The sequence below is a fragment of the Pseudomonas sp. N-1-13 genome (genome assembly GCF_057787095.1).
In genome coordinates this window covers 1,273,677-1,501,663 of sequence record NZ_JBYNRI010000001.1, presented here as the reverse complement: position 1 = coordinate 1,501,663, position 227,987 = coordinate 1,273,677, and the positions used below count along the sequence as shown (strand labels likewise).

Genomic DNA, 227,987 nt, shown 5'->3' with positions numbered 1-227,987 from the left:
ATCAGGTCGCGGACATGGACGCCGCGTTCGTCAAAGACCAACGCAAACGCCAGCAGCAATACCTCAAGCCGACGTTGCAGCAGCAAATCCAGGAGCGCAGCGAACGCATGGAGAAACGCCTGAACGACTGGCTCGGCCCGCTCAGCGAAGCCCAGCGCCAACGCGTGCAGGCCTGGTCCCGCGCCTTGGGCGATCAAAACCAGCAATGGATCGCCAACCGCGCGCACTGGCAAAACCAGTTCAGCGAAGCTGTGGCCCAACGCCACAGCCCCGATTTCCCCAAGCGCATCGAGCAACTGCTGGTCGACCGCGAAAGCCTCTGGACCCCCGCCTACCGCCAGGCCTTCGACAAAACCGAAGCCCAGGCCCGCAGCCTGCTGGTGGACGTGATGGCCGACAGCACCCCGACGCAACGCGAACACTTGCTGAGGAAGATCGACCGGGTGAAAAAGGATTTCAGTGATTTGAAGTGCCTGAAGGCAGCACGCTCATAAAACCACTGAGATGCATGTGGGAGATCGAATGTGGGAGCGAGCTTGCTCGCGATAGCGGCAGAACAGGCAACACACCTGTTGATGTCAGACCGCTATCGCGAGCAAGCTCGCTCCCACAGGGCTCAGTGCAGGCCTGTCAGGCAATCTGCGCCTTCGAAGCCACCTCATCAAAAGTAAACTCATCCAGCGCATCTTCCTGCTCATCCAGCACCTGGCGCGGATGATCATTGCCCGGGATGCTGCTGTCGATCAGGCTCAACAACCGCGAGCCACGGGGCGTCAGCACAAAGTTCTCGCCGTTACCGCCCTCTTCCTCCGGCCGAGGCTCGATATAGTTACGCTCCAACAGCAGCTTTTCGTACTCCCCGGCGACCGCTTTCAGATGATCGAGGTTCTCGATCGGCTCGCCTGCGGCTGCCTTCTCTGCCGCGTACTGCTCCGCATAAGGCCGAGGGGTAAAGCTGTGGCCGGCGCCGTTTTGCACTTCGTGCAACAACCGTTCGATCAAGTCCCAGTTATAAGTCGTCATCCTGGTCCATCCTCCAAAGAGTGAGATGCCTACTTAAAGTGTGACCCAGGCGCTGCGCTGCCGTTCAGCCGGGCTTACCGGTGGGCTATTGCCCAAGCCGACCAACGGCCTGTCGAATTCCCCCCGGGCCAAACGACCACTGACAGAAGTGCCGAATCAGCGGCTCTGCCACGCAGGAGAATTCACCATGAACGTAGAAAATCATGCCGTCGTCTCACGGGAAGAATGGCTCGCCGCCCGTCGCCAGCACCTGATCCACGAAAAAGCCTTCACCCGCGAACGCGACAAACTCAGCGCAGAACGCCGCGCCCTGCCCTGGGTAAAAATCGAAAAACCCTACCGTTTCCAGGGCCCCAACGGCGAACTGAGCCTGGCCGACCTGTTCGGCGGCCGCAGCCAACTGATCATCTACCACTTCATGTTCGGCCCCGGCTGGACAGAAGGCTGTGATGGCTGCTCATTCCTGTCCGACCACATCGACGGCGCCAACCAACACCTGGCCCACCACGACGTCGCCGTGGTCGCCGTCTCCCGCGCGCCGTTCGCCGAGTTCCAGCCGTTCAAACGTCGCATGGGCTGGGCCTTCGACTGGGTCTCGTCAGAAGGCTGCGACTTCAACTACGACTTCGGCGTCAGCTTCAAGGCCGAAGACGTCGCCGCTGGAAAAACCTCCTACAACTACGAAAAATCCGACACCACCGAAGGCGAACTCCCAGGCCTGAGCGTCTTCTATCGCAACGAAGCCGGCGACATCTTCCACACCTACTCCACCTACGCCCGCGGCCTCGACATCCTGGTCGGCACCTACAACTACCTCGATCTCACGCCCAAGGGCCGCAACGAAGACGAAATCATGGACTGGGTGCGGCATCACGATAAATACGAAGAGGCCGAGCCCCACGGCTGCTGCCATAGCTGATGCGCCAACCCGCGCAAGTCGAGCGCGAACCCTGTGGCGAGGGAGCTTGCTCCCGCTCGACTGCGCAGCAGTCGCCTGCGTTGCCTCAGCCAAAGCCGACAACTGCCAGGCCAAAGGTCCTACATGAAGCTCGGAAAGCGGTGTCTCGTGGCTCAAGAGTGGATCGCTCTATAGTCCTTCGTCACCCAAAAAAGGCGACCGGGTTTGGCGACCCGACCTACAGAGAGACTCAATCAACTTTCGAGGCTCTGACTATGACCAGATACATGTCCATCACCGGAATTGACTGCACCCCGGCCACCCTGCTCATCGACACCGAAGCCCCGCTCGATGTCCTCTTCGAAACCGCCGACTACCGCATCCGCACCGTGACCCAACTGCTGGAAAATATCGCGTTCCGTTCGGATATCAGCTCCGATACGGTGGTGCTTTCAGACTTTTGCAAGATGTTGACGATAGCGTTGCGTGATGGGTGTGATGTGATGGACGTGATTGGGAGGCGGTTGCGGGCGCAGGCTGCTGAATAACGAAAACGGGCGACCTTTGGGTCGCCCGTTTTTCACATACGCGGAGAGCAAAATGATCGAGACCTCTACAGAATTTGACCCCGCAGAATATCTCAGCACACCAGAGGCCATTGCGGAGTTCATGAGAGATGCCCGGAGTTGGCTTTTAGCCTTGACTTGAGACCGGCTAATGGGTGTCCCCTTTTTCCGCGCACGCGCCAAGGGAATGACCGAACTGTCCAGGGGATGAATCACACGAAAGCGGGCTTTCCTATCTGCAAAAAATCAACATGCTGGCGAATAACCCCGCAGATCGGGATCTCTTGGGTACAAACAAAATTTTACATCTAAAATCTACACAGGTATGTGGTCTACCCCTGAAGAACCGTAGACCAAGGTTAGCCTTTTTTAATTTCTTTCAGATATATCAGCTAGTTATCCGCCAAGTAAGCGCCATTTAAATCCACCCCCTTTTTTCTCTTTTTATCTCAGCACTCAATCATACTTTTCAGAAAGCTCAGACCAAACTCATCACGCAAGACATATACACTTTCATATTGAAATGAGAGCACAAACTTAAAGTCGAACTCTTTCGAAAAATTCTCAAGAAACATTTTGATATCTTCCGAGCACTCCGCCAGCATCTCAATGGAACAGTGAAATGCTCCTCGCACTCCTACCTTCCAATCCACTAACACACCATCTGTAGCAACATCATCACTCGGAAAAACATACCGAAAAACAAAATAACAATTTGAATAACGAAAATTACCAATCAAATGCTTAGCATCGACTGAGCAATCCCCCATACTACAGAGAACCAAGGACAGCTCATCAAACGAAACTCCCTCTTCTATTTCAAGGCTCATCATAATCGTCATTTCAGCACCTCAACCACTCTAAATTCATTGTTCTTCATCAAATACAATCTCTTCAAACCTTCAACGGGTCGTGAGGCGAGCGCCGTCTCTATCTGACCAAAAGTCAGTGGTGTATCAGCTAAATTAACAACAATACTACTAGCCTGTTTTTGGACCTTTTCAGTCACTGTCATCAATACTGAAATAGGACTATTTGTTATTGGCGAAAACACATCCGCCAAGTCACCATTAATTCGCAAATCTGGATTTGGGCCCTTTCGCCCTGTATTTGCTAACTGTTCAACATCATACCCTGCTTGAGCAAGCTTTTTGGCCGCCTCATTCTGACGTTCAATAGATCGAACCATATCCGGAGAAGCATTTTTGGGCGGGATTTCTGCGTCCCCCCTCAAGGAGCCGACTTTAGGCAACCCACTTACTGCAGCCTCTGAGTCAGTGACAGCACTTGAAGGATTGCTATTCTTACCTATTGACGCCCCCGTACGAGTGGCCTTGGCCTCCGTGAACTTATCCAAAGCCGCCTGAACCCTAGGCGAAATCCCTCCTTCGCCAGCACCAGCACCACGCGCGCCGCCGGAGGTCGGTATGACAAGCGCAGCCACACTTGTTGCGTTTTCCCACGTGTCAGTAACCTTCGCCAAGTTCGTCAGGTCGTTCAACGCACGCTCAGTCAGGGTGTCCTTGTATTGCGTACAAGTCGCCGTCGTGCAATTGAGGTCATTCAGTGCGGTCAGCCCGCCCTGGATCGAGGTCAGCAAGGATTTCGCAAATGCACCACTAACGGCCTTCTCCGACCAATCGGTGATTTGGTCACTGATCTCTTGGTACTTGCCCCCATCCCATGTGTTCTTCTGACAAGTCTCGCTGCTACCACAGGCATTCATGTCCCCGACAAAGTCACTCATGTCATGGTGGTTGAGGTTGTTGTACTGGGTCGCATTGCCGGCCACATACGAGCCGGTCTGCAGACTATTCGCATCGTCTCCAGCCACGGCGGCAGCGGCCACCACGCCTAACAGTTGCGAAGACATCAGCATCAGGTGGTCGCGGTTCTGCGGATTCATCTGGGCCGACATCCGCCGCAACTGGTTAGCAAACGTCTCGTTCACACCTGCCGCCATCGCACCCACAGCGAAATCGCTGCCCGATGCTTCGGCGATCATGCCGCCTACCAATGCATGGAGGGCAATCTTCTCCGGACTGCCGGTCTTCAGCCCGAGGTTACCTACCTGGTCAAAAGAATAAGCCGCCAAGGTGTTGTAGACCGCCGACTGCAGGATGCCCGCTAACGTAACGTCCCGACCGAAAGCTTTGGCGATCGCAGCAGCGGATGCGTTGTTGATCAGTTGCTGACCCGCAAAATGGCTGACGGCTTCGATCGAACTTAGGTCAATGACCGTCTTGCCATTGACCTGTTTGGTCATGGTCATATCGCCCAGGTAGTTCTCGGCGACACCGGCCGTGATGGCCGCGATGGCGGCGTTGGTAAGGCCGTCTTTGCTGGCTACCGCTTTCAACCCGGCACCCAGGTCGCCCTTGTTGTTGATGGTCGCAACCGTGCCGGTGGTTGCCAGGCTGGCCGCGCCTGCCAGAGTTGCACTGCTCAGGCCGGCGCCAGCAGGACCGAGCAGCACCGTCATCAGAATGGCGATTATCATCTGCGCAGCCGGACCCAGGCCCGAGTTCGCGTACTTGAAGCTGGTGTGGATCTCCTGCACTTGCCGCCAGTCAACACCACCCTGCTCATCAAGCTCCTTGAGCCAAGCCAGTTTCGGATCGGCCTTGACCATGGCATCGATGGACTCACTGACCGTCTGCTTGTTGACCTGCAGCACGTCCGCATGAATCTTGCCAACCGCGTTGATGACCAAGTCGCCTTGAGCAGTCAGTTCACTCTGACGAACCGTCTCATCCGTGCGGCCGCTGCCCTTCATGCTGAACCACGCAGCGCTGGACTTGCTTTTCTCGTGACTTTCCTGATGCAGATCCTTCACAGCCTCGAAGGTGATGTCGCCACCGCTGTCCACGATCAGATCATTACCGCTGTCGAGCTTGGCCGCCTGGTATCGCTGATCACCTCCGCTCTCCAGAATCAGGTCGCCGCCCGTGGTGATCGCGCTGCCGACATGACGCACGTCAGTCACTTCGTCACGCTTGGTCTTCTTTTTCCCCCAACTGCCCTTACTCTTTTTCTGGTAAAGCGAGTAGTCGCTGTCGGTCTCGGCTATCAGTTCGAGCTGGTCGCCGGCGTAGAGATAAGCCTCGTCACCCGCACTGACGCGACTGGAGATCAGGCGAAGATCCTCACCCGCGGTCATAGAAACATCACCGCCGGCACTCACCTGAGTGCCGACTTGACGGACATGATCCTCCTGGCGGGTCACCTTTTTGCTCTTGGAGTAGGAGTGTTCCTCATCGGCAGCCGAAGACAGGGTCATGTTGTTGACCGCGTCAATGGCAATATTACGCTTGGCCTCCAAGTTGCTGCCGATGGCGGCGAAGTCACGGCCGGCGCCCATGTCCAGGTCACGACCAGCGGTGATCTGCGAGCCGGACTGCTTGATGGACTCGCTGCGGTTGCGCGTACCGTTTTGATAACTGTAGGTCTGTTCGGCAGAACCTATCAGCAGGTCACGCCCGGTGCGGATCTCCAGATCGCGGCCGGCTAGCATTACGCCACCGATATTGAGCATGTCGCGCCCGACGCCGGCGATCAGATCGTTGGACGCTTCGATGCGGGCGGCGCTGTCCAGCTTGCCTTCAACGACGTAACCGCCCTGCTGCAGGGTCTGGGTACGTTCATTTACCACATCCCCCAGCAGACTGTTCAGGCTGACATCACGTCCGTTGATGATGCCTCCGGCACCGTTGAACAGGGTGTTGCCTGCCAGCAAGTCGACGCGACCGCCGGCTTGGATCAAACCACTGTTGACCAAGTCTTGGCCGGCGCTGGCCGACAGATTGTTCTTGGCTCGCAGGGTTCCGCTATTCTCCAGGTTCTGACCGGCTATCAGGTTCACATCCTGGCCTTCGATCAACGCGCCGGTCGGGGCCAGGCGGTCGTTGGCGTGGGCCAGGTAGAGCACCGGCACCAGTACCTTCTCGCCCATGACTTCGTGCTCTTCAAGCCAGACAATATCGTGGGTCAAGGCTGCCACTTGAGAGGCGGTCAGGGTAACGCCCACCGACAGCCCCAGTTGCTGCTTGCTGGCGATGGCGTTGTCCATCAGATACCGGTAAAGCGCCTCGTCAGATGTCTGGCCATCAATAAAGCGTTTACCGGTACGAGCCGTCACCGCCTGCTGGATCATCTGCTGCTCGAAGAATCCATCGCCCAAGCGTTTCCAGCTGGCGTCCGAGTCATACCCCAGCTTGTCCAGAAGATAATCCGAGCTCGTGAATTGCTTGAGATCGGTCAATGCTGGGTCGGTCTCGACCAGATACTTATGCGGCTGCGGTCCGCGGCTGTTGACTGGAAGGCCCTGCACTCGAGCAATGCTCTGCGGATTGACCACGGTAACCGTGCTGGAGACGCCCTGTGCTGCTGCAGGAAGCACCTCCGGCAGCACCGCTGAGGCGCCAGGCTGGAAGATCGGCCTACTGCCGCCGCTCAGTTGGATTGGACTGCCGGTCTGCTCCAAAGGCTGCTGACGCTGGGCGAGGCCGATGCTGGCACCGCCCAGGGTCCAACTGGCTGGCGACGGTGCGGCGCTAGTGGCATTGGCCTGGCTCGCAGCTTGAGCGCTCAGACGGAACAAACCGCTACCGCCCGTGGGCAAGACGAAGCCTGGCAAGTCCAGCGGGTTGACCTGACGCTGGGCCAGGTCTGGCGGTAACTGCGCATTGATGCGCGCGGTATTGGGATTGACCCGACTGCCGGCCTGAGTGTTTGCCGCGCTCAGGGCTTGGCTGGAATAACCGGTGTTCTGGCGCGTAACGCCGTTGCCCAGCGTCTGGCTGGCGGTAATGTTAACCGCGCCGCCGGCCTGAATGACGGCATTGGCAGCCACGCCTGTGTTGGTTTGCGTCTCGCGTGTATCGATCAGCGTATAACCCAGGATTTTGCTAGGTACCGCATAGCCCGAGTTAGGCCGATAGTTCGGGTTGGCGATGCCGGTGTCCTGTTTCCCTCGATCCACCGGTGTTATGTAACTGCCGTCGGGGTCATACCATTCTTGCTGGTAGACGTACTGGGTCTTTGAGTTGTATTTGGCGTATTCGGCAATTGCCCCGCCCTCACGCGTCAGGCTGTCCCAAACGGAGCTTCGCTCGCTGTCGTTGGGATTGCGGAACTGCCGGGTGCGCAGCACGCTCTCGGTGGACGCCCCCTCGTTGTTGAAGTTATCCGCGTGGATGTCGATCGACGACGCGGCGCTGACAGTACTGTGCTTGTTCTCAAAAAGTGACGACTGCACTTTCAGCGCAGCGCCAGCATTTATTGATGCCGCTGCGGAGTCCGCCTGCACTGAACGCACAATTTCTTCGGTCAGGTAATAGAAGAAGTCGTAGTGCCGTCCCTTACAGTTGAGACACTGATAAGTGATGGTGCCGGAAACCAACTGTTCACTGACGGAGAACGCATCCTTGCGGTTGCTGACCGTACTGGCGTACAACCCCATCGCCCCACCGCTCTGCAAAGTGGCCGATACGTTGTCGATGCGGTTGGCGCGGTTGAGCGCTGCATCGCCAGCCACCAGCAGGCCTCCCAGGCTATACACCGTAGCGAAGCGGTTGGTGAAGTCGCCGACCAGCAGGCGCATGTCGCCGCCGCTGGAAATCAAACTTTGATTACCTGCATCCGCGCCTTCGTTGCGCAGCACCTGGCTGACCAAGTCAAGCTTGCCAGCACTGCCAATCGTGCCGCTGTTGTTCAGATTGGCAGCATTGAGGGTCAGGTCCCGGGCCGAGGTGATGCGTCCTTGGTTGAGCAACGTACCACTGGCCCTGACCTGCACATCGCTCGCACCGGCGATGCGTCCAGCGCCTAATACCTGTACACCTGCGCCGCTCAGGCCGAGATTGCCGACGCTGGTGGCGTGGCCGCTCCCCGCGTATAACCCGGTCAGGGCAACATCCAGTGTGCCGTTACTGGCGATAAGACCGTTGTTGGTCCAATTGCCTCCACGCCCCACTAAGCTGTCGGTCGCCAGCAGTTGGCCGCTGCCCGTCAGCGTCAGTTGACCGACGTCGATGTTCAGCCGCGCGGCCTGGACCACGCTGCTGTTAGTCCAGTTGGCGGCGCTCAGGGTCAGGCCGCCGAGAGTAACAATGTCACCACCGGCACTGCCCAGGTTGGCCAAGTCAATCTGGAAATCCCCCTTACCGCCATGCAGCAGGCGGCCGCCAGTGTTGAGGAAGTTGCCGGCCTGTAAGACCAAGTCCTGGTTGGCGACTTCCATCACGCCATTGCGGTTGTCCAACGCGCCCGTCACTTGCAGGCGAGTGCTGCCGCCGCTGGCCAGAGTCCGCAACTGGCCGCCCTGATTGTTTAGGCTGGCCGCGCTCAAGCCGATGCGGGTGTCGCTTTCGAGGACGCCACCGACGTTGCTCAGAGCTCCCCCCAGGGTGAAATCCAAGGTCTGACCGGCCACTTGCCCACCCGCGCCGTTATCCAAGTCGGCAGCACTGATGCTCACCTGGCCTTGGGCGTAAAGACCACCCCCGCGGTTGTTCAAGTCGGCGGTGTTGATGAGGACATCGCCGGTTTGGGCCGCGATACGGCCACCGTTGTTGTTCAGGCCGGCCAAGGCGCGGATGTTCAGGCTCTGCGCCTGGATCACACCGCCCTTGTTGTTCACATCGAAGCCGTTGCGCAACACGCCCACGGTGCGCGCTTCAAGGGCGCCCTTGAGCGCGGCAAGGGTGCCGCCGCGGTTGTCGATGTTGGCCGCGGTGAGGCTGACATCGCCGGTCTGGGCGATGAGTTTGCCGCCTTGGTTATCGAGATCACCGCTCAGTTCAAGCTTCAGGCCGGTCTGGCCTTGCATCTCGCCCTTGCCGTTGACCAGGCTCGCAGCTTTCAGGTTGACGTCGGCTGTCTGGCTGTAGATCAGGCCGTTGGTATGGTTCTGCACGGCGCCAGTGGCGGTGATTGCCAGGGCGTTTTTGGCGGCGACGGTGCCGGTGTTGCTGTTGTCCAGGGAGCCGGTGGTCAGGGTCATTTGATCCTGGCTGGCGATTTGGCCGCCCTGGTTGTTGATCGCCGTCGCGCCCTTAACGGTCAGCGGGCCGGCGCTGGCGAGTTTGGCGCCGCTGTTATCGAGGGCACCGTTGAGGTTCAGGTTGACCGCAGCGTTACCGATCAGGTTGCCTTGGCGGTTATCCAGTTCGTTGGCGTTAAGGGTCAGTGCTTGTTGAGCGTTGATGGCACCACTGGCGTTGTCCAGGGCCGTGGTCTTGATGATCAGGCCCGCGCCGCTGTCGATCAGACCACCCTGGCCATTGTCGAGGGCGCCGCTGAGGATAAGGTCTTGCGCGCCGCCGCTGCTGAGAATGCCTTGGGTGTTGTCCACCGAAACGGCTGTCACACCGAGACTGCCCTGGCTGACCAGCGCACCGCCATTGCCGTTGAGCAGGTTGCCCAGCAGCGTCAGGTTCACGTTACCGTTGCGGCTGGAAAGCGTGCCGTTGTTGCGGTTGTCCAGGCTGGTGCCGTTGACCAGCAACCCTTGCCACCCGGAGATCAAGCCGTTCTGGTTGACCAGGGTTTTGCCGTCAAGACTCAGGTTCTGGCTGCTGATCAGCTTGCCGCCGCTGTTGTCCAGCGTCCGGCCGCGCAGGTTGAAACTTTGGCTGCTGGAGATTTCGCCGCCCTGGTTGTTCAGGTCGCGCAGGGCGTTGAAGGTCAGCGGGCCTTTGGCGGTGATCAAACCATTGCGATTGTTCAGGTCGCCGTTGCCCAGGTTCAGGGTGACGGCTTTTTCGCCCAACAGGCGACCGCCGTCTTGGGTCAGCGATGCGAGGGTCAGGCTGATGTCGCCCTTGGCCGACACTTCACCGCCGTCGCTGGAATCCAGGGACTCGGCACCGAGGGTAAGGTCGCCTTGGGCATTGATCAGGCCATCGGCGCTGTTGTTCAGGGCCATGGCGTTGAGGACCAAGGCACCGCCTGCCAGCACGCTACCGCCCTGGTTGTTCAGATCACCGCTGTTGAGCGTGAGCAGTTGCGCGGCGCTGATCAGGCCTTGCGCCTGGTTATCCAGTTGCTGATCGACGGTCAGGTCGAGGTTGCCGCGACTGGTGAGGGTGCCGCCGTTGTTGGTCAGGCTTTGCGCTGTGGCATCCAGGGTCGCCGCGCCGATCAGGCCTTTGACGTTGTTCAACGCCTGGGCGATGCGCAGGGTCAGGCCCTGGCTGCTGAGCAACCGGCCACTGTCGTTGTTGAGATTATTGGCCGCCAAGGTAAAGGCTTCGGCGCTGGAGATTTCACCGCCCTGGTTGTTCACGCCGTTGAGGTTTTTCAGCAACAGCACGCCGGGGGCGTTGATCAAACCGCTCTGGTTGTTGAGCTGGCCATTGTTCAGGTCCAGGCTCAGCGAGGTGGTGCTGAACAGCTTGCCGCCCTGCTGATCCAGACCGGACACCGACGCGGTCAACGCGCCTTGGCTGCCGATGCTCCCGCCATCCTGGTTGGTGACTTGGCCAGCCACGAGGTTCAGCGTGCTGCCGCTGTTGAGGCGACCGCTCTGGCTGTTATCGAACGCGCCAGTGGTGACGCTCACCGTGCCTTTGCCGCTGATGTTGCCCTGCTGACGGTTGTCCAGCGCCGCGCTGCTGAGCAGCAGCGCGCCGTCGGTGACCAGTTCGCCGCCCTGGTTGTCGAGACGCCCCAGGCTTTTCACGGTGAGGTCGGCGGCGCTGGACAGGCTGCCGCCGGTGTTGGTCAGGTTGGCGGCGCTGACATTCAGCGTGCCTTCGCTGCTGAGTTGGCCTTGGGTGTTGAGCAGATCGCGGCTCAGGTTGATGCGCTGGTTCTGCTGGCTGATCAGGTAGCCGCCGCTGTTGTCGAGGGAGCCGCCATCCAGCTCGAGTCCAGCCTTGGCGCTGAGCAGGCCTTTGGTGCGGTTGAGCAGTTTATCCACGGTCAGCTTCAGCGCCTGGCCGGCGAATACCTGGCCGCCATCGCTGTTGTCGAGGTTCTGGCTGATCAGGGTGACGTCTGCGTTGCTCGACAGCTCACCGCCACGGTTGTCGAGGTCGTCGACATCGAGATCCAGCGCTTTTGTCGCGCCGATCAAACCGGCCTGACGGTTGTCGAGACTGGTTGCCTTGAGCGTCAAGGCATCGGTGCTGATCAACGTGCCTTGGCGGTTATCCAGCGAGGTGACGGTGGCCTCAAGCCCGGTCTTGCCGGCGATGCTCCCGGCGCGGTTGTCCAGGCGATCCGCGACCAACAGCAGAGCTCCGTCGGCGATCAATGAGCCGCGCTGGTTGTCGAGCAGGGTGTCGACCGTCAGGTCGAGTTGATCGCGGCTGCTGATCAGGCCATCGCTGTTGTTCAGGCTGTTGCTGCGACTGTCCACGGACGCCGCCGAGATGACGCCCCGGGCGTTGTTGAGGAGCTGGGCGGTTCTGAGCACCAGGCCTTGATTGCTCAGCAATTTGCCGCCGCTGTTATCGAGGTTCTGCGCCGCCAGGGTGAAGGCTTGCTGGCTGGAAATCTCACCGTTCTGGTTGTTGACGTCCTTGAGGTTGTTCAGCAGCAATGCACCCGAGGCGTTGATCAGGCCGCCCTGGTTGTTCAACTGGCCCTGGTTCATGTCCAGGCTCAGGCTGGTGTTGCTGAACAGTTCGCCGTCCTGCTGATCCAGGCCCGTAACGCTGGCATCCAGCGTTTTCGCACTGGCGATGCGGCCAGCGGCGTTATTCACCTGGCCGGCCTTTAGCTGCAGCGTATCGCCGCTGATCACGCTGCCCGAAGCGTTGAGCAGTTGCCCAGCCAAGTTCAGGTTCAGCCCTTGTTGGGCAGAAAGCGATCCCTGGCGGTTGTCCAGCGACCCGGCGCTCAATTGCGCGTTTTTGCTCGCAGTGAGACGCCCGCTGTGGTTGTTTATCTGGCCGCTGGCATTGATGTCCAGGGACTGCCCCGCCGCCACCAGACCCGCAACGTTATCCAGCGAGGCAACACGCAACGTGACGCTGCTCAAGCTGCCAAGCTCACCGTCGTGGTTATTCAACTGCCCAATATTGGCCGTCAAGTTGCCGTTGCTGCTAACCACGCCTTGAGTGTTGAGAAGCTTGTCGGCCGTCACGCTCAACGCACCACTACTCAACACCCGCCCCTTGCTCTGGTTATCCAACGTCCCGGCTTTTACCGTGCCGGTTTGCCCCGCACTCAAGGTCCCGCCCTGGTTGTTCAACGTCTGCGCAACATTGGTCGTCAGATTACGGCTGGCAACGATGCTCTTGCCGTTGTTGCTCAGAGTTTGCGCAGTAACGCTCACATCCCCCGCCGCATTGCGCGAGTTATCAGCATTGACCCCGGCCTCAATGATGCCGTTGTTGCTCAACTGCCCACCGGCATTCAGGGTGATGGAGTTGCGCGCCGCGAGGGTTTTCTGGTTGGTCAGGTTGCCCTGGGTGTGCGCGTTCAACGTGGTGCCGGCGTAGACCGGACCACGGGCGTCGAGGCTGGCAGCCTTGACCTTGACAGCGCCGCTGGCCGAGGTGTCGACCATGCTGAGATGCCCATTGGCATCGAGCTGAATATCACCACCACTGGCAATCAATTTACCGTCCAACTTCACGCCGACGCCGGCCTCGGTACCCACCAACTTGATCGCCCCGGCGTACATCCCGCCCAGCGCCGAGGAGTCGATAGCCAGTTCCGGCTTAGCACTGCCGTCATCAGCGCGGGCGGTGGCGCTCAAGGTGTCGGCGTTGACGTCATTGCGTCCGGCAATAATCGTCAGGTTTTTCGCCTGGATCTCGGCGTTGATCTTGGCGCTGCGGGTGATGATTTCGAAGTGGTCGACGTTGTTGGCGTTGAGGCCTGCGCCTTCGATGGCGACGCTGCCTTTATCCACCTGATAACGATCCAGCCGACCGTTTTCCACCACCGGTTTACCGGTGCTCAAGGTCACTTTCGGGCTGTTGATAAAACCGCAGCCATTACAGGTAATGCCGTACGGGTTGGCGACGATGACGTGGGCCGATTGCCCCGCCACTTCGGTGTAGCCACGTAACTGGCTGGGGTTGCCGCCGTTGACTTCGTTGAGGATGGTCTTGGCCGCCGTGCCATTGAGGTTCGGGTTGCCGAGGATGATCCCGCCCAACTGGGTGGACTGGGTGCGGGCGGTGGCGTTGTTGAGGATTACGCCGTTGCTGCCGACGTTGTAATCCTTGAACTGGTTGTGGGACAGGCCGCTACCGTTGGGCTTGGCGATGTTGACGATGGGCACGCCGTTGCCGGCCCGGTCCAGGCCTGTGCCCGGCGCGCTGACCACGATGCCGTCAGCCTGGGCCCACAGCGGTTGCCAGAACATAACGTTGGCCAACAGGAACGCCAGGCCGCGTTTGGGCATGCCCCAGAAGTGCTCGCGGGTTTGCAAGGCAGCAGAAGGCTGGCAGGCCAGAAAGGCGTGTTGGCGGTCGTCCATGATCGAGTCTCGTTGCAGCAGGAATTAGAGGAATACATCCACGCGGAAGTAGATCGGCGCTTCGCGCTCGGTCAGGGCATCCGGGCGTTCCAGGGAATGGGCGAAGGTGACGCTGGCGCTCAGGTGCTGGCCGCGGGCGAACAACTCCAGAGAATTGCTCGACATGCGCCCGTGCTGGTCGTCGTTGTAGCGGCCGCCACGAATCACGCCTTGGTCGTAACCGAGGCTGGTGCCGTATTCAGCGAACACCGGGCGCAACCACTCCAGCGTCACCGGGCGGCTCCAGCGCAGGTCGTTGCGCCAATAACCACCGCTGTCGCCGGACAGCGACTGGTCCTTGTAGCCACGAATCGACGATTGCCCGCCCAGGCTCATGCGCTGGGGGCTGAACAGCACGTCCTCGCTGCGCTGGCCGGTCATCAGGCTGCTGAAACTGAACGATTCGCCCCACAACTTGAACGGTTGCAGGTAACTGACGGTGGCGGTGTATTTGCGATAACGGGCGTCGGCCTGGCCGGGACCCGGATCGTGATCGCCCTGGGCATCGAAAGCGCCGATGCCTTGCTGCACACCCAGGTCCAGGTTGACGAAAGCACTGCCGACCCGTCGGCCATGGTTGATGCCGAACTGCCCTTCACTCAGGCGATTGCTGCTGACGTCCAGTTTGCTGTCTTCAATGAAGTTATTGGTGCGCAGGTAGGCCAGGCCGGTGTTGAGAGACGTCTTGCTCAGGGCGTCGCGGTGAATCACCCGTTCGACTCGCAACTGATGGTTCTGGCTGTCGCCGGTCTGCTTGAAGTTGAAACCGTTGGCCGGGATCTGCGAGCGGTACTCGCTCCGACTGTAGGTGTAACTGACGCTCCACCAGCCAAAAGGCAAGTTGTAATAGAGCATGGCGTTGTTGGAGGTGTGTTGGTGGTCGGTCATCGCATCGTGACCACCGCGCAACATCAACTGGTCGGCCAAGCCCAGCGGGCTGTCCCACTCAAAGCTGGTGCCCCACTGCTGCTCGCCGGTGCTGCGCTGGCCGTCGTTGCTACGCGACAGCCCGGCACGCCAGGGCTTTTGTACTTCGTTGGTGACGCGCACTTCACTGCCACCGACGTTCTGGCCGGGGGTCAACTCCATCTTCGCCTGATTCGATGGCAGGCGATTGAGCTGATCGACCATCTGCTCGATCTCTCTCAGGTTGACCAACTCGCCGGTCTTGCCAGGAAAGGCCATCGCCAATTCACGGTCCGAGAGCTTGCTGTTCTCGGCGCCCTTCAAGCCTTCAAGCCGTCCTTCCACCACCAGCACGCTTAAATGCCCACCGGACAAATCCTGCTGCGGTAAATAGGCCCGGCTGGTGACCAGGCCTTTTTCGATGTAGTGATCGGTGATGACTTTGAGCAGCTCATTGAGCTGCGTCACGCCCAGGCATTGGCCGATGTAAGGTTTGAGCAACCGCTCGCGCTCACTGGCCGAAAGACTGTCGGCACCTTTGAGTTCAATGGTCTTGATGGGGAAACATCGGGCATCGGCAGGCGCTGTTGGCTGGGCCGGTTTCTCCGCCTTGCCGGGTAAGTCCTTGAGCTCTTCCAGACGTTGACGCTGCTCTTCGAGCAAGCGGTTCTGACGCTCGCGGATAAGGTCGGTTTCGCCGGGGGTGGGGGCAGCGTGAGCAAGGGGAAGCGGAGAAAGGCACAGCAAAGCTACGCACAACCTCGCCCAAAGTAAGGGGGAGGACATGTTAGATCCCTCTAGCAAAAACGATATCAAAATAGTGGCGCGATACTAATTAGCCATCATTTTGGCGTCAACTATTTGTTTGATCCGCGGGACTATTACCGAAACCATTCATCTGAAATAAGACGCCTTCCCCACGGAAGTACGAAAGGTCCGATGCGGAACCGGAGACTTCCTGCGAGACGGACAGAAACAATCGCGGGCGTACCTCGCAACCTCCAGCCAATGAACTTTCCACCCTCGCGTGGCCTCAACCCCTTATCAGCCCAACAAGGAATACGAGGCCCTGCCATGAACACCCTCCTCAAACTCACCCTCGCCGCCACCCTCACCTGCGCCCTGCCCGCCTGGGCCACTTGCACGCCCGAGCAAGCCACCGCCAAGCGTGAACAATTGGCCAAGGAAGTGACCAGGCTCACCGAACAGAACCCGGACAAGGCTAAGGAAATGAATAAGGAACTGCAGGCCATGGACCTGGAGACCGCCAGCAAGGACGTGCCGGATAAGTGCCAGTTGATTGATGAGCGTCTTCAAGAGCTCAAGAATGCGGAGAAGAAAGCGGGGTGATGCCCGAAGCAGGGCACAGCTTGCTTTTGTGGCGAGGGAGCTTGCTCCCGCTGGGTGCGAAGCGCCCCCTGAAATCGAAGCGTCAACTCGTTAGATGATTGTAAATTCCACTTTGTTGGGGCTGCTGCGCAGCCCAGCGGGAGCAAGCTCCCTCGCCACGGGTTTTGCGTCAGATTCAGTTATCCATAAAAAACCGGACTCAAGGTCCGGTTTTTTGTGCAGCACTACCGCCGTTTCACTCAGCCGCTGGCGCTTCAGGCTTGCGGCGCTTGAGTGGGGCCATGCCGTCCTTGCTGACCAGCGACAAAGCGTCGGTCTTCGGGCGGTTGGCGATCTTGCGCTTGGTCGGGGCCTTGGCGCCGGTTTTCTTCTTGTCGCCCTTGGCGTCGACCTTTTTCTTCTTCACGCCAACGGCCTTGCCCGAGGCCTTGACCTTTTTCGGTCCGCCGTAGGTGCCTTTGACTTCCTTGATGGTGCGGCGCTCGAAGCTCTGCTTGAGGTAGCGCTCGACGCTCGACATCAGGTTCCAGTCGCCATGGCAGATCAGCGAAATCGCCAGGCCATCGTTGCCGGCGCGTCCGGTACGACCGATACGGTGCACGTATTCGTCGCCGCTGCGGGGCATGTCGAAGTTGATGACCATGTCCAGGCCTTCCACGTCCAGGCCGCGGGCGGCGACGTCGGTGGCGACGAGGATTTTCACGCCGCCCTGCTTGAGGCGGTCGATGGCCAGCTTGCGGTCTTTCTGGTCTTTCTCGCCGTGCAGCACGAACGCCTTGTATTCCTGGGCCACCAGGCGACCGTAGATGCGGTCGGCCATGGCGCGGGTGTTAGTGAACACGATGGCTTTTTCGTAGGTTTCGTTGGCCAGCAGCCAGTTCACGATCTGTTCTTTGTGCTGGTTGTGGTCAGCGGTGATGATCTGCTGACGGGTCGTGGAGTTCAGCTGGCTGACCGCGTTGAGCTGCAAGTGCTCAGGGTTGTTCAGCACCTTGGCGATCATTTCCCGCAGGCCCGAACCGCCGGTGGTGGCGGAGAACAGCATGGTCTGCTGGCGGTTGGTGCATTCGTCCACCAGGCGCTGCACGTCTTCGGCAAAACCCATGTCGAGCATGCGGTCGGCTTCGTCCAGCACCAGCACTTCGACTTCCTTGAGGTCGAGGTTGCCGGCGTTCAGTTGCTCGATCATCCGCCCTGGCGTGCCGATCAGGATGTCCGGTACTTTGCGCAACATGGCGGCCTGGACCTTGAAGTCTTCGCCACCGGTGATCAGGCCAGACTTGATGAAGGTGAACTGCGAGAAGCGTTCCACTTCCTTGAGCGTTTGCTGGGCCAGTTCACGGGTCGGCAGCAGGATCAGGGTCTTGATGCTGACACGAACCTTGGCCGGGCCGATCAGGCGGTTGAGGATCGGCAACACGAACGCCGCGGTCTTGCCGCTGCCGGTCTGCGCCGTCACCCGCAGATCACGCCCCTGGAGCGCGAGCGGAATAGCCGCTGCCTGCACCGGCGTTGGCTCGACAAATTTAAGCTCGGCCACGGCTTTGAGCAGGCGTTCGTGCAGGGCGAATTGGGAAAACACGGGTGCTACCTCGAAGAAATGCAAAAAAACAGCTGCATAGGGTAACGGTTTCGAGCGCGAAGGCCGAGTTTCTTTATACGAACGGCGCTAATCAGTGGCTTTTTTGTGAGCCGACTCGTCATCAAGGGTCACTTAACCTGGCTTAAATGCTCTAATCGCACCGTCGCGTCTTTATAGAAGAACCGTTTCGTCCATGGACATCAAACAGCTCTGGGTCAACATTCAAGACCTTTGGGGTGCTCTCGATAAGCATCCCCTCCTGCATTCCAGCCTTGCACTGATACTGCTGCTGGTGATTGCCCTGGTGCTGGGGCGCGTGGCGCGTTACCTGATCCTGCACGGTGCCAAGTTGCTGGGTCGCCAGCCGGCCCTGCACTGGGTCAACGACCTGCGCCAGAACAAGGTTTTCCATCGCCTGGCGCAGATGACGCCCTCGCTGGTCATCCAGTTCGGCCTGCACCTGGTGCCGGAACTGAGCAAGACCAGCATGATTTTCCTGGGCAATGTTGCCCTGGCTTTCACCATCCTGTTCATGGTGCTGGCCATCAGCGCCCTGCTCAGCGCCCTTCTGGATGTCTACGCCCGCACCGAACACGCCCGCACCCGCTCGATCAAAGGCTACGTGCAACTGACCAAGATGGTGCTGTATGTGTTTGGCGCGATCATCATTGTTGCCACCCTGATCGACCGCTCGCCGCTATTGCTATTGTCGGGTTTGGGGGCCATGTCGGCGGTGATTCTGTTGGTCTACAAGGACACCTTGCTGTCGTTCGTCGCCAGCGTGCAGTTGACCAGCAACGACATGCTGCGGGTCGGTGACTGGATCGAGATGCCTCAGGTGGGGGCCGACGGTGATGTGGTGGACATCACGCTGCACACGGTCAAGGTGCAGAACTTCGACAAGACCATCGTCTCGATCCCCACCTGGCGCCTGATGTCCGAGTCGTTCAAGAACTGGCGCGGCATGCAGCAATCCGGCGGGCGGCGGATCAAGCGCAGCCTGTTCATCGACGCCGGCGGCGTGCGTTTTTTGCAGGACGAGGAAGAACAGCGCCTGACCCAGGTTCATCTGCTGACCGATTACATCAGCCGCAAACAGGCCGAACTCAAGGCCTGGAACGAAGCCCAGGGCAACGTCGCGGCGATGTCGGCCAACCGCCGGCGCATGACCAACCTGGGCACCTTCCGCGCCTACGCCTTGGCGTATCTGAAAAGCCACCCGGACATCCAGCCAAACATGACCTGCATGGTCCGCCAGATGCAGACCACGGCCCAGGGCATCCCGCTGGAAATCTACTGCTTCACCCGCACCACTGCGTGGGCCGACTATGAGCGTATCCAGGGGGATATTTTCGATTACCTGCTGGCGGTAATGCCGGAGTTCGGGTTGAGCTTGTACCAACAGCCGAGCGGCACGGATTTGCGGGCGGGGTTGTTGGCCATCAAACCGGACGTCAAGGCAGTCGAACGCTTGGAAAACTGAACGCTACGATCGGCAGATCGAACATGAATCGAATCAGCCAAAATACCGCTATGCCTTTAGTGGATTTCACTACGAGCGCGGACATATCTCGTCTATTTCCAAGTATTTCCAACCTTTAGCATCTTGCCTTCATTCATTGAGCGAAGGCGCTACGACATGTTATGGACGACAAAACTCACCCGTGAGTCTGCCTACGATGGATCGAATGCAGAAGCTGAGGCACTCGCCCTCTATGCTCAGGCCGATGCGTTCGCCCAGCCCAGCAGTTTTTATACCAGCAGCCCGTATCGGCGCCCCTCGCGACCTCAAGACATCAATGACTCGCTGCTCACCGAGAGCCTGAAAATCAATCAACTTTCCAGCAGCCACCATTTGTTGGTGCAACGGTTGTTGCTGAACATCTACGAGCAGGACTTGGTTTTCCTCCCCAAGCCGCCCATGGCGTTCAACCTGAAGGAGTTCAAGGACTTCTATGAGCCGCAACACGTGGCGTTCGGTAAAAAAATCCGTCCCGTGCTGGAGAACTATGTCTACGGCTGGCTCAAGGAAGAGGTCCATATCAACGGCCCTTGGGAACTCGAATCGTTCCTGGCGCATACCGATAAAGTGTTGGAAGACGTAGCACAATCCGAACCCAAGCTCTTCGAAGTCCTCACACACAGCCGTGATCCACAACGGGCGGCCAAGTTTTTCATGACTCAGTGCGCGAGTGGCTATCTCAGTAAAGCATCAGTCATGGCGCGCAAAGTGTTGGGCAACTGCAATGTGGACACCACCAGATTATTCAAGATCCTGATCGACGAGTACGGTTATGGCGTGGAAAAAAATGACACCATTTTTTTAGAAAATATGCTTAAGGAAATGAGCATGTCGCATCGCGTCCATCACTACTGGCAGTTCTATACCGCCAGCTCGCTGTCGCTGACCAACTACTTCCATTACGTTTCAGCCAACCATGGCGAGTTGTTCCGCTACATCGGTGCCATGTATTACACCGAAGCGACATTGGCCTTAACGACCAAACATCAGTCGCGCGCGATCCGGACCATCTTCAACAACACCGTGTCCACCGAATACTTCGATGAACATTCCCACATCGACGTTCATCACGGACGCATGGCCCTGAAGCGCCTGATCATCCCGATGATCGAACAGTTCGGCAACAAGATCATTCCGGACCTTATCCGCGGCTTCGAAGAATTCAAATTGCTCCAGGATATCGCCGACGAAGAGCTCTATGCCCACATCAAGTGGCACGACGAACTGGACGAACATCGCGCCCGCGCGGCAGAACTTCATGGCCAACGCAACGTGGACATGCGCATCACCGAGTCGGAAAACGAACTCTCGGTGCTGCACACCCATTCCAACGACGAGTTGTTCTGGGTCGAGTCAGGCGAGCTGGACTTTGTCCTGAGTCCTGAATTGTCAGTCCGACTGAAGGCTGGCGAGGGCGTCGTGATTCCCAAGGGGATGATTCATGGCACTTGCGTCACCAGCAAAACCTGCACCTACACCGTTACGGCAATCTGAGTAACCCAGCCCATGAAAGCCATCAGCCTGAATCTGACCCACGTCAATTACGTCGCTGTGGACGAGAAAACCTATTTTCTCAAGCGCCATCCTCATTCCACACAGCTGTTGCCCACCAGTTGCCCCCATCGAGGCGGTCCGTTGCACATGGGCGAAGTCACGCAGGACGGGCAAAGCGTGATCTGCCCTTGGCACGACAACGCTTACAAACTTTGCAACCTGGAAAAGAAATCCCTGCCAACGGTGCGTGTGCGGAACGTAATCAGCACCGTGGTCAGCGATAACAACCGGTGCGTGCCGCTGTTCAAACTTTCTCGCCATGACTGAGTAAAGCGTATGACTAATAAATCAACCCTGGGAGCGTTCTACTCGATCGTTACCCTCTTCACCGGCCTGGATATGGCGATCGTCATCGCCATGGTCTGGTTCGGCCTGGAAACCACCGGGTCGACATTCCTGGTGGGTGCGACCTTGTGTGTGGCGACAGTGGTGCCTTATCTGTGCGAACAGTTCATCGGTAAGTTTTTTACCGTCGAACTGAGCATGCGTCGATTGCTCTACATTCGACTCACGGCATTTGGAGCCATTCTGGGATTGTCCCTTACCGACGCCGCGCTGCTGCCAATCGGCTTTTTAAGTATCGCGTTCGTGGTGGGGGTTACCGACTACTTCACCATCAGTACCCTGGAGTCAAAAAACACCAAGCTGGTGCTGGCGGGCCTGACCAACAGCGACACGTCTGCACGCCTGATGCAAACCTCCATCCAGATAGGTGCCTTCGGCGGCGCGCTGCTCGGGGGGGTGATCGTGGATATCTTCTCGGTCAATCAGACCCTGCAGATCATCAGCCTGGCGGCTATCGTGTCGCTGGGAGCAACGTTGCTGGTAGCCGCAACCCCGACATCCGACGATCCGGTACAGGCGCCTGACACCAGTGCGATTCTCGCCCGGCATCTGCCAGCCAATCTTTACATCCTGATCATCGTCCTGAGCATGATCGGCTTCCACATCGGCGCGTTCAACAGCCTGGTGCCCATCGTCTTCCAGAAGCTCAATGAGTGGAACGCCACCTTGTTTGGTGTCGCCAGTGGCTTGGCCGGCCTGGGTGCTTTCAGCGCCGCCGTGTTGCCACGGATCAAGCTCAACAGTTACAGCGCCATGTTGATGGTGGTCCTGGCCGATGTCGCGATCGTCTATTTCCAGAACCTCTACGTGATGATGGCCGCAGCGTTCCTGCTGGGTTTTTGCATCAACAGCCTGAGGATCCAGCTGCGTAAAACGCTGATCGAGTCTGCGCCCAATGCGCGGATTGCCGATGTCATCGCAGCCAAGAGCTCGCTTTACTACCTGCTGGTCAGCGGCTCGGCGCCCATGATCCTGACGTTCTTCACCACTTCAGGCTTTTTGGGAATCGAAGGCGCGCGCCTTCTGATGATCGCGTCGGCCGCACTGTTGGGATGTGCCGTGCTGGTCTGGAATCTCAGCCCCGGGGTCTCGCCCGCGGTCACCGCTGAATAGGAGTGGATGATTTGAAAACCGTACTGATTGTTGATCCTTTCTCCACCGGCAAGCTCTACGCGCCAGTGCTCAATGCCCAAGGCGTACGTTGTGTTGCTGTTATTTCCACCGGCGAGTTGCCCCTGCACTTCACCAGTGACTTGGTGAAGGAAAACTTCGAGGCGATTTACTACTGGGACGATAAACCGCTGGAGGCTTTAAAGACCCTGTCCGTGACGGCAGTCATCGCTGGGTGCGAAACAGCGATCTATCTCACGGACTACCTGACAGAAGCCCTCGGCCTCACGGGTAACAGTCGCGCAACCAGCGACCTTCGTCGCAACAAGTTCGCCATGCAGAAAGCGCTGAAGGAACACGGTTTACGCCACATTCCTTCAGACATCTTGAGTTCACCCACGCACATTGCGGATTTTGTGGCCACACTGGATCCGACCCTCAAATACGTGATCAAGCCTTTGAACTCAGCGGCTACCGAAGGTGTGGTGTTCGCCGAAGGCAAGGAAGCGGTACAGGCTGCACTGGATGGCGCGGCATGGAATAAAAAAAATGACTTGGGTGAGATCAACCTTGGCTTCATCGTCCAGCCGTTCATATCGGGGCCGGAGTACGTGGTCGATATGGTCGCGTTCGAGGGCACGTTCGTCGTTGCTTCCGTGTGCAAGTACACCAAGGTCAATAAAAACGGCAGCCGGTTTGTCTATGAAAGCCTGGACACCCTCGATCCGCGCTCACCCGATGTGCAACCACTGATCGACTACGCGCGCCAGGCAGCCGCCGCATTGAGCATCAGGATTGGCCCCATCCACATGGAAATCATCTGGTCCGATGCAGGCCCAGTGATGATTGAGGCGGGAGGTCGCCTGCACGGAGGGATTGCGCCGCAACTCTTTCAGCAGGTCTACCAGCCTGATTTGCTTTCGTTGTCCGTTGACTGCTACCTGGGACGCTCGCCGACCCCGGCCGAAGAAGTCAGCCAAATCAGCCGGGGAAGAATCGGTTTCTTCTGCTCCCACGAAAAGCGCACCTTCAACACACCTTCTTCGACGGTGCTGCACAGTGTTGCCCAGGATGTTGCCTATTGCGGCCACAAATATTTCATCAGCCCCGGCGATACCACACCGGTAACGATCGACTTTGCCACCTGCCCCGGCTTGTTCTGGCTCCATCATCCTGAGGTCAACCAACTGGATGCCAGCACCGAAAGCATACGCAATAAACTATGGTGTTAATGTGATGAAGCCCCGTTTAATCATCCAGAAATCCGCCAGTGACCTGGGCATCAACAATGCCTGCGCGGCGGTGATCAGCAACGTTACCGTTTCCGATGACCAAAGTTTCATGGGCGTGCTGCAAAGCAACCTGAATCACGTTGCTTCCCACTTGAACAGCCTCATCTCGAACAGTGTGTATGAAGGGTTTTCCAGACAGCTCAAAAAGCTCGGCTATGAAAATACCGTCAGCGCCAATGAGAAACTGCTCAGGCGATTCATCTCCAAAGGCGCCCAGCCCATCAACAATATTGTCGACGCCTATAACGCCGTTGCGATTCGCCACGGCGTCAGTATCGGCGTGCACACCTACCATCACCAGGAAGACATTCATGTATTCCGTTCGGAACAACCCAGGAACTTCCGACCGCTGTTTGCCAAGAAAGACATCACCATACCCACCGGCGATCTCGTCTATAGCTGCGGTGATGTCCCCTTGGCAAGCATTGGCAAGGTAGACGCCGATGCCCATGATTTTCGTCTGACCCAGGATTCGTCGAATCTGCTGGTTGTCGTACTGGGGCACGACGAGACGCCTGGGGCGTTCAATCGGTCAATCATTGAAGAGTTGATAGACATGCTTCGTCAGAAAATGCCGAGCCTGAATCATTACTTCCTTGAGACGGTGGTCGACCGGTAACCCCGCGGAGGCATGAACAAGGATTGAGCAGCCTGCCAGCCACTGCTCAATCCTCCTCAGCGCCAGGCCTTGAGGACCGGGTTAACCACCACTTCATTGACATGCTCAATCTTCAGGAAACTGTCCTTGAGCACCATCAGCGCCTCAAAGTTTTTGTATTTGACTTCGAGCATCATGTCCACATCGCCAAACAGCGAATAGGCGTGAATCACTTCGCGGTAGTGATAGATCTTCGGAAACACCAGATGGCAACTGTTGCCGTCAAGTCGCAGCATCAGAAACGCCGACTGTTGGGCTTCTTCGTCCTGCGCGACGTTGATGGTGAAGCCCAGGATCACACCCTTTTCAATCAGTTTTTGAACACGCGACTCTACCGCCGTACGGGACTTGTGCACTTGCCTGGCAAGCTGCGCCAGGCTAACTCTGGAATCATCCTTCAAGGCCGCAATAATCAGCTCATCAACCTTGTCCACTTCGCAGCTCCCTATGTTTCTGTTGCGTAGGCATTACCGCTCGCGCCGATGCCGCTGACGATCACGCCGCGGAGTTTACGCCAGGCGCCGGTTTTATACCCAACCGACTGATCCACACCGCCGCTAATATCACCGACCCGCCCAACAGCAACCGCCCCAGTTCCTCGTGCTGGTTCCAGATCAGCAGGTTGACCAGCAACCCCACCGGCACATGCAGGTTGTTCATCACCGCCAGCGTGCCGCCGTTGACCATGCACGCGCCTTTGTTCCACCAGTAAAGCCCCAAAGCGGTGGAGACCAGGCCGAGGAATATCAGTACGCCCCATTGCAGCGGTGCTTCTGGCCAGAAATCCGCCTTGCCGAACATCAGGAAGGCCGGCAACGCCACCGCCAGTGCGCCGAGGTAGAAGTAGCCGAAACGCCGGTAGTGCGGCAGGTCGCTGGGATGGCGAGCGACGAGATGTTTGTACAGCACCTGCCCGGCCGCATAGGTGAAGTTGGCCAGTTGCAGCAGCAAAAAGCCCATGAAGAAATCCGGGTTGATCCGGTCGTAACGAATCACCGCCGCGCCAGCCACCGCCACCAGCGCCGCGATCAAGGCCCAGGGATTGAAGCGACGATTGAGCGCGTCTTCGATCAGGGTCACGTGCAGCGGCGTCAGGATGGTGAAAAGCAGGACCTCGGGCACCGTCAGCACACGAAAGCTCAAGTACAGGCACACGTAGGTCACGCCGAACTGCAAGGCGCCGATCAACAGCATGCCGCGCATGAACGACGGTTCCACCTGACGCCAGCGGGTCAGCGGAATGAACACCAGCCCCGCCAGCACAACCCGCACCAGCACCGCGAAGTAACTGTCGACATGCCCGGCCAGGTATTCGCCAATCAGACTGAAGGAAAACGCCTGAATCAGCGTGACAAAAAGTAGATAGCCCATACGCCCCTCGTTTCGGATGGCGGCGAAGATAGCGGTTTTTGCCGGTTGTCGCTAACTGCAGTAGCCAGCCCAGGCACTGAACCCTGTGGGAGCGAGCCTGCTCGCGATGGTGGAGTGTCAGGTGATTTCTCTTACACAGTCACACTGCAATCGCGAGCAGGCTTGCTCCCACAGGGTTGTGAGGCTGGCCTGGAATTGCAGGCAAAAAAAAGCCCGATCTCGCTAAAGCGTTCAATCGGGCGACTGCACTCAGGAGCAACAAGTGCCAAGGGAGGTTCGATGCGCAAAACAGCTTGAAGGGAGCGCCAGGCCACTAGACCACCTGGCGATTACCTGAGGATTAACGGATCAGGCGACCTGGGACAACTTGGCGTTGGCCTGATTCAAGCCCTTCTCCTGGAAATCACCGCCCAGGTTCATGCCCTCGGCATGGATGAAGGTCACGTCGTGGATGCCGATGAAGGCCATGACCTGACGCAGGTAGGGTTCCTGGTGGTCGGAGCTGGCGCCGGCATGAATGCCGCCGCGAGCGGTCAGGACGAAGGCACGTTTACCGGTCAGCAGGCCCTGGGGACCGGTGGGGGTGTACTTGAAGGTCACACCAGCACGCAGTACGTGGTCCAGCCAGGCTTTCAAGGTACTCGGGATGGCGAAGTTGTACATCGGCGCGGCCATCACCAGCACGTCAGCGGCCAGCAACTCATCGGTCAACTGGTTGGAGCGTTCCAGGGAAGCGTTTTCGATGTCGTTGCGCTGCTCGACGGGCTTCATCCAGCCCCCCAGCAGATTGGCGTCCAGGTGCGGTACCGGATGGATGGCCAGGTCACGAACACTGATTTCATCGGCCGGGTGCGCAGCTTTCCATTGGTTGATGAAGGTCTGGGTCAGTTGACGGGACACCGAGTCTTGCTGGCGGGCACTGCTTTCGATGATCAGAACGCGGGACATGGGATGTAGCCTCCATCGGAGAATGTTGTCAGTCGATGGAGTGAAGCTTAAACATGGTTACATCGATCAAAAAGCGCAAATAATTGCTGCAAAACATCGATAAATTCGTTTATAAGCGGAGCAAGGATTGGCTCGCTCCTGTGTCACCGACTTATTTCGGCTGGCAGGTCAGTGTGATGCGCAGCTTGATGATGTTGCGGTTGAACTTGGCGGTAGCGTTCTTGAACTTGCCGGCGGCGACTTCGATCTTGCGGGTGCGTGGCGCTTCAGGGCCGTTGCGAAATACCACGGTGCAGGCCGCGTCGGTGCCGCCGTAGTTGTTGACCTGAATGGAGCCAATGTCGGCGTCGGTGTCATAGGCGGTGTAGTCGATGCTCAGGCCGTTGAGGTGTTTCTCCACATCGATCGGGTACGCGAACGCAGTCAGCGGCAACAGGGCCAGCACCACACAACAGATTTTTTTCATTAGGCAGTCTCCACCAAGGGACCGCCAGCTTAGGACAAGAGGAGCTCAATATGAAAGCGCCCCGCGTGACCCTGGATCAATGGCGAACCTTGCAAGCGGTGGTCGACCACGGCGGCTTCGCCCAGGCCGCCGAGGTGCTGCACCGCTCCCAGTCGTCGGTGAGTTACACCGTGGCCCGCATGCAGGACCAGCTCGGCGTGCCGTTGCTGCGTATCGATGGGCGCAAGGCCGTGTTGACCGAAGCCGGCGGCGTATTGCTGCGTCGTTCCCGTCAATTGGTGAAACAGGCCAGCCAACTGGAAGACCTGGCCCATCACATGGAGCAAGGCTGGGAAGCGGAAGTGCGGCTGGTGGTCGATGCCGCCTATCCCAACGCCCGCCTCGTACGCGCCTTGACCGCGTTCATGCCGCAAAGCCGTGGCTGTCGCGTGCGCTTGCGCGAAGAAGTGCTATCGGGTGTCGAGGAAGTGCTGCTCGAAGGCGTGGCGGACCTGGCCATCAGCGGCTTCAGCATTCCCGGTTATCTGGGCGCCGAACTGAGCGATGTTGAATTCGTCGCGGTGGCCCATCCCGAACACGCCCTGCATCGCCTCAACCGCGAACTGAACTTCCAGGACCTGGAAAGCCAATTGCAGGTGGTGATCCGCGACTCCGGTCGCCAGCAACCCCGCGACGTCGGGTGGCTGGGGGCCGAGCAACGCTGGACCGTCGGCAGCCTGGCCACCGCCGCGACGTTCGTCGGCAGCGGCCTGGGCTTCGCCTGGCTGCCACGGCACATGATCGAGCGGGAACTCAAGGAGGGCTTGCTCAAGCGTCTACCCTTGGAACAAGGCGGCAGCCGTAACTCCACCTTCTATCTTTTTTCCAACAAGGAAAAACCCTTGGGCCCGGCCACGCAAATCCTCATCGAACTGCTGCGCACCTTCGACACCGCGCCGCTGGATGCGCCGTTCGCCGCCCCTGAACAAGCCTGACAAGGATTTTGCCAATGGCCTATTTCGCCCACGAAGATTGCAACCTGCACTACGAGGAATACGGCCACGGCGCGCCCTTGATCCTGGTCCACGGGCTGGGCTCGAGCACCCGCGACTGGGAAAAACAGATCCCGGTATTGTCCGCCCACTACCGTTTGATCGTGGTGGACGTGCGCGGCCATGGACGCTCCGACAAACCTCGCGGGCCTTACAGCATCGAAGGTTTCAGCGCCGACCTTATCGCCCTGATCGAACACCTGGACCTGGGCCCGGTGCACTTGGTGGGCTGGTCCATGGGCGGCATGATTTGTTTTCAACTGGCCGTGGATGAGCCCGGGCGGGTCAGGAGCCTGTGCATCGTCAACAGCGCGCCGCAAGTCAAAGTCCGCACGCCTGATGACTGCTGGCAATGGTTCAAGCGCTGGAGCCTGATGCGCCTTCTGAGCCTTGAAACCATTGGCAAGGCCCTGGGCGCCAAGTTGTTCCCCAAACCGCAACAGACCGAGTTACGCCTGGAAATGGCCCGGCGCTGGGCAAAAAACGACAAACGTGCTTATCTCGCCAGCTTCGATGCCATTGTGGGTTGGGGGGTTCAGGAACGACTGTCGCAGGTGGCCTGTCCAACCCTCGTCATTTGCGCCGACCACGACTACACCCCCGTGGCCTTGAAAGAGGCCTATGTGAAACTGCTGCCCGATGCCCGGCTGGTGGTCATTGCCAACTCACGGCACGCGACCCCGCTGGATCAACCCGAACGCTTCAACCAAACCCTGCTCGAATTTTTGACCGCAATCGACTCAACTACTCAGGATCACTGAACCCATGCTGAAAAAAATCGCCCTCGCCGCCGGCTCCGTCCTGTTTGCCGCCAACCTGATGGCCGCGCAGCCGACCAAGGCGCCCCACGTATTGCTGGACACCACCAACGGTCAGATCGAAATCGAGCTGGATCCGGTCAAGGCGCCGATCAGTACCAAGAACTTCCTTGAGTACGTGGACAGCGGCTTCTACAACAACACGATTTTCCACCGCGTGATCCCGGGCTTCATGGCCCAGGGCGGCGGTTTCACCCAACAGATGCAACAGAAAGACACCAAGGCACCGATCAAGAACGAAGCCAGCAATGGCCTGCATAACGTTCGTGGCACCTTGTCGATGGCGCGTACTTCCAACCCGAACTCGGCCACCAGCCAGTTCTTCATCAACGTGGCCGACAATGCGTTCCTCGACCCGGGCCGTGACGCCGGTTACGCAGTGTTCGCCAAAGTGGTCAAGGGCATGGACGTGGTGGACATCATCGTCAACTCCCAGACCACCACCAAACAAGGCATGCAAAACGTGCCGATCGATCCTGTGATCATCAAGTCGGCCAAGCGCATCGACTAAACAGCACAGGGCAAGCCTGAGCGGCGGCGGCGATCCCGCGCCGCTCACAGGAAAAAAGGAGAGCCCGGCCCGGGCTATGTACCCATGGTTTATCGCCGTTTCGAAACACTGATCGACATTTTCCGCGACGCCCCGACCTCGGCACCACCGAACCGCGTCCTGCCCTTCTACACCTATTATCTGAAACAAGTCTGGCCCAGCTTCGCCGTGCTGCTGGTGGTGGGCCTGATCGGCGCACTGATCGAGGTGGCGCTGTTCAGCTACCTGAGCCGCATCATCGACCTGACCCAGGGCACGCCGAACGTGGACTTCTTCAAGCTCCACGGCCTGGAGCTGGCGTGGATGGCGGTGGTGGCGCTGGTTTTCCGGCCGATCTTCGTGGCCTTGCATGACCTGCTGGTGCACCAGACCTTGAGCCCCGGCATGACCAGCCTGATCCGCTGGCAAAACCATAGCTACGTGCTCAAGCAGAGCCTGAACTTTTTCCAGAACGACTTCGCCGGACGCATCGCCCAGCGCATCATGCAGACCGGCAACTCCTTGCGCGACTCAGCGGTGCAGGCCGTGGACGCGCTGTGGCACGTGCTGATCTACGCCATCAGCTCACTGGTGCTGTTTGCCGAAGCCGACTGGCGCCTGATGATCCCGCTGCTGATCTGGATCGCCGCCTACATCGGTGCACTCTGCTACTTCGTGCCGCGGGTCAAGGAGCGCTCCGTCGTATCGTCCGATGCCCGCTCCAAACTCATGGGCCGGATCGTCGACGGCTACACCAACATCACCACGCTGAAGCTGTTCGCCCACACCAACTTCGAACAGCAATACGCCCGCGAAGCCATCCAGGAGCAGACCGAGAAAGCCCAATTGGCCGGCCGCGTGGTCACCAGCATGGACGTGGTCATCACCAGCATGAACGGGCTGCTGATTGTCGGCACCACGGCGCTGGCCCTGTGGCTCTGGACCCAGTCGCTGATCAGCGTGGGCGCGATTGCCCTGGCGACCGGGTTGGTGATCCGTATCGTCAACATGTCCGGCTGGATCATGTGGGTGGTCAACGGCATCTTCGAAAACATCGGCATGGTCCAGGACGGTTTGCAGACCATCGCCCAGCCCGTCAGCGTTACCGACCGCGATCAGGCCAAGCCTTTGGCGGTGGCCCGTGGCGAAGTGCGCTTCGAGCATGTGGATTTCCACTATGGCAAGAAAAGCGGGGTGATCGGCGACTTGAACCTGGTGATCAAGCCGGGGGAAAAGATCGGCCTGATCGGCCCGTCCGGTGCGGGCAAATCCACGCTGGTGAACCTGCTGCTGCGTCTGTATGACGTGCAAGGCGGACGCATTCTGATCGACGGGCAGGACATCGCAGAAGTGGGCCAGGAAAGCCTGCGCGAGCGCATCGGCATGATCACCCAGGACACGTCGCTGCTGCACCGTTCCATTCGCGATAACCTGCTCTACGGCAAACCCGACGCCACCGATGCGCAACTCTGGGCGGCGGTGCACAAGGCCCGGGCCGATGAGTTCATCCCACTGCTGTCGGACGCTGAAGGCCGCAGCGGTTTCGATGCCCATGTGGGTGAACGCGGGGTGAAGCTGTCCGGCGGCCAGCGTCAACGTATTGCCATCGCACGGGTGCTGCTCAAGGATGCGCCGATCCTGATCATGGACGAAGCGACGTCAGCACTGGACTCGGAAGTCGAAGCGGCGATCCAGGAAAGCCTCGAGACCCTGATGCAAGGCAAGACCGTGATCGCCATCGCCCACCGCCTCTCCACCATCGCGCGAATGGACCGGCTGGTGGTGCTGGAAAACGGCCGCATCGCCGAGACCGGCAGCCATGCCGAACTGCTGGCCCATGGCGGGTTGTATGCGCGGCTGTGGCAGCATCAGACGGGTGGGTTTGTGGGGATTGATTGAACCGGGTTGGCTTCTACAGACAGGAGGCGTGGGAGTCGTGTGGGAGCAAGGCTTGCCCGCGATGAAGATGACGCGGTCTCCCGGATGGCCCGAGGCGCCTGCCTCGCGAGCAAGCTTTGCTCCCACAGCCCAGCGCCCGAGCGCCATTCTGAAAAATTCTGTCCAGGATCCATTTAGCCCACACCGCAACCGCATACTCCCCACCGTCCAAGGCCGAAACCGCCACAGTCCATGACTCTGGCGGTTTTTTAATGCCGCTGGATTTGTCGCAACGTTCTGCTGTACTCAGCCCAGGTTCTGGAGATGAACCTGTCGTAACTCTGCTGGATGCATAACCGATTATCACGACTGTTCTATCAAGGATGCTTATGTCTTTACTCAAACGATCAACGACTGAGTTGTTGGGTACGTTCTGGCTGGTGTTGGGCGGCTGTGGCAGCGCTGTATTGGCCGCTTCCGGGATTGGCGTGCTGGGGGTTGCCCTGGCATTCGGCCTGACGGTGTTGACCATGGCGTTCGCCATCGGCCATATCTCGGGTTGCCACCTGAACCCGGCCGTCTCGGTGGGCTTGTACGTGGGCGGGCGGTTTCCGGCCAAGGAACTGCCTGCCTACATCATTGCCCAGGTCATTGGTGGGGTGCTCGCCGCCGCATTGATCTACTTCATCGCCAGCGGCAAGGAAGGCTTCGACCTGGCCGCTTCCGGCCTGGCAGCGAACGGTTACGGCGAACATTCGCCCGGTCAGTACTCCATGGTGGCCGGCTTTGTGACTGAGCTGGTCATGACGGCAATGTTCATCCTGATCATCCTCGGCGCCACCGACAAACGTGCGCCAGCCGGCCTGGCACCGATTGCCATCGGCCTGGCCCTGACGCTCATCCACCTGATCTCGATTCCGGTCACCAACACCTCCGTCAACCCGGCCCGCAGTACCGGTCCGGCACTGATCGTCGGCGGTTGGGCCATCGAACAATTGTGGCTGTTCTGGGTGGCACCGCTGCTGGGCGCCATCGTTGGCGGTGTTGCTTACCGCTGGCTGGGCAAGGAAAACAGCTGAGTCACGCCGGCAAAGATCAGCACTGTCGATAAGGCAGTGCGGTCTTCGCCTCTTCGGCATACGCCAACACGCCCTCCTGCTCCCGGACCAGAAAGTCTGCAACCGCCGCCTTCAGGCCAGGATGGCGCAAGTAGTGCCAGGAACGGGTGATCACCGGCTCGAAACCACGAATCAGTTTGTGCTCGCCCTGGGCACCGGCATCGAAACGCTGCAAGCCGTGGGCAATGGCGTAATCCATGCCCTGATAAAAACAGGTCTCGAAGTGCAAACGGTCGAATTCCGCCAGGCAACCCCAGTAACGCCCATAAAAACTGTCACCGCCCACCAGGCTGAACGCCATCGCCACCGGCCGTGAACCTTGCTTGGCCAACACCACGCGAATGGCCTCGGGCATGCGCTCGGCCAGCAGACTGAAAAACGTCCGGGTCAGGTACGGCGCTTGCCGACGCACCGCGTAAGTATTGGCGTAACAGGCGTAGACAAAATCCCACTGGGCCTGGTCCAGTTGATGACCTTCCAGCCATTGGAAATCGATGCCCTGCCCCGCCACTTGCTCACGTTCCTTGCGCATCTGCTTGCGTTTGCGGGAACTGAGCGCGTCGAGAAAATCCTGAAAGTCCCGATAACCGCGATTGCGCCAGTGGTACTGGCAACCAATCCGCTGCAGCCAGCCCTCCTGCCCGGCCAGCGCTGCGTCGGTAAAGGCATCGGTGAAGTTGATGTGGGCACTGGAGAGCGATTCGATTTCCAGATAACCCGGCAGGCTGGCAAGCAACTCCAACCCGTCTTCCCCACTTGCCGCCAGCAGTCGTGGGCCACTGACCGGGCTGAACGGCACCGCCGTCAACAGCTTGGGGTAATAGTCGATCCCGGCCCGGGCGCAGGCGTCGGCCCAGGCATGGTCGAACACGTACTCGCCGTAGGAATGCCACTTGCGATAACTGGGCAGAGCCGCCAGCACACGCCCGTCTTCAATATGCAGCAGATGCTCGGCCTGCCAGCCTGATTGCGGGCCCAGGCTGCCACTGTCTTGCAGGGCCGTGAGGAAAACGTGGCGCAGGAAAGGTTGATTGGCGGGCACCAGCGCGTCCCACTCTTGCGGCGCGATGGCGGACAGGCTGTCCAGAACGTGTAGCGGCATGCGGCTCCCCGATATCCAGAATGCGGATGGGGCGAGTATCGCCGATCCTGAGCGGACGGACGTAAAAAAAACCCCGCCAGAGGCGGGGTTCAAAGGAGCTATAACGGATGAAACATGAAGCGTTGAATCAAATCAGCACGACTTAGAACACGTACTGGGCGCGCATGACAAAACCGTCACCATCGTCGTCGCCGTTGGCATTGGTCACGTTGTCGGCCTTGGCCTTGACGTAGGCAGCGGAGATTTTCACCGCTTCGTTGGCGTACCAGTTCACACCCAGGTTGTGCACCTTGGCTTCGGCATCGCCCACGTCACGGGTCGCGGAGGCAGTGGTGATGTTGTCGTCTTCGACGGTCATGCTGTCGTAGCGATAGAACACTTCCCAGGCGCCGATGGACTTGTTGGCGGGCTTGATCGCGTCGAACTTGCCGATCTTATAGCCGCGGGATTCACCGGTGAGGGTGTAGGCACCCTGGACGTAGAAGCCGTGGCCTTTGATGTCTTCGAAGGCATCGCTGTCAGCCTTGGTTTTACGCGAGATGTACTCACCCTGGATCGACGCAGGACCCATGGCGAAAGCGGCTTCCAGGCCGAACGCCGTGTCGGTGTCGTACGAACCGGCCGGCGAGTTGTTCGCGCCACCCAGCAACGGACGGTTGCCGTTAGGGCCGGCATCGTTGCCACCCAGCGTTTCGACGCCACGCATGCCCAGGCGGGAACGATAACGTGCATCGAATACGGTGTCGGAGACGTCACGGGAGGCGACGTTCACACCGAAGTGCAGAACGTTGCCGGAGTCGTGCATCGGCGCGAATACGAAGCGACCGTTGACCTGCTTGACGCTGTCGCCGTCGGTGTCGTTGTTGTCCTTGGCGAATACGCCAGCGGAGGCATAGAACGAATCGGCGAAGGTGCTGGACGCTTGCAGACCCAGACCGTTCTGGTGGCCGTTGGCCCAGTCGATCAGATCATAAGCAGCGTTACGCTCCGGCGCGGTCACCCACTTGGAACTGGTGGCTTTTTCCAGGCCGAAATCCGGGTCGAAACGACCGAATTTGATCGAGACCGGCTTGAAGCCGTTGTAGGCCATGGACGCTTCGTCAAAGTAACCGTCGTCTGAACTGCCGGCGTTATGCGAGAAGTCGTAGCTGATGGTGTAGGCCCAATCCGTGTACAGCACGCCGGACAGTTCTAGGAAAGCACGACGAAAGTAAGCGGCATCAGCCGATTTACCATTATCGGTGTAGAGACCGTCGAACTGGCTGTAGTCAGCCTGCAAACGACCGCCAAGCTTGAAGCTGAACTCTTTGTCGGTGGTAGCGACCTCAAGGCCGCCCTTGGTTTTGACCACGATATCGGCGCCATCGGTGGTGACGGTGCCGGCGAAAGCCTGGGCGGTTACTGCCATTGCCAGTGCGCTGGCGGCAACACCTGCGAAGTGCTTACGGATCATCGAAGAATTCCCCTGTTGGTAGTCTATGCCGTTAGAAAACACGCGGAACTGAGCCCGCTGGTGTTGGAGGGGATCTTGGCGATGGGTTGTGTCAGCGCAGTTGCTGTCAGATAAAGATTTTATGACAGGGGAACTTTTTACTTCGAAAGGGAATAACTGCTGCACCAATACCAGTGGGAGCGAGCCTGCTCGAGATAGCGGTCAATCAGCCGGCATTGATGTCGAATGAAACAATGCCATCGCGAGCAGGCTCGCTCCCACAGGGGCGTAGGGGTGTCTGGGACTCAGCGAATATTTTTACGGCGCTCGGCCGCGAGTTTTTCAGCCAACTGATCCAGATTGGGAACCGGCGATTCAGGCAGCTTTCTGAGCGTGGCCTGCATCAGGCGCATCTGGCGAATGAAACGCCGGCACGTGGCACAGAACATCAGATGATGGCGCATCATCAGGCGCTCACGAAAACTCAGTTGGCCGTCGAGAAAATCGCTGGAGCGCGCCACTTGTTCCTTGCAGGTCAGCATTCGCCGGTTTCCTCGAAATGTTCTACGGTCGCAAAGACCTTCAGCCGTGCCCGATGCAACAGCACACGTACGTTGGAGAGCGAGATGTCCAGAAGATTACAGATGTCTTCCAGTTCCAGGCCCTGACGTTCGCGCAGGGTCAAGACACTGCTTTGCAGTTGCGACAGACTGAGCAGCGTGTGCTCGAGGCATTCGCGCAGCTCACTCATCGTGAGCAGCGCCTCCGGTGTGTCCTGATGCCAGGCGAACGGTGCTAGCAGCCAATGGCCATCCGCGGCGAAACGATCATCGCCCAGGATGCCGTGGGGCGACGGCAGATCATCGAGCAACACCTCCCGACGGTTCTGCTTGTAGCGGCCCTTGGCGGCGTTGGCGGTGATGGTCAGCAGCCAGGTCTTGAGACTGGAGCGGCCCTGGAAGCCATTGAGGTTGCGCACCACTGACAACCAGGCGTCCTGCACCACTTCATCGGCATGCCGACTGCCCACGATGGCGTAGGCCACGGCGCGCATCGGGCTCTGGTAGGTGCTGACCAGCTCTTTGAAGGCCTGCTGCTCACCGGCCAGGAGGCGTTGGAGCAGTTGTGTGTCGTCGGTGACGGTCATTCAACGCCCATTGCTGAATAGATCGCGGCTGTGGCGAGGGGGCTGATGTGGGAGCAAGGCTTGCCCGCGATGCGGTCCTTCATAAACCGCGCTGCCTGTTTCGTGAGCAAGCTTTGCTCCCACATGACCTTGCTCCCACAAAAAATTCGTCGCCGCCAGAGGATCAATGCTTACGCAGAATCACGCTGCCAATCGAATAGCCGGCGCCGAACGAGCTGAGTACGGCAACCGAACCGCTGGGCAAATCATCCTGGTAGGAGTGGAACGCAATCACCGAACCCGCCGAGCTGGTGTTGGCGTAGCGGTCGAGGATCACCGGCGCTTCTTCTTCGGTGGCTTCGCGACCCAGCAGCTTGCGCACGATCAGGTGGTTCATGCTCAGGTTGGCCTGGTGCAGCCAGAAACGCTTCACTTCACCGACGCTCAGCTGATTTTCTTCCAGGTGCACGCCAATCAGTTCGGCCACCATCGGGCAGACATCGCGGAAGACTTTACGACCTTCCTGGACAAACAACTTGTCACGGCTGCCGATCCCCTCTTCCCCGGCGCGGTTGAGGAAGCCGAAGTTGTTGCGGATGTTGTTGGAGAATTTGGTGAGCAGCTTGGTGCTGACCACGTCGAACTGATACGGCGAGGTCGCCAGGTCCGCCCGTTCGATGATCACCGCGGTGGCCGCGTCGCCGAAGATGAAGTGGCTGTCGCGGTCGCGGAAATTCAGGTGGCCGGTGCACACCTCAGGGTTGACCATCAGGATCGCCCGGGCCTGGCCCAGTTGTACGCTGTTGGCCGCGGCCTGGATGCCGAACGTCGCCGAGGAACAGGCCACGTTGATGTCGTAACCAAAACCTTCGATGCCCAGCGCTTCCTGGACTTCAATGGCGATGGCCGGGTACGGACGCTGCAGGTTGGAACAGGCGACGATCACACCATCGATGTCGGCGGCGGTGCGGCCGGCGCGTTCCAGCGCCTGTTTCGCCGCGCCGACAGCCATTTCACACAGCACCGACCACTCGTCGTTGGAGCGCTCGGGCAGGCGCGGGGTCATGCGTTGCGGGTCGAGGATGCCATCCTTGTCCATGACAAAGCGGCTCTTGATGCCAGAAGCTTTTTCGATGAACGCCGCGCTGGATTCGGTCAACGCCTCGACTTCTCCCCGCTCGATGGCTTGGGCATTGTCGGCGTTGAATTGCGCGACGTAGGTATTGAAAGACTGCACCAGCTCTTCATTGGAGATGCTGTTGGCCGGGGTGTACAGGCCGGTGCCGCTGATGACGACGTTATGCATGGTCGTGTCTCTGATCTGTTCAGGCAGAAAGCGTTGGCACCGACGTACCAACACACAAGGGGTCTTTTCCCATCCAGGGGAAGCAGACCTGGCAGCGCTTTATTCCGATCCGCCCGTGATCATCGACGCTAAAAACCACGGGACCGGCATTTATAGGCGCGAAGTTTGCCATAAACGCTGGCGTTTGGCCCATTCTCAGTGAATTACAAAACCAAACCCTGTGGGAGCGAGCCTGCTCGCGATAGCGCTGGATCAGCCAGCATCAATGTTGACTGACCCACCGCTATCGCGAGCAGGCTCGCTCCCACAGGTCTTGCGCCGGGGTCAGGGCTCCACCTGCCCCCACTGCTTGCTCAAGCGCTTATCCGAAATCGGCACCTTGGTGCCCAGTTGCTGGGCGAACAGCGACACCCGGTACTCCTCCAGCCACCAGCGGTACAGCTCCAGTTGCGGGTCGCGCTTGCCTTCCTGGGCGTGTTTGCTGGCGCGGGTCTGGTACTGGACCCAGAGGTTCGACAGTTCACCGCTCCAGACCCGGTCCTTCTGCACCTGGCTGCCGAGTTTCTCCAAGCGCTGCTCGATGGCCTTGAGGTAGCGTGGCAGCTCCTTGAGCCACTGATGCGGGGTTTCGCGCACAAATCCCGGGTACACCAGATGGCTGAGTTGCTGCTTGATGTCGTTCAGGGCCACGGCCTGGGCCAGGTCGATCTTGCCCTTGAAGCGTTTTTGCAGGCCGTGCCAGAGTTTGAGGATCTCCAGGGTCAGCTTCGCCAGGCGTTCGGCGTGTTCGGTCCAGCCGCCGCGTTTGCGCTCGGCCAGGGATGCCAGTGCGGCGCCATCACGGGGCAGGCTCGCCTCGCCTTCCAGCACGCAACTGTCGAGACTGACCAGCAGGATGTCTTCCACCAGGCTGTCGATGCGTCCCAGTTCGCGGTACAGCAGGCCCAGTTCCGTCAACCCGGGCAATTTGCCGCGCAGGAACTTGGCCGATTCTGCCAATTGCTGCATCAGCAACCGCTGCAAGGCGCGACGGTGCTGGAACTCGGCTTCAGCCGGGGTCGGGAAGCGGCCTTCCTTGACCACACCGCCCTCTTCCACCAGCGCCGGGTACACCGTCATCGACAGCCCGGCGATCTTCTGTTGGGTTTTCTCGGCCACCGGGGCGAAGATTTTCGCTTCCACCGGCGCCTGGCTTTTCGCCGTCTGCGGCACGGCCAAGGCGGCCTGGCTGGCTTCGGCAAAGCGTGCCGTCAACTCGGCCAGGTCGCGGCCTTCACCGAGAAACTTGCCCTGGCCATCGACGATTTCCAGATTCATGCGCAGATGGCTTTCCACCTGCTGCGCAGCTTCCGCCCAGGCTTCGTCGCTGACCCGCGCGCCGGTCATGCGCAGCAGTTCGCGGCCCAGGGATTGCGGCAACGAACCCTCAGCAAAGGTGATGCGTTGCAGCGCGGCCTTGACGAAATCCGGCACGGGCACGAAGTTTTTGCGCAGGGCCTTGGGCAGGTTGCGCACCAGGGCGATGCACTTGGCTTCGATCATCCCGGGCACCAGCCATTCCAGACGCTCCGGCGGCAACATGGGCAGCAGCGGTGCCGGCACGCGCAAGGTCACGCCGTCGCGGGGATGGTTGGGTTCGAAATGGTAGCTCAGCGGCAAGGTCAGCTCACCGACGCGCAACGTGTCGGGGTAGTACGCGGCAGTGACTTCACTGGCCTCGCGGGCCAGCACGTCTTCTTCGCGCATGATCAGCAGTTGCGGGTCTTTCTGGCTGTTGATCCGGTACCAGCTGTCGAAGGTCGCGGTCTGGTGGATCTCGGCCGGCAAGCGCGCATCGTAGAAGACGAACAGGGTTTCCTCGTCCGCCAGGATGTCGCGACGGCGGGCCTTGGCTTCCAGTTCGTCGAGTTGCTCCAGCAGTTGGGTATTGGCACTCAGGCACTTGGCCCGGGACTGGATCTCGCCGCGCACCAGCGCCTCGCGGATGAACAGTTCCCGCGACACCACCGGGTCCACCGGCCCGTAATGCACCGGCCGGCGACCGACCACGATCAGCCCGAACAGGGTGATCTGCTCATACGCCACCACCTGCCCGCGCTTTTTCTCCCAATGGGGTTCGAAGTGGTTTTTCTTGATCAGGTGCCCGGCCAGCGGTTCGATCCAGTCCGGTTCGATCTTGGCCACCATGCGCGCGTAGAGCTTGGTGGTTTCCACCAGTTCGGCGGTCATCAGCCATTGCGGACGCTTCTTGCCCAAGCCTGACGAGGGGTGAACCCAGAACCGTCGTTGGCGGGCACCGAGGTAGTCGCCGTCTTCGGTTTTCTGACCGATCTGGCTCAGCAGGCCGGAAAGTACCGCCTTGTGCAGTTTCGGGAAATCAGCCGGCTCTTTATTGAGGCTCAACTGCATGTCGCGACAGATCAAGCTCAACTGGCGATGGGAATCGCGCCACTCGCGCAGGCGCAGGTAGTTGAGGAAATTCTTGCGGCACCAGTTGCGCAGCGGGCTGGCGGTCAGGGCCTGGCGCTGCTCTTCGAAACCGCGCCACAGATTGACCAGCCCGGCGAAGTCCGAGTCGGGGTCTTTCCACTGGGCGTGGGCCTGGTCAGCCGCCTGCTGACGCTCCGGTGGACGCTCGCGCGGGTCCTGGATCGACATGGCGCTGGCGACGATCAGCACTTCCTGCAAGCTGCCCAGTTTCGCCGCTTCCAGCAGCATACGGCCCATGCGCGGGTCCACCGGCAAGCGCGCCAACTGGCGGCCCAGCGGGGTCAACTGACTGTTGCGGTCCACCGCCGACAGCTCTTGCAGCAAGTTGAAGCCGTCGCTGATGGCCTTGCCGTCCGGCGGTTCGATGAACGGGAAATCGGTAATCTCCCCCAGGCGCAGGTGCAACATCTGCAGGATGACCGCCGCCAGGTTGGTGCGCAGGATCTCGGGGTCGGTGAATTCCGGCCGGCCGAGGAAATCCTCCTCGCTGTACAACCGCACGCAGATCCCCGGCTCGACCCGCCCGCAGCGGCCCTTGCGCTGATTGGCGCTGGCCTGGGAAATGGCTTCGATGGGCAGGCGCTGGACCTTAGCGCGATAGCTGTAGCGACTGATGCGCGCGGTGCCGCTGTCAATCACGTAGCGGATGCCCGGCACGGTCAGCGACGTTTCAGCGACGTTGGTCGCCAGCACCACGCGACGGCCAGGGTGGGACTGGAAGATCCGCTGCTGTTCGGCCGGTGACAATCGCGCATACAACGGCAGGATTTCGGTGTGCTTGAGCTGGGCCTTGCGCAGCATTTCCGCCGCGTCGCGAATCTCCCGCTCGCCCGGCAGGAACACCAGCACATCACCGGGGCTGCGGCGTTCGCTACGCTCATAGGCGGCGATTTCATCGAGGGTGGCGAGGATCGCCTGGTCGACGGTCAAGTCATCCTCGACGCGGTTGCCCTCCTCGTCCTGCTCCAGGGTCAACGGGCGATACCAGGTGTCCACCGGGAAGGTGCGACCCGAGACTTCCACGATCGGCGCGTCATCGAAGTGCTTGGAAAAACGCTCCAGGTCGATGGTCGCCGAGGTGATGATGACTTTAAGGTCCGGGCGACGCGGCAGCAGGGTCTTGAGGTAGCCGAGCAAAAAATCGATGTTCAGGCTGCGCTCGTGGGCTTCGTCGACGATGATCGTGTCGTAGCGCTCCAGGTAACGGTCGTTCTGGGTCTCGGCCAGCAGGATACCGTCGGTCATCAACTTGATCAGGGTGTTGGCGTCGCTCTGGTCTTCGAACCGCACCTGGTAACCCACCAGCGCCCCCAGCGGCGTGGCCAGCTCCTCGGCGACACGGCTCGCCACGCTACGCGCGGCGATCCGACGCGGCTGGGTATGGCCGATCAAACCGTGCTGGCCGCGACCGATTTCCAGGCAGATTTTCGGCAGTTGCGTGGTTTTGCCCGAGCCGGTTTCGCCAGCGATGATCAGCACCTGGTGCTTGAGCAGCGCGTCCTTGATTTCGTCGCGCTTGGCGGCGATCGGCAAGCTGTCGTCGTAACGAATGACCGGCAGGCTGGCCTTGCGCGCCAACACCTGATCACACGACGCCTGCATGCGCGTCACCCACTGGGCCAGCTTGGCCTCGTCGGGTTTCTTGCGCAGCTCGAGCAACTGACGCCGCAACCGGTGACGGTCGGCGAGCATGGCGTGGTCGAGGTTTTTCAGCAGTTTGTCGATAGCGGGGGCTTGGTCAGTCATCAGGTACGCAAGGGTCGTCGGTTTGTGCAGGGGGCCGATTGTCGCAGATTTGCGCAGGCTGCGCCGACCCATGGCAGCCTGCCCGCTGTTCCCTTGTGGGAGCGAGCCTGCTCGCGATAGCGGTGTGTCAGTCGACATTAATGCTGGCTGATCCATCGCTATCGCGAGCAGGCTCGCTCCCACAGAGGTTTTGCGCTGACTTCGGGGTTATTCGCTGTCCAGATCTTTACGCCGATAGGGGAACACGTCGATCACCTTGCCCGCCCGAATCGCCTCTTGCAGGCCCTTCCAGTAATCGGCGTTGTACAACTCGCCGTGCAGTTGATCGAACAGTTTGCGTTGCCCCGCGTCGGCGAACAGGAAAGGTGGGAACTCTTCGGGAAAAACGTCCAGCGGCCCGATGGAATACCACGGCTCGGAGGCCATTTCGTCTTCCGGGGTCCGCGGCTGGGGAATGTGACGGAAGTTGGCTTCGGTGAGAAAGCAGATTTCGTCGTAGTCGTAGAACACCACGCGGCCGTGGCGGGTCACGCCGAAGTTCTTGAGCAGCATGTCGCCGGGGAAGATGTTGGCCGCCGCCAGTTGCTTGATCGCCAGGCCGTAGTCTTCCAGCGCCTCGCGCACCTGGTCCTGGTTGGCGTTTTCCAGGTAGAGGTTCAGTGGCGTCATGCGCCGTTCGGTCCAGCAGTGACGAATCAATACCGTGTCGCCTTCCACCGACACCGTGGACGGCGCCACGTCCAGCAGTTCCTCCAGGCACGCCGGTTCGAACTTGCTCAGGGGAAAGCGGAAATCGGCGAATTCCTGGGTATCGGCCATGCGCCCGACCCGGTCGACGCTTTTCACCAGCCGGTACTTTTCGATCACGGTCGCGCGGTCGACGTTCTTCGACGGCGAGAAACGATCCTTGATGATCTTGAATACGGTGTTGAAGCCCGGCAGGGTGAATACGCTCATGACCATGCCACGTACACCAGGGGCCATGATGAACTGGTCGTCGGTATTCGCCAGATGGTTGATCAGCGCCCGGTAGAACTCGGATTTGCCGTGTTTGTAGAAACCGATGGAGGTGTACAGCTCGGCGATGTGCTTGCCCGGCAGGATGCGCTTGAGAAAGCCGATGAATTCCGCCGGGACCGGCACGTCCACCATGAAGTAAGAACGGGTGAACGAGAAAATGATCGACACCTGCGCCTCGTCGGTAATCAGCGCATCGATCTGGATGCCCCGGCCTTCGCGGTGCAGCAGCGGGATCACCAACGGCCATTGGTCGTCCTGCGTATAGATCCGGCCCACCAGGTAGGCGCCCTTGTTGCGATAGAGCACCGACGAAAACAATTCCACCGTCAGTTGCGGGTCCTTGCAGACCCAGTCGGGCAGGTTCTCCCGCAATTGGGCTTCAAGGCGCTGCAAATCGCCCGGCAAGTCGGCGTAATCCTCGCTGAAACGGTAATCGGCGAAAATCGCCGCCAGCATCCGGTCCAGCTGGCCCTCAGGTTTGTAGGTACGAGTCTGGGCGGCTCGGGCGCGGCGCAGGCTGGGCCGGGTGGTATGGATGAACATGGTGCCGTCGCTGATCAGGTCATGGCTGAACAGCCCGCAGAAGATCGAGTTGTACCAGGTCTCGGACAGCTCATCGTCGAAACGCAGGTCGATCAGGCTGATGTAGGCGCTTTTGACCAGCGGCCAGCAACTGACGTCCATCAGGGCCTCGGCTGCGAAAGCCTTGCGCAAGCGGGCGACGGTTTCGAAGACCTTTTCTTCATACAAGTTGATCCGCGCCGCAGACGCCTCTTGTGCCTCCTGCCAACGGGCCTGCTCGAACCGGGCGCGGGCGCCATCGGTGATCTGCCGGAAATGCTCACGGTAATCGTCAAAGCCTTCGAGGATCGAACGGGCGATATCGGCGGCGGGCCATGGCTGCGGCATAGGGTAAACCTCGGCGGGTCATGCTTGTTATTGGCGACTGAGCTTAGAGGCCAATCGCGCGGCAACGCAACCATTGCCATCGGTCTTGAGCGAGGCGACACTTGCGACCCGATCAAGGAAGGAATGTGCTGTGAACCCCGTTGATATCCTGCGTTTGCTGTCATTGGCCGCCATCTGGGGAGCCAGTTTCCTGTTCATGCGCATAATCGCCCCTGTCATTGGCACAATCCCCACTGCATTTTTTCGCGTGTCCATCGCTTTTGTCGGCTTGCTGGTGATCCTGGCGTTGATGCGTATCGACTGGAATTTTCGCGGCAAGCTGAAAATCGTGATGGTGCTGGGCCTGATCAACTCGGGCATTCCGGCGACGTTTTATTCGCTGGCGGCCCAGGTGCTGCCGGCCGGTTACTCGGCAATCTTCAACGCCACCACACCCTTGATGGGGGTGTTGATCGGCGCGCTGTTCTTCAGCGAAAAACTCACCATGACCAAGGTCAGCGGTGTGTTCCTGGGATTGTTCGGCGTCGGCATCCTGACCGGCGCGGGGCCGGTGGCCTTCGACCTGCAATTGCTGATGGGCGCCCTCGCCTGCCTGCTCGCCACCACCTGCTACGGTTTCGCCGGGTTCCTTGCCCGCCGCTGGCTTGATCATCAAGGCGGGCTGGACAGCCGTCTCGCGGCCCTGGGCAGCATGTTCGGCGCCACGGTGTTGCTGTTGCCATTGTTTGGCTACAGCGTCATCAGTCACCCTCCGGCCAGCTGGGGTGGCTGGAGCGTCTGGCTGTCGCTGCTGGGGTTGGGCCTGGTGTGTACAGCGCTGGCGTACATTCTTTATTTCCGCCTGCTCAGTTCCATTGGCCCGGTCAAATCCATGACCGTGACCTTCCTGATCCCGCCGTTTGGCGTGTTATGGGGGGCGTTGCTGCTGGATGAGCCGTTGGGGATGGCGCACCTGTATGGCGGGGTGCTGATTGCGGCGGCGCTGTGGCTGGTATTGAAACCAGCGGCGAGCGCGACCAAGGAGCCGCTCCCAGGCCAGCGCAACTGAATACCCCCCACCCTTGTGGCGAGGGGATTTATCCCCGCTGGGTTGCGAAGCGACCCCATAACTGACACCTCGAGGTGACTGAGCTGTTCTGGGGACTGCTGCGCAGTCCAACGGGGAAAAATCCCCTCGCCACAATAACCTTCGCTCACCAGTCGCTGGGGGGCACGATTACTGCTGAGTCTCCTGCTCGGTGAACAGATCACTGAACAACATGCTCGACAGGTAGCGCTCACCCGAATCCGGCAGGATCACGACAATGGTCTTGCCTTGCATTTCCGGCTTTTCCGCCAGGCGCACGGCTACAGCCATCGCCGCGCCACAGGAAATGCCGCACAGGATTCCCTCCTCCTGCATCAGGCGCAGGGCCATGGCCTTCGACTCCTCATCCGTAACCCGCTCGACCTGATCGACGATCGACAGATCGAGGTTTTTCGGCACGAAACCGGCACCGATCCCCTGGATCTTGTGGGGGCTGGGCTTGATCTCGTCCCCCGCCATCGCCTGGGTGATCACCGGCGAAACCACAGGCTCCACCGCCACCGACAGAATCGGTTTGCCGCAGGTGTTCTTGATGTATCGCGAAACCCCGGTAATGGTCCCGCCGGTGCCGACGCCCGCCACCAGCACATCCACAGCGCCGTCGGTGTCGTTCCAGATCTCCGGGCCGGTGGTTTTTTCATGAATGGCCGGGTTGGCCGGGTTATCGAACTGCTGCGGCATGAAGTATTTGGCGGGGTCGCTGGCGAGGATTTCGGCCGCTTTCTCGATGGCACCCTTCATGCCCTTGGCCGGATCGGTGAGCACCAGCTCCGCGCCCAAGGCCTTGAGTACCTTGCGCCGCTCGATGCTCATGGAGGCCGGCATGGTCAACATCAGCTTATAGCCGCGGGCGGCGGCCACGAACGCCAGACCGATCCCGGTGTTGCCGGAAGTCGGCTCGACGATGGTCATGCCGGACTTGAGCTTGCCCGAGCTTTCGGCGTCCCAGATCATGCTGGCGCCGATCCGGCACTTGACCGAGTAACCTGGGTTGCGCCCTTCGATCTTGGCCAGGATGGTCACGCCACGCGGGGCAATGCGATTGATCTGCACCAGTGGCGTATTGCCGATGGAATGGGCGTTGTCAGCGAATATGCGGCTCATGACTGGGTCCTTAATGCAGCGGGGATTTAGCGCTTAAAGGTATGCCTGTTGCCCATGGGCGTCCAGTTGCACCGAACGTTCCAGTTGTTACAACAGTCAATGTTTTAACAACGCGGGAGACTGACTGAAATGAAGCGTCGATACAGCTGGCCACTGTGGACTTTCGCCGCCATCGTTGCGGTGCTGGTGGCCCTGCATTTCACCTTACCGTTCCTGGTGCGCGACTACCTGAACGACAAACTGGCCGACATGGGTGACTACCGCGGCCAGGTGACCGATGTGGACCTGGCGCTCTGGCGCGGGGCCTACCGGATCAACGGCCTGGAGATCGTCAAGGTCGACGGCAAGGTTCCCGTGCCATTTGTCGAGGCGCCACTGATCGACCTGTCGGTCAGCTGGCATTCGCTGTGGTACGACCATGCGGTGGTGGCCGAGGCGGAGTTCGTCCGTCCCGAAGTGAATTTCGTCGACGGCGGAGCCGACCGGCAGAACTCCCAGACCGGTCGGGGCACCAACTGGCGCGAGCAACTGAGCAAGTTGCTGCCCATTACCTTCAACGAAGTGCGGATCCGGGATGGCAAGGTGACATTTCGCAACTTCAACTCCAAGCCGCCCGTTAACCTGCGGGCTACCGACGTCAATGCCAGCTTCTATAACCTGACCAACGTGGTCGACACCGAAGGCAAGCGCGACGCTCGTTTCGAGGGCAAGGCCCTGGTGGCCGAACATGCGCCGCTGGAGGTGCAGGCGACCTTCGACCCGTTGAGCGACTTCGAGGATTTCGACTTCCGCTTGCGCGCCAGGGACATCGAACTCAAGCGCCTCAACGATTTCGCCGCGGCCTATGGCAAATTCGATTTCAATGCCGGCCATGGCGATCTGGTGGTGGAGGCAGAAGCCGAGAACGCCCAGCTCAGCGGCTACATCAAACCGCTATTGCGCGACGTTGACGTGTTCGACTGGCAGCAGGATGTGGAAAACGAAAAAAAGAACATCTTCCGTTCGGTCTGGGAGGCCTTGGTGGGCGCGGGAGAAACGGCCCTGAAAAACCAGCGCAAGAACCAGTTTGCCACCCGGGTGGAGCTCAGCGGCAATGTCCATCAGCAGGACATCAGCGCCTTCGAAGCCTTCCTCCAGATCCTGCGCAACGGTTTCGTCCAGGCCTTCAATGCCCGGTATGAGCAGCCGCCGCCGTCGGCCGACTGAGTCAACATGTGACGCTCCATTCAGAGACTGAATACAGCGTCTGCGTTCACAGTCGGCGGGGCACCGCGTTATAGTCGGGCACGACATTTATTTCGCGCGCCCCGCCTCGTCAGGCCGGCGTCACGTTCGAGGAAATTACAGATGAAGTTCGAAGGCACCAGCGCCTACGTGGCCACCGATGACCTGAAGCTGGCCGTCAACGCCGCCATCACCCTGGAGCGTCCCTTGCTGGTCAAGGGCGAACCGGGCACCGGCAAGACCATGCTGGCCGAACAACTGGCTGAATCCTTCGGCGCGCGCCTGATCACCTGGCACATCAAGTCCACCACCAAGGCCCATCAAGGCCTCTACGAGTACGATGCGGTCAGCCGCCTGCGGGACTCGCAGTTGGGCGTGGACAAGGTGCACGACGTGCGCAACTACCTGAAGAAGGGCAAGCTCTGGGAAGCGTTCGAGTCCGAAGAGCGGGTGATTCTGCTGATCGACGAGATCGACAAGGCCGACATTGAATTCCCCAACGACCTGCTGCAAGAACTCGACAAGATGGAGTTCTACGTCTACGAGACCGATGAAACCATCAAGGCCAAACAGCGGCCGATCATCATCATTACCTCCAACAACGAAAAGGAACTGCCGGACGCCTTCCTGCGCCGCTGCTTCTTCCACTACATCGCCTTCCCCGACCGCGTCACCCTGCAGAAAATCGTCGACGTGCATTACCCGGATATCAAGAAAGACCTGGTCAGCGAAGCGCTGGACGTGTTCTTCGACGTGCGCAAGGTGCCGGGCCTGAAGAAAAAACCTTCCACCTCCGAACTGGTGGACTGGCTCAAGCTGCTGATGGCCGACAACATCGGCGAAGCGGTGCTGCGCGAGCGCGACCCAACCAAGGCCATTCCGCCCCTGGCCGGTGCCCTGGTCAAGAACGAACAGGACGTGCAACTGCTCGAGCGCCTGGCGTTCATGAGCCGCCGTGGCACCCGCTGAACCCTCTTCGTTTCAACAAGAGCGAGGGCGATTGCCATGCTGCTTAACCTGTTCAATGAAATGCGCGCCGCCAAGGTGCCGGTGTCGGTGCGTGAACTGCTGGACCTGATCAACGCCCTGAAACAGCGGGTGATCTTCGCCGACATGGACGAGTTCTATTACCTGTCCCGGGCGATCCTGGTGAAGGATGAACGGCATTTCGATAAATTCGACCGGGCGTTCGCCGCCTACTTCAATGGCCTGGAGAAACTCGATGATCATCTCCAGGCGCTGATTCCCGAAGACTGGCTGCGCAAGGAGTTCGAGCGCTCGCTGACCGACGAAGAGCGGGCGCAGATCCAGTCCCTGGGCGGCCTGGACAAGCTGATCGAGGAATTCAAGAAACGCCTGGAAGAACAGAAGGAGCGCCATGCCGGCGGCAACAAATGGATCGGCACCGGCGGCACCAGCCCGTTCGGCTCCGGCGGCTTCAACCCCGAAGGCATCCGCGTCGGTGACGCCGGCAAGCGCCAGGGCAAAGCTGTAAAGGTCTGGGACCAGCGCGAGTACAAGAATCTGGATGACCAGGTGGAACTGGGCACTCGTAATATCAAGATCGCCCTGCGCCGCCTACGCAAGTTTGCCCGCCAGGGGGCCGCCGAAGAACTGGACATCGATGGCACTATCGACCACACCGCCCGGGACGCCGGCCTTCTGAATATCCAGATGCGCCCGGAGCGACGCAACACCGTCAAGTTGCTGTTGCTGTTCGACATCGGCGGCTCGATGGATGCACACGTAAAAATCTGCGAAGAACTGTTCTCGGCCTGCAAGACCGAATTCAAGCACCTGGAGTATTTCTACTTCCACAACTTCGTCTATGAATCAGTGTGGAAAAACAACCTGCGTCGCACCTCGGAACGCACCTCGACCCAGGACTTGCTGCACAAGTACGGCGCCGATTACAAAGTGATCTTCATCGGCGATGCCGCCATGGCCCCGTATGAAATCACCCAGGCCGGCGGCAGCGTCGAGCACTGGAACGAAGAACCGGGGTATGTCTGGATGCAGCGCTTCATGGAGAAGTACAAGAAACTCATCTGGATCAATCCATACCCGAAGGACACCTGGGGCTACACCGCGTCGACCAACATCGTGCGCGAACTGGTGGAGGACCGCATGTTCCCGCTGACCTTGCGAGGGCTGGAAGAAGGGATGCGGTTTCTTTCCAAGTAAGATTTTTTCCGCCCTTTAGGGCCTCATCGCGAGCAGGCTCGCTCCCGCAGGGTCTCGAGTCCAATGTGGGAGCGAGCCTGCTCGCGATGCTTTCAGCCTCCGAGCGATGTTACAGCCCGCGCAAATCGCGCTCTTCAATCGGTCGGCTCTGGCGCAGACGCCTGCCGCCCAGCACCACCCAGTCGATCAGGCGGAACAGGCACTCCAGGCCAAACGACAGCAACATGGCACCACTGAGGCCCCAGATCATCGCTTCGGGGGTCAGGAGAATCTGGTAGCTGTAGCCGTTCCAGGTTTCCTTGCGAATTTCCGGGTCAGCGGCCAGTGCCACTTGCAGCAAACGGATGTACCACGGCCCCTGCATTGCCTGGAATTGCTTGTCCAACGCCTGCTGACGGACGAGCAAGGTGTTCAGGCTGTCAGCATCACTGCGAAAGATCGGGTCTTCGCTGGCACGGTAGTGAGCCACCAGCGCTTGCATGTCGCCCTTGAAAAACTGGTTGGCGGTGCCCTGGAAGCCTTTCAGTCCTGTCTGCGCTTCGATCAGGTGCGCCTCGACCCGCTTGGCGTAATCGCTGATGAAACCGGGCACCTGCACCCCCACCAACAGGCCTACCGCGAACAACACCAGCCGTAGATAACTGAGCAACATAATCGTGAAGTCCTTATTCGGTCTGGCCATGGCTGACGCATTCGCCGCGCCGCCACAGGCTCCATTGGCCCGGTTCGTAGCGGGTCCAGGTTTCGTTTTCAGTCAAGGGTTCGGTGGCAATTACCGTGACCACGTCATTGGGCGTGGTTTCGGCGTGGAAATCCACGATCACGTCCACATCCTTGAGCCGCGCCGGGCCGAACGGCGCGCGACGGGTGATCTGGACCAGTTTGGTCGAGCAAAAGCAGAACAGCCAGTCACCATCGCTGAGCATGCAATTGAACACGCCCTTGCTGCGGTATTCGGTGCAGGCCTGGATCAACGACGGCAACAGTTGCTCCACCTCCACCGGTTCCGGGAACGCCTGGCGCACGCGATTGAGCAAATCGCAGAACGCCGCCTCGCTGTCGGTATCGCCCACCGGACGATAGAAGCTTGCGCCCGGCTGGAAATCGGCGAGTTGGCCATTGTGAGCGAAGCACCAGTTGCGGCCCCACAACTCACGTACGAACGGGTGGGTGTTGGACAGGCAGACCTTGCCGACATTGGCCTGGCGAATGTGCCCGATCACCACTTCGCTCTTGATGGGATAGCGCTGCACCAGGTTCGCCACTTCCGACTCGCTGCTGGCGGCAGGGTCCTGGAACAGGCGCAGGCCACGACCTTCATAGAAGGCAATGCCCCAGCCGTCCCGGTGCGGTCCGGTCTTGCCGCCACGCTGCATCAGCCCGGTGAAGCTGAACACGATATCGGTCGGCACGTTGGCGCTCATGCCCAGTAACTCACACATGCTCGGACCCTCGCTTCAATGGGACAAGCCTGGCTACAGCCGCGGTTCGATGCGCGAACGCTGAGGGTTGCTCGGTACTGGCGGGCGACCGTAACGGTCATCACCCGCCACACCGAACGGCTGCTCATCCTGTAGTTCATCGGCCGCGGCGGCGGCTTTGGCGGCAGCGGCTTTTTCCTTGCGAGCGCTGGCTGCACGCTCGATGGGGAAGCGGATCAGCACGAAGATCAAATAAAGACCAAAGACGATCATGCCGTACATGAACAGATCGGACACCGCACGCCAGGCGTTGTTGCCGACCTTGAACAGCATGTCCAGGGCAACGATGGCCAGGGCCGGAGCAACCTGTTCCTTCACGGGGTCGACGATAGTGGGGCTGAACAGCAACACCGCCATCAACAGGCGCAGGGGCTCGCGCAACCAGCGCCAGATCCAGCGGGTCATGCGCATCCATACCAGCAGGCAGCCCAGGGCGGCGAAGGCATAGAGGCCCCAGGCGATCAGATAGTCGTTCTCGGTCATGGTGTCCATGGCAAGGCAGGCAAATAGGCGCTTATAGTAACGGCTTTTCGCTCGTCAGGCTGCCCCGGCGTCTGTCGAGTGGTCTGTGCCGCAGTATCTGTCGGTTAATTTCTGCCGCCGCAGGTGGCTGACCGAACTAACCACACCGGCCATCAGTCCCTATTTCGTACAACGTTCGAGAGCCTTTCATGCCCCTATCTGCCCACGTTTGCAACGCCCCGATTGCCCGCAGGGACCCCGGTGTTGATCCCTACGCCTGGCTGCAGGAGCGCGACACCGACGCCGTGCTCGACTACCTCAAGGCTGAAAACAGCTATCAGGACGCGCAACTGGCTGACCAGGCCGAACTGCGCGAAACCCTGTTCCAGGAAATCAAGGGCCGGATCCTGGAGACGGATCTGTCCCTGCCTTCGCCTTGGGGTCCGTACCTGTATTACACCCGCACCACGGCCGGGGACGAATACCCACGTCACTACCGCTGCCCGCGTCCGGTGGACGACAGCCTGACGGTGGATGAAAGCCGCGAGCAATTGTTGCTGGACCCTAACGTGCTGGCTGGCGGCGGGTTCTTTTCCCTGGGTGCCTTCAGCATCAGCCCCGACCACCAGCGTCTGGCTTACAGCCTGGACACCACTGGCGACGAGATTTACACCCTGTTCGTCAAAGAGCTGGCCAATGACAAAGTCAGTGAACTGTCCTTTGAGGATTGCGACGGCAGCATGACCTGGGCCAATGACAGCCTGACGCTGTTCTTTGGTGAGCTGGATGACACCCATCGCCCGTACAAACTGTGGCGCTATCGCCTGGACGGAACGGCGGCCGAAGAAGTGTTCCATGAGCCGGACGGGCGTTTTTTCCTGCATTGCTACCGTTCGAGCTCGGAAAAACAGCTGATCCTGTCCCTGGGCAGCAAAACCACCAGTGAAGTATGGGTCCTGGACGCCGCACAGCCAGACCAGCCTTTCACCTGCCTGGCGCCACGGGTGGAAGACCATGAATACGACGTCGACCATGGTTTGCTCGACGGTCAGTGGAGCTGGTTGATCCGCAGTAACCGCGACGGGATCAACTTCGCGCTGTACCAGGCTGCCGACACGGGCCTGGCGCCGACCGAGGCCGACTGGCAGAACCTGATCCCCCACAGCGACACGGTGATGATCGACGGCCTGAGCCTGAACGCCGGCGCCATGACCCTGAGCCTGCGTGAAGGCGGCTTGCCCATCATCGAAGTTCACCCACAGGGTTTGCCGGCGTATCGGGTGCAACTGCCGGACGCGGCCTACAGCCTGCATGTGCAGAACAGCCTGGAGTTCGTCAGCCCCCGCATTCGCTTGCGCTACGAGGCGCTGAACCGTCCGGCACAGATTCGCCAGCTGGACCTGGCCAGCGGCGAACAGGTCGTACTCAAGCAAACCCCGGTCCTGGGTCCATTCGATGCCGATGACTACGTGAGCCAGCGGCTGTGGGCGACCGCACCGGACGGCACGCAGGTGCCCATCAGCCTGGTGGTCAAGCGCCAGGCCCTCGGCCAGCCGGTGCCGCTGTACCTGTATGGCTACGGCGCCTATGGCGAGAGCCTCGATCCGTGGTTTTCCCATGGGCGGCTGAGCCTGCTCGATCGCGGCGTGGCGTTTGCCATTGCCCATGTGCGTGGTGGCGGTGAGCTGGGGGAAGCCTGGTATCGCGCCGGCAAGCAGGAGCACAAACACAACACCTTCAGCGACTTCATCGCCTGCGCCGAGCATTTGATCGCCAATGGCGTCACCCGCGCCGATCAACTGGCGATCAGCGGCGGCAGTGCCGGTGGCTTGTTGATCGGTGCGGTGCTCAATCAACGCCCGGATCTGTTCAAGGTGGCGATTGCCGAAGTGCCGTTCGTCGATGTGCTTAACACCATGCTCGACCCGGACTTGCCGCTGACCGTCACCGAATACGACGAGTGGGGTAATCCCGAGGAGCCCGCCGTCTATGATCGGATCAGGGCCTATGCCCCGTACGAAAACGTAAGCGCCCAGGCGTATCCGGCGCTGCTGGTGATCGCCGGTTACAACGACAGCCGCGTGCAGTATTGGGAAGCAGCCAAATGGGTGGCGAAATTGCGCGCCACCAAGACCGATGACAACCCCTTGCTGCTCAAGACCGAGCTGGGCGCCGGCCACGGCGGAATGAGCGGGCGCTACCAGGGGTTACGTGACGTAGCCCTCGAATATGCATTTGTTTTGAAGGTTTTGGGGTTGGTCTGAGGAACTCCGTGGGATGGCCGGGTCTTAGCTCCATGCGCAGGGCTCTGATACCACCACCCAATGTGGGAGCAAGCCTTGCTCCCACAAAGGAATCGCCTTACATCCAAACCCTTGCAACCGCCCCAGACACAAGAAAAAGACCGTGACGACATGTCAGAACCGACCTTACTGAACAACGAAATCCGCGACTGGCTGATGGACTGCGGCCTGTTCGACCAGTTGCAGCCTGTCGACTTCGCCGCGGCGTCGGGCTACTTCAGCATCAGCGCCATTGCCCAAGGGGAAGCGATTTTCCGCGAGGGCGATGCCGGCAGCTTCATGTGCATCATCCATTCAGGGCAAGTGGCCGTGCAGAAAACCGGCCCCGACGGTCAACCCGTCACCATCGCCACGCTGCGCAGCGGCCGGGCATTCGGGGAAATGGCGGTGCTGGACGGAGAACGGCGCTCGGCCAGTTGCATCGCCGCCAGTGATTGCCAATTGCTGAACCTGGGCAAGGATTCCCTGGAAAAAATGCTCAACGATGCACCGAAGATCGCCGCCAAGATCATCCGCGCCCTCGCCGTTTCCCTGTCCAAACGCCTGCGCATGGCCGATGGGCAGTTGCTGTCGCAGCAGGTCTGACTCGCTCTATCAGTTGAAACACAGAACCTGTGGGAGCAAAGCTTGCTCGCGATAGCGGTGTTGCATATGCCGACGTCATCGCGAGCAAGCTTTGCTCCCACAGAGTTCACCGCAATGCCCGCCCCCCCCCAGGGCTTTGCCATTCAGTTATTTCACCGACTGGCTTCAGACCTACCCCCCCGGCGACTTGGCCTTCGGTGGTTTCGGCTCCATGCCCGGTATCGGCTGGTCCTTGGGCGGCTTGGGCATTTCGATTGGCGGCAGCAACGGCGGTCCGCTTCCGGGGCTGGGCGTGGGTACGCCGCTGGGCGTGACCGGCGGGTATGGCATCGGTGTGGGGGTGCCGGGCGAACCGGGAATGCTCGGTGGGCTCACCGGAATCGTGGGCTGCTGGGCCTGCACCCAACTTATCGAGAGCGCTGCCAGGGCAATGGCCGTTAGAATGGTGCGCTTCATCAATGGCTCCGTGGCGATTGTCTGTCTTCAGGCTAGTCCTTACCGCGCCGCTTTGCCCTTCCTTTGCATGAGACATCCATGAAACGTTTCGTTCTACTGGACACCACCCCCATCCCTGACAATGGCGGCGCCCTGTGCCTGTTCGAGTACGGCGACGACTTCGTCATCAAGATCCAGGGCGGTGACGGTGGGCAGTTGATGAATACGCGCATGCACGGCTCCGAAGACGCCCTGGCCGAGATTCCTTGCCGCAAGGTTGCCGGCCGTCCCGGCTCGCGCGTACTGATCGGTGGCCTCGGCATGGGGTTCACGCTGGCCTCGGCCCTCAAGCACCTGGGCAAAAATGCCGAAGTGGTGGTGGCCGAACTGGTGCCCGGCGTGGTGGAGTGGAACCGTGGCCCTTTGGGCGAAAAGGCCGGTCGCCCACTGTCGGACCCGCGTACCGTGATCCGCATGGAAGATGTGGCCAAGGTGCTGCAAGCCGAACCCCAGGGCTTCGACGCCATCATGCTGGACGTCGACAACGGCCCCGAAGGCCTGACGCAGAAAGCCAACAGCTGGCTGTATTCAGCCGGCGGCCTGGCCGCCTGCGCCAAGGCCCTGCGGTCCAAGGGTGTGCTGGCAGTATGGTCAGCCAGCGCCGACCGGCAGTTTTCCGACAAGCTGAAAAAGGCCGGCTTCAAGGCCGAAGAGGTGCAAGTCTTCGCCCACGGCAACAAAGGCACCCGCCACACCATCTGGATTGCCGAGAAGCTCAAGGGCTGAGCTAAACTCTGTTCAACCGTCATCAGTCTTTTTTACAAAGGTGAACCCATGAGTTCGTCAACGCCACCGTCCAACACCGCCAAGCTGGATCGCATCCTCGCCGATGCCCAGCGTGACCGGGAAATGGGTTACCGCGACAAAGCCCTGAAAATGTACCCCCACGTCTGTGGCCGCTGCGCCCGTGAGTTTTCCGGCAAGCGCCTGAGTGAACTGACCGTTCACCACCGCGACCACAACCACGACAACAACCCGCAGGACGGTTCCAACTGGGAACTGCTGTGCCTGTACTGCCACGACAACGAACACTCGCGTTACACCGACCAGCAATATTTCGGCGACGGCTCCCTGAGCACCCCGAAAATCGCCAAGGCGACCCACAACCCGTTCGCCGCACTGGCCGGGTTGATGAAAAAGGACGAGTAGCCAGCCATTTGTGGCGAGAGGATTTATGTGGGAGCAAGGCTTGCCCGCGATGAAGCCGATGCGGTCTTTCAGAAACCGAGCCGGCTGTTTCGCGAGCAAGCTTTGCTCCCACAGGATTTTGCGAACAACACGAATCCACTGTGGGAGCGAGCCTGCTCGCGATGGCAATCAAACGATCACCATCAATCTACAAGCTGCCCCCCTCTTCCAATCCCCGTATAATCGCGCCTTTTCCCCAAAGGCACCCCGCCCGTGGCCAACAAACGCTACAGCTGCATCGGTCTGTTCAACCCCAAGTCTCCGGAAAACGTCGGTTCGGTCATGCGCGCCGCCGGCTGCTACGGCGTGGCATCGGTGTTCTACACCGGCAAACGCTATGAGCGCGCCGCGGACTTCGTCACTGACACCAAGAAAGTCCACTACGACATCCCGTTGATCGGCATCGATGACCTGAAAAAAATCCTGCCCCTGGGCTGTGTGCCAGTGGCCGTGGAACTGGTCGACGGTGCTCGTCCCTTGCCCGAATACACTCACCCGGACCGGGCGCTGTATATCTTCGGCCCGGAAGATGGCTCGCTGGATAAAGACATCCGTGACTGGTGCGAAGACGTGGTGTACATCCCCACCACCGGTTGCATGAACCTGGCGGCCACGGTCAATGTCGTGTTGTACGACCGCATGGCCAAAGGCAATAACACCCGTTCGGGGCCGCAATTCCGCTGATCGGTGCGCAATTGGATTGAACAAGGGAATCGCTCGGGCAGTCAGTTTTATACCAACCCCACACCGGAGACAGATCATGAGCGATAACAACCCGTTCGAGCCGATTGAGACCACCCCTTTCCAATCTCATCCGCCGCAAAACGTGCATGGCTGGGAACGCATTGGCTCATTGGCCGGCGGAGTCCTGATGATGGGCAAGGGCTTGCGCCGTGGAGGCGTGATCGGTTTGGCCCAACTGGCGATCGGCGGCATGGCCCTGGCGCGCGGCATCACCGGGCACTGCTCGGCCAAGACGTTGCTGGAAAAGAATCGTCAGAACCTGCACCACGCCCGTGCCCGCATCGAGCAGGCCGGTGATGAGCTGAGCCGCATGAAAGCCAGCGCCGAGGCCGCGACCAGCACGGCTACAGTGACGGGGAATGATTCGTTGAGTTCGCCGAAGGTTGGGCTTTGATTTTACTGGCTGATGGCCCCATCGCGGGCAAGCCTTGCTCCCACATTTTGAGTGTAACGCTGGTCAATGTGGGAGCGAGCCTGCTCGCGATAGCGGTATTACTGAAGTAACCGAGTATCCAGCACAGTAGAACTCTCCCCCAGAACGCTCTCGCTGAGCTGGACAAACTCCTGGGTATCAACCGTCTCCAGACGCATGGCGGCGTGCAGCACGTCATCGAGCGAGCGCTTGTTGCGGGTTTTCAAACGAATCTCGCGGTCCAGCTCCTGCAACAGCAACACCGCCTTGGCCACCGTCGCCGGGCGGACCTGCTCGCCACGCAAGGTGCTGACGCCTTTGCTGTCCCGAGCCAACCGGTCGTTCAGGCTCTGGTAGCGCTCATCACTCATGCCGCCAGCCCGACGCAGCAATTCGATGGCGTAATACTCGGCCAGCCCTTCGCTGATCCAGTCACTGCGCTCACGATCGTTGACCCGCGCCAGCATCTGCACCAACTCGCGCAACATCGGGCTATTGCCGCGTTCGCTGACCAGCGGCGGACGACTGTGCAGATAAATCGATTCATGCCCGGCCTGGGCGCCACGCCACATCGGGTCTGACGCGCCGATGATCAGCAGCTTGCCGGGATGACGCGGCACCAACGCCTGCACTTGCGGCCAGACGAACGTCAGCAGCGTCAGCACATCCATCCGGCGCATGCCCTGGCCTTGGGGTGAGGCCACCGTCACCTCGGTCTCTCCCAGGCGTGTGCGCCGGCTGCCGAGTTTGCCGGCGAGCATCCAGCCGGTGGGACGATCGAACAGCCGCGCGGGGTTGTCGATGCGAAAGCGTTGCTTGCCGATGCGCGGCCAGGCCGTTTCGATGCTTTTCCAGCCGTCGGGCAGTTCAAATTGCAAACGTGACACCAGCTCAGTGCCATCCTGCTGATCCAACTTGGCCGGCGGCACAAGATCGTCGCCGCGCAGAAGCCCCCATCCCGGGGTCATACGGGTTTCAAACGTACCGTTCTTGCGAGTATTACTGATGCGCACGCGATAGCTCAGGCTCGCCTTGTCGGCACTGGGACGCCAAACGCCGCGTGTGTCCTTGCCCGGGATGAGCTGCCATTGACCGTCGGCCTTGAAGTGGCTGTAGCGGCTGCCATCGCCGAGGTCGAAGTCCAGGCTGCGCACTGCCGAACCCCGCGCCAGGGTCAGGCGCACTTCGGCCTGATCGCTTTGCGGCAACAGGTGCACGTGATAATCCAGATCGACTTTCTGCGCCGCCCACAGCGGCCCGCACACCGCCCACAGCCCGGCTGCGAGCATCCTTTTCAATCCTGCTGCCATGGGTTCTCCCTGATGGTGCGATGCCCGGCATTCAGCCGGCGCGAAAAATCAGATGATCTTCCCAATCGTCCTCGGGCACGCTGCCTTCGGCCAGCATGCGCCCGGATTGGGAAATGCGTTCGTGGTGCACGGCATCGCGATCGCCACAGACCAGGTGGTGCCATAACGGCAGATCCTTGCCCTCACTGACCAGGCGATAACCGCAGGTCGGTGGCAACCATTTGAACTCATCGGCCTTGCCCGGTGTGAGCTGGATGCAATCGGGAACAAAGTCGCGGCGCCGGGAATAGTCGGTGCACTGGCAGGTTTTCAAGTCCAGCAATTTGCAAGCGATGCGCGTGTAGTAGACGCTGTTGTCGTCTTCGTCTTCGAGTTTTTGCAGGCAGCACAGGCCACAGCCGTCACACAGCGATTCCCATTCCTGCGCATCAAGCTGATCGAGGGTTTTACGTATCCAGAACGGTTCGACTTTGGCGGCCATGGCTCAAGCAATCAGCATCAGATGGTGAAAAGGCCGTCAGTCTAGTGCCGGGGCCTCTTCAGGCCAAGCATGGGCGACTGTCGGTAGGGCGTTGTGTTGGCGAAGTCCGTAAATGGATTGGCCGAGAACACCGATGGGGTGACCGCTGAAGATCACTGTGGGAGCGAGCCTGCTCGCGATAGCGCCGGATCAGCCAGCATTGATGCCGACTGGCAAACCGCTATCGCGAGCAGGCTCGCTCCCACAAGTTGATTGGCTCGGTCTAATATCCCCGATCGAAATCCACTTCCCCGCGCAAGGTTTCGCCGGCCTGGTAGGCCCGCAGGTTTTCCAGGAACAACTGCACCATCATCGCCGGCGACGTCGGTGCCGAGCTATGGCCGGTCAGCAGCAGGCCCCAGGCCGTCCAGAAAGGATGCCGCTGTGGCAACGGCTCCTGGCGGCAAACGTCAATGACCGCGCCGGCCAGATGCCCTTCCTTCAAGGCTTGCACCAGATCGGCATCGACCACGGCCACGCCGCGTCCGACATTGATGAACAGCCCGGTGGGCTTGAATTGCCTGAACAGCGTCGCGTCGTATATATCGTGGGTGTCCGGCGTGTTGGGCAGCAGGTTGATCACATAATCCACCTCCCCCACCATGCGCGGCAGATCCTTCAGCGCCCCGACCTCGATGAACGGCGCCAGCTCCCTGGCTTCGCTGGCAATGCCATACAGCTGCACACCAAACGGCAGCAGGAACTGCGCTACCCGCTGGCCGATATCGCCGGTCCCGACGATCAGTGCCTTGCGCCCGGCCAGACTCTGGCCCTGACGGTTGTCCCACTTGCGCTCGACCTGGCTGACCAGCCGCGCCAGCACCTCGCGCTCATGACCGAGCATATAGGTAAGGACGTACTCGGCCATCACCTGGCCGAAAATGCCCACCGCACGGGTCAGGCGATAATCACGCGTCAAGCCCTCGGCCAGCAGCGGCGTGATGCCCGCCCAGGTCGATTGCAGCCACTGGGGCTGATGGCCTTGACGCAACAGGGTGGCCAGCAGATCGGGCTGGCCCAGCCAGACCGGGCAGTCGGCGGCCAGTCGCGACAGTTCGGCGGAGTCGCCACTGGTCAGGACTTGGATATCGGGTGCAGCCTGTCGCAGAAGCTGGGCGTACACCGCGTGATCGTGTTCGGCAATCAGAACGCGCATGGATCAAACCTTTCAAAAACTATGCAGACGACCGCCGACAGAGTGTCGCTCCATCCTTGCGGCCATCGCCAATAAACCATTCCAGTGTTTCAAGAGGCCCGGGAAAGGTGCCTCGGGGTACCGTCAGACCGGGTCGTTGCGTCGCAGCAACTCTTCCGGCAGATGCTCGATGTATTCGTCTTCAGCCGGTGGCATCTGCAAGTGATAACCCTGGGTATCGAGGTTTTCCAGCACCAGGTTGATGTCTTCCCGCGACAGCTTGCGCTCGGGGCTCAGCACCAGGTCAAAGGCATGGATCGCCTTGCCAAAGGCAGCCATCAAGGGCTCGGGCACACGCTCCAGGGCATCGCTTTTGAGCACATACAGGTACATCTCGTTTTTCTTCGAGCTTCGGTAGATCGAGCAGATACGTTTCAAGGCTGTTCTCCGGCGGTGGCCAGGCTGTCGAGCAGCGCCTGGCCCATCAATTCGCGGCGCCAGCCACGCAGCGAATCGGGCAATTGGTAAGGGCCCTCGGGAAAGCCGCTCTTGATCAGCGCCTCGAGGGTTTTCTTGCGCAGCATCAGTTCAGGGGCGATTCCCAGGCGCTCGGCCTCAGCCTGCCCCAGTGCCCGCAGACGCTTGACCAGCGCCGAAGCCTCGATGGGCAAGGGTTCGGCCACGGCTGGCGGCCACTGCTCGGGCGGTACGCTGCCGGCGCGTTTGATCAGCTCCAGCAGGAACTCGCCGTCCTGGCGCACGGTACGCGGGTGCATGTCTTCGATTTTCGCCAGCGCACCGAGGTTATCCGGCTGAGTGCGGGCCAGGGGCCACAGCGAATGCTCGCGAATGACCCGGTTACGCGGCAGGTCACGAGCCCGCGCTTCCCGCTCGCGCCAGGCGCATAGCTCGCGCAGCACGGCCAGTTGGGCACGGGAAAGTTTCCAGGCTAGCTTGGCCTCGCGATAAACCTCATAGGGGTCGACTTCGCGACGCAGGTTGGCCACCAGCTCGGCGCCATCCTCCAGGACCCAGGCGTATTTTTCGTCAGAAAGCTTCGGGCGTAGCTGTACGAAAACTTCCGCCAGATGCACTGCATCTTCAGCGGCGTAGCTGATCTGCGTTTCCGACAGGGGTCTTTGCAACCAATCAGAGCGGGTTTCGCCCTTGGGCAAGTCGATGCCCAACACGTCCTGTACCAGCCGGGAATAACCCATGGAAAAACCCAGGTTCAGGTAGGCGGCGGCCAATTGAGTGTCGAACAGCGGCGCAGGCAGGCTGCCGGTCAAGCGCAGCAGCACTTCAAGGTCTTCGCTGCAGGCGTGCAGCACCTTGAGCACTGCCGGGTTTTCCAGCAACGCGGCCAGGGGCTTCCAGTTGTCGATGGTCAAGGGGTCGATCAGATAGGCACGCTCGCCGTCGCCGATCTGCAACAAACCGGCAATGGGATAAAACGTGTCGACCCGCATGAATTCAGTGTCGAGGGCGACGAATGGCAACTGCTGCCATTGGGCGCAAAACTGACCGAGGCTATCGTTGTCGCGAATCCAGTGAATATCGATGGCCACACGGCTCTCCCTTGAAGAATGGCGCGCAGTATATATCGCCGTCAGCGATTGCGAGCATCCATAGAGCGGGAGCCTGAGAGAAATCGCCTGCGCGAAGGCAAGAATAGTCCTACATCGGGAATTAACCGGCCTTGCACAACGCATAAACCCGCGTCAGCGCAAACCCGGGCAGAAAATCCTGGTACCACAGCAGGGTGAAACCGGCCTGGCGGAACTCGGCTTCAACTTCAGCCTTGTCCGCCAGGCCGCGGTGCGGCGCAGGTCCGATGTTGAGGCCACCTTCAATTTGCACCGACACAATCACCGTGTCACGGCTGACCCGATGAAATTCGCGCAACAGCGCCAGCCGATGCTCACTGGCCTTGACGTGCCGAAACAGTTGCAGACACAAAATACAGTCCACAGCGTTAGCCGACAGGCCGAGGGTGAATGCCGAACTGGGAAAGGTCGTGACCCGCTCCAGCAACGCGCCGCCATGGTGGGTGCGGGCGTGATCGAGCATGTCTGGCGAGGGGTCCGCCGCCAGGATCACCCGGTTGGCATGTTCGGCCAGCACCGGCCAGAACCGGCCCGCGCCACAGGTCACATCCAGCACCAGCCCCGGTTCACCGGCGGCTTTCAAGGCATTGCGGACCAATTGCTCGTCACGCCAGAACGCCAGGCGCAGTCGCCTGGGCGCCGCTTGACGGCAAATGCGCGCGTGTTCCCGGTCATGATGCCTGGCGAACTCGATCTCTACGGGGGATGGGGGTTGCCCAGACATACCAACCGCTCTTGGGAAAGATGAATAGGAACAGGCTAACCACCCGTACGTGAAAAAAAAGTCGAGGCGCTCACTGCCGGGCCAATACCCCGTCAATGACCGCGCCACGGCAACCGGCAAACAGGTCCAGGTCCCGGTTGTAGACCCTGCTGTTGACTTCCAGCAGCCCGAGCATCGAATGAAACAGATTGTCCTGGCTCAAGGGCTTGTCCCGGCTCAGTTGCAGGCAATGGGTGTCGACGGAGAAGGACTTCTGATAGCTGTCGGAAAACCAGGCCAGCATCGCCACGTGTTTCTGTTGTTCCGGGGCGAGCATGTAGGGCGTGCCATGGAGAAACAGGTTGTACTCGCCCAGGGACTCGCCGTGGTCGGACAGGTACAGCATCGCTGTGTCGACCTTGTCCTGATTGGCCCGCAGCAGGTCGATCAGGGTCGATAACACATGGTCGGTGTACACCAGCGTGTTGTCGTAGCCGTTGACGATGCTCTGGCGGCTGCAATTGTTCAGCGCATTGCTTTGGCACACTGGGGTGAAATGTTCGTATTGCTTGGGATAGCGCTTGAAATACTCCGGCCCGTGACTGCCCATTTGGTGGAGCACCAGTACGGTGTCCTTGTCGAGGGTGTCGATGAAATGCTGCAGGCCCTGGAGCAGAATTTCGTCGCGACACTCACTGTTGGCGCACAGGGCCGGGTCCTTGAGATTGCTGACATCCTGCACAGTGACCCGGTCGCAAGTGCCTTTGCAGCCCGACTGATTGTCACGCCAGATCACCTCCAGCCCGGCGCGCTTGAGCACATCGAGCAGGCCTTCTTCGTTCCTGGCCTTGCTGGCGTCGTAGTTCTTGCGGCCCATGTTGGAAAACATACACGGCACCGATACCGCGGTTTCCGTACCGCAGGAGTGCACATCAGTGAAGGCGATCAGGCCGGCTTCTTGATTGAGTTGCGGCGTGGTATCGCGGTTATAGCCCAGAATGCCGAAGTTCTCGGCACGGGCGCTCTCCCCCACCACCAGTACGGTCAGGGACTTGCGGGCATGGGTTTGCCAGACCGGATTACGACTCGCATCCTCACCCAAGGTGATGAAGGGCTGTTTGGCCGACGCGACCTGTTCACGCAAGTACCCGATCGACGCACCGATGTAGTTGCTCGGTACCACCATCAAATGCAATTCATGATGATTGCGAAACAATGAAGACAACCCTTGGTAATTGGCCAGGGCGACCATGCCGATCACCGCCGCCGACACTCCGCTCACCACTAACTTGCTTAACAATTCTTTGGGCCAGCGGCGATAGCTGATCGGTGTTTTAAATAACAACCAGGACGGCAACACGCCTAACAAACCGAGGTAGGCAAACAACTTTAACGACAGTAAATCACGCACCTCTGTGGCATTGGTTTCAGCAAAGTTACGAAACATGCCGGCATCGATCAGCACGCCATACTGAGCCATGAAATACGCCACACCGGCGCTGATCAGAAAAAGCAATATCAGCACAGGCTTGAGCAGCCCACGGAACGCTACCATTGTCAGCATCAGGTTGAAGGCGAACAACACCAGCACCGCAAACGCCACGCCGATCAGCACGCCCCCGCCGTCACCTGCCGTAATGGTATGCAGGTGCTGCCAGAGCACAACGTTGAAGCCCACTAATAAAAAGACACTGGCGACCAGCGTCACCCACTCGGGGCGCACGGGTTTAATGGTCAGCATGAGGTTTTAAAGTTTCCTGGAAGTTGCGCTATGGAAAGCAAATACCGCAGGAAAGTTTGAAAAACTACTGTGCTACGGCAACACAAACTTTAGGCAGGTCACTATCAATTTTTCGTGAAAAAGTTGCCATTAAATAATTTTTCAAGTAGCAAGCCGCACGTCCGATCCGACGTGCAGCTTGTGGCTCAGTTCAAGCCTGATGGATGTACCAACGCCAGTCCTGCTCTCCGACCTCGCCCATGAACTGACGGTATTCGGCGCGTTTGACCGCCAGGTACACCCTGAGGAACTCATCGCCGAAGGCTTGCCTGGCCCAGGTCGAGGCTTCAAGCGTGCGCAAGGTGGTGAGCCAGTCGGTGGGCAGCAATTCGCTCGCCTGGGCATAGCCGTTGCCCGCCACTGGCGCACCGGGATCGCACTGTTCACGAATGCCGCGATGGATGCCGGCCAGTATCGCTGCGGCGGCCAGGTACGGGTTGGCGTCGGCACCACAAATACGATGTTCGATATGCCGCGAAAATGCCGGCCCGCCCGGTATCCTCAGGCTCACTGTGCGATTGTCCACCCCCCAGGTTGCTGCCAGCGGCGCGTAGCTGTTGCTCTGGAAGCGCCGATAGGAATTGGCATTCGGACAGAACATCAGCAGTGAGTCGAGCAACGTGTCGAGCATCCCGCCCACCGCATGACGCAGCAGCGGCGTGCCATCGGCGGCTTCGCTGGCAAACAGGTTATGGCCCTCGCTATCCGCCAGGCTGACGTGCATGTGCATGCCCGAACCTGCCAGTTCCGCGAAAGGCTTGGCCATGAAACACGCCTGCATGCCGTGTTTATGCGCCACGCCTTTGACCAGACGTTTGTAGCGCACCGCCTCATCCATGGCCTGCAAGGCATCGGTGCGGTGTTCGAGGGTGATTTCCACCTGGCCCGGCGCGTATTCGGAAATGGCCGTTCGGGCCGGGATCCCCTGCGACTTGCAGGCGGAATAGAGGTCCGCCAGGAACGGTTCGATCTGTTCCAGCTCGCGCAAGCCATAGACCTGCGTGGCACCGGGTCGGCCGCCATCAGCGTCCCGCGCCGGTTGCGGCCGGCCCTGGCTGTCGCGCTGCGCGTCCAACAGATAGAACTCCAGCTCCGCCGCCATCACCGGGTAATAGCCATCGGCCTGCAAAGCGTCGATCACTTGACTGAGCAAATAACGCGGATCGGCGATGGTCGCGGGCATGCCTTCCTGAGGATGCATGCTGACCTGCACTGCCGCAGTGGGGATCAGCCGCCAGGGCATTCGCTGCAAGCTGCCGCTGATGGGATAAGCCCGGCAATCGATGTCGCCAACATCCCACACCAGCCCGGAGTTTTCCACGTCGTCGCCATTGATGGTCAACCCGAGAATGGTACTGGGCAAGGGCCGCCCACTTTCGTAAAGCGCCAGCAACTCATCCCGGTGCAGCAGTTTGCCCCGAGGCACACCGTTGCTGTCGAGAATAAACAGCTCGAACAGCTCAATATCCGGATTTTGCTCCAGGAACGCCTGGGCTTGATGCAGGGGGGCAAAAGAGAGGTGGGCAGAACTCATGAGAACGCTCGTATTTTCATGTCGGACGGGCGACAAAGCACCGTCAGCCTGTGCTCGCGATCAACGAACACTGTTTAGGATCAACAGGAAATACAAGTATCTGGAGGACGGGCGTGGCGACAATGCCAGAGTGCCCAAAAAGCCAGTTCAGAGGGCAGCGCACACAGCGTGGGAGAGACCCCGGACATAAACCTGCCCACCGGCCCCATTGCGGCGAATGAAGGGTATTGGATTGCAGCGGGCCAACCGTCCATAAAAGACATCACAGGAAACACACTTTGGCAGAGTCCCACGTCACCAAAGCCGGTTAAACCTTGATTTGATGGAGCTTGGATCGCAATGAGCTAAACAATCGGCCAGAGAATCGAATGCTGAACGATCCGTCGTGTTCATTACATTATCTGTCCCACTCGCGACCGTGAAACCGCTCGCCTGGCATTCTCCTGGGACGATCGTTCCGTTAGGATCAAAGGTCTGGTTTGCGCAAGATCCGCGCAAGGAGCACAGAGAGAGACAGAACGGATGCTGAACAGTAACTCCCTCAGAAAACTCGATATGCAAGACCTCATGGTGTTTAACGCTGTGTACGAGCAAAGCAGCGTCACCGGTGTATCCGAGGCGTTGTGTGTCAGCCAGTCAACGGTCAGCTACTGCCTCAAGAAACTGCGGACCTGTTTCGACGACGAGTTGTTCATCAACACCCGCACTGGCATGCGCCCCACTTATAAAGCCGAGGGCATGTACAAGCATGTGCGCGCCATCTTGCAGAGTATCAACCTGTGCCATGCCGGTGCGGCCACGGTTGATCCCACCCGGCAAACCATCAAGCGCCTGAAGGCTTGTCGGGATTCACCTTGAAACGCCGTGCAGCCAGGCCGCTGATAGCACCTGGCTGCGCGAGCGGATCGTCAAGACCCGAAGCACCTGACCCTCAGGCGCCGACGACAGCCTTGGCATAGGGGCCTCGGTCGATGTCGAGGATTTCCACGCACAGTTGCACGGAAACGTCAGCCGGCCATTCGCCCACCTCCTGGATCACCTCCAACAGTTTTTCGGCCAGCTGCTTCTTGACCTCTGGCGAACGGCCGCTCAACAAGGCCAGCTTCACGTGCACGAAACCGCGCTTTTCAAAAAGGGTGCCCACCAGGAAATTCTCGATTTTCACAGCCCGGCTTTTGATGTCCGACTCGGCAGCGAACTGACCGGAGGCCACCAGCGTATTATTCAGACGCAGCAGTACGACACCCTCGTCAAACTTGGGCAGGTTGGCGGTGTACTCCATGTGCAGGTGAGGCATGTGTTCGACTCCTGTTCGAAAATATGACGATGTGGTTTCAGCCGTCGCAACCATACCTCGACTTTACTTGGCTGACGCAGGTTTTTGTTTCGCGCAGCGGAATTTGCACCGCGCCGGCGCGCTCACGCATGAACGCTTCCAGCCGTATCAGCGTTTCGAAAAACAGCCTCAAATTGTGCATTCAGCGCTGCGCAAAAAACCTTGAAGCACACGATAAAGACGTCCGGCTTAATTCACCGTCAGAGACTTCAGCCCCAACGCCATGACTCGCTCGTCGCTCCCCAACCCCAGCGCCTTGGGACTGACCGCGTCGGGTAGATGAAACTGCACACGCACCTGCCCATCTGCGGCAATCGCTTCGCGGATGGCCGGGCTCAATGACAGCTCCAGGGTGTTCTCCTGCATGCGGGTCAGTTGCGTCGACAGGGCCGCAACGCCATTGATCGAGACCTCGATTCTCTGCCTGGTATGCAGGGGCTGTACGAACGCCGCAGCTTCGATCGAGAGGGCGCGGGCCTCAGGGGGTACACGCAATACAAGCTCTGCCTGAGCACCTTCCGACCAGGTGCCCCAATCTTCGACGCGCCCCCAGCCGCTGACCAACATCGCGTTTATTCGGTTGAACACCTGGCGCTCACCTGGCTTGACCTGCACGTCCAGCGTCTCCTGCGCTATCGGTGGGCATTGGGTACAGGTCTTCCATCCCGGCGCCAGCACCACGAGGCCATCAAGACGGGTCAGCAGATCGGTCTGGCGATTAACGGTTTTGATCGCTTCGAGCGCGGTGCGGCTGTCGAGAATGTAGAGGGAATCCGCCTCATACTGACCGGTGGCGAGCATTTGGCCAGCGTGCCGTTGAGCGTGTTCGATCTCCCGAGTGCCCATCCGTCCCAAGTACACGCTATCGGTTTCCAGACCATGGTTCTGGGCGTATTGGCTGATCAACAGCCAGTTTTCCGGCTGATTCTGCGGCAACAACGACCGGACCTTGGCGTAGTGATTTGCCGCGCTGGCCCAAAACGGGTCGGCCAGGGGCGTCGGCCAGCTCGAGGCGGTCGGCATCATCCGGCTCTTGCGCAGGCCTGCCCACCCGCTGCGGGTATCCAGAACCTGCACCACCAGGGCGACAGCCAGCAGACACACCGCAGCTCGTGGCTTATTGCCTCGGACCACCAAAAAGATCAGCGTAAACACGAGAATGTAGAACACCGGCCAGAACATCCTACCGGCCGCACGAAAGACGTTCGCCAACTGCTCGATGGTTTTCGGCAACCAGTAATGCACATCCAGCATGCCAATACCGAGCTTGTTGGTCAGTGAAAAAAGCGTCAGCCCGATCAGCGCCAACAGCAATAGAGGTCTGCGACGCACGGCCTCCGCCAGGCCGGTGTTGCCTTGCAGCAGTGCCACGCCGGCGCAGATCGCCAGCATCAGCACCCCCAAACCCAGGTAATTGAAACCCTCGTAGTCCCCGGGTCCTTGGGGCATGTCGCGCAATACGTATGACCAGCCACTGGGGTTCACCACCGACAAGAGATTCAGACGATACAAGCCAAAACCACCCGCCACGGTCCCGCCGCCCACACTGAAATAACCCGCTTGCCAGCAGCAGAATGCGACCAACAGAAACAGACCGGCCAGCTCAATCAAGGCATTGCGCCGGGGTAACCGACCCTTGATGGCTTTGCTGGCCAGATCAGCCAGCCAGATCAATGCCACCATCGCCAACAGATAGGCATGCACCAGCGCCGTCGCGGCCAAGAGCACGCCCCAGGCCAGGCGTCGCTTTTGCAGACCGGGCCGCAACGCCAGGTACAGCGCCGCCAGGATCAGGAAATGCCCGGACAAGGAAAGATGCCCTCCCATGCGCAGAAACATCGGGGGCGAAAACACGAACAACCCGGCCCCCAACAACCTGATCCAGACCGAAGGCGTCAGCAGCCCCACCAGCTTCCAGGCAAACCAGGCCTGCAGGACAAAACACGCCAGCAGCCACAGCCCGAAATACTGGAACGTCTCGGGAAGCCAAGCATTGAAGGGCTTGAATATGAACGCCAGCAGCGGGTTGGAATCGGAAAAAATGATCCCGTTGGCCAACTCCAAGCCATAGGAAGGGTTCATGCCCAACGGAAAGGTCCAGGGCGAATCACGGAAAAACGCCCATCCCAGATAATGAGTCGCCGCATCGCCCTCCCCCAGCCAGGCGATATTCGTCGGGTTCAACACCCGAGGGCCGATGACCATCAGAAACGCCAGCACGCCCAGCAATACGGGCAACAGGGAAACCAGATAACGCTCGCCACGAACGGTCATCGATACGTCCAGAAATTATGCAAGATGAAGGTAAACACCGGGATGATCAGCGCCACGGCAGCAATGCCCGCCAGGTAATTCAGGCCCGCGCTCTGCGCCACCCAGGCCACCAGCATCGCCAGCCAGAATCCGCCGATCGACACCACCACGAAACGGCCGAGCGTGCGGCCATGCAATCGGCTGGAGAAACTCCAGAGCGTGTTGATCAGGTAAGACACCACGGTTGCCACCACAAACGCAAAACCGTTGGCCAACGGCGGGCTGGCCAGGATCAGGTGCACAAACAACACGGCAGCCAACACATGCACAGCGGTCACGAACAAGCCCGTCATGGCGAACCGCAGCCCACGTCGCAGCAACGGCGACCGCGTCCAGATCATGGTTTTTGTGCCAGACAGAACACCGTCAGGCCGGCCACGCGATTGGCGCCCATAAACGCAAGCTCCAGGCTGCACAGCGACTTCAACCCGCCATTGACCAGCGGATGATGCCGAGTGAGCGAGCTGGCCGGCGCGCCGGACGTGTTGCGTTGCAACAGGCGCACGGCGGCGGCGATCGGAAACACCAGGCCGAAATAGTAAGCGCTTTTGTGCACCTGCAAACCCGCCTGGGCCACGACCCCCTCCAGTTGCCCGAGGGTGTAACGGCGTTTGTGTTCCAAAAACACATCATGCCCGCTCCAGAGAAACTGGAACGCCGGCACGGTGATCAGGAAGCGGGTGCCAGAGGGCACCTTGTCGACATAAGCCTTGAGCAGGCCCATGTCATCGTCCACGTGTTCCAACACATCCATCAACAACACCAGATCCGCGTCCAGCGCGTCGATGGCGCGCCGGTAGTGGACGGGTTTGCCGGCGGTGCTGGCATCGGAGTCGGCCGGGTAACTGATGTCCACGCACCAGGCCCGGGCCGTCTCGGTATGGGACAACAAGTGATGGGAAAAAAAGCCCGATCCGGCCCCCACATCCAGCAGTGTTTTGGCCGATGTGCCTTTGAGCATGTGGAGCATGGCGCGCGCCTTGGAACGATAGTACCAATGCTGCCCGATATCGGGCCCCAGGATGTCGGTTTCCTTGAGATCCATTGTCAGTCCTTGGCGTCATAGATGCGCCGCACCAGAAAAACCGGTCGGCGTTTGGATTCGATATAGGTCCGGCCCAGGTATTCACCCAGTACGCCGATGCCGATCAGTTGCAACCCGCCCAGGAACGTGACGGCCACCATCAGGGAGGCGTAGCCTGGCAGATCGACCCCGGAAATCAGCGTCCGTAGCACAATGAACACCGCAAACGAAAAGGACACCAGCGAGACGCTAAGCCCCAGGTAGGTCCAGATACGCAGCGGTTCGGTGCTGAAACTGGTGATGCCCTCCAGGGCAAAGTTCCACAGGCGCCAGCCGTTGAATTTGCTTTCACCGGCCGCACGCTCGGGCCTGACGTAATCCACGACGGTGGTTCGAAATCCTACCCAGGCAAACAAGCCCTTCATGAAGCGTCGGGACTCGGGCAGGCTCTGCAGCGCATCGACCACACAACGATCCATCAGCCGAAAATCACCGACATTTTCCGGTAGCTTGTGGTCGGCGATTTTATTGTGCAGCCGATAGAACCCGTTGGCGGAAACCTGTTTGGCCCAAGAGTCGGAGTCACGGTTTATGCGATGGCCCAGTACCACCTCGGCACCGTTGCGCCAGTGGGCGATCATTTGCAGGATCACCTCGGGCGGGTCCTGCAGATCGACGTCGATCGGCACCACCGCCTGGCCACGAGCCGCTTGCAGACCGGCACTCAGCGCCGCTTCCTTGCCGAAATTGCGGCTCAGGTCGACGATCCGGATGCGCGGGTCCGTCCGCTGTTTTTCCAGCAACAACACCAATGTTTCGTCGACACTGCCGTCATTGACGAACACCAGCTCCAGGGTCACCAGCGGCTCGTTCGCAAAAACCCGATCGACTCTGGCGATAAACAAATCTATGGACTGGACTTCGTTGAAAACTGGAATGACAAGCGAAAGCGCTAGACATCCTTGCAGATCCGCTCCTGGATATTCAGTCACTTGATGGCTCTTTTTCTTATAGGTTTTTCCAGTCCCATCGGGCTCCCAGCCCCCGGGTTCCCCGGACCGGACGTCAATGACAAACGTCTGAATCGGAATGTATTAAGCAGGACCGCACAAGGCAACGCAAGAACGAAACCGGAACTTTATCCAGCCCCGCGCTCCCAAGATGACCTGTTTCCTGAAAAGGGTCGCCGGAGCAAATCCGAATCCATATCGGCAATATTTGATAACGAATGGAAACGAATTTCCCATAGCCAAAACTATCAGCTTGGCTAGGCTTGGAGCGACATGTGCAAAGCATGTCTTGAATGAATTAATCGCAGGGAGCGAACCGATGTATTTTGAGATCTACAGGCAGACCCGAGGCACCCAGAGCACTGGAAAAGGCCAATGGCGGTGGCGCTTGAGAGCCGGCAACCACGAAACGATCGCCAGCGGCGAATCCTATGTGAACAAGGCTGACTGCCTTCACGTCATCGGGCTGATCAAGAGTGCCCAGGGTGAGACACCCGTGAAAGAAATCTGAAACAGCGACGCACTGTACGACCAGTAAGCCGCCCTGCGTAACGAGCAGCTTTCTGCGTTCCGAAGAATCCGGATCTCGCTTTTTCCTGCGCCAAGGCATATCAGACAGGTATCGTGTGCAGACAAAAGCGAGAGGCCGGTCTAAATGACTCAATCAAATCGTGATCGCGACTGGCTGGTGCGGGCTCCTGAATCGCGGAAAATGGAACGCATCGAAGCCTATTTCAGTGGCCATGGCTACACCACCCACCGGCATGACACCTACGCCATCGGCGTCACGCTTTGCGGTGTTCAGAGCTTCAACTACCGCCATAGCAAACGCCATAGCCAGCCCGGCGGAACCATCGTCCTGCACCCGGACGAAGTTCACGATGGCGAAGCAGGCACGAGCGACGGCTTTCGCTACCGGATGTTCTATGTAGAGCCCTCCGTGATCCAGCAAGTGCTGGGCGGCAAACCCTTGCCCTTCATCGAAGGGGGGTTGTCGAACGATCCTCACCTCAATGTGGCTACGCGCAGATTATTGCGCTGCATGGATCATCCACTCGATCCGCTGGAAGAGGAGGACGGCATCTACGATGTGGCCCAGGCACTGGACAGCGCAGCGGGTAACCGGCGTGGGCGGCGATTGATCGACTACTCGGCGGCAGAGCGCGCACGACTGTTCATTCATGATGCCCTTGACCAGCCCATCAGTCTGGATGATCTGGTCCAGGCCAGTGGCCGGGATCGATGGAGCCTGTCCCGGGACTTTCGCGCTCTGTACGGCACCAGCCCCTATCGGTATATCAACCAGCGACGCCTGAATAAAGCCCGTCGTCTGGTTATCCAGGGCATGCCATTAAGTGAAGCGGCCCTGGCGTGCGGTTTTTTCGATCAGAGCCACATGACCCGGTTACATAGCCAGGCTTTCGGCATTTCACCAGCACGCTGGCTGAAGATGCTGCGCTGACTTCGGGTGCCGGGCCCCACAAAAGCTGCACAATCATCCAATACCTGCTCAGGCTCAGGCAGTAAGGTCGCGCTCACCCCCTTCACAAGACGAGCATTCCCCATGAGCACTCACTACTCCCCCATCAATTTCGCTCAGAAATACACACTCTTCCAGGAACAGTGGGCCCCGAAAGTCGTGGCCGAAATGAACGACTACCAGTTCAAGATCGTCCGGCTCGAAGGTGACTTCGTCTGGCATACCCACGCCGATACCGATGAAACCTTCATCGTGCTGGAAGGCGAGCTTCGCATTGACTTTCGCGACGGCGCGGTGACGATTGGCCCAGGCGAGATGTACGTGGTGAAAAAAGGTGTTGAGCACAAGCCCAGCGCCGCACTGGAAGTGAAATTGCTGTTGATCGAACCTCGCGGTGTCATTAACACGGGCGATGAAACCAATGAGCGAACAGCGGTGAATGATGTCTGGATCTGACGTAGCGCCGTGACGTAACCGATGCCAGGAGGTCAATCGTACTCAGCCTCCTGATGATCGCCCAACAGGCGCCGCTGGCGAGGTGTCGCGGCAGCCAGTACAGCGGGGTTGAATTGCCAGTACAGATAAGGCGAGAACTTCTGCGCGATCATCCGCCGGCCATAGTGAACCTGCAGCATATAACGTGAACGGTCGACGCTGCGGTTCTCGCTGCCGGCATGCCACAACTCGCTACGCAGCACCAGCACATCACCCGCTCGACACAACACCGGTTGCGCGACGCGCCCTTGCCATTGCGTTTCGCCCGCCACGGGCGCCCGCCCCGCCCGATGACTGCCGGGAATGACGCGGGTCGGGCTCAGGTCGGCATTGATGTCATCAAGGTAAAACTGTGCGGTGAAAATCTGCATCGGCAACTCGAAAGCTGGATCGGCCAGAAGCTGTGCTGGCAATGCCATCGCCAGGTAATCCAGGTGCAACGGGACGCCGACAAAACCGGGGTGGCAACGCCAGGCAGTCTGCCCAATGATGTGGCAATCATCCCCCAGAGCCGCCTCGGCCAGCTCGATCACCCCTTCCATATCGAGAAACGGCAACCAGAACGGATCACGATTGAACACGCACTTGTAGTGATCGATCACGCCGCTGTAGTCCCAGTGCTGAGGCTTGAGGCGATCGATTGCAAGGCGCAGATCGGTGATTTGCGCGGTGCTCAACACCGCGGGCATCAGGACGAAACCGTCCTGATGCAGGGCTCGCAAGCGCTCGCTGGTGAGCGCCGCCAAGGCTGGGAGAGTGCTCACCATCGCACCTGGGCTCAGGTGCGGAAACGGCCGGTCAACTCCGCCAATGTCCTCGACAGCCCGGAAAGCTGCTGGCTGGCATGCATGCTCTGGGCAGAGTTCTGCGCCGCTTCGTTGGACAGGTCGCGGATGTCGGAGATGTTGCGGGCGATTTCCTCAGTGACACTGCTCTGCTCTTCGCAAGCGTTGGCGATCTGCGCGGCCATATCGTTGATCCGCTGTATGGAACCGCCCGTGCCGCTGAGCACCTGATCGACACTCGCCGCCCGCTCGACGCTGTCACGGGCCTTGGTGCTACCAACGTGCATTGCTTGCACGGCCTTGGCGACACCCGACTGCAAGCGCTCGATACGAACCTGGATATCCTTGGTCGAGTCCTGGGTCCGCGCCGCCAGCGCCCTGACTTCGTCAGCCACGACGGCAAAACCGCGGCCTTGTTCGCCGGCCCGCGCAGCCTCGATAGCGGCGTTCAGCGCAAGCAGGTTGGTCTGTTCAGCGATGCCACGGATCACCTCGAGGACCGCGCCGATACTGGAGGTTTCCTGGGCCAAGGCTTCGATAGTTCCCGACGCGCTTTCCACTTCCTGGGCCAGTTGGCGGATCGATTCGATGGTGCTGCTGACAACGTCGGCGCCATCACGGGACTGACTGGTAGCCTGTTGTGCAGCATCCGAGGCATTCAGCGCGTTGTGGGCGACTTCATGCACGGCGGCGCTCATCTGGGTCGCGGCGGTGCTGACCTGATCGAGTGCCGCATGCTCGCTGCTGATCAGTTGGTCATTGGTCGCGGCCATGCTGGCCATGGCGCGTGCCGCGGCATCGACCTCTCCGGTCACCCGGCCCACCTCGGCGATCAGCGGCTGCAGTTTGTCGAGAAAGCGGTTGAATGCGCTGCCGAGCTGGCCCAGCTCGTCAGCCGAACGAACCTCAAGACGCGCCTTCAAATCACCGCCACCCTCTGCAATCTGCTCGACGCGGCTGAGCAAACGACGCATGGGGCGTAGCACGACCATTGGCAAGGCAACAACGACCAGAATGCAGCCAAGCAGACCGATCAACAGAATGCCGCCCTGATGCACCCCCACTTCCTCGCCATTTTCTATCGCCGCGTCTCCCTCGCGGTGGGACGCCTGGTCTTCCAGCTCGCCAAGCTTGTCGATGGGATCACGCATGGCCTCGAACAGGCGTTCGCTGTCACCAAAACTCAGTTTGCTGGCCGCCTCCATATCCCCCACGGACAGCTCCATTACCCGTCGCGAAACCTGCTTCCACTTTACAAAAGCGTCATTGAACTGACTGACCAACGCCTGTGCCTCGGCACCGGGCTGCATCGCGGCATATTGCTGCACGCGATCATAAGCCTGCTTCGCATTCTCCTCATGACTGGCGCTCAGCGCTGTCAGATGCTCGTCCGCATGACCATCGAGCAGACTACGCTCGGCAACAAAAGCCTGGTAAAGATCGCGATCGGCATTGAGCAGCAAGCTGATGGCCGGCAAGTAACGCTTGGTCAGCTGTGTGCTGGACGCCGTCACCTGGTCGATGCCTCGCATGCCCGACCACCCCATCAACACCAACAACAGCGCCAGAAAAGCAATCGGCAGGGTAATTTTCCAGCGAAAGCCCAGGTCGGCAAAGAACCGCATCATGGGGGGCACTCCTTCTATGGGGGTTAGCTTTCTTATCGGCAGGCATGCCTTGAGCTATAGACCATTAGTCTGATTGACACAAAGGAGGGGATTGTTTTAGAGGGCAGGCGAAGACGTTTTTGATCGTCTTGACCGAGGCCAGGGTTTCGGTTGAGGTTAGTGAAAACACCGTCGCCCTGTCCTGCAACGTCCGACACCGGAACGGTTAGAGTTTTTTAATTGCCGGAAAAATGTCCCCGCCGTGCCGGGTTACTTCGGCAGGATTCGGATCATTCAGCGAGAAGGCCAAGGCGTAGGGGCCGGGCGCTCCATCCGATGTCCAGTACAAAGACTCGGGCCAGCTCAATGCCCGCGCCACAAGCCCTTCGGATAGGAAATAGATTCCCCAGAATCTCTTCATTTGGGCCAGATCAAGGTGCAGCTCAGGGTTGGGCCGCACAGCTGAGAAGTTTGGGTCCCACCACATGTTGTCGATACGCTCCACCAGTCGGACACCCGAAAATGTAAGCACGTAGAAGGCCGTCCGACCACTTGCATCGGTAGCGATTATCCGTGCCGACCCATTTCCCGCAGCCCGCACAAGACCCGACTCCGAGTCTACGAGGGCAACCTCCTCGTTCGAGGATGCGTATTGATAAGGAGGTACGCCCCCCGTAGCCGTACGCGTATAAGTTGCAGTTGCGTCATCCGGAGGCATCCTGGGTGGTCGTCCACGCACGATAAAATAATTCGATGCCGTTTGACTGTGGTCCTGTCCGAAACTCAGCGGCTCCAGCACTGTGAAGGTGTAGGCGAGTGACTCCGGGTTGCTGCCGTAGACCGCCTTGGCGATGAAGCTGTGCTCACCGACGGCCAGACCGATGACGGCGAAACTCCAGATACCATTGCCCTCGACGTGGGCAGAGCCTTTGAAATCCGCACCGTCAAAAATATCCACTCGTTGATCGCCACTGGCGGTGCCGCTGAGCACGACCGAGGTCGCCACAGTGCTTGTGCCATGCGGAATTTCAACCTCTTTGTCGTCTTTCACTGAGGTGATTTCTGGCGGAGCAAGTCGGTTCAGATGAATATCCAGAAAGTACACTGACGACTGACTGGAGTTGCCCAACTGGTCAAAAACCCTAAACTCGACCTGCGCCCTGCGGTTGTCACCCGCTTCCTGGAATTTGTCGGTAAACAGTGTCCTCACCTCCGGGACCGGGGCGTCGTCGGCTATCTCCCATTCATCGGTCGCATCGCCCACCAGAAATCGAATACGGTCGTAGCGCCGCCGGTAGCTGTAGTCGAAACCGAACGTCACGCCTTGCGCTGCTCGCTCGGCGCTGACACCCGCAGTGACAACATCGGAAGGGATCATCAGGTCCAGGCTATCGGGTGCGGGTTCGCCTGGAGCCCGTCGGTGGTACAAAACATTCATATCATTCGATGTTCCGCCACCACCACTGGGACGGGTCACTTTGTAGTACAACCGATTGACGCCTTGAACCAACCGTCCATGAGGCAAGTAAAGGCGCAGACGTTTGTTTTCTTCCCTGATGATATCGCCAGCCGAAGGAGTCGCGTCGTCATTTACATACAGGTCGACCTGGTCGTCAATCTCCAATGTCCCGCCGCGACGCGGGATCTCGAACCATGGGTCGACCAGACATTCAAGGCCCAGAGCCTGATCGTCGTAAATCCTTTTGGGGATACCTCCGTTCGCAAGATTGGCTGGCTTCACTGGGGTCACCCAGCCAGGGATGATCACGGGGATCAATTTGAAAAGCTCATTTAACTCAGAGGACTGAATATCCATCATGTTCTCCTGGCAGGTGGCGGGGCGTGGATCTCTGGGCGACGCCGTTATCACACTCCAGGCAGGAGAACCTGGCTACTGTCAGAACTAACAGGTGCGGGGAGATTTACGACAAATGGCGGGTTGAGGGGAGAGCCCTTGCGCGCCACAAATTCTCATTGCGAAGGGACCTTTTCCTGAAGAGCCCCAGTGCCGGAAAATCTTTACCAGGGAAGAATGTTTCGCGTGGACCGACGATGGCCGGCGCCGGTTCGCCAGCAGTTTGTCCAACGATGCCCTGAATAAAAACCTGAAAACGAAAAAGCCCCTGAAATGTTCAACCATTTCAGGGGCTTAGTCGTATTCAATAATGGCGGAGAGATAGGGACTCACCATACGTAGCCACGAAGCCCAACAAACATTGTATTTACTGGCTTTCCCGGTGATTTTACGTAGAATCTTTACGTAGAATCCAATGAAGAAACGACCATGCCGAAGGCCAACAATCTTGAACTCCAAGGCGGCACCTACCACGTTAGGATGGATATCCCTAAGGACGTGCGAGAGGCTTTCGGCGGTCGTCGTATCCTATCGTTGTCGCTTAAAACCGGTTCACGAGAAGAGGCAATGTTCCGGCGCTTACCCATCCTGCATGCATGGAAGAGCCAGATAAAGGCAGCACGTGAAGGAAAAGCACTCCCAGACGGTTGGCAGGATAATGTCTCAGCGGCGATTGATCAGGTTGACCAATGGACGCAACAAGCCAAACGGGCAAGGATTGGTGAAGACGTACCAGCGATGCCAGCACCTGATGCAGAAGACGTCTCAAAAGCGATGGGAAACCCCAAACTGGTTGCTGCGCTAACAAGCCTCATTCAACGTCGTCGTGGCGAACCCATGGGAATGGTCAAACTAGAAGATGACCTAGCAGCCCTCGGGAAACAGTTCATAGAAAAGAAGATTTCTAGCGCTCACCGACTCACGACTGAGCAGGGCCAGGAACTGGAAGCGCTGGTAAAAGATCCTGCCAGCTACAAAGCTCGCTCACCGATCACCAAGACCCGGCTCGCTGCTTTCCGCATCTACAGGCTTGAACATCACGTCGCGCTCAAGACGGTGAATCAACAGGAGGCGAAGCTGCTGAGTCTATCGGAACATCTGCTAGCCACGGGCACCAAACTCGACTTTGATTCTGTGAGCACTTGGCTACAAGGCATGAAGCTCAGTAGCAAGACCAAACAGCAATACCTGCTTGCTGGTAGTCAGTTTTGGCAATGGGCAATGACGCATGAGCCTCAGTGGCGACAGACCTTCAAAGGGCATGTAAACCCATTCGAGAAACACACGCTGCCTACGCTCAGAGGCAAGGCCAAACTTGACGCAAAACGGAAAGCTTTCAGCGTCGAAGAGATCGGCACCCTGCACATAGCAGCGAAGAAACAAGGTCTGGATACATTGGCAGACCTGATCCTACTGGGCGGGTATACCGGGGCTCGGATCGAGGAACTGTGTCAGCTTCGCAAGGAGCACCTGATTACCGTCGATGGGGTGAAGATGTTCGATATCGTGGATTCGAAAACAGTGGCAGGCATTCGACAGGTGCCGGTGCATCCCAAGCTGACAGCGCTGGTGGAGCGACTCTGCAAATCATCTATAGACGGCTATCTGGTGCCTACCGACAGCAACAACAAATATGGGATTCGGTCGGATGCATTGAGCAAGGCGTTTGGCAGATTGAAGACCGCGATGGGGTTTGATCGTACCCGCGTGTTTCACAGTATCAGGGCGACGGTCATAACCTCACTGGTACGCGCAGACATAGCAGACAGGCTGATCAAGGAGCTAGTAGGCCACGAAACCGGTACGGTGACGTTCGATGTTTATTCGGATGGATCATCACCAAAGCAGAAGCTCAAAGCTATATCGAAGCTTCCCGCCATCCCGACAAGATCCTGAAGAGGAACCCCACCGCACTAGACAATATCCATTTTCACAATGGAGTCAAAGTCTGATTGAATGCATTGACAAATGTCACATGACCAACACTATTTATCTGCCACCATTTAAAAATAGCTACGCCGATGCTTAGGCAGCCAAACAATAGAGGCCATACATTATCAGTGAACCATGTCAGCCCCACCACCCCCTTCAAAAAGGCATACACAACAGCCGCCCGGTACAATACCAAACCTGGAGTTGCCTCATAGCTACTAGCACCATACGAGTTAACTATCTCCCCATTCTTATCAAATTTTTTGTACATACTAAAATTAACCTTGGAACGGTATGGATAGGAATAATCCCATGGACCAGTAGGCCCAAACTCCCTGCCCCTTTCATGCTCTAACTCATCTCGATAAGATAGAACGCCGCTCAGTTGAAGGTTGACCAACTCCCCTTCATTTTTTTCGATACCTTCACTAGCAGCCTTTCTGAATGCTGCGCGCTTATGGACAATTGAGCATATCTTAATCAGTGCAGCATCTAACGCCTCATGCATATTTTCGTCAAAGCGCAGCCCCCTTTTTGGTAGCCTCTGAAGAAATCTAAGCCATAAGTAAATATTGACTAGCGCGATAACAAGCCACACATGCCGGATATTTTCTTTAAGATATATCTCATTGCCCATCAACTTAAACTGCGTTAGATCGGCACCAAAGAACCACAGCAGTACAACAACCAGTGAATAGCCAACGAGAAAACCCCGAGCCTTGTTGAAATCTGGCGAATCCGTATCACCCATACCGCACCTCATCAGTCTGAGCTGACATGATAGCAAGGTGCCCAGACGTCCGCCTGACGTGTCTCGCCTGCCCCCGCCAAGGCTGTACAAAAAAACAGCATTTTATTGATAATTGTATGAAGTGACTAATTGATTGACTGCCAGGGCGATGACACCACCTTGAGCTGGAGCTATCCAGGCGCGACGAATCTCTAAAGCAGCGTTGCGGCCTACAGCCATCATGGCAAGACATAAGCGCTCTTGTCGGGGGTCAAACCTCCTCCCTCTATATAGAAGAATCCCTGCACCACCTCACAGATATCCCCAAGGCCACTCAACGAGCATCGAAACCAGAAAAACAGATTGGATCCAGGTGGATCGCGGCTTCCAGAGCACCTTCCTGCTATAGACGTAAATTACGCACAGGTTTATCCACAATTTATCGATGAAGCTACCGGCAAAAACACACTATGTTGTAGGTTTTCTGAATCACTAGCCCCTAGATGTAGTTTTTTCAACGGATTCTAGCGCCCATTTCTCGCTAACTAGCGGCATTCGCGATTTTTCAGACGTGGTTGAAACACTATTTCAGAGGGCCTCTTGAGGGCCTCTTAAGGGCCTCAGGGAGCGAAAAAACGTTAATAACGGTCCGCAGGGAGGGGAAATGGAAGAAAACAGCCTGAGATACCCCAGAGAGGCTTGCAGGGGCATACAGGAGCCAGTATGATGGCCCCACAAACGCAAAAACCCCAACTTAATGGGGTCTTAGCTGAAGATGTCTACGAGCAGGCACGTTTCTGTCGGGAAAACGTCACGTACCTGCTCGCATCCTCCGACGCATGCGTTTGAGCACGGTTCAAGAGAAGGACGCCATTAAAGCCAATAGACCGCTGTTGAGTCAACTGGTGAATGATCGGTGGTCGTTTCTGGACACGTGCGACTAAACCTCAAACGTTATAGGAACGACTCAGATGCAAAATTTTGAACGCAACACCGCAGGCAAGAAAACCATCCCCGTCCGTCAGTATCGCCGGTTCCGTTTCGGCGAATGGGAGGATGTGTGTCACCACCACCGTAGCCCACCACGCTAACGGTTAGCGACAAGCCACCAAGCTTTCGCTGATTTGGTGGTTCTCCCCGCGATATCTCCGAAACCCTGGCCACGCCAAAATTTACTGAGCACTCTTGCTCAGCTTCTGAGTTTCTGTCTGGAAAATAAGGTGGCTCAGCCTTGCCAGCGCTGCTTAGCGGCGCGAGAGCACCCTCCTTCCAATCTCTATAAATGTAGAAATAACCTGACGCCCTGTAGCCCTCTCGGAGGCTTTGGTAGGTGTGCAACTGTAAAGAAGATGGCAAACCACAAAGACAACGAAGCCCGCTCAAGGCGGGCTGATGAAGGGCTACACGCCAACTTCAAACCTTGTTCCAATGCCTCTTGACGGTGGGCAAGCTCACCTTGAGTTCGGCTGCTGCCTGAGCCTGTGTCATGCCTTTAGCCTTGAGCTTCTGAACTGCGACTGTGGTGTCTGTTGCCACTGGACGACCACCTTTCTTGTCCGACCGTGCAAGGCCCTCTCTAGTGCGCTCCTTGATTCGATCACGCTCAAAGGCTGCAACTGCTGCAAGAACGGTTAGCTGTAGCTTCCCGGCTGCGCTGGTGAGGTCTACCCCATCAAGATCGAGGCTACGAACATGAATACCGTCAGTGGCGAGCTTAGAGACCGTGGCAAGTACGTCCTGCACGTCGCGGCCTAAGCGATCCAGCTTCAGCACCACAAGCGTATCCCCTGCTTCCATGCGCTCAGCCATCTTGCTGAATTGGGGACGCTGAAGGGCGGGTACACCGCCACTGATTTGTTCAGAGAACCAGCGAGTGGGCTTGATATCGAAACCCTTTGAGGTGAGGGCCACCAGTTGGTTGTCAGTGTTCTGTTCGGTCGTACTGACACGACCGTATCCGAATAGACGGCTCATTTACTCACCCTCCCAGGTATCCCTCACGCTGCTCGTGGGGTATCAACAATGGAGGGATCATATTGCCAAGGTATCAATAACCTGTAAACCCGCACTTGATGACACCGGTACGGGTATCGGACAGGCGGTATCGTTTAACGGTCGTTTGTTGATGCCTATGGGAAAGGGTCAGGAATGTGGTGCAACAGGGTCATTCCAGCGGGACTGACGCTAACCCCGGTGTACACGTACCCAACATCACCAGCTTTGAGGAGAGGAGTAGTCAGCCCCAAACGAGCTGCACTCTCGTAAACAGGGATGTCAGCGCCTGTGATGTCGGACATGCCCTGATCGATCCTGTGTAGCAACTCCTTCAAGCGTACCGTTCCGTATTCACTCACCTTGAATCTCCCGATTATCCCGACGTGGGCGAAACCAAAGTGAAGGCACCAGCTCAGCGCCTGTCAATGCCGTAGTTTTGCAGAAATCGGTGATTCCGCCTCAAAACTGCCGTTTTGGTACAGAAACCTCAATGAGAGACGCTCTCATCGAATCGAGCTTGATTCAGTTTCAGCCCAAGGCCCCGGAAACACTCATACATAGCCATACCCCATCTAAACGTAAACTCTAATAGACTAGATTGCATACAGGGTTTTCACCGGGTTTAACCACGGTTATTTGGAGATATGAAGAGAACTTCACCGAGGCATGAAACTTATTTGTCACCAACTTGTTGAGCCTTGTAGGAATGTCCTTTGCAATGGCGCAGAATCACCGCAATGAATGACACAAGAAACCTCTTTCACCTTGGCACTGAGGGTGGCCTCGTAGACCTCCATGTAAGCGTACGTCTTAGCCTCAGCGGCATTCCCACTAACGGCAAACACTTTCGTCTTCGTCGATCCGACTTCGAGGCAGTCCCTCCACCCACAGCGCTCAAGAGCTTCATCGAAGACCTTACGGGCTTCACTACTAGTGTTCTGTTTCAAGTCGAACGAAAGCAGCACGTGAGTTGACATATCAATTATCTCTTGGTTGATGCGGGAGACTTGGAGTAAACGCTATACCTACTTTGAATTATCTGCAAATTTATTTTCAAGCGATGTATTTGATATAGTTACTATTAACGACCTACGAGCGTTAGCTATGATTAAAAACCGTTATAGTTACCTTGATATAATTATTACTTCCGAACTCGAATAATGATTATCTTGGCAGTGGAGACTACCTGCCACGCCCAGGTTTTACATGCAAGCGGCCTTTGGATTTTCATCCGCCAGCCCCCCCCAAACCCTTGTCCTACCGCATTCGTAGACTAGTTGAACGAGGTTTCGAACCCACCCACAACCTTCACAGTTCTACCTGTAGAAGCCGGGTTGTCGCCGATCTGAGCAGCGAACGTCACGAGCCTGATTCTTGCTGTATCAGCAGCTCTTTCCAAGGCGGTGATAATACGTCGTTGGATGGACGGCCTTACAAATGTGTCATCGAAACGCTTCTGCCAAACAGTATCTACGTCAGCGAGCTTCACCCAGCCATCAACCTCAAGCACGGCATAAAAATTGGTGCGCTGTTCGTCATCAGCATTCACAAGATCAAGCGATAGCATGCAATGCGTCATGGTCACGTCCCCTATGTATTGGTTGACTAGCGAGATAAACCTATTCTGAAACGACACGGTGAAGCGGCGCCCAATAAGCCGCTATCGAGGCGGCGCAGAGCGATCCCCAGCAACGGCTACAACCCTTGGCGCTTGACGGCGATATCACGAATTGTTTGAACATTCTGGTGGATTGCAGAGATGGCAAACCAAATACCAGAGCCCAGACAGCCAACAGCAAAGCCTCCCAACGCACCTACGTATTCATAGTTCCCACGTGTAGCAACGTAGCCGAACACCGTAGCAAAGATGATCCCCAACCAAGCGATGATGTCTACAACGGTGATAACAACGTTTTTCAAGTCCATGGCCGATTTCCATATGCTGTTCTAGGTGAGATGAAGACTAGCACCGGGCCACCATTGAGCTAGGCCCATGGCAATGAATCATTCCCATACGTCGTCGCATGGCTCAGTAAAAGCACCGGGATAGTGTCTTGCTCACCTATCGAATCCAGCTCAGCAGCGAAGCTGACAGGAGCTTGCAGGGTTGCTTCGCTTCCCTCGCCGGTTGCGAGAGCCTTTGCGGGACGATGCACCCTGAACACGATTGGCTTGTATGGCGGGATACGCTCACCATTGTCCATTGTGCTTGTATGGCGCTCTACGAACTCGGTTAGCACGTCACGGATGGCATCAACAGGCTTGCCGTGGAGCACGTCAAACACTGCCTGTAACTCTTCCTCGTTGAGCGTGGTTCTACTCATGTGTAGCGCTGTAAAGGGACTCACACGTTTGCAAATCACGTCCAGCACTTCGGTTAGTTCTGGTCGGTGCTGAGCATGGCGCTCAAGCTCCTGGGACAACACTTCGAATGGAGTAAGCATCGTTGTCTTGATCTGGAAGTCACTCCCCTCCTTTCCCTCAAGCTCGGCCTTGAGCGCTGAGAGAGCCTTGCCTGACATGCTATCGAGAGCATCTAGGTGGGTGCGTTGTTCTGGCACGGTTGGGTCTAAGTGGTCGTGTAGCCAGCTCAGCACCTTGTGACGCTGGGTTGGCTGGATCTTGGCAACCTTCACAGCCTCAGCCACTACGTCAGCACCTAGGAAGGCGATGATGCGTTGCACGGTTTGCTTACGTGGGGCGCCCTTCTCTACTGAGTGTTTCGATACCAAAGCATTGCGATTGATGCTCAGCCCGTGGCCGTAGTGGGTAGTAGCGTGAGTGCGGTTGAGCTTCACTGGCACCACTACCAAGTTGGGAGCGTGGTAGAGACCAATGGTGTTATCACCTTGCACGGGGTGAATGTGGCTGATTTCGTAGTCCTTGGTCTCTCCGTAACGGTTGGCTTTCAGCTTGAGCTTGTACACGTCACATAGGGCCACCAGTGATTGCACGATGTGGCCTGTGAGGATCTGGAGGGTTCCGGCACGCTCACATTCGTAGGCTAGGTGATAGAAAAATGCTGAATTGGTGGCACGGTCTGTACGGGATACTCGGCGTTTCTTCTTGGTAGCTTCTTTCTGGCACTGAGTGGTGCAGTAGGTCTTTACGGCGCTTGTAGTTCTGAATTGCTTACTGCAATGAGCACATCTTGGACGGCGTACTGCCTTAGTCTTCTTCGGTGTGGCGGATGTTGTCATTGATGACTCCTTCATGGATCGTCGGTTGTTGTGATTCATAGAAATGGTGAGTGGTGCGGCATGTGCCAGAACAGAAAGGCATTGGCTTCGCCACGGTGAACACTCGTCCGCAATGGCGGCATGTACATACTTTCATCGGTGATTTCCTTTGTTAATGGGATCATGTTGTGTGCTTGCATCGCTCCGCTCGCGGAGTTACGCACACAAAGTTGAGTCACTTAAATTGGCTACACCCCTTATAGAACAAGGCCTGGGGGCGTTTTGTATCTTGCAGATACTGCTACTAGAGCAGTGGTTACTTTTTGGCAACACTGACGAATATAGAACGTTGCCAGGCAGATAGACAAAAGGCCGCAAGCGGCCTTAGAGTCTCGCTAAGGAGTTATATGGGTTTCATTTATTCAACCTCCTTCTGCAACGCTGCTGCTGAGCGTAGAGTTCTATCCCAGTTTTCTCGAAAACGCTCTTCCGTCAGCTTATCAACTTCATCGGGTGTCATTCCGCGTGCGTCGATTTGGATGTCAATCTTCACGTCATTGTGGGTCGAATTGTCTACGTTATTAGCGCTACCTTTACCGGATGAGGTATGGCTCAAATCACCCGGCCCTAACCAAGCTGGCAACACTGGTTGACTATCACGCTGTCTAGCCGCTGCACCATCTAGAATATCGGTCGTTGTATATTCTTGATATGGGCGGAAACTGCGCAGCTTCCCATCCGCCAAGTTTTCCATCCCAGCGCTAAACTTTGACAAATCTAACGGGGGAAATTGCAAACCAGCAATGTTCATCTCCAACGCTTCGGTTTTGTTAGCTTCGCCGTCGCGGTAATCCTGCACGCTAAATAGCCAGTTCCAAAACTTGCCAATAGGTCCGCCTTGATGCTGGGTATCGCCATTAACAGCGCTGTAGTCGCCCACTCCCACCATCTTCGTATCGACGGCGATGTCATTGGTAGACATGCGATCCTGAATCTGCTGCTGCTCTGATTTCTCGCTGCCATCAGCATTGCGATTAGCGGCGAGACGGAGCAACGAAGCGGCAAGATGAGCCAGTCCAATATCAAACTGCACCATGGTTGCCTTGAAAGGCTTCATTGCCTCTGTTAGTGCCATTTCCGCCTTGATCCGTTCATTGATCGCACCAATCAATTCCGGGTTCTGGTCTAGGCCCTGCTGTTGCAAGAACTTCTGATTGGCTAGTCGAGTGGTATTTGCATCGATGCTGCCACTCTGACGCTCAATCGCAGCGGCGTTTTCCTTGACGAACAGCTCAATACCTTTCGTAAAGTCGATTGCTTTCAGGTTGCCTTCCGTGGTGCTTTCACGGAAATCACGCTCAAGGTTGTTGCCTTTGTATTTGTTGCGTTCTGCCCATGCACGACGAATCGGCTCAATCAACAGCGGTGCGCTTTCTGAGAAGGTGTTGAGGTCTTCCCGGTCGCCCTGTGATTTGCTGGCAATTTGCTGGAGTTGCAAATTCGCACGGCGCTGTTCCTCGGCTGTCATGCCAGCCCCACGAAAGGCTGCTTGGCGTGTTTCATATGTGCCGGTGGCTTGGGAAAGGCCGCGACCACGGGCCATCTCCGCCATCAGGAACGTTCTGTAGGCCTTGGCAGATTCAAGGCTTGCCTCTGAGCCGTATTTGGCATTGATCCGTAGCCACTCCGATTTGGCAAACTCCGCGTTTGCTGGGTTCTTACCCCCCGCTTGAGACAATACGTTTTCAAGTTGCTGACTCTCAGACACTCGGGCTTGTGTAGCTGTAAGACGGTCACCAAGAGCGCCGACAGCTCCCACGATTGCAGCTAGGCCAGCGGTGACACCACCCAAGGCAAGAGCACCAGTGCCCAATCCCATGAAACCGGTGGATATCTTTGGCTCAGCCTGTTTTGCTGCCCATGCGGCTTGGCGGATTTGGGCCCACGAAAACCGCTCTGCTCTCTGGGCATGACTCACATCAAGACGTTGAGCACGAAGCTTTGCCGCGTGTTGGGATGCAGCGAATTTTTCTGCTGCACGATGGCCCCTAGCTCTGGCTTGCTGCAAGGCGAGTTCGGCCCTCTGGGTAGCCGTCATTGCTTGAAGCTGCCTCTGCTGAAGGATGGCAGTCTTCTTCTGTTGCTGGGCCAATAGTGATTCCCAACGGGCTTGGCGGGCCTTGTGTTGTTCAAGCGTCTGGGCCTGTTTTAAGGCAAGGCCTTGAGCCTTCAAGCGTTCGCCCTCTGCCTTTGCTGCTTTAGCATCTAGAACGGCCTGAGCGATCTTGTCACGGAGGGCTTGGCTTTGAATCGCTGCACCTTCTTTCTGGCGAAGGTTGATCAGCTTTTGTCCCTGTAGCTCAGCAGTGAACGTTGCCCGGCGTGTACGTTGAACCGCCTGCTCAAGCTTTAGTTCCCGGTCGAGGTTGTCTCTTACAGTCTTGGCTAACTTCGCTTGTCCGGCGCTATCAACCTTGATGCCTAGCTTCGCTCCAAGCTTCTTCTGCAAGGCGTCCGCTTGCTTGCCGAGCTGAGTCATTTGTCTTTCGGCAGTTCGCATCATTACTGTGAAACGTTGCAAACCACTTGGGTCTACGTTGAATTTAAGAAGACCAACTAGCTTGGCAATGATCTCTTCGTTCATCGGCTGCCCCCTTCACGATGACTCATACGACGAGCGTAAAGGGTATCGACAATAGCTTTGAACGCTTTAACGCCCCAGCCGTGATATACAACTTCCACACCGGATAGATAGCGTGTGTGAGACTGGATGTACTCACCGAGGAAGCTCAGCGCGTTACGGCTGCCCTGTACAGTGATAATGGTTGTATCGCCATCCACGGCAAACCAATGGTGAGTGAAGTCGCTTCCATTACGGCGTTTGACGTATGCATGGGCAAGGCCTAGGAAAGCTGAAACGCTTGCGGGGTGTGTAACTCTGTATACAGCGTAATAGTCGATTGACCCATTTTGCAGGGTTTGATTCTGTACCGCAGTTTGTGTCATTTTTTTCCTTTGTTCTTCTTAGCCATTTCAAGTAGTTTGCGATTACGCAACTCCACTTCAATCATCTCCGCAAGCTCCTCTGCACTCATATCAGACGCTTTAGCAGCTTCCTTATGCACTGGTAGCACTTCAGTCATATTGCCACCCACAACGGACTCCAGAGGCTCTAGCAACTTAGGATTAGTAGGGTCATAACGCTGGAGCAATAAGTATTCGGTTGGCGTTATCATTCTACGTTCCCCTCTGAATTCAAACGGCCTGATTTAATAAGCTCTGCACGAAGGCTAGCTCTTGAAGCAGCGAGCTCATCACGAACTTCTTGTTCACGACTCAACCGTTGCTGCTCTTCAGCCTTCAGGCGGTCTCGCTCATCTTTCGCAAGAGTCAGCTGAACTTGACGATCTCCTTCCGCACTCAACGCTGCTTCAAGTTCGGCCTCGAAATCTGATCTAATTTGCTTGCACAATTTAGCGAGATCCCGCTCTTGTTCACGCTCAGGCTTTCTTAGGTAAATACTAATGAAAGTTGCTTGAGGGCTTTCGATAAGCATTGCAGTTGGCAGCCCCTCCATTGGGTCAAGAGGCTGCCACTGAGCTGCACGGTGCTGGTGATAAACTTCGAGTGCTTCTACCAGAGTGGCAGGAGTAAATTCGACGATTGCACCGGGGATGTTAGCGTAGGGCTTATCGATTCGTGATTCGTAGAAGCCTTTTTCATTTTGGCAGCGTGATCGGTATTCCGTTTCGGAAAAGACAAACTGCATTGGTACTTCTGTCGTTGCTTGTGTTGGTTTGTTACTCATGGTGTGTACCTCTTCTGTTTTTGTAATGGATAGCGTTGTTTGTTGACGCTGTTGAGCGCGGTAGTGTTGCTTCGAGCATTTGTCGCTACATGCCTGCTTTGATGCTCTCTTGGTTTCCATAGGTGATCCACAGACCACGCAAGGACGTACAACCGTTAAAGCCATTTGGCCTCCGATATCAAAATGAAAGTGTCCGATTAATTTTGTTCAGGTGAAAATCAGCCGGAACGATGTCCGGCTAAGTGAATGCACGAGTCATTCTAAGTGTTACATGAGTTGTATCGCGAATTTGGTTCGAGGGGAAAATCTAAAAACCCCTCTACAGTGTTCGGCCCACTTCACTGTCGGAGTGCTATTGGCTGCCTTTGCGTGCAGTCTGGCCGGATGTGACAGGGATCAACCACCGCCCCTGTCGGGCGATCCTTGAGGCATTGCAGCCTTGGTCTGGCAAGTAGCGGCCATCGCCTTGCTTAAACGACGGAGAGGCTGTGGGGAGCCTCGGCCACAGCAAAACCAACCTCAGCGGACTGGGTCGGTATTAGTGTTAGGAATATGGGGTGTAACTGATGTTGCGGAGGGGCGTTGCGAGTAAAGAAAAGAAACTCTCTACCTTGTGTACTAAGAATATCACAGATTCCGTAAAAGTCAACAGATATTTTCAAATGTCAAGTGAAATCGTTCACTATTGGCTTAATCGACGTACTGAATGGCATGATCACCTTGCTCAAGCACGCCTCACGGCTTGGCTGGCACCGATTGCATTGAGGGGTGGCAACATTACCAGCGAGGTCATGACACGGGAAACGCGCTATAGAAGCGCTCAAGGGGTCTGTAGCGGCAGTTATTTTACGTAGAATATCTACGTAGAATTCTGAAATGAAAAAAGCCCCGAGACCTTGATCTACGGGGCTTTTCTATGTATGGCGGAGAGATAGGGATTTGAACCCTAGGTACTGTCGCCAGTACAACGGATTTCGAATCCGTCCCGTTCGGCCACTCCGGCATCTCTCCAGTGGCGCGCATCATACCAGCACATTCGCCGGAAGCGAACCCCCGGGCGAAATTTTTTCCGTGCTATCAGATGCTTGCGTCGTTTACAGCGGTACGCCCAGACGCTGGGCAACTTCTTCGTAGGCTTCGATGACATCACCCAGACCCTGACGGAAGCGGTCCTTGTCCATCTTTTTCTTGGTGTCCTTGTCCCAGAGGCGGCAGCCGTCCGGGCTGAATTCGTCACCCAGGACGATGGAGCCATCGCTGAACACACCGAACTCAAGCTTGAAGTCCACCAGCAGCAGGCCGGCGTCGTCGAACAGCTTGGTCAGCACCTCGTTGACCTTGAGGGACAACTCCTTCATGCGCGCCAGTTGCTCGGCGGTGCCCCAACCGAACGCCACAACGTGGGATTCATTGATGAACGGGTCGCCCTTGGCGTCGTCCTTCAGAAACAGCTCGAAGGTATATGGGTTGAGCTTCATGCCCTCTTCCACGCCCAGGCGCTTGACCAGGCTGCCGGCGGCGTAGTTACGCACGACGCATTCGACCGGGATCATGTCCAGCTTCTTGACCAGGCATTCGTTGTCGCCCAGCAACTTGTCGAACTGGGTCGGCACACCAGCAGCTTCGAGCTTCTGCATGATGAAGGCGTTGAACTTGTTGTTCACCATGCCCTTGCGGTCCAGTTGTTCGATGCGCTTGCCGTCGAACGCCGAGGTGTCGTTGCGAAACAGCAGGATCAAGCGGTCTGCGTCGTCGGTCTTGTAAACCGATTTGGCTTTGCCGCGGTAGAGTTCTTCACGTTTTTCCATGATGGGCTCCGCTTGCTAAGTAGATGGGCTAGGCGATATGTCGCCAGTCGAGCCCTGAATCTTGATCGGCCAGTTGCAGCCAGTCCGGGTCGCACCCTAGGGTGTCGACGAAACATTGCCGGGCCAGCTGCGGCAGGTTGTTCTTGCTGCTCAGATGGGCCAGGACCAGGTGTTGCAGGCCTTGCCAGCCCAACTCGGCCACCAGGAACGCCGCCTGGTGGTTGTTCAAATGTCCGTGTTCCCCGCCTACCCGCTGCTTGAGAAAGTACGGGTAGTACCCGCGCGCCAGCATGTCACGGCAGTGGTTGGACTCGATCATCAATGCATCGAGATCCCGGTAGCTGTCCATCACCCTGTCGCAATACGAGCCCAGGTCGGTCAGCAACCCAAAGCGCCGCTCACCGTCGCTGAACACATACTGCGTTGGCTCCCGGGCGTCGTGCGCCACGCTGACCACACTGACTTCCAGAGCACCAATGCGCAGTTGCTCGCCACCGGCGACGAAGCCAGCAGGTTCGATGGGCTTACGCAGCCCCTCCAGTGTTCCACGGCTCAGGTACACCGGCAGATTGTAGCGCCGAGACAGCAAACCCACGCCATGCACGTGGTCGGCATGTTCGTGGGTTACGAGTATCGCGCTCAATTGCGCCGGGTGCACCCCCAGGCGCAACAGGCGTTTCTCGGTTTCTCGCAAAGAGAAACCACAATCGACCAGCACATACGTGCCGGCGCTGGCTATCAGCGTGCCGTTCCCTTGGCTACCGCTGCCGAGAACGGCAAAACGCATCGGATCAGCCCAGGTTGTCCTGAATCACGCTCAATACCTTGCGGGCCACATCGGTCGGCGCCACGGTGTTGATGTTTTTCTCGACGGTCACCTGAACGTTGTCACCCACCTTGCTCAGGCGAACCTGATAACGCTCGGCACGGGCTTCAATTTCTTCCTTGTCCGGCGCGCTGCCGAACAGACCGCTGAAGAAGCCAGGCTTCTCATCTTTCTTCTCGGCCTTTTCGGCGAGGTTGATGTAGTACAGGCCCAGGCTGCGGTTGATGTCTTCAACCCGCCACTCACCTTGTTCCAGCGCACGACCTACGCTCGACCAGGCGCGATCCAGGTCGGAGCCGACGTTGAGCACCGGGTTGCCGCTGCCGTCTTCGCTCAGGCTGACGCGGCTCGGGACGTCGAAGTCCCGGGATGCAAGCATCGAAACCGAACCGCCCTGTTCTGCGGTACGGCTCATGCTGGCGAGCATGTCGTCCACCAGCGCAGCGTCCAGGCCGGTGTTGACCGAACGGTTGGTGAAGGCCACATCAGCGGTGCTACCGGCAGGGCGTTCAGCGCTGACCACGTAGATTTCACTGGTGTTGCGCTGCACGCCCGGCTCGATGCGAACCCGCACGCGGCTTTCGCTGTCGGCACCGACACCGGCGGCGCTCAGGCGCTTGGCCATGGCGGCGGACAGCTCATCGGCACGTTGCCAGGTCGTGGTGAATTCGCCCGTTTGCGGGCGCTGCTCGTCCAGGCGGAAACCGTTGTCCTGGAAGAACTGGATCGCCACGGGCCAGACTTCGGCCGGTGGATGCTGGGCCATGACCCAGCTTGAATCGCCACTCTTCTGCAGGGTGTAGTCGCTGGCATCGGCCATGGCCGACAGCGGCTGCGGACGGGGGACGATGTATTCACCCTTGACGCTGTCGTCGGCCACATTACGCGGGATCGGCAACAGCGGATCCAGACGTTTGGCGACATTGACATCGGGAGGCAGTTGCATCGGTGCAGTCTGTTGCGCTTCCAGGTAATCGCTACCACGGTCGCGGAAGTAACCTTCCGGGCCCCAGACCCATCCGCAGCCACTGGTGCTGGAGATAATCAAGGCAAGTGCGGAAAGTCCGGCCATTCGCTTCATGCGTTGTACTTCCTCAATTAAACCAGGACGCCCGACTGGCGCATGGCCTGCCGAAGCGGTTCGTGACAGGCTTCGCTCAGCCAGGTGAGCGGCAGGCGGATGCCTTGATGCATCAGGCCCATTTCAACCAAAGCCCACTTCACCGGAATCGGGTTGGCTTCGATGAACAGATCCTTGTGCAACGGCATCAGTTTTTCGTTGATTGCCCGCGCGGTCTCGGCGTCGCCCTTGAGCGCAGCCTCGCACAGGTCGGCCATTTCGCGCGGAGCGACGTTGGCGGTGACGGAGATATTGCCCTTGCCACCCAGCAGGATCAGCTCGACCGCGGTCGGATCATCGCCGGACAGCACGATGAAGTCATCACTCACGCCAGCGAGGATGGCCTTGGCGCGGTCCAGGTCGCCGGTGGCTTCCTTGATACCGATGATGTTCGGCACGGTGGAGAGGCGAATCACGGTCTCGGCCTGCATGTCGCAGGAGGTGCGGCCGGGAACGTTGTAGAGGATCTGCGGGATGTCGACCGCTTCGGCAATGTGCTTGAAGTGCTGGTACAAGCCTTCCTGGGTTGGCTTGTTGTAGTACGGCACGACCAGCAGGCACGCGTCGGCACCGGCTTCCTTGGCGTTGCGGGTCAGCTCGACGGCTTCGCGGGTCGAATTGGCGCCGGTACCGGCGATCACCGGAATCTTCCCGGCTACCTGCTTGACTACGGCACGGATGACTTCGATGTGCTCGTTGACATCGAGGGTTGCCGATTCGCCAGTGGTACCGACGGCGACAATGGCATGGGTGCCGTTTTCAAGGTGGAAGTCCACGAGTTTGCTGAGGCTGGCCCAGTCAAGACGCCCTTGTGCATCCATGGGTGTGACCAGTGCCACCATACTGCCCGCAATCATGAAACCGCTCCTGCCGGAAAAAGAGAGCGGTAATGGTACTGGCGCCAAGATGCTTGTACAAGCGAACTACCATTCCCCTTGGCGATGGTTTTCGCTACCCTTCAGGCTTTGATCGGTACCGATAAGCTCATACGCCGGTTCCCAGCCTCCGTTATTCGTCGCCACAAGCCCCATTCCTGCGTTTGTCCTGCCGCATTCCCGCCGTCCCGGAATGCAGCGCAACCCCAGGCACAGGGCTTGAGTCGTTCGTTTATCCCGGTCTGTCGCCGTGCCGAGCTGCAAAAGTGCCGACCGCTCATCGCTTTAGGAATGCTGCATGTCCACCCCCACAGTCCGCGAACAATTCCTTGTTATCAGTGCCCTTGGCGCCAACCCCATGGAGCTGACTAACGTCCTGTGCCGCGCCAGCCATGAAAATCGCTGCGCCGTCGTAACTTCACGCCTGACCCGTCATGGCGAATGCAGTGCGCTCGTGCTTGAGATTTCCGGCAGCTGGGACGCCCTGGCCCGCCTGGAAGCGAGCCTGCCGGTGCTGGCCAAGAAACACGCCTTCACCGTCAACGTGGTGCGCAGCGCCGCCCTGGAGAACCGCCCCCAGGCCCTGCCCTACGTGGCGTATGTGAGTTCGGCCTATCGCCCGGACATCATCAACGAGCTGTGCCAGTTCTTCATGGACCACCATGTCGAGCTGGAAAACCTGACCTGCGACACCTACCAGGCCCCGCAGACAGGCGGCACCATGCTCAATGCCACGTTCACCGTGACACTGCCGGCCGGCACCCAGATCAGTTGGCTGCGCGATCAGTTCCTGGATTTCGCCGACGCGATGAACCTCGATGCCCTGATCGAACCGTGGCGCCCCCAAAACCCAATGTAAGGAAGCGTTCATGGCCGTTGCCATCGACCAACCGGTTACCGATTTCCAGGCGCCCGCCACCAGCGGGCACACCGTCAGCCTCGCGGCCCTTAAAGGCAAGCAGGTGGTGATTTACTTCTATCCCAAGGACAGCACCCCGGGGTGTACCACCGAAGGCCAGGGTTTTCGTGACCAGTACGCCCAGTTCCAGGCTGCCAACACCGAAGTGTTCGGCGTATCGCGCGATAGCCTCAAGTCCCACGAGAACTTCAAGTGCAAGCAGGAGTTTCCGTTCGAGCTGATCAGCGACAAGGACGAGGCCGTCTGCCAGCTGTTCGACGTGATCAAGTTGAAAAAACTCTACGGCAAGGAATACCTGGGCGTTGATCGCAGTACGTTCCTGATCGACAAAGATGGCGTGCTACGCCAGGAATGGCGCGGCGTGAAGGTGCCCGGGCATGTGGATGCGGTGTTGGCGGCGGCGCAGGCTCTGAACAAGGCCTGAAGTTTTTTCTGTCTGTCCTGACGCTATCGCGAGCAAGCTCGCTCCCACACTGGATTTTCGGCGTTAACAAATCCCCTGTGGGAGCGAGCCTGCTCGCGATGAGGCCACCCGCCTCGCCGGATAAGTAGCGGCTGCTACAGCAACGGCGCCACCACCGGCTCACGGCTCGGCCACGCATCCAGCACAGCCTTGAACAGTGTTGCCAGGGGAATGGCAAAGAACACGCCCCAAAACCCCCACAGCCCGCCAAACAGCAATACCGCGCAGATGATCACCACCGGATGCAGGTTCACCGCCTCGGAGAACAGCAGCGGCACCAGCACGTTGCCATCAAGCGCCTGGATGATCCCGTAGACGGCCATCAGATAAATGAACTGATCGCTCCATCCCCATTGGAACAGCGCGATCAACGCCACGGGCACGGTCACCACCACGGTCCCGACATACGGCACCACCACCGAAATGCCCACCAGCAGCGCCAGCAATGCCGCGTAATTGAGCCCCAGGGCCACGAAGCCGATGTAGGTCACGCCGCCGCAGATGAAAATCTCGATGACTTTTCCGCGAATGTAGTTGGCGATCTGGCGATTCATTTCCTGGGCCACCCGGGTGATCAGCGCCCGCTCGCGAGGCAGATAGCCACGGACCCAGCGCCCGATCATTTCCCGATCCTTGAGAAAGAAAAACACCAGGATCGGCACCAGCACCAGGTAGATCATGATGTTCACCAGAAGCGGCAGGCTGGACAAAGAAAACGTCAGCGCCCACTGGCCGAACTTGCCGATCTGGCCGCGCACCACCTCTATGGCCTGCAGTACCTGTTCATCGGACACCAGATGCGGATAGCGCTCCGGCAACAGCAACAACAGCGACTGCCATTTGACGAGCATCCCGGGCAATTCGTTGAACAAGGTCACCAACTGATGCCAGAGCAGCGGCATGATCACGATGACGAACACCACCAACAACCCCATGAACAGGGCGAACACCAGCCCTACCGCCATGGCGCCAGGCAGCCGCATCCGTTCCAGTGTCATGACCAGCCCCTGCATCAGGTACGCCAGCACCATACCTGCCAGCACTGGCGCGAGCATGCCGCCCAGCGTGAGGACTGCCGTGAAGGCCAGGAACAGCAACACTGCCAGCACCACCGCCTCTTCGTCGGAGAAGTAGCGCTGGATCCAGTCGCGTAACACTTTGAACATTAAAAATCCTTAAGGGCCGCTGTTGATTTTCAGGCTTTCTTCAGCCAGTAACGGTAGACGCCGTTGTCGTCTTCTTCACGCAGCAGCGTATGACCGGCCAGTCGGGCAAAGGTGCGAAAATCGCGCTGGGAGCCCGCATCCGTTGCGGTCACCTTGAGCACGGCGCCGCTGGCCAGGCGATTGAGTTCCAGCTTGGCCTTGAGCAGTGGTAACGGACAATTCAGGCCGCTGGCGTCCAGTTCGGCATCGGGGGCTACAGCATCGGTCATCGGTTCACTCCGCAGCAGGTCGTTGAGCGACTTAGAATATCTGGTCCCGGGCCTGGTGTCCGGCTACAGTAGGGTCTTTGTCGACTAAGGCTTCGTGCATGACATTTCTGCGCCCCACCCTGCTGACGCTCGCTTGCCTGCTTGCCTCACCGGGCTTCGCCGACGACCTGCCGTCACTTGGCGACGCCAGTTCTGCCATCGTCTCGCCGCAACAGGAGCACCAGTTGGGTCGCGCCTGGCTGGCCTTGCTGCGCAGTCAGGTCTCACAGCTCAACGATCCACAGCTCAAGGACTACGTCGAGTCCAGCGTTTACAAACTGGTGGAGACCAGCCAGGTCAACGACCGACGCCTGGAATTCATCCTGATCAACAGCCCGCAGCTCAACGCTTTCGCCGCACCCGGCGGAATCGTCGGGGTCAACGGTGGACTGTTCCTCAATGCGCAGACCGAAGGTGAATACGCCTCGGTCATGGCCCACGAACTGGCGCACTTGTCACAACGCCACTTTGCCCGGGGCGTCGAAGCTCAACAACGCATGCAGGTGCCGATGATGGCAGCGCTGCTGGCCGGCATTGTGATCGCCGCCGCCGGTGGGGGTGACGCCGGGATCGCGGCCATTGCCGGCACCCAGGCAGCAGCCATCCAGGAACAACGACGTTTCTCTCGCCAGAACGAACAGGAAGCCGACCGCATCGGCATCCAGAACCTGGAAAAGGCCGGCTATGATCCGCGGTCCATGCCGACCATGTTCGAACGGCTGATGCGCCAGTACCGTTTCGACGCCAGGCCCCCTGAATTCCTGCTGACTCACCCGGTGACTGAATCTCGAATCGCCGACACCCGCAACCGCGCCGAACAGGCAAGGCCAGGTGGCATCGAGGACAGCATGCGTTATCAATTGATTCGTGCACGGGTCAAGTTGATCTACGAAGAAACTCCGGGGCTGGGCGCCAAGCGTTTCCGGGCGCAGCTGGATGAAAATCCGAAGAACGACGTGGCCCGCTATGGCTTGGCGATCGCGCAGATCAAGGGTGGCCAGCTGAATGAGGCCCGGGAAAACCTCAAGCAGCTACTGGCCAAATCGCCCAACGAGATCATCTATAACCTGGCCCAGGTCGATCTGGATATCACCAGCAACAAGCTGCCAGACGCTCAGGCTCGCGTCGACCGGATGCTGACCCAGTACCCGGGCAACTATCCGCTGAATCAGGTGCGCGTCGACTTGCTGCTCAAGCAGAACCGCCCCGCCGACGCCGAGAAGGCTCTGGAGAACCTGCTCAAGACTCGTCCGGACGATCCGGATGTCTGGTACATGGTGGCAGAGACCCGCGGACTGTCGGGCAACATCATCGGCCTGCACCAGGCCCGCGCCGAATACTTCGCCCTGGTGGGCGACTACCGGCAGGCCATCCAGCAACTGGACTTCGCCAAACGGCGCGCCGGCAGCAATTTCCCGCTGTCGTCACGCATCGACGCCAGGCAGCGCGAGCTCATGGAGCAGGAGCGCATGGTCAAGGACATGATGGGCTGAGTCTTTTCGGATACAAAAAAACCGCCTCTTTCGAGGCGGTTTTTTTTGGGGACAGCTAAGCGATCACTCGGCCAGCTTGAAGGTAATGAAACTCGCACGGCCCTGACGCAGAACCCGCATCGAGACCGAACGATTCTTCGGCAACGCCTTGGCGATGTCGGTGAACTCCTTGGCCGAACCGATTGCCTGGTTGTTCAGGTGAGTGATGATGTCGCCTGGTTGCAGGCCGATCATGGCCGCAGGCCCCTCCTGCACCTCCTTGATCACTACACCACCTTGCAGCTCCAGGGTCCGTTTTTGCTCTGGCGTAAGCTCCGCCACAGCCACGCCCAGACGATTGCTGCTACGTTCCACGCCTGACTTGGCCAGCGAGTCCAGCTCCTTGCCTTCCTCAGGGATGGCGCCGACGGTCAATTCGACGTTTGTGCGCTTGCCTTCGCGAATCACTTCCAGATTAGCCTTGGAACCGGCCTTGAGGGCACCTACCAGATGTGGCAAGTCAGCGGACATGACGATCGGCTGGCCATTCATGCTCAGGATCACGTCGCCCACTTGCAGGCCACCCTTGGCAGCCGGCCCCCCCTCCTGAATCTGCGCCACCAGCGCACCGGCTGGTTTCTCCAGGCCGAACGACTCGGCCAGGTCCTTGTTCACTTCCTGAATGACCACGCCCAACCAGCCGCGGCTGACCTTGCCTTCGGTTTTCAGCTGATTGGACACGTCCATGGCAACGTCGATCGGAATCGCGAAGGACACGCCCATGAAGCCGCCCGAACGGGTATATATCTGGGAGTTGATCCCCACGACTTCACCGTCGAGGTTGAACAGCGGCCCACCGGAGTTGCCTGGGTTGATCGGCACGTCGGTCTGGATGAACGGCACGTAGTTTTCGTTTGGCAGGCTGCGACCGATGGCGCTGACGATGCCCTGGGTTACGGTATGATCGAAGCCAAACGGCGAACCGATGGCCACGACCCACTGGCCGGCTTTCAGGTTCTGGGATTTGCCCAGCTTGAGCACGGGCAGATCTTTCCCTTCGATCTTCAGCAACGCCACGTCAGAACGCGGGTCAGTGCCGATCAGCTTGGCCTTGAGCTCACTGCGGTCTGCCAGGCGCACCAGGATCTCGTCGGCATCGGCAATCACGTGGTTATTGGTCAGGATGTAACCGTCGGGCGAAATAATGAAACCCGAGCCCAGGGACTGCGCTTCACGCTGACGACCACCGCCAGGCGAACGCGGTTGCGGCATCCCGCGCTCGAAGAACTCGCGCAACATCGGCGGCAAACCTTCCAGGTCCGGCATCTGCTGATCCATCACCCTGCGTTCCGGCAGTTTCTGGGTGGTACTGATGTTCACCACCGCAGGCGAGGCTTGCTCGACCAGCTCAGTGAAGTCAGGCAATTCGACCGCCATAGCGGGAACGGCCTGACCGAGCACAAGCACAGTGGCAAAGATGGAAAGATAGGTTTTCAAGCGTGGTATCGACATACGGCTCCCGTTACGACGAGCGTGGTTAAGCGATATGGAGCAAGAAATACCAGGGGAAGATACGCCGGTATTTTTGTTCCGCAAACAGGCAAGGCCAGAGCCGAGCGGCTCTGACCTATAGAAAAAAAATTGAAGTTTTGCAAATGAAAATACTGACAGAAAGTTTCGGCATTTCGATCAAGTCCCGACGCTGTAAGCCTCTTGCCCAATCGAACCACCCTGGCAGCTATTGAGTCGCCGTGGCATCGGAACGCATGGAGAGCGCGATCCGTTCCGCTGTGCCGATGGGAATTTCGCCGACCACCGTGACCATCATTTCGCCCTGGGGCGTCGTGAGTCGACGCGAAACAGCTGCTGTCGGGCCGAGCTGCGTACGCGTGTCGGTGACAGTCGCGCCGTTCAACGGTTCCAGAAACACCGAGAAACGAGCCAAGCCATCATCGTACATCAGGCTATTGACCTGAACGTTGGTTTCCGGATCCTTTCTCATCGCACTGCTGGTCAGTTCGAAGCCCGGTGGAAGCCAGTCCGAACGCCATGCAGTTTTCGCCATGGCGCTTTTAGCTGGGGTCTGCGCTACTACCTTGCATTCGGCAGTGGTTTGCAGATCAGCGTCGGACGGTGCCGTGATATTCAAACGTGTGAACTGAAAACGCTCCAGCAACTGGCCCTTGTCATTGAGCAACAGAGACTTGAGCGGCAGGCCGGTCTCTCGGTCCAGATGCAGTTCGAAACCATAACGATGCTGGTCCTTGGGTGTCAGCGCCACAATCACTGCCGGGCGCCCGGCCACGCGCGACTTGCCAATGACGGCAAGATCATACCAATTCTTGAGTTTTTGCGGATCGAGCGCACGTGCCGTGCCTTCAGGCGTATTCCCCACCCCAGCAATCAAGGAGCCGCTTACGCATTGAGTACGTCCATCAATGCGCAGGACTTCCTGTGCCGACCCATCGAGCTGGAGTAGCCGCTCGCGGACTTTGCCATCCTGGACACGATGCCAGATGCTATGGGTAGAAAAACTACCATTACGCTCGTAAACGAAAGTGCCCTGGAAGCTTTGCTGTTGCTCGGCTTGACTCAAACGATTAAGCCAGTCCTGAGCCTCACCGGCATAAGCTGGGATAACGCACCAGCCACCCAGCAGAAGCGAAAAAAGAGGTATGGCGCGCATGGTCCTCCTTAGCGGTTTTCCAGACTGGCTGCACGGGCGTAAGGCAGTGCGCTTTCAGTACCTTTCAGGGCTGCTTCCTGGGCATGCTGACGCAGGTAGTTGGGCAGACGCTGATCATGCCAGCCTGGCTGGCCTTGCAGCACACCATTGGCCATTGGACCGGCGACTTCCGAGCTTTCGCTATAACCGGCCAACACTGCCGGGCCCTTGACCTGTGGAGCGGCCAAGCCAGGCTGATTGGACTGCTGGGCCATTTGCACACCGGCGATCTCATCCTGGTTGTAGAGGCGAACCCCGGCCAGCACGGCCACCGTAACCGAAGCGGCAACCGCAAGACGACCCAGGCTGCGCCAAGGGCTGCGGGAGGCTTTGGCCGGAACAGCTTCATCAGCCAGAGCAGCAGACACAGCCGCAGCGATGTCCAGACGCGGAAGCAGCAGGTCCTTGTGCATGACAGCCCGGGCAATCTGGTAACGAGCCCAGGTCTCACGGGTTTCAACATCGTCGAAGGCATTGAGTACCCGACGCAATTCCAATTCGTCCGCTTCGTTATCCATCACTGCGGACAGCGATTCCTGCAGGGCTTCACGACTCATGGCGTTCCTCTCTTGGCTGTCGCCGCTGTCTCAGTTTTCCTGCAACAAAGGTTGCAGGGCTTTATCGATGGCCTCCCGAGCGCGGAAAATCCGGGAGCGCACGGTACCCACCGGACACTGCATGACGCTGGCAATGTCCTCGTAACTCAGACCGTCGAATTCACGTAAAGTTAGAGCCGTACGCAAATCTTCGGGCAGTTGCTGGATGGTCCGATGGACAGTGCCTTCGATCTCATCCCGCAGCAACGCTCGTTCCGGTGATTCAAGATCCTTGAGGCCGTGATCGCCATCATAGAACTCTGCATCTTCAGAACTCACATCGCTATCCGGCGGCCGGCGGCCGCGTGAAACCAGATAGTTTTTCGCCGTGTTAATGGCGATGCGGTAAAGCCACGTGTAAAACGCGCTGTCTCCGCGAAAATTACCAAGCGCACGGTAAGCCTTGATGAAGGCTTCCTGAGCAACATCCTGGGCTTCATGGGTGTCGTGCACAAAACGCACGATCAACCCGAGAATTTTGTGCTGGTATTTCAGCACTAGCAGATCGAAAGCTCGCTTGTCGCCGCGTTGAACGCGCTCGACCAGTTGCTGATCCTCTTCCTGGGTTAGCATGAACACTCCTCGATAAGCTCGAAGGAGGCTTGCATTACTAATCGACCGGGCTTGCAACCATAGACTCGGGCTTTTCGCAAAAGTTCTCCCCTCCAAGCAAGTTTCCGGCGCGCTCTGATCCGGCACGCACGAAAAACGCAGCACGAGATTCCCCGGCTGCGCGAATAATCTGTCGCCGGGCCTGTCGGCAAAGATTCAAATCCTAATCTTGCACCAACCCGACGCTGTTCCCTTTTGCAGACAACCGTCTATTGAACCCAGTCGCTCGGCAAAAGTTCCAACTATTTATAGCCTTGTGTGTGGAACATCGAGCAACCCTGACGAGATAAACAGCCTTTCATCCTCGAAACGGTCGCCTTGTCGCCCATCCACCAAAATCGTGATCCGACGAAGCGTCACGGTTGTGTCATTCTGGTTTCACATTGCCATGAATACGCCGCTATTGTGCCGATCCCCCTCTCTATATACTAGTGGGCTGCATGGCTGCCTGACCCCATTGAAACGGATGTCTTGCGCCAACCCCGACCCGGGTCGTTTTGAGCGGAAACCTTTCGAATGAGCCAACAGTTCCAACACGATGTTCTGGTAATCGGCAGCGGCGCCGCCGGATTGAGCCTGGCGTTGACACTGCCTGAGCATCTGCGCATCGCAGTCCTGAGCAAAGGCGACCTGGCCAACGGTTCGACATTCTGGGCCCAGGGTGGCGTCGCGGCCGTGCTGGATGACACCGACACTATTGAATCGCATGTCGATGACACCCTCAATGCCGGGGGCGGCCTGTGCAATCCAGAAGCCGTGCGTTTCACCGTCGAGCACAGCAGGGAAGCCATACAGTGGCTGATCGACCAGGGCGTCCCCTTCACGCGTGACGAGCAATCCGGTACCGAAGACGGTGGTTTCGAGTTTCACCTGACCCGCGAGGGCGGTCACAGCCATCGGCGCATCATTCACGCTGCCGATGCCACCGGTGCGGCGATTTTCAAGACGTTGCTGGCCCAAGCCCGCCAGCGGCCCAATATCGAGCTTCTGGAGCAACGCGTCGCGGTCGATCTGATTACCGAAAAACGCTTGGGCCTAGACGGTGATCGGTGCCTGGGTGCCTACGTGCTCAACCGTGGCACCGGGGAGGTCGACACCTACGGCGCCCGCTTCGTGATCCTGGCCTCCGGCGGTGCCGCGAAAGTCTACCTTTACACCAGCAACCCCGACGGCGCATGCGGGGACGGCATTGCCATGGCCTGGCGTTCAGGCTGCCGGGTGGCGAACCTGGAGTTCAATCAGTTCCACCCCACATGCCTCTACCATCCGTTGGCCAAGAGCTTCCTGATCACCGAGGCCCTGCGCGGCGAAGGTGCTCACCTGAAACTTCCTAACGGCGAGCGCTTCATGCAGCGCTTCGATTCCCGTGCCGAACTGGCGCCCCGGGATATCGTCGCCCGGGCCATCGACCACGAAATGAAGCGCCTGGGCATCGACTGCGTCTACCTGGACATCAGCCACAAGCCCGAAGCATTCATCAAGAGCCATTTCCCCACGGTGTACGAGCGTTGCCTGGAGTTTTCCATCGACATCACCAAGCAACCGATTCCGGTGGTGCCAGCGGCGCATTACACCTGCGGAGGGGTGATGGTCGACCAACAGGGGCGCACTGACGTACCGGGCCTGTATGCCATTGGCGAAACCAGCTTCACCGGCCTGCACGGCGCCAACCGCATGGCCAGCAACTCGTTGCTGGAATGTTTCGTCTACGCCCGCTCGGCGGCAGCGGACATTCTTGAGCAATTGCCGCAGATCGCCGCCCCATCCGCCCTGCCCTCGTGGGACGCCAGCCAAGTCACCGACTCAGACGAAGATGTGATCATCGCTCACAACTGGGACGAACTGCGGCGCTTCATGTGGGACTACGTTGGCATCGTGCGCACCAACAAACGCCTGCAGAGGGCGCAGCATCGGGTGCGGCTGTTGCTGGATGAAATCGATGAGTTCTACAGCAACTACAAGGTCAGCCGCGACCTGATCGAGTTGCGCAACCTGGCCCAGGTCGCTGAACTGATGATTCGTTCAGCCATGGAACGCAAGGAAAGCCGCGGGCTGCACTACACGCTCGACTACCCGGGCCTGCTGCCCGAAGCGTTGGACACTATCCTGGTGCCGCCCACCTACGCCGGCTGAACTTGAGCCGAACCCGCAGGCGCCGATGCAGATCCGGCGCCAGCGCATCGCGGGGCACACACAGCGAGCGGACCCGCCACTCCCCCCGCAGGCGAAAACGCAGCACGATAATCATCGGCAACGCCAGGCTGTCAGGGCGCAATTGCACCGCCTGCCAGCCAGATGCCCTGTTCCACAGCTGCCAGCCATCGGCGTCACGACGCAACCGGCAAAAAGCCTGATGGTGGGTCAACAATAGATGCCGCGGTAGCGTCCAGGCACCATGGGCCAGGCACAGCAGCACGCCGAGGCTGATTAACCAGAACGGGACGGACAACAGCAACAACGAACCCAAGGCAAAGGCCTGGGCCAGGAGATAGGCCGCCAGCAGTTGCCCGGAAGCCTGCCAGCGGCATTCAAAGCGATTACTTGGGCTGGACACGGTCCAGAATCATCCGAACCATGCGCTGCAGCTCCGGGTCTTCGGATTCGCTGCGTTCCATGAACCAGCCGAACATGTCCTGATCCTCGCACTCGAGCAGACGCACGTAGCACGCACGATCGACGTCGTTAAGGTGGGGATAAACTTCTTTCACGAACGGCACCAGCAACACGTCAAGCTCAAGCATGCCGCGGCGGCTGTGCCAGTAAAGGCGATTCAGTTCAACATCTTCGACCATGGAGCGCTCCTCAAATAGAGCGCAAGTATACAGGCCCCGCCGCGATGGAACAGACGGCTCGGGTCAGGCACCACCGATCCTTTGTGAACTACCCATTTCAAGGGCGCCCCCTTATGATGTCCACCAGACTTTTTACCCTGCGATGACCCATGGCTGATTCCGCTTTTTTCTGCACCCTGTCCCACGAAGGCGTTCTCGCGGTCCGCGGCGTGGACGCTGGCAAATTCCTGCAAGGCCAATTGACCTGCAACCTCAACTACCTGAGCGACAGCCGGGCCAGCCTCGGTGCCCGCTGTACCCAGAAGGGCCGGATGCAATCGAGTTTCCGCATCCTGCTCGAAGGCGATGGTGTATTGATGGCAATGGCCAGCGAATTGCTCGAACCGCAACTGGCGGACCTGAAAAAGTATGCCGTGTTCTCCAAATCCAGACTGACCGATGAAAGCACCGCCTGGGCTCGCTTCGGCCTGGAGAACGCCGACACGGCGCTCGCAGCCTTGGGCCTTGAGCTGCCGGCCGAGACCGACAGCGTCGTTCGTCATGATGGCCTGATTGCCATTCGCGTCTCTCCGAACCGCGCCGAACTTTGGGCGCCCGCCGAACAGGCCGACCCGCTGTCAGCCCGGCTGCGCGAACAGTTGACCGAGGGCGAGCTGAACCAGTGGCTGCTGGGTCAGATCCGCGCCGGGATCGGCCAGGTCATGCCGGCTACCCGCGAACTGTTCATTCCGCAGATGCTCAATCTGCAAGCCGTTGGCGGCGTGAGCTTCAAGAAAGGTTGCTACACCGGCCAGGAAATCGTCGCCCGCATGCAGTACCTGGGCAAACTCAAGCGGCGCCTGTATCGGCTGCAAATGGATGCCGGTGAACTGCCCGAGCCTGGCACCCCCTTATTTTCACCCACGCACGGCAGTTCTATCGGTGAAGTGGTGATGGCCGCTCACGCCGAACGAAACATTGAACTGCTGGCGGTGGTACAGGCCGAAGCTGCAGAAGATGACAATTTGCACCTCGGCGCGCTGGAAGGCCCGGGCATGCAATTGCTCGACCTGCCTTACGAACTGGACCGCGACCGCGAAATCCAGCGCTGATCGCAGCATTTTGTCGTAATACCCTAGAGAAACGAAATGAGCGATTTGGCGGATAAGGTCCAACGGGATTTGGTGGAGGCCATCGATAACGATGACCTGGTTCTGCCAACATTACCGGAAGTGGCCCTGCAGATTCGCCGGGCCGCCGAAGACCCGGAAATCAGCGTCAGCAACCTGAGCAAGGTGATTGGTCGTGACACGGCGCTTTCGGCGCGCCTGATAAAAGTGGTCAACAGCCCACTGCTGCGTGCGACCCAGGAAGTCACTGACCTGCACACAGCCATCACCCGGCTGGGAGTCAACTACAGCAGCAACCTGGCCATCGGCCTGGTCATGGAGCAGATTTTCCATGCCCGTTCCGAAGTGGTGGAACAGAAGATGCGCGAAGTCTGGCGTAAAAGCCTGGAAATCGCCGGTGTCTGCTATGCGTTGTGCCGGATCTATACGCAACTCAAACCCGATCAGGCCGCGCTGGGTGGGCTGGTGCATCAGATCGGCGTACTGCCGATTCTCACCTACGCCGAAGACAACAATGAATTGCTGTCTGACCCGGTCAGTCTCAATCACGTCATCGAGACGATTCACCCGGTGCTGGGAGACAAGTTGCTCAGTGTTTGGGAGTTTCCAGAAAGACTGGTGAAGCTGCCGGGGCTGTATCTGGACTTCACCCGAGATTCGAAACAACTCGATTACGTCGACCTGGTGCAGGTAGCTGCGTTGTATTGCTACAAGGACTCCGACCACCCCCTGGGCAGGATCGATGCCTTCGGGGTACCGGCCTTCAATAAGCTGGGCATCGACCCGGAAAACAAAGCCCGGTGCGCGGAGATCGAAGAAGCGCGGTCGATGTTTTATTAAGCAACCAGGCTCAAGCCCCCGAACTTGAGCTCAGGCACTGAACCTGTGGCGAGGGGATTTATCCCCGCTGGGGCGCGAAGCGGCCCTTGGCGTTCTGTCTGATACACCTAAATCGCCAGTTTGGGGCTGCTTCGCAGCCCAGCGGGGATAAATCCCCTCGCCACAATAGAGCTCGGCTCTGGATCAATCTGAACCGGGGATAAAGCTCACCCTAACTTTCAAACCACCCTCCTGCCCATCATGCAGCGTGATTTGCGCCAGGTGCGCACGGCAGATTTCACCGACGATAGCCAACCCCAGACCCGAACCGGCCACTTGCTGATTGCGTCGATAGAAGCGCTCGAACACGCGGTCTCGCTCATGCGGCGGGATGCCCGGCCCGTCGTCCTCGACCTCAAGCACCGCAGGCGCTGTGACCCGCAGGATCACATTGCCGCCCGATGGGGTATGGGCCAGGGCGTTGTCCACCAGGTTGCTCAACAACTCGTTCAACAAGGTCGGCTCACCTCGCAGCCATACCGGTTCGTCGGCTTCCAAAGCCAACGCCACGCCACGGGCATGGGCCAACGGGGCCATGGCCATACCCAGCTCCCGTGCCAATTGGCTGAGATCAAGCAACTGCGCGCCGCCCTCGGCGATGGCCCGGGCACCATTTTCGACACGCGCCAGGGACAGCAACTGATTCGCCAGATGGGTCAACCGATCCGTGCCTTGGGCCGCGGTTTCCAGGGTTTCACGCCAGATTGCCGGCTCGCTGGCGCGTAGCCCCAGCTCAAGCCGGGCCTTCAGCGCAGCCAAAGGCGTGCGCAGTTCATGGGCGGCGTCGGCGATGAATTGCGCCTGACGTTCGAATTGCCCACGAAGACGCTCGGTGAAATGGTTGAGGGCCCGCACCAGTGGCCAGAGTTCATGCTGGACCTCCACCAGGGGCAATGGCCGCAAATCATCCGGCTGACGTTCCTCCACCGCCGTGCGCAAGCGCTCCAGGGGGCGCAAGGCGGCACTGACGGCGAACCACACCATCAGCAGCGCACCCACCGCCAGCATACCCAGGCGCAACAGTGTGTCGGCCATCAAGCCGCGGGCCATGCTGATCCGCGCCTCTTCGGTTTCCGCCACGCGAATCTCCGCCATGCCATTCATGTTCGGTTCACTCACCGCCTTGAGCAGGCTCACCACCCGCACATCCTGCCCCTGATAGCTGGCGTTATAAAAGCGCGCCAGGGCCGGGTAATCGTCGGTACGCGGCGTACCGGGCGGGGGACCTGGGAGGTTTTCGTAGCCGGAAATCAGCTTCTGGTGGATGTCATTGACCTGGTAGTAAATACGCCCGGCGCTGTCGTAGGCAAAGGTATCCAGGGCCACGTAAGGCACATCCGCGCTGAGGCTGCCGTCGCGTTGCGACAGGCCGGCGGCGATGGTCCGGGCCGAGGCCAGCAGCGTGCGGTCGTAGGCCGTGTCCGCAGCTTCGCGACCGTTCCAATAGGCACTCAGACCACTGGCGAGCATCAGTACCACCAACAGCAGTGCCAGGTTCCAGAGCAGTCGCCAACGTAAACTGTCGGGCTTATGCATCGCGGGTTTCCAGCAGGTAGCCCAGGCCACGGAATGTCACGATCGCCACGGCATGGCCGTCGAGTTTCTTGCGCAGGCGGTGGACGTAGATTTCGATGGCATCGGGGCTGGCCTCTTCGTCCAGGCCGAACACCTGAGCCGCAAGCTGCTCCTTGCTCATCACCCGCCCTGGCCGAGCGATCAACGCCTCCAGCACGGCCTGCTCGCGGGAAGTCAGGGTCAGCAATTCGTCGTCGAGGGTGAAGCGGCGGGTGTCCAGGTCATAAATCAACCCACCACAGCGCTGCTGGCGTTCGCCCCCCAATACGCTACGGCGCAACAGTGCCTTGACCCGAGCCTCCAGCTCCGTGAGCTCGAACGGCTTGGCCAGGTAATCGTCAGCGCCCAGGTTCAGACCATGGACCCGGTCCTTGACGTCGCTACGGGCAGTCAGCATCAACACCGGCAAGGTCTTGCCGCGGGCCCGCAGCCGGGCCAGCACCTCGAAACCGTCCATGCGTGGCAGCCCTACATCGAGAATCGCGACCGCGTACTCCTCGCTGCTCAAGGCCAGGTCGGCCGCCACCCCGTCGTGCAGCACATCCACGGTCAAACCGGTGCTCTTGAGCGCCTGGGCTACACTTTCGGCCAGCTGGAGATGGTCTTCGACGAGCAGGACACGCATTGGGTTTCACCTCGATTCAGGGATGGTCGGCACCATTCTGTGGCGCGGAGTTTACAGCCGCATCCACCTCTGTGAAGCCAAAAACATCGTGAAAGCTTTTGAAAGGTTAGCGAAAGGTTGGCCGGTTACAGTCCTCCAACGGCAAGTTTCGACTGCCGGTCGCGAGGCACCTCGCGAACGAAAAACGCCCCGAAGCGTTTTCGCCAAATAAGAACAATAGAGCGGAGTATTCACCATGCTGTCCATACAGCCCCAGGCCCCGACGCCTGCTCGCCCTTCCCGCCTCAACCAGATCGCCTTCACTTGCGCCGCCGCTTTCGCCGGTCTTGCACCGTCGTCTCTGTGCGTCTACGCCACGTGACCTATCGCTCCTGATGGCCCGCTGTCGATTCCCGAAGGGTCCGACAACGGCAAATGTGCAACACACAACAACAACTCCTGTGGAGACAAAAATGAACCTATCACTGCGTAAAGTAGCCCTGGCCGCTGGTTGCCTGATGTTCGCCGGGCAGTTGCTCGCCGAACCCAAGCGTCCGGAATGCATCGCCCCGGCCGCGCCTGGCGGCGGTTTTGACCTGACGTGCAAATTGGCCCAAAGCGCCCTGGTGAACGAAAAACTGCTGACCAAACCGATGCGTGTGACCTACATGCCCGGCGGCGTCGGTGCAGTGGCCTACAACGCAGTGGTCGCTCAGCGCCCGGCCGACGCCGGCACGCTGGTGGCCTGGTCCAGTGGCTCGCTGCTGAACCTGGCCCAAGGCAAATTCGGGCGTTTCGACGAAAACGCCGTTCGCTGGTTGGCAGCCGTTGGCACCAGCTATGGCGCCATCGCGGTCAAGAGCGATTCGCCCTACAAGAACCTCGATGATCTGGTACAGGCACTGAAGAAAGATCCAGGCTCCGTGGTCATCGGTTCCGGCGGCACCGTGGGCAGCCAGGACTGGATGCAAACCGCGCTGATCGCCAAGGCCGCCGGTATCGACCCGCGCAAACTGCGCTACGTGGCGCTCGAAGGCGGTGGCGAGATCGCAACGGCCCTGCTGGGCGGCCATATTCAGGTAGGCAGTACGGACATCTCCGACTCCATGCCACACATCCAGAGCGGCGACATGCGCCTGCTGGCGGTGTTCGCCGAGAAGCGCCTGGATGAGCCGGAAATGAAAGACATCCCGACCGCCCGTGAACAAGGCTACGAGATCGTCTGGCCAGTGGTTCGTGGCTTCTACCTCGGGCCGAAGGTCAGTGATGAAGACTACGCCTGGTGGAAAAATGCATTCGACAAGCTGCTGGCTTCCGAAGACTTCGCCAAGCTGCGTGACCAGCGCGAACTGTTTCCGTTCGCCATGACCGGTCCGGAACTGGACACCTACGTGAAGAAGCAAGTGGCCGACTACAAGATGCTGGCCAAAGAGTTTGGCCTGGTCCAGTAATCGCCTCTGTTCTCGCGGCGGCGCCTGCATCACTGCGGCGCCGCCCAGGAGTTAGTCATGCTCATCCAACGTATTTTCGCTTCAGTGCTGCTGCTGGTTTGCGTCGGCCTCGCGCTGATGGCCTGGCCCTACCAGGCAGCCTTTTCCTACGAACCGGTCGGGCCGCGCGCCTTCCCCTTGCTGATGATCGGGCTGCTGAGCCTGGCCCTGCTTTATATGGTGTTTCGTCCGACGCCCATCGTGCACAGCGACGAAGATCCGCAACTGGATCGCGAGACCCTGCAGAAAATCGGCATCTGCGTAGTGCTGCTGCTGATATTCGCCGGGACCTTCGAACCCCTGGGTTTCATCCTCGCCAGCATTGTGGTCGGGGTTCCGATGGCGCGCCTGTATGGCGGTCGTTGGGTGCCGAGCGTGGTGATCATCAGCCTGATGGCCATCGGTCTCTATCTGTTGTTCGACAAGCTGATGGACGTGCCGCTGCCCCTGGGCCTGCTCGACGTCCTGGAGAATTGATATGGATACCCTGAATTATCTCGGCCAGGGTTTTGGCGTTGCACTGACCCCCTACAACCTCGTTACCGCCCTGAGCGGCACCCTGATCGGCACCGTGGTCGGCCTGCTGCCGGGCCTGGGCCCGATCAATGGCGTGGCGTTGCTGATCCCGATTGCATTCGCCCTCGGTCTGCCACCGGAGTCGGCCCTGATCCTGCTGGCGGCCGTATACCTGGGTTGCGAATACGGCGGGCGAATCAGCTCGATCCTGCTCAACATCCCGGGTGAAGCCTCCACCGTCATGACCACCCTGGACGGTTACCCGATGGCCCGCAAAGGCATGGCCGGCGTCGCCCTTTCGCTGTCGGCGTGGAGTTCGTTCCTCGGTGCATTCATTGCCACTTGCGGGATGGTGCTGTTCGCCCCGCTGCTGGCCAAATGGGCGATTGCCTTCGGACCGGCGGAATACTTCGTCCTGATGGTGTTCGCCATTGTCTGTCTCGGCGGCATGGCCGGAGACCGCCCGCTCAAGACCTTCATCGCGGCGCTGATCGGGCTGTTCCTGTCCTGCGTCGGGATTGACGCCAACAGCGGCGTCTACCGTTTCACCGGGGACAATATCCATTTGACCGACGGCATCCAGTTCGTCGTGCTGGTGCTGGGCCTGTTCTCCATCAGTGAAATTCTATTGCTGCTGGAAAAGACCCATCGCGGCCAGGAAGCGGTGAAAGCCACCGGACGGATGATGTTCAACGTCAAGGAAGCGGCGTCGGTGTTCTGGGTGAACATGCGATGCGGCGTGCTTGGCTTCATCATGGGCGTGTTGCCAGGTGCCGGTGCGACGCTGGCCAGTGCCGTGGCGTACATGACGGAAAAACGCATCGCCGGTGCAAGCGGTACGTTCGGCCAAGGTGACAAGCGTGGCCTCGCCGCCCCGGAAACCGCCATCGGCGGCGCCGCCTGCGGTGCGTTGGTGCCGATGCTGACCCTGGGTGTTCCGGGGTCCGGTACCACGGCGGTGATGATCGGCGCGCTGTCGCTGTACAACATCACCCCGGGTCCGCTGCTGTTCCAGCAACAACCTGACATCGTCTGGGGCCTGATCGCCTCGTTGTTCGTCGCCAACATCATGCTGGTGATCCTCAACATCCCGATGATCCGCGTCTTCACCCGTATCCTGGCGGTGCCGAACTGGGCATTGGTACCGGTCATCGCGATCATCACCGGGATCGGCGTCTACGCGGTGCACGCCACCACGTTCGACCTGTTCCTGATGATCGGCATCGGCATCTTCGGTTACATCCTGCGCAAGCTGGACTTCCCGTTGTCGCCGGTCCTGTTGGGCTTCATCCTCGGTGGCCTGATGGAACAGAACCTGCGTCGTGCGCTGTCGATTTCCAACGGTGCGCTGGAAATCCTCTGGTCGAGCCCGATCACCCTGGGTTGCTGGGTATTGACCGTTATCATGCTGCTGATGCCATTGCTGCGGATCTGGCGCCGTCGCTCGGCTCAACGTCGCGCCCTGGCCAATGTCTAAAGCTACACTCAGACAATGGTGGGGAACACCGCTGGTCGGTCTGGCCGGCGGTTATCTGGCCAGCCTGATCGGCTGGCCTTTGCCCTGGATGGTTGGCTCGTTGCTGGCGATCATCCTGGTGCGCTGCCTCACACCGTGGCAACTGATGGAAATCCCTGGCGGCCGTAAATGCGGCCAGTGGGTGGTCGGCATCGGTATCGGCCTGCACTTCACCCCGGTGGTGATGGAGCAGGTGCTGAGCCATTTTGGCCTGATCTTCTTCGGCGCGCTGATCACCAGCGTGTCCAGCGTGGTGAGTGTGTGGCTGATGCGCCGCACTGGCGAAGACCGCGCCACCGCTTTTTTCTCCAGCATGCCGGGCGGTTCCGGCGAGATGGTCAACCTCGGTGCCCGCAATGGCGCCGACCTGAGCCGCGTCGCTGCCGGCCAGAGCCTGCGGGTACTGGTGGTGGTGCTGTGCGTACCGGCCGCTTTCAAATACTTGCTCGGCGAAGGCGCCCCGGTGCAGCACGCTGCCACGGTGGACTGGCTGTGGCTGGCGCTGCTGTTCCCGGCGGGCGCCCTGCTCGCCTGGGGCTGGGAGCGTTTGCGCCAACCCAACCCGTGGCTGTTCGGACCGTTGCTGGTGAGTGCGGCGGTGAGCATCGGCTGGGATCTGCACATCGGCCTGCCCGACGGTGGCAGCCAGATCGGCCAGTGGCTGATCGGCAGCGGATTGGGTTGTCATTTCAACCGGCAGTTCTTCCGCCGCGCGCCGTCGTTCATGGGACGTACGCTGATCGGCACGGTGTTGACGATGCTGATCGCAACCCTCGCGGCTCTGGGCCTGAGCACGCTGACCCACCTGGACTTGCGGTCACTGACCTTGGGCATGATGCCCGGCGGTATTGCGGAAATGAGCCTGACGGCGGAGACGCTGCAACTGTCGGTACCGCTGGTGACGGCGTTGCAGGTGATGCGACTGCTGTTTGTGCTGTTTCTGGCGGAGCCGTTGTTCAGGTATTGGATTCGCAAGCCGGGTTCGGTCTGATCGTCCGCGGCGCCTTCATCGCGAGCAGGCTCGCTCCCACAGGATATTGCGGCGTACACAAATCAGTGTGGGAGCGAGCCTGCTCGCGATGGGGCCTGCCCGGCCAACGCTTTAAACCGGCGGCAACCGCCAATCAATCGGCGCTTCGCCCTGTTGCTCAAGAAACTTGTTGGCCCGACTGAAATGCCCGCACCCCAGGAAACCGCGGTAAGCCGACAGCGGCGACGGGTGGACGGAGGTCAGCACCAAGTGTTTGGTGGCATCAATCAGCTTCTGCTTGCCTTGGGCATGAGCGCCCCACAGTAGAAAGACCAAATGCGGCTGGTGCTCACTGACCACTTCAATGACCCGATCAGTAAAGTGCTGCCATCCCTTGCCCGCGTGGGAATTGGCATTGGCACGCTCCACGGTCATGGTGGTGTTGAGCAGCAACACCCCCTGGTCGGCCCAACTTTGCAGGTAGCCGTGATTCGGGATGTCGATATTCAGGTCGCGCTTCAATTCCTTGTAGATGTTCACCAGCGAGGGCGGCGCCGGCACGCCCGGCTGCACCGAAAAGCACAAGCCATGAGCCTGGCCTGGGCCGTGGTAAGGGTCCTGGCCGAGGATCACGACCTTGACCTTGTCCAGCGGCGTGGAGTTGAGGGCATTGAAAATCAACGATGCCGGTGGGTAAATTTCCTTGCCGGCGGCGTACTCCCGACGCAGAAATTCACGCAACTCTGCCATATAGGGCTGGTCGAACTCGGCACGCAGGGCTTGCTTCCAGCTCGGTTCGAGTTTGATACGGTCGTCAGCAGTCATGGTTGCACCCGGTAAAAACAATGGGCGCACCCTAGGAAAGCCTACATGGCTTGTCAATTGATCTGACGCAGAACCGGCACTTTCCTACGCAGCGGTCATACTGATCATTCAAATTTCTGATCGAGGTCACGATGAATCTGCACTTCGAAGAACTCACTGGCATCAATGGCGCCCGTATCGGCATCGCCACCCTGGATGCTGAAAAATCCTTGAATGCCCTCTCCTTGCCGATGATCAACGCCCTGCGCGATCGTCTCGACGCCTGGGCCAGAGAACCGCAAATCGTCTGTGTATTGTTGCGTGGCAACGGCGCCAAGGCGTTTTGCGCCGGCGGCGAAGTGCGCAGCCTGGTAGAGGCCTGCCGCGCTCAACCAGGTGAAGTACCGCCCTTGGCGGCGCAATTTTTTGCCGCGGAGTACCGACTGGACTTCAACCTGCACACTTTTCCCAAGCCCTTGGTGTGCTGGGGCCATGGCTACGTGCTTGGCGGCGGCATGGGGTTGTTGCAAGGCGCGAATATTCGGATCGTCACACCGAGCACGCGCCTGGCGATGCCGGAAATCAGCATCGGCCTGTACCCGGATGTCGGCGCCAGTTGGTTCCTGTCGCGGCTGCCCGGCAAGCTTGGCCTGTTCCTGGGCCTGACGGGCGCCCATATGAATGCCCGGGACGCCATTGACCTGGGTCTGGCCGACCGTTTTCTGTTGGATGAACAACAGGACGATCTGATCGAAGGCCTGCTGCAACTCAATTGGCAGGAACAGACGCCCATGCAGCTCAACAGCTTGCTCAAGGCCTTGCAACAGGAAGCCGTCGCCCAATTACCCGAGGCGCAATGGCTACCGCGCCGGCAGAAAATCGACGAATGGCTGGATGTCAGCGATGTGCGCTGCGCCTGGAAAACCCTCAGCCTGCTGGTGGACCATTCAGACCCATTGATCGCCCGGGCGGCCAAGACCATGACCGAAGGCTGCCCGCTGACTGCTCATCTGGTCTGGGAACAGATCGCCCGAGCCCGGCATTTGTCATTGGCAAGTGTGTTGCGCATGGAGTACACCTTGAGCCTCAACTGCTGCCGACACCCTGAATTCAGCGAGGGCGTGCGGGCGCGGCTGATCGACAAAGACCACAAGCCCCGCTGGCACTGGCCGGACATCAACCATGTCCCCGCAGCAGCGGTCGAGGCGCATTTTCACAAGGCCTGGGAAGGGCGGCATCCGCTGGCGGATTTGTCTAACGAGTAAAGAACCTGGGTGGCACACCCGTGAGAGTGACATTCTGTGAGAGCGACATTCTGTGAGAGCAAAGCTTGCTCGCGATAGCGGTATGCCAGTCGCCGCGAAGCTAACTGATCCCCTGTCATCGCGAGCAAGCTTTGCTCCCACAAGCGTTATCCCATCGGGTTTGTTACAGGCACAAAAAAGCGGCGCTCAATGCGCCGCTTTTTGCTGCCGATGAATCAGCGGTGGTTACGCCGTCCATCATGATCACCGCGTCCCCGATGATCACGTCCGCCTCGACCACGACGGTCGTCATTCCAGCCGCCCCGGTTATGGCCGTCCCAGCCGCCCCGGTGTGGATGAGACCGGTATGCCGTGCGCGGTGGCGAGTAGTAGCGCGGGCCATGTTGGTAGTAGCGCGGCGCCGAGTAATAGCGCGGTGCCGGTTGGTAATACCGCGGTGCGTAATAGCCGCGCGGTGCCGAGTAGTAGCTCCCGCCACCGTAATAGACCGGCGCCGGTGAGGTGTAGACCTCGGAACGGTAGTAGCTTGAGCCTCCGTCGTAAGGAACACATGCCGAAAGTGTCAAACCCAGAAACGCAATGAGCAGAAGTCGTCGATACATGGCGGCCTCCTGGACCGCTAATGAGCCACATCAGCGACGCTGGCGGGCGGCAGTCATCTATTGGGTGACTGACGATTAATCTGACAGCGAAATCCGAATCTGGTGCGCCCCGGCAATAAGTTGAAACATGTGCTCCGTGCCTCATCCCGGTGCGATAAAGCACCACAACCATGCACAAACCCACTGGCGACGCCGCGCTGTTCTCCCCCCCACCCGCTTTGGACCGGGCCTTTACGCTACTTGGCACGGCTCTCGCTTTAACAAACTCCGTGCAGGAGTCATCACAGGTTCGCGGCACCACAATTTGCAATGGCTGACTAGGGTTCCGGCTCGCCTCTGGCGAGTGGCTGGTCCGAGAGTTGGCGACCTCCAGTTGAGGTTACACGGCGGGACAAAAGCCCGGGAGACAAGCCACCGTTCGCGGTGCCGCGTTGCTCCTGTCCGCCCTTGATCAACTGGAGAACCACCATGCTCAAGCTTCGTCTTTGCGCCCTGCTCCTCGCTACGTTCTCGGCCCTCGTAAGCCCCTCGTCCCCTGCCGCGCAAAAAGACCATTTCAGCGTCTGCTGGACCATTTACGCCGGATGGATGCCCTGGGAGTACGCCGGCAGCCAAGGCATTGTCGATAAATGGGCGAAAAAATACGGCATCACCATCGATGTCGTGCAGCTCAACGACTACGTCGAATCCATCAACCAATACACCGCCGGTCAGTTCGATGGCTGCACCATGACCAACATGGACGCCTTGACCATTCCCGCCGCCGGCGGCGTGGACAGCACCGCGCTGATCGTCAGCGATTTTTCCAATGGCAATGACGGCATTGTGCTCAAGGGTGACGGCAAGAAAGTCGCCGACCTCAAGGGCATGGACGTCAATCTGGTGGAGTTGTCGGTCTCCCATTACCTGCTGGCCCGCGCCCTGGACTCGGTCGGTCTCACCGAGAAAGACCTCAAAGTCGTCAACACCTCCGATGCCGATATCTCCGCGGCCTTCAATACCGACCAGGTCAAGGCCGTCACCACCTGGAACCCGATGCTCTCGGACATCAAGGCCCAGCCCGGCGTGAGCGAGGTGTTCAATTCCAGCCAGATCCCTGGGGAGATCATGGACATGATGGTGGTCAACACCCAGACCCTGCAGGACAACCCGGCCCTGGGCAAAGCGTTGACCGGTGCCTGGTTTGAAGTGGTGGCGCTGATGGATGCAAAAAACGCCGCCAGCAAGACCGCACTCGAACACATGGCCAAAGCCTCGGGCACCGATCTGGCCGGATTCCAGTCGCAACTGGACACCACCAAGCTGTTCGCCACGCCCAAGGAGGCCTTGAGCTTCGCCACCAGCGAGCAACTGCCCGCCACCATGCGCAAGGTCGCCGAGTTTTCGTTCCAGCACGGTTTGCTCGGCGAAGGCGCCAAGGACACCAACGCAGTCGGCATGACGTTTGCCAATGGCGTGACCAGCGGCGACAAGGCCAACCTCAAGCTGCGCTTTGACCCGACCTACGTGCAACTGGCCGCCGACGCCAAGCTGTAAACCGGAGGAGCTGGCATGCGCCTGATCAACCGCTATCCGGATCGCCCCAGCCGCCTGTTGTTGGTGATCCTGCCCTTCGCGCTGGTGCTGTTCGCCTACTTTATGGGCTCGGCCGAACGGTTGACGGACAACCCCAACGACAAGCTGCTGCCCAGCGCAGTGCAGATGGCCGATGCAGTCAAACGCCTGGCCTTCACCGCTGACGTGCGCAGTGGCGATTACCTGCTCTGGCAAGACACCGCATCGAGCCTGCGCAGACTGGCAATCGGCCTGGGCATCAGCGCCTTGGCCGGCCTGTGCCTGGGCATCGCCGCCGGCACGCTGCCGCTGTTCGGCGCGCCGCTCTCGCCGTTGCTCACCGTGCTGTCGATGGTGCCTCCCTTGGCGATCCTGCCCATTCTGTTCATCGTCTTCGGTCTGGGAGAATTGTCGAAAGTGATGCTGATCGTCATTGGCATCACCCCGTGTCTGGCCCGGGACCTGGAACAGCGCGCCCGGGAAATTCCGGTCGAGCTGCTGATCAAGGCCCAGACCCTCGGCGCTTCGACCTGGACCTTGATGCTGCGGGTGGTGCTGCCGCAATTGCTGCCACGCCTGTTGATTTCCCTGCGGCTGATGCTCGGTTCGGCCTGGCTGTTTCTGATCGCCGCCGAAGCCATCGCCTCCACCGATGGGCTGGGCTATCGGATTTTCCTGGTGCGCCGGTACCTGGCGATGGATGTGATCTTGCCGTACGTGGTGTGGATCACCTTGCTCGCCTGGCTGATGGACTGGGGTCTCAAGCACCTGACCCGGCGAGCGTTCCCCTGGTATGAGGGGGCGAAGGCATGAGTTTCATCAAGGTCAATAACGTCTGGCAGCAGTACGCCGATCAGGTGGTGCTCGAACGCTTGAACCTGAGCGTCGCCGAAGGCGAGTTCTGCACGCTGGTGGGGGCGTCGGGTTGTGGCAAATCAACCTTTCTGCGGCTGCTCTTGGGCCAGGAGCGCGCCAGTCGCGGGCAGATTCTGCTGGACGGTGAGCCTCTGGCTGGTGAGCCGGATGCCAGCCGTGGCGTGGTGTTCCAGCGTTACTCAGTGTTCCCGCACCTGACGGTGCTGAACAACGTTGCCCTGGGCCTGGAACTGCCGCGCTCGCCGCTGCTGGGACGCCTGTTCGGCAGCGCCAAACGCCAGGCCCGTGAAGAGGCCGCGCATCTGCTGAACAAGGTCGGCCTCGGCCATGCACTGGACAAATACCCGGCGCAGTTGTCCGGGGGCATGCAACAGCGGCTGGCCATCGCCCAGGCGCTGATCATGAAACCCCGTGTCCTGTTGCTGGACGAACCCTTCGGCGCACTCGATCCCGGCATTCGCAAAGACATGCACGCCCTGTTGCTGGAGCTGTGGCGCGAAACCCGCTTGACGGTGTTCATGGTCACCCATGACCTGTCCGAAGGATTCAGCCTCGGCACACGCCTGCTGGTGTTCGACAAGGTTCGCGTCGATCCCCATGCCCCCGGCGCCTATGGCGCGCGCATCACCTATGACATTCCACTGAACAGCGACCGCCGCACCGCCCGTGCCGCCGTCGACGCCCTGCCCGCCGAACTGGCCGGCGCATTGCGTATCGCTTGAAAGGAGTTTTCCCATGACCGATTCGACCCAATTGTTTCCTCCCTTCGCCGAAGAGCTGCTGCCCGGTGGCGGCCACCGCTCCTTCGTGCTCAAGCGCGGTCAACTGCTGCGCCTGACCGATCTGCGCGGCGGAGCCAACGTGAGCCTGACGCTGCTCAATGCCAATGAGAAAACCGAGCGCCTGAACCTGCCCGACAGCCTCAAATGCCAACACACCGCCAAACTCACCACCGGCCATTGCCTGTACTCGGACATGGGCCGGGTGCTAGCGGCGATCACCGCCGACACGTGCGGCTGGAGCGATAGCCTAGGCGGTGTGCTCTGCGCCGAGGAAGTGGCTGAAAAATACGGCCAGGGCCGCTATCAGGAACTGCGTAACGGGTTCTTTCGCAACGGCACCGACAACCTGTTGGTGGAGCTGGGCAAATGGGGGTTGGGCCTGTCCGACCTGCTGATGACCCTCAACCTGTTCAGCCGGGTCGATGTCGATGAGGCCGGCAACTTTCACTTCGTTGAAGGCAACGCCAAGGCCGGCGATTACATCGAACTCTACGCACCGATGGACACCCTGGTGGTGCTGACTGCGCTGCAACACCCGATGGACCCGAACCCGCAATACGCCCCGCAACCGCTCAAGCTCAGCTGGATGAACGCCGAGCCCAGCGTGGCCGAGCACTGCCGCAACTCGCGCCCGGAAAACCAGCGCGGCTTCATCAATACCGACCGCCTGTTCGCCTGAGGATCGCTGCCATGTCACTTGCCATCGCCACCCTGCAAAAGCAGCCCGACGCCGCTATCTACCGCGCCACCATTCCCGCCGGGGAACCCTGGCTGGTGGAGGTCAAGGCCGGCCAGACCCTGCGCATCCTCGACCTGGAAGGCAACCAGGCGGTCGATACGCTGTTCTACAGCCTGGCCAATCCCAAGGAACGCTACGACGTGCAGCGCACCCTGCGCCGGCAGAACAGCGTGTACCTGAGCACCGGCAGCGTGCTGTATTCCAACCTCGGCCAGCCCATGCTGACCATCGTTGAAGACACCTGCGGGCGCCACGACACCCTCGGTGGCGCCTGCGCCCAGGAAAGCAACACCGTGCGCTACGCCCTGGAAAAACGCTACATGCACAGCTGCCGCGACAACTACCTGCGGGCCTGCGCCCACGACGGTCGTCTGGGCAAGGGCGACATCGGACCGAACATCAACTTCTTCATGAACGTGCCGGTCACCGCCGACGGCGGCCTGACGTTCGAGGATGGGATTTCGGCGCCCGGCAAATACGTCGACCTGCGGGCCGAGATGGACGTGATCGTCCTGATCTCCAACTGCCCGCAACTGAACAACCCGTGCAACGCCTACAACCCCACGCCAGCGGAGCTTTTGATATGGAACTGAAACTCACCCGCCTGCGCCGCTGGCTGTTTGCGTTGTGCCAGAGCCGGTCGGGGCAGTGCATCAAATAACGCCCTGATCCCCTGTGGGAGCGAGCTTGCTCGCGATAGCGATCTGTCAGGTACATCAAGGTTGGATGAGCCGCCGCTATCGCGAGCAAGCTCGCTCCCACAGGGTCTAGCGGTGTTATTTAAGGAAGGTTTCGCTCACGGGGACGACCCCGTCGGCCATCGAAAACTGCGGGACGGCCCGCATCCCAGTTCAGGCTGACATTCATGCCTGAGGGGGTTACGCCATGTTCAAAAAAATCCTCATCGCCAACCGTGGCGCCATCGCCTGCCGGATCCTGCGGACCCTGCGCGAGCTGAAGGTCGAAGGCGTCGCGGTGTATTCCCAGGCCGATGCGGCCAGCTTGCATATCCTGCAGGCCGACGAAGCCCACTGCCTGGGCGAAGGTGCGGCAGCGGGTACGTATCTGGCGGTGGACAAGCTGCTGGCAATCGCCAAAAGCAGCGGCGCGACGGCGATCCATCCCGGCTACGGCTTTCTCTCGGAAAACGCCGCCTTCGCGCAGGCCTGCGAGGCCGCCGGCATCGCTTTCATCGGCCCGACGCCAGAGCAACTGCGTGTATTCGGCCTCAAGCACACCGCCCGCGACCTGGCTCGCCGGCACGGCGTGCCACTGCTCGAAGGCAGCGAACTGCTCGACAGCCTCGACGCCGCGCTACTGGCCGCCAACCAGGTCGGCTATCCGGTCATGCTCAAAAGCACCGCCGGGGGCGGTGGCATCGGCATGCGTGTCTGTCGCGATGCCGCCGAGTTGAGCGAGTCATTCGAAGCGGTCAAGCGCTTGGGCCAGAACAACTTCAGCGATGCCGGCGTGTTCATCGAGAAGTACATCGAGCGGGCTCGACATCTTGAGGTTCAGGTATTCGGCGATGGCCAGGGCCAGGTGATCGCACTGGGCGTGCGCGACTGCTCGGTGCAGCGGCGCAACCAGAAAGTCATCGAAGAAACCCCTGCGCCCAACTTGCCCGAAGGTATGGCCGAGGAGCTCTGCGCAGCAGCGATTCAACTAGCCCAGGCGGTCAACTACCGCAGCGCCGGCACCGTGGAGTTCGTGTTCGACAGTGACGCCGGGCGCTTTTACTTTCTGGAAGTGAACACCCGCCTGCAAGTGGAGCACGGCGTCACCGAACAAGTGTGGAACATCGACCTGGTGCGCTGGATGGTGCAACTGGCCGCCGGGGACCTGCCGCCCCTGAGCGAGTTGAGCCAGGGGTTGCGAGCCCAGGGCCATGCGATTCAGGCGCGCGTGTATGCCGAGGATCCAGGCCGGGACTTCCAGCCGAGCCCGGGGCTACTGACCGCTGTGCAATGGCCGCCAGCCGAAGGCAGACAACTGCGCATCGACACCTGGGTCGAGGCCGGTTGCCAGATTCCGCCCTACTTCGACCCGATGATCGCCAAAGTCATTCGTTGGGCGCCGACCCGTGAGCAGGCACGCCTGGGCTTGCATCAAGCGCTGAATGGAAGCCTGTTGTACGGCGTGGAAACCAACCGCGACTACCTGCAACAGATTCTCCTCGATTCACCCTTTGCCAGCGGCCAGCCCTGGACTCGCTGCCTTGAGGCGCTGGTCTATCGCGCCCACACTTTTGAAGTGCTCAGCCCCGGCACCCAGACCAGCATTCAGGACTACCCCGGCCGACTCGGCTATTGGGCGGTGGGTGTTCCGCCATCGGGACCGATGGACAGCCGCTCGCTGTGCCTGGGCAATCGCCTGCTGGGCAATGAAGAAGGCGCCGCGGCGCTGGAAATCACCATGAGCGGGCCGTTGCTGCGTTTCAACTGCGCTGCCAGGGTGGCCGTGACCGGCGCGGTCATTGCACTGACCCTCGATGACGAAGCTGTGCCGATGAACACTGCGCTGTCGATTCCTGCCGGTTCCACGTTGGCGATCGGCACCATCGCCGGCGCCGGGGCGCGCAGTTACTTGTGCCTGCAAGGCGGCGTGCAAGTGCCGGATTACCTGGGCAGTAAAAGCACCTTCACCCTCGGCCAGTTCGGCGGCCATGGGGGGCGGGCCTTGTGTACCGGCGACGTGTTGCACCTGGCGCCCCTGGATGAGCGCGCGACCGTGGCGCACACGAGCGAGCCCACTCTGGAGCTGCCCGACGTGCGCCAGGTCCGCGTGATTTACGGCCCCCATGGCGCGCCGGAATACTTCACCGAGCGCTACATCCACACCTTCTTCGACACGGCCTGGGAAGTGCATTTCAACTCCAGCCGAACCGGCGTTCGCCTGATCGGGCCGAAACCCGAATGGGTACGCGCCGACGGCGGCGAGGCCGGACTGCACCCCTCCAACATCCATGACAACCCGTATGCCATCGGCGCCGTGGACTTCACCGGCGACATGCCCGTCATCCTCGGTCCCGACGGCCCGAGCCTGGGTGGTTTCGTCTGCCCGGTGACGGTGATCGAGGCGGATCTTTGGCAACTGGGGCAACTGAAGGCCGGGGACAGGGTGCGGTTTGTGCCGGTGGACCTGAAGACCGCCCGCTCTCTGACCTTGGAATGGAATCAATGTGGGAGCGAGCCTGCTCGCGATGAAGTGGATGCGGAGTCTGATCTGGCCCCATCGCGAGCAGGCTCGCTCCCACAGGGGTTTGGGTCGCCTGTGGTGTTGGATATCGGTCAGGACGATACCCGCCTGGTGGCGAGATTGGCCGGCGACACGCACCTGCTGCTGGAGATAGGCGCTCCCGAACTGGATCTGGTGCTGCGTTTTCGCGCCCATGCCTTGATGCAGGCGCTGGAGCACAAACAGTTGCCCGGCGTAATCGACCTCACGCCGGGTATTCGTTCGTTGCAAGTGCATTACCAACCCGAACAACTGCCGCTGGCCGAACTACTGCAGATCCTCAGCGGTGAATGGGACGCGGTGTGCGCCGCGCAGGATCTGCAGGTGCCGTCACGCATCGTGCATCTGCCGCTGTCCTGGGACGATCCGGCCTGCCAGCTGGCCATCGAAAAATACATGACCACTGTGCGCAAGGACGCGCCCTGGTGCCCGAGCAACCTGGAGTTCATCCGCCGTATCAACGACCTGCCCAACCTCGACGCAGTGCAACGCACGGTGTTCGACGCCAGCTACCTGGTGATGGGCCTTGGGGATGTCTACCTCGGCGCGCCGGTCGCCACGCCACTGGACCCTCGGCATCGGCTGGTGACCACCAAATACAATCCGGCCCGCACCTGGACTGCGGAAAACTCGGTGGGCATCGGCGGTGCGTACATGTGTGTGTACGGCATGGAAGGCCCAGGTGGATATCAGTTCGTCGGGCGCACGTTGCAGATGTGGAATCGTTATCGCGAGGTCGCCGCATTCGACGGCAAACCCTGGCTGTTGCGGTTCTTCGACCAGATCCGCTTCTACCCGGTCAGCGCCGATGAACTGCTGCGCATCCGCCGGGACTTCCCGCTGGGCCGTTTCGACCTGAACATCGAACACGGTCAGCTCAACCTTGCTGATTACCAGCGCTTCCTGGCGCAGGAGGCGGACAGCATCGCCGCGTTCCGGGCGCAGCAACAAGGCGCCTTCAATGCCGAGCGCGAGCGGTGGATCGCCAGTGGCCAGGCGCACTTCGACAGCGAAGAACCGGCACCCGCGCCCAGCGAAGATTCACTGCTGAGCGAAGATCAACTCAGTGTCGATAGCCACATCGCTGGCAATCTCTGGCAGGTCCAGGTGCAGGTGGATGCTCGGGTCAGCGCGGGTGACGTACTGGTGATTCTGGAGTCGATGAAGATGGAGATCCCACTCCTCGCCCCCGTGTCCGGAGTGGTGCGCCAGATTCGTGTACAGCCCGGCTCGGCGGTGCGCGCCGGACAACGTGTGGTGGTGCTGGAACGTGACTGAACTCAATCAAAGGATTAATGCCATGACCCCATCTTTACGCCTGGACGATCTGCGCGACGCCTACCGCAGCGGTGAACTTACACCCCGTAATCTACTGTTGAGCCTGCGGGAAAAAGCCGCGGCGCTGAACCCGGACTACCACCTGTTCATCCACCTGCTGACGCCCGAGGAGCTGGAACCTTACCTCGTCGCGCTGGAGGGCCAGGATCTGGAAAACCTGCCGCTGTATGGCGTGCCGTTCGCGATCAAGGACAACATCGACCTGGCAGGTATTCCCACCACAGCCGCCTGTCCGGCGTTCAGCTACGTGCCGCAACGTTCGGCCACCCTTGTCGAGCAGCTACTGGCCTTGGGCGCGATTCCTCTGGGCAAGACCAATCTCGACCAGTTCGCCACCGGGCTCAACGGCACCCGCTCGCCTTACGGTGCCTGTCGCAATAGCGTGCTGCCCGACTATCCGGCCGGCGGTTCAAGTGCCGGCTCATCACTGGCGGTGGCCCTGGGTGTGGCAAGTTTTGCCCTGGGCACCGATACCGCTGGTTCGGGTCGGGTGCCGGCGGCGCTGAACAATCTGCTGGGTTTGAAGGCCACCAAGGGATTGATCTCCACGGCGGGGGTGGTGCCGGCCTGTCGCACGCTGGACTGCGTCACGACCTTCACCGCAACGGCGCGGGAAGCCAGCCAGTTACTGGCGCTGACAGCCCGTCTCGACCCACGCGATGAGTACAGCCGCCGCAACCCGCTGTGGAACGACGGCTCAGCATTCGGCGCGCCACGCAGCTTTCGCTTCGGTGTGCCTCGTCGGCAAGACCTGGCTTTTTTCGGCTGCCACGAAGGTCCACAACTGTTTCAAGCGGCCATCGAGCGCCTCAAGGGCCTGGGCGGCGAAGCGGTGGAACTGGATCTGTCCCCGTTTCTGGAGGCCGCCCGGCTCCTTTATGAAGGGCCCTGGGTGGCTGAGCGCTACAGCGTTGCCGGGGAGTTGATGGAGCGCGAGCCCGACGCCGTACTGCCAGTTATCCGCGCCGTATTGGCGAAAGCGCCTACCGTGGATGGCGTACAAACCTTCCGTGCCCAGTACCGTTTGCAAGTGCTCAAAGCCCAATGCGATCGCACCATGGAAACGCTCGATTGCGTACTCACCCCGACCATCGGCCGCCCGGTGACCCTCGCCGAGCTGGCCGCCGAACCGGTGCTGCGCAACTCGGAGCTGGGTTATTACACCAACTTCATGAACCTGCTGGACTACGCTGCCGTCGCTGTTCCCAGCGCATTCATGGCTAACGGCTTGCCTTGGGGCGTGACGCTGTTCGGTCGGGCCTTCACCGATCAATACCTGTTAAGCGTCGCCGACGCCTTGCAGCGCCAGCAAGCGCCGGCCGTGCCGGCGCCGGCCAACCCGGCTCGCCATGACCGGGCGCGGCTGGTGGTGTGCGGGGCGCATCTGGACGGTTTGGCGCTGAACTGGCAGCTCCAGCAACGCGGAGCCCGTCTGATCGAGGCCACCCACAGCTCAGCCGATTACCGTCTCTACGCACTGGCCGGTGGCCCGCCTCTGCGCCCCGGCATGCTGCGGGTCAGTGAAGACGGCGTGGCCATCGAGGTGGAGGTTTGGGAATTGCCGAGCAGCGAACTCGGTTCGTTCCTGACCGGCATCCCCGCGCCGCTTGGGCTGGGCAAGGTACAACTGGCCGACGGCCGCTGGGAAAGCGGATTCATTTGTGAGCCGTATGGTTTGACGGGCGCGCAGGACATCAGCCATTTGGGGGGATGGCGGGCTTATTTAGATAGTCTGAAAAAGTTGTGATTGTGTGGCGAGGGAGCTTGCTCCCGCTCGGCTGCGAAGCAGACGCTTTTGCGGCCGCTGCACTTCGGTAAATCCCTCGCCACCCTTTACAAACCTGCAAATCCGAGCACCTTTTCCTACAAGGCCACTAAACTGATTTCATTGGGTCTGCGCCAAGGAAATCGCCATGTCGCTCCGTTCGCCGTTGTATTCCCAGCGCAAGCCGCTCCTGCTCGTGGCGGGGCTGCTAGGTGCAGGCTTTCTGATCATTTCATTGTTGGGCTACCACGCTGCCAACACTTCGGTACGGGACCACACGCTCAGGACGCTGTACCTGAACCTGCTGATCGGCCTGATCGTGACGCTGGCGGTGTTGGCAATCCTTTATCAATTGATCAGCAGCTACCAACGCCGCATCGACGCCCAGGCCACCCTCGACAGCCTGACGGAACTTCCCAACCGCCGTGGCTTCGACCTGTTGGCGGTACAAGCCCTGCACGAAGCCCAACGTGAACCCCAACCCCTGGCGGCGCTGCTGCTGGAACTGGACGAGTTCAAGCGACTGGACTCCACCCATGGTCACATCGCCAGCGACCAGTTGTTGACCGGGTTCGCTCGCGACTTGACCGACAGCCTGCGGCATTCGGACATCGTGTGCCGCTGGAGTGGCGAGACGTTTATTGTGCTGCTCAAGGACACCGACGGGCAGAACGGTCTGAAGATCGCTGAGAAAATTCGTCAACGGATCGAACAACAACGTTATTTCTGCAGTGGCAAAGAGCTGCGGGTCACCGTCAGCATCGGCCTCACCACCTTGCAGGACGAAGATACCTTGCACAGCTTGCTGTCGCGGACCGATCATGCGCTGCAACGCGCCCGGCAAACCGGGAACAACCGAACCTGTGTACAGATGCCTCACTCCAGCTATGAATAAACCTGACCTGTGCCCGGCCTGTGGCGCCAGCAATGACTGCACCCTGGCCGACCCGCGAACCGCCGACCGCGCCTGCTGGTGTTACGGCGTGAGCATCGACCCGGCCGTGCTTGAAGCATTGCCGGCCGAGCTGCGCGATCAGTCCTGCCTGTGCCCACGTTGCGCCCAGGTCGAAACCCAGTTGCGGGCCAAGCCGCAGCCGATCGCGTAAGATGCCCGCCCTTCGCTCTCTTGCCTGACCTGCCCCATGCGCCTTGACCGCTTCCTCAGTAATCTGCCGCGTTTCAATCGCCAACAAGTCCGGTTATTGTTGGTGGAACGCCGAGTGCGGATCGACGGGCAGATCATCAGCGACCCTCATGCACAGGTGCGCGAATTCAGCCGGGTCGAAGTCGATGAACAGGTGCTGCAAGCCGGTCGCCCACCCCGATATTTCATGCTGCACAAACCGCCCGGTTGCGTCAGCGCCACCCGCGACCCGCAACACCCCACCGTGCTGGACCTGCTGGATGAGCCAGACAAGGACGACCTGCACATCGCCGGGCGGCTGGACTTCAACACCACCGGGCTGATGCTGATCACCAATGACGGCAGTTGGTCACGGCGCCTGACCCAACCGCAGACCAAACTGCCCAAGGTCTATTACGTCGAGACCGAGCAACTCATCACCGCCGAATACGCCGTTACCTTCGCGCGCGGGCTGTACTTCGCTTTCGAAAACCTCACCACCCAGCCTGCGGAACTGCTCCTGCTGGGGCCAAGATCGGCGCGACTGAGCATCGTTGAAGGCCGCTATCACCAGGTCAAACGCATGTTCGGCCACTTCGACAACAAGGTGTTGCGCCTGCACCGTGAACGCATGGGACCGCTGCTGCTGGACGCCGAGCTTGAGCCAGGCCAATACCGCGCCCTGAGCCCTGAAGAGATCCAGCTGATCTGATCGTATGACCGCTCGGCAGAAGTGTCGGACAATTGTCAAACAACACTTGCGCGACGGCCGGTCCACTGCTTGAATCAAACCGTCGGCCGAAATGTGACCGATGAGTCACCACATACTTCCAAGAAACTTTTTGCCGGCCGGAGCCTCCTCGGGTTCCTTCTTAACTCCGGCAAACTGCCCGCCATAACAATACCCGTCGACCGGCTTTCGTGGATCGACATGGGCCTTATCTTTCAGGCGTATGCCTACCTGTCACATTGCTCGTGCAATCTCATTGCGCGCATACCCGCTTGCCAGGAGTCTTATGACATGAGGCCAGAAATCGCTGTGCTGGATATACAGGGTCAGTATCGGGTTTACACGGAGTTCTATCGCGCAGACGCCGCGCAAAAGACCATCATCCTGGTCAACGGCTCGATGGCCACCACCGCGTCGTTTGCACAGACCGCCAAAAACCTCTACCCGCAATTCAACGTCGTGCTGTACGACCAACCCTATGCGGGCAAGTCCAAGCCCCACAACCGCCATGAAAAGATGCTGACCAAAGAGATCGAAGGCCAGATCCTCCTGGAGTTGATCGATCACTTTGCCGCAGAGCATGTGCTGTCTTTTTCCTGGGGCGGCGCCGCCACCCTCACCGCCTTGGCCCAGCGTCCACGGCGCATCGAAAAAGCGGTGATCAGCTCGTTCTCCCCAGTGCTCAATGCACCGATGCGCGACTACCTGGAACGCGGCGTGGATTACCTGGGCAGCCTGGACGGTGACCGCGTGGGACATCTGGTCAACAGCACCATCGGCAAACACTTGCCGCCGCTGTTCAAGCGCTTCAACTATCGCCACGTCAGCAGCCTGGCCGAGCACGAATATGGGCAGATGCATTTCCACATCAACGACGTGCTCCACAGCGACCGGTTGTGCTACGTCAACGCGGCGAAAAAAATCAACGTGCCGGTGCTGTTCCTGAACGGCGAATGGGACGAATACACCTCGGCCACCGATGCCAAGGTTTTCGCCGACCACGTGCAACACAGCACCTTCAGCACGCTGCAAGCCACGGGGCATTTCCTGGACATGGAACACAAAGCCGCCTGCCGCGACAGCCGTGATGCCCTGCTGGGTTTCCTCAAGCAGCCCCACCAAGAAAGCCGACCGCGCTACAACTACGTGCAGGACTACCATGCCCTGGCTATGTGAAACCGAGTCCTCGCGAGCAAGCCCCGCTCTGCCCCAACAGACACGGGGCTTGCCCGCGAACGACCGCTCTGGTTTGAGGTTTGCGTAGACGCGTCACCGCTGCGCCCGTAAAGAAAAACTTCAAATCCGCGCCCACATCTGGTACAAAGTCAGCCGCTCTGAGCGGGTGTCGTATAATGGCATTACTCCAGCTTCCCAAGCTGATAACGAGGGTTCGATTCCCTTCACCCGCTCCAATCGAATTCTGATCTCACGTCGCGTGGTTTTGGCGGGGGATATGAAAAAACCGGCTCTTGGTGGCCGGTTTTTTTATGGCTGATGTTTGATACTTTTGTGGGCAAGCTGAGCTTTTACGGCGACTGTGGTATGGAGCGCGGGGCGAGGCGTAGGCTGAGATTGCCAGAATAGGGCTTCTGCGGTGCTCGGCCCAGCTTGGCACACGTCTCCAGATAATCAGTTACCGCCTCCTCAAACGCCGCTCGAAGCTCGGTGACAGATTCGCCGTGAAACCCGACGACATCCTTAATACCAGCGATGTGGCCTACAAAGTCCACGGAACGAATGCAAGCCACTGAGCTGAAAGTTTTTTCCCTCGCTCCACTCCATACAACGAAAACGATGCCCCACCCCCACCCTCGACGTCATCGAGAAAGCACCCGATTGCAAGCCGAATACACCTTGAGCCGGCTACCGCCACGGCATCGCCGAAAAAGGGCATCTCAGCGATAGAGCCTCAAACATGCTTAGCAACAAAAGCGACGATAACAAACACGGTCAGAGCGAACGCAGCACCAATGCTGAACGGCAACCACGTAACGCGGAATTTGGTCGGGGTGGGGCGCCTCATTTCTTCAGCTAAAGCCTCCACCTCACGATGTAATTGCTCGATGCTTGATTGACTACTTCGATGTGTGGACATGTCTTTTTCTCCTCCGAGGTCGCGGGGCCCCTGCTGAGTCAGTGAAACGTTTCTAGCAATCCTGAGCCGTTTGATCTTGACGCATTGTCGCGAACTAGTACTCAGATCTTAATCCAAACACCCGTAAAGGCGACAATGGCGGTCACTACCCCAGCCCCTACTGCGTACGGGTACCAGAAGGCTTCGTGCTTCAGCTTCGTTTCTTCGGCCGTAAGCTTACGCGTCTCAGCCAACAATTTTCGGGTTTCGACCAGTAGCTTATCGAGCTCTAAATTATCGCGGTCGTCCTGGAGCATTGGGTCATCCTTGTAGAGTCTCAGCCGCCCTGAGCGTCGCTATCTGCCGGCGAAGCCAGCAAAATCTGTCGGGCGTCAGTCGCTCATTACCTATAGTCCGTCTGCGGAGCACTATTTCCGATCTACGCAGTTGTGGATAGCGGATGATTCCCGCTTGGCTGTAGGCAAAATCAATGTTGTGAGGGCGCAGGCGCCCTCACAACGTACCTGGCGACTACCCAGGTAACTGGTGGTTATCCAGTACGCGATTCACCGCTAACTCACTCAACATAATCACCTGTTGCAGCACCATCATCGTGTTGCGCTGCGAGCCTTCCATTGCGCCGGCGATATCACTGGCCATATCGCTGGCCGACGCCAGCGATTCGCAGGCATGGACAAGCAGCGTTTCGTCATCCACCGTTGGGTCGATGAGGAAGATGTTGCCGGACTTGCGGGGCGGTATCTGCGTTTTCGGCGCCCCGGGGTTGAGGTAGAAGTTGAGTGCGCGGTCTGCCGCCTCTTTTAGCTTCTTAGGATCGAGAGTGGCGTCGTAGGGTACCGGATCGATGTCCGGGGGATTGGGGGTAACCTTGAACATATGTCTAATTCCAGAGTTGGGGCCGCAACCGTTCTCTACTAAAAGAAGGGTGGCGGCTGTGCGCAGGTTAGTAGACCGGTGGAATTAGCAATGCCGGCGCGCCCAAGGGCGCCCTGCGCACAACCACCATCAAGTGCAGGAATAGAAAGACCTGACTGAATGGTGCTCATGCACCTTACTAACACCATCCGGGCTACTAAACCCGACCACTGATGGGCAGTGGCAGGTAAACGATAGGGCCCAGGGGCACAGCGCACAAGCCAGCGGATTCTGACGCACGCGTAAGTAAGGACGCAAGGTGTCGTAGCCTTTAGGACGTAACGCCGGGTGTCTTTAAACATTCGCCTTGGGATATGTTTATGCGCAATAAACATCGAGCGTTTCGTTGATGTTTTTTGGGACTGAATCGCCGGCAGCACTGGACTTATCCCTCCTCAAACGACTGCTTTTGGCCGATTTCAGCCTGTCGCGAAGGGCAGAAACCGGCCAATACAGGAGTTTCGAACGAGCCTATGAAATTGGGGGCGATTTACAGCTCTCCGTGGCCCGATGCCTACATGCTGACTGTTTCGTTGGTGTTAGGATGGGCGCAGCGGCATTCTTCATCGTATCTATGGAGGGGCAATGGCCTCGAAACTTTTCAAACATCAAGACTCCATTACACTGGCGTTTTCGTTACTTGCAATTGTTATTTCTGGCTTGAGTTTTTATTATTCAGTTAGAGAGGTTGATTCTGTAGTTGTTAGAGCGGTCAGTTTTGCAGAGTCGAGCGCAGCGAAGGTTGGTACCGATGTAGAACTTGTATTCTCAAACGGTGGAAATTTACCTTATCTTATTAGCAAGATAGAAATTAAAACCTACCATGGGGTTACTGATGGAGGGTATTTTCCATCCCTATTGGATGAAAGGTTTGCCGAGGTGCCTTTTGTATTAGATAAAGGCGCAATGAAAATGTTGAGGTTGACTGTGCCCCTGACTGAATCGTTACTCGACGGCAATAGAACCATCCCTGTTCATCTCGTTGCAAAAATTACAGCTGTAGATGTGCATGGTCAGCTCCGCAAAGTTGAAGCTTGGTATGGATCATTCTGTTTGGAATCTGAAACTATAACCCAAGACATTATTAGGAGGGACATGGTTTCCATAAGTGATAGCAGAATTGGTTCTTCGCCGGATTTTAATACTGATCCTTGTATTGAGGTTTCACGAACCACTAGAATAAAAGCGAATCGCCACTAGTTTCGGAGACTGTCAGAATGACTGCTTTTGGCCGAAAGCCGTCGGTCGCCAACGGCAGCAATCGGCCAAAAGCAGTCATTCAATGCGCTACGCCACATCAGCAATACGCAAACCGCGTTTGGTGACTTGTTTGACTGCTTCGATCTTGGATTCTTCGGGGTGACGCTGGTTTCTGATAGCACCTCCTGATGGGTCTAATTGTGAGGCTTGGAGATGTCTACAAAACTAGGGGCGATTCATTTCTACCGTGAAAACCAGGGCCGACTTTTTCAACAGAATCGACCGAAAGCTGCCGCTCCCAACGGGTCGCCTTTTGTCCGAAGCTGTCCCTTTAAACCATTCCATTGAATAGAGGATGGACCATCACATCTTTGTCTTGATGGCGCGAATGGCTGCCATGTAAGCACTGTTACCGATTCCGACCTGACCCCAGACCTCGCGATTTTCTCCTCCTTGACGGTCATATTGTTCATCCGCATCCCATAGCGTCAGGATTTGGTTAGGAAATAGGTATTCATATGGTGAGAATTCATGCGGACCGGAATTGTCCGAAGCAGCCATCAGCGAAAACACGTCGATGGCAGAGTGCCTGAAGACATCGATGCCCTTGAAGACGAACGTGACGTTCGGGTTTCCGGAGACACCAATGAAGCTGACTTCATCGTTTGGTCCGTGGGAAACCTGCATGCAGGACTCGCAAAAATAATCGACGCTGTCCTGGGAATGCTCGAGTGGGAACCCAATGGCGGCCATTGTTTGCCTCGCTACAGTGCGTGCTACGCCAAGACGCACAGGACCAATAGCTTCGAGCGGTAAAATTTCAAAAGCAGGCATTTCCTGGGCTCCATAAGGTGAGAGGCTAACCAACAGCTCCGCTGGGGAGGGGGCGGGAGTTTTGCGGTACATTGTCCGAGAGTGGGCAACTCGGTACGCTGTCGACCTTATCTGATATGGAAATTCTTAACATGGATGCGCACGCTCTGATCGCCAGAAATTTCGTCGGGTGCGAAGCATACGAAGACGCCTCGTTCATCGGACGGTTACACGAAGCAGGACTCTGGGATCGTGACGAATACTGGCTACTGGAGTGGGCACTTTATCAAATCGCAACAGAGGCAAGCTTCAGTCAGGCGCTCTCACATAGGGTGTTCGAGATCTTCAGCTACAGCTTTCTGTTATTCGGGTGCCACTTTGATCGGAAGGATCTCTTCAAGATCCGAAACCTAAAAAGAAAGCAGGTCTATGATTTTCGCGAGAGATTCCAGATGGTTTTTGAGGGCTTCTTTGCTGGGAAAATGCCGAAACCGGCTCGCTTTGACGAACCCAATCCGTGGCTCGTAGGAGGCCGGTGATTCTGACCGGACGGGATAATGGCCGCTGATGTCAATCAACCGTTCCTCGGCTAACTACAGCATCTGAGGCAAGTTATTCCTAGCGAGAGTTAGGCGACGAGCTGCATCGACGGCAGCTTTCGGCCATTTCCTACCGGTCATAACAGTCAGCAATCAACCAAACGCGTACCTATAGGCTCCGAGAGTCTTTGAACCTCTCCAGGGAAGCAGGAATTACTCAATTTCTGCCAATCAACATTCCAACCTCAGCAACACCCTCTCCCCCACTGAAACACCTTGCAACCCTTGCGCGATTGAGAATTCCCCCACGCCTCTCTAAATTTTTTCCCACAACGCCGGGCCCCTCTGACAGCGAATCGCTGCCATGTCGGAGTTGCAGTTTGTACAACTTCGACACTGAGAGGAGGGGCTTATGACTGCCCTGGAACCGTTCTTTTTTGCCGAGTTTCTCGGCACCGCTACTTGGTTGTGGCTCGTTTTTATCAGCATCGTTATCAGCCTGTTGGTCTTCGACCTCGGGGTGCTACACCGTGAGCATCGAGAAATCGGCGTTCGTGAAAGCCTGCTGCTGTCTGCTGGCTATATCACGGCCAGCTTGCTGTTTGGGCTCTGGGTCTGGCAGGTCAAGGGCGGTGATGCCGGGATGGATTTCTACACAGGCTTTCTGATCGAGAAATCGTTGTCGATGGACAACGTATTTCTTATGGCGATGATCTTCAGCTTTCTCTCAATCCCGCGTAAGTATCAGCACGAGGTGCTGTTCTGGGGCATTCTCGGTGTGATAGTGCTGCGCGCGATCATGATTGGCCTAGGTGCGGCGCTGATCGCCGAGTTCAGCTGGATTCTCTATGTGTTCGGCATCTTCCTGCTGTTGACCGGGGCCAAGATGCTGATCAGCAAGATCGATGACCATCCCGACCTTAGTGAAAACCTGCTGGTGAAGTTCCTGCGCAAGCACATGCGGGTGACCGATCGCTTGCATGAAGGGCGCTTCTTCGTCCGTCAGGCGGATGCCAGTGGGAAGTCCGTGCTCTGGGCGACGCCGTTGTTCCTGGCCCTGGTGCTGATTGAATGTGCCGACTTGGTGTTCGCTGTGGACAGCGTGCCGGCGATCTTTGCCATTACCCAGGATCCCTTCATCGTCTACACCTCTAACATCTTCGCCATCCTTGGCCTGCGTGCGTTGTATTTCGCTCTGGCGGCGATGATTCACCGCTTCGCCTATCTCAAGTACGCCCTGGCGCTTGTGCTGGTGTTTATCGGCGGCAAGATCTTCCTGGTCGGCATCATCGGCAAGATTGCGCCGGTGATTTCCCTGAGCGTGACCCTGGCTTTGCTGCTGGGCGGTGTGCTGCTATCGCTTTGGAAAACCCGCGACCAGGCCTCTGCTCGCTCGCAGGTTTAGATCCAAACAGGCGGCGGCCGCTACACGAAAACAATATTTTCGCCTGCCATCGGGGGCCATAGGCCGATGTCGTTGAATGGGTGAGGGGCAGCCGAAAGTGAGCCGCCCCTCGTCACTTAAACGCGATGTACTGTTGTGTAGGCGCGTTGGTGAATAGTCCGCCCCCCTTCGATGCGTTCTCGAATGCAGACGCGAATTGGTAGAGTCCGATATCGTTCATCTGCACGACCTTGCTTTCATTCGCCGATCCGTGGAGCGAGTGAAAGACAATGCCTCGAACGGGAATCCCCCCTGGGTTGATTAATGCGTTGAGGATTTTTACAGGTAAATCCGTCTTCGTTTCAGGCCCTATGTACGATGCGTTTTTGCTTGCCATATTGATAAGGCACCAGAACAACCATTTGGGTGACATTTGCTGGCCGGTGCTGGGATGACCCAGTGTCGCGTTGACGCTTCCTTTCGCTTCAACAATCAGGTACTCAATTACGTTGCCTGTGCGCATGTCCCGTTTGACCCAAATCTGGTCTATTCCATTGGGGCGCATCCCGTTTGCGGACTTCCCCATTTTCATCTGGTAGTCCGTGCCATACGCGGTGATCAGGAGTTTGCTTGCTGCATATTCCCCGCGGGCCGACGTTATAGACTGCGGGGTCTTCAGATCTCCACGAAGGTTCGTGTAGTGGGTGCTCAAGCGATTTCCAGATTTGACATCGTTTCTTTTGAACCGGTCCCAGCCGAGGCTGTGATCCTCCCCCCGAAGCCAGGTGTTCACCGCTTCCCTGGTCGTGGCGTCGAGCCTGGAAACGGCGTCGTAGTGATCCCACGCTTCTTTTGCCTGCCGACGCACGATCCCTTGCTGCCGTATATCCTCGAATGCCAGCAACATCTGCGCACGATGCGTCCGAATCCACTGCACATGCTGATTAGTTGAGTCGAACAGCGGATGACTATGGGCGCTACCTTGGGTATGACGCGCATCCCGCCTCAGTGCCTGTGAGATTTCAGTTTGGCCCTGCATGTCGAGTAGAACGAGTTGGTCGGCGCTGGAATTGCTCGGAAGGACGGTGTGACGGTTCACAATCTGGCTGATCAGGCTACTCTCGGGTGGATCCAGCAACTTTCGTATGCCTATCGTTCCAAGGGCTGTGTAAGGGTATTGCTGGCTCGATAAAAGCGTCAGGTTATTCGTGGTCAGATCCAGCGTAGGTTGGTCGCCCAGATAAAGATCTACTTTCAGACCGCCAGGCCGCCCCGCTTCCAGGTTGTTCAAGATGCGTTGATTCAACTGGTCGTTGGTGTCGGTATAACTTGTCAGCTGGTTCATATCAGGCGCCGTCCGTTGGCAAGGGTAAAGGCCGGATACAGAGCCGCAGTGAACGGTCGTTTACGGTCACTATCACTACGCGGGGCTTGATAGCAGCATAGAACACTGTGTCTGGAGTGTGAGTCTGAATTCAAAACCGGTGTAACGGGCGCTCAGGGGCATTCAGGGGGAATACGCGGATGCCTGCAAGAAGCCGCCTGCGCAAGCGGCATGACGCGAAATGGGCCGGCCACACATCGCCAACATGCGCAGGGTGCTGGATCCTATTGTTTGCACGGTTCCGGTCAGTCGAAAAACCATCACCGTGCTCAATCAGAACCTTCAGTACCGTAGCGCCAGACTGAAGGCTATCCGCTCGGCCCTTAAAGGCCGTGAGTCACTACGCCAAAAGGTACTGTGATGGATGATAATCAGAGTCAAGGCTCACCAGTCCAGATGGTCAAGTGAGATGCAATGCCCCACTCGCGTCAGCCCTCCGCTAACAAGCAGAAAATGGGTGGACGCACGTGGCAATTCTCTCTAGATTCGTCCCCATCGAAGCGACTGACCAGATGAGATTGAGCGCTTCCCAGCGACGAAAGTCGTAACCGCGCAAGGCGGTTCGTAAGTGGTGTCTGGATCTGCTTTACCGAATACGAAAAAAGACGCCTGCGGCGTCTTTTTTCGTTTCTGTCTCTAACGCTTGGTCGATGTCGGCTGCCGCATGTGGATCTTACCGCACAGCAATATAAAGCCCATCCTGCCCAGTAATCGAGGCGGTTTGTCGGTTTGATGATAAGCGCTTTCAACGACAAGGTTCAGGTCCTGAGGCTTATTCTTGGCAGCCCGACGTATCTCAATAAACACGTGATAAGGTCCGTTCGGGTCTACGATCGTCATTGAGTACGCCCAATTGCGAAAATATCAACCGCCCCCCGGCAAATGCCCCAACGGCAGGGCCCCGGGAGTCTTCACCGTATGAATAGCAAAATTACTCCGGATGTCACTCACCCCCGGCAACTTCAGCAGCCGGCCAGTGAGAAAACGGTCGTAGGCCCGCAAGTCCGGCACCACCACTTGCAACAGAAAGTCCGATTCGCCTGAGACCAGAAACGCTGAAATCACCTCCGGCAACGCCGTGACCGCTTGGCGAAACGCTTCGGCCTGTTCGTCGTTGTGCCGTTCAACCTTGACGCCGACAAAGATCGTCAACCCAAGTCCTACTTCATCACGGTCGAGGATGGCTTGGTAACCGCGAATGACGCCGGCTTCTTCCAGCATCCGCACGCGGCGCAGGCATGGCGACGCGGACAGGCCGATTTCCTCCGCCAGTTGCACGTTGCTCAAGCGGCCGTCGCGTTGCAGCGCGGCGAGGATTTTGCGATCGAAGGCGTCCAGTTTCATGGATTGGTAGTTTCCGATTGAACTTCACGATTACTTGGCAGGTTATGCCAATTTCATAAGCTTTAGAAGCTGACTTCGCAACCACCTGCCCTGCCCCTCAGCCATAGACTGGCATTACCGAAATCGTCGATGCAGGGGGTGTGGTGTGGCAGAGCTCTGGTTGTTTTTGATGGCGTTAGTGGTGGTGTATCTGTTGCCTGGGCCGGACATGATCCTGCTTCTGCAAACCGGCGCTCGTCAGGGTAAGGGCGCGGCGCTGGTGACTGCGGTAGGCCTGGGGATCGCTCGGGGGTGTCATGTCGCGCTGGCAGCGTTGGGGCTTTCGGCGTTGTTCAAGACCGCGCCCTGGACCTTTGACGTGGTGCGCATGGCCGGTGCCGCTTATTTGTTATGGATTGGTTTTCAATGCCTGCGGACTTCGCTGTTGCCAAGCTTTGAAGGGGCCGGCGTTGAGCCAGGAAGACGGCAGTGGCACCCGGCGATTCGGCGCGGGTTGTTGACCAACCTGCTCAATCCCAAGGCGCTGCTGTTTTGCTCGGTGCTTTTGCCACAGTTCATCGACCCACAGGGCGGGCCAGTGCTTGGGCAATTTGCAACCCTCGGCGTGGTGTTGGTCAGCGTCGGCTTATTGTTTGATAGCGCCTATGCGCTGGTGGGCGTGGCGCTCGGTCGCTGGCTCCAGCGTTCTCCTTCGGCCCAGCGCCTGCAGCAGTGGCTATTTGGGAGTCTTTTGATTGGGTTTGCGGTGCGACTGAGCTTTGTGCAGCAGTCGTAGTGCTTTTGGACAGGCTGATTGGAGGAGAACGAAGCAATCGGAGTCGAAAATCCGACCGACTTTTGGTGGTTATAGTGTTGATCATCAAAATCAAGTAGGTATAGTAACCACCAAGCACACCACACAGAGGTGATGTGAATAGCCGAATTGCCAGTTGCCCTGCCCTCCCGGAGAACGATTGACATGCTTTACCCGATTGCAATTTCCATGGGCGATGAGAAGCACGCCTGGGGTGTTGAAGTACCGGATATTCCGGGTTGTTTTTCTGCTGGCGATGACCTGGACGATGCCATGGCGATGGCCCGCGAGGCGATTGAAGGGCACTTCGAGATTCTGGCTGAGGACGGCTCGCCGATTCCATCGGCCAATTCAGTCACCTTGCATGCGGCCAATGCGAAATACGCAGGTTGCACCTGGGCGCTGGTGGATATTGATGTGACCAAATATCTGGGCAAGGCGCAGAAGCTCAACATCACCTTGCCTGGTTATCTGCTGAACCGTATTGACGAGTACGTGCTGCACCATCCTGAAGAAAAAAGCCGTTCCGGGTTTCTGGCCTCGGCGGCGCTGAAGGTGTTGCAGCAAGGACGTTGAAAACCAACCTGCCCTAAACCTCTGCCCTAAACCCTTGTGGGAGCGAGCCTGCTCGCGATGGCGCCCTATCAGTCAAACCCTACTGATCTGCCCATCGCGAGCAGGCTCGCTCCCACAATTTTTTTGCAATAAGCCGGTTATTTTTTCTCCGAACCGGACTCCTGCATCTGCACCGACGACTTGGTGCCATCGGTGTTGTCCTTGGTCTCGTTGTCAGAGTTGTCGAAGCAGCCCTGCAGGGCGAACAGGCAACAGGTGAGGAAAAAGGTGCGCGTGAGATTCATGGTGTACTCCGATTGAGGGCTTTAAGCAGTGACCTCTGAATACGGTGAATGGTTGCGATGACCTTGCAGCTCGCTGAACTTCAGGCTGCGCGGCAAATGTAAGTAGAATTTTCATCGCTTCATTGCTGTCACACCAGACAGGTAAGTCCCAGAAGGAAACGCAGCAATGAACTTCGCAAAAATCGCACAAAAACTGGCCCTGTGGGCAGGCAGTCCCAAGACGTTTTTGGGGGCGCTGGTGTTGTTGGTGCTCTGGGCAGTCAGCGGGCCGTTTTTCCAGTTCAACGATACCTGGCAACTGATCATCAACACCTCGACCACGATCATCACATTCCTGATGGTGTTCCTGATTCAGAACACACAGAACCGCGATACCGACATCTTGCATCTGAAGGTCGACGAATTGATCAGGGCGAACAAAAATGCGCACGATGCAATGCTTGGGCTGGAGTCGCTGGACCTCAAGCAGTTGGAGGCGATGAGAAGGCACTACCAGGCCATGGGTGAGAAGGAGGCCAAGAACCTCGGTGCCGAGCAAGGCCTGGAGCCAAAAAACAAGATCGATCTGAATCAGTGCTGAGACTGGCGCGCGAGCAGCCTTCGCCACTCGCGCGGCCAAGCGTGAAGTCAGGGCAGCGGATTACCGCCCGTCACGCCAAACACTTCCCCGGTGATGTAGCTCGACTCCTGTGACGCCAGCAGCACATAGAGCGGTGCACACTCGGCCGGTTGGCCTGGGCGCTTCATCGGAACTTGAGAACCAAAGGTGGGGATTTTCTCCTGGGGTTGTCCGCCGCTGGGTTGCAGCACGGTCCAGATCGGCCCCGGTGCCACGGCATTGACCCGTATCCCCTTGCTGATCACTTGCCCCGCCAGCGCCTTGGTGAATGCGACGATGGCCGCTTTGGTGGTGGCGTAGTCCAACAGGGTGGCGGACGGATCGTAGGATTGGATCGACGCGGTGTTGATAACCGTCGCCCCCGCCGGCATCAGCGGTACTGCGGCCTTGCAGATCCAGAACATCGCATAGATGTTGGTTTTCATGGTGTCATCGAATTGCGCGGTGGTGATATCGGCAATGTCTTTCTGTGCTTCCTGTTTACCCGCGACATTCACCAGGATATCCAGGCCACCCAGTTGCTCATGGGCGCTTTTCACCAGTTGGACGCAAAATTGCTCATCCTTCAGATCGCCCGGGATTGCAATCGCCTTGCGACCTTCGGCCTCAATCAGCTCGATGACTTGCCGTGCATCCCGCTCTTCGCTGGGCAGATAGTTGATCGCTACATCAGCGCCTTCCCGAGCGTAGGCAATGGCGGCGGCGCGACCGATGCCCGAGTCGCCACCGGTCACCAAAGCCTTGCGCCCTTCCAGACGCCCGAAACCCTGGTAACTTTTTTCACCGTGATCGGGCTTGGGCACCATGTCCTGATCGATACCCGGTGGCGACTGCGGCTGGTCGGGGAAAGGGGGACGGGGATATTGGGTCAAAGGGTTCTGCATCGCGTATTGGTTGGGTTCTCGGCGTGTGGACATCGAGCTTCTCCTTTTCGGCGGGCAAGGTGAGCCGGGACGCAAGCGCCCTGGCCCTGAATGTTAAACGTGCGGCGAATCAGCGACTGGCCTGGAGCGCCCGGGCCATTTCGAGGTGGGTCTGCAACTTAGGCAGGGTTTCGTCGGCGAACGCCTTGATTTCCGGCACTTCCGTGGTCTTGGCCTGTTCCTGGATCTGCGCAATGGCTTCCTCGGTAGCCTTGACCTGGCTGGCGGCATAGGCAGCCTCGAACGACTCGCCTTCCGGCACTTGCGGCATCAGCGTCTTGGCCTTGTCTGCAACTTCTTCCCGTGGCGCGACAGGCAGGTCGAGTTTCTTCGCAATCTTGGCCAGATGCTGGTTGGCGGTGGTGCGGTCGTTGATCACCATGATGGTGTAATCCTTGACTTCCCTGGACTCGGCCTTGCCGTGGGCCATGCGGCTGGCCTCGATGTCGGCCATGCCTTTGGCCGAAGCATCGTTGATAAACTCGGCAGGCGATTGTGCCCAGGCACTGTTAACCCCCAGGCCCATCAGCACGACGAGACTGGTGCTACGTAAAAAGGTGGCCATCCGGCTCATGGTCACGCCCTCCTCTAAAAAGTTGCGGCAGATTTCTCGCCGCTGAATCAGAACCACCTGTAACGATGTGGACAAACGTCTGTCCCGAATACGGCCGATACCGGCTTCAACGGGTGCCTCTCGACGACGATGAAGTGGGTGGTTCTCCCACATGTGCGACCCGATCCAGACGCCTTCGTTCGATCCAGGGCAATGTTTCCGGCGAGCGGGCCCCACCTGATATTCGAAAGGGTCGCGAACTGAAAGGTTTGAAAATTCGTTGCGTGCCACGACGAACGGTGGCCCGTAGTCAAATATCGAACGCCTTGTGATTCTGGCGTTTAGCGGCGTACATCGCCTCATCGGCGTGGCGGAACAGTGCGACATCTTCCAGGCCATGCTCGGGGAAACAGGCCACTCCGATGCTCGGCTCGATACTCAGGCAATGCCCGTCCAGGCGCAGCGGCTGGGTCAGTGCATGACGGATCTTTTCCTGCACATGGTGGGCATCTTCCAAGGCCTGGACACTATGGAGCAGGACAACGAACTCATCGCCGCCAATGCGCGCCACCGTATCGGTGTCGCGCACACAGCCCTGGAGCCGGCTGGCCACCGCCTGCAACAACATGTCGCCCACCGCGTGGCCGTAGGTATCGTTGATCTGCTTGAAGCGATCCAGGTCGATATACAGCAGCGCCATGCGCCCAGACGCCGTCCGGGCGGTGGCCAGTGCGGCCTTGAAGCGTTCGCGCAGCAATTCGCGGTTTGGCACCTGGGTCAACTGATCGTACTGAGCCATGCGCTGCAACCGGGCGTGCAATTGCTGGCGCTCGATGGCGATGGTGAGCTGCGCACAGACGTATTGCAGCAACTCCTTGTCTTGCTCGGTGTAGCGCTGATTGTCTTGCGTGCTCTTGACGATCAACGCACCGATCGTGCCGTTTTGCGAGATCAGCGGTACACCCAGCCAGCAGGGAGCGTTCGGTTGCGCCACAAGGTCGCAGAACCCCGATGGCAACTGACTGCAACCGGGGGTCAGCAGGATTGGCTGGCCGCTGCGAATCACTTCGGCGCACAGGCGCTTGGTGACTGAGCCCGGCCCATCGGGCTGTCGTTCCAGGTCATCGACGTGATAGGCAAAGTTCAACTGCTCGCACTGCTCGTCATACAGCGCCACCGAAAAATTCAGCGCCGGCAGCCACTCGCCAATGATCAGGTGGATGCGCTTGAACAACGCCAGCAGGTCCGCAGCCGCATGGGCGGCCTCGGAAATCGCATACAACGCCGCCTGCCGAGACTCGGCCTGCTTGCGTTCGGTGATATCCCGGGCCACGGCGATCCGCAACTGGTCCGCCGGCGACCAGCGCGCCGACCACAAGATATGCACCACCCGACCGTCCTTGTGCAGGTAGCGGTTCTCGAAATTGAGCTTGGGTTCGCCGTCCATGATCTCCCGCGCCGCATCAAGAGTCCGCTGGCGGTCGGCAGGATGCACCAGGTCGATCATCGGCTGGCCGATCAGCTCCTGCGGGGTGTAACCGAAAATGCGTTCACAAGCGGCGCTGACAAACACGAAACGCCCCTGGCCGTCGACGGCACACACGGCGTCCAGCAAAAGATCCATGTAACTGGCCAGCGGCGCACGATTGCGAGTGTCCATGGGGCTGGTGGTCTTCCGATAATGCATCGTTGAAAAAAGCCTTGCCTGCGCAGCCGGCACGTCAGCCCTGCGCCTTGCTGGCCAACAACCGATTCGCGCCAACAATACCCATGAGGATAGCGTAGGCCAACGGGCCGCCCAAAAAACTGATTGTTATCAGCAATGGCAATATCGACCCATGCAGCAGCTCGGCACGGCTGCACAGGCGAGGCGAAGAATCAGGGAGCCGTAAAAAACTCCATGGCGGCGTAAGGCGCCTGTCGACAGGCCTGCAGGCGGGACGTCAGATCTCCCACATGGATTTCGAGTTTGTGCCCGTCCGGGTCGAGAAAGTAAAACGAGTCCCCTTCGCTGCGGTTGTCGCGCCACGTCACCACCTGGGCCGCATTGAGCCGCGCCACCAGCACCGGGAAGTCCTCGGCACGGATACTGAATGCGTAATGGGTGTAGTCCGCCGCAGCCCCCTTTTTGCGCAACGGGTCAACAGACAGGCACAGCCATAGTCCGGGCAGCGACAAATAGGCCCCTTTGTCCCATCTGGCCTCAAGACGAAGCTGCAATAGCTCGCTATAAAAAACCACACTGGGGTCCAGCTCGGTGACGGCAAGTGTCAGATGATTGAAGCCTGAGAGCATCGACAAGCAACCTTTGGAAAAGAAACGGATGGGTCAAGTGCAGCAGACTCAAGGGTGAAAGCATCGCTTTGCCCAGCTCCGACAGCGCAAATGGATTCCCCGCCCAGCCCCTTAGGCAAGATCCTACACAGAAGTCTCCGGTAACACTCAAACACGCCGGAAACGGCCGATTCAAAGCCCTGCATAACGATCTGTAAAGTCTGGAAACACACAGATATCGAAACCACCCACGGACAGCACCACTCAACCAAGGAATGTAACCGCACCATGAACCAGACTGCACAGCCAACCCATCGCTACACCAACTACCGTAAGGTCATTTCCCTGGCGGACCAGGACTGGCAGAGCGCCGAAGTCGGAAAAATCTCAGGGCTGAATGTCGAGGTCAAGACACCCAATGTCCTGGTCGACCAGTACGGCCGAACCTTTCACCATTTCTGTACCACGTCCTATCTGGGCCTGGATCACCACCCGGCGTTGCTGGACGGGGCCATGACGGCCCTGTGGGAAACCGGGACCTTGCGCGTCGCCAATTCGAAAAACCGCTGCAAACTGGCGATCTTGGACCGATACGAAACCCAATTGTCGGAGTTGTTTGGCGCCAGTTGTCTCAGCGCCCTGTCATGCAGCGCAGCGAGCGCCGGGATCCTGCCGTTGCTGGCCAGCGGCGTGCTCACCGACAATCGACCGCCGGTCATGGTGTTTGACAAACATGCCCATTACTCGATGAACCACGTCAAGGCTGCCTGCGCCGATGAAACCCAAGTCATCACCGGGCCCCACAACGACATGGACTTTCTCGAGGACGTGTGCAAACGACAGCGCAACGTGGCGTATGTGGCCGATGGGGCCTACAGCATGGGCGGGGTGACGGATATGGACAGCCTGTTGTACCTCAAACAGCGCTATGGCCTGTTTCTCTATCTGGATGACTCCCACGCGCTGTCCGCCGTAGGGCAATGCGGAGCGGGCCTGGTCCGGTCACGCTTGCACGCCGTGGACGAGCGCACGCTGATTGTCGCCTCGCTGGCCAAATCATTCGGGGCCAGTGGCGGCCTGGCGATGTTTGGCAGTGAACGGCAAAAAACACTGGTGCAGCGCTACGGCGGGCCGAGCAATTGGTCCCAGAGCCTGAACGCGGCGGCCATTGGCGCCGGCATTGCCTCGATCCGCCTGCATCGCAGTCGAGAATTCAGCGCCTTGCAGGAGCGTTTGCAGGCTAATATCCGCCTCTTCGACAGCCTCATCCGCACCGAGCAGCTCGGCAATGCCATGGCGATCCGCCTGGTGACATGCGGTGAAGCAACCCTGGCCAACAGCCTGGCGGTCGAACTGGCCGACCTGGGGTATTTCACTTCAGCGGTCTTTTTCCCCGTAGTGCCGCAAAACAAGGCCGCAATCCGCATCACCCTGCGCGCCGACATGGAGACGAACGTGATTCGCTCGTTCTGCGAACGGATCACCGATCTGCTGCTGGCACACGGGCGTGACATCCGTCCTTGAACGAGCGCCTTGATGAAGAACCGTACGACCCTGATCATCACCTGCACCACCGTCTTCCTGGCACAACTGGGCATGAGCATCTACTTGCCGGCCCTGCCCGACATTGCTCGGGATCTGGGGGCCGATGCGTCCCAGGTTTCCTGGGGCTTGTCGGTTTACCTGATCGGCATGGCGCTGCCAATGTTGCTGTGGGGCAGCGTGAGCCAGCGTCTGGGACGCAAACCGGTGTTGCTGGCGGCATTGGGGTTGTACGGCCTGAGTAACCTGGCGTTACCGCTGGGTACGACAGTCGAGGCGTTCCTGACGCTCAGGTTGATTCAGGGCATCGGCGCCAGCGGTATCTCGGTGATGGCCAGGGTATTGATCCGTGACAGTTTCAGCGGCGATCTGCTGGCCAAGGCCCTGTCATGGATCTCGATAGCCTTCGTGATTGCCCTTGGCATTGGCCAGTATCTGGGCTCCTTGATCCAGGTTGCCTTCGGCTGGGAAGCGATCTTCTACGGGTTGGGTGCGGTCAGCCTGGCCATGGCGGTGGCAGTGTCCCGGGTCGGTTTCCCAGTGCTGACAGAAAGCAGCCACGGGCAATCAGCGTGGCGCGTCTACGGCAGAATTCTCCGATACCGAGGTTTTTTACTGCCGGCATTGGCTGGTGGCCTGGGTTACGGCGTGATCGTCGCGTTCAACACCGCCGCGCCACTGATCCTGCAGGAAAGCTTTCATTGGTCAGCGATTGAGTACGGCCTGCTGGGCTGGCCGATCAGTGCGGCGTACCTGTTCGGCGCGCTGGCGGTAAACGGCTTTGTGCTGCGCACCGGTCAGCGACGGCTGATGAGCTGGGGCATTGCGCTGGTGCTGGGTGGCAGCGCAACCATGCTGCTGGGGAGCGTCGCGCTGAGCAGTGTTGCGCTGCTGTTCTGGTTGCCGTACTGCTTCGCGGTGTTCGGCCAATCGTTGAATTACCCCATCAGCCTGTCCCTGGCCAATGAGGGTTCACCGGTGGCCGGTGCTTATGCCATGGCGTTGAGCGGTTTCCTGCATCAACTGATGGCATCGGCGATCGGCGCCATGGCCAGCCTGTTGTTGAGTCAACAGGCCTGGCCGCTGGCGGCATTGTGCACGCTGCTGGCGGTGGCAGCGATGCTGTGCGTGCGGTTCATGCCGCCACGGGTCGCTTAAAAGGCGCTGCGGAAAATCTCCTCGATCTGCCGTTGATCCCCCGCCCGTGGGTTGGTCAGACCACAAGCATCTTTCAATGCGTTGGTGGCCAGTACCGGCACGTCGTTGAGGCGTACGCCCAACTCACGCAGGCCGGCCGGAATGTCCACGTCCCGGGCCAGGCTGCGGATCGCCTCAATGGCCACCCGCGCGCCCTCCTCCGGGCTGAGTCCGCGCGTATCGGCGCCCATGGCATGGGCCACGTCGGTCAGCCGAGCGGCACATACCGAGGCGTTGAAACTCTGCACATGGGGCAACAGCACGGCATTACACACGCCGTGGGGCAAGTCATAAAAACCGCCCAGTTGATGGGCCATCGCATGCACAAAACCCAGCGAGGCATTATTGAATGCCATCCCCGCGAGAAACTGCGCGTAGGCCATGTTCTCCCGCGCCGTCAGATCGTTGCCGTCGCGCACGGCCTGACGCAGATTGTTGCTGATCAACGTGACTGCTTTCAGCGCGCAGGCATCGGTGATCGGATTGGCGGCAGTGGATACGTAAGCTTCGATCGCATGGGTCAACGCATCCATGCCGGTGGCAGCCGTCAGCCCCTTGGGCATCGCCACCATCAACGCCGGATCGTTGACCGACATGAGCGGCGTCACGTTGCGGTCGACAATCGCCATTTTCACGTGGCGCGTCTCGTCGGTGATGATGCAAAAACGGGTCATCTCGCTGGCAGTACCTGCCGTGGTGTTGATGGCGATCAGTGGCAACTGCGGTTTACTCGAGCGGTCAACGCCCTCGTAGTCACGAATTTCCCCGCCGTTGGTGGCACACAAGGCGATGCCCTTGGCGCAATCGTGGGGCGAGCCACCACCCAGCGACACCACGAAATCGCATTGGCTCTCCTTCAGCAACCCCAGCCCACGCTCGACATTGGCGATGCTGGGATTGGGTTTGGCACCGTCGAAAATCACCGAGTCGATGTCCTGTTGCGCCAGCAGGTCGGCCACCTTGCTGGCGACGCCGGCCTTGGCCAACCCTGTGTCAGTGACGATCAGGGCCTTGCGAAAGCCGTAGTTACGGATGGCGGTCATGGCCTCGTCGAGGCAACCCAGCCCCATGACGTTCACGGCGGGAATGAAAAAGGTGCTGCTCATGGGAGATGCTCCTGGAAGAGGCCGGGATTGGCAGGGCTACCAGAATGACCGACTGGTCACAGCGCATCTTGATCTGGCTCAAGACTGGGTCGTGATAAAGTCGCGCCCTGCCTTAACCACGTTTTGAGATAACTTTCGCAATGACCGACTTCCAGCAATACGACGCCCAGCTCGAAGACTGGGATGCCTTGCGCGCCAGCACCGCTTTCAGCGGCTTGCTGCTGGGTAACGGCGCCAGCCGCGCCGTTTGGGACGATTTCGGCTACGACTCGCTGTTCGAAAACGCTCGCACAGTCGAAGAAAAACCCTTGAGCCCGTCGGAAATGAGTGTGTTCGACGCGATGCAGACACGCAGTTTCGAACAGGTACTCGGTGCGCTGAAAACCACCAGCCGGGTCAACAAGGCCCTGGCCGTCAGTTCCGCTGCACCGCGCAACCGCTACTACGCAATCAAGGAAGCACTGATCAACACCGTGCACGCGGTGCATATCCCGTGGCGACTGGTCGCACCCTCGACCCTGGCGACGCTCAATCAGGAGCTGGGCCGCTATCGCACGGTGTTCACCACCAACTACGATCTGCTCAACTACTGGGCGATCCAGCATGCGCCCGAGACTGTCACCGACCTGTTCCTGGGCAACGATCACAGCTTTGATCTGAGCCAGGCAGACACGGACAAACCACGTCTGCTGTACCTGCACGGTGGCCTGCATCTGGTACGCAACCAGGACGGCACGGCACGCAAGCTGACCGCCACCGAAGGCACGCTGCTGGGCAGTTTCGCCATCAACAATACGATCAAGACTCTTGACGACGTGCCGCTGTTCGTCAATGAAGGCCCGAGCCAGGACAAGCTCAAGACCATCCGCAGCTCTGATTACCTATCGTTCTGCTACGACCAGTTGCTGCACCACGGCGACAACCTGTGCCTGTTCGGCCATGCCTTGGGCGAACAGGACAGTCACATCGTCCATGCCCTGCGCCAGGCCGCGCCGAAAACCGTGGCGATCTCGATCTACCCCCGCAGCCAGGCATTCATCCAGCACCAGAAGCGCCATTACGCCAAGGTGTTCCAGGGGTTGGCGGTTGAACTGCGGTTCTTCGATGCCAAGACGCATCCGCTGGGCAACCCGAAGCTGTCGGTGCCGGTGGAGGTTTAGAGCCAGGACAGGCACGGCCCCGTAGCTTGTGGGGAAGGGATTTATCGGTGGGAGCAAAGCTTGCTCCCACATTGCCCCTCGGCTTTTGGCGTCCTGTCAAAGCGCCGCCAGCGTCTTGTCCTTGATCACCGTCGTCGGTCCGTTGGCCATGACGCTGGCAATGCCCTTGTCCCGGGCGGCGTCAGAGGAATAGCTTTCGCTGCTGCCGATCACTTCGTGATTGCCAGCCTTGAGGTTGAAGTAAGGATGGCCGTCCTTGGTGCTCTTGAGTTCATAACGTTCAGCCAGTGGGCTGTTCTTCTGCACCGAAGCGATGCCACCGTCGGCACCGCTGCGGGTCGTGTACAGCTCGCTGGTCAAAATCGTTTCGGCGTTCGCCGCCTTGAGCACAAACTTAAACTGGCCGTTGCTGCTTTTGCTGACTTCGTACCATCCGGACATGTTCTTTCTCCTGGGCGGTTGAGGCATCCCCAAGAGTAAAGACCCGCTGCGCTTGTTCTGCCAGTGCCTTACAAGGTGATGGCCGTGCCCAGCAACGTCAGGAACCCCGCCAGCCAGTTCGGATGTGCCGGCCAGGCGGGCGCGGTCGCCAGATTGCCTTGAACGTGGCCTTCGGTGACCGCGCACTCGATAAAGGTCCCTCCCGCCAGACGCACCTCCGGGGCACAGGCGGGATAGGCGCTGCATTCGCGCCCTTCCAGGATACCCGCCGCTGCCAGCAATTGCGCACCGTGGCATACCGCTGCAATCGGCTTGCCCGCCTGGTCAAATTCACGCACCAGTTGCAGGACTTTCTCATTCAGGCGCAGATATTCCGGCGCACGTCCGCCCGGCACCAGCAACGCATCGTAATCAGCGGCCTCGACACCGACGAAATCATGATTCAGCGCGAACAGATGCCCCGGTTTTTCGCTGTAGGTCTGGTCGCCCTCGAAGTCGTGGATCGCCGTGCGCACGGTCTGCCCGGCGCTTTTGTCCGGGCACACGGCATGAACGGTGTGGCCGATCATCTGCAAGGCCTGGAATGGCACCATGACTTCATAGTCTTCGACGTAATCGCCGACCAGCATGAGGATTTTCTTTGCGGCCATGGGGTGGACTCCTTGAAAAATGCGTAGAGGGTGAACGCATTAAAGGTAGACCGGTACGTCGGTAGATGAGGGATAAGCGGCGATTACCTGACGGGCTGCACATCGCTGGATGCTGAATGCAACGTGTGGGAGCGAGCCTGCTCGCGATTCAGGCGACGCGGTTTTTCAGGTGCACCGCGTCATCGTTCAATCGCGAGCAGGCTCGCTCCCACAGGGTAATGTGTCAGTCACTCAGGCGAGGTAACCGTCAGCCCGCAGCAGGGTTTCGAGGCAGTGCTCGGTGATGTGGTAGAACGCCTTGAGTTCCTGGATCTTCGCCAGCAGCTCTGCCGGGTCCACCGGTTCGGCGCGTTTGACCGCCAGGATCATCTTGTTCTTGTTGGTGTGGTCCAGGGAAATGAACTCGAACACCTTGGTTTCGTAGCCGCATGCCTCCAGAAACAGCGCCCGCAGACTGTCAGTGACCATTTCTGCCTGCTGGCCCAGGTGCAGGCCATATTGCAGCATCGGCTTGAGCAACGCCGGACTCTGGATTTGCAAGCGGATCTGCTTGTGGCAGCACGGCGAGCACATGATGATCGAAGCGCCCGAGCGAATGCCCATGTGGATCGCGTAATCGGTGGCGATATCACAGGCATGCAAGGCAATCATCACATCCACCGCGGCCGGCGCCACGCTGCGCACATCGCCGTGCTGGAAGCTCAGGCCCGGGTGCTCCAGCCGCGCGGCAGCTTCGTTGCACAGCTTGACCATGTCCTCTCGCAGTTCGACGCCGGTCACGATCCCTTCAGCCTGCAAGGTGTTGCGCAGGTAGTCATGGATGGCGAACGTCAGATAACCCTTGCCCGAGCCAAAGTCCGACACCCGCACCGGCTGATCCAGGGCCAGCGGCGAAGATGTCAGCGCATGGCTGAAGACTTCGATGAACTTGTTGATCTGCTTCCACTTGCGCGACATCGCCGGGATCAGCTCGTGCTTATGGTTGGTCACGCCCAAATCCGCCAGGAACGGGCGGTTCAGGTCGAGGAAGCGGTTTTTCTCGCGATTGTGCTCGGCCGATGGCACTTCTCGCAGCTGCTGGGGCTTGCTCTTGAACAGCGAGCTTTTGCCCTTTTTGCTGTATTCCAGCTGCGCTTCGTCGGTGACAGCCAGCAGGTGCGCGTTCTTGAACGACATCGGCAACAACGCGGCGATGGTCGCCACGCCTTCGGCCAGCGGGAAATTCTTGGTGATGTCGCGGGTTTTGTAGCGGTAAACGAAGGACAGGCATGGCTGATCCTTGACCGTCAACTGCTTGATGATCAGCCGTTGCAGGTCCGCTTCGTCACCGACGTACTTGGCCAGCACCAGTTTGATGAAGGCGTTCTGCTCAAGGCTGCTTTGCAGCAGCTCGATGAACTGGGCGTGGTGATCCGGCGCAGGACGGGCGGGGGTAGCGGTGACAGACATGGAAAAAGCGGCCTCGGGGCGGGCGGATCGGGAATGGCGGTTATTTTAGGGGGGATGGGCAGTGAGGGCACGGAAAAGTTCGTGTGGCGAGCAGTATCCCCTGTGGGGGCAAAGCTTTGCTCCCACAGGCTTGTGCTGGCAGAAATTTTTTCAGCCCAGCACCACCAGCCGATTCGGCAATTCATTGCGCGCGTGAGTCACGGGTACATGCTCCTTGAGCAATTCGCCGCAGGCCTCGATGCAGGTGACAAAACCCTGCAACGTCTGTCCTTGGCGGACCTGCTGGGTGAAGGTGGCGACAATGGCCTCCCAGCGCGTGTTGTCGAGACGCTTGGAAATGCCTTCGTCCACCAGGATTTCCACATACCGCTCGGCCTCGCAAACAAAAATCAACATTCCTGTGCCGCCGACGGTGTGGTGCAGGTTCTGCTCGAGAAACTGCCGGCGCGCCAGATTGGAGGCGCGCCAGTGGCGCACGGAACGGGGGATCAGGTGAGTGGTGATTGCAGGAATGCGAAACACCAGGCACAGCACGATAAACAGGACCCACTGCACCAGCAGCAGACTGTGCATGTTCAGCCAGCCCGTGAGGTAATGCACCATGCCGGGCACCACCAAGGCCAGCAGGCTGGCCCACAGCAGCGGGATGTAGGCGTAGTCGTCGGCGCGGGCAGCAAGCACGGTGACCAGCTCGGCATCGGTATCGCGCTCCACCCGGGCGATGGCCTCGGCGACCTTGCGTTGTTCGTGTTCAGTCAGTAATGCCATGGTTAAAAGTGCCTGCTCATTATTATTGTCACCAGCCGCCCGACGAACCGCCGCCCCCGAAACTGCCCCCACCACCACTGAAGCCGCCGCCACCACTGCCGCCAAAACCGCCGCCACCGCCATAGCCGCCCCCGGAACCACCGCGTCCGGCCGGCAGGATACCGAGCATCTGGCACACGAACACCGTTACGATGAACAGCAGCACCAACAACACGAACAGCCCCGGATGGCGCCCGACGAAATCGCCCTCCTCCTGGCCGTCGGCACCGTACACCGCAGCCGGCTCATCCAGCGCATTGCCGCCCAGCACCATCAGCATCGCCGCTACGCCGTCGCTGATACCTTTGTTGAAATTGCCGGACTTGAACGCCGGAGTGATCACCTGGTTGATAATCACCGAACTCTGGGCGTCAGTCAGGCGGTCTTCCAGGCCATAGCCCACTTCGATCCGCAGTTTACGGTCATCCCGGGCCACGATCAGTAGCGCGCCGTTGTTTTTATCCTTCTGCCCGATGCCCCAGTGACGCCCCAGTTGATAACCAAAGTCTTCGATGCTGCTGCCTTGCAGGTCCGCCAGCGTGACCACGACCACCTGTTCACCGGTGGCCTGTTCATGGGCCTTGAGCTGTGCATCCAGTTGCGTGCGCACCGAGGGTTCCAGCATCTGGGCAGTGTCCACCACCCGCCCGGTCAGTGCCGGAAAACTCAACTCGGCCTGGGCCGTGATGGCAAAGACCCAGAGCAACAGCACCAGGCCAAATTTCAACACTCGCATCGTAACTCCTGTGTGGGAGCGAGCTGGTGTGGGAGCTGAGCTTGCTCGCGATGAAGGCACCTCGGTCTTTCTAATGACCGCGTTATCGTTCATCGCGAGCAAGCTTTGCTCCCACAGGCTCGCTCCCACAGTTTTTTCAGAATTTCACTTCAGGGGCTTTTTCGGCGTTGGGGCTGGTGGCTTCGAAGGTTTCGCGGATCGGCAGATCGCTGTACAGCACGCTGTGCCACAAGCGACCGGGGAAGGTGCGGATTTCGGTGTTGTATTTCTGCACCGCCAGGATGAAGTCGCGACGAGCCACGGCGATGCGGTTCTCGGTGCCTTCGAGTTGTGATTGCAAGGCCAGGAAGTTCTGGTTGGCCTTGAGGTCCGGATAACGCTCGACCACCACCATCAGCCGGCTCAACGCACCACTCAACTGGTCCTGGGCCTGCTGGAACTGCTTGAGTTTTTCCGGGTTGTCCAGGGTGCCGGCATCGACCTGGATGGACGTGGCCTTGGCCCGCGCCTCGACCACCGCCGTCAGGGTTTCCTGTTCGTGCTGCGCATAGCCCTTGACGGTTTCCACCAGGTTGGGGATCAGGTCGGCTCGGCGCTGGTACTGGTTCTGCACCTGTCCCCAGGCGGCCTTGGCCTGTTCGTCCAGGGTTGGAATATTGTTGATGCCGCAACCGGCCAGCAGCGTGGTGAACAGCATCAGCGCCAGTATTGGCAGGTGGCGAAGGTGATCGAGTCGTAGATTCATCGGTTGAAACTCCCCTATACAGTCCATTGAAGAAAACACAGCCACCTATCTCACCAGCGTCTGGGGCATAATCTGCCGCCGCCACGGGATTGAATCGGGTCGATGGGCTAAAAGATGCCCGGTGCGAAACTAAGTTCATCCGCGTGCGTTCGAAAACAGTGCTGCTCTTATTCAGACAATACTCGAACAACAATAGCCGCTCCTCACATTTTGCTGACCGGCGAGTCCTGATTACCGCCCTTAGGCTTGCGAGAAACCATTCATGAAGAAGCTGTGTTTGCTGGGCCTGTTCGTCACACTGGCCAGTCAATCCGTATTAGCCGACAACCTGCCAACCCCGATAGAGAACAAGAATGCCTTCATCAGCAACCTGATGAAGCAGATGACCCTCGAGGAAAAGATCGGCCAGTTGCGCCTGATCAGCATCGGCCCCGAGATGCCTCGGGAGATGATTCGCAAGGAAATCGCCGCTGGCAACATCGGAGGAACGTTCAACTCCATCACCCGGGCTGAAAACCGCCCGATGCAGGACGCGGCCATGCGCAGCCGGCTGAAGATCCCGATGTTCTTCGCCTATGACGTGATCCACGGCCATCGCACGATTTTCCCGATCCCCCTGGCCCTGGCCTCCAGCTGGGACATGGACGCCATCTACCGCTCCGGCCGCGTCGCTGCCCAGGAAGCGGCGGCCGACAGCCTGGACATCACCTTCGCGCCGATGGTGGATATTTCCCGCGACCCCCGCTGGGGCCGGACCTCCGAGGGCTTTGGTGAGGACACCTACCTGGTGTCGCGCATCGCCGGGGTGATGGTCAAAGCGTTCCAGGGCAGTGGCGCCAACGCGGCCGACAGCATCATGGCCAGCGTCAAGCACTTCGCCCTGTACGGCGCGGTGGAAGGTGGCCGGGACTACAACATCGTGGACATGAGCCCGGTGAAAATGTACCAGGACTACCTGCCACCCTACCGCGCCGCCATCGATGCGGGTGCCGGGGGGGTGATGGTCGCGCTGAACTCCATCAACGGCGTGCCCGCCACCGCCAACACCTGGCTGATGCACGATCTGTTACGCAAGGAATGGGGGTTCAAGGGCCTGGCGGTGAGTGACCACGGCGCCATCTTCGAACTGATCAAGCATGGCGTGGCCCGGGACGGTCGCGAAGCGGCGAAGCTGGCGATCAAGGCCGGCATCGACATGAGCATGAACGACTCGCTGTACGGCAAGGAGCTGCCTGGACTGCTCAAGGCCGGTGAAATCGAGCAGAGCGACATCGACAATGCGGTGCGCGAAGTCCTCGCCGCCAAATACGACATGGGCCTGTTCAAGGATCCGTACCTGCGCATCGGCAAGGCCGAGGACGACCCGGCCGACACCTACGCTGAAAGCCGCCTGCACCGCGACGATGCCCGTGACGTGGCCCGCCGCAGCCTGGTCCTGCTGGAAAACCGCAACCAGACCCTGCCCCTGAACAAAAGCGCAAAAATCGCCCTGGTCGGACCGCTCGCCAAGGCTCCGATCGACATGATGGGCAGTTGGGCCGCTGCCGGGCGCCCTGCGCAATCGGTGACCTTGTTCGACGGCATGACCCGCGCACTGGGCGCAGAATCGAAACTGATCTACGCCCGTGGCGCCAACATCACCGGCGACAAGAAGGTGCTCGACTACCTGAACTTCCTCAACTTCGACGCCCCGGAAGTGGTGGATGACCCGCGCCCTGCCCAAGTGCTGATCGACGAAGCCGTGAAGGCCGCCAAGCAAGCCGATGTGGTGGTGGCCGCCGTGGGTGAGTCGCGCGGCATGTCCCACGAATCCTCGAGCCGGACGGAACTGAGCATCCCCGCCAGCCAGCGCGAGCTGATCAAGGCCCTGAAGGCTACCGGCAAACCACTGGTGCTGGTGCTGATGAACGGCCGCCCGCTGGCGCTGGTGGATGAAAAGCAACAGGCCGATGCGATCCTGGAAACCTGGTTCAGCGGCACCGAAGGCGGCAACGCCATCGCCGACGTGTTGTTCGGCGACTACAACCCGTCGGGCAAACTGCCGATCTCCTTCCCGCGCTCGGTAGGACAGATTCCGACCTACTACAACCATCTGAGCATTGGTCGACCGTTCACGCCGGGCAAGCCGGGCAACTACACCTCGCAATACTTCGATGACACCACTGGCCCGCTCTACCCGTTCGGCTACGGCCTGAGCTACACCGAATTCAGCCTGACGGACATGGCCCTGTCGTCCACCACGCTGAACAAGACCGGCAAGCTCGATGCCAGCGTGACCCTGGAAAACACCGGCGAGCGTGACGGCGAAACCGTGGTGCAGCTCTATATCCAGGATGTGACCGGCTCGATCATCCGCCCAGTGAAGGAGCTGAAGAACTTCCGCAAGGTGATGCTCAAGGCCGGCGAGAAGAAAGTCATTCACTTCACCATCACCGAAGACGACTTGAAGTTCTACAACGCCCAGCTCAAATACGCCGCTGAACCGGGCAAGTTCAACGTCCAGATCGGCCTGGATTCCCAGGATGTGAAGCAACAGAGTTTCGAGTTGCTCTGATTCATCAAGAGCGCAAATAACCGTGGGAGCGAGCCTGCTCGCGATGAAGGCCTACCAGTCACCGCATCATTGACTGTCAGGCCGCCATCGCGAGCAGGCTCGCTCCCACATTGTTTTTGCTGAACCTTAACCCCGCCGCCCCAGCACATTCACCACCAACCGATCCACCAACCCCCACACCCGTTGCTTGACCCGTTTCCACAGTGGCCGGCGCTTCCAGGCGTCGAGACTGACCTCCAGGCTCTGGGCGAAGTCACGCTCGAAACTCGCCGCCACTGCCGTGCTGAGTGCGGAGTCGAGGGCTTCGAGGTTGGCTTCCAGATTGAAGCGCAGGTTCCAGTGATCGAAATTACAGGAGCCGATGCTGACCCAGTCGTCCACCAGCACCATCTTCAGGTGCAGGAAACACGGCTGGTATTCGAAGATTTTCACCCCAGCCTTGAGCAGACGCGGGTAATAACGGTGCCCGGCGTAGCGCACGGACGGGTGATCGGTGCGCGGGCCGGTGAGCAGCAGGCGCACATCGATGCCCCGGGCGGCAGCCTTGCGCAAGGAGCGACGCACGTTCCAGGTCGGCAAAAAGTACGGGGTCGCCATCCAGATCCGCTTCTGGCCGCTGTTCAGGGCCCGGGACAACGATTGCAGGATGTCGCGATTCTGGCGGGCATCGGCATAAGCCACCCGCCCCATGCCCTCCCCCATCGGCGGAACCCGGGGCAAGCGCGGCAAGCCGAAGTTGGAAGCCGGTTTCCAGGCGCGGCGATGGCGGTTGGCGAGCCATTGGCGGTCAAACAGCAACTGCCAGTCGAGCACCAAGGGGCCGACGATTTCCACCATGACCTCGTGCCACTCGCAGCGGTCATCCAGCGGGCTCCAGAACTCATCGGTGACCCCGGTGCCGCCAACCACCGCCAGGCGCTGGTCCACCAACAGCAGCTTGCGGTGGTCCCGATATAAATTCCGTACCCAGCGGCGCCAACTCAGGCGATTGTAAAAACGCAGCTCCACGCCCGCCTCGATCAGGCGGTGACGCAGGTCCTGGGTGAACGCCAGGCTGCCGTAGTCATCGAACAGGCAACGCACGCGAACACCGCGCTCGGCAGCTTGGACGAGTGCCTGAACCATCGCCTCGGCGCAAGTTCCCGCCTCCACCAGGTACAGCTCCAGCTCGACCTGTTCCTGGGCGCGGGCGATTTCCACCAGCATGCGCGGGAAAAACTGCGGGCCATCGATCAACAGCTCGAAGCGATTGCCCTCGCGCCACGGAAATACCGGGCCGCTCATGTCAGCGCGCCGTGAAAATCAGCACCGCATTCACCGGCACTGCGAGGCTGATGGCCGACAACCCGGCCTGTTTGCGCAACTTCTCCAATCCCGGCGCCAGATCGAAATCCGCCGCATTGAGCACCACCGGCTCCAGGGTCACGACCTGGAACCGTCGTTCATCCAGGCGCGTTGCCAGCAGTTCGGCCTGATACACATGTTGCTTGCCGTGCAGGTCCACGGTCAGCGGCAAGCGCAGTTCCAGTTGAGCACCGTTGGCCAGGTCCTGAATCGGTAACAGGTCGAGCTGCGCAGTAATGGCGGCGTCGGCAAATTGCTTGATCTCAAACAATTCGGCGCGCATGCGCTCGTCACGCAGGGGAATGCCACTGTTGACCGACTCCAGCTCCACTTCCAGCCGGACCATCCCCTTGGGCTGGACCTGACCATGAAGCACCAGGAAACGCTGGACCTCGGAAACGTTGCCATTTTTGCTGCTGATAAACGACAGCCGCGACGATTCGCCGTCCAGATACCAATTGGCCTGGACCGGCAGCGCGGCGCAGGCCAGCAGCAAGGTCGCGACAGCGTGAGAAAAAGACCGCTTGAACATACACACTCGGAGGGCAGATAAACCTGTGGCGAACCTTAACCGGGCCGAGGGCACTTGCAAACCTTCTGTTTCAATCCTCTGCGGGAATACACAGGTCCGGTCACGGCTCCAACCGACAGCCCTGCCGCTCCCCCAGCCATCGTGCGCTATTGCTTCGCCCCAGCCCGGCGACGGTGATGCGTTTCGCTTCAGGCGTTTCGAGAAAATCGCTGATGGGCACCGACTGCTTTACATAGCCACGGCAATAGTCAGCCGGTTGCTCCATCACGTAGCGACACGAGCAATATTCCTTGGCGGTGTAGGCGCTGATGATGTCGGGGAAGGCCCGCAGCGCCACCCGCTCGAGCCAGATCCAGCCGAGCAGGGCCACAACAAGTAACGACATCAGCGTGAGCAGCGGTCTGCGTCTCATGGCTGCACCGTCCCGGCGAACGCCGCCATGGCTCGCTTGAGCAACTCGTTGTGGCGGTAGCTGCCGTCGCGGTCATCAGCGTAGCGCACGATCACCAACCGGGCGCTGGGGATCACGTACAACGCCTGCCCCCAATGGCCCAGCGCGGCAAACGTATCCGGCGGTGCATCGGGCCACGGGTGGATGGCCGGGTCGGCCGCGCGGTTGAGCCACCAATGCCCACCGGGCACCGCTTCATCCTGGCCGGCCCGGAAGCGGGCGAAGGGCTCGCGATTGAACGCCACCCAGGCTTGCGGGATCAGTTGCCGCTCGCCCCAGCGTCCCTCGCGTTGCATCAACAGCCCCACACGCGCCAGGTCCCGCGCCGTAAGGTAGGCGTAGGAGGACCCGACAAACGTGCCGGCGGCGTCGGTTTCCCAGGTGGCGTGGCGGATACCCAGCGGCTCGAACAGGGCCGTCCAGGGGTAATCGGGATACCGCGCCGGGCCGACGATATTTTTCAATGCCGCGGCCAGCAGGTTGCTGTCACCGCTGGAGTAACGAAACACCTGCCCCGGCGGCCTGTCGCGTTCATGCTGCGCAGTGAACGCCGCCATGTCATAACGCCCACGGGTATAAAGCATCGCCACCACCGAGGACTTGAGCGGTGCGTATTCGTAATCTTCCTGCCAATCCAGCCCCGAGGCCCAATGGAACAGATCGGCCAAGGTCATGTCCGGATGCTTGCTCAACGCCGGGTAATACCTGGCGGCAGGATCCTGCAGACTGAACAGCTTTTGCCCATAGGCCACGCCAAACACCGTCGCCATCAGGCTTTTGCTGATCGACCAGGTCAGGTGCGCAGTGTCGGCACGGGTGGGCCCGGCATAACGCTCGTAGACCAGCCGCCCGTCCAGGATCACCAGCAGCGCATCGGTACGGATGCCCTGGCGAGAGGCATCGTCGCGGGGTGGGAAGGCGTATTGCTCCAGGGCTTCGATGGCCAGCCCGGTGGGGGTCGGGCCACTTGGCCATTGCTCACCGGGCCAGTCTTCAGCCTGGGCGTACAGGTTGAGCAACAGCAGCGGGATCAGGAACCAGCCTTTGGACATGCTCGGGGCTCGCAGGATTGAACCTTCTGAGCCTATTCAGACTTGATGACAATTTGGGTATGGGTGGCATCTCCCTGTGGGAGCGAGCCTGCTCGCGATAGCGCTGGCTCAGCAGCATTGATGTCAACTGACACTCCGCTATCGCGAGCAGGCTCGCTCCCACAAAGGGTTATCCCAACGCCTTGGCCAACCGCTTGGCCCGCGCACCCGCCGCCATGTCCATCACGGCTTTATCTCGCGTCCACATCTCGCGCCACACCGCCGGGCCGGCGGCCAGGGCGTCGTTCAGTTCTTCATCGAGCCCGCTGAACTGAGCGAACAACCCACCCAGCAGCACATGCCCGGCCGCGCTGGACGGGTTGTGACGACTCACTTCAGCGCAACCGGCCAGCAATCCCAGCAGACGCAGCTGCAGGGCTTGGGGCCAAGCGCACTCCTGCCCCACGCCATACAGCCAGGCGGCCATGGCACTGAGCACATAAAGGTCTTCCAAGGTGCGGAACGGTTTGACGTAGGCGTCCCAACCGTCCCCGGCCAACAACTCGCACAGCGCGCCATCCAACAGCACCCGGCCATGGCTGATGTCTGGCATCAGGGCGATGGCCGGGAGTTTTTCCAGGGTCACCCCCGGCTCTCCGGGATAAACCACCGCAAGATTCAACCGCGGCGGCTCGCCGGCTGCTTCGCTGCGGGCGGCAATCAGCAGCCACTCGGCCGCATCGCCCGCAGTAACGAAATCCTTGCGCCCGTTCAATCGCAGGTCGGTGATGCGAGTCTGCATGTCCGCCGGGCGCAGGCTGCGCTGCTCCGTGGCGCACAAGGCGCCCAGGCTCTGGGGCGCGCTCGGCCAAAGCACCCGCAGCGCCGCCTGATACCCCACCAGAAAAGCCAACCCCGGCGTTGCCATCAATCGCGCCCCCATGACGGCCAGTTCGAACGGCGTAACCGGCCCCAGGCGTTGCAGCAAGGCCGCATAACCCTCAGCCAGGTCCGGATGGGCGGGCAACCGTTCGCCGCGTTCGATCAGGTTTTGCCAGGGCATGGGAGGCTCCTCAATGGGCTGTCATATAAGCATCACCAAAGCTTCATGGCGATGACACCGGGGCTACATAGCCTGACTTTGCACAACATGGCTGCATAAAGAAAGTCGATCGGCTGCAACTGAACAGCCCGCACGGAGATTCGCTATGACTCAGATCGCCCGCATCAGCGACACTGGCAATGAACGCCGCCTGCAAGCCGAACGCCTGATTGGCGCCAAGGCTTTGCAAGAAGCCCAGGCCCTGCGCTTCAACGTCTTCAGCGGCGAATTCAACGCCAAGCTCAAAGGCGCGGAAATGGGTCTGGACATGGATGACTATGATGTTCACTGCGCCCACATCGGCGTACGCGACCTGAATACCGGCCGACTCGTGGCGACGACACGCCTGCTCGATCACCACGCTGCCAGCAGCCTGGGCCGGTTCTACAGTGAAGAAGAGTTCAACCTTCACGGCCTGGTCCATCTCAAGGGCCCGATCCTGGAAATCGGCCGCACCTGCGTCGACCCGGCCTACCGCAACGGTGGCACCATCGCTGTATTGTGGGGCGAACTGGCCGAGGTGCTGAACGAGGGCGGCTACAGCTACCTGATGGGATGCGCGAGCATTCCAATGCAGGACGGCGGCGTCCAGGCCCAAGCGATCATGCAGCGTCTGCGCGAACGTTATCTGTGCACCGAACACCTGCGGGCGGTGCCGAAAAAACCGTTGCCGGCCCTGGACGTACCGTCCAACGTCATCGCCGAAATGCCGCCTCTGCTCAAGGCTTACATGCGCCTGGGCGCGAAGATTTGCGGTGAGCCGTGCTGGGATGAGGATTTCCAGGTGGCCGACGTGTTCATCCTGCTCAAGCGTGACGAACTCTGCCCACGCTACGCCCGCCACTTCAAGGCAGCGGTGTGATGAGTCGGTTGCGGGTGTACGCGCGAATCGCGCGAGTGTTGCTGGTGGTGACGCTGGGCCTGAGCATGGCCAGCGTATTCGGGCTGTTCGAACGGTTGGGTGTGGCCAACTCCATGGTGCGCCGCCAGCGCTGGTCGCGTTTTTTCATGGCGCGCCTGAGCAATGCCCTGCCCTTCTGCGTGACGGTGCACGGGCAAATGCCGCAACAGCCCATGCTGTGGGTCAGCAACCATGTGTCCTGGACCGATATCCCACTGCTGGGCATGCTCACGCCCATGTCCTTCCTGTCCAAAGCCGAAGTACGCACCTGGCCAGTGGCCGGATGGTTGGCGGCCAAGGCTGGCAGCCTGTTTATCCGACGCGGCTCGGGCGACAGCCAGTTGATCCGCAAGCAAATGAGCCGACACCTGGAACAGGCCCATCCGCTGCTGATGTTTCCCGAAGGCACCACCACCGATGGCCGCTCCCTGCGCACTTTCCACGGGCGTTTATTGTCGGCGGCCATCGATGCGGACGTGGCGCTGCAACCGGTGGCGATCCGCTACCTGCGCAACGGTGAACCGGACTCGCTGGCGCCGTTCGTTGGCGATGATGATTTGCTGTCGCACCTGATGCGCCTGTTCGCCAATGACCGGGGCGAGGTGCACATCCATCTGCTGGAACCGATTGCCTGCCACGGCCAGGAGCGAGCTGCCCTGGCCTTCCAGGCGCAACAGGCGGTGCATAAGGCATTGTTTGGCGAAATCCCACAGAAGCAGCAAGTGCCGATGCGGCCTGCGATCGCGGCCTGATCCGGCGGCCCTATGCAGAGCCCTTGTGGGAGCGAGCCTGCTCGCGATAGCGGTCAGTCAGTTGGTTCTTGACTGCCAGGCCTTCATCGCGAGCAGGCTCGCTCACACATTTGAACTTCAGTGACGGCAAGAACCGGCTCCAACATCACCCCTGCCGTGTTGTCTGGCTCAACGCAAAATCCTGCAACTGCGGGTAGAACAGCTGAAAGTCTTCGCTCAACGGTTCATAGAGCCTGATCAATTCTTCCATGGCCCCGGCCAGCTCCTCCGGCCGGGACAGGCGTCGGGAAATCCCCCGCAATACTTGCCCAAGCACATCGAATTCTCGATAAGACCCCAGCCAGTCATCCGCCGCCATGTAAGGCGCGATTTGCGCCAGACGCCCAGGCAACTGCGGCTCGGCGGCGAGCACTCGGTAGACCTGGGAGGTGAAATCCATCAACGGCCCTTCGCCATACAGCGCCCAGTCCCGGGCCAGGCAATGATCAAAAAACACGTCGAGCACAATTCCGGCATAGCGCCGCCGTACGGTGGAAAAGCGCGACAAAGCGATATCCACCACGGGGTGGCGATCGGTGTACATGTCGATGCGTCGATGCAGGGCAATCGCCGCTTCGATCTGCGGATCGTACAGGCCTTGCAACGGCCCTTTGACGAAGTCGCCGTAGAGGCTGCCGAGCAGTCGTTCCCGGCCGGGGCCGCCGAGGTGCAGGTGTGCGAGATAGTTCATGGCGCGAAGCTTAGCACCGCCGCGCCAATATCGTTATAACCCGATATAGCGATTTATTCGGTTTTCAGATCAAATCCATATTGGTGTATCGCGAAATAACGATTTAAAGTTCGCCCCATCGCGATATAGCGTTTTACTCATTCCGAGCAACCAACCATGCCCCTCGACCTCGACGAAATAATAAAAGCCCTGGCACACCCAGTACGGCGAGACATCCTCAACTGGCTCAAAGACCCCAAGGTCCAGTTCCCCGAACAGTTGCACAACCACGAATTCGGCATTTGCGCCGGGCAGATCGACCAGCGTTGCGGCCTGTCGCAGTCCACGGTGTCCGCCCATCTGGCGGTGTTGCAACGGGCGGGGCTGATCACCAGCCAGAAGGTCGGTCAATGGCATTTCTTCAAACGCAACGAGGACGTGATCCAGCAGTTCCTCAAGCAAATGAGCCAAGAGCTCTGACCCGACAAGGATCCACCATGCCCCTCTCACTTCTCATCCTGGCCCTGAGCGCCTTCGCCATCGGCACCACCGAGTTCGTCATCATGGGCCTGTTGCCTGAGGTGGCGGCCGACCTGGGTGTATCGATTCCCGGCGCCGGCTGGCTGGTGACCGGCTACGCCCTGGGCGTGGCCATCGGGGCACCGTTCATGGCCCTGGCCACCGCACGGTTGCCGCGCAAGGCCGCCCTGGTCGCGCTGATGGGGATCTTCATCGTCGGCAACCTGCTCTGCGCCATCGCCAGTGATTACAACGTGCTGATGTTCGCCAGGGTCGTCACCGCCCTGTGCCATGGCGCGTTCTTCGGCATCGGTTCGGTGGTGGCCGCCGGCCTGGTGGCACCCAACAAGCGCGCCTCGGCCGTAGCCCTGATGTTCACCGGCCTGACCCTGGCCAACGTACTCGGCGTACCGCTGGGCACCGCGCTGGGTCAGGAAGCCGGCTGGCGCTCGACCTTCTGGGCCGTGACCGTCATCGGCGTGATTGCACTGATCGGCCTGATCCGCTTTCTGCCGGCCAAGCGCGATGAAGAAAAACTCGACATGCGCTCGGAACTCGTCGCCCTCAAGGGCGCAGGCCTGTGGCTGTCCCTGAGCATGACCGCGCTGTTCTCCGCCTCGGTGTTCACCCTGTTCACTTACGTCGCCCCGCTGCTGGGAGAAGTCACTGGCGTATCGCCCCGCGGCGTGACCTGGACCCTGGTGCTGATCGGCCTGGGCCTGACTCTGGGCAATATCATCGGCGGCAAGCTGGCGGACAAGAGCCTGGCGAACACGTTGATGGGGGTTTTCACCACCATGGCTGTGGTGTCCACCGTATTGAGCTGGACCAGCGTCGCGCTGATCCCCACTGAAATCACCCTGTTCCTCTGGGCCACCGCCTGCTTCGCCGCCGTGCCGGCCCTGCAAGTCAACGTGGTGACCTTCGGCAAAGACGCGCCAAACCTGGTTTCCACCCTGAACATCGGCGCCTTCAACATCGGCAACGCCTTGGGCGCCTGGGTCGGCGGCAGTGTCATCGACCACGGCCTGGGCCTGACCAGCGTGCCCCTGGCCGCCGGTGCGCTGGCCGTGCTGGCGCTGCTGGTCACCCTGATCACTTTCCGCCAGGGCGGCAATGCCGACCTGGCCCCTGCCACTCACTGACTTTTAACCCTTAACTTTCGAGGTTGTAATTGATGACGACTATTTTCGATCCAATCAAACTCGGCGACATCGAGCTGAAGAACCGCATCATCATGGCGCCGCTCACCCGCTGCCGTGCCGACGCCGGCCGTGTGCCCAACGCGCTGATGGCCGAGTACTACGTGCAGCGTGCCTCCGCTGGCCTGATCCTCAGCGAAGCCACCTCTGTCACGCCCATGGGCGTGGGCTACCCCGATACCCCCGGCATCTGGTCCAACGACCAGGTGCGCGGCTGGAGCAACGTGACCAAGGCTATCCACGGCGCCGGCGGCAAGATTTTCCTGCAACTGTGGCACGTGGGCCGGATCTCCCATCCGTCTTACCTGAACGGCGAATTGCCGGTGGCGCCCAGCGCCATCCAGCCCAAGGGCCATGTAAGTCTGGTGCGTCCGCTGGCCGACTACCCGACGCCACGCGCGCTGGAAACCGAGGAAATCGCCGATATCATTGAGGCTTACCGCGTAGGCGCCGAGAACGCCAAGGCCGCCGGTTTCGACGGCGTGGAAATCCATGGCGCCAACGGCTACCTGCTCGACCAGTTCCTGCAAAGCAGCACCAACCAGCGCACCGACAACTATGGCGGCTCCCTGGAAAACCGTGCCCGCCTGCTGCTGGAAGTGACCGACGCTGCCATTGAAGTCTGGGGCGCCGGCCGGGTTGGCGTGCACCTGGCACCACGCGCCGACTCCCATGACATGGGCGACGAGAACCGCCTGGAAACCTTCAGCTATGTGGCCCGCGAGTTGGGCAAGCGTGGCATCGCCTTTATCTGCTCCCGTGAAAAGGAAGGCGAAGACAGCATCGGCCCGCAGCTCAAGCAAGCTTTCGGTGGCCCGTACATTGCCAACGAACGTTTCACCAAGGACAGCGCCAACGCCTGGCTGGCCGAGGGCAAAGCGGATGCCGTTGCCTTTGGTGTGCCGTTCATTGCCAACCCGGACCTACCGGCGCGCTTGAAAGCTGACGCACCGCTGAACGAGCCGCATCCGGAAACGTTCTATGGGAAAGGCCCGGTGGGTTACATCGATTACCCCGTGATGTAAATAAAAAACCGGCCTTACCAAAAGCCCCGACTCGCAAGAGCCGGGGCTTTTTTACATCTGTTGACGGCTGACGCAATCAAACTCCGCAGAAATCGAAACATCAAATAACAACACCACACTTACTCACTATGGATTAACACACCGGACAGCGTTAATAATAAGCCCGAACAACAACCCACTCAACCAATGGATTTAACCGACATCTATCAAACTTAATAAGCAACTTCAATTCTTGTAAAAAACAACACTAAACCGAGTAACTTCAATTACGCGCCATTATCTTACGCAGGCTTTAGCGCGCCTCGTAATACATGAGAGACACATTACAATGAACATGATGAAAAACTTAATCCTCGCTCTGCTACTGGGACCGGCAGCCGTCGCCACCAGCCTGGCCAACACCGGCATCACCGTGGAGCTGGTAAACAAAACTTCTCACGCCTTGGAAATGACCAACATTTTAAGTGAGCAACCCACGCCCCCGGACATGTCCTTGAGCGCTTATGATGTCCCCGCCAAAACAACCCGCGAATTCTATTTCGCCCATAACAGGAAATTCACTTATCCCGCTGCTGGCTGGCAACCGACGCTGAGAAAAATCAAACCGATTGAATTAGTTCTCTCCTATCAAATGAGCACCTTCAACTTCGGCTGCCAAATGCAAACCCGCTTTGAAGCCCCCATCGGTTTTGGCGTCCTGGAATCCAGTTACAGGCCAAACAGGAAAAGCAAAACTGCGTATACCGGCAATGGTGAATACACCTGCCGCTCGGAAATCTTCCAGAAGATGCTCGAACCCCCTTTCAACTATTCCGTGCGCCTCATTGTTGAATAAACCAGAGGGTCGGTAACAGGCCGGCACGACAAGTACAGGCGCCTCAATGGCGCCGGTACATCAACACGCCATAATCCTCCTGCACAATAGCGACTCGCGAGCGATCAACGTGTCTGCAGTTCGTCTATAAATGACTCTGCCGGGATCAAGGCCCGGCGGGGTCCTCGCCGTTCAGCTATTGACACAAACCGATGAAATTGAGCATTTTGTTTTATTTGCGCAGGTTGGGGCTCAGGTGCAGCATATCCAGCCCGATCTCCACCCAGCGCTCGGCCTCACCCGCCAGTGCGAAGCTGTCGGGAGCCAGTAGCCACTGGTACAAAATGCCGTCGATGTAGGCATGTATGGCGACCGCTGCCCTTTCGGGATCCAGATCGTCCGGCAACTGGCCACGCTTCATCGCATTGCGCAACGACAACGCGATACGCACGTTGCAATCGAGACTGACCTGGCGCCGCTGCTGGCGCAAATCGCACATTTCATCGGTGAATTCGCACTTATGAAACAAAATCTCATTAATGCGTCGGGTTTTCGGGTCCAGGGCCACCTGTTGGAACAACCGCACCAGCAGCTTGCGAACACAACCCAGGGGGTCAAGCTCCTCTTCACTTTCACTGGCGCGGGCCAGATCGTCGAGCGGCTCGTGCAACGTATCGAGCATGGCCTGGAGCAGGTCCGCCTTATTGCTGAAATGCCAGTAGATGGCACCGCGCGTTACACCGGCCAGCGTCGCGATGTCAGCCAGTGTCGTGCGGGCCACACCGCGCTCGAAAAAGGCTTTTTCGGCCGCTTCGAGTATCTGGCTGCGAGTCTCCAGAGCTTCCTCTTTGGTACGACGGACCATGGCAGTAAACACCTCAATCAGGATGCGTAAGCAATGCGTAAGGATCAACTGAACAAAATGTGAGGCGGCGTTCTTCACAACGCTTCTGCGACCTGCGCAGGCCTTTTGTCAGGCTTTTGTAAATACCGATGGTACGCAATTTGGGTGTTTACAAACAACCGTGTACGTAAGTATATTTCTTAGCATCCTACTAATTGTTTATCTCGCTCTTTTTCACCTTCCACTTTCTTGTGCGCCTCTTACGCGCCTGGACCCGAGGATTTCCATGCAATTCAAGCCAGCTGTTACCGCTCTGGTTACCGCCATCGCCCTGGCATCGCTGCTCAGCGGATGTAAAAAGGAAGAGGCGGCACCTGCCGCACCGGCTCCTCAGGTCGGCGTCGTAACCCTCAAGACCCAGCCGTTCACCCTGACGTCGGAGCTTCCCGGTCGCACCAGCGCGTTCCGCATCGCGGAAGTTCGCCCGCAAGTCAACGGCATCATCCTCAAGCGTCTGTTCAAGGAAGGTGCCGACGTCAAGGCTGGCCAGCAGCTGTATCAGATTGACCCGGCCATGTACGAAGCGACCCTCAAAAGCGCCGAAGCAAACCTGCGCTCAACCAAGTCCATTTCCGATCGCTATAAACAATTGGTGGACGAACAGGCCGTCAGCCGCCAGGAATACGACACCGCCTTGGCCAACCGCCTGGAGTCGGAAGCCAATCTGCAGACCGCCCAGATCAATGTGCGCTACACCAAGGTCTACGCACCGATTTCCGGTCGCATCGGTCGCTCCTCGGTGACAGAGGGTGCGCTGGTCAGCAACGGCCAGGCCGATGCCCTGGCAACCATTCAGCAACTGGACCCGATTTACGTCGACGTGACGCAGAGTTCCGTGGAACTGCTGCAACTGCGCCGTGAACTGGAAAGCGGCCGCCTGCAGAAGGCTGGCGACAACGCCGCCATGGTCAAACTGACCCTGGAAGACGGCAGCCAATATGCCCATGAGGGCAAGCTGGAGTTCTCCGAAGTGTCGGTCGACCAGACCACCGGTTCGGTAACCCTGCGCGCGGTGTTCCCTAACCCTGACCACACCCTGCTGCCGGGCATGTTCGTCCACGCGCAATTGCAGGCCGGGGTCAACAGCGCGGCGATTCTCGCGCCGCAGCAAGGCGTGACCCGCGACCTCAAAGGCATGCCGACCGCCCTGGTGGTGGGCCCGGACAACAAGGTCGAGCTGCGCCAGCTCAAGGCCAGCCGTACCGTCGGTAGCCAGTGGCTGATCGAAGACGGGCTCAAGGCTGGCGATCGTTTGATCACCGAAGGGTTGCAGTACGTACGGCCAGGGGTGGAAGTCAAAGCCACTGAGGCCACCAACGTTGGCGCAAAGAACCCGGCCCCCGCACAGGCAGCTGACAAAGCCGCCGGCGGCAAAGGGGAGTAAACCATGTCGAAATTTTTTATCGACCGTCCGATTTTCGCCTGGGTTATCGCCCTGGTGATCATGTTGGTCGGGGCCCTGTCGATCCTCAAATTGCCGATCAACCAATACCCCAGCATCGCGCCGCCGGCCATTGCGATCCAGGTCACCTACCCGGGCGCATCCGCGCAGACCGTGCAGGACACCGTGGTGCAGGTCATCGAGCAACAGCTCAACGGCATCGATAACCTGCGTTATGTCTCCTCGGAAAGTAACTCCGACGGCAGCATGACCATCACGGCGACCTTCGAACAAGGCACCAACTCCGATACCGCCCAGGTCCAGGTCCAGAACAAGTTGAACCTGGCCACCCCGCTGCTGCCGCAAGAAGTGCAGCAACAGGGCATCCGCGTGACCAAGTCAGTGAGAAACTTCCTGATGGTGATCGGCGTGGTGTCGCGCGACGGCAGCATGACCCGGGAAGACCTGTCCAACTACATCGTGTCCAACATGCAGGACCCGATCTCGCGCACAGCCGGTGTCGGTGACTTCCAGGTCTTCGGTGCCCAGTACGCAATGCGAATCTGGCTCGACCCGGCCAAGCTGAATAACTACAGCCTGACCCCGGTAGATGTGACCAACGCCATTTCCGCGCAGAACGTCCAGATCGCGTCCGGCCAACTCGGCGGCTTGCCTGCCCTGCCCGGTCAGCAACTGAACGCCACCATTATTGGCAAGACCCGCCTGCAGACCGCCGAACAGTTCAAGGCCATCTTGCTCAAGGTCAATCCGGATGGCTCGCAAGTGCGCGTCGGCGACGTGGCAGATGTCGCCCTGGGCGGCGAGAGCTACAGCATCAATGCCCAGTTCAACGGTGCCCCGGCCTCCGGTCTGGCAGTGAGACTGGCCACCGGTGCCAACGCCCTCGACACGGCCAAGGCCCTGCGCCAGACCGTCGAAGATCTCAAGCCGTTCTTCCCGCAAGGCCTGGAAGTGGTGTTCCCCTACGACACCACACCGGTGGTGAGCGAGTCGATCAAGGGTGTGGTTGAAACTCTGATCGAAGCGGTTGCCCTGGTGTTCCTGGTGATGTTCCTGTTCCTGCAGAACTTCCGCGCCACCATCATCACCACGATGACGGTGCCGGTGGTATTGCTCGGCACTTTCGGGATCCTCGCGGCATTCGGCTTCAGCATCAACACCCTGACCATGTTCGGCATGGTGCTGGCCATCGGTTTGCTGGTGGACGATGCCATCGTCGTGGTGGAGAACGTCGAACGGGTCATGAGTGAAGAAGGCCTGTCACCCAAGGAAGCCACCAAGAAATCCATGGGCCAGATCCAGGGCGCCCTGGTGGGTATCGCTCTGGTGCTCTCGGCGGTACTGCTGCCGATGGCGTTTTTTGGCGGCTCCACCGGCGTGATCTACAAGCAGTTCTCCATCACCATCGTCTCGGCCATGGCCCTGTCGGTACTGGTGGCCCTGATTTTCACTCCGGCCCTGTGCGCCACCATGCTCAAGCCCATTCCCAAGGGTGAGCACGGCACGCCGAAACGCGGCTTCTTCGGCTGGTTCAACCGCACCTTCGACCGCGGCGTCAGAAGCTACGAGCGCGGCGTGGGCAACATGCTCAAGCACAAGGCGCCGTACCTGCTGGCCTATGTGATCATCGTGGTTGGCATGGTCTGGCTGTTCACCCGCATCCCGACGGCGTTCCTGCCGGAAGAAGACCAGGGCGTGCTGTTTGCCCAGGTACAGACCCCGGCCGGTTCCAGCGCCGAACGGACCCAGGTGGTGGTGGACAACATGCGCGAGTTCCTGCTGCGTCCAAGCAAGGATGGCGGTGAAGGCGATGGCGTGGCCTCGGTGTTCACCGTGACCGGCTTCAACTTCGCTGGTCGTGGCCAGAGCTCCGGCCTGGCGTTCATCATGCTCAAGCCGTGGGAAGAGCGTGACGCTGAGAACACCGTGTTCAAAATCGCTGGCCGCGCCCAGCAACACTTCTTCACCTTCCGCGACGCAATGGTGTTTGCCTTCGCTCCGCCGGCGGTGATGGAACTGGGTAACGCCACCGGTTTCGACGTGTTCCTGCAGGACCGCGCCGGCATCGGCCATGAGAAGCTGATGGAAGCCCGTAACCAGTTCCTGGGCATGGCTTCCCAGAGCAAGATTCTCTCCCAGGTGCGTCCGAACGGCCTGAATGACGAGCCGCAGTACCAGTTGGAAATCGATGACGAGAAGGCCAGCGCCCTGGGCATCACCCTCTCGGACATCAACAACACCCTGTCGGTTGCCCTGGGCAGTAGCTACGTGAACGACTTCATCGACCGTGGTCGGGTGAAGCGGGTGTACGTCCAAGGTCAGCCGAATGCACGCATGAGCCCCGAAGACCTGCAGAAGTGGTATGTGCGCAACAGCGCCGGGACTATGGTGCCGTTCAGCGCATTCGCCAAGGGCGAGTGGGTCTACGGCTCGCCGAAACTGGCCCGTTACAACGGCGTGGAAGCGATGGAAATTCTGGGGTCGCCGGCCCCGGGTTACTCCACCGGTGAAGCCATGGCCGAAGTCGAGGCCATCGCCCAGAAACTGCCGGCCGGCGTCGGTATTTCCTGGACGGGTCTGTCCTACGAGGAACGTCTTTCCGGCTCCCAGGCGCCTGCGTTGTACGCCTTGTCGCTGCTGATGGTATTCCTCTGCCTGGCTGCGCTGTATGAAAGCTGGTCGATTCCGATCGCGGTCATGCTCGTGGTACCACTGGGGATCATCGGTGCCTTGATGGCGACCAGCCTGCGCGGCCTGTCCAACGACGTGTACTTCCAGGTGGGCTTGTTGACGACCATCGGTCTGGCGGCGAAAAACGCTATTCTGATCGTGGAATTCGCCAAGGAACTCCACGAACAGGGCCGCACGCTGGTGGAAGCCGCCATTGAAGCCTGTAGGATGCGTCTAAGGCCGATCATCATGACGTCCCTGGCGTTCGTTCTCGGCGTGGTGCCGTTGGCGATTTCCACCGGCGCAGGTTCAGGCAGCCAGCACGCCATCGGCACCGGTGTGATCGGCGGTATGTTGACCGCCACCATCCTGGCGATTTTCTGGGTGCCATTGTTCTTCGTGACTGTGTCGTCGATAGGCCGTCGCAAAAATATCGACCAGGACGACACTCCTGAAACTTCTAAAGAGGCTGGCCAATGAGCAAGTCGCTCCTCTCTCTGACCATCGCCGCCGTCGTGCTCAGCGGCTGCTCGCTGATCCCCGATTATCAGCGGCCCGAAGCACCGGTCGCCACGCAGTACCCGCAAGGTCCGGCCTACGAGCCGGCCAAGGCGGCCAGCCAGGCCGCCGCCGAACAGGGCTGGAAACAGTTTTTCCATGACCCGGCCTTGCAACAGCTGATCCAGGTTGCCCTGGAAAACAACCGCGACCTGCGCGTCGCGGCGCTGAATATCGATGCTTACGCCGCGCAATACCGCATCCAGCGGGCGGACCTGTTCCCGGCGGTCTCGGCCACCGGTTCCGGCAGCCGTCAGCGAGTACCGGCACGGGCGTCGCAAACCGGTGAGGCAGCCATCAGCAGCTCCTACTCCGCGACCCTGGGCATCAGTGCTTATGAACTGGACTTGTTTGGCCGGGTGCGCAGCCTGAGCGAGCAAGCGTTGCAAAGCTACTTCGCCACCGAAGAGGCCCGTCGCAGTACCCAGATCAGCCTGGTGGCCAGCGTTGCCAACGCCTACCTGACCTGGCAGGCCGACAAGGAACTGCTCAAGCTGACCCAGGAAACCCTGGGCACCTACGAGCAAAGCCTCAAGCTGACCTCCCGCAGCGCCGAAGTCGGCGTGGCCTCGGCCCTGGACCTGAGCCAGGCACGCACGGCGGTGGAAAACGCCCGCGTACAACTGGCGCGCTATACCCGCCAGGTGGCTCAGGATGAAAACAGCCTGACCCTGCTGCTGGGCACTGGTCTGCCGTCCAACCTGAGCACCCAACCGCTGAGCGATGACCTGCTCAGCGAAGTGCCGGCGGGGTTGCCGTCAGACCTGTTGCAACGTCGCCCGGACATCCTCCAGGCCGAACGCAACCTGCTGGCCGCCAACGCCAACATCGGCGCCGCACGGGCCGCGTTCTTCCCCAGCATCAGCCTGACGGCCAACGCCGGCACCCTGAGCCCGGACCTGTCCGGCCTGTTCAAGGGCGGTTCGGGCACCTGGACCTTCGCCCCGCAAATCAACCTGCCGATCTTCAACGCCGGCAGCCTGCGGGCAAGCCTGGATTACGCCAAAATCCAGAAAGACATCAACGTCGCCAATTACGAGAAGTCGATTCAGACCGCGTTTCAGGAAGTCTCCGACGGCCTGGCCGCACGCCGGACCTACAATGAACAGTTGCAGGCCCAGACCGCCTTCGTCGCCGCCAACCAGGACTACTACAGCCTGGCCGAGCGTCGCTATCGCATCGGTGTCGACAGCAACCTGACCTTCCTCGACGCCCAACGTCAGTTGTTCAGCGCCCAACAATCGCTGATCACCGACCGCCTGGCGCAACTGACCAGCGAGGTCAATCTGTACAAGGCGTTGGGCGGTGGTTGGAATGCCGAACCCGGCAAGAACGAACCGGTGGCGGAGAAAGCACCGCCGCTGAAATTGTTCTGACTTGATGCCTGAACGCTGAAACACGAAGCCCACCGAAAGGTGGGCTTTTTGTTTGTGCACGCTGTGTGGGAGCAAGGCTTGCCCGCGATGACGGCCTGACAGTCGGCCAGGGTTTTGTTGATTGCGTACATATCCGTTTCTGCGGTAACGGCCACTTAGGGTTCCGCCCTTACGGCGGGTCACTTTCGAAAATCCGGAAGCCGGCCCAGGCGAAAGTAAGCAAAACGCTTCTGCCCCACCACTCGGTGCCTCGCCTAGGCTCGGCATGCCCGCACTCCGGCATTGCTCCGTGGGCCCGCCGCGAAGGGCCATCCATGGCCCAGCGCGGCTACCTCGGCATCCATGCCGAGGTGCCCACTGCGCAATGCCTGCGTTCGGCCAGCGTGGTTAACGGGGCGCCCGAGATCAACGTCCACCGCGAGGCGGCCTGATAGCCGACCTGATTTTTGGTGATCGCGTTCCTCCTGTGGGAGCGAGCTTGCTCGCGAAGAGGCCAGCACATCCAACATCGCCGCAAACTGACCCTACGCTATCGCGAGCAGGCTCGCTCCCACATAGGTTTGCGGGTGTTCACAACATTCGCACACGATACAAAAACCTGTGGGAGCGAGCTTGTTCGCGATGACGCCAGCACATCCAACACCACCGCAAACTGTCCCTCCGCCATCGCGAGCAAGCTCGCTCCCACAGTTGGATCGGGGTATGGCCGGAGAGACAGGTCGGCTGTCAGACCGCCTTCGCGAGCGGGCTCGCTCTCACAATGGGATCGGCGTACGACCGGGAGAGCCAGGTCGGCTACTAGGCCGCCTCGCGGTGGACGTTGATCTCGGGCGCCCCGTTAACCACGCTGGCCGAACGCAGGCATTGCGCAGTGGGCATCCCGGCATGGATGCCGGGATAGCCGCGCTGGGCCATGGATGGCCCTTCGCGGCGGGCCCACGGAGCAATGCCGGAGTGAGGGCACACCGAGCCTAAGCGAGGTGCCGAGTGGTGGGGCAAGAGCGCTTTGGTTACTTTCGCCTGGGCCGGCTTCCGGATTTTCGAAAGTGACCCGCCGTAAGGGCGGAACCCTAAGTCGCCGTTACCGCGAAAATGGATATGTACTCAGTCAAAAACATCCTGGCCGACTGTAGGCCGCCATCGCGATCAGGCTCACTCCCACAAAGATCCAATCAGTTTTTGCCGTTCGATAATCGCCCAAAACCCGCAAACGACAATTGAACCGATCCCAGCCGGCCCTTCACCATCCCTGGCACAAAACCAATAACAACAGGTTCGATGCCATGCCCATAGACCCCGCCTCATCCGGCTGATCCTTCGATCGCCTTACCGTCCAGCTCCACCGTGCCGACTGCAACCCAAGGTTGCGGCAGCGACCCGCTTTGCCCACAAAAACTAGAGACATGCCCATGAAACCTACACAGCATTTATTCCCCAGTCTTATCGCTATCGCCCTGTCTGGTGCCACCCTGCCCGTCCTGGCCACAGAGTCGGGTTTTGTCGAGGACGCCAAGGTCAATCTCAACCTGCGCAACTTCTACATCAACCGCAATTTCACCAACCCGGCTAACGCCCAAGGCAAAGCCGAGGAATGGACCCAGAGTTTCATTCTCGACGCCAAGTCCGGCTTCACTCAGGGCACAGTGGGTTTCGGTATGGACGTGCTGGGCATGTACTCGCTCAAGCTCGACGGTGGTCGCGGCACCGCCAATACCGGATTGTTGCCGGTTCATGACGGGGGCCACCCGGCCGATGACTTCGGTCGCCTGGGTGTCGCACTCAAAGCCAAGGTGTCGAAAACTGAGCTGAAAGTGGGCGAATGGATGCCGGTGCTGCCAATCCTGCGCTCTGACGATGGCCGCTCCCTGCCGCAGACTTTCCGCGGTGGTCAGGTCACCTCCACCGAGATCAACGGCCTGAGCCTGTACGGCGGCCAGTTCCGCGCCAACAGCCCGCGTAACGACGCGAGCATGGAAGACATGTCGATGAACGGCCGCGGTGCGTTCACGTCCGACCGCTTCAATTTCGGCGGCGGCGAATACGCTTTCAACGACAAGCGCACTCAGGTCGGCGTCTGGTACGCGGAACTGTCGGACATCTACCAGCAAAAATATTTCAACCTGACCCACAGCCAGCCCATCGGTGACTGGACCCTGGGCGCCAACCTGGGCTACTTCATCGGCAAGGAAGAAGGCAGTGCCCTGGCGGGCGACCTGGACAACAAGACCGCGTTCGCCATGCTCTCGGCCAAATACGGTGGCAACACCTTCTACGTCGGCCTGCAAAAACTCAGCGGCGACGATGGCTGGATGCGCGTCAACGGCACCAGCGGCGGCACCCTGGCCAACGACAGCTACAACTCCAGCTACGACAACGCCCAGGAAAAATCCTGGCAAGTGCGCCACGACTTCAACTTCGCCGCCGTCGGCGTACCGGGCCTGACCCTGATGAACCGCTACATCAGCGGTGACAACGTACACACAGGCACCATCACCGACGGTAAGGAATGGGGTCGCGAAAGCGAACTGGCCTACACCGTACAGAGCGGTGCGTTGAAGAGCCTCAATGTGAAATGGCGTAATTCGACGATGCGTCGGGATTACAGCACCAATGAGTTCGATGAGAACCGGCTGATCGTCAGCTATCCGATCAGCTTGTTGTAAAAGCCAAACATAAGTGGAGGCTGTACCGGCGTCATCGCGAGCAGGCTCGCTCCCACAGGGGGATCAGCGTTGAGCATAAAATTTGTGCTCACTGAAGATCCAGTGTGGGAGCGAGCCTGCTCGCGATGGCGTCATCACATTCAACATCGATGCAAGCTGACCCACCGCTTTCGCGAGCAGGCTCGCTCCCACAGGGGGATCAGTGTCGAGCATAAAATTTGTGTTCACTGAAGATCCAGTGTGGGAGCGAGCCTGCTCGCGATGGCGTCATCACATTCAACATCGATGCAAGCTGACCCACCGCTTTCGCGAGCAAGCCCGCTCCCACAGGGGATCAGCGTCGAGCATAAAATTTGTACTCACTGAAGATCCAGTGTGGGAGCGAGCCTGCTCGCGATGGCGTCATCACATTCAACATCATCGCCAACTGACCCACCGCTTTCGCGAGCAAGCTTTGCTCCCCCAGTCTTGACTTCCACAGGGATTGGCGGTGGATCTCAAGCCCGTGATTCGACGCCCAGTTCATCCCACACCGACTCGGCCAGGTGGAAGGTGGCGTTGGCCGCGGGGATGCCGCAATAGATAGCACTCTGCATGATCACTTCCTTGATCTCGCTGCGGCTCACACCATTATTGGCAGCAGCGCGCAGGTGCAGTTTGAGTTCTTCGCTGCGGTTCATGCCGATCAGCATGGCGATGGTGATCAGGCTGCGGGTGTGGCGCGGCAGGCCGGGGCGGGTCCATATGTCGCCCCAGGCATGACGAGTGATCATCTCCTGGAATTCGCTGTTGAACTCAGTCAAGGCATTCAGGCTGCGGTCGACGTGGGCATCGCCCAGCACCGCGCGGCGTACTTGCATGCCTTCGTCGTAACGTTGTTTCTCGTCCACAGAATACTCCCTCAAGAACGACTGGAATCCAGCAGGAAAGCCAGCACCCGTTCGCTGAACGCAGCGCCGGCCTGGACGTTGGACAGATGCGCGGCATGGAATTCGGCGTATTCGGCGCCGTTGACCCGCTCCTGGATAAAGTGCCCGCCCGACGGTGGGGTCACGGCATCTTCGGTGCCGGCGACCACCAACAGCGGCACGCGAATCGAGGACAACTGCTCGCGGAAATCGGCATCGCGCACCGCCGCGCAGTTAGCCGCGTAGCCCTGGGGCGAAGTGGCAGCAAGCATGTCGGTGATTCTCCTGACCTTCTCTGGATGAGCCTGGGCAAAGTCCGGCGTGAACCAACGAGCAATCGAGGCATCCCGTAGCGCGACCATCGCCGCCTTGCCATCACGCAGTACGGTTTCGATCCGCGGGTCCCATACGGATGGGTCGCCGATCTTGGCGGCGGTGTTGCACACCACCAGTTTGTGCAGCCGCTCACCGGCATTGATCCCCAGCCATTGGCCGATCAATCCGCCCATGGACAACCCACAGAAATGCACCTTGTCGATGTTCAGCTGATCGAGCATCGCCAGCACGTCGCGGCCCAGTTGGTCGATGCTGTACGGCCCTTCAGTCACCAAGGATTGACCGTGCCCGCGCGTGTCAAAACGCAACACGCCAAAGTGTTCACTGAAGGCGGCGATCTGCTCGTCCCACATGTGCAGGTCGGTGCCCAGGGAGTTGGAGAGCACCAGCACCGGGCCATCCTGCGGTCCATCGAAACAATAGTTCAGTTCGCCTTCGGCGAGTTTGACGAATCCCACAACAGTCTCCTTTCAGGCGTTCAAGGCAAGGTGTTCAGCCACCGCGCGCGCGACCCAGGTCTGGGCCTGGCCGAGGTAGTGGGCGGGGTCGAGCAAATGATCCAGCTCAGCGGCAGACAACTGCGCAGTGACTTGGGGCTCGTCCCCCAACACGTCCCGCAAATGACGTTGTTCAGCCACGGCGCGTTTGCAACATTGCTCCAACAGATGATGCGCAGTGTCGCGTCCGACCCGCTGGGCCAGGACGATGCTCACCGCCTCGGCCAGCACCAGCCCTTGGGTCAGTTCCAGATTGCGAGCCATGCGCGCCGCGTCCACTTCCAGACCTTCGGCCAGCAGCCGCGCCTGTTGCAGGGCGCCGGACACCAGGCAGCAGATCTCCGGCAAGGTTTCCCATTCGGCGTGCCACAGGCCCAGGCTGCGTTCGTGCTCCTGGGGCATGGCGCTGAACAGCGTCGACAACAGGCCAGGGACTCGGGTCGCCGCACCGATCAGCACCGCCGCGCCCACCGGGTTACGTTTGTGCGGCATGGTGGACGAACCGCCCTTGCCCGGCGCCGAGGGTTCGAACGCTTCACCGGCCTCGGTCTGCATCAACAAGCTGATGTCGCGGCCCAGTTTGCCCAGGCTGCCGGCGATCAACCCCAGTACCGAACCGAACTCAACCAGGCGATCGCGTTGGGTGTGCCACGGCTGCTCCGGCAAGCTCAGTTGCAGCTCGGCGGCCAGGGCTTCGGCGATGGGCAAGGCCTGCTCACCCAGTGCGGCGAGCGTTCCTGAGGCACCACCGAACTGCAACACCAGCAAGCGCGGCTTGAGTTCATTCAGGCGCTGGCGGCTACGGGTGATGGCTCCCAGCCAACCGGCGATTTTCATGCCCAGGGTCACCGGTGTTGCGTGTTGCAACCAAGTGCGCCCGGCCAATGGCGTGGCGGCGTAGCGTTCGGCTTGGCGGGCGAGAATCGTGGCCAGTTGCGCCAGTTCGCCTTCGATCAAACCCAGTGCCTGGCGCAGTTGCAGCACCAACCCACTGTCCATCACGTCCTGACTGGTAGCCCCCAGGTGCACGTAGCGCTCAGCCTCGGCGTCTTGCGCGGCAATGCGCTTGCCAAGGGCCTTGACCAGTGGAATCGCCGAATTACCCGCCGTGGCAATCGCCTCGCTCAACGCCGAAAAATCGTACAACTGCGCGTCACAGGCCTTCTCGATCGGAGCCACTGCACTGACAGGGATCAAGCCCACCTTCGCTTCAGCCCGGGCCAGCGCCGCCTCGACATCGAGCATGGCCTGCACCCGGCCCGCATCACAAAACACCTCGCGCATGTGGCGGGTGGTGAAGTAGGCATCAAAGAGCTGATTACCCGGTCGTTCGCTCATAAAAAGTCCTTGGGTGTGCAGGTCTGCCGGCCTGACGCGGTTGGGTCAAAAGCTGCGACGTAAATACGTGGGTTGTCGCACATCCTATTCATCACCCCCGCAGGCCAACCCTACCCCTTCGGGTGGAACAGGGTCATCAGTATTTTGTACGACCCACGCCCCACCGTTGTTGCGGGGCTGGGCCAAGAGCCTTCGCCACACGGGTTTCAATCAGTAGTCGAAGAACACCGTCTCGGCATCCGTCCCCTGCAAAACCACGTTCCACTGATACACGCCCGAAGCATCGGGCTTGCTCACGATAGTGGCGCGACGTTCCTCGGGCACGCAGGCCAGCAGCGGGTCGGTTTCGTTGGCCTGCTCACCATCGAAGTAGATTCGCGTCAGCAAATGCTTGACCAGACCGCGGGCGAACACCAGCACGACAAGATGCGGCGCCTGGGTCGTGCCGCCAAGGCCCGGCACGGAGCCCGGCTTGATGGTGGTGAAACGAAAACGCCCTTCGGCATCCACCGGCACCCGGCCAAAGCCTTCGAAATTCGGGTCCAGGGGCTTGTCCTGGTCGTCTTCCGGGTGTGCGTATTTGCCGGCGGCGTTGGCCTGCCAGACTTCCAGCATCGCGTCATTGACGAATTCGCCGTTGCCGTCGATCACCTGCCCGGTGATCGCCACGCGCTGGCCGAGGGTTTGGGCGACAGTCAGGTCTTCGCGGTTCAGCCAGGTCAGGCCGATGTGGTAGTAAGGACCAACGGTGTGGGAGGTGGTGGCAGTGAGCGTCATCTTATTTCTCCATCGGCGTGGCATCGCGGCCGCGCAATACGATGTCCCAGCGATAACCGAGGGCGTAGTGAGGAATGGTTTTTTCCAGGTCGAAACGGGCGATCAGACGTTCCTTGGCGCTGGTGTCCGGCACGCAGTTGTAGATCGGATCGTAGGCCAGGAGTGGGTCGCCGGGGAAATACATCTGCGTCACCAGGCGCGTCAGGATGCTCGGGCCGAACAGTGAGAAATGGATGTGCGCCGGGCGCCAGGCATTGTGATGGTTGCCCCACGGGTAGGCGCCGGGCTTGATGGTCTGGAACTGGTACCAGCCATCGGCGTCGGTGACGGTGCGACCGGTGCCGGTGAAGTTCGGGTCCAGCGGTGCGTCGTGCAGGTCGCGGTCATGGTTGTAACGACCGGCGGCGTTGGCCTGCCAGATCTCCACCAGGATGCCAGGGACGGGTTGGCCATGCTCATCCAGCACGCGCCCGTGAATGATGATTCGCTCCCCCAGTGGCTCGCCGGCATGCTGGGCAGTCAGGTCGTTGTCCTTCTCCTGCAGGCGATCGGCACCTACGGTCGGACCGGTAATTTCCGACAGCGAATGGGGCAGGTACACCAACGGCTTTGAAGGCGAGCGCAGGTTGGTGGACTGGTACGGCGGGTGCAGGTACTCCGGTTGGGTGCCCGCTTGGGGGCGACGATAACCAGGCTTGTCAGTCATGAAGCATTCCTCGGTTTCTTATTAGTGGAACGACGTGTCAGACGCGTTCGATTGCCAACGCCAGACCCTGGCCGACGCCGACACACATGGTCGCCAGGCCTTTCTTGCCACCGGTCTTTTCCAGATGATGCAGCGCCGTCAGCACCAGCCGTGCTCCGCTCATACCCAGCGGATGGCCGAGGGCGATGGCGCCGCCATTGGGGTTCACCTGCGGCGCGTCGTCCGCCAGCCCCAGATCGCGCAGCACCGCCAGGCCCTGGCTGGCGAAGGCTTCGTTGAGTTCGATCACATCAAAGTCTGCGACCGCCAGGCCCAGGCGCTCAGTGAGTTTGCGCACCGCGGGCACCGGGCCGATGCCCATCACCCGTGGGGCCACGCCGGCACTGGCCATGCCCAACACTTTACCCCGAGGCGTCAGCCCGTGTTTTTTCACCGCTTCGGCCGAAGCCAGGATCATAGCCGCCGCGCCATCATTCACGCCCGAGGCGTTGCCGGCCGTGACGGTTTTGTCTGGACCGTTGACCGGTTTGAGTTTGCTCAAGGTCTCCAGCGTGGTGTCGGCGCGAGGATGCTCGTCCTGCTCGACCACGGTTTCGCCTTTCTTGTGGGCTACGCGCACCGGGACGATTTCCTCGGCGAAATACCCTGCGGCCTGGGCTGCCGCCGTGCGCTGCTGACTGCGCAGGGCGAAAGCATCCTGGTCAGCGCGGGACACTGCGTAATCATCGGCCACGTTATCGGCGGTCTGGGGCATCGCGTCCACACCGTACTGGTTTTTCATCAACGGGTTGATGAAGCGCCAGCCGATGGTGGTGTCTTCCAGTTTCATGTTGCGGGAGAACGCGGCATCGGCCTTGCCCATCACGAACGGTGCGCGGGACATCGACTCCACGCCGCCGGCGATGGCCAATTCCATTTCGCCGCTGGCGATGGCGCGGAACGCCGTGCCGACGGCGTCCATGCCCGAGGCGCAGAGGCGGTTTAGGGTTACGCCGGGAATGCTCTGCGGCAGGCCAGCCAGCAGCAGCGCCATGCGCGCCACGTTGCGGTTGTCTTCCCCGGCCTGGTTGGCGCAACCGAGAAACACTTCGTCCACGGCAGTCCAGTCCACCGATGGGTTGCGTTCCATCAGCGCCTTGATCGGCACCGCGGCCAGGTCATCGGCGCGCACCGCGGCCAAACCGCCCCCGAAGCGACCGATGGGGGTTCGAATCGCATCACAGATATAAACGTCGCGCATCACGCTTCTCCCGGTGCCTGGCCGTGGGCCGCGGCAGTGCGAGCTTCCAGGTCGCGCAGTGCGCGCAGCTCTGTTTCGGTCGGCTCGGCGGTGGTTTGCACCTGGTCGGCAAAACGAATCGCCCAACCGGTGGCGGCAACGACTTGCTCGCGGGTCACGCCGGGGTGCAGCGCAGTGACCACGAACTCATGGCTGCCGGCTTCCGGCTCCATGATGCACAAGTCGGTGATGATACCGACCGGACCTGCGCCCGGCAGGCCCAGGCGTTTACGCGAATCCCCGCCCTCACCGTGACCGACCGAGGTGATGAAATCCAGCTTGTCGACGAACGAGCGCGCCGACTGCTTGAGGATGATCAGCACGCTCTTGGCCGAACCGGCGATTTCCGGTGCACCACCGGCGCCCGGCAAGCGGACTTTCGGTTGATGGTAGTCGCCCACCACCGTGGTGTTGATGTTGCCGAACCGGTCGACCTGAGCTGCACCGAGAAAGCCGACGTCGATGCGTCCGCCCTGCAGCCAGTAGCGAAAAATCTCACCGGTCGGCACGACAGTGTCCGCGGTTTCAGCCAGCTCACCATCACCGATGGACAGTGGCAATACGCTGGGTTTGGCCCCGATCGGACCGGACTCGTAGATCAGAACGACATCCGGCGACGAAGTCAGCCGCGCCAGGTTGGCTGCCTTCGATGGCAGGCCGATGCCCACGAAGCACACAGCGTTGTTCTGCAATCGACGGGCTGCGGCGACGGTCATCATTTCATTGGTGGAGTACGTCATTATTTCACCTGCGAAGTGGCAGCCAGTCGGGCCTGGAATTCACTGAAATCTTTCGTTGCGTGGATGTATTCATTGATCCATGCGGTAAAGGTCTCACGGTCCCGGGCGATGGGATCCCACGCCTGATAGAAACGGTTGTCACGTTCGGTGTAGCCGTGCGCGTAGGAAGGATGAGCACCGCCCGGTACATGGCACACCGCGCTCAGCGCCCAGGTCGGCAGCACGCAGGCGTTCATCGGTGCGTTGAGGTCATCGACGATTTCTTCCACGGTGACGATGCAGCGCTTGGCGGCCAGGGCGGCTTCTTTCTGCACGCCGAGAATGCCCCACAACAGGACGTTGCCCTTGCGGTCGGCTTTTTGAGCGTGGATCACTGTAATGTCCGGGCGCACGGATGGCACGGCGGCCAGCACTTCCCCGGTGAAGGGGCAGGTCACGGTTTTGATCAACGGATTGACCTTTGGCAGGTCGGAGCCGGCGTAGGCCCGCAGCACCGCGAATGGCAGGCCCGAGGCCCCGGCGACGTAGGCATTGGCCAGGTCGGCGTGGCTGTGCTCTTCGATCTCCAGCGGCTGCGGCCATTGTTTTTCCACAGCATCGCGCAGCCGGTGCAGGGAGCCCACCCCAGGATTGCCGCCCCAGGAGAAAATCAGCTTGCGAGCACAACCGGCGCCGATCAACTGGTCGTAGATCAGGTCGGGTGTCATCCGCACCAGGGTCAGGTCTTTCTTGCCCTGGCGAATGATTTCATGACCCGCCGCCGTCGGAATCAGGTGAGTGAAGCCTTCGAGCGCGACGGTATCGCCGTCATTGACGAATTGCTTCACTGCGTCGTGCAGCGAAAGGATTTCAGCCATGGGGCAGGCTCCCGTTTTTCAGTAGACCAAGATGAAGAAAAAGGCGCGAGGTTAGGCGCCGGAGTGACTGAAGATTAAGCTCGGGGTGACAGCCAAACAATCCGATAATCGACTGAGTGTTCGTTTATCGAACAGATTGTTGTTTGGCTATCTATTTCCCAGACACCCTGATCCTGTGGGAAGCGAGCCTGCTCGCGATTGAGGTGGGTCAGTCAAGACTTATGCAAGTTGACCCACCGCTATCGCGAGCAGGCTCGCTCCCACCGGTCTGTCGCAAGGTTCAGATCATTGGCTCACGTCGCATCCGCATGACTGACCATGCCCTTGATCACCACCGCCGCAGTCGCCAGGGCCGCTGGAATGACCAGGGCGGTCAGGACCTGTTCGAAGTTCCAGCCCAGGCCCAACAATGTCGCGCCCATCCAGGCGCCGAGGATCGCGCCGAACCGGCCGATACCCAGCATCCACGAGACACCGGTGGCCCGGCCTTGGGTCGGATAGAACCGCGCCGCCAGCGACGGCATCGCCGATTGCGCGCCGTTGACGCACATGCCGGCCACCAGCACCAACGTGGCAAGCAAGGTAATGTTGCCCAGACTCTGCCCTACCGCGTAGGCGAATATCCCGGCCATCAAGTAGAAAATGCCGATGACTTTGTGCGGATTGAACCGATCCATCGCCCAACCCACCCCAACCGCGCTCAATACGCCGCCGAACTGGAACAACGCCCCGATAAACGCCGCCTGCTCCATGCTCGCGCCGCTGTCGCGCATCAGCGTCGGCAACCAACTGGTCAGCAGGTAAACAATTACCAGCCCCATGAAATAGGTCAGCCACAACAAGAGCGTCCCGGCGCTGTAGGTGCCGGAGAAAATCACCGCCAGCACGTTGCGGGCTTTAACGATTTTTTGTTCCGGCACACTGAAACTCGCCGCCTGGGCGACGGTGTGCGGATCGATCGGGGCCAGGGTCCTGCGCACCTTGTCCGTGCCGCGATTGCGCACCACCAGATAACGTGCCGACTCCGGCAACCAGAACACCAGCACCACCGCCAGGATCAACGGCAGGATCCCGCCGATCAGCAGCAGACTGTGCCAACCGAACGCCGGTATCAACTTGGCCGAGATAAACCCGCCACCGGCCATTCCCAGGTTGAAGCCGCAGAACATGCTGGTCACCAGCAACGACTTTTTACGCTCCGGGGTGTATTCCGACAGCAAGGTAGTGGCGTTCGGCATACCGGCGCCCAACCCCAGGCCGGTCAGAAAGCGCAGCACCAGCAATTGATCGATGTTGGTGCTGTAAGCCGATGCCAGGCTGAACGCGCCGAACAGCACGACCGCGCCTACCAGCACAACTTTTCGGCCGAAACGGTCTGCCAACGGACCGGAGCCGAGAGCACCGAAGACCATGCCGATCAGCGCCGCACTCATGACCGGACCGAGGCTGGCCCGATCAATGCCCCAGTCCTGGGAGAGCGCCGGAGCGATGAAGCCCATGGCCGCAGTGTCGAGCCCGTCGAGAAAAACAATCAGAAAGCACAGAATCACTACCCGCCATTGATAGCGCGAGATGGGTTGAGCGTTGATGAAGGACTGCACGTCGAGGCAATTGCCTACGGAGGTCTGGGGTTGGTTCATCTTGTTTTTATTCCACGCAAGAAAACGCAGGCGAACAGAGGCCCGGCAAATAAACCGCAAGGCTGCAAAAAAGGTGTTGGTTAGCGGGCGATCCGGGACAGACAGGTCGGTCGATCGTCAAGGTGAAGGCCGAGGAAGGTATACATGGCAGGTGTGCCTCTCATTATTATTGGGCCGCCATCCATCGGTCGAGCCAGGCTCGATCACGTCGGATGACGCTGCCGCGACATTAATGATCCGAGGCAAATACCGTCAATTCGTCAGAGGCGACTCTGTGCGTTTATCGAACAGCTTAAGTGAACAGTTGCGCGCTCAAGTCGCGGCTGGCTCCCAACAGCCCCGGCAGGAAGCGCTGTTCCAGTTCATTGCGGCTGACCCGCCCGGCATGGGTACTGACATTCAGCGCCGCCACCACCTGGCCGGAGGCGTCGTAGACTGGCACGGCAATCGAGCGCAGCCCCTGCTCCAGTTCCTGATCGACGATGCACCATCCCTGCCGCCGCACCTCTTGCAAACACTCCAGCAAAGCCTGGGGAGTGTGCAGGGTCCGGCTGGTCTTGGCCTGCAGGTCGGCATGGTCGAGGTAATCACGCAGGGAAGCGTCGTCCAGTGCCGCCAGAAGAATCCTGCCCATCGAGGTGCAATAGGCCGGCAGACGTCCACCGACGGACAGGTCCACGGATATCAGCCGCTGGGTGGTGGCCGAACGGGCGATATAAAGAATGTCGTCGCCTTCAAGCGTCGCCATATTACAGGCCTCATGCAGCTGTTCGCTCATGCGATCCAGATACGGCTGCGCGGACACGGCCAGAGGCGTCGATGACAGATAGGCATGGCCCAGGGTCAATACTTTGGGCAGCAGCGAATAGGTTCGTCCGTCGGTGGTGGCGTAGCCGAGTTTGATCAAGGTATGCAAGCAACGTCTGACGGCGGCGCGGGGAATTTCCGTGCGGTGGCTGATCTGAGCGATGGTCAAGTGCCGCTTGCGCTCCTGGAACGCCTGGACCACGGCCAACCCTCGGGCCAGGGACGTCATGAAGTCCGGGTCACCGGTCAGGGCCTGGATGCGCTTGGCCGGCGAAGCAACGATGGGTGGCGCTACAGAAGCAAAGGCGTTGCGCAATTGGTCGTTCATATCTGGTCCTTCCCGGGGAATGGCGGCTATTACAAGCGGCTGCCCGCTGAGCAGACAAGGGCTGGCTGTCAGCACCGTTCGATTATCGAACCATCAACCGATAATCGCAATCAAGGCACCCTACCCCCCTCTTGCTTCTGTGTGAAGGGTTGATAAATAAGTAAGACGACACGAGTATTGAACGTAGTTCGCGCCAGCAGAGTGGATAGCGACATTGTCTGGCATTGCCTGAAACCTAATTGCCACAAGTTGCACATACAAATATTGATTCACACAACAACAGATTCTTTTAACTTTTCCCGATAGTGTTCTTCGGGCAGCCCGCTATAATGCACCACAGTGACGGTGCGGCAATCGACCGCTCCCGTCCGCAGGCATTGCAGGTTTCTATCCTGCGTGGTGCCGGCAGCCGGTGCCCGAAGCACCCGGATGGCGCTTCCCCGTATCGGCGGTATACGAAACTCCTGATGCTACGTCAGCTGTCAGCTCTGGTGCCGTGGCCGTCTGCATGTCTACATGCAGTGCGTATCACCAGATCCAATTCAATCCATTAGGTAATACTGTGACGAAAGACGAACTGCGCGCGGAACTTGAGCGCCAGGAACAACGTTACAAGGAAGTTTACGGCGGGGAAATCACCACCTACGCCGCGCAACCTGAACCGGAACGCAAACCCTGGCGTAAACGCGCCACCGTTCAGGACCAGGCCTTTACCCAGGAACTTCAGAAAATGGAACAGGAACTCAAAGCGGAAGAGCGGTAATGCTCAGCGCTTGATGTTCTTGTGAAGCGGTATCCGGCCGACACCCTGGCCGGCCCCGTACCGGACGCCCGCCATGAGCGGGCCGCCATTTCCCCGACAACGGTCGAGGAATGGCCTTGGCTTACCTTCTTTTCGGATTTTTCGCACAACCGCTTAAGGCTCTTGCAACGACGAGCGGCCCCTTGCCTGGCGCGTTTTCCGTTCCCGAATCAATGGCTTGCGCAACCCGCTAAAAGCCAGGGTTCGAAGGGGTGCCTGCAAATTATTTCGTTGAAGAATGTTACCGATGAGCAGGCAATGCATCGATTACCGAGGTTTTCTGGCATAATCGCGCCCCCTTACGACCGGGTCAGAAAACCTTCATGATCGATTTATTTAGCGGACTGGATGCTTGGGTGCTTGTGAGCCTCTTGCTCGCCCTGGCCTTTGTCCTCGCCTTCGAGTTCATCAACGGCTTTCATGACACCGCAAACGCGGTGGCCACTGTTATCTACACCAAAGCCATGCCGCCTCATCTGGCGGTGTTCTTTTCCGGTGTGTTCAACTTCCTCGGCGTGCTGCTGGGCGGTGTGGGCGTGGCGTATGCCATCGTTCACCTGCTGCCGGTAGAGCTGCTGATCAATGTGAACACCGGACACGGGCTGGCCATGGTGTTTTCGCTGCTCGCAGCGGCCATCACCTGGAACCTGGGCACCTGGTATTTCGGTATCCCAGCCTCCAGCTCCCACACGCTGATTGGTTCGATCCTCGGCGTGGGCCTGGCCAACGCGCTGATCAACGATATCCCGTTGGCCGACGGAGTGAACTGGCAAAAGGCAATCGATATCGGTGCCTCCCTGGTGTTCTCGCCCATGGCGGGCTTCCTGATTGCCGCACTGGTATTGATCAGTCTGAAGTGGTGGCGTCCGCTGTCGAAGATGCACAAGACGCCGGAACAGCGCCGCAAGATCGATGACAAGAAACACCCCCCGTTCTGGAATCGCCTGGTGCTGGTCATTTCAGCCATGGCCGTCAGCTTCGTCCACGGCTCCAACGATGGCCAGAAAGGCATCGGCCTGATCATGCTGGTGCTGATCGGTATCGTACCGGCGCAGTTCGTGCTTGACCTGAACAGCACCACCTACCAGATCGAACGTACCCGCGACGCGACGTTGCACCTGAGCCAGTTCTACCAGCGCAACAGCGAATCGCTGGGTGAATATCTGGCGCTGGGCAAAAGCGTGAAGGGCGATCTGCCAGAGAAATTCCGCTGCAACCCGCAGCAGACCGAGCCCACCATTGCGGCGCTGCTCGATACCCTCAAAGGCGTGGCGGATTACCAATCGCTGCCGTCGGAAAGCCGCATCGAGGTTCGCCGCTACCTGCTCTGCCTGGATGACACGGCGAAGAAGGTTGGCAAGCTGCCAGGCCTGGCAGCTCGGGAAAAAGACGACCTGAACAAGCTGCGCAAGGACCTGACCGCCACCACCGAATACGCCCCGTTCTGGGTGATTCTGGCAGTCGCCCTGGCCCTGGGCCTGGGCACCATGGTCGGCTGGAAGCGTGTGGTGCTGACCATCGGTGAGAAGATCGGCAAGCAAGGCATGACCTACGCTCAAGGTATGTCGGCGCAAATCACCACGGCGTGCATGATCGGTGCGGCGAACATCTTCAGCCTGCCGGTTTCCACCACCCACGTACTGTCGTCCGGCGTGGCGGGCACCATGGTCGCCAACAAAAGCGGTCTGCAAGGTGGCACGGTACGGACCATCCTGCTGGCCTGGGTACTGACCCTGCCGGCGACAGTGGCCCTCTCGGCGGCGCTGTTCTGGCTGGCGTCCAAGGCCATCGGCAGCTGATATCAGCGGCTAATAAAAAAGGTGCGGTCCTGGCGGATCGCACCTTTTTTTATGCCCGGACACCTGACTACTGTGGGAGCGAGCTTGCTCGCGATGGCGCCGGGTCAGTCAACACATGTATCTACAGACATACCGCTATCGCGAGCAAGCTCGCTCCCACAATGGGCTTGTGTGGAACAGGGGAAATCCGCTCAAAAAAAAGGGCGACCGAAGTCGCCCAAAATGCCTTGCGTGCTCGTTGTAGCTGGAAAGACCTACGGCTTTTTGCGCTTGTGTGCATCTTTCCAGATGAATAATCCGAAGCCGGCGAAAAACACGAACATGAGGCCGACGGTCAACACTCCGGCAAACACCACATTATCGAAAAACATGACTGGCCTCCTGGTCTTGCCCCTGTTGCGATGGGTGCAAGTTAACCAATCAGGCCTGGATGAAAATTGACCGGGGTCAATAACGCTCGCGACGCGGCGAAAAGGAAGGGAAATAACTGATCTGTATCAATGGATAGAGAGGGGAGTCAGCGCTTTTTGGGTTTTTTCTTCGGTTTTTTCTGGGCTTTGCCCAATGGCATGGCTTGCTCAAAAGCCTGGCGGACTTCGTTAAGGCGTTTTTCGTTGAGGTCGTGAACGCGCTTGGCGCGCTCAGCACTGAGGTCGATCAGTTTGTCGTCTTGGCTCATGGCGTGTCGGCATCGTACGGTGAACTGCGGATGCTCTCATGATGAAGGCTGTCGAGCGGGTTGACCAGCCTGCATGCGTCGACAAAAGCCTGGATCAGACCTGGATATCGACCCACAAGCCCTGACGCTCTTCCCCTTCCACCAACGGCACCACTGGCACGGTGTTGTCGGCGTTCAGTTCAGTGCCCGGTACGGCCAGGTGCGCTTCGGGATCTTCGTCGGCTTCGCGGCGGCGCTTGTTGCGTTCCTGCTGGCGCTGTTGCTCCTCGCGCAGCAACAGAGCAGCCTCCTCAGGGTCGCGATTTTTCAGGTCGATGGTGCTTTCGTTGGAGCTTTGCTGCACCGGGACCACGGGCGGTATGTCCGGCCGCTGGCGGACCGGATCCTGTTGAGCGGTGATGGGTACGGCGCTCAAAGGGAGCATGGGTGGCAACATAAAGGTCTCCTGTCTTCAGGTTGTCGGCTGAGCGAGGAACAGCTTGAACCGCTGGTCTGAAACTTGTGACCCGGTTGGCATTATCACAATAGGCCGGGCCGAGCTTGTTTGATCACTCAGCACACTTAAGTTCCGCACCGCCGGTAAGTAATCAATGCCCATGGCGACCCGATGTCTACGTAAATCCTTTGGTCTGAGGGATCATTCCGTTAAGATAACCGGCTTTTTCAAGGCGGGAGTCAGGCAGCATGGCGCAGCAGTATCAACCGGGGCAACGCTGGATCAGTGACAGCGAAGCCGAGCTGGGTTTAGGCACCGTTCTGGCACAGGACGGCCGCTTGTTGACCGTGCTCTATCCGGCCACTGGCGACACTCGCCAGTACGCGCTACGGAATGCGCCCCTCACCCGCGTGCGGTTTTCGCCGGGCGATGTGATCACTCACTTCGAAGGCTGGAAAATGACCGTGCGCGAAGTCGACGATGTCGACGGGCTGCTGGTCTACCACGGCCTCAATGGGCAGAACGAGGTTGTCACTCTGCCGGAAACCCAGCTGTCGAACTTTATCCAGTTCCGCTTGGCCAGTGACCGTCTGTTCGCCGGCCAGATTGACCCACTGGCATGGTTTTCCCTGCGCTACCACACCCTGGAACACACCAGCCGCCAGTTGCAGTCGCCGCTCTGGGGCCTGGGTGGCGTACGTGCCCAGCCCATCGCCCACCAATTGCACATCGCCCGTGAAGTGGCCGACCGCATCGCGCCACGGGTATTGCTGGCAGACGAAGTGGGCCTGGGCAAGACCATCGAAGCCGGCCTGATCATCCACCGCCAACTGCTCTCCGGCCGCGCCAGCCGCGTGCTGATCCTGGTACCGGAAAACCTTCAGCATCAGTGGCTGGTGGAAATGCGACGGCGTTTCAACCTGCAGGTCGCCTTGTTCGACGAAGAACGCTTCATCGAAAGCGATGCCAGCAACCCGTTCGAAGACACCCAACTGGCCCTGGTGGCGCTGGAGTGGCTGGTGGACGATGAGAAGGCCCAGGACGCGCTGTTTGCCGCCGGCTGGGACCTGATGGTGGTCGACGAAGCCCATCACCTGGTCTGGCACGAAGATCAGGTCAGCCCGCATTACGCTCTGGTCGAACAGCTTGCCGAAACGATTCCCGGCGTACTGCTGCTGACCGCGACCCCGGAACAGCTGGGCCAGGACAGCCACTTCGCCCGCCTGCGCCTGCTGGACCCGAACCGCTTCCATGACCTCAAGGCCTTCCGCGCCGAGAGCGAGAATTATCGCCCGGTGGCCGAGGCCGTGCAGGAGCTGCTGGACAAGGGCCGTCTCTCACCCGAGGCGCACAAGACCATTCACGGCTTCCTGGGTAACGAGGGCGAAGCGCTGCTGACCGCCGTCAATGATGGCGATGTAGAAGCCAGCGCCCGCCTGGTCCGCGAACTGCTGGACCGCCACGGCACCGGCCGCGTGCTGTTTCGCAATACGCGCGCCGCCGTACAGGGTTTCCCGGAGCGCAAACTGCACGCCTACCCGCTGCCGTGCCCGGACGAATACCTCGAGCTGCCGTTGGGTGATCACGCCGAGCTGTACCCGGAAGTCAGCTTCCAGGCTCAGCCGGACGCCAACGAAGAACAGCGCTGGTGGCGTTTCGACCCACGGGTCGAGTGGCTGATCGACACCCTGAAGATGCTCAAGCGCACCAAAGTGCTGGTGATCTGCGCCCACGCCGAAACCGCCATGGACCTGGAAGATGCCCTGCGCGTACGTTCCGGCATCCCGGCCACGGTGTTCCACGAAGGCATGAACATCCTGGAGCGCGACCGCGCGGCGGCTTATTTCGCCGACGAAGAGTTCGGCGCCCAGGTGCTGATCTGCTCGGAAATCGGCAGCGAAGGCCGCAACTTCCAGTTCGCCCACCATTTGGTGCTGTTCGACCTGCCCTCGCACCCGGACCTGCTGGAACAGCGTATTGGCCGTCTGGACCGGATCGGCCAGAAACACACCATCGAGCTGCATGCGCCGTACCTGGAAACCAGCCCGCAAGCGCGGCTGTTCCAGTGGTATCACGAGGCCCTGAACGCGTTTCTCAATACCTGCCCGACCGGCAACGCCTTGCAGCATCAGTTCGGCCCGCGCCTGCTGCCATTGCTGGAAGAAGCCGATGACGGCCAGTGGCAAGCCTTGATCGACGAAGCCCGCGCCGAACGCGAACGCTTGGAGGCCGAGCTGCACACCGGTCGCGACCGTCTGCTGGAGCTCAACTCCGGCGGCGCGGGTGAAGGCGATGCGCTGGTAGAGGCCATTCTCGAACAAGACGACCAGTTCGCCCTGCCGATCTACATGGAAACCCTGTTCGATGCGTTCGGCATCGACAGCGAGGACCATTCGGACAACGCGCTGATCCTCAAGCCGAGCGAAAAAATGCTCGACGCCAGCTTCCCGCTGGGCGACGACGAAGGCGTGACCATCACCTACGACCGCAACCAGGCGCTGTCTCGCGAAGACATGCAGTTCATTACCTGGGAGCACCCGATGGTGCAAGGCGGCATGGACCTGGTGCTGTCCGGCTCCATGGGCAATACCGCCGTAGCGCTGATCAAGAACAAGGCTCTCAAGCCCGGCACCGTGTTGCTGGAACTGCTCTATGTCAGTGAGGTGGTTGCCCCGCGCTCACTGCAACTGGGCCGTTACTTGCCGCCGGCCGCCCTGCGCTGCCTGCTGGACGCCAATGGCAACGACCTCGCCGCCCGAGTCTCGTTCGAGACTTTGAACGATCAGTTGGAAAGCGTGCCTCGGGCCAGCGCCAACAAGTTCATCCAGGCCCAGCGTGACCAGCTCTCGCCACGGATCAACGCCGGTGAAGAGAAGATCGCCCCGCGTCACGCCGAACGCGTGGCCGAAGCCCAGCGTCGCCTGGCAGCCGATACCGACGAAGAACTGGCGCGCCTGACTGCCCTGCAAGCGGTCAACCCGACGGTACGCGACAGCGAACTGGTGGCTCTGCGCCAACAGCGTGAGCAAGGTCTGGCGATGCTTGAGAAGGCGGCGCTGCGCCTGGAGGCCATACGGGTGTTGGTGGCGGGCTGAATTGCCGCCGTTACTCAACAAAAGGCCCGCAGCGATGCGGGCCTTTTTTTGTGCATTGTCTCGTCCTGAATAAGGTTTACACCTTCTGACCTATCCTCAGGAGGAACCAATGGATTCAGGAAGAAGGCGTAGTCAGCGTGATTACACGCTGGGCTTTAAATTGGCGGTTGTCGATCAGGTTGAAAAGGGCGAACTGAGTTATAAAGAGGCTCAACGGCGTTATGGGATTCAGGGCCGGTCGACTGTGTTGGTATGGTTACGCAAGCATGGGCGGCAGGACTGGAGCCAAGGCGCCTCCATTCGTGCCCAGAGGAACCGACCGATGGCCGAGCCAAATTTGCCGCTGACACCAGAGCAGCGAATCAAGGAGCTGGAAGAAAAGCTGGCCCTTGCCAACCAGAAAGCCCAATTTTTTGAAGCTGTCGTTGACGTGCTGAAAAACGATTACGGTGTTTCTGTCGTAAAAAAGCGATCCGGCAAGTCCTCAGCCAAGGGCAAATCGAAGGCCTGAGTGTCACCAGGGCTTGCCAGTTTCTGGGCATCTCACGGCAGGCGTATTACAAGCGCAATCGAGCTTACGACGCGCAAACTAGCCATGCGCAAAAGGTGCTGGGATTTGTGCTGGAGGCACGCCTTGAAATGCCTCGGTTGGGCACCCGTAAGCTGCATGGGCTAATGCAAGCCGAACCTGAACTAACGCAAACGGTAGGCCGAGATCGATTGTTCGATATTCTGCGAGACCATCGACAACTGGTCCCACGCAAACGCGCTTATCACAAGACTACCGACAGTCATCATCGCTTCCGTCGACATCCGAATCGGCTCAAGCCCGGCCCTGACCAAGTCACTGCCACCGGCCCGGAACAGGTGTGGGTGGCGGATATAACCTATTTACCGACCGAGCAAAGCGTCGCTTACGTAAGTCTGGTCACTGATGCGTTCTCGCGCAAAATAGTCGGCCATCATGTGCATGAAAGCCTGCATACCGAGTCAGTCATCCGGGCGATGACGAAAGCTCTTCGACACCGAAGAACCAATCAGCCACTGGTACATCACTCCGATCGGGGCTCGCAATACTGCTCTGATCTCTACCAAAAGCTGCACGCCAAGCATGGCGTCAGGTGTTCGATGACGGATGGCTACGACTGCTACCAGAATGCCCTAGCGGAACGAGTGAATGGGATTCTGAAAACAGAATTTCTTTTACACCGTCCCAAAGACCTCGCCCAAGCCAAGCGCATGGTTGAGGAATCGATAGAAATCTATAACCGTAAGCGACCTCATTTGGCCCTGAAATACAAAACGCCCGATGCGGTGCATCGGGCGTTTTGAGACTGAAACAGGTGTAAACCTATTTCAGGACTAGACACATTTGTCTGGTCCTACTTGCCGATCAGCGCAAGGATCGGCAAGCCCACCGGTTTGCAGCGGCTGAACACTTTGCAGGCGCACGACTCACAATGTGGGAGCGAGCCTGCTCGCGATGGCGGTGGCACATCAGCCATTGATGCAAACTGACTGACCCACCGCTCGCGACTACAGCTTCGTCACTGAGCCCGGCTGCCAAGTTGCTGCTGCAGGTTGCGGATCTGCGCTTGCAGCGTGTTGATATTGCGGGTGACCTGGCCGCGGAAGGCGTCGAACTCGGCGGTGTTGTTGCCCCCGTTGTCCTGCTGGCTCTTGAGCACGATCACGTCCTGCTCCAGACGCTCGATGGCAGAGTTGGAAGTGGCGCGTTTCAGGGCGGTGATGTCGGCACCGATGCTCTTGAGCCGGGCATCGAGAGCACCATCCTCGCCCTGGTTTTTCAGGGCGGAAACTTCAGCCGCCAGCGCCTTGACCTGGTCCTGGAGTTCCTTGTTGGAAGCTTGCAACTGAGTGCTGGCGTTCTGCTGCTCAGTGGTCTGGGCAATGATCTGGGCCAGCTCCTTGTCCAGGTCGGCGGACGGACCGAACGCGACCATCTGTTGTTTGTACTGCTCCTGCAGCTTGCTTTCGAATTGCTTGCCCTGCTCCTGGAGCTTGCCTTCCAGCTGTTTGATCTGCAACTTCAAGGCTTCACTGTCACTCATGACATTGGACTGACCGGCTACCACCTTGCCGGAAATGTCCTGCAAGCGTCCCGCCGCATCTTCACTGATACGGGCGAAACTTTCCTGGGTGGCCACCAGTTGCTGTTCCATCAAGGAAATCTGCTGGAAGCTCCACCACGCCAGGAAGGCAAGCGCACACAACAGCGCACCGACCAGTGCCCACAGTGGCCCGGTACTGGCCCCCTTGACCTTGGCCGCCGCAACGGGTGCCGGGCGCGCTTGCACGTGGGGCGGGCGTTCGCGCTCAGGCAGAAAGTCATCGTCATCGGGAATGTCGGCCCGCATCCGCAAGCTCGGTATATCATCGAAGTCGTCGTTGGAATCGTTACGCATGGGCATTGGGTTCAACCTTTGGGAAACCGGTGTTGGCTTGATGCAGCGAGTATAACCCCCTCGCCCGCCGCACCGATTGACCCCGAACCTGGCACTCGGTTCATGACGGGGCGATCAGCGGGCATCCTGGGCTTTCCACCAGGCGCAGAACTCATCAAGAGCGGTCCACAGGCTGACCTGTGGATCGTAATCCAGATAATGCCGGGCCCGGCTGATGTCCAGGGTGAAATTCTTGTTCATGACCTGCATGCCCAGGCGCGACAACGTCGGTTCGGGACGGCCCGGCCATAACGTGCAAAAACCTTCATTCAGGGCGGCAACGCTGTAGGCCAGCCCGTAGGAACGATAACGCCGGACCTGTGGGACTTCCATCTGTCGCATCACATAATTGACCACATCCCACAACGGCACCGGTGTGCCGTTACTGATGTTGTAAGCCTTGCCAAGGGCCGATTCGCCGGCCAAAAGACTGCTGAGCAGCGCTTCGTTGAGATTCTGCACGCTGGTGAAATCCACCTTGTTCAACCCGTTGCCGACAATGGCCAAGCGGCCCTTGCGTTGCATTTTCAACAGCCGGGGGAAAATGCTCATGTCGCCGGCGCCGGTGACAAAGCGCGGGCGCAGAGCCAGTACTTCGAGACCGAACTCCTGGGCCCCGAAGACTTTCTGTTCAGCCAGGTATTTGGTGGCGGCGTAGGGATGTTTGAAGCGTTTGGGCACCTGTTCTTCGGTCAGGTCCAGATGGTCCCGGCCGTCGAAGTAAATAGACGGTGATGACAGATGAACCAGACGCCGGACCTTCTGCTTGAGGCAGGCCTCGACAATATTTTCCGTGACCTGGACGTTGCCCTGGTGAAAATCCTGATAGCGGCCCCAAAGCCCCACGGAACCGGCGCAATGCACGACGCTGTCAACATCAAGGCACAGGTCGCGAGCCAGCAACGGGTCACTCAGATCCCCCTGAATGAACTGCGCCCCGCGACGCACCAGGTGCTCAACGCTCTCGGCCCGGCGACCGTTGACCCGTACATCCAGGCCCTGCTCCAGAGCGAAACGCGCAAAGCGCCCGCCAATGAAGCCACTTGCGCCGGTAACCAGAATTTTCATGAAGACTCCTAAAATCAGATTCGAGCTTCAAGCTACAAGCTTCAAGCCAATCGCTTTCAACTTACCGCTTGGAGCTTGCTGCTTGCCGCCTTGATCAATCGTTCAGTCAACAAACCCAGTAACTGCCCACCATTGCGCCAATGATGCCAGTACAACGGCACATCAATCGGTTTATCTGCCAGCAATTCCACCAACTCGCCCCGCTCCAGTTGCTCACGCATTTGCAACTCAGGCACCAGTCCCCAGCCAAGCCCCGCTTCGGCGAGCCGAATGAAACCTTCGGACGACGGGCAGAGATGATGTTCGAAACCGCCTTCGACCCCCAGGGAAGCAAGGTAGCGATGCTGCAGGAAATCATCCGGGCCGAACACCAGCGCCGGCGTGCGCGCCAGTTGATCGGCGCGCACCCCATCGGGGAAATGCCTGGCGATGAACGCCGGGCTGGCCAACGCCCGGTAGCGCATGGCCCCCAACAACACACTACGGGCACCAGCCACCGGACGTTCACTGGCGCAGACGCACGCCGCCACCTCACCAGCACGCATGCGTTTGAGGCCGACGGTCTGGTCTTCCACCACCAAGTCGAGCAACAGATGATGTTCGGCGCAGAAATCTCCAACGGCCACCGCCCACCAAGTGGCCAGGCTGTCGGCATTCAAGGCGATCCGCAGGCGCTCAGGCAGCCCCTCCTCATCCAGCGCTGGCACCAGGCTTTGCAGGTCGCGCTCCAACAGCCGCACCTGCTGCACATGGTTGAGCAAGCGGCGACCGATTTCGGTCGGTGCCGGCGGCGTGACGCGCACCAGCACCGGCTGGCCGACCCGCGCCTCCAGCAGTTTGATCCGCTGGGAAATCGCCGACTGCGACAAACCCAGCACTTGGGCGGCACGCTCGAATCCGGCCTGCTCGACAACCGCCGCCAGAGCGGAAAGCAATTTGTAATCGAACATCAGTTTTCCTAATGAGCAATCAGCAATATTGGTTTTTCTTATACCGCTTTGCACCAGAGAATGACACCCGCATTCATACCTACTCGGGGAGTAATTTATGTGGCAAAGCTACATGAACGGACTACTGGTGGCCCTCGGGCTGATCATGGCCATCGGCGCTCAGAACGCCTTCGTGCTGGCGCAAAGCCTGCGCCGCGAACATCACTTGCCGGTCGCCGCCCTGTGTGTAACTTGCGATGCGTTGCTGGTGGCCGCCGGGGTGTTCGGGCTGGCGACACTGCTGGCCCAAAGCCCGTTGCTGCTTTCAATAGCCCGCTGGGGCGGCGCCGGGTTCCTGCTCTGGTATGGCAGCCTGGCGTTGCGTCGGGCCTGTTCGAAACAAAGCCTGCAACAAGATGAAAAACAGGTCGTGCGCTCGTTACGGGCGGTGCTGCTCAGTGCGTTGGCGGTGACCCTGCTCAACCCCCACGTCTATCTCGACACCGTGTTGCTGATCGGTTCCCTCGGGGCCCAGCAAAGCGTGCCTGGCGCCTATGTCGTGGGAGCGGCCAGTGCCTCGTTGCTGTGGTTCTTCACACTGGCAATCGGTGCGGCATGGCTGGCACCGTGGCTGGCCCGGCCGAGTACCTGGCGGATACTGGATGTGCTGGTGGCAACGATGATGTTCAGCGTGGCCATACAGTTGATCGTCTCTGGCTGATTATTCCAAACCGCTCTGGAACCTCTATCCCACACAGTTGTTGCGTGGTTATGCCGTTCCCCCGGTGCTATGATCCGACTCCTGCGCCGCAATGAGTACAAACTCCCCGGCGCTAGTCTGGCCGCCCGTGATCGGCCTTGCGCTCACCGCAACTGACCTGATTAGGAGAATCACCATGGCTTTCGAATTGCCGCCGCTGCCTTATCCACACGATGCACTGCAGCCGCACATCTCCAAAGAGACTCTGGAATTCCACCACGACAAGCACCACAACACCTACGTCGTGAACCTGAACAACCTGGTACCTGGCACCGAGTTCGAAGGCAAGACCCTGGAAGAAATCGTCAAGACTTCCTCGGGCGGTATCTTCAACAACGCCGCTCAGGTCTGGAACCACACCTTCTACTGGAACTGCCTGGCGCCAAACGCCGGTGGTCAACCTACCGGCGCGCTGGCCGACGCCATCAACAGTGCGTTCGGCTCGTTCGATAAGTTCAAGGAAGAATTCACCAAGACTTCCGTCGGCACCTTCGGTTCCGGTTGGGGCTGGCTGGTGAAAAAGGCTGACGGTTCCCTGGCCCTGGCCAGCACCATCGGCGCCGGCAACCCGCTGACCAGCGGCGACACCCCGCTGCTGACCTGCGACGTTTGGGAACACGCCTACTACATCGACTACCGCAACCTTCGTCCGAAATACGTCGAAGCGTTCTGGAACCTGGTCAACTGGAAGTTCGTGGCCGAGCAGTTCGAAGGCAAGACCTTCACCGCTTGATCCGTAATGCCAGACAAAAGAACCCGGCGCTTTGCCGGGTTTTTTTTAGCTGGCACAAAGCCCTCGGATCTTGTCCGGCCCCCTACCTCGTGTCTGAAATCCAACAAAAATCAAACCCAGGCCTCAAGTTGGGGGCCCTTCCATCCGACACAATGGTCGTAGAGCAATAACTCTGGAAACACCGTATAACGGCCAGGTTTCAGGCGAAGACCCTTGTGTTTGATTGTCCCTTTGACTGACATCACAGGATTGCCAATACTCATGGCAACTTGACGCTACTCGCACGGAACAAGGAACCCCCTCTTTGAAGCTGGAACTCAAGAACAGCTTGTCTGTGAAGTTGCTCCGGGTCGTGCTCCTTTCGGCATTGATCGTCGGCGTGGTATTGAGCTGCGCCCAGATCGTTTTCGATGCCTACAAAACCGACCATGCCGTCGCCAGCGATGCCCAACGAATTCTTGATATGTTCCGCGACCCTTCGACCCAGGCCGTCTATAGCCTTGACCGGGAGATGGGCATGCAAGTGATCGAGGGGTTGTTTCAGGACCAAGCGGTGCGCATGGCTTCTATCGGTCACCCTCACGAGACCATGCTCGCCGAAAAAACCCGGCCTTTGCAGCACTCTGGAAGTCGCTGGCTGACCGACCTGATCCTTGGCAAGGAACGCACATTCACCACGCAACTGGTGGGTCGCGGGCCTTACAGTGAATATTACGGTGACCTGAGTATTACTCTCGACACCGCCACCTACGGCCAGAGTTTCATCGTCAACTCTGTGATCATTTTTATATCGGGCATGTTGCGAGCCCTGGCGATGGGCCTGGTGTTGTACCTGGTCTATCACTGGCTGCTGACCAAACCACTGTCGCGGATCATCGAACACCTGACCGAAATCAACCCCGACCGGCCGAGTGAACACAAGATCCCGCAGCTACGCGGCCACGAACAAAATGAGTTGGGGCTCTGGATCAACACCGCCAACCAATTGCTCGCCTCCATCGAGCGCAATACACACCTGCGCCACGAGGCGGAAAACAGCCTGCTGCGCATGGCCCAATATGACTTCCTTACCGGCCTGCCCAATCGTCAACAGCTTCAACAGCAACTGGACAAGATCCTGGTGGATGCCGGGCGCTTGCAACGCCGGGTGGCCGTACTGTGTGTGGGGCTGGATGACTTCAAGGGCATCAACGAACAGTTCAGCTATCAAACCGGCGACCAGTTGCTGCTGGCCCTGGCAGATAGGCTGCGAGCCCACAGCGGACGCCTTGGCGCGCTGGCGCGACTGGGGGGCGACCAGTTCGCCCTGGTCCAGGCCGATATCGAACAACCTTACGAAGCCGCCGAGTTGGCCCAGAGCATCCTCGATGACCTGGAGGCGCCGTTCATCCTCGATGATCAGCAAATCCGCCTACGGGCGACCATTGGCATCACCCTCTTTCCCGAGGACGGGGACAGCACCGAGAAGCTATTGCAGAAAGCCGAGCAGACCATGACCCTGGCCAAGGCCCGCTCGCGCAATCGCTACCAGTTCTACATCGCCAGCGTCGACAGTGAAATGCGCCGCCGGCGCGAACTGGAAAAAGACCTGCGCGAGGCTCTGCTCCTCGAGCAGTTCAGCCTGGTGTACCAGCCGCAGGTCAGCTATCGCGACCTGCGAGTGGTGGGTACCGAGGCGCTGATTCGCTGGCATCACCCCGAACACGGCCTCGTGCCGCCGGACCTGTTCATTCCCTTGGCCGAACAGAACGGCACCATTATCGCCATCGGTGAATGGGTCCTGGATCAGGCTTGCAAACAGTTGCGCGAATGGCATGACCAAGGCTTCGTTGACCTGCGCATGGCGGTCAACCTGTCCACCGTACAATTGCACCATGCCGAACTGCCGCGGGTGGTGAACAACTTGCTGCAGATGTACCGCCTGCCGCCGCGCAGCCTGGAGCTGGAGGTCACGGAAACCGGCCTGATGGAAGACATCACGACAGCCGCCCAGCATTTGCTCAGCCTGCGCCGCTCCGGCGCGCTGATTGCCATCGATGACTTCGGGACCGGTTATTCGTCCCTGAGTTATCTCAAGAGCCTGCCGCTGGACAAGATCAAGATCGACAAGAGCTTCGTCCAGGACCTGCTCGATGACGAGGATGACGCGACCATCGTCCGGGCCATCATCCAGTTGGGCAAGAGCCTGGGGATGCAGGTAATCGCCGAGGGGGTGGAGACGGTCGAGCAGGAAGCCTACATCATCTCCGAGGGCTGCCATGAAGGTCAGGGGTACTACTACAGCAAACCGCTGCCGGCACGGGAGTTGGGCATCTATCTCAAGCAGGCGCAGCGCAGCAAAGTCTCCATCATCTGATTCTTTCTCCCTGGGTGGTCATGCTTCTGCAGGCGCTGGCGAAGCCTGCGCTCTTTGGTTTGTTCACTTGAGCTTCAAGTGTCTGGGGGAAGATCGCAGCCTCGCTTAGCTCGGCGGCGCCTACGGAAGGCTGCCCGCGCCGCATCACAAATAAGAAATATTTACAGCTACAACCCTTTACACATAATGCAAATCTTTCGCATTATGTCGCAGCTTTGCGCACCTCGCGCCTGTCCCATCCATCACCGAAGCAGGATGTTCGCCATGATTCGTATGCCTCTGGCTACCGCCAGTTTGCTGGCCATCGCTATTTCCCTCGCCGGTTGCGGCGAAGGCAAAGACAAGGCCGCCGCGCCGCAAGCGCCCACGCCTGCAGCCAGCACCGCCGCCCCAGCCGCAGCCGGCAAAATCGACGAAGCCGCTGCCAAGGCCGTTGTCGCGCACTACGCCGACATCGTCCATGCGGTCTACAGCGATGCCGAATCCACCGCGAAAACCCTGCAAACCGCGATCGATGCGTTCCTGGCCAAACCGAACGACGAGACCCTCAACGCCGCCAAGGCCGCCTGGGTCGCTGCGCGCGTCCCTTACCTGCAAAGCGAAGTGTTCCGCTTCGGCAACACCATCATCGACGACTGGGAAGGCCAATTGAACGCCTGGCCGCTGGATGAAGGCCTGATCGACTACGTCGACACCTCCTACGCGCACGCATTGGGTAACCCGGGCGCCACCGCCAATATCATCGCCAATACCGAGGTCCAGGTAGGCGAAGACAAGGTCGACGTGAAAGACATCACCCCGGAGAAACTCGCCAGCCTGAACGAGCTGGGCGGTTCCGAGGCCAACGTCGCCACCGGCTACCACGCCATCGAATTTTTGCTGTGGGGCCAAGACCTCAACGGCACCGGCCCTGGTGCCGGCAAGCGTCCGGCCTCCGATTACCTGGAAGGTGCCGGGGCTACTGGCGGTCACAACGACCGTCGTCGCGCCTACCTCAAGGCCGTGACCCAACTGCTGGTCAGCGATCTGGAAGAAATGGTCGGCAACTGGAAGCCAAACGTGGCTGACAACTACCGCGCCACCCTGGAAGCCGAGCCTGCCGAAACCGGCCTGCGCAAGATGCTGTTCGGCATGGGCAGCCTGTCCCTGGGTGAACTGGCGGGCGAACGCATGAAGGTGTCCCTGGAAGCCAACTCGCCAGAAGACGAGCAGGACTGCTTCAGCGACAACACCCACAACTCGCACTTCTACGACGCCAAAGGCGTACGCAACGTTTACCTGGGCGAATACACCCGCGTCGACGGCACCAAGATGACCGGCGCCAGCCTGTCGTCCCTGGTGGCCAAGGCTGACCCGGCCGCTGACAACGCCCTCAAGGCCGACCTGGCCGACACCGAAGCCAAGATCCAGGTCATGGTCGATCACGCCAACAAGGGTGAGCACTACGACCAACTGATCGCTGCGGGCAACACCGCTGGCAACCAGGTCGTGCGCGACGCCATTGCCGCACTGGTCAAGCAAACCGGCGCGATCGAACAGGCCGCGGGCAAACTGGGCATCAGCGACCTGAACCCGGACAGCGCTGATCACGAGTTCTGATCAAGGCTGGTTGACTGACGGGTTATGCCCGTCAGCCAAGCCATAAAACCCTGTGGGAGCGAGCCTGCTCGCGATAGCGATGTTTCAGCCAACAGCAATGTGACTGACATGACGCTATCGCGAGCAGGCTCGCTCCCACAGTGGTTTCAGCTGTTCATAAATACGATGCACACCACAACGCCCGCTCCCACAGGATTTCATCGCTTGTGGTGATCACCGCAACCCCGCAAGCCGCCCCTCGATAAACCGCCTCTCCGGCAATTGCTGAGTCAATTCAAGCGCGCGTCGATATGCCGCCCTCGCCTCCTCCACGCGTCCCAACTGCCGGCAGAGTTCTGCCCGCGCCGAGTGGGCCAGGTGATAATCGAGCAACTCGCCCCGGTCCAGAATCGCGTCGATCCGCTGCAAGCCCGCTTGCGGTCCATCGCGTTTGGCCAGGGCCGCGGCGCGGTTGAGTTCGATCACCGGTGAAGGCACCGCACGCAGCAACACGTCATAGAGGCCGACGATCTGCGGCCAGTCGGTCTCCTGCGCCGTGGGGGCTTCGGCATGCACTGCCGCAATCGCAGCTTGCAGGCAATAAGGCCCGAACCTTCGGGTATTGAGCGCGGCTTCCACCAGGGCGCAGCCTTCGGCGATCATGTCGGCGTCCCACAAGGACCGGTCCTGCTCATCCAGCAGGATCAGTTCACCGCCGGGAGAAGTTCGTGCTCGCCGCCGCGACTCGTGCAGCAGCATCAACGCCAACAGCCCCATGACCTCGGCTTCAGGCAACAGCTCCATCAACAGGCGGGCCAGGCGGATGGCTTCGCGGGTCAAATCTTCACGCGTCACCTCAGCCCCCATCGAGGCCGAATAGCCTTCGTTGAATACCAGGTAGATCACTCGCAACACACTGTCCAGCCGCTCGGGCAGTTCCGAGCGGGACGGCACCTGATAGGGGATCTTCGCATCGCGAATTTTTGCCTTGGCCCGCACGATGCGCTGGGCGATGGCCGCCGGGGCGGCGAGAAAAGCCCGGGCGATCTCTTCGGTGGTCAGGTCGCACACTTCCCGCAACGTCAGCGGCACCTGGGCATCAGCGGCCAGGGCCGGGTGGCAACAGGTGAAGATCAGCCGCAGGCGATCGTCTTCCACGTCCTCATCACTCCAGTCGCTCTGCTCCAGTTCTTCGAGCTGGGCAATCAGCATCGGCCGGCTCGCCGCGAAGCGAGCGCGCCGGCGCAAACTGTCGATGGCCTTGAAGCGCCCGGCCGATACCAGCCAGGCCCGAGGATTGTCCGGCACACCGTCGCGCTGCCAGCGCTCGACCGCGATGAAGAAGGCCTCGTGCAAGGCCTCTTCAGCAAGGTCGAAATCCCCCAGCAGGCGAATCAGCGTCGCCAGGATGCGCCGCGAGTCTTGCCGATAAACCTGCTCGACCCGTGCACTGACTTCTTCGGCCGACATCAGTCGGGCATGCCCTGGGTCACCAGCGCTTCGAGCCGATCCAGGCTCTGGCCCCAGCCGTCATGAAAGCCCATGGCTTCGTGGGCCTGGCGGTCTTCTTCGTTCCAGTGCAGGGCGCGGGCGGTGTAAAGGGTTTTATCGCCCATCTCCTCAAGCAACACTTCGCCGGTCATGAAGGCTTTGCCGGAGGGGATCCAGCCGGGCACAAACGCATCGGTGAAGACCAGCCGCTGCGGGGCGACGATTTCCAGGAACACGCCCATGGTCGGATATTCACTGCCGTCCGGGGCACGCATCAGGGTGCGAAACTGACCACCGACCCACAGCTCCATTTCGCACTCCGGCGTAGTCATGCCGTGGGGTCCCCACCATTGGACAAGCAGCGCCGGCTCGGTCCAGGCGCGGAAAATCTTCTGGCGCGAGGCGTCGATCACTCGGCTGATGGATAACTCGAACGCGGCAGGTTTGAGGTTCATGAATGAAATCCTGTTTGTGATTGTTGTTCAGGGATTCAGTTGACGTACCGGTCGGACCTCGACGCAGCCGACCCGGGCCGCCGGAATGTTGCCGGCGACCTGGAGGGCTTCGTTCAGGTCCTTGGCGTCGATCAGGTAGAAGCCCGCCAGTTGCTCCTTGGTTTCGGCAAACGGACCGTCCGTGATCGACAACTTGCCGCCGCGCATGCGCACCGTGGTAGCGGTCTGCACCGACTCCAGGGCCTCGGCGGCAATCATACGACCGCTGCCCTGGATCGACTCGGCGTAGGCCATGCATTCAGCGTCCTGCGGGCTGTCGGGTGAGTTGTGCAGCGCATGCTCGTTGCTATAGACCAGGCATAAGTACTTCATGGAAAGCTCCGTGATCGAACTGATCAACTATGGACCGCAGAAAAGCGCTCAGCGAAAAAACCGACGATCAGGGCTGCAGGTCGAACATCACCGTACCGGCCATCGGATCAAACGGCGCGGACCAGTGTTCGTGGACAATCTTCCATTGCCCGGCCACCCGTTGATAGCAGGCGGTCGTGCGCATCCAGCAAGCCTGCTCCTCACCTTTGTCGTTGGTACCGCCGCAATAGGCCAGCCAGTGAGCGAAGGCGATCGTGTCGGCCGAGGTAATCTCGACTTGATGGAAGTCGAACTTGTGCGGTCCGGGGCACATCTCCATGCACGCCTGCCAATGGGCCCGGTAAGCGACCTTGCCCTTGAATTGCAGGGCCTGGATGGCATCGAACGAAACGATGTTGTCGTCATAGAGCGCCATGACTTTTTCAACATTTTTTTCCATGACAGCCTGGCGATAAGTCTCGATCAAGGCCTTGATTTCGGTTTCGGTGGTTTGGGTATTCATGGTGATTCTCCGCAGGTTTTTGTTGAAGACACCCTTTGTCGTTTAGAGAAACTGCGAATCGACAACCCAAACAAAAATAATTCAAAGAAAAAATTCGCTAGAATCCCAGGCCCATTCTGTCGGCAAACAACGGATGCTTTTGTGACCGCTCAGCTCGTACCCTACGAAGACCTCACCGAGCTGCAGCGCACGCAGGTCGAAGCCATCGAAATCCACCCCGAACAGATCAAGTTCGCCGGCGATATCCACGGCGCACTGCACACGCTGTTGTCCAGGCCCGGCCCTGGCGTCAAAGGGTTTGCGTTGCTGGCTGGCGAGGTGCCAGTGGCGTTCCTGTTACTCAAGCGCCCGCCAGTACTGCCCGCCTGGGCCAACGAACACAGCGCCACCCTGCACGCCCTGCAAGTCGATTATCGGGCCCAGGGCAAGGGTTACGGCAAGGCCTGCCTGCAAGCGCTTCCTGCCGCGGCTCAGGCGGCATGGCCGCAAATCAGGGGACTGGAGCTTTCGGTCGACGCCGACAACGTCTCGGCCATCGGCCTGTACACCCGGTTGGGCTGGGTCGACAGTGGCGAAGCGTACAAGGGCCGCATCGGTTATGAGCGGCGGATGGGGCTGGTGTTTTGACCAGGACATAACCTGTCTGTGAGCGCGAGCCTGCTCGCGATTGTGGTGGGCCAGCTTGCATGAATGTTGGATGTGGCACCGCTATCGCGAGCAGGCTCGCTCCCACCGGTTTGCATTGCCGAGAGGATGGCAATCAGCTCGGTTTGAGAGGAATCCAGATTTCCAGAGAGCCTTCGCCGGTCCTGGGGTTGAAGTCTTCGCTGTAGCGTTCGAACTCCGGGGCCTCGGCAGCTGTGTGGCCGGATCGCGGCAGCCACTCTTTCCAGATGTAGTGGAACGTCTGCGGCAGGGCTTTCAATGGGCCTTTGTGTTCGAACACTGCGTAGTGCGCAGGCTGTATTTCGATCCAGCGCAACTGTTCAGGCAAGTCATCGAGCCGGCTGACTTCCACGCCGGCAATGTATTCAAACCCACCCTTCCCGTCCGGGTTGCAACACACGCCATAGGTGACCTCATCTTTCTGCCCTGGCACTTTACCGAGCCAGGGCAAAAACTTTTCCCAGAGCAGCGGGATATCCTCGGCGGTGTCCGGGGTAAAACAGCCACCAAAACCGGCGATTATCTGAAAACGTCCGTGTTCGAAGCGTGGTTCGGCTGCGTTATCGGGTTCGTGCTTTTCCATGCGTCAACACTCCAGAAACGTGAGGTCGGGTGTTGCAGTATAGAAGCCTGATGAAGATTGCCAGGCCCGTTTCGCTTATCCGAGTCCAGGCACAACGGCCGGCGCCACTTTCCCGATAAACTCGTTGTAGCCAGAAACAATCACGTACACCGCGAAATAGCAGAAGATGGCGGCCGATGCCCAATAGCAATAGCGCAACAGTTTATCCCCCAGCAGCCTGCCGCCCTGGGTTGCTGCCAGGCACAGGCCTGCACACCAGAGAAGTCCGGCACAGAGAAATCCACTCAGGAACAGCGCCGAGCTGAGGATCGTTCCGCCGCCCGAGCGAGCGATCAATGTGCCGCCCACCGCCGCGAACCAGAGAATGGCACTGGGCGACGACATCGCCAGGAAAATCCCGCGAAAAAACTCCTGCCCGGATGAATGACTCCGCACCTCGCCAGCCTCGGCCAACGCCGCATGGTGATAGATCGCCGAATGAATCATCTTCGCTGCGAAATACAGCAGCACCACCGAGCCGCCGATCCACAGCACCCAGCGCACCGTTTCGTATTGCAGCAGCACCGTCATGCCGGCCAAGGCCAGGACCGCGTAGACCAGGTCCCCCACACATGTGCCCAGGCCCAGGGCGAAACCTTGGAAATAGCCACGTTGCATGGCCAGGGTAATCATCGCGATATTGGCCACGCCAATGTCCAGGCACAAAGAAAGGCTCAGCAGGAAACCGCTGGAAAATTCCATCATTCAGTCCATTCGTTTTTTGAACAGGGCGAGTCGTGCAGTGCGCAGGTGTTACTGAAAGTCCCCTGAGCGGATCGACAGTGTCGTCGAAAATAGTTGCGCGCCGCTACTGGACAATTGGCCATCAGCCCCTTTATCTTGCGCCGCAGGCCACCGCAGTGGCCAACGTCGCTCGGACGGTTCCGGGCGCTCACGTATCTCGAGGCAATAATGGCCAACCAAGGTTCGCCGCGCCGCTTTGCGCGCATCGATCGACTCCCCCCGTATGTATTCAATATCACTGCCGAGCTGAAGATGGCTGCGCGTCGGCGCGGCGAAGACATCATTGACTTGAGCATGGGTAACCCCGACGGCGCCACACCGCCACATATCGTGGAAAAGCTGGTCACCGTCGCCCAGCGTGAAGACACCCACGGTTACTCCACCTCCAAAGGCATACCGCGCCTGCGCCGCGCCATTTCGCGCTGGTACAAGGACCGCTACGAGGTGGACATCGACCCGGAAACCGAAGCCATCGTCACCATCGGTTCCAAAGAAGGCCTGGCGCATCTGATGCTGGCGACCCTGGACCAGGGCGACACCGTGCTGGTGCCCAATCCCAGCTATCCGATCCACATCTACGGCGCAGTGATCGCCGGCGCCCAGGTGCGTTCGGTGCCACTGGTGCCGGGGGTGGATTTCTTCGACGAGCTGGAGCGCGCCATTCGCGGCTCGATTCCCAAGCCGAAAATGATGATCCTGGGCTTTCCGTCCAACCCTACCGCGCAATGCGTGGAGCTGGATTTCTTCGAACGGGTCATCGCCTTGGCCAAACAGTACGACGTGCTGGTGATCCACGACCTGGCCTACGCCGATATCGTCTACGACGGCTGGAAAGCCCCGTCGATCATGCAGGTGCCGGGTGCAAAAGACATCGCCGTGGAATTCTTCACCCTGTCCAAAAGCTACAACATGGCTGGCTGGCGTATCGGCTTCATGGTGGGCAACCCGGAACTGGTCAACGCCCTGGCGCGGATCAAGAGCTACCACGACTACGGCACCTTCACACCGCTGCAAGTGGCGGCCATCGCCGCGCTTGAAGGCGATCAGCAGTGCGTGCGTGATATCGCCGAACAGTACCGCCAGCGCCGCAATGTGCTGGTCAAGGGCCTGCATGAACTGGGCTGGATGGTGGAAAACCCCAAGGCGTCGATGTACGTCTGGGCCAAGATCCCCGAGGCTTATGCACACTTGGGTTCGCTGGAGTTTGCCAAGAAACTGTTGGCCGAAGCCAAGGTCTGCGTCTCGCCGGGGGTGGGGTTCGGTGAATATGGCGATGATCACGTGCGCTTTGCACTGATCGAAAACCAGGACCGGATTCGCCAGGCCGTTCGCGGCATTCGCGGGATGTTTCGGGCGGATGGGTTGGTAAGCAAACCGAACGCCTGATACCAAAATCAATGTGGGAGTTTGCTCCCACTCTGGATCTTCAGATCACCAGAAGCCAATGTGGGAGCGAGCCTGCTCGCGATAGCGGCATGACAGTCGACTTCGTTGCTGACGGTCAGTGCGCTATCGCGAGCAGGCTCGCTCCCACAATGGGTGATGCGTCGTCGCTTAGATCACCAGCGACAGCAACAGGATGAAGATCAGCGCTACCACGGACAGGATGGTTTCCATCGCGGTCCAGGTCTTGAAGGTTTCGGCCACGGTCATGTTGAAGTACTGCTTGACCAGCCAGAAGCCGGCATCGTTAACGTGAGACAGGATCAGCGAACCGGCACCGGTCGCCAGGACCAGCAGCTCACGGTTCACACCCGGAATCATCCCGACCACCGGTACCACGATCCCGGCACCCGTAATGGTTGCCACGGTCGCCGAGCCTGTGGCGATGCGAATCACCGCCGCCACCAGCCAGGCCAACAGGATCGGTGAAATCTGCGCACTCACCGCCATGTGACCGATCACATCACCCACACCGCTGGTGACCAGCATCTGCTTGAAGCCACCGCCTGCACCGATGATCAGAATGATCGCCGCAGTCGGTGCCAGACTCGCGTCCAGCCACTTGAGTATCTGGCTCGAACCGATGCCCTGCTTGTAGCCGAAGGTGTACAGCGACAGCAGTAATGCCAACAGAAGTGCAGAAATCGGATGCCCGATCAGGTCCATGAACGTGCGGAAGAAATTGCCTTCAGGCAACACCACATCGGCAAAGGTCTTGAGCAGCATCAGGAACACCGGCGAGAGCACGGTGATCAGCGTGATGTTGAAGCTCGGCAGATCGGCAGCATCGGTCTCACGTGCCAGTTGGTCCACCAGCTCCTGATTCGGATGGCCGGGGATATGCTTGGCAATGAATGTACCGAAAATCGGCCCGGCAATAATGGCCGTCGGCAGCGCCACGATCAGGCCATAGAGAATGGTTTTACCGATGTCGGCACCGAATACGCCAATCGCCAGCAGCGGGCCCGGGTGCGGTGGCACCAGGCCGTGGACCGCGGAAAGACCGGCCAGCAGCGGGATACCGATCTTGATGATCGAGACACCGGTGCGACGCGCCACGATGAACACCAGCGGGATCAGCAGCACGAAACCGATTTCGAAGAACAGCGGAATGCCCACCAGGAAGGCGGCGAACATCATGGCCCACTGCACTTTATCCTTGCCGAAGGCGCGGATCAGGGTTTGGGCGATCTGATCGGCCCCGCCCGATTCGGCCATCATTTTACCGAGCATCGTACCCAACGCCAGAATGATGCCGACAAAGCCCAGCACGCCACCGAAGCCGTCCTGGAACGCCTTGATGATGGTGCCGATCGGCATGCCCGAGGTCAGGCCCAGAAAAGCGGCCGCGATGGTCAGTGCAATGAACGGGTGGAGTTTGAACTTGGTGATAAGGACGATAAGTCCGATCACCGTAACCACTGCATCAAGCAGCAGAAACGTCTCGTGGGACATGCCGAACATGGGAGGTGTCTCCTGATTTGTTGTTGTTATTGAAGCGGTTATTTGTAAGCCGTCGGGACAGCGCTATCTTTCTGACGCAAATTTTTTGCAACTCAACTGGCCAGCTTCAAACCGTGATCCACCCACCAGACATAAGCCTGATGAGCCAGTTCATCGACGCTGTGGCTGGATGCATCCAGAGCCAGGGTCAGGGGCTCGCCAACAGGGGATTGAAGGGTGGCAAACTGGCTGTCGATCAGGGTCGACGGCATGAAATGCCCCGGACGATGGGACACGCGGTCGGCGGCCACTTCAGGGGTCAACTCAAGAAATACGAAGCCCAGGCCCGGCAAGGCACTGCGCAGACGCTCGCGATAACTGTGCTTGAGGGCCGAACAGGTCAGCACCGGACGCTCGCCCATCGCATCGACACGGCGCAACTCGTCGCACAGGCTGTCAAGCCAGCCGGCACGGTCGTCGTCGTTCAAGGGGATACCGGCGCTCATCTTCTGGATGTTGGCCGCAGGGTGGAAAGTGTCGCCTTCAATGGCGGTGGCGCCGCTCAACTGGCACAGGGCCTGGCTGACGCAAGTCTTGCCGCAACCGGCAACGCCCATGATGACCAGGGCGGTGATGGGATTATTCATGTAACACCTCAGCGCGCAGACAGCGCTACCTTTGCAAGTTGTGACACCAGAGCAAAAGCAGAAGTTGCCGACGCCTTCTTGTCATTTTTGTGGTTGCAGCATGTTCGTTCACAACGCTAACGGTCAGGGCTCAGGCAAACCCCGCTCACGCATTTGCAGCCGCGTCGAGACAGCGCTACCTTAGTGCCTTGATTTTTGTTTGGCAAGCCGCCCTGATGACCGTCACTAAAAACGATAAGAATACCCGCACCACCGGTCGCCCCACGCTCAACGAAGTCGCACGCCTGGCCGGTGTCAGTCCTATCACCGCCTCCCGTGCCCTGCGCGGCGTCAGCACCGTTGCCGAAAGCCTGGTGGAAAAAGTCCGCCAGGCCGCCCGCGACCTGAACTACGTGGTCAACCCCGCCGCCCGCGCCCTGGCTTCGGCCCAGAGCCATTCGGTGGTGGTGCTGGTGCCGTCGTTGTCCAACCTGTTGTTCATCGACACCCTGGAAGCCATTCATCGTGTGCTCAGGCCCAAGGGCTTCGAAGTGGTGATCGGCAACTATCACTATTCCCGGGACGAAGAAGAAGACCTGCTGCGCAACTACATGGCCTATCAGCCACGCGGTCTGTTGCTGACCGGCTTCGACCGTACCGAAAGCGCCCGGCGCATGATCGAGGCCAGCAACATTCCCTGCGTGTACATGATGGAACTGGACCCCGGTGCGGGCCTTAACTGCGTCGGCTTTTCGCAACTCAAGGCCGGCGAGACGGCGGCCGAGCACTTGATCTCCCGGGGTCGCAAGCGCCTGGCCTATGTCGGCGCACAACTGGACCAGCGCACGTTGCTGCGTGGCGAAGGTTTTCGCCGTGCTTTGCAGAAAGCCGGCCTGTACGACCCGGATCTGGAACTGCTGACCCCACGGCCATCCTCGGTGGGCCTGGGCGGCGAACTGTTCCTGCAGTTACTCGCCAGCCATCCGGACGTCGATGCAATCTTCTTCGGCAACGACGACCTGGCCCACGGCGCGCTGTTCGAAGCCCTGCGCTGTGGCATCAAGATTCCCGAACAGGTTGCGGTCCTGGGCTTCAACGATTTGCCCGCCTCGGCCCACATGGTGCCGCGCCTGAGCAGCATCAGCACGCCACGGGAAGCCATCGGCCAGCGCGCCGCCGAACAGATGCTCACGTTGATGGCCGGCAACCGCATCGCTCAGCCGGTGGTGGACATGGGATTTGAACTCAAGGTTCGCGAAAGCACCTGAGCCCGACGGTCATGTGCGGTCGATCCATGCCGTCCGACGGCAAGGATTGGCCGCCATGATCGCCGGCATACGCTACACAGGCCTTTGGATCCAGGGCTCGCGACGGCGGCATGGGATTTGCTCCTGCACATGGCTCAGCCATAACCGCAGGTATCCATCATGTTGGTCAGTGCACAACAGCAAACGATGATTTTGCTGCCCAAGCGTCCGGGCGAGGATCCCACCGCAGAAGCCGCCAGCGGCCTGCAAAGCGCCGCGCTGCAGGCATTGCGCGATAACGTCCAGGCTCAGGCCAGCCAGGGCAGCACGCAGGTGCAGGCTTCGATCGCGCGACAAGCCACACAGCAGGTCAATGCCGCCACCGCCATCAGCGACAAGGTTGATGAAGCGTTTGCCAAGACCCGGGTTCAGTTGCAGACCGTTGCTTCATCAGCCTCCGATGAGGCCAAGACACAGGGCAGCTCTGCTCTGGACGCATTCAAGGACTACATGAGCAAGACGCCTGAAGAGCGTCTGCGCGACAGCATTCTTGAAGAGATGGGCATCACCCAGGAGGAGTTCGAGGCGATGCCGCCCGAGAAGCAATTGGCGGTCAGTCAGGAGATTGCCCAGCGCATGCAGGACAAGACGGCGATGGCGCAGGTCGAGAAGGACCAGGAAAGTCGCACCTCCGGCAAAGACCCGGCTACGGACATGTTCCTCGCCTCGCTTTGATAGGCTGCGGGGGTCAGCGGGCCGATGGCCGGGATGCATCCCTGGCCCATCGCCCGCTGGCGTCGATTCAATGACCGAACAGATTCACCTTCTTGGCCTTTTTGTCGGCGCGCTTTTCATCGGCGGTCTTCGCCGGTTTTTTCTTTGCCGCTTTTTTTGAATCCATGCCTTTGGCCATGATACGTACTCCACTCATACGGGATGTGAAGTCAGGTATACACCTATCGCCGCCGACATGTTCTTTTATAATCACCCTCCCCTTCACCGCCCCTGACTTTGCCATGTCCCAGATCCACTACACGCGGCTCGATGAACCCTTGTGGCCGCTGATGAACAAGTTTTATCGCGCCCACCAATCTTCAATGAAAGCGGTGCGTGAAGCGCAGTTGTGGGTGGCGCGGCAGGATGAAATCATCGCGGCCCTGTGCTTGCGAGCGGTATCGGGTGGGCATTGGCTGACGGGGTTGTTTGTCGACCCGGCGTATCGCATGCAGGGGATCGCGGCGCGCTTGATCGACGAAGCGGTGAAAGGCGTGGAAGGACCGGTCTGGTTGTTCTGCCATCCTGATTTGCGCGGCTTTTATGAGCGGCAGGGGTTCAGCTTCGACCCCGTGCTGCCTTATGCGATGGCCGAGCGCCTGAGTCGCTATGCGCGCAGCAAGCCGATGATTGCGATGGGGATGGAACCTAAAACACAATCCTGAAGCGCATCACAATCCAATGTGGGAGCGAGCCTGCTCGCTATAGCGGCGTGTCAGTCAACAGCTTCATAGCTGACTCACCGCTATAGCGAGCAGGCTCGCTCCCACAGAGGGTTTGCGTAGGCTAGTCGTCCGCCGCCGGGTCCAGGTCCGGAAACATGACCTCGGTAAAGCCGAACTTACTGAAATCGGTGATGCGCGAGGGGTACAGCCGCCCGATCAGGTGGTCGCACTCATGCTGCACTACCCGCGCATGAAAGCCCGAGGCCGTGCGCACAATGGCTTCGCCTTTGGGGTCAAAGCCTTCGTAGCGAATGTGTTGATAGCGATCGACCGCACCGCGCAGGCCCGGCACCGACAAGCAGCCCTCGAACCCCTCCTCCATCAGTGGGCCCAATGGCGTAATCAGCGGGTTGATCAGGATCGTCTGGGGCACCGCCTCGGCGTCCGGGTAACGCTCGCTGTGCTCGAAGCCAAAGATCACCAGTTGCAGGTCGACACCGATCTGCGGCGCGGCCAGGCCGACGCCGCCCACACTTTCCATGGTCTGGAACATGTCGTCGATCAACTGCCACAACTCTGGGCTGTCGAACATTTCCGGCGGCACCGGCGGGGCAATACGCAGTAGGCGTTCGTCGCCCATTTTCAGGATTTCACGAATCATGGTCAGGTTTCGTCAGTGTGGGGGTGAGGAATGGAATGGTCACGGCCCAGGCCCGACACATGCTGTTTTTCGTGCTCGCCCGGGCTCTTTTCACCACGGTCCTTGCCCTCGGCGGACATGTGCTCGATCACCGCGTTCATCTCCGCACCGAGCAACAGCACCGCCGAAGAAATGTAGAAGTACAGCAACAGCACGATGATCGCGCCGATACTGCCATACATGGCGTTGTAGTTGGCGAAGGTCTTGACGTAAAACGCAAAGCCCAGGGACGCGATGATCCACACCACCACCGCCAGCACCGACCCCGGTGTAATAAAGCGAAACTCCTGTTTGACGTCAGGCATCACGTAATAGATCAACGCCACAGCCACCATCAGCAAAAACACGATCACCGGCCAGCGCACGATGGTCCAGAGTGTGACGATGAACTCCTCCAGCCCGACCTGGGCCGCGATCCAGCCCATCACCTGCGGCCCGAGCACCATCAGCGCCGCGGCGGCCAACAACATGCCGGCGATGCCGATGGTGTAGAAAATCGACAGCGGGAAGCGCTTCCAGATCGGACGGCCCTCTACCACATCGTAGGCGGCGTTCATCGCACTCATCATCAACCGGACACCGGCCGAGGCAGTCCACAACGCAATGACGATACCCACCGACAACAACCCCCCCTTGGATTGCTGAAGCTGGTCGATCACCGGGTTGACCTGCTCCAGGGCCTGGGGTGGCAACACCAGCTCCGATTGCAGGCGCAGCCAGGAGAAGAAGTCCGGCAAATGCAGGAAACCGATCAGTGCGATCAGGAACAGAATGAAGGGGAACAGCGAAAACAGCATCTGGTAGGCCAATGCCGAGGCGTAGGTCGACATCTCGTCGTCGAGAAACTCGGTCACGGTACGCATCATCACACGATGCAAGGGTAAGCCTTTCAAGGCCGGGAACATCATGTGCGTCTCCTTTCGCCGCAAAAAAGGAAGGTCGCCTGGCGACTCTCGGGGTTGCTATCCAAGACAAAAGTAACCTGTTTGGCGACTTTGGAACAATTTCCCCGGTGCAAGTTCGAGCAGACATGACAACGGCCACCCGCGGATGGCCGTTCCAATCGGTTATTCAACAGGCCGGTTATGCCTCGTCAACGCCTTTCTTGACTGCGTCCTTGGCCTTGCCCACGTTTTGCTGAACCTCACCTTTTTTCTCCTGGACCACGCCCTCAGCGCGCATGCGGTCATTGTCGGTGGCCTTGCCGACGCCTTGCTTGATGTTGCCGACGGCTTCGTTGGCAACGCCCTTCACTTTATCGCTCGTGCTACCCATGATGTCTCTCCTGTGAACAACTGTACGAAAAGTCATTACATAAGGGTTGACCGAGGCCGTTTGCGGGGAGTTTCATTTTTTCAGCAGCGCATTTCATCGTCAGATGCAGGTTGAGCTTTATGTTTGCCGATCCACCCCCGAGAATGCCCCACGTATTCAGGCTGCGACCTGAAGCTCCAATCTCGTAGGAACGTTATGAAACTCGATAAAAAGCAGGCCATCGCCCGCAGAAACCAGGAATTGGGCGGCGCCGTACTGGGCGTCAATAACTGCCACTTCAGCGAATTGAACCGCAACCGCAACATCTTCTGGTTCGATATCCCGGTGGCACGCCTGGCCATCGGTCAGTACGAATGGATCCACCTGCTGCTGCACACGCCGGCCACCGATGAGCTGCTGCACCTGAAGGTACCGACCGTGTTCCTGCGCGAAAAAATGGAAGGCCTGGAAGTACGCAACCAGGGCAAGCGCAAGGCGGCCCTGAGCCTGGAGCTGAGCGCCGACAAGGATTCGTACCTGCAGGACATGCGCCCGGGTGGCACCAACCTGGATTTTGCCCAGTTTCGGTTGTAACCAATCCGTATAAGCTGCCGGGCTTCCTGTGGCGAGGGGATTTATCCCCGCTGGACTATGAAGCAGCCCCACGCTTTCATGAGCCACACCAATCTGTCATACAAGACGCAGGGGGGTTGCTGCGCAACCCAGCGGGGATAAATCCCCTCGCCACAGATTTTTGGGGCCTGCCAGGGCAATACCAAACAAAAAGCCCCGCACTGGCGGGGCTTTTTGTTGGCAGCGGTTTTACTTCTTCAGACCCAACTTCTTCAGTTCTTCATCACGCAACTCGCGTCGCAGGATCTTGCCCACGTTGGTGGTCGGCAGCGCGTCGCGGAATTCCACCGCCTTGGGCACTTTGTAGCCCGTGACGTTGGCGCGCATGTGTTCCATCACCTGCTCTTTGGTCAGCGTGACACCCGGGCGGGGCACAATGAAAATCTTGATTGCCTCGCCGGATTTTTCGTCCGGTACACCGATGGCCGCGCACTGCAGGACGCCCGGCAGGGTCGCCAGCACGTCTTCCAGCTCGTTGGGGTATACGTTGAAACCGGAGATCAGGATCATGTCTTTCTTGCGATCGACGATGCGCATGTAGCCGTCCGGCTGGATCAGCGCGATATCGCCGGTCTTGAGCCAGCCTTCGCTGTCGAGGATCTCGTCGGTGGCGTCCTGGCGCTGCCAGTAGCCCTTCATGACCTGTGGACCTTTCACACACAGTTCACCGATTTCGCCCAATGGCAGTTCTTCGCCGGCGTCATTGATAATCTTGCACAGCGTCGACGGCACCGGAATGCCGATGGTGCCAATCTGGATTTTCTGGATCGGATTGACCGTGGCGACCGGACTGGTTTCGGTCATGCCGTAACCTTCGCAGATCGGGCAGCCGGTAACCTCTTTCCAGCGCTCGGCCGCCGCCAGTTGCAGGGCCATGCCACCGGACAACGTCACCTTCATTGCCGAGAAATCCAGGTTGCGGAAGGCTTCGTTGTTGCACAGGGCCACGAACAACGTGTTGAGGCCGACAAAACCGCTGAACTTCCACTTCGACAGTTCCTTGACCATCGCCGGGAGGTCGCGCGGGTTGCTGATCAGGATATTGTGGTTGCCGATCAGCATCATCGCCATGCAATGGAAGGTGAAAGCGTAGATGTGATACAGCGGCAGCGGTGTGATCAGGACCTCGCAACCTTCGTTGAGGTTGGACCCCATCAGTGCCTTGCACTGCAACATGTTCGCCACCAGGTTGCGATGGGTCAGCATCGCGCCCTTGGCCACGCCAGTGGTGCCGCCGGTGTACTGCAACACGGCCACGTCGTCACTGGTGGGGTTGGCTTCGGTCACTGGCTGGCCGTGGCCCTTGCTCAGCACATCGTTGAACTTGATGGCCTTGGGCAAGTGATAAGCGGGGACCATCTTCTTGACGTACTTGATCACGCTGTTGATCAGCAGACGCTTGAGTGGCGGCAGCAAATCGGCAACTTCGGTGACGATCACATGCTTGACGCCCGTCTTGGGCACCACAGCCTCGGCCAGGTGCGCCATGTTCGCCAGGCACACCAGCGCCTTGGCGCCGGAGTCGTTGAACTGGTGTTCCATTTCCCGCGCGGTGTACAGCGGGTTGGTGTTGACCACGATCAGGCCGGCGCGAATCGCACCGAACACGGCAACCGGGTACTGGAGAACGTTGGGCAGTTGCACGGCGATTCGATCGCCAGGCTGCAAGTCGGTATGCTGTTGCAGATACGCAGCAAAGGCACCGGACAATTCATACAGTTCCCCGTAGGTAATTGTCTTGCCCAGGTTGCTGAATGCCGGCTTGTCGGCGAAGCGTTGGCAGGACTGCTTCAACACCGCCTGAATATTCGGATACTCGTCTGGATTGATGTCGGCAGCAATCCCAGCTGGGTACTTATCCTTCCAAAAGTCTTCGATCATGGAAGCCCACTCCTCAGCAACGCGAATTCTCACCGCATTTGATGCGATTATTATTGGTGTGTGTTTATTGGTGAATCTGGCCTAATTCAACGCCGAGAAGTCACAAAAGCGCGCCGAGAGTAGCAGCTTTGCCAAGGGTCGCCTAGAGCCAAAAGTGGCCCCCACAGTCATAAATATGACTCAAGAATATGCAGTGGTCATTTTTAGAGTAAAAATACTAAGCGCTGGTTAATCACTGCGAATACATAAAAACCGTGGGAGCGAGCCTGCTCGCGATGGCGGCGCCTCAGTCGACATCTCTGTCACTGATACACCGCCATCGCGAGCAGGCTCGCTCCCACAGGGTTTATTCCAAAGGATGGCCGGCCTCAGGCGATATCCCGCAACTCCCGCCGCAATATCTTGCCCACTGGCGTCATCGGCAACGACTCTCGCAGCACGATGTGCTTGGGTATCTTGTAGCCGGTGAAGTTCTCCTTGCAGTAAGCCTTGAGCTCTTCAAGGCTGACGCCCGTCTCGCGTGGCACCACGAACAGTTTCACCGCCTCCCCCGAACGTTCGTCCGGCACACCGATCACCGCGCAGTTGGCAACTTTCGGATGGGCCATCACCACGTCTTCGATTTCGTTGGGGTATACGTTGAAACCCGAGACGATGATCATGTCTTTCTTGCGATCGACGATGCGCACGAAACCGTCCGGGTCGATCACCGCGATGTCACCGGATTTGAACCAGCCTTCGCTGTCCAGCACCTCGGCGGTGGCTTCGGGTTTGTTCCAGTAGCCTTTCATGATTTGCGGGCCCTTGATGCACAACTCACCGCGCTCGCCCAGTGGCTGTTCGGCGCCGTCGTCGCTGACCACTTTCATGAGCGTGCCCGGCACCGGCAGCCCCACCGTGCCCAGCCGGGACTTGGTGCCATAAGGGTTGGTGCAGGCCACCGGCGAGGTTTCGGTCAGGCCATAGCCTTCGGTGATCCGGCAGCCGGTGAGCTGTTCCCAACGCTCGGCGGTGGCCTTGACCAGCGCAGTGCCACCGGAGTTGGTGAGCTTGAGGCTGGAGAAATCCAGGGTCTTGAAATCCGGATGGTCCATCAACGCCACGAACAGCGTGTTGAGCCCCAGCAGCGCCGAAAAACGCCAGTTCTTCAGCTCCTTGATAAAGCCACCGATGTCCCGCGGGTTGGTGATCAGCACGTTGTGGTTACCGGTGACCATCATGCACATGCAATTCGCCGTGAAGGCATAGATGTGGTACAGCGGCAGCGGCGCGATCATCACCTCCTGGCCTTCGCGCAGCAACGGTTGGCCGTCGTCGCCGAACTGGCCCAGGCATGCCCGGGCCTGCTGCATGTTCGCTACCAGGTTGCCATGGGTCAGCATCGCCCCCTTGGCAAGGCCGGTGGTGCCGCCGGTGTATTGCAGCACCGCGATGTCCTCGAGGCTGACTTTCAGCGGTTTGATGCCATGGCCCCGCCCCAGGCGCAACGTGCTCTTGAAGGAAACGGCCTGGGGCAGCGAATAGTCAGGGACCATCTTCTTGACCTTGCTCACCAGCGTATTGACCAGCCAGCCCTTGGCAGTGGGCATCAGGTCGCCCATCTTCGCCTCGATGAGATACTGCAGATCGGTGTCAGGCAGCACCTCCTGGACTTTCTGTCCGAACAGGTTCATGTACACCAGTGCCCGGGCGCCGGAGTCCTTGAACTGGTGGCGCATTTCCCGCGGGGTGTACAACGGGTTGGTGTTGACCACGATCAGCCCGGCGCGCAAGGCACCGAACACGGCGATGGGGTATTGCAGGACATTGGGCATCTGCACCGCGATACGATCGCCAGGCGCCAGGTCGGTATGGGCTTGCAGGTAGCCGGCGAAGGCAGCGCTGTAGCGCTCGAGTTCGGCATAGGTCAGGGTAACCCCCATGTTGCTGAACGCCGGACGGTCGGCGAATTTCTTGCAGGAACGCTCGAACACCTCGATCACCGATTTGTAGGCCCCCACGTCAATGTCCAGGGGCACGCCGGCCGGGCGTTTGTCATTCCAGAAATCAGGCTGCATTGTTTTTATCCTCTTTACCTGAACGTGTCCGGGCCGCTTCTGTGGCTCTTGCACAGGCGGTGCTCTTGGGACACTAGCAGCTATGGCCAATCAGGCAAATATGGCAACCTGCTTCATAGATTGTGTGAATCTACCTGCCACGACGTAACGTAACGTGACTTGATCAGGCGAGACGCAACGGATGCGCTATACAATGCAGCGACGCTGTGTTTGCCCTTGTGTATGCCCGTGAGTAAAGGAATGACCATGATCCACCAAACGTTCATGCTCACCGCCACCGACCACACCCGCCTGTTCGTCAATCAGTGGCTGCCTGAAACCGCCCCTGAAGCGGTGATCATGCTGGCCCACGGCATGGCCGAACACAGCGGCCGCTACGCGCGTCTGGCCCGGGCGCTGTGCGATGCAGGCTACGGTGTCTACGCGCCGGACCTGCGCGGCCATGGCAAAACCGGCGAAGCAGCGACGCTCGGCCATTTTGCCGACGAGGATGGCTGGGCCAAGGTGGTCGGCGACCTGGCCAGCCTCAATCAACACATCGGCCAGCAACACCCCGATGTTCCCATCGTGTTGCTGGGTCACAGCATGGGCAGCTACATCGCCCAGGGTTACCTGTTACATCACAGCGCCAGTCTGCACGGGGCGATTCTCAGCGGTTCGAATTTCCAGCCCGTGGCGCTCTATCGTGCCGCGCGCCTGATCGCCTGTTTCGAGCGCATGCGCCAGGGCCCAAAGGGCCGCAGCGCCCTGATCGAGTGGCTGTCCTTCGGCAGTTTCAATAAGAAATTCAAACCCACGCGTACCCCCTTCGACTGGCTCAGCCGCGACCCGGCCGAGGTCGACAAGTACCGCCTCGACCCGCTGTGCGGCTTTCGTTGCACCAATCAGTTGTGGGTCGACCTGCTCGGCGGGTTGCAGCAGATCAGCAAAGCGTCCAATCTCGCCCAGATCGATCCGGGCCTGCCCCTGTTGGTGATCGGCGGTGAATGTGATCCGGTGAGTGAAGGCAAACGTCTCAAGGATCTGGCCGACGCCCTGCGCGGCGCCGGCAGCCAGCACTTGCAATTGACGATTTACCCGCAAGCCCGGCACGAACTGTTCAATGAAACCAACCGCGATGAAGTGACGGCCGACGTGCTGGCCTGGATTGCCCAGGCCCTGAGTCACAAGCGACCGCCACGCAGCGAATAGGTTTGCAGCGTTTTCCTTTACTCGTCACAGGATTTGATAGATGACCCAGGTTACCAACATCCCCTACGAAGCCCTCGAAGTCGGCCAGACCGCCAGCTACAGCAAGACCGTCGAAGAGCGCGACATCCAGCTGTTCGCCGCCATGTCGGGTGATCACAACCCGGTGCACCTGGATGCCGAATTCGCTGCGGCGAGCATGTTCAAGGAGCGCATCGCCCATGGCATGTTCAGCGGTGCGCTGATCAGCGCGGCGGTGGCCTGCGAGCTGCCTGGGCCGGGCACCATCTATATCGGCCAGCAGATGAGCTTCCAGAAGCCGGTGAAGATTGGCGACACCCTGACCGTGCGCTTGGAGATCCTTGAGAAACTGCCGAAATTTCGCGTACGCATTGCCACTCGCGTGTTCAATCAGCGCGACGAGCTGGTGGTGGACGGCGAAGCGGAAATCCTCGCGCCACGCAAGCAGCAGACCGTGACCTTGCCGACGCTGCCGGCGATTACTGTCGGTTGATTACCACTATCTAAAGTGAATGACCTGTGGCGAGGGGATTTATCCCCGCTGGGCTGCGAAGCAGCCCCCTGCACTCGGGCAGACACACCTCAGAGGTCTTGAGATATTGGGGCCGCTTCGCGCCCCAGCGGGGATAAATCCCCTCGCCACAAAGTTATTGCAAGTCTTCACGCACCTGCACGCTCGCCGTCATCCCCGCGCTCAGGTTTACCCCTTCAGGCACCTTGTCCAGCTTGATCCGCACCGGAATCCGCTGGGCCAGGCGCACCCAATTGAAGGTCGGCTCGACCTCCGCCAGCAACTGCGCATCGGGATTGGTATTGCGGTCGGTAATGCCGCGGCTGATGCTTTCGACGTGGCCTTGCAGGGCATGACCGGCGCTCATCAACCAGACCTTGACCGGATCGCCCACGCGGATCCTGGGCAGTTTGGTTTCTTCGAAATAGGCCTGCACATAAAACGTTGAATCGTCGATCAGCGCCATGACCGGTTGTCCGGCATTCACGTAGTTGCCCTCGGCCAGGCGCAGGTTGGTGATATGGCCGCCCCGTGGGGCCAGGACCTGGCTGCGGGCCAGGTTGAGTTCGGCGACCTTGGCCTCGGCCTGGGCCTCGCGCAGTTCGCCCCGGGCGATGCCGGCGTTGATCTGGGCGTTTTCCCGCAACTCGGCGCTGATAGCCTGGGGCCCCAGAGCGGCGCGTCGACTGGCTTCGTGTTCACGCAAACTCAGTTGCTGCTGCCGGGTCTGGACCACCGCCCGAGCTTTCTCCAGCGCGGCCTCGAAACGTTCGCGGTCGATGCTCAGCAATACATCGCCGGCCTTGACCTGCTGGTTATCCACCGCCTTGAGCTCGCGCACCCAACCTGACACGTCGGGGGCGATCACCACCACGTCGGCGCGAATCCGCGCATCCCGGGTCCAGGGCGTGAGCATGTAGTACTGCCACAGATGAAACCCGGCGAAGATCGCCACGGCCACCACGCTCAGCGTGACGGCAACACGTACGGAAGTACGCATGTTCAACTCCTTATAGCGGTCCGAGGACCACGGTAATAACAGTCAGGACACAGACATACAGGGCGCAGTCGAACAAGGCTTCATGCCAGATCCAGCGCCCGGCCGGCACGAGGCTGAGCAACAGGCGAAGCCCACCGGTCACCAGCAAGGCCAGCACCACATAAATCAAGAACGGGCTGAGCAATACCCCGCCTATCGACCACTCACGCAAGCCCATGGCTCTGCTCCCGTTGTTCAGGTTCGTGCTGACGGCACCAGGCGCGCCAGCTGTTCTGCAATTGCACCACCGCACCCTGGGCCAGTTTCAGCGCATCGCCGGGCGGTTGCGTCGACAACACCTTCAGGAACTCGTCGCTCGCCGGGCCGAGTGCTTCGGCCTGATCAACTGCCGGGCCGCGCTCAAGCACCTGCTCCAGCGCATCGAAGTAACGGCGCTGGGCCCGGTTGTCGGGCATTTGGGCGACGGCCAGACTCAAACGCAGGTGCAGCAACTCGTCACCCATGTCCAGGCCAAGCAATCCGTCATCCCAACGGCTACGCGCCGGCACCGGCAGTTCGGGATAATGCCGCGCCAGTTGCAACAGCCGATCAGCCATGCGTCCGCCGAACCAGCTCTCGGCGCCCCGCAGGCTACGGCGCGTCAACCGCACCAGATCATCCAGCGTGGCGGCCAGCAGGCGCCGGCTATGCCAGGCCGGATCGCGCAGAATCAGCAGGTTGAAGGCCAACACCGCCGCACCCACACCGATCATCATCGCTTGAGCATTGTTGAAGAACGCCGCCACGTCATATTTCATGGCGTTGAGCGGCGATATCAGCACCACGAAATGCAGACAGAACGAGGTGGCCGTGGCGAAAATCTGCGGCTTGGCCATACCCAGCGCTCCCAGGAACAGCGGCACGCCCATGGCCATGCACAACATCGCAAAACTGCTCCACTGCGGCAGCAAAATCTCACCGATGACAAACGCCGTCGGCACCGCCAACAGAATTCCCCGAAGAAAACTCATGCCGATCTGCGCGCCGTTTTCGCGACTGGCGAACAGACTGCACACCACGCAGGTGAGCACCAGCGCGCCTGAGGCGGCGGGCCAGGCAGTCGCCAGCCAGAAACAGGCGACCACCAGAAACGCCAGGGCGCTACGCGCACCAAAGACCATGGCCAGGGGCAGGTCACGATGGGGCGCCAGGGTGCGCGGCGGATCCACCGCCTCCCTGCCCTCTTGCACCGCCTTCAAGGCTGCGCAGGCAGCCAGGGCGGTATCGAGCAACAAGGCGAAGCGGGCCAGGCAATAACTTTGCGCCGGGCTGATCAGTGGATCGTGGGATGCATCCAGCACCCGTGGTCGCAAGGCTTGCAGGGTCGCGCTGTCGGCGTCGAGGGCTTGTTGCACCTCGCTCATCCACGGCTTGAGGGCCTCGGCTTCCTCAGGATCGAGTTGTTTCCATTGCCGCCGAACCGAGCGGGAGATGCGCAGCAGCATCAACAGTTTCTGGCTCAGAGCGCTGATGGCCCGAGCCCGTTGCCGACCCAGGCTGCCTTCGAACCAGGCGTGTTCACGCTGGGCGTCCACGGCGACGATCTTGCCGAGGATTTCCAGCAGTCCTTTACGGGCCTGGGCGTCGCCCGTCAGGGTGGCACGGGCCGCCTGCATGCCGCTCTGCCAGGCGACACGGGCCTGATCGGCCAATTGCCGCTCGACCCGCAACGGCCAGAGCAACGCGCTGGCCGCCGTGGCGCAGACAATGCCCAGACTGATCTCCGTACAGCGCGCCACGGCCTGATCGAACACCCCCAGCGGATGGGAAATGGCCGGCAAGGCAATGATTGCCACTGTGTAACCGGCCAGCACGAACGAATAGGACCAGGCGCTGCGCAGCAGTGTGGAGCAAGCCGTGCACAAGCCCAGCCACACGGCCAGCGCCAGTAGGAACAACCACGGTGCCTGAGCAAACAGCCCCATGAACACCACCGACATGACGGTGCCTACCAGTGTGCCGACCAATCGCGCCAAGCCTTTCTGCACCACCATCCCGGACAGCGGTTGCGCCACGATGATCGCGGTCATCAACGCCCATGAAGGCTGCTCCAGGCCCCAGCGCAAGGCCAGCCAAAGCGCCAAGCCACCACCAAGCACGGTCTTGACGGCGAATTGCACAGCGAGGCGGTCGGGAGCGAACAGGGCCTGGAAAGTAATGGGCACGCGAAAAACTCTTATGGGGACGCAGTAACGATAGATGCAATAAAGGGTGATGGAGGGTGCAATTATTAGCTGGCTATCTATTTGAGTCCAGAGCCACCGTTACATGATCTGCATAAAAAAACGCCAGACAGGCTGGCGTTTTTTTGTACAGCGCGCTTGTTTAGCTGGCGCGCGCCTGGTTACGCAGGGCTTTTACCTGGTCATGGTTGCGCTGCACGCCATGGTACTGACGCTCAACCAGATCGCGAATACCAACCAGGTTGTGCTTGCTGATTTTCTCCATGGCTTCTTTGTAAGCCTTAAGGGCATGGTCTTCACCGCGCTCGGCTTCGTTGAGCACTGCTTCTTCGTCCTTGCCAGTGAACATGGATTTCACGTCCACCCAACGGCGATGCATATCACCGGCAACGCTGGTGGAAGTTTCCGGATCGCCACCCAGGGCCCGTACGGCAGCTTGCAGCTCAGCCGCGGCGGCAGCGCAGTCTGCGGCGCGCTGGACGAACAAATCCTTGAGTTGTGGATGCTTGATGTCTTCAGCGCAAGTCTTGAAACCTTCCTGACCATCTTTGCTGGTCTCGATCAGGTCGTTCAGGACGGAGATGGATTCTTTGTTGATGTCGGTCATTTTTCAATTCCTTTGCTTGGTGAATAAAAAACCTACAAGGAATATTGCATCGGTCGTGCCAGCCGCAATCACAAATAAAAACATTAAAAATCAATAAGTTAATCAATCGCTCGATAACTGTATCCGTGTTCTTTGCATGATCTGTCATTTGGCCTGCATGCAGAATGCCTGTATTTTCCAGGCTGACTGAATCAAGACCCCTGCCATGAACCCGGAAAAGCTCGAACTGCTGGTGACACGCCAGATGCCCTTCGGCAAATACAAAGGCCGAATCCTGGCCGACCTGCCCGGGCAGTACCTGAACTGGTTCGCTCGCGAGGGTTTTCCTCACGGGGAACTGGGCGGTTTGCTGGCGCTGATGCAGGAGATCGACCACAACGGTCTGTCGGATCTGCTTGACCCCCTGCGTGCCAAACACGGCAAACCCAAGCCCCAACATTGATTGAGCCACGCCATGCCCGAGAACACCCTGCGCGCCCACGATGAAGCTTTCTGGGAAACTTTTGTGGGTCGCTACGATGTCGACCCCAATGGGCCGCTCAATCTGGAAAACGGCTACTTCGGCCGCATGTCCCGGACCGTGGTCGAGGAGTACCAACGCAATATTGAGTTCGTCAATCGCGGTAACTCGGTGTACGTGCGCCAGCATTTCGACCGGGACCATGGCGAAGCGATTCGCCAGCAAGTGGCGCAACTGATCCACGCGTCCCCCGCTAGCGTAGCGCTGGCCAACAGTGCCGGAGACGCCCTGCAAACGCTGATTCGCAACTACAACGGTCTCAAGCCTGGCGATCAGGTGCTGATCTGTGATCTGGAATACGCGTCGGTCAAAAGCGCAATGCGCTGGCTGGCCCGGCAGCGTGGCGTAGAGGTGATTGAACTCGTCCACCCGCACCCCGCCAGTTTCGAAAGCCTGGTGGGCACTTATCGCCAAGCGTTCATTCGTTACCCGCGCCTCAAGCTGATGGCGCTGACCTACGTCAACCACCTCACTGGGCTGGTGATGCCGGTCCAGGCCATTGCCGAAACCGCCCGTGAGTTTGGCGTCGATATCATTCTCGACGGTGCCCACGCCCTGGGCCAGATCGATTTCGATCTGAAGAAGCTCGGTATCGAATTCGCCGGGTTCAACCTGCAGAAGTGGATCGGCGGGCCGCTGGCCCTGGGCTTTTTATACATCGCACCGCAACGGCTGGCCGACATCGACCCGGACATGGACGAAGATCATTATCCAGCCGCAGACGTGCGCTCGCGAACGCCCCACAGCACCCCCAATATCCCGGCTTTGCTCACCCTGCCATTGGTCCTGGAGGAGCACCACTCATTGGGTGGCGCATCGGCCAAGGGCGTGCGGCTCAGTTATCTGCGCGACCTGTGGGTGAACGCCGTGCGTGATGTACCGGGGATCGAAATCATGACGCCGGACGATCCGCGCCTGTACTGTGGCATCACGTCGATGCGCTTCAGCGCCCAGCCCGATCAACAGGCGATGGCCGATCGACTGCTCAATGACTACGGGATCTTCACCGTGGTGCGCAACACCAGTGTCGGGCCGTGTATTCGCATTACCCCAGGGTTGATCACCTTGGCGAAGGATATCGAGCGGTTGACTGCGGCGCTGATTAACCTGAGCCGAATGTAGTTGTGGCGAGGGGATTTATCCCCGCAGGGCGGCGCAGCAGCCCAGCAAGGAGGACTTAACTTATCTGACGCACCGAGATGTCAGGTTTCGGGGCCGCTGCGCGCCCCAGCGGGGATAAATCCCCTCGCCACA

The 227,987-nt window shown here is 59.4% G+C and carries 209 protein-coding genes, 2 tRNA genes, 6 pseudogenes and 1 riboswitch (1 of these 218 only partly in view); of the genes and pseudogenes, 92 read left to right on the top strand and 125 right to left on the bottom strand.

Annotated elements, in window-relative coordinates; all coding sequences use genetic code 11:
- On the top strand, positions 1–494 hold the 3' portion of the coding sequence (locus AC3I65_RS06940; protein ID WP_047227907.1) for a DUF6279 family lipoprotein. It extends 373 nt beyond the left edge of the window; the window shows 494 of its 867 coding nt (coding positions 374–867); the start codon falls outside the window, past its left edge; the stop codon is at positions 492–494.
- A gap of 136 nt (positions 495–630) precedes the next feature.
- Here AC3I65_RS06940 and AC3I65_RS06935 read toward each other — a convergent pair whose 3' ends face one another.
- Complete coding sequence (locus tag AC3I65_RS06935; RefSeq protein ID WP_076385904.1) at positions 631–1,023, bottom strand: transcriptional regulator; 393 nt, start codon at positions 1,021–1,023, stop codon at positions 631–633.
- Between the two features lie 187 nt (positions 1,024–1,210).
- Between AC3I65_RS06935 and AC3I65_RS06930 the strand changes: the two genes are divergently transcribed.
- Positions 1,211–1,942 (top strand): DUF899 domain-containing protein, encoded by a 732-nt coding sequence (locus tag AC3I65_RS06930; RefSeq protein ID WP_160891864.1) that lies wholly within the window; start codon positions 1,211–1,213, stop codon positions 1,940–1,942.
- Positions 1,943–2,196: 254 nt separating this feature from the next.
- Positions 2,197–2,469 carry a hypothetical protein gene (locus AC3I65_RS06925; RefSeq protein WP_322834859.1) on the top strand — a complete coding sequence of 91 codons (273 nt, stop codon included), beginning with the start codon at positions 2,197–2,199 and terminating at the stop codon, positions 2,467–2,469.
- Between the two features lie 467 nt (positions 2,470–2,936).
- Here the strand turns inward: AC3I65_RS06925 and AC3I65_RS06920 are convergent, their stop codons facing one another.
- The 3 genes from AC3I65_RS06920 to AC3I65_RS06910 are packed head-to-tail and all read right to left on the bottom strand — an operon-like array spanning position 2,937 to position 15,658.
- The gene (locus AC3I65_RS06920; RefSeq protein WP_487777702.1) at positions 2,937–3,329 is read right to left on the bottom strand and encodes a hypothetical protein; all 393 of its coding nucleotides are present in this window, start codon (positions 3,327–3,329) and stop codon (positions 2,937–2,939) included.
- Positions 3,326–13,927 (bottom strand): two-partner secretion domain-containing protein, encoded by a 10,602-nt coding sequence (locus tag AC3I65_RS06915; RefSeq protein WP_488523580.1) that lies wholly within the window; start codon positions 13,925–13,927, stop codon positions 3,326–3,328. The genes AC3I65_RS06920 and AC3I65_RS06915 overlap by 4 nt, the downstream gene beginning before the upstream one ends.
- Before the next feature lie 24 nt (positions 13,928–13,951).
- Positions 13,952–15,658, bottom strand: a complete 1,707-nt coding sequence (locus AC3I65_RS06910) for a ShlB/FhaC/HecB family hemolysin secretion/activation protein (protein ID WP_488523579.1) — start codon at positions 15,656–15,658, stop codon at positions 13,952–13,954.
- A gap of 288 nt (positions 15,659–15,946) precedes the next feature.
- On the opposite strand from AC3I65_RS06910, the gene AC3I65_RS06905 reads away from it, so the two are divergent.
- Positions 15,947–16,222, top strand: coding sequence for a hypothetical protein (locus AC3I65_RS06905; protein WP_160891860.1), 276 nt, complete (start codon positions 15,947–15,949; stop codon positions 16,220–16,222).
- A gap of 235 nt (positions 16,223–16,457) precedes the next feature.
- Here the strand turns inward: AC3I65_RS06905 and AC3I65_RS06900 are convergent, their stop codons facing one another.
- Positions 16,458–17,804 (bottom strand): DEAD/DEAH box helicase, encoded by a 1,347-nt coding sequence (locus AC3I65_RS06900; protein ID WP_047227912.1) that lies wholly within the window; start codon positions 17,802–17,804, stop codon positions 16,458–16,460.
- 193 nt (positions 17,805–17,997) lie between these two features.
- On the opposite strand from AC3I65_RS06900, the gene AC3I65_RS06895 reads away from it, so the two are divergent.
- From AC3I65_RS06895 to AC3I65_RS06870, 6 genes are all read left to right on the top strand, one after another.
- Complete coding sequence (locus tag AC3I65_RS06895) at positions 17,998–19,287, top strand: mechanosensitive ion channel family protein (protein ID WP_305467734.1); 1,290 nt, start codon at positions 17,998–18,000, stop codon at positions 19,285–19,287.
- A gap of 156 nt (positions 19,288–19,443) precedes the next feature.
- On the top strand, positions 19,444–20,820 hold the full coding sequence (locus AC3I65_RS06890) for an iron-containing redox enzyme family protein (RefSeq protein ID WP_305467733.1): 1,377 nt from the start codon (positions 19,444–19,446) through the stop codon (positions 20,818–20,820).
- A gap of 12 nt (positions 20,821–20,832) precedes the next feature.
- The gene (locus tag AC3I65_RS06885) at positions 20,833–21,147 is read left to right on the top strand and encodes a Rieske 2Fe-2S domain-containing protein (protein ID WP_092458270.1); all 315 of its coding nucleotides are present in this window, start codon (positions 20,833–20,835) and stop codon (positions 21,145–21,147) included.
- Between the two features lie 9 nt (positions 21,148–21,156).
- On the top strand, positions 21,157–22,338 hold the full coding sequence (locus AC3I65_RS06880; RefSeq protein ID WP_092458267.1) for an MFS transporter: 1,182 nt from the start codon (positions 21,157–21,159) through the stop codon (positions 22,336–22,338).
- 11 nt (positions 22,339–22,349) lie between these two features.
- The gene (locus tag AC3I65_RS06875; RefSeq protein WP_488523578.1) at positions 22,350–23,567 is read left to right on the top strand and encodes an ATP-grasp domain-containing protein; all 1,218 of its coding nucleotides are present in this window, start codon (positions 22,350–22,352) and stop codon (positions 23,565–23,567) included.
- Positions 23,568–23,571: 4 nt separating this feature from the next.
- The gene (locus AC3I65_RS06870) at positions 23,572–24,246 is read left to right on the top strand and encodes a phenylalanine--tRNA ligase beta subunit-related protein (protein WP_092458261.1); all 675 of its coding nucleotides are present in this window, start codon (positions 23,572–23,574) and stop codon (positions 24,244–24,246) included.
- Between the two features lie 56 nt (positions 24,247–24,302).
- On the opposite strand, the gene AC3I65_RS06865 is transcribed toward AC3I65_RS06870, so the two are convergent.
- From AC3I65_RS06865 to AC3I65_RS06850, 4 genes are all read right to left on the bottom strand, one after another.
- Positions 24,303–24,719: an Lrp/AsnC family transcriptional regulator gene (locus AC3I65_RS06865; protein ID WP_092458258.1), complete on the bottom strand. Its 417-nt coding sequence runs from the start codon at positions 24,717–24,719 to the stop codon at positions 24,303–24,305.
- Positions 24,720–24,780: 61 nt separating this feature from the next.
- Positions 24,781–25,656, bottom strand: a complete 876-nt coding sequence (locus tag AC3I65_RS06860) for a carboxylate/amino acid/amine transporter (RefSeq protein WP_160891852.1) — start codon at positions 25,654–25,656, stop codon at positions 24,781–24,783.
- 348 nt (positions 25,657–26,004) lie between these two features.
- Positions 26,005–26,604: an FMN-dependent NADH-azoreductase gene (locus AC3I65_RS06855; protein WP_047227915.1), complete on the bottom strand. Its 600-nt coding sequence runs from the start codon at positions 26,602–26,604 to the stop codon at positions 26,005–26,007.
- A gap of 151 nt (positions 26,605–26,755) precedes the next feature.
- Positions 26,756–27,070 (bottom strand): hypothetical protein, encoded by a 315-nt coding sequence (locus tag AC3I65_RS06850; protein ID WP_047227916.1) that lies wholly within the window; start codon positions 27,068–27,070, stop codon positions 26,756–26,758.
- A gap of 50 nt (positions 27,071–27,120) precedes the next feature.
- On the opposite strand from AC3I65_RS06850, the gene AC3I65_RS06845 reads away from it, so the two are divergent.
- From AC3I65_RS06845 to aqpZ, 5 genes are all read left to right on the top strand, one after another.
- Positions 27,121–28,044: a PA3225 family LysR-type transcriptional regulator gene (locus AC3I65_RS06845; RefSeq protein ID WP_076385912.1), complete on the top strand. Its 924-nt coding sequence runs from the start codon at positions 27,121–27,123 to the stop codon at positions 28,042–28,044.
- A gap of 14 nt (positions 28,045–28,058) precedes the next feature.
- Positions 28,059–28,862 carry an alpha/beta fold hydrolase gene (locus AC3I65_RS06840; protein WP_488523577.1) on the top strand — a complete coding sequence of 268 codons (804 nt, stop codon included), beginning with the start codon at positions 28,059–28,061 and terminating at the stop codon, positions 28,860–28,862.
- A gap of 4 nt (positions 28,863–28,866) precedes the next feature.
- Positions 28,867–29,430, top strand: a complete 564-nt coding sequence (locus tag AC3I65_RS06835; protein WP_076385914.1) for a peptidylprolyl isomerase — start codon at positions 28,867–28,869, stop codon at positions 29,428–29,430.
- 84 nt (positions 29,431–29,514) lie between these two features.
- Entirely contained in the window at positions 29,515–31,347 is a 1,833-nt protein-coding gene (locus AC3I65_RS06830; protein ID WP_076385916.1) for an ABC transporter ATP-binding protein, read from the top strand.
- A 368-nt stretch (positions 31,348–31,715) separates the two neighbouring features.
- Positions 31,716–32,405, top strand: coding sequence for an aquaporin Z (gene aqpZ / locus AC3I65_RS06825; RefSeq protein WP_173407238.1), 690 nt, complete (start codon positions 31,716–31,718; stop codon positions 32,403–32,405).
- 16 nt (positions 32,406–32,421) lie between these two features.
- On the opposite strand, the gene AC3I65_RS06820 is transcribed toward aqpZ, so the two are convergent.
- From AC3I65_RS06820 to aceK, 7 genes are all read right to left on the bottom strand, one after another.
- Positions 32,422–33,546, bottom strand: a complete 1,125-nt coding sequence (locus tag AC3I65_RS06820) for a GNAT family N-acetyltransferase (protein ID WP_488523576.1) — start codon at positions 33,544–33,546, stop codon at positions 32,422–32,424.
- A gap of 142 nt (positions 33,547–33,688) precedes the next feature.
- Complete coding sequence (locus tag AC3I65_RS06815; protein WP_488523575.1) at positions 33,689–34,999, bottom strand: OprO/OprP family phosphate-selective porin; 1,311 nt, start codon at positions 34,997–34,999, stop codon at positions 33,689–33,691.
- Positions 35,000–35,283: 284 nt separating this feature from the next.
- A complete protein-coding gene (locus AC3I65_RS06810) occupies positions 35,284–35,520 on the bottom strand; it encodes an anti-sigma factor family protein (protein ID WP_047227924.1) in 237 nt (78 codons plus the stop codon).
- Positions 35,514–36,125, bottom strand: a complete 612-nt coding sequence (locus AC3I65_RS06805) for an RNA polymerase sigma factor (RefSeq protein WP_488523574.1) — start codon at positions 36,123–36,125, stop codon at positions 35,514–35,516. The genes AC3I65_RS06810 and AC3I65_RS06805 overlap by 7 nt, the downstream gene beginning before the upstream one ends.
- 163 nt (positions 36,126–36,288) lie before the next feature.
- The gene (locus AC3I65_RS06800) at positions 36,289–37,410 is read right to left on the bottom strand and encodes a beta-ketoacyl-ACP synthase III (RefSeq protein ID WP_047227926.1); all 1,122 of its coding nucleotides are present in this window, start codon (positions 37,408–37,410) and stop codon (positions 36,289–36,291) included.
- Between the two features lie 324 nt (positions 37,411–37,734).
- Positions 37,735–41,646, bottom strand: coding sequence for an ATP-dependent RNA helicase HrpA (gene hrpA, locus AC3I65_RS06795; protein WP_488523573.1), 3,912 nt, complete (start codon positions 41,644–41,646; stop codon positions 37,735–37,737).
- Between the two features lie 207 nt (positions 41,647–41,853).
- A complete protein-coding gene (gene aceK, locus AC3I65_RS06790; protein WP_047227927.1) occupies positions 41,854–43,575 on the bottom strand; it encodes a bifunctional isocitrate dehydrogenase kinase/phosphatase in 1,722 nt (573 codons plus the stop codon).
- Between the two features lie 130 nt (positions 43,576–43,705).
- On the opposite strand from aceK, the gene AC3I65_RS06785 reads away from it, so the two are divergent.
- Positions 43,706–44,623 carry a DMT family transporter gene (locus tag AC3I65_RS06785; protein ID WP_339491763.1) on the top strand — a complete coding sequence of 306 codons (918 nt, stop codon included), beginning with the start codon at positions 43,706–43,708 and terminating at the stop codon, positions 44,621–44,623.
- A gap of 168 nt (positions 44,624–44,791) precedes the next feature.
- Here the strand turns inward: AC3I65_RS06785 and cysK are convergent, their stop codons facing one another.
- Positions 44,792–45,766 (bottom strand): cysteine synthase A, encoded by a 975-nt coding sequence (cysK, locus tag AC3I65_RS06780; protein ID WP_047227929.1) that lies wholly within the window; start codon positions 45,764–45,766, stop codon positions 44,792–44,794.
- Positions 45,767–45,895: 129 nt separating this feature from the next.
- Here cysK and AC3I65_RS06775 point away from each other — a divergent pair, with 129 nt between their 5' ends.
- From AC3I65_RS06775 to AC3I65_RS06765, 3 genes are all read left to right on the top strand, one after another.
- The gene (locus AC3I65_RS06775; RefSeq protein ID WP_047227930.1) at positions 45,896–46,972 is read left to right on the top strand and encodes a DUF748 domain-containing protein; all 1,077 of its coding nucleotides are present in this window, start codon (positions 45,896–45,898) and stop codon (positions 46,970–46,972) included.
- 141 nt (positions 46,973–47,113) lie between these two features.
- Complete coding sequence (locus tag AC3I65_RS06770) at positions 47,114–47,959, top strand: AAA family ATPase (protein ID WP_003184225.1); 846 nt, start codon at positions 47,114–47,116, stop codon at positions 47,957–47,959.
- A 36-nt stretch (positions 47,960–47,995) separates the two neighbouring features.
- Positions 47,996–49,174, top strand: a complete 1,179-nt coding sequence (locus tag AC3I65_RS06765; RefSeq protein WP_488523572.1) for a vWA domain-containing protein — start codon at positions 47,996–47,998, stop codon at positions 49,172–49,174.
- A 109-nt stretch (positions 49,175–49,283) separates the two neighbouring features.
- On the opposite strand, the gene AC3I65_RS06760 is transcribed toward AC3I65_RS06765, so the two are convergent.
- From AC3I65_RS06760 to AC3I65_RS06750, 3 genes are read right to left on the bottom strand one after another with little or no spacing between them, the layout of a single operon-like run.
- Positions 49,284–49,826: a DUF2937 family protein gene (locus tag AC3I65_RS06760; protein ID WP_047227932.1), complete on the bottom strand. Its 543-nt coding sequence runs from the start codon at positions 49,824–49,826 to the stop codon at positions 49,284–49,286.
- A 13-nt stretch (positions 49,827–49,839) separates the two neighbouring features.
- Entirely contained in the window at positions 49,840–50,616 is a 777-nt protein-coding gene (locus tag AC3I65_RS06755) for a class II glutamine amidotransferase (RefSeq protein WP_047227933.1), read from the bottom strand.
- A gap of 33 nt (positions 50,617–50,649) precedes the next feature.
- On the bottom strand, positions 50,650–51,147 hold the full coding sequence (locus AC3I65_RS06750) for an MFS transporter (RefSeq protein WP_488523571.1): 498 nt from the start codon (positions 51,145–51,147) through the stop codon (positions 50,650–50,652).
- A gap of 179 nt (positions 51,148–51,326) precedes the next feature.
- On the opposite strand from AC3I65_RS06750, the gene AC3I65_RS06745 reads away from it, so the two are divergent.
- On the top strand, positions 51,327–53,381 hold the full coding sequence (locus AC3I65_RS06745; RefSeq protein ID WP_487777684.1) for a S9 family peptidase: 2,055 nt from the start codon (positions 51,327–51,329) through the stop codon (positions 53,379–53,381).
- Between the two features lie 150 nt (positions 53,382–53,531).
- The gene (locus tag AC3I65_RS06740) at positions 53,532–54,005 is read left to right on the top strand and encodes a cyclic nucleotide-binding domain-containing protein (RefSeq protein WP_047228036.1); all 474 of its coding nucleotides are present in this window, start codon (positions 53,532–53,534) and stop codon (positions 54,003–54,005) included.
- Positions 54,006–54,176: 171 nt separating this feature from the next.
- On the opposite strand, the gene AC3I65_RS06735 is transcribed toward AC3I65_RS06740, so the two are convergent.
- Positions 54,177–54,461 carry a hypothetical protein gene (locus AC3I65_RS06735; RefSeq protein WP_076385928.1) on the bottom strand — a complete coding sequence of 95 codons (285 nt, stop codon included), beginning with the start codon at positions 54,459–54,461 and terminating at the stop codon, positions 54,177–54,179.
- Between the two features lie 78 nt (positions 54,462–54,539).
- Here AC3I65_RS06735 and AC3I65_RS06730 point away from each other — a divergent pair, with 78 nt between their 5' ends.
- From AC3I65_RS06730 to AC3I65_RS06715, 4 genes are all read left to right on the top strand, one after another.
- Positions 54,540–55,226 (top strand): spermidine synthase, encoded by a 687-nt coding sequence (locus AC3I65_RS06730; RefSeq protein ID WP_047227938.1) that lies wholly within the window; start codon positions 54,540–54,542, stop codon positions 55,224–55,226.
- Positions 55,227–55,274: 48 nt separating this feature from the next.
- Entirely contained in the window at positions 55,275–55,649 is a 375-nt protein-coding gene (locus AC3I65_RS06725) for a YajD family HNH nuclease (protein WP_003184246.1), read from the top strand.
- Positions 55,650–55,901: 252 nt separating this feature from the next.
- The gene (locus tag AC3I65_RS06720; RefSeq protein WP_003184248.1) at positions 55,902–56,372 is read left to right on the top strand and encodes an RNA methyltransferase; all 471 of its coding nucleotides are present in this window, start codon (positions 55,902–55,904) and stop codon (positions 56,370–56,372) included.
- Positions 56,373–56,448: 76 nt separating this feature from the next.
- Positions 56,449–56,826 carry a YgaP family membrane protein gene (locus AC3I65_RS06715; protein ID WP_047227940.1) on the top strand — a complete coding sequence of 126 codons (378 nt, stop codon included), beginning with the start codon at positions 56,449–56,451 and terminating at the stop codon, positions 56,824–56,826.
- A 98-nt stretch (positions 56,827–56,924) separates the two neighbouring features.
- Here the strand turns inward: AC3I65_RS06715 and AC3I65_RS06710 are convergent, their stop codons facing one another.
- From AC3I65_RS06710 to AC3I65_RS06675, 8 genes are all read right to left on the bottom strand, one after another.
- Positions 56,925–58,154 carry a hypothetical protein gene (locus AC3I65_RS06710; RefSeq protein WP_274090336.1) on the bottom strand — a complete coding sequence of 410 codons (1,230 nt, stop codon included), beginning with the start codon at positions 58,152–58,154 and terminating at the stop codon, positions 56,925–56,927.
- A gap of 31 nt (positions 58,155–58,185) precedes the next feature.
- A complete protein-coding gene (locus AC3I65_RS06705; RefSeq protein ID WP_047227942.1) occupies positions 58,186–58,635 on the bottom strand; it encodes a YcgN family cysteine cluster protein in 450 nt (149 codons plus the stop codon).
- 262 nt (positions 58,636–58,897) lie between these two features.
- Complete coding sequence (locus AC3I65_RS06700) at positions 58,898–59,830, bottom strand: D-2-hydroxyacid dehydrogenase (RefSeq protein WP_047227943.1); 933 nt, start codon at positions 59,828–59,830, stop codon at positions 58,898–58,900.
- Between the two features lie 123 nt (positions 59,831–59,953).
- Positions 59,954–60,247 (bottom strand): YcgL domain-containing protein, encoded by a 294-nt coding sequence (locus AC3I65_RS06695; RefSeq protein ID WP_047227944.1) that lies wholly within the window; start codon positions 60,245–60,247, stop codon positions 59,954–59,956.
- The gene (gene rnd, locus AC3I65_RS06690; protein WP_488523570.1) at positions 60,244–61,377 is read right to left on the bottom strand and encodes a ribonuclease D; all 1,134 of its coding nucleotides are present in this window, start codon (positions 61,375–61,377) and stop codon (positions 60,244–60,246) included. The genes AC3I65_RS06695 and rnd overlap by 4 nt, the downstream gene beginning before the upstream one ends.
- 121 nt (positions 61,378–61,498) lie before the next feature.
- Positions 61,499–62,140 (bottom strand): class I SAM-dependent methyltransferase, encoded by a 642-nt coding sequence (locus AC3I65_RS06685; RefSeq protein WP_288912472.1) that lies wholly within the window; start codon positions 62,138–62,140, stop codon positions 61,499–61,501.
- A 70-nt stretch (positions 62,141–62,210) separates the two neighbouring features.
- Positions 62,211–63,860: a phosphoethanolamine transferase gene (locus tag AC3I65_RS06680; RefSeq protein WP_288912470.1), complete on the bottom strand. Its 1,650-nt coding sequence runs from the start codon at positions 63,858–63,860 to the stop codon at positions 62,211–62,213.
- 190 nt (positions 63,861–64,050) lie between these two features.
- Positions 64,051–65,433 carry a glutamine synthetase family protein gene (locus AC3I65_RS06675; RefSeq protein ID WP_139050908.1) on the bottom strand — a complete coding sequence of 461 codons (1,383 nt, stop codon included), beginning with the start codon at positions 65,431–65,433 and terminating at the stop codon, positions 64,051–64,053.
- Between the two features lie 522 nt (positions 65,434–65,955).
- On the opposite strand from AC3I65_RS06675, the pseudogene AC3I65_RS06670 reads away from it, so the two are divergent.
- Positions 65,956–66,258 (top strand): annotated as a pseudogene (locus tag AC3I65_RS06670) (LysR family transcriptional regulator); the annotation flags it as partial.
- 106 nt (positions 66,259–66,364) lie between these two features.
- Here AC3I65_RS06670 and AC3I65_RS06665 read toward each other — a convergent pair.
- From AC3I65_RS06665 to AC3I65_RS06645, 5 genes are all read right to left on the bottom strand, one after another.
- Entirely contained in the window at positions 66,365–66,730 is a 366-nt protein-coding gene (locus AC3I65_RS06665; RefSeq protein WP_047227950.1) for a 5-carboxymethyl-2-hydroxymuconate Delta-isomerase, read from the bottom strand.
- Positions 66,731–66,958: 228 nt separating this feature from the next.
- On the bottom strand, positions 66,959–69,043 hold the full coding sequence (locus AC3I65_RS06660; protein ID WP_439125558.1) for a DUF6311 domain-containing protein: 2,085 nt from the start codon (positions 69,041–69,043) through the stop codon (positions 66,959–66,961).
- Entirely contained in the window at positions 69,040–69,423 is a 384-nt protein-coding gene (locus tag AC3I65_RS06655) for a GtrA family protein (RefSeq protein WP_076385942.1), read from the bottom strand. Before AC3I65_RS06655 ends, AC3I65_RS06660 begins: the two co-directional genes overlap by 4 nt.
- Positions 69,420–70,127: a class I SAM-dependent methyltransferase gene (locus tag AC3I65_RS06650; RefSeq protein WP_488523569.1), complete on the bottom strand. Its 708-nt coding sequence runs from the start codon at positions 70,125–70,127 to the stop codon at positions 69,420–69,422. Before AC3I65_RS06650 ends, AC3I65_RS06655 begins: the two co-directional genes overlap by 4 nt.
- Positions 70,128–70,129: 2 nt before the next feature.
- Positions 70,130–71,098: a glycosyltransferase family 2 protein gene (locus AC3I65_RS06645; protein ID WP_488523568.1), complete on the bottom strand. Its 969-nt coding sequence runs from the start codon at positions 71,096–71,098 to the stop codon at positions 70,130–70,132.
- A gap of 337 nt (positions 71,099–71,435) precedes the next feature.
- On the opposite strand from AC3I65_RS06645, the gene AC3I65_RS06640 reads away from it, so the two are divergent.
- The 3 genes from AC3I65_RS06640 (at position 71,436) to AC3I65_RS06630 (ending at position 73,052) form a co-directional block, all read left to right on the top strand.
- Entirely contained in the window at positions 71,436–71,627 is a 192-nt protein-coding gene (locus AC3I65_RS06640) for a YegP family protein (protein WP_047227955.1), read from the top strand.
- 144 nt (positions 71,628–71,771) lie between these two features.
- The gene (locus AC3I65_RS06635; RefSeq protein ID WP_047227956.1) at positions 71,772–72,578 is read left to right on the top strand and encodes an AraC family transcriptional regulator; all 807 of its coding nucleotides are present in this window, start codon (positions 71,772–71,774) and stop codon (positions 72,576–72,578) included.
- Positions 72,579–72,680: 102 nt separating this feature from the next.
- The gene (locus tag AC3I65_RS06630; protein ID WP_076385948.1) at positions 72,681–73,052 is read left to right on the top strand and encodes a cupin domain-containing protein; all 372 of its coding nucleotides are present in this window, start codon (positions 72,681–72,683) and stop codon (positions 73,050–73,052) included.
- A gap of 32 nt (positions 73,053–73,084) precedes the next feature.
- Here the strand turns inward: AC3I65_RS06630 and AC3I65_RS06625 are convergent, their stop codons facing one another.
- The 4 genes and pseudogenes from AC3I65_RS06625 to AC3I65_RS06610 all read right to left on the bottom strand — a co-directional run bounded on the left by AC3I65_RS06625 (position 73,085) and on the right by AC3I65_RS06610 (position 77,299).
- On the bottom strand, positions 73,085–73,855 hold the full coding sequence (locus AC3I65_RS06625; protein ID WP_488523567.1) for a phytanoyl-CoA dioxygenase family protein: 771 nt from the start codon (positions 73,853–73,855) through the stop codon (positions 73,085–73,087).
- 14 nt (positions 73,856–73,869) lie between these two features.
- Positions 73,870–74,649, bottom strand: coding sequence for a methyl-accepting chemotaxis protein (locus AC3I65_RS06620; protein ID WP_372241368.1), 780 nt, complete (start codon positions 74,647–74,649; stop codon positions 73,870–73,872).
- 78 nt (positions 74,650–74,727) lie between these two features.
- Positions 74,728–75,501, bottom strand: a pseudogene (locus tag AC3I65_RS06615) (MCP four helix bundle domain-containing protein); the annotation flags it as partial.
- A gap of 208 nt (positions 75,502–75,709) precedes the next feature.
- Positions 75,710–77,299 (bottom strand): Ig-like domain-containing protein, encoded by a 1,590-nt coding sequence (locus AC3I65_RS06610; protein ID WP_488523566.1) that lies wholly within the window; start codon positions 77,297–77,299, stop codon positions 75,710–75,712.
- Positions 77,300–77,767: 468 nt separating this feature from the next.
- On the opposite strand from AC3I65_RS06610, the gene AC3I65_RS06605 reads away from it, so the two are divergent.
- Positions 77,768–79,234 (top strand): DUF6538 domain-containing protein, encoded by a 1,467-nt coding sequence (locus tag AC3I65_RS06605; protein ID WP_488523565.1) that lies wholly within the window; start codon positions 77,768–77,770, stop codon positions 79,232–79,234.
- A gap of 34 nt (positions 79,235–79,268) precedes the next feature.
- On the opposite strand, the gene AC3I65_RS06600 is transcribed toward AC3I65_RS06605, so the two are convergent.
- The 14 genes from AC3I65_RS06600 to dapA form a co-directional block, all read right to left on the bottom strand.
- The gene (locus AC3I65_RS06600) at positions 79,269–80,021 is read right to left on the bottom strand and encodes a hypothetical protein (RefSeq protein ID WP_488523564.1); all 753 of its coding nucleotides are present in this window, start codon (positions 80,019–80,021) and stop codon (positions 79,269–79,271) included.
- Between the two features lie 1,392 nt (positions 80,022–81,413).
- Positions 81,414–81,974, bottom strand: a complete 561-nt coding sequence (locus AC3I65_RS06595) for a recombinase family protein (protein WP_488523563.1) — start codon at positions 81,972–81,974, stop codon at positions 81,414–81,416.
- A gap of 1,294 nt (positions 81,975–83,268) precedes the next feature.
- The gene (locus AC3I65_RS06590) at positions 83,269–83,574 is read right to left on the bottom strand and encodes a hypothetical protein (protein ID WP_488523562.1); all 306 of its coding nucleotides are present in this window, start codon (positions 83,572–83,574) and stop codon (positions 83,269–83,271) included.
- Positions 83,575–83,690: 116 nt separating this feature from the next.
- Positions 83,691–83,921, bottom strand: coding sequence for a hypothetical protein (locus AC3I65_RS06585; RefSeq protein ID WP_488523561.1), 231 nt, complete (start codon positions 83,919–83,921; stop codon positions 83,691–83,693).
- A gap of 59 nt (positions 83,922–83,980) precedes the next feature.
- Positions 83,981–85,195 (bottom strand): hypothetical protein, encoded by a 1,215-nt coding sequence (locus tag AC3I65_RS06580; protein ID WP_488523560.1) that lies wholly within the window; start codon positions 85,193–85,195, stop codon positions 83,981–83,983.
- Between the two features lie 397 nt (positions 85,196–85,592).
- Entirely contained in the window at positions 85,593–87,818 is a 2,226-nt protein-coding gene (locus AC3I65_RS06575; protein WP_488523559.1) for a hypothetical protein, read from the bottom strand.
- On the bottom strand, positions 87,815–88,180 hold the full coding sequence (locus AC3I65_RS06570) for a hypothetical protein (RefSeq protein WP_488523558.1): 366 nt from the start codon (positions 88,178–88,180) through the stop codon (positions 87,815–87,817). Before AC3I65_RS06570 ends, AC3I65_RS06575 begins: the two co-directional genes overlap by 4 nt.
- The gene (locus tag AC3I65_RS06565) at positions 88,177–88,410 is read right to left on the bottom strand and encodes a hypothetical protein (RefSeq protein WP_488523557.1); all 234 of its coding nucleotides are present in this window, start codon (positions 88,408–88,410) and stop codon (positions 88,177–88,179) included. Before AC3I65_RS06565 ends, AC3I65_RS06570 begins: the two co-directional genes overlap by 4 nt.
- Positions 88,407–89,102 carry a hypothetical protein gene (locus AC3I65_RS06560; protein WP_488523556.1) on the bottom strand — a complete coding sequence of 232 codons (696 nt, stop codon included), beginning with the start codon at positions 89,100–89,102 and terminating at the stop codon, positions 88,407–88,409. The genes AC3I65_RS06565 and AC3I65_RS06560 overlap by 4 nt, the downstream gene beginning before the upstream one ends.
- 801 nt (positions 89,103–89,903) lie before the next feature.
- Positions 89,904–89,993, bottom strand: a tRNA-Ser gene (locus tag AC3I65_RS06555).
- Between the two features lie 83 nt (positions 89,994–90,076).
- A complete protein-coding gene (gene purC, locus AC3I65_RS06550; protein ID WP_025212375.1) occupies positions 90,077–90,790 on the bottom strand; it encodes a phosphoribosylaminoimidazolesuccinocarboxamide synthase in 714 nt (237 codons plus the stop codon).
- Positions 90,791–90,818: 28 nt separating this feature from the next.
- Positions 90,819–91,577: an MBL fold metallo-hydrolase gene (locus tag AC3I65_RS06545; RefSeq protein WP_047227962.1), complete on the bottom strand. Its 759-nt coding sequence runs from the start codon at positions 91,575–91,577 to the stop codon at positions 90,819–90,821.
- Between the two features lie 4 nt (positions 91,578–91,581).
- A complete protein-coding gene (gene bamC, locus AC3I65_RS06540; RefSeq protein WP_488523555.1) occupies positions 91,582–92,697 on the bottom strand; it encodes an NlpB/DapX family lipoprotein in 1,116 nt (371 codons plus the stop codon).
- A 17-nt stretch (positions 92,698–92,714) separates the two neighbouring features.
- Positions 92,715–93,593, bottom strand: coding sequence for a 4-hydroxy-tetrahydrodipicolinate synthase (gene dapA, locus AC3I65_RS06535; RefSeq protein ID WP_047227964.1), 879 nt, complete (start codon positions 93,591–93,593; stop codon positions 92,715–92,717).
- A gap of 316 nt (positions 93,594–93,909) precedes the next feature.
- On the opposite strand from dapA, the gene AC3I65_RS06530 reads away from it, so the two are divergent.
- The gene (locus tag AC3I65_RS06530; RefSeq protein ID WP_047227965.1) at positions 93,910–94,470 is read left to right on the top strand and encodes a glycine cleavage system transcriptional repressor; all 561 of its coding nucleotides are present in this window, start codon (positions 93,910–93,912) and stop codon (positions 94,468–94,470) included.
- Between the two features lie 10 nt (positions 94,471–94,480).
- A complete protein-coding gene (locus AC3I65_RS06525) occupies positions 94,481–94,954 on the top strand; it encodes a peroxiredoxin (protein ID WP_047227966.1) in 474 nt (157 codons plus the stop codon).
- Between the two features lie 134 nt (positions 94,955–95,088).
- Here AC3I65_RS06525 and AC3I65_RS06520 read toward each other — a convergent pair whose 3' ends face one another.
- Both AC3I65_RS06520 and AC3I65_RS06515 read right to left on the bottom strand, forming a co-directional pair.
- Positions 95,089–96,159, bottom strand: coding sequence for an AI-2E family transporter (locus tag AC3I65_RS06520; protein ID WP_488523554.1), 1,071 nt, complete (start codon positions 96,157–96,159; stop codon positions 95,089–95,091).
- Between the two features lie 29 nt (positions 96,160–96,188).
- The gene (locus AC3I65_RS06515) at positions 96,189–96,428 is read right to left on the bottom strand and encodes a sulfurtransferase TusA family protein (protein WP_047227968.1); all 240 of its coding nucleotides are present in this window, start codon (positions 96,426–96,428) and stop codon (positions 96,189–96,191) included.
- A gap of 98 nt (positions 96,429–96,526) precedes the next feature.
- Here AC3I65_RS06515 and AC3I65_RS06510 point away from each other — a divergent pair, with 98 nt between their 5' ends.
- A complete protein-coding gene (locus AC3I65_RS06510) occupies positions 96,527–97,960 on the top strand; it encodes a M48 family metalloprotease (protein ID WP_076385958.1) in 1,434 nt (477 codons plus the stop codon).
- A gap of 63 nt (positions 97,961–98,023) precedes the next feature.
- Here the strand turns inward: AC3I65_RS06510 and AC3I65_RS06505 are convergent, their stop codons facing one another.
- From AC3I65_RS06505 to rpoE, 4 genes are all read right to left on the bottom strand, one after another.
- Positions 98,024–99,451 carry a DegQ family serine endoprotease gene (locus AC3I65_RS06505; protein ID WP_047227970.1) on the bottom strand — a complete coding sequence of 476 codons (1,428 nt, stop codon included), beginning with the start codon at positions 99,449–99,451 and terminating at the stop codon, positions 98,024–98,026.
- A gap of 226 nt (positions 99,452–99,677) precedes the next feature.
- On the bottom strand, positions 99,678–100,625 hold the full coding sequence (locus AC3I65_RS06500) for a MucB/RseB C-terminal domain-containing protein (RefSeq protein WP_305467694.1): 948 nt from the start codon (positions 100,623–100,625) through the stop codon (positions 99,678–99,680).
- A gap of 8 nt (positions 100,626–100,633) precedes the next feature.
- On the bottom strand, positions 100,634–101,221 hold the full coding sequence (locus AC3I65_RS06495; protein ID WP_047227972.1) for a sigma-E factor negative regulatory protein: 588 nt from the start codon (positions 101,219–101,221) through the stop codon (positions 100,634–100,636).
- Positions 101,222–101,251: 30 nt separating this feature from the next.
- Positions 101,252–101,833 carry an RNA polymerase sigma factor RpoE/AlgU gene (gene rpoE / locus AC3I65_RS06490; RefSeq protein ID WP_003172477.1) on the bottom strand — a complete coding sequence of 194 codons (582 nt, stop codon included), beginning with the start codon at positions 101,831–101,833 and terminating at the stop codon, positions 101,252–101,254.
- A 555-nt stretch (positions 101,834–102,388) separates the two neighbouring features.
- Between rpoE and nadB the strand changes: the two genes are divergently transcribed.
- On the top strand, positions 102,389–104,005 hold the full coding sequence (gene nadB / locus AC3I65_RS06485) for an L-aspartate oxidase (RefSeq protein ID WP_047227973.1): 1,617 nt from the start codon (positions 102,389–102,391) through the stop codon (positions 104,003–104,005).
- On the opposite strand, the gene AC3I65_RS06480 is transcribed toward nadB, so the two are convergent.
- Complete coding sequence (locus AC3I65_RS06480; RefSeq protein WP_160891828.1) at positions 103,974–104,426, bottom strand: protein YgfX; 453 nt, start codon at positions 104,424–104,426, stop codon at positions 103,974–103,976. The two genes, nadB and AC3I65_RS06480, sit on opposite strands and share 32 nt — an antisense overlap.
- Positions 104,410–104,664: an FAD assembly factor SdhE gene (locus AC3I65_RS06475; protein WP_007930227.1), complete on the bottom strand. Its 255-nt coding sequence runs from the start codon at positions 104,662–104,664 to the stop codon at positions 104,410–104,412. Before AC3I65_RS06475 ends, AC3I65_RS06480 begins: the two co-directional genes overlap by 17 nt.
- A gap of 149 nt (positions 104,665–104,813) precedes the next feature.
- On the opposite strand from AC3I65_RS06475, the gene ygfZ reads away from it, so the two are divergent.
- Positions 104,814–105,755 carry a CAF17-like 4Fe-4S cluster assembly/insertion protein YgfZ gene (ygfZ, locus tag AC3I65_RS06470; protein WP_488523553.1) on the top strand — a complete coding sequence of 314 codons (942 nt, stop codon included), beginning with the start codon at positions 104,814–104,816 and terminating at the stop codon, positions 105,753–105,755.
- Between the two features lie 36 nt (positions 105,756–105,791).
- Positions 105,792–106,613, top strand: a complete 822-nt coding sequence (locus AC3I65_RS06465) for an HDOD domain-containing protein (protein WP_047227976.1) — start codon at positions 105,792–105,794, stop codon at positions 106,611–106,613.
- A 183-nt stretch (positions 106,614–106,796) separates the two neighbouring features.
- On the opposite strand, the gene AC3I65_RS06460 is transcribed toward AC3I65_RS06465, so the two are convergent.
- Together AC3I65_RS06460 and AC3I65_RS06455 are read right to left on the bottom strand one after the other, a co-directional pair.
- Positions 106,797–108,188: a sensor histidine kinase gene (locus AC3I65_RS06460; RefSeq protein ID WP_047227977.1), complete on the bottom strand. Its 1,392-nt coding sequence runs from the start codon at positions 108,186–108,188 to the stop codon at positions 106,797–106,799.
- Positions 108,181–108,852, bottom strand: a complete 672-nt coding sequence (locus AC3I65_RS06455) for a response regulator (protein WP_047227978.1) — start codon at positions 108,850–108,852, stop codon at positions 108,181–108,183. The genes AC3I65_RS06460 and AC3I65_RS06455 overlap by 8 nt, the downstream gene beginning before the upstream one ends.
- A gap of 235 nt (positions 108,853–109,087) precedes the next feature.
- Here AC3I65_RS06455 and AC3I65_RS06450 point away from each other — a divergent pair, with 235 nt between their 5' ends.
- From AC3I65_RS06450 to AC3I65_RS06430, 5 genes are all read left to right on the top strand, one after another.
- Positions 109,088–109,213, top strand: a complete 126-nt coding sequence (locus AC3I65_RS06450) for a hypothetical protein (RefSeq protein ID WP_256676726.1) — start codon at positions 109,088–109,090, stop codon at positions 109,211–109,213.
- Between the two features lie 91 nt (positions 109,214–109,304).
- On the top strand, positions 109,305–110,282 hold the full coding sequence (locus tag AC3I65_RS06445) for a Bug family tripartite tricarboxylate transporter substrate binding protein (RefSeq protein ID WP_047227979.1): 978 nt from the start codon (positions 109,305–109,307) through the stop codon (positions 110,280–110,282).
- A gap of 57 nt (positions 110,283–110,339) precedes the next feature.
- Entirely contained in the window at positions 110,340–110,798 is a 459-nt protein-coding gene (locus AC3I65_RS06440; RefSeq protein WP_092397315.1) for a tripartite tricarboxylate transporter TctB family protein, read from the top strand.
- Position 110,799: 1 nt separating this feature from the next.
- Entirely contained in the window at positions 110,800–112,314 is a 1,515-nt protein-coding gene (locus AC3I65_RS06435) for a tripartite tricarboxylate transporter permease (protein ID WP_047227981.1), read from the top strand.
- On the top strand, positions 112,307–113,344 hold the full coding sequence (locus AC3I65_RS06430) for an AbrB family transcriptional regulator (protein ID WP_047227982.1): 1,038 nt from the start codon (positions 112,307–112,309) through the stop codon (positions 113,342–113,344). The genes AC3I65_RS06435 and AC3I65_RS06430 overlap by 8 nt, the downstream gene beginning before the upstream one ends.
- 111 nt (positions 113,345–113,455) lie before the next feature.
- Here the strand turns inward: AC3I65_RS06430 and ung are convergent, their stop codons facing one another.
- Complete coding sequence (ung, locus tag AC3I65_RS06425) at positions 113,456–114,148, bottom strand: uracil-DNA glycosylase (RefSeq protein ID WP_047227983.1); 693 nt, start codon at positions 114,146–114,148, stop codon at positions 113,456–113,458.
- A gap of 131 nt (positions 114,149–114,279) precedes the next feature.
- Here ung and AC3I65_RS06420 point away from each other — a divergent pair, with 131 nt between their 5' ends.
- Entirely contained in the window at positions 114,280–115,392 is a 1,113-nt protein-coding gene (locus tag AC3I65_RS06420) for an enoyl-CoA hydratase/isomerase family protein (protein WP_047227984.1), read from the top strand.
- Between the two features lie 215 nt (positions 115,393–115,607).
- Here the strand turns inward: AC3I65_RS06420 and AC3I65_RS06415 are convergent, their stop codons facing one another.
- A complete protein-coding gene (locus AC3I65_RS06415) occupies positions 115,608–115,994 on the bottom strand; it encodes a hypothetical protein (protein WP_076385969.1) in 387 nt (128 codons plus the stop codon).
- 306 nt (positions 115,995–116,300) lie between these two features.
- Positions 116,301–116,402, top strand: a riboswitch (guanidine-I (ykkC/yxkD leader).
- Between the two features lie 60 nt (positions 116,403–116,462).
- Between AC3I65_RS06415 and AC3I65_RS06410 the strand changes: the two genes are divergently transcribed.
- From AC3I65_RS06410 to AC3I65_RS06355, 12 genes and pseudogenes are all read left to right on the top strand, one after another.
- The gene (locus tag AC3I65_RS06410) at positions 116,463–117,530 is read left to right on the top strand and encodes a putative urea ABC transporter substrate-binding protein (protein WP_076385971.1); all 1,068 of its coding nucleotides are present in this window, start codon (positions 116,463–116,465) and stop codon (positions 117,528–117,530) included.
- A gap of 15 nt (positions 117,531–117,545) precedes the next feature.
- The gene (locus AC3I65_RS06405) at positions 117,546–118,361 is read left to right on the top strand and encodes an ABC transporter permease (protein WP_288912392.1); all 816 of its coding nucleotides are present in this window, start codon (positions 117,546–117,548) and stop codon (positions 118,359–118,361) included.
- A complete protein-coding gene (locus tag AC3I65_RS06400) occupies positions 118,358–119,146 on the top strand; it encodes an ABC transporter ATP-binding protein (protein WP_047227987.1) in 789 nt (262 codons plus the stop codon). Before AC3I65_RS06405 ends, AC3I65_RS06400 begins: the two co-directional genes overlap by 4 nt.
- A gap of 13 nt (positions 119,147–119,159) precedes the next feature.
- Positions 119,160–119,885, top strand: coding sequence for an urea amidolyase associated protein UAAP1 (locus tag AC3I65_RS06395; protein ID WP_047227988.1), 726 nt, complete (start codon positions 119,160–119,162; stop codon positions 119,883–119,885).
- A gap of 11 nt (positions 119,886–119,896) precedes the next feature.
- Positions 119,897–120,538, top strand: coding sequence for an urea amidolyase associated protein UAAP2 (locus AC3I65_RS06390; protein WP_047227989.1), 642 nt, complete (start codon positions 119,897–119,899; stop codon positions 120,536–120,538).
- Positions 120,539–120,830: 292 nt separating this feature from the next.
- Complete coding sequence (gene uca / locus AC3I65_RS06385; protein WP_488523552.1) at positions 120,831–124,460, top strand: urea carboxylase; 3,630 nt, start codon at positions 120,831–120,833, stop codon at positions 124,458–124,460.
- 22 nt (positions 124,461–124,482) lie between these two features.
- Positions 124,483–126,267, top strand: a complete 1,785-nt coding sequence (gene atzF, locus AC3I65_RS06380) for an allophanate hydrolase (RefSeq protein ID WP_488523551.1) — start codon at positions 124,483–124,485, stop codon at positions 126,265–126,267.
- Positions 126,268–126,568: 301 nt separating this feature from the next.
- A pseudogene (locus AC3I65_RS06375) lies at positions 126,569–127,180 on the top strand (GGDEF domain-containing protein); the annotation flags it as partial.
- A complete protein-coding gene (locus AC3I65_RS06370) occupies positions 127,173–127,391 on the top strand; it encodes a cysteine-rich CWC family protein (protein WP_047227993.1) in 219 nt (72 codons plus the stop codon). The pseudogene AC3I65_RS06375 and the gene AC3I65_RS06370, both read left to right, overlap by 8 nt.
- A 36-nt stretch (positions 127,392–127,427) precedes the next feature.
- A complete protein-coding gene (locus tag AC3I65_RS06365; RefSeq protein ID WP_139050925.1) occupies positions 127,428–128,120 on the top strand; it encodes a pseudouridine synthase in 693 nt (230 codons plus the stop codon).
- 309 nt (positions 128,121–128,429) lie between these two features.
- Positions 128,430–129,314: an alpha/beta fold hydrolase gene (locus AC3I65_RS06360; RefSeq protein WP_047227995.1), complete on the top strand. Its 885-nt coding sequence runs from the start codon at positions 128,430–128,432 to the stop codon at positions 129,312–129,314.
- Positions 129,315–129,476: 162 nt separating this feature from the next.
- A tRNA-Gly gene (locus AC3I65_RS06355) sits at positions 129,477–129,550 on the top strand.
- Positions 129,551–129,623: 73 nt separating this feature from the next.
- On the opposite strand, the pseudogene AC3I65_RS06350 reads toward AC3I65_RS06355, so the two are convergent.
- From AC3I65_RS06350 to AC3I65_RS06335, 4 genes and pseudogenes are all read right to left on the bottom strand, one after another.
- Positions 129,624–129,862, bottom strand: a pseudogene (locus AC3I65_RS06350) (type II toxin-antitoxin system HicB family antitoxin); the annotation flags it as partial.
- Positions 129,863–130,047: 185 nt separating this feature from the next.
- The gene (locus tag AC3I65_RS06345; RefSeq protein WP_076385983.1) at positions 130,048–130,233 is read right to left on the bottom strand and encodes a hypothetical protein; all 186 of its coding nucleotides are present in this window, start codon (positions 130,231–130,233) and stop codon (positions 130,048–130,050) included.
- Positions 130,234–130,334: 101 nt separating this feature from the next.
- Positions 130,335–130,529: a hypothetical protein gene (locus tag AC3I65_RS06340; RefSeq protein ID WP_047227996.1), complete on the bottom strand. Its 195-nt coding sequence runs from the start codon at positions 130,527–130,529 to the stop codon at positions 130,335–130,337.
- Positions 130,530–130,743: 214 nt separating this feature from the next.
- Complete coding sequence (locus AC3I65_RS06335; protein ID WP_076385985.1) at positions 130,744–131,109, bottom strand: DUF6124 family protein; 366 nt, start codon at positions 131,107–131,109, stop codon at positions 130,744–130,746.
- 624 nt (positions 131,110–131,733) lie between these two features.
- Between AC3I65_RS06335 and AC3I65_RS06330 the strand changes: the two genes are divergently transcribed.
- The gene (locus tag AC3I65_RS06330) at positions 131,734–132,348 is read left to right on the top strand and encodes a hypothetical protein (RefSeq protein WP_156893530.1); all 615 of its coding nucleotides are present in this window, start codon (positions 131,734–131,736) and stop codon (positions 132,346–132,348) included.
- 363 nt (positions 132,349–132,711) lie between these two features.
- Here AC3I65_RS06330 and AC3I65_RS06325 read toward each other — a convergent pair whose 3' ends face one another.
- Positions 132,712–133,182, bottom strand: a complete 471-nt coding sequence (locus AC3I65_RS06325; protein WP_076385987.1) for a hypothetical protein — start codon at positions 133,180–133,182, stop codon at positions 132,712–132,714.
- A gap of 131 nt (positions 133,183–133,313) precedes the next feature.
- Here AC3I65_RS06325 and AC3I65_RS06320 point away from each other — a divergent pair, with 131 nt between their 5' ends.
- Entirely contained in the window at positions 133,314–133,700 is a 387-nt protein-coding gene (locus AC3I65_RS06320) for an Imm41 family immunity protein (RefSeq protein WP_076385989.1), read from the top strand.
- A gap of 412 nt (positions 133,701–134,112) precedes the next feature.
- Positions 134,113–135,105: a TerC family protein gene (locus AC3I65_RS06315; protein WP_488523550.1), complete on the top strand. Its 993-nt coding sequence runs from the start codon at positions 134,113–134,115 to the stop codon at positions 135,103–135,105.
- A 112-nt stretch (positions 135,106–135,217) separates the two neighbouring features.
- Here AC3I65_RS06315 and AC3I65_RS06310 read toward each other — a convergent pair whose 3' ends face one another.
- The 3 genes and pseudogenes from AC3I65_RS06310 to AC3I65_RS06300 form a co-directional block, all read right to left on the bottom strand.
- A complete protein-coding gene (locus AC3I65_RS06310; RefSeq protein WP_107322069.1) occupies positions 135,218–136,429 on the bottom strand; it encodes a hypothetical protein in 1,212 nt (403 codons plus the stop codon).
- 675 nt (positions 136,430–137,104) lie between these two features.
- Positions 137,105–137,326, bottom strand: a pseudogene (locus AC3I65_RS06305) (hypothetical protein); the annotation flags it as partial.
- 6 nt (positions 137,327–137,332) lie between these two features.
- Entirely contained in the window at positions 137,333–137,812 is a 480-nt protein-coding gene (locus AC3I65_RS06300) for an Lrp/AsnC family transcriptional regulator (RefSeq protein ID WP_047228001.1), read from the bottom strand.
- Positions 137,813–137,957: 145 nt separating this feature from the next.
- On the opposite strand from AC3I65_RS06300, the gene AC3I65_RS06295 reads away from it, so the two are divergent.
- Both AC3I65_RS06295 and AC3I65_RS06290 read left to right on the top strand, forming a co-directional pair.
- Positions 137,958–138,587, top strand: a complete 630-nt coding sequence (locus AC3I65_RS06295) for a LysE family translocator (protein WP_488523549.1) — start codon at positions 137,958–137,960, stop codon at positions 138,585–138,587.
- A 183-nt stretch (positions 138,588–138,770) separates the two neighbouring features.
- Positions 138,771–139,181, top strand: a complete 411-nt coding sequence (locus tag AC3I65_RS06290) for a type II toxin-antitoxin system HicB family antitoxin (protein ID WP_322834827.1) — start codon at positions 138,771–138,773, stop codon at positions 139,179–139,181.
- Between the two features lie 137 nt (positions 139,182–139,318).
- Here AC3I65_RS06290 and AC3I65_RS06285 read toward each other — a convergent pair whose 3' ends face one another.
- Complete coding sequence (locus tag AC3I65_RS06285) at positions 139,319–139,465, bottom strand: hypothetical protein (protein ID WP_171061408.1); 147 nt, start codon at positions 139,463–139,465, stop codon at positions 139,319–139,321.
- 166 nt (positions 139,466–139,631) lie between these two features.
- Between AC3I65_RS06285 and AC3I65_RS06280 the strand changes: the two genes are divergently transcribed.
- Positions 139,632–140,045 (top strand): low affinity iron permease family protein, encoded by a 414-nt coding sequence (locus AC3I65_RS06280; RefSeq protein ID WP_047228003.1) that lies wholly within the window; start codon positions 139,632–139,634, stop codon positions 140,043–140,045.
- A 47-nt stretch (positions 140,046–140,092) separates the two neighbouring features.
- Here the strand turns inward: AC3I65_RS06280 and AC3I65_RS06275 are convergent, their stop codons facing one another.
- The 5 genes and pseudogenes from AC3I65_RS06275 to fos all read right to left on the bottom strand — a co-directional run bounded on the left by AC3I65_RS06275 (position 140,093) and on the right by fos (position 143,855).
- On the bottom strand, positions 140,093–141,001 hold the full coding sequence (locus AC3I65_RS06275; protein ID WP_173407280.1) for an SDR family oxidoreductase: 909 nt from the start codon (positions 140,999–141,001) through the stop codon (positions 140,093–140,095).
- A gap of 76 nt (positions 141,002–141,077) precedes the next feature.
- Entirely contained in the window at positions 141,078–141,581 is a 504-nt protein-coding gene (locus AC3I65_RS06270; protein ID WP_047228005.1) for a DUF4142 domain-containing protein, read from the bottom strand.
- Between the two features lie 289 nt (positions 141,582–141,870).
- Positions 141,871–143,220, bottom strand: coding sequence for a sensor domain-containing protein (locus tag AC3I65_RS06265; protein ID WP_047228038.1), 1,350 nt, complete (start codon positions 143,218–143,220; stop codon positions 141,871–141,873).
- 85 nt (positions 143,221–143,305) lie between these two features.
- Positions 143,306–143,425 (bottom strand): annotated as a pseudogene (locus AC3I65_RS06260) (LysE family translocator); the annotation flags it as partial.
- Between the two features lie 13 nt (positions 143,426–143,438).
- Positions 143,439–143,855 carry a fosfomycin resistance glutathione transferase gene (gene fos, locus AC3I65_RS06255; RefSeq protein ID WP_076385997.1) on the bottom strand — a complete coding sequence of 139 codons (417 nt, stop codon included), beginning with the start codon at positions 143,853–143,855 and terminating at the stop codon, positions 143,439–143,441.
- 267 nt (positions 143,856–144,122) lie between these two features.
- Between fos and AC3I65_RS06250 the strand changes: the two genes are divergently transcribed.
- The gene (locus AC3I65_RS06250) at positions 144,123–145,358 is read left to right on the top strand and encodes an aminotransferase class I/II-fold pyridoxal phosphate-dependent enzyme (RefSeq protein WP_047228007.1); all 1,236 of its coding nucleotides are present in this window, start codon (positions 144,123–144,125) and stop codon (positions 145,356–145,358) included.
- Between the two features lie 12 nt (positions 145,359–145,370).
- Positions 145,371–146,534 (top strand): MFS transporter, encoded by a 1,164-nt coding sequence (locus AC3I65_RS06245; protein ID WP_047228008.1) that lies wholly within the window; start codon positions 145,371–145,373, stop codon positions 146,532–146,534.
- On the opposite strand, the gene yiaY is transcribed toward AC3I65_RS06245, so the two are convergent.
- A complete protein-coding gene (yiaY, locus tag AC3I65_RS06240) occupies positions 146,531–147,679 on the bottom strand; it encodes an L-threonine dehydrogenase (protein ID WP_047228009.1) in 1,149 nt (382 codons plus the stop codon). The two genes, AC3I65_RS06245 and yiaY, sit on opposite strands and share 4 nt — an antisense overlap.
- Positions 147,680–147,819: 140 nt before the next feature.
- Here yiaY and AC3I65_RS06235 point away from each other — a divergent pair, with 140 nt between their 5' ends.
- On the top strand, positions 147,820–148,839 hold the full coding sequence (locus tag AC3I65_RS06235; RefSeq protein ID WP_160891794.1) for a DUF4917 family protein: 1,020 nt from the start codon (positions 147,820–147,822) through the stop codon (positions 148,837–148,839).
- A 96-nt stretch (positions 148,840–148,935) separates the two neighbouring features.
- On the opposite strand, the gene AC3I65_RS06230 is transcribed toward AC3I65_RS06235, so the two are convergent.
- From AC3I65_RS06230 to AC3I65_RS06205, 6 genes are all read right to left on the bottom strand, one after another.
- Complete coding sequence (locus tag AC3I65_RS06230; RefSeq protein WP_047228011.1) at positions 148,936–149,280, bottom strand: YegP family protein; 345 nt, start codon at positions 149,278–149,280, stop codon at positions 148,936–148,938.
- A 68-nt stretch (positions 149,281–149,348) separates the two neighbouring features.
- On the bottom strand, positions 149,349–149,930 hold the full coding sequence (locus AC3I65_RS06225; RefSeq protein WP_047228012.1) for a DJ-1/PfpI family protein: 582 nt from the start codon (positions 149,928–149,930) through the stop codon (positions 149,349–149,351).
- Between the two features lie 231 nt (positions 149,931–150,161).
- Positions 150,162–151,379, bottom strand: a complete 1,218-nt coding sequence (locus tag AC3I65_RS06220; protein ID WP_076386003.1) for a class I SAM-dependent methyltransferase — start codon at positions 151,377–151,379, stop codon at positions 150,162–150,164.
- A 150-nt stretch (positions 151,380–151,529) separates the two neighbouring features.
- Positions 151,530–152,147, bottom strand: coding sequence for a TPM domain-containing protein (locus tag AC3I65_RS06215; protein WP_047228014.1), 618 nt, complete (start codon positions 152,145–152,147; stop codon positions 151,530–151,532).
- A 28-nt stretch (positions 152,148–152,175) separates the two neighbouring features.
- Positions 152,176–152,922 carry a TPM domain-containing protein gene (locus AC3I65_RS06210; protein ID WP_047228015.1) on the bottom strand — a complete coding sequence of 249 codons (747 nt, stop codon included), beginning with the start codon at positions 152,920–152,922 and terminating at the stop codon, positions 152,176–152,178.
- A 136-nt stretch (positions 152,923–153,058) separates the two neighbouring features.
- Complete coding sequence (locus AC3I65_RS06205) at positions 153,059–153,667, bottom strand: LemA family protein (RefSeq protein WP_047228016.1); 609 nt, start codon at positions 153,665–153,667, stop codon at positions 153,059–153,061.
- A gap of 262 nt (positions 153,668–153,929) precedes the next feature.
- Here AC3I65_RS06205 and bglX point away from each other — a divergent pair, with 262 nt between their 5' ends.
- Complete coding sequence (gene bglX / locus AC3I65_RS06200) at positions 153,930–156,221, top strand: beta-glucosidase BglX (RefSeq protein WP_488523548.1); 2,292 nt, start codon at positions 153,930–153,932, stop codon at positions 156,219–156,221.
- Between the two features lie 126 nt (positions 156,222–156,347).
- Here the strand turns inward: bglX and AC3I65_RS06195 are convergent, their stop codons facing one another.
- The 5 genes from AC3I65_RS06195 to AC3I65_RS06175 all read right to left on the bottom strand — a co-directional run bounded on the left by AC3I65_RS06195 (position 156,348) and on the right by AC3I65_RS06175 (position 160,642).
- On the bottom strand, positions 156,348–157,505 hold the full coding sequence (locus tag AC3I65_RS06195) for a phospholipase D-like domain-containing protein (protein WP_107322061.1): 1,158 nt from the start codon (positions 157,503–157,505) through the stop codon (positions 156,348–156,350).
- A 1-nt stretch (position 157,506) separates the two neighbouring features.
- On the bottom strand, positions 157,507–158,097 hold the full coding sequence (locus AC3I65_RS06190) for a YceI family protein (protein WP_047228019.1): 591 nt from the start codon (positions 158,095–158,097) through the stop codon (positions 157,507–157,509).
- A 100-nt stretch (positions 158,098–158,197) separates the two neighbouring features.
- A complete protein-coding gene (locus AC3I65_RS06185) occupies positions 158,198–158,509 on the bottom strand; it encodes an amidase (RefSeq protein ID WP_107322060.1) in 312 nt (103 codons plus the stop codon).
- Entirely contained in the window at positions 158,506–159,600 is a 1,095-nt protein-coding gene (locus AC3I65_RS06180) for a serine hydrolase domain-containing protein (protein ID WP_488523547.1), read from the bottom strand. Before AC3I65_RS06180 ends, AC3I65_RS06185 begins: the two co-directional genes overlap by 4 nt.
- A gap of 169 nt (positions 159,601–159,769) precedes the next feature.
- Entirely contained in the window at positions 159,770–160,642 is an 873-nt protein-coding gene (locus AC3I65_RS06175) for an acyl-CoA dehydrogenase middle domain-containing protein (RefSeq protein ID WP_188252080.1), read from the bottom strand.
- Positions 160,643–160,787: 145 nt separating this feature from the next.
- Between AC3I65_RS06175 and olsB the strand changes: the two genes are divergently transcribed.
- Together olsB and AC3I65_RS06165 are read left to right on the top strand one after the other, a co-directional pair.
- A complete protein-coding gene (olsB, locus tag AC3I65_RS06170; RefSeq protein WP_047228023.1) occupies positions 160,788–161,543 on the top strand; it encodes an L-ornithine N(alpha)-acyltransferase in 756 nt (251 codons plus the stop codon).
- Entirely contained in the window at positions 161,543–162,334 is a 792-nt protein-coding gene (locus AC3I65_RS06165; protein WP_047228024.1) for a lysophospholipid acyltransferase family protein, read from the top strand. The genes olsB and AC3I65_RS06165 overlap by 1 nt, the downstream gene beginning before the upstream one ends.
- A 145-nt stretch (positions 162,335–162,479) precedes the next feature.
- On the opposite strand, the gene AC3I65_RS06160 is transcribed toward AC3I65_RS06165, so the two are convergent.
- Positions 162,480–163,064, bottom strand: a complete 585-nt coding sequence (locus tag AC3I65_RS06160) for an acyl carrier protein phosphodiesterase (protein WP_047228025.1) — start codon at positions 163,062–163,064, stop codon at positions 162,480–162,482.
- Between the two features lie 156 nt (positions 163,065–163,220).
- Here AC3I65_RS06160 and AC3I65_RS06155 point away from each other — a divergent pair, with 156 nt between their 5' ends.
- The 4 genes from AC3I65_RS06155 to AC3I65_RS06140 all read left to right on the top strand — a co-directional run bounded on the left by AC3I65_RS06155 (position 163,221) and on the right by AC3I65_RS06140 (position 166,624).
- The gene (locus tag AC3I65_RS06155; protein WP_047228026.1) at positions 163,221–163,523 is read left to right on the top strand and encodes an ArsR/SmtB family transcription factor; all 303 of its coding nucleotides are present in this window, start codon (positions 163,221–163,223) and stop codon (positions 163,521–163,523) included.
- A 17-nt stretch (positions 163,524–163,540) separates the two neighbouring features.
- A complete protein-coding gene (locus tag AC3I65_RS06150; RefSeq protein WP_047228027.1) occupies positions 163,541–164,707 on the top strand; it encodes an MFS transporter in 1,167 nt (388 codons plus the stop codon).
- A 32-nt stretch (positions 164,708–164,739) separates the two neighbouring features.
- Positions 164,740–165,789, top strand: a complete 1,050-nt coding sequence (locus AC3I65_RS06145) for an alkene reductase (protein WP_076386007.1) — start codon at positions 164,740–164,742, stop codon at positions 165,787–165,789.
- Between the two features lie 328 nt (positions 165,790–166,117).
- Positions 166,118–166,624 (top strand): hypothetical protein, encoded by a 507-nt coding sequence (locus AC3I65_RS06140; protein ID WP_047228029.1) that lies wholly within the window; start codon positions 166,118–166,120, stop codon positions 166,622–166,624.
- Positions 166,625–166,835: 211 nt separating this feature from the next.
- Here the strand turns inward: AC3I65_RS06140 and AC3I65_RS06135 are convergent, their stop codons facing one another.
- Positions 166,836–167,468 carry a TetR family transcriptional regulator gene (locus tag AC3I65_RS06135; RefSeq protein WP_047228030.1) on the bottom strand — a complete coding sequence of 211 codons (633 nt, stop codon included), beginning with the start codon at positions 167,466–167,468 and terminating at the stop codon, positions 166,836–166,838.
- Between the two features lie 265 nt (positions 167,469–167,733).
- On the opposite strand from AC3I65_RS06135, the gene AC3I65_RS06130 reads away from it, so the two are divergent.
- The 4 genes from AC3I65_RS06130 to AC3I65_RS06115 all read left to right on the top strand — a co-directional run bounded on the left by AC3I65_RS06130 (position 167,734) and on the right by AC3I65_RS06115 (position 176,176).
- Complete coding sequence (locus tag AC3I65_RS06130; protein ID WP_047228031.1) at positions 167,734–168,891, top strand: efflux RND transporter periplasmic adaptor subunit; 1,158 nt, start codon at positions 167,734–167,736, stop codon at positions 168,889–168,891.
- A 3-nt stretch (positions 168,892–168,894) separates the two neighbouring features.
- A complete protein-coding gene (gene emhB / locus AC3I65_RS06125) occupies positions 168,895–172,059 on the top strand; it encodes an efflux RND transporter permease subunit EmhB (protein WP_047228032.1) in 3,165 nt (1,054 codons plus the stop codon).
- Complete coding sequence (adeC, locus tag AC3I65_RS06120) at positions 172,056–173,513, top strand: AdeC/AdeK/OprM family multidrug efflux complex outer membrane factor (protein WP_047228033.1); 1,458 nt, start codon at positions 172,056–172,058, stop codon at positions 173,511–173,513. Before emhB ends, adeC begins: the two co-directional genes overlap by 4 nt.
- A gap of 1,409 nt (positions 173,514–174,922) precedes the next feature.
- Entirely contained in the window at positions 174,923–176,176 is a 1,254-nt protein-coding gene (locus tag AC3I65_RS06115) for an OprD family porin (protein ID WP_488523546.1), read from the top strand.
- Positions 176,177–176,673: 497 nt separating this feature from the next.
- Here AC3I65_RS06115 and pcaC read toward each other — a convergent pair whose 3' ends face one another.
- The 10 genes from pcaC to pcaR form a co-directional block, all read right to left on the bottom strand.
- A complete protein-coding gene (pcaC, locus tag AC3I65_RS06110) occupies positions 176,674–177,066 on the bottom strand; it encodes a 4-carboxymuconolactone decarboxylase (protein WP_047228308.1) in 393 nt (130 codons plus the stop codon).
- Between the two features lie 11 nt (positions 177,067–177,077).
- Complete coding sequence (gene pcaD, locus AC3I65_RS06105; RefSeq protein WP_274090903.1) at positions 177,078–177,878, bottom strand: 3-oxoadipate enol-lactonase; 801 nt, start codon at positions 177,876–177,878, stop codon at positions 177,078–177,080.
- Positions 177,879–177,890: 12 nt separating this feature from the next.
- Complete coding sequence (locus AC3I65_RS06100) at positions 177,891–179,255, bottom strand: 3-carboxy-cis,cis-muconate cycloisomerase (RefSeq protein ID WP_488523545.1); 1,365 nt, start codon at positions 179,253–179,255, stop codon at positions 177,891–177,893.
- 210 nt (positions 179,256–179,465) lie between these two features.
- Positions 179,466–180,032 carry a protocatechuate 3,4-dioxygenase subunit alpha gene (gene pcaG, locus AC3I65_RS06095; protein ID WP_047228311.1) on the bottom strand — a complete coding sequence of 189 codons (567 nt, stop codon included), beginning with the start codon at positions 180,030–180,032 and terminating at the stop codon, positions 179,466–179,468.
- Position 180,033: 1 nt separating this feature from the next.
- A complete protein-coding gene (gene pcaH / locus AC3I65_RS06090) occupies positions 180,034–180,738 on the bottom strand; it encodes a protocatechuate 3,4-dioxygenase subunit beta (protein WP_076386020.1) in 705 nt (234 codons plus the stop codon).
- Between the two features lie 37 nt (positions 180,739–180,775).
- Entirely contained in the window at positions 180,776–181,981 is a 1,206-nt protein-coding gene (gene pcaF / locus AC3I65_RS06085; RefSeq protein WP_172833803.1) for a 3-oxoadipyl-CoA thiolase, read from the bottom strand.
- The gene (locus tag AC3I65_RS06080) at positions 181,978–182,760 is read right to left on the bottom strand and encodes a CoA-transferase subunit beta (protein ID WP_171061413.1); all 783 of its coding nucleotides are present in this window, start codon (positions 182,758–182,760) and stop codon (positions 181,978–181,980) included. Before AC3I65_RS06080 ends, pcaF begins: the two co-directional genes overlap by 4 nt.
- Positions 182,757–183,614: a CoA transferase subunit A gene (locus AC3I65_RS06075; protein WP_047228315.1), complete on the bottom strand. Its 858-nt coding sequence runs from the start codon at positions 183,612–183,614 to the stop codon at positions 182,757–182,759. The genes AC3I65_RS06080 and AC3I65_RS06075 overlap by 4 nt, the downstream gene beginning before the upstream one ends.
- Positions 183,615–183,907: 293 nt before the next feature.
- The gene (pcaK, locus tag AC3I65_RS06070; RefSeq protein WP_488523544.1) at positions 183,908–185,254 is read right to left on the bottom strand and encodes a 4-hydroxybenzoate transporter PcaK; all 1,347 of its coding nucleotides are present in this window, start codon (positions 185,252–185,254) and stop codon (positions 183,908–183,910) included.
- Between the two features lie 292 nt (positions 185,255–185,546).
- Positions 185,547–186,389, bottom strand: a complete 843-nt coding sequence (gene pcaR / locus AC3I65_RS06065) for a pca regulon transcriptional regulator PcaR (protein ID WP_047228317.1) — start codon at positions 186,387–186,389, stop codon at positions 185,547–185,549.
- 562 nt (positions 186,390–186,951) lie between these two features.
- Between pcaR and AC3I65_RS06060 the strand changes: the two genes are divergently transcribed.
- Positions 186,952–187,152: a hypothetical protein gene (locus tag AC3I65_RS06060; RefSeq protein WP_047228318.1), complete on the top strand. Its 201-nt coding sequence runs from the start codon at positions 186,952–186,954 to the stop codon at positions 187,150–187,152.
- Positions 187,153–187,514: 362 nt separating this feature from the next.
- Entirely contained in the window at positions 187,515–188,990 is a 1,476-nt protein-coding gene (locus AC3I65_RS06055; RefSeq protein ID WP_047228319.1) for an inorganic phosphate transporter, read from the top strand.
- A 254-nt stretch (positions 188,991–189,244) separates the two neighbouring features.
- Here AC3I65_RS06055 and ccoM read toward each other — a convergent pair whose 3' ends face one another.
- From ccoM to AC3I65_RS06040, 3 genes are all read right to left on the bottom strand, one after another.
- Positions 189,245–189,361, bottom strand: coding sequence for a cytochrome c oxidase subunit CcoM (gene ccoM, locus AC3I65_RS06050; protein WP_025212288.1), 117 nt, complete (start codon positions 189,359–189,361; stop codon positions 189,245–189,247).
- Between the two features lie 146 nt (positions 189,362–189,507).
- Entirely contained in the window at positions 189,508–189,669 is a 162-nt protein-coding gene (locus AC3I65_RS06045) for a hypothetical protein (RefSeq protein ID WP_171061412.1), read from the bottom strand.
- Positions 189,670–189,763: 94 nt separating this feature from the next.
- Complete coding sequence (locus AC3I65_RS06040; RefSeq protein ID WP_047228320.1) at positions 189,764–190,105, bottom strand: hypothetical protein; 342 nt, start codon at positions 190,103–190,105, stop codon at positions 189,764–189,766.
- A 248-nt stretch (positions 190,106–190,353) separates the two neighbouring features.
- On the opposite strand from AC3I65_RS06040, the gene rapA reads away from it, so the two are divergent.
- Complete coding sequence (rapA, locus tag AC3I65_RS06035) at positions 190,354–193,200, top strand: RNA polymerase-associated protein RapA (RefSeq protein ID WP_092397142.1); 2,847 nt, start codon at positions 190,354–190,356, stop codon at positions 193,198–193,200.
- A 109-nt stretch (positions 193,201–193,309) separates the two neighbouring features.
- A protein-coding gene (locus AC3I65_RS06030) for an IS3 family transposase (RefSeq protein WP_316911973.1) occupies positions 193,310–194,532 on the top strand; the annotation gives its coding sequence in 2 pieces (ribosomal slippage) (positions 193,310–193,661 and positions 193,661–194,532; 1,224 coding nt in all).
- 215 nt (positions 194,533–194,747) lie between these two features.
- Here the strand turns inward: AC3I65_RS06030 and AC3I65_RS06025 are convergent.
- The 3 genes from AC3I65_RS06025 to AC3I65_RS06015 all read right to left on the bottom strand — a co-directional run bounded on the left by AC3I65_RS06025 (position 194,748) and on the right by AC3I65_RS06015 (position 197,683).
- The gene (locus AC3I65_RS06025; protein WP_076386024.1) at positions 194,748–195,632 is read right to left on the bottom strand and encodes a coiled-coil domain-containing protein; all 885 of its coding nucleotides are present in this window, start codon (positions 195,630–195,632) and stop codon (positions 194,748–194,750) included.
- A 108-nt stretch (positions 195,633–195,740) separates the two neighbouring features.
- A complete protein-coding gene (locus AC3I65_RS06020; RefSeq protein WP_047228323.1) occupies positions 195,741–196,733 on the bottom strand; it encodes an NAD-dependent epimerase/dehydratase family protein in 993 nt (330 codons plus the stop codon).
- A gap of 56 nt (positions 196,734–196,789) precedes the next feature.
- The gene (locus AC3I65_RS06015; RefSeq protein ID WP_047228324.1) at positions 196,790–197,683 is read right to left on the bottom strand and encodes a LysR family transcriptional regulator ArgP; all 894 of its coding nucleotides are present in this window, start codon (positions 197,681–197,683) and stop codon (positions 196,790–196,792) included.
- 97 nt (positions 197,684–197,780) lie between these two features.
- Here AC3I65_RS06015 and AC3I65_RS06010 point away from each other — a divergent pair, with 97 nt between their 5' ends.
- The 4 genes from AC3I65_RS06010 to AC3I65_RS05995 all read left to right on the top strand — a co-directional run bounded on the left by AC3I65_RS06010 (position 197,781) and on the right by AC3I65_RS05995 (position 203,110).
- A complete protein-coding gene (locus AC3I65_RS06010; protein WP_047228325.1) occupies positions 197,781–198,383 on the top strand; it encodes a LysE/ArgO family amino acid transporter in 603 nt (200 codons plus the stop codon).
- A gap of 175 nt (positions 198,384–198,558) precedes the next feature.
- Positions 198,559–199,155: a superoxide dismutase gene (locus AC3I65_RS06005; protein ID WP_047228326.1), complete on the top strand. Its 597-nt coding sequence runs from the start codon at positions 198,559–198,561 to the stop codon at positions 199,153–199,155.
- Between the two features lie 304 nt (positions 199,156–199,459).
- Positions 199,460–201,511: a putative bifunctional diguanylate cyclase/phosphodiesterase gene (locus tag AC3I65_RS06000; protein WP_188252327.1), complete on the top strand. Its 2,052-nt coding sequence runs from the start codon at positions 199,460–199,462 to the stop codon at positions 201,509–201,511.
- Between the two features lie 264 nt (positions 201,512–201,775).
- Entirely contained in the window at positions 201,776–203,110 is a 1,335-nt protein-coding gene (locus tag AC3I65_RS05995) for an imelysin family protein (protein WP_047228328.1), read from the top strand.
- A 213-nt stretch (positions 203,111–203,323) separates the two neighbouring features.
- Here AC3I65_RS05995 and AC3I65_RS05990 read toward each other — a convergent pair whose 3' ends face one another.
- The 4 genes from AC3I65_RS05990 to AC3I65_RS05975 all read right to left on the bottom strand — a co-directional run bounded on the left by AC3I65_RS05990 (position 203,324) and on the right by AC3I65_RS05975 (position 205,909).
- Complete coding sequence (locus tag AC3I65_RS05990; protein ID WP_188252326.1) at positions 203,324–204,559, bottom strand: RNA polymerase sigma factor; 1,236 nt, start codon at positions 204,557–204,559, stop codon at positions 203,324–203,326.
- On the bottom strand, positions 204,559–205,035 hold the full coding sequence (locus AC3I65_RS05985; RefSeq protein ID WP_047228330.1) for an SRPBCC family protein: 477 nt from the start codon (positions 205,033–205,035) through the stop codon (positions 204,559–204,561). Before AC3I65_RS05985 ends, AC3I65_RS05990 begins: the two co-directional genes overlap by 1 nt.
- 27 nt (positions 205,036–205,062) lie before the next feature.
- On the bottom strand, positions 205,063–205,407 hold the full coding sequence (locus tag AC3I65_RS05980; RefSeq protein ID WP_092397118.1) for a YciI family protein: 345 nt from the start codon (positions 205,405–205,407) through the stop codon (positions 205,063–205,065).
- Between the two features lie 67 nt (positions 205,408–205,474).
- The gene (locus AC3I65_RS05975) at positions 205,475–205,909 is read right to left on the bottom strand and encodes a YybH family protein (protein WP_188252325.1); all 435 of its coding nucleotides are present in this window, start codon (positions 205,907–205,909) and stop codon (positions 205,475–205,477) included.
- A 141-nt stretch (positions 205,910–206,050) separates the two neighbouring features.
- Between AC3I65_RS05975 and AC3I65_RS05970 the strand changes: the two genes are divergently transcribed.
- On the top strand, positions 206,051–206,536 hold the full coding sequence (locus AC3I65_RS05970) for a GNAT family N-acetyltransferase (RefSeq protein ID WP_047228333.1): 486 nt from the start codon (positions 206,051–206,053) through the stop codon (positions 206,534–206,536).
- A 133-nt stretch (positions 206,537–206,669) separates the two neighbouring features.
- On the opposite strand, the gene AC3I65_RS05965 is transcribed toward AC3I65_RS05970, so the two are convergent.
- Together AC3I65_RS05965 and AC3I65_RS05960 are read right to left on the bottom strand one after the other, a co-directional pair.
- On the bottom strand, positions 206,670–207,158 hold the full coding sequence (locus AC3I65_RS05965) for a GyrI-like domain-containing protein (RefSeq protein ID WP_047228334.1): 489 nt from the start codon (positions 207,156–207,158) through the stop codon (positions 206,670–206,672).
- Between the two features lie 75 nt (positions 207,159–207,233).
- Positions 207,234–207,899, bottom strand: a complete 666-nt coding sequence (locus tag AC3I65_RS05960; protein ID WP_047228335.1) for a LysE family translocator — start codon at positions 207,897–207,899, stop codon at positions 207,234–207,236.
- A 210-nt stretch (positions 207,900–208,109) separates the two neighbouring features.
- Here AC3I65_RS05960 and alaC point away from each other — a divergent pair, with 210 nt between their 5' ends.
- A complete protein-coding gene (gene alaC, locus AC3I65_RS05955; protein WP_076386034.1) occupies positions 208,110–209,327 on the top strand; it encodes an alanine transaminase in 1,218 nt (405 codons plus the stop codon).
- Between the two features lie 168 nt (positions 209,328–209,495).
- Here the strand turns inward: alaC and AC3I65_RS05950 are convergent, their stop codons facing one another.
- Both AC3I65_RS05950 and AC3I65_RS05945 read right to left on the bottom strand, forming a co-directional pair.
- Entirely contained in the window at positions 209,496–210,848 is a 1,353-nt protein-coding gene (locus AC3I65_RS05950) for a GntP family permease (protein WP_488523543.1), read from the bottom strand.
- Positions 210,849–210,940: 92 nt separating this feature from the next.
- Positions 210,941–211,474, bottom strand: a complete 534-nt coding sequence (locus AC3I65_RS05945; RefSeq protein WP_076386036.1) for a gluconokinase — start codon at positions 211,472–211,474, stop codon at positions 210,941–210,943.
- 215 nt (positions 211,475–211,689) lie between these two features.
- Between AC3I65_RS05945 and gntR the strand changes: the two genes are divergently transcribed.
- The 3 genes from gntR (at position 211,690) to AC3I65_RS05930 (ending at position 214,139) form a co-directional block, all read left to right on the top strand.
- Entirely contained in the window at positions 211,690–212,721 is a 1,032-nt protein-coding gene (gene gntR / locus AC3I65_RS05940; RefSeq protein WP_047228339.1) for an HTH-type transcriptional regulator GntR, read from the top strand.
- A gap of 159 nt (positions 212,722–212,880) precedes the next feature.
- On the top strand, positions 212,881–213,435 hold the full coding sequence (locus tag AC3I65_RS05935; RefSeq protein WP_076386038.1) for a hypothetical protein: 555 nt from the start codon (positions 212,881–212,883) through the stop codon (positions 213,433–213,435).
- 281 nt (positions 213,436–213,716) lie between these two features.
- Positions 213,717–214,139 (top strand): GNAT family N-acetyltransferase, encoded by a 423-nt coding sequence (locus AC3I65_RS05930; RefSeq protein WP_274090907.1) that lies wholly within the window; start codon positions 213,717–213,719, stop codon positions 214,137–214,139.
- A gap of 121 nt (positions 214,140–214,260) precedes the next feature.
- On the opposite strand, the gene def is transcribed toward AC3I65_RS05930, so the two are convergent.
- The 3 genes from def to AC3I65_RS05915 all read right to left on the bottom strand — a co-directional run bounded on the left by def (position 214,261) and on the right by AC3I65_RS05915 (position 216,114).
- On the bottom strand, positions 214,261–214,800 hold the full coding sequence (gene def / locus AC3I65_RS05925) for a peptide deformylase (RefSeq protein ID WP_047228342.1): 540 nt from the start codon (positions 214,798–214,800) through the stop codon (positions 214,261–214,263).
- A 2-nt stretch (positions 214,801–214,802) separates the two neighbouring features.
- Positions 214,803–215,747: a YihY/virulence factor BrkB family protein gene (locus tag AC3I65_RS05920; RefSeq protein ID WP_047228343.1), complete on the bottom strand. Its 945-nt coding sequence runs from the start codon at positions 215,745–215,747 to the stop codon at positions 214,803–214,805.
- 175 nt (positions 215,748–215,922) lie between these two features.
- The gene (locus AC3I65_RS05915) at positions 215,923–216,114 is read right to left on the bottom strand and encodes a CsbD family protein (protein WP_047228344.1); all 192 of its coding nucleotides are present in this window, start codon (positions 216,112–216,114) and stop codon (positions 215,923–215,925) included.
- A gap of 195 nt (positions 216,115–216,309) precedes the next feature.
- On the opposite strand from AC3I65_RS05915, the gene AC3I65_RS05910 reads away from it, so the two are divergent.
- Positions 216,310–216,687 carry a hypothetical protein gene (locus AC3I65_RS05910; RefSeq protein WP_030139341.1) on the top strand — a complete coding sequence of 126 codons (378 nt, stop codon included), beginning with the start codon at positions 216,310–216,312 and terminating at the stop codon, positions 216,685–216,687.
- 228 nt (positions 216,688–216,915) lie between these two features.
- Here the strand turns inward: AC3I65_RS05910 and fadD1 are convergent, their stop codons facing one another.
- A complete protein-coding gene (gene fadD1 / locus AC3I65_RS05905) occupies positions 216,916–218,607 on the bottom strand; it encodes a long-chain-fatty-acid--CoA ligase FadD1 (RefSeq protein WP_076386040.1) in 1,692 nt (563 codons plus the stop codon).
- A 368-nt stretch (positions 218,608–218,975) separates the two neighbouring features.
- On the bottom strand, positions 218,976–220,664 hold the full coding sequence (gene fadD2, locus AC3I65_RS05900; protein ID WP_047228346.1) for a long-chain-fatty-acid--CoA ligase FadD2: 1,689 nt from the start codon (positions 220,662–220,664) through the stop codon (positions 218,976–218,978).
- Positions 220,665–220,910: 246 nt separating this feature from the next.
- Between fadD2 and AC3I65_RS05895 the strand changes: the two genes are divergently transcribed.
- Positions 220,911–221,855 (top strand): alpha/beta hydrolase, encoded by a 945-nt coding sequence (locus AC3I65_RS05895; protein ID WP_047228347.1) that lies wholly within the window; start codon positions 220,911–220,913, stop codon positions 221,853–221,855.
- A 40-nt stretch (positions 221,856–221,895) separates the two neighbouring features.
- The gene (locus AC3I65_RS05890; RefSeq protein WP_003184579.1) at positions 221,896–222,366 is read left to right on the top strand and encodes a MaoC family dehydratase; all 471 of its coding nucleotides are present in this window, start codon (positions 221,896–221,898) and stop codon (positions 222,364–222,366) included.
- 154 nt (positions 222,367–222,520) lie between these two features.
- On the opposite strand, the gene AC3I65_RS05885 is transcribed toward AC3I65_RS05890, so the two are convergent.
- From AC3I65_RS05885 to AC3I65_RS05870, 4 genes are all read right to left on the bottom strand, one after another.
- On the bottom strand, positions 222,521–223,384 hold the full coding sequence (locus AC3I65_RS05885) for an efflux RND transporter periplasmic adaptor subunit (RefSeq protein ID WP_047228348.1): 864 nt from the start codon (positions 223,382–223,384) through the stop codon (positions 222,521–222,523).
- 10 nt (positions 223,385–223,394) lie between these two features.
- Positions 223,395–223,601, bottom strand: coding sequence for a DUF1656 domain-containing protein (locus AC3I65_RS05880; protein WP_047228349.1), 207 nt, complete (start codon positions 223,599–223,601; stop codon positions 223,395–223,397).
- Positions 223,588–225,588 (bottom strand): FUSC family protein, encoded by a 2,001-nt coding sequence (locus AC3I65_RS05875; protein WP_488523542.1) that lies wholly within the window; start codon positions 225,586–225,588, stop codon positions 223,588–223,590. Before AC3I65_RS05875 ends, AC3I65_RS05880 begins: the two co-directional genes overlap by 14 nt.
- 160 nt (positions 225,589–225,748) lie before the next feature.
- Positions 225,749–226,213, bottom strand: coding sequence for a ferritin-like domain-containing protein (locus tag AC3I65_RS05870; RefSeq protein ID WP_047228351.1), 465 nt, complete (start codon positions 226,211–226,213; stop codon positions 225,749–225,751).
- Between the two features lie 205 nt (positions 226,214–226,418).
- Between AC3I65_RS05870 and AC3I65_RS05865 the strand changes: the two genes are divergently transcribed.
- Both AC3I65_RS05865 and AC3I65_RS05860 read left to right on the top strand, forming a co-directional pair.
- The gene (locus tag AC3I65_RS05865) at positions 226,419–226,655 is read left to right on the top strand and encodes a DUF3820 family protein (protein WP_047228352.1); all 237 of its coding nucleotides are present in this window, start codon (positions 226,419–226,421) and stop codon (positions 226,653–226,655) included.
- 12 nt (positions 226,656–226,667) lie between these two features.
- Complete coding sequence (locus tag AC3I65_RS05860) at positions 226,668–227,855, top strand: aminotransferase class V-fold PLP-dependent enzyme (RefSeq protein WP_047228353.1); 1,188 nt, start codon at positions 226,668–226,670, stop codon at positions 227,853–227,855.
- The last annotated feature ends 132 nt before the right edge of the window (positions 227,856–227,987 follow it).

Bases quoted from the DNA above. Each gene is read 5' to 3' on its own strand.
- AC3I65_RS06935 (WP_076385904.1), bottom strand. From the start codon at position 1,023: ATGACGACTTATAACTGGGACTTGATCGAACGGTTGTTGCACGAAGTG.
- AC3I65_RS06930 (WP_160891864.1), top strand. From the start codon at position 1,211: ATGAACGTAGAAAATCATGCCGTCGTCTCACGGGAAGAATGGCTCGCC.
- AC3I65_RS06925 (WP_322834859.1), top strand. From the start codon at position 2,197: ATGACCAGATACATGTCCATCACCGGAATTGACTGCACCCCGGCCACC.
- AC3I65_RS06920 (WP_487777702.1), bottom strand. From the start codon at position 3,329: ATGACGATTATGATGAGCCTTGAAATAGAAGAGGGAGTTTCGTTTGAT.
- AC3I65_RS06915 (WP_488523580.1), bottom strand. From the start codon at position 13,927: ATGGACGACCGCCAACACGCCTTTCTGGCCTGCCAGCCTTCTGCTGCC.
- AC3I65_RS06910 (WP_488523579.1), bottom strand. From the start codon at position 15,658: ATGTCCTCCCCCTTACTTTGGGCGAGGTTGTGCGTAGCTTTGCTGTGC.
- AC3I65_RS06905 (WP_160891860.1), top strand. From the start codon at position 15,947: ATGAACACCCTCCTCAAACTCACCCTCGCCGCCACCCTCACCTGCGCC.
- AC3I65_RS06895 (WP_305467734.1), top strand. From the start codon at position 17,998: ATGGACATCAAACAGCTCTGGGTCAACATTCAAGACCTTTGGGGTGCT.
- AC3I65_RS06890 (WP_305467733.1), top strand. From the start codon at position 19,444: ATGTTATGGACGACAAAACTCACCCGTGAGTCTGCCTACGATGGATCG.
- AC3I65_RS06885 (WP_092458270.1), top strand. From the start codon at position 20,833: ATGAAAGCCATCAGCCTGAATCTGACCCACGTCAATTACGTCGCTGTG.
- AC3I65_RS06880 (WP_092458267.1), top strand. From the start codon at position 21,157: ATGACTAATAAATCAACCCTGGGAGCGTTCTACTCGATCGTTACCCTC.
- AC3I65_RS06870 (WP_092458261.1), top strand. From the start codon at position 23,572: ATGAAGCCCCGTTTAATCATCCAGAAATCCGCCAGTGACCTGGGCATC.
- AC3I65_RS06860 (WP_160891852.1), bottom strand. From the start codon at position 25,656: ATGGGCTATCTACTTTTTGTCACGCTGATTCAGGCGTTTTCCTTCAGT.
- AC3I65_RS06855 (WP_047227915.1), bottom strand. From the start codon at position 26,604: ATGTCCCGCGTTCTGATCATCGAAAGCAGTGCCCGCCAGCAAGACTCG.
- AC3I65_RS06850 (WP_047227916.1), bottom strand. From the start codon at position 27,070: ATGAAAAAAATCTGTTGTGTGGTGCTGGCCCTGTTGCCGCTGACTGCG.
- AC3I65_RS06845 (WP_076385912.1), top strand. From the start codon at position 27,121: ATGAAAGCGCCCCGCGTGACCCTGGATCAATGGCGAACCTTGCAAGCG.
- AC3I65_RS06840 (WP_488523577.1), top strand. From the start codon at position 28,059: ATGGCCTATTTCGCCCACGAAGATTGCAACCTGCACTACGAGGAATAC.
- AC3I65_RS06835 (WP_076385914.1), top strand. From the start codon at position 28,867: ATGCTGAAAAAAATCGCCCTCGCCGCCGGCTCCGTCCTGTTTGCCGCC.
- AC3I65_RS06830 (WP_076385916.1), top strand. From the start codon at position 29,515: ATGGTTTATCGCCGTTTCGAAACACTGATCGACATTTTCCGCGACGCC.
- aqpZ (WP_173407238.1), top strand. From the start codon at position 31,716: ATGTCTTTACTCAAACGATCAACGACTGAGTTGTTGGGTACGTTCTGG.
- AC3I65_RS06820 (WP_488523576.1), bottom strand. From the start codon at position 33,546: ATGCCGCTACACGTTCTGGACAGCCTGTCCGCCATCGCGCCGCAAGAG.
- AC3I65_RS06815 (WP_488523575.1), bottom strand. From the start codon at position 34,999: ATGATCCGTAAGCACTTCGCAGGTGTTGCCGCCAGCGCACTGGCAATG.
- AC3I65_RS06810 (WP_047227924.1), bottom strand. From the start codon at position 35,520: ATGCTGACCTGCAAGGAACAAGTGGCGCGCTCCAGCGATTTTCTCGAC.
- AC3I65_RS06805 (WP_488523574.1), bottom strand. From the start codon at position 36,125: ATGACCGTCACCGACGACACACAACTGCTCCAACGCCTCCTGGCCGGT.
- AC3I65_RS06800 (WP_047227926.1), bottom strand. From the start codon at position 37,410: ATGCATAACGTCGTCATCAGCGGCACCGGCCTGTACACCCCGGCCAAC.
- hrpA (WP_488523573.1), bottom strand. From the start codon at position 41,646: ATGACTGACCAAGCCCCCGCTATCGACAAACTGCTGAAAAACCTCGAC.
- aceK (WP_047227927.1), bottom strand. From the start codon at position 43,575: ATGCCGCAGCCATGGCCCGCCGCCGATATCGCCCGTTCGATCCTCGAA.
- cysK (WP_047227929.1), bottom strand. From the start codon at position 45,766: ATGAGCCGCATATTCGCTGACAACGCCCATTCCATCGGCAATACGCCA.
- AC3I65_RS06775 (WP_047227930.1), top strand. From the start codon at position 45,896: ATGAAGCGTCGATACAGCTGGCCACTGTGGACTTTCGCCGCCATCGTT.
- AC3I65_RS06770 (WP_003184225.1), top strand. From the start codon at position 47,114: ATGAAGTTCGAAGGCACCAGCGCCTACGTGGCCACCGATGACCTGAAG.
- AC3I65_RS06765 (WP_488523572.1), top strand. From the start codon at position 47,996: ATGCTGCTTAACCTGTTCAATGAAATGCGCGCCGCCAAGGTGCCGGTG.
- AC3I65_RS06760 (WP_047227932.1), bottom strand. From the start codon at position 49,826: ATGTTGCTCAGTTATCTACGGCTGGTGTTGTTCGCGGTAGGCCTGTTG.
- AC3I65_RS06755 (WP_047227933.1), bottom strand. From the start codon at position 50,616: ATGTGTGAGTTACTGGGCATGAGCGCCAACGTGCCGACCGATATCGTG.
- AC3I65_RS06750 (WP_488523571.1), bottom strand. From the start codon at position 51,147: ATGGACACCATGACCGAGAACGACTATCTGATCGCCTGGGGCCTCTAT.
- AC3I65_RS06745 (WP_487777684.1), top strand. From the start codon at position 51,327: ATGCCCCTATCTGCCCACGTTTGCAACGCCCCGATTGCCCGCAGGGAC.
- AC3I65_RS06740 (WP_047228036.1), top strand. From the start codon at position 53,532: ATGTCAGAACCGACCTTACTGAACAACGAAATCCGCGACTGGCTGATG.
- AC3I65_RS06735 (WP_076385928.1), bottom strand. From the start codon at position 54,461: ATGAAGCGCACCATTCTAACGGCCATTGCCCTGGCAGCGCTCTCGATA.
- AC3I65_RS06730 (WP_047227938.1), top strand. From the start codon at position 54,540: ATGAAACGTTTCGTTCTACTGGACACCACCCCCATCCCTGACAATGGC.
- AC3I65_RS06725 (WP_003184246.1), top strand. From the start codon at position 55,275: ATGAGTTCGTCAACGCCACCGTCCAACACCGCCAAGCTGGATCGCATC.
- AC3I65_RS06715 (WP_047227940.1), top strand. From the start codon at position 56,449: ATGAGCGATAACAACCCGTTCGAGCCGATTGAGACCACCCCTTTCCAA.
- AC3I65_RS06710 (WP_274090336.1), bottom strand. From the start codon at position 58,154: ATGGCAGCAGGATTGAAAAGGATGCTCGCAGCCGGGCTGTGGGCGGTG.
- AC3I65_RS06705 (WP_047227942.1), bottom strand. From the start codon at position 58,635: ATGGCCGCCAAAGTCGAACCGTTCTGGATACGTAAAACCCTCGATCAG.
- AC3I65_RS06700 (WP_047227943.1), bottom strand. From the start codon at position 59,830: ATGCGCGTTCTGATTGCCGAACACGATCACGCGGTGTACGCCCAGCTT.
- AC3I65_RS06685 (WP_288912472.1), bottom strand. From the start codon at position 62,140: ATGTCTGGGCAACCCCCATCCCCCGTAGAGATCGAGTTCGCCAGGCAT.
- AC3I65_RS06680 (WP_288912470.1), bottom strand. From the start codon at position 63,860: ATGCTGACCATTAAACCCGTGCGCCCCGAGTGGGTGACGCTGGTCGCC.
- AC3I65_RS06675 (WP_139050908.1), bottom strand. From the start codon at position 65,433: ATGAGTTCTGCCCACCTCTCTTTTGCCCCCCTGCATCAAGCCCAGGCG.
- AC3I65_RS06665 (WP_047227950.1), bottom strand. From the start codon at position 66,730: ATGCCTCACCTGCACATGGAGTACACCGCCAACCTGCCCAAGTTTGAC.
- AC3I65_RS06660 (WP_439125558.1), bottom strand. From the start codon at position 69,043: ATGACCGTTCGTGGCGAGCGTTATCTGGTTTCCCTGTTGCCCGTATTG.
- AC3I65_RS06655 (WP_076385942.1), bottom strand. From the start codon at position 69,423: ATGATCTGGACGCGGTCGCCGTTGCTGCGACGTGGGCTGCGGTTCGCC.
- AC3I65_RS06650 (WP_488523569.1), bottom strand. From the start codon at position 70,127: ATGGATCTCAAGGAAACCGACATCCTGGGGCCCGATATCGGGCAGCAT.
- AC3I65_RS06640 (WP_047227955.1), top strand. From the start codon at position 71,436: ATGTATTTTGAGATCTACAGGCAGACCCGAGGCACCCAGAGCACTGGA.
- AC3I65_RS06635 (WP_047227956.1), top strand. From the start codon at position 71,772: ATGACTCAATCAAATCGTGATCGCGACTGGCTGGTGCGGGCTCCTGAA.
- AC3I65_RS06630 (WP_076385948.1), top strand. From the start codon at position 72,681: ATGAGCACTCACTACTCCCCCATCAATTTCGCTCAGAAATACACACTC.
- AC3I65_RS06620 (WP_372241368.1), bottom strand. From the start codon at position 74,649: ATGGCCGCGACCAATGACCAACTGATCAGCAGCGAGCATGCGGCACTC.
- AC3I65_RS06610 (WP_488523566.1), bottom strand. From the start codon at position 77,299: ATGGATATTCAGTCCTCTGAGTTAAATGAGCTTTTCAAATTGATCCCC.
- AC3I65_RS06605 (WP_488523565.1), top strand. From the start codon at position 77,768: ATGCCGAAGGCCAACAATCTTGAACTCCAAGGCGGCACCTACCACGTT.
- AC3I65_RS06600 (WP_488523564.1), bottom strand. From the start codon at position 80,021: ATGGGTGATACGGATTCGCCAGATTTCAACAAGGCTCGGGGTTTTCTC.
- AC3I65_RS06595 (WP_488523563.1), bottom strand. From the start codon at position 81,974: ATGAGCCGTCTATTCGGATACGGTCGTGTCAGTACGACCGAACAGAAC.
- AC3I65_RS06590 (WP_488523562.1), bottom strand. From the start codon at position 83,574: ATGACGCATTGCATGCTATCGCTTGATCTTGTGAATGCTGATGACGAA.
- AC3I65_RS06585 (WP_488523561.1), bottom strand. From the start codon at position 83,921: ATGGACTTGAAAAACGTTGTTATCACCGTTGTAGACATCATCGCTTGG.
- AC3I65_RS06580 (WP_488523560.1), bottom strand. From the start codon at position 85,195: ATGACAACATCCGCCACACCGAAGAAGACTAAGGCAGTACGCCGTCCA.
- AC3I65_RS06575 (WP_488523559.1), bottom strand. From the start codon at position 87,818: ATGAACGAAGAGATCATTGCCAAGCTAGTTGGTCTTCTTAAATTCAAC.
- AC3I65_RS06570 (WP_488523558.1), bottom strand. From the start codon at position 88,180: ATGACACAAACTGCGGTACAGAATCAAACCCTGCAAAATGGGTCAATC.
- AC3I65_RS06565 (WP_488523557.1), bottom strand. From the start codon at position 88,410: ATGATAACGCCAACCGAATACTTATTGCTCCAGCGTTATGACCCTACT.
- AC3I65_RS06560 (WP_488523556.1), bottom strand. From the start codon at position 89,102: ATGGAAACCAAGAGAGCATCAAAGCAGGCATGTAGCGACAAATGCTCG.
- purC (WP_025212375.1), bottom strand. From the start codon at position 90,790: ATGGAAAAACGTGAAGAACTCTACCGCGGCAAAGCCAAATCGGTTTAC.
- AC3I65_RS06545 (WP_047227962.1), bottom strand. From the start codon at position 91,577: ATGCGTTTTGCCGTTCTCGGCAGCGGTAGCCAAGGGAACGGCACGCTG.
- bamC (WP_488523555.1), bottom strand. From the start codon at position 92,697: ATGAAGCGAATGGCCGGACTTTCCGCACTTGCCTTGATTATCTCCAGC.
- dapA (WP_047227964.1), bottom strand. From the start codon at position 93,593: ATGATTGCGGGCAGTATGGTGGCACTGGTCACACCCATGGATGCACAA.
- AC3I65_RS06530 (WP_047227965.1), top strand. From the start codon at position 93,910: ATGTCCACCCCCACAGTCCGCGAACAATTCCTTGTTATCAGTGCCCTT.
- AC3I65_RS06525 (WP_047227966.1), top strand. From the start codon at position 94,481: ATGGCCGTTGCCATCGACCAACCGGTTACCGATTTCCAGGCGCCCGCC.
- AC3I65_RS06520 (WP_488523554.1), bottom strand. From the start codon at position 96,159: ATGTTCAAAGTGTTACGCGACTGGATCCAGCGCTACTTCTCCGACGAA.
- AC3I65_RS06515 (WP_047227968.1), bottom strand. From the start codon at position 96,428: ATGACCGATGCTGTAGCCCCCGATGCCGAACTGGACGCCAGCGGCCTG.
- AC3I65_RS06510 (WP_076385958.1), top strand. From the start codon at position 96,527: ATGACATTTCTGCGCCCCACCCTGCTGACGCTCGCTTGCCTGCTTGCC.
- AC3I65_RS06505 (WP_047227970.1), bottom strand. From the start codon at position 99,451: ATGTCGATACCACGCTTGAAAACCTATCTTTCCATCTTTGCCACTGTG.
- AC3I65_RS06500 (WP_305467694.1), bottom strand. From the start codon at position 100,625: ATGCGCGCCATACCTCTTTTTTCGCTTCTGCTGGGTGGCTGGTGCGTT.
- AC3I65_RS06495 (WP_047227972.1), bottom strand. From the start codon at position 101,221: ATGAGTCGTGAAGCCCTGCAGGAATCGCTGTCCGCAGTGATGGATAAC.
- rpoE (WP_003172477.1), bottom strand. From the start codon at position 101,833: ATGCTAACCCAGGAAGAGGATCAGCAACTGGTCGAGCGCGTTCAACGC.
- nadB (WP_047227973.1), top strand. From the start codon at position 102,389: ATGAGCCAACAGTTCCAACACGATGTTCTGGTAATCGGCAGCGGCGCC.
- AC3I65_RS06475 (WP_007930227.1), bottom strand. From the start codon at position 104,664: ATGGTCGAAGATGTTGAACTGAATCGCCTTTACTGGCACAGCCGCCGC.
- ygfZ (WP_488523553.1), top strand. From the start codon at position 104,814: ATGGCTGATTCCGCTTTTTTCTGCACCCTGTCCCACGAAGGCGTTCTC.
- AC3I65_RS06465 (WP_047227976.1), top strand. From the start codon at position 105,792: ATGAGCGATTTGGCGGATAAGGTCCAACGGGATTTGGTGGAGGCCATC.
- AC3I65_RS06460 (WP_047227977.1), bottom strand. From the start codon at position 108,188: ATGCATAAGCCCGACAGTTTACGTTGGCGACTGCTCTGGAACCTGGCA.
- AC3I65_RS06455 (WP_047227978.1), bottom strand. From the start codon at position 108,852: ATGCGTGTCCTGCTCGTCGAAGACCATCTCCAGCTGGCCGAAAGTGTA.
- AC3I65_RS06450 (WP_256676726.1), top strand. From the start codon at position 109,088: ATGCTGTCCATACAGCCCCAGGCCCCGACGCCTGCTCGCCCTTCCCGC.
- AC3I65_RS06445 (WP_047227979.1), top strand. From the start codon at position 109,305: ATGAACCTATCACTGCGTAAAGTAGCCCTGGCCGCTGGTTGCCTGATG.
- AC3I65_RS06440 (WP_092397315.1), top strand. From the start codon at position 110,340: ATGCTCATCCAACGTATTTTCGCTTCAGTGCTGCTGCTGGTTTGCGTC.
- AC3I65_RS06435 (WP_047227981.1), top strand. From the start codon at position 110,800: ATGGATACCCTGAATTATCTCGGCCAGGGTTTTGGCGTTGCACTGACC.
- AC3I65_RS06430 (WP_047227982.1), top strand. From the start codon at position 112,307: ATGTCTAAAGCTACACTCAGACAATGGTGGGGAACACCGCTGGTCGGT.
- ung (WP_047227983.1), bottom strand. From the start codon at position 114,148: ATGACTGCTGACGACCGTATCAAACTCGAACCGAGCTGGAAGCAAGCC.
- AC3I65_RS06420 (WP_047227984.1), top strand. From the start codon at position 114,280: ATGAATCTGCACTTCGAAGAACTCACTGGCATCAATGGCGCCCGTATC.
- AC3I65_RS06415 (WP_076385969.1), bottom strand. From the start codon at position 115,994: ATGTATCGACGACTTCTGCTCATTGCGTTTCTGGGTTTGACACTTTCG.
- AC3I65_RS06410 (WP_076385971.1), top strand. From the start codon at position 116,463: ATGCTCAAGCTTCGTCTTTGCGCCCTGCTCCTCGCTACGTTCTCGGCC.
- AC3I65_RS06405 (WP_288912392.1), top strand. From the start codon at position 117,546: ATGCGCCTGATCAACCGCTATCCGGATCGCCCCAGCCGCCTGTTGTTG.
- AC3I65_RS06400 (WP_047227987.1), top strand. From the start codon at position 118,358: ATGAGTTTCATCAAGGTCAATAACGTCTGGCAGCAGTACGCCGATCAG.
- AC3I65_RS06395 (WP_047227988.1), top strand. From the start codon at position 119,160: ATGACCGATTCGACCCAATTGTTTCCTCCCTTCGCCGAAGAGCTGCTG.
- AC3I65_RS06390 (WP_047227989.1), top strand. From the start codon at position 119,897: ATGTCACTTGCCATCGCCACCCTGCAAAAGCAGCCCGACGCCGCTATC.
- uca (WP_488523552.1), top strand. From the start codon at position 120,831: ATGTTCAAAAAAATCCTCATCGCCAACCGTGGCGCCATCGCCTGCCGG.
- atzF (WP_488523551.1), top strand. From the start codon at position 124,483: ATGACCCCATCTTTACGCCTGGACGATCTGCGCGACGCCTACCGCAGC.
- AC3I65_RS06370 (WP_047227993.1), top strand. From the start codon at position 127,173: ATGAATAAACCTGACCTGTGCCCGGCCTGTGGCGCCAGCAATGACTGC.
- AC3I65_RS06365 (WP_139050925.1), top strand. From the start codon at position 127,428: ATGCGCCTTGACCGCTTCCTCAGTAATCTGCCGCGTTTCAATCGCCAA.
- AC3I65_RS06360 (WP_047227995.1), top strand. From the start codon at position 128,430: ATGAGGCCAGAAATCGCTGTGCTGGATATACAGGGTCAGTATCGGGTT.
- AC3I65_RS06345 (WP_076385983.1), bottom strand. From the start codon at position 130,233: ATGTCCACACATCGAAGTAGTCAATCAAGCATCGAGCAATTACATCGT.
- AC3I65_RS06340 (WP_047227996.1), bottom strand. From the start codon at position 130,529: ATGCTCCAGGACGACCGCGATAATTTAGAGCTCGATAAGCTACTGGTC.
- AC3I65_RS06335 (WP_076385985.1), bottom strand. From the start codon at position 131,109: ATGTTCAAGGTTACCCCCAATCCCCCGGACATCGATCCGGTACCCTAC.
- AC3I65_RS06330 (WP_156893530.1), top strand. From the start codon at position 131,734: ATGGCCTCGAAACTTTTCAAACATCAAGACTCCATTACACTGGCGTTT.
- AC3I65_RS06325 (WP_076385987.1), bottom strand. From the start codon at position 133,182: ATGCCTGCTTTTGAAATTTTACCGCTCGAAGCTATTGGTCCTGTGCGT.
- AC3I65_RS06320 (WP_076385989.1), top strand. From the start codon at position 133,314: ATGGATGCGCACGCTCTGATCGCCAGAAATTTCGTCGGGTGCGAAGCA.
- AC3I65_RS06315 (WP_488523550.1), top strand. From the start codon at position 134,113: ATGACTGCCCTGGAACCGTTCTTTTTTGCCGAGTTTCTCGGCACCGCT.
- AC3I65_RS06310 (WP_107322069.1), bottom strand. From the start codon at position 136,429: ATGAACCAGCTGACAAGTTATACCGACACCAACGACCAGTTGAATCAA.
- AC3I65_RS06300 (WP_047228001.1), bottom strand. From the start codon at position 137,812: ATGAAACTGGACGCCTTCGATCGCAAAATCCTCGCCGCGCTGCAACGC.
- AC3I65_RS06290 (WP_322834827.1), top strand. From the start codon at position 138,771: ATGCTTTACCCGATTGCAATTTCCATGGGCGATGAGAAGCACGCCTGG.
- AC3I65_RS06285 (WP_171061408.1), bottom strand. From the start codon at position 139,465: ATGAATCTCACGCGCACCTTTTTCCTCACCTGTTGCCTGTTCGCCCTG.
- AC3I65_RS06280 (WP_047228003.1), top strand. From the start codon at position 139,632: ATGAACTTCGCAAAAATCGCACAAAAACTGGCCCTGTGGGCAGGCAGT.
- AC3I65_RS06275 (WP_173407280.1), bottom strand. From the start codon at position 141,001: ATGTCCACACGCCGAGAACCCAACCAATACGCGATGCAGAACCCTTTG.
- AC3I65_RS06270 (WP_047228005.1), bottom strand. From the start codon at position 141,581: ATGAGCCGGATGGCCACCTTTTTACGTAGCACCAGTCTCGTCGTGCTG.
- AC3I65_RS06265 (WP_047228038.1), bottom strand. From the start codon at position 143,220: ATGGACACTCGCAATCGTGCGCCGCTGGCCAGTTACATGGATCTTTTG.
- fos (WP_076385997.1), bottom strand. From the start codon at position 143,855: ATGCTCTCAGGCTTCAATCATCTGACACTTGCCGTCACCGAGCTGGAC.
- AC3I65_RS06250 (WP_047228007.1), top strand. From the start codon at position 144,123: ATGAACCAGACTGCACAGCCAACCCATCGCTACACCAACTACCGTAAG.
- AC3I65_RS06245 (WP_047228008.1), top strand. From the start codon at position 145,371: ATGAAGAACCGTACGACCCTGATCATCACCTGCACCACCGTCTTCCTG.
- yiaY (WP_047228009.1), bottom strand. From the start codon at position 147,679: ATGAGCAGCACCTTTTTCATTCCCGCCGTGAACGTCATGGGGCTGGGT.
- AC3I65_RS06235 (WP_160891794.1), top strand. From the start codon at position 147,820: ATGACCGACTTCCAGCAATACGACGCCCAGCTCGAAGACTGGGATGCC.
- AC3I65_RS06230 (WP_047228011.1), bottom strand. From the start codon at position 149,280: ATGTCCGGATGGTACGAAGTCAGCAAAAGCAGCAACGGCCAGTTTAAG.
- AC3I65_RS06225 (WP_047228012.1), bottom strand. From the start codon at position 149,930: ATGGCCGCAAAGAAAATCCTCATGCTGGTCGGCGATTACGTCGAAGAC.
- AC3I65_RS06220 (WP_076386003.1), bottom strand. From the start codon at position 151,379: ATGTCTGTCACCGCTACCCCCGCCCGTCCTGCGCCGGATCACCACGCC.
- AC3I65_RS06215 (WP_047228014.1), bottom strand. From the start codon at position 152,147: ATGGCATTACTGACTGAACACGAACAACGCAAGGTCGCCGAGGCCATC.
- AC3I65_RS06210 (WP_047228015.1), bottom strand. From the start codon at position 152,922: ATGCGAGTGTTGAAATTTGGCCTGGTGCTGTTGCTCTGGGTCTTTGCC.
- AC3I65_RS06205 (WP_047228016.1), bottom strand. From the start codon at position 153,667: ATGAATCTACGACTCGATCACCTTCGCCACCTGCCAATACTGGCGCTG.
- bglX (WP_488523548.1), top strand. From the start codon at position 153,930: ATGAAGAAGCTGTGTTTGCTGGGCCTGTTCGTCACACTGGCCAGTCAA.
- AC3I65_RS06195 (WP_107322061.1), bottom strand. From the start codon at position 157,505: ATGAGCGGCCCGGTATTTCCGTGGCGCGAGGGCAATCGCTTCGAGCTG.
- AC3I65_RS06190 (WP_047228019.1), bottom strand. From the start codon at position 158,097: ATGTTCAAGCGGTCTTTTTCTCACGCTGTCGCGACCTTGCTGCTGGCC.
- AC3I65_RS06185 (WP_107322060.1), bottom strand. From the start codon at position 158,509: ATGAGACGCAGACCGCTGCTCACGCTGATGTCGTTACTTGTTGTGGCC.
- AC3I65_RS06180 (WP_488523547.1), bottom strand. From the start codon at position 159,600: ATGTCCAAAGGCTGGTTCCTGATCCCGCTGCTGTTGCTCAACCTGTAC.
- AC3I65_RS06175 (WP_188252080.1), bottom strand. From the start codon at position 160,642: ATGCCCTGGCAAAACCTGATCGAACGCGGCGAACGGTTGCCCGCCCAT.
- olsB (WP_047228023.1), top strand. From the start codon at position 160,788: ATGACTCAGATCGCCCGCATCAGCGACACTGGCAATGAACGCCGCCTG.
- AC3I65_RS06165 (WP_047228024.1), top strand. From the start codon at position 161,543: ATGAGTCGGTTGCGGGTGTACGCGCGAATCGCGCGAGTGTTGCTGGTG.
- AC3I65_RS06160 (WP_047228025.1), bottom strand. From the start codon at position 163,064: ATGAACTATCTCGCACACCTGCACCTCGGCGGCCCCGGCCGGGAACGA.
- AC3I65_RS06155 (WP_047228026.1), top strand. From the start codon at position 163,221: ATGCCCCTCGACCTCGACGAAATAATAAAAGCCCTGGCACACCCAGTA.
- AC3I65_RS06150 (WP_047228027.1), top strand. From the start codon at position 163,541: ATGCCCCTCTCACTTCTCATCCTGGCCCTGAGCGCCTTCGCCATCGGC.
- AC3I65_RS06145 (WP_076386007.1), top strand. From the start codon at position 164,740: ATGACGACTATTTTCGATCCAATCAAACTCGGCGACATCGAGCTGAAG.
- AC3I65_RS06140 (WP_047228029.1), top strand. From the start codon at position 166,118: ATGAACATGATGAAAAACTTAATCCTCGCTCTGCTACTGGGACCGGCA.
- AC3I65_RS06135 (WP_047228030.1), bottom strand. From the start codon at position 167,468: ATGGTCCGTCGTACCAAAGAGGAAGCTCTGGAGACTCGCAGCCAGATA.
- AC3I65_RS06130 (WP_047228031.1), top strand. From the start codon at position 167,734: ATGCAATTCAAGCCAGCTGTTACCGCTCTGGTTACCGCCATCGCCCTG.
- emhB (WP_047228032.1), top strand. From the start codon at position 168,895: ATGTCGAAATTTTTTATCGACCGTCCGATTTTCGCCTGGGTTATCGCC.
- adeC (WP_047228033.1), top strand. From the start codon at position 172,056: ATGAGCAAGTCGCTCCTCTCTCTGACCATCGCCGCCGTCGTGCTCAGC.
- AC3I65_RS06115 (WP_488523546.1), top strand. From the start codon at position 174,923: ATGAAACCTACACAGCATTTATTCCCCAGTCTTATCGCTATCGCCCTG.
- AC3I65_RS06100 (WP_488523545.1), bottom strand. From the start codon at position 179,255: ATGAGCGAACGACCGGGTAATCAGCTCTTTGATGCCTACTTCACCACC.
- pcaG (WP_047228311.1), bottom strand. From the start codon at position 180,032: ATGACGCTCACTGCCACCACCTCCCACACCGTTGGTCCTTACTACCAC.
- pcaH (WP_076386020.1), bottom strand. From the start codon at position 180,738: ATGACTGACAAGCCTGGTTATCGTCGCCCCCAAGCGGGCACCCAACCG.
- AC3I65_RS06075 (WP_047228315.1), bottom strand. From the start codon at position 183,614: ATGGCTGAAATCCTTTCGCTGCACGACGCAGTGAAGCAATTCGTCAAT.
- pcaK (WP_488523544.1), bottom strand. From the start codon at position 185,254: ATGAACCAACCCCAGACCTCCGTAGGCAATTGCCTCGACGTGCAGTCC.
- pcaR (WP_047228317.1), bottom strand. From the start codon at position 186,389: ATGAACGACCAATTGCGCAACGCCTTTGCTTCTGTAGCGCCACCCATC.
- AC3I65_RS06055 (WP_047228319.1), top strand. From the start codon at position 187,515: ATGATCGATTTATTTAGCGGACTGGATGCTTGGGTGCTTGTGAGCCTC.
- ccoM (WP_025212288.1), bottom strand. From the start codon at position 189,361: ATGTTTTTCGATAATGTGGTGTTTGCCGGAGTGTTGACCGTCGGCCTC.
- AC3I65_RS06045 (WP_171061412.1), bottom strand. From the start codon at position 189,669: ATGAGCCAAGACGACAAACTGATCGACCTCAGTGCTGAGCGCGCCAAG.
- AC3I65_RS06040 (WP_047228320.1), bottom strand. From the start codon at position 190,105: ATGTTGCCACCCATGCTCCCTTTGAGCGCCGTACCCATCACCGCTCAA.
- rapA (WP_092397142.1), top strand. From the start codon at position 190,354: ATGGCGCAGCAGTATCAACCGGGGCAACGCTGGATCAGTGACAGCGAA.
- AC3I65_RS06025 (WP_076386024.1), bottom strand. From the start codon at position 195,632: ATGCCCATGCGTAACGATTCCAACGACGACTTCGATGATATACCGAGC.
- AC3I65_RS06020 (WP_047228323.1), bottom strand. From the start codon at position 196,733: ATGAAAATTCTGGTTACCGGCGCAAGTGGCTTCATTGGCGGGCGCTTT.
- AC3I65_RS06015 (WP_047228324.1), bottom strand. From the start codon at position 197,683: ATGTTCGATTACAAATTGCTTTCCGCTCTGGCGGCGGTTGTCGAGCAG.
- AC3I65_RS06010 (WP_047228325.1), top strand. From the start codon at position 197,781: ATGTGGCAAAGCTACATGAACGGACTACTGGTGGCCCTCGGGCTGATC.
- AC3I65_RS06005 (WP_047228326.1), top strand. From the start codon at position 198,559: ATGGCTTTCGAATTGCCGCCGCTGCCTTATCCACACGATGCACTGCAG.
- AC3I65_RS05995 (WP_047228328.1), top strand. From the start codon at position 201,776: ATGATTCGTATGCCTCTGGCTACCGCCAGTTTGCTGGCCATCGCTATT.
- AC3I65_RS05990 (WP_188252326.1), bottom strand. From the start codon at position 204,559: ATGTCGGCCGAAGAAGTCAGTGCACGGGTCGAGCAGGTTTATCGGCAA.
- AC3I65_RS05985 (WP_047228330.1), bottom strand. From the start codon at position 205,035: ATGAACCTCAAACCTGCCGCGTTCGAGTTATCCATCAGCCGAGTGATC.
- AC3I65_RS05980 (WP_092397118.1), bottom strand. From the start codon at position 205,407: ATGAAGTACTTATGCCTGGTCTATAGCAACGAGCATGCGCTGCACAAC.
- AC3I65_RS05975 (WP_188252325.1), bottom strand. From the start codon at position 205,909: ATGAATACCCAAACCACCGAAACCGAAATCAAGGCCTTGATCGAGACT.
- AC3I65_RS05965 (WP_047228334.1), bottom strand. From the start codon at position 207,158: ATGGAAAAGCACGAACCCGATAACGCAGCCGAACCACGCTTCGAACAC.
- AC3I65_RS05960 (WP_047228335.1), bottom strand. From the start codon at position 207,899: ATGGAATTTTCCAGCGGTTTCCTGCTGAGCCTTTCTTTGTGCCTGGAC.
- alaC (WP_076386034.1), top strand. From the start codon at position 208,110: ATGGCCAACCAAGGTTCGCCGCGCCGCTTTGCGCGCATCGATCGACTC.
- AC3I65_RS05950 (WP_488523543.1), bottom strand. From the start codon at position 210,848: ATGTTCGGCATGTCCCACGAGACGTTTCTGCTGCTTGATGCAGTGGTT.
- AC3I65_RS05945 (WP_076386036.1), bottom strand. From the start codon at position 211,474: ATGAATAATCCCATCACCGCCCTGGTCATCATGGGCGTTGCCGGTTGC.
- gntR (WP_047228339.1), top strand. From the start codon at position 211,690: ATGACCGTCACTAAAAACGATAAGAATACCCGCACCACCGGTCGCCCC.
- AC3I65_RS05935 (WP_076386038.1), top strand. From the start codon at position 212,881: ATGTTGGTCAGTGCACAACAGCAAACGATGATTTTGCTGCCCAAGCGT.
- AC3I65_RS05930 (WP_274090907.1), top strand. From the start codon at position 213,717: ATGTCCCAGATCCACTACACGCGGCTCGATGAACCCTTGTGGCCGCTG.
- def (WP_047228342.1), bottom strand. From the start codon at position 214,800: ATGATTCGTGAAATCCTGAAAATGGGCGACGAACGCCTACTGCGTATT.
- AC3I65_RS05920 (WP_047228343.1), bottom strand. From the start codon at position 215,747: ATGATGTTCCCGGCCTTGAAAGGCTTACCCTTGCATCGTGTGATGATG.
- AC3I65_RS05915 (WP_047228344.1), bottom strand. From the start codon at position 216,114: ATGGGTAGCACGAGCGATAAAGTGAAGGGCGTTGCCAACGAAGCCGTC.
- AC3I65_RS05910 (WP_030139341.1), top strand. From the start codon at position 216,310: ATGAAACTCGATAAAAAGCAGGCCATCGCCCGCAGAAACCAGGAATTG.
- fadD1 (WP_076386040.1), bottom strand. From the start codon at position 218,607: ATGATCGAAGACTTTTGGAAGGATAAGTACCCAGCTGGGATTGCTGCC.
- fadD2 (WP_047228346.1), bottom strand. From the start codon at position 220,664: ATGCAGCCTGATTTCTGGAATGACAAACGCCCGGCCGGCGTGCCCCTG.
- AC3I65_RS05895 (WP_047228347.1), top strand. From the start codon at position 220,911: ATGATCCACCAAACGTTCATGCTCACCGCCACCGACCACACCCGCCTG.
- AC3I65_RS05890 (WP_003184579.1), top strand. From the start codon at position 221,896: ATGACCCAGGTTACCAACATCCCCTACGAAGCCCTCGAAGTCGGCCAG.
- AC3I65_RS05885 (WP_047228348.1), bottom strand. From the start codon at position 223,384: ATGCGTACTTCCGTACGTGTTGCCGTCACGCTGAGCGTGGTGGCCGTG.
- AC3I65_RS05880 (WP_047228349.1), bottom strand. From the start codon at position 223,601: ATGGGCTTGCGTGAGTGGTCGATAGGCGGGGTATTGCTCAGCCCGTTC.
- AC3I65_RS05870 (WP_047228351.1), bottom strand. From the start codon at position 226,213: ATGACCGACATCAACAAAGAATCCATCTCCGTCCTGAACGACCTGATC.
- AC3I65_RS05865 (WP_047228352.1), top strand. From the start codon at position 226,419: ATGAACCCGGAAAAGCTCGAACTGCTGGTGACACGCCAGATGCCCTTC.
- AC3I65_RS05860 (WP_047228353.1), top strand. From the start codon at position 226,668: ATGCCCGAGAACACCCTGCGCGCCCACGATGAAGCTTTCTGGGAAACT.